Source organism: Pseudonocardia sediminis (assembly GCF_004217185.1).
Lineage (GTDB): Bacteria > Actinomycetota > Actinomycetes > Mycobacteriales > Pseudonocardiaceae > Pseudonocardia > Pseudonocardia sediminis.
The window spans coordinates 6,084,481-6,310,399 of the sequence record NZ_SHKL01000001.1 but is presented as its reverse complement, the minus strand read 5'-3'; the positions used below and the strand labels follow the sequence as shown (position 1 = coordinate 6,310,399).

220 protein-coding genes, 1 pseudogene and 1 riboswitch (2 of these 222 running past the window's edge) are annotated in these 225,919 nt (G+C 72.6%); of the genes and pseudogenes, 118 read left to right on the top strand and 103 right to left on the bottom strand.

Features of this window, described 5'->3' with window-relative positions:
* A protein-coding gene (gene mobF / locus EV383_RS29570) for a MobF family relaxase (RefSeq protein WP_242623363.1) crosses the window boundary here: on the top strand, positions 1-3,619 show its 3' portion. 800 nt of this gene lie to the left of the window's left edge; only the last 3,619 of its 4,419 coding nucleotides appear in the window; the start codon falls outside the window, past its left edge; its stop codon occupies positions 3,617-3,619.
* A gap of 647 nt (positions 3,620-4,266) precedes the next feature.
* Here mobF and EV383_RS29565 read toward each other — a convergent pair.
* From EV383_RS29565 to EV383_RS29550, 4 genes are all read right to left on the bottom strand, one after another.
* Positions 4,267-5,013 carry a cytidyltransferase gene (locus EV383_RS29565; RefSeq protein ID WP_242623362.1) on the bottom strand — a complete coding sequence of 249 codons (747 nt, stop codon included), beginning with the start codon at positions 5,011-5,013 and terminating at the stop codon, positions 4,267-4,269.
* 305 nt (positions 5,014-5,318) lie between these two features.
* On the bottom strand, positions 5,319-6,167 hold the full coding sequence (catA, locus tag EV383_RS29560; RefSeq protein ID WP_130293308.1) for a catechol 1,2-dioxygenase: 849 nt from the start codon (positions 6,165-6,167) through the stop codon (positions 5,319-5,321).
* 43 nt (positions 6,168-6,210) lie between these two features.
* Positions 6,211-7,815 (bottom strand): 4-hydroxyphenylacetate 3-hydroxylase family protein, encoded by a 1,605-nt coding sequence (locus EV383_RS29555; RefSeq protein WP_130293306.1) that lies wholly within the window; start codon positions 7,813-7,815, stop codon positions 6,211-6,213.
* Between the two features lie 106 nt (positions 7,816-7,921).
* Positions 7,922-8,467 carry a flavin reductase family protein gene (locus tag EV383_RS29550; RefSeq protein WP_130293304.1) on the bottom strand — a complete coding sequence of 182 codons (546 nt, stop codon included), beginning with the start codon at positions 8,465-8,467 and terminating at the stop codon, positions 7,922-7,924.
* 170 nt (positions 8,468-8,637) lie between these two features.
* On the opposite strand from EV383_RS29550, the gene EV383_RS29545 reads away from it, so the two are divergent.
* The 4 genes from EV383_RS29545 (at position 8,638) to EV383_RS29530 (ending at position 11,209) form a co-directional block, all read left to right on the top strand.
* A complete protein-coding gene (locus tag EV383_RS29545; RefSeq protein ID WP_130293302.1) occupies positions 8,638-9,456 on the top strand; it encodes an IclR family transcriptional regulator domain-containing protein in 819 nt (272 codons plus the stop codon).
* 138 nt (positions 9,457-9,594) lie between these two features.
* On the top strand, positions 9,595-10,020 hold the full coding sequence (locus EV383_RS31855) for a zinc-binding dehydrogenase (RefSeq protein ID WP_207223700.1): 426 nt from the start codon (positions 9,595-9,597) through the stop codon (positions 10,018-10,020).
* A 343-nt stretch (positions 10,021-10,363) separates the two neighbouring features.
* Positions 10,364-10,891: a hypothetical protein gene (locus EV383_RS29535; RefSeq protein WP_130293300.1), complete on the top strand. Its 528-nt coding sequence runs from the start codon at positions 10,364-10,366 to the stop codon at positions 10,889-10,891.
* Between the two features lie 66 nt (positions 10,892-10,957).
* Positions 10,958-11,209 carry a hypothetical protein gene (locus EV383_RS29530; RefSeq protein WP_130293298.1) on the top strand — a complete coding sequence of 84 codons (252 nt, stop codon included), beginning with the start codon at positions 10,958-10,960 and terminating at the stop codon, positions 11,207-11,209.
* Between the two features lie 273 nt (positions 11,210-11,482).
* Here the strand turns inward: EV383_RS29530 and EV383_RS29525 are convergent, their stop codons facing one another.
* The 7 genes from EV383_RS29525 to EV383_RS29500 all read right to left on the bottom strand — a co-directional run bounded on the left by EV383_RS29525 (position 11,483) and on the right by EV383_RS29500 (position 19,274).
* Positions 11,483-12,511 (bottom strand): sigma-70 family RNA polymerase sigma factor, encoded by a 1,029-nt coding sequence (locus EV383_RS29525; protein ID WP_207223699.1) that lies wholly within the window; start codon positions 12,509-12,511, stop codon positions 11,483-11,485.
* Positions 12,512-12,697 (bottom strand): hypothetical protein, encoded by a 186-nt coding sequence (locus tag EV383_RS31850; RefSeq protein WP_207223698.1) that lies wholly within the window; start codon positions 12,695-12,697, stop codon positions 12,512-12,514.
* A gap of 1,374 nt (positions 12,698-14,071) precedes the next feature.
* A complete protein-coding gene (locus tag EV383_RS29520; protein WP_130293296.1) occupies positions 14,072-15,145 on the bottom strand; it encodes a CdaR family protein in 1,074 nt (357 codons plus the stop codon).
* Positions 15,146-15,196: 51 nt separating this feature from the next.
* Positions 15,197-16,159: an alpha/beta hydrolase gene (locus EV383_RS29515; RefSeq protein WP_207223697.1), complete on the bottom strand. Its 963-nt coding sequence runs from the start codon at positions 16,157-16,159 to the stop codon at positions 15,197-15,199.
* An 83-nt stretch (positions 16,160-16,242) separates the two neighbouring features.
* Positions 16,243-17,418 carry a serine hydrolase domain-containing protein gene (locus EV383_RS29510; protein ID WP_130293294.1) on the bottom strand — a complete coding sequence of 392 codons (1,176 nt, stop codon included), beginning with the start codon at positions 17,416-17,418 and terminating at the stop codon, positions 16,243-16,245.
* Positions 17,419-17,796: 378 nt separating this feature from the next.
* On the bottom strand, positions 17,797-18,678 hold the full coding sequence (locus tag EV383_RS29505) for a mycofactocin-coupled SDR family oxidoreductase (protein ID WP_278044859.1): 882 nt from the start codon (positions 18,676-18,678) through the stop codon (positions 17,797-17,799).
* Positions 18,675-19,274: a hypothetical protein gene (locus tag EV383_RS29500; RefSeq protein ID WP_130293292.1), complete on the bottom strand. Its 600-nt coding sequence runs from the start codon at positions 19,272-19,274 to the stop codon at positions 18,675-18,677. Before EV383_RS29500 ends, EV383_RS29505 begins: the two co-directional genes overlap by 4 nt.
* A 65-nt stretch (positions 19,275-19,339) precedes the next feature.
* On the opposite strand from EV383_RS29500, the gene EV383_RS29495 reads away from it, so the two are divergent.
* The 8 genes from EV383_RS29495 to EV383_RS29460 all read left to right on the top strand — a co-directional run bounded on the left by EV383_RS29495 (position 19,340) and on the right by EV383_RS29460 (position 24,684).
* The gene (locus tag EV383_RS29495; RefSeq protein WP_242623361.1) at positions 19,340-20,359 is read left to right on the top strand and encodes a LysR family transcriptional regulator; all 1,020 of its coding nucleotides are present in this window, start codon (positions 19,340-19,342) and stop codon (positions 20,357-20,359) included.
* Between the two features lie 211 nt (positions 20,360-20,570).
* Entirely contained in the window at positions 20,571-21,515 is a 945-nt protein-coding gene (locus EV383_RS32795) for a cold-shock protein (protein WP_130293290.1), read from the top strand.
* 485 nt (positions 21,516-22,000) lie between these two features.
* On the top strand, positions 22,001-22,471 hold the full coding sequence (locus EV383_RS29485; protein WP_130293288.1) for an Asp23/Gls24 family envelope stress response protein: 471 nt from the start codon (positions 22,001-22,003) through the stop codon (positions 22,469-22,471).
* A complete protein-coding gene (locus tag EV383_RS29480) occupies positions 22,468-22,779 on the top strand; it encodes an Asp23/Gls24 family envelope stress response protein (RefSeq protein WP_130293286.1) in 312 nt (103 codons plus the stop codon). The genes EV383_RS29485 and EV383_RS29480 overlap by 4 nt, the downstream gene beginning before the upstream one ends.
* Positions 22,780-22,900: 121 nt before the next feature.
* Positions 22,901-23,116 (top strand): hypothetical protein, encoded by a 216-nt coding sequence (locus EV383_RS29475; RefSeq protein ID WP_423213673.1) that lies wholly within the window; start codon positions 22,901-22,903, stop codon positions 23,114-23,116.
* 4 nt (positions 23,117-23,120) lie between these two features.
* Positions 23,121-23,555 (top strand): Asp23/Gls24 family envelope stress response protein, encoded by a 435-nt coding sequence (locus EV383_RS29470; RefSeq protein ID WP_130293283.1) that lies wholly within the window; start codon positions 23,121-23,123, stop codon positions 23,553-23,555.
* The gene (locus EV383_RS29465) at positions 23,552-24,085 is read left to right on the top strand and encodes a DUF6286 domain-containing protein (protein ID WP_130293280.1); all 534 of its coding nucleotides are present in this window, start codon (positions 23,552-23,554) and stop codon (positions 24,083-24,085) included. Before EV383_RS29470 ends, EV383_RS29465 begins: the two co-directional genes overlap by 4 nt.
* The gene (locus tag EV383_RS29460; protein ID WP_130293277.1) at positions 24,085-24,684 is read left to right on the top strand and encodes an alkaline shock response membrane anchor protein AmaP; all 600 of its coding nucleotides are present in this window, start codon (positions 24,085-24,087) and stop codon (positions 24,682-24,684) included. Before EV383_RS29465 ends, EV383_RS29460 begins: the two co-directional genes overlap by 1 nt.
* A gap of 214 nt (positions 24,685-24,898) precedes the next feature.
* On the opposite strand, the gene EV383_RS29455 is transcribed toward EV383_RS29460, so the two are convergent.
* From EV383_RS29455 to EV383_RS29440, 4 genes are all read right to left on the bottom strand, one after another.
* The gene (locus tag EV383_RS29455; RefSeq protein WP_130293274.1) at positions 24,899-25,189 is read right to left on the bottom strand and encodes a YrhK family protein; all 291 of its coding nucleotides are present in this window, start codon (positions 25,187-25,189) and stop codon (positions 24,899-24,901) included.
* A gap of 71 nt (positions 25,190-25,260) precedes the next feature.
* Positions 25,261-26,901, bottom strand: coding sequence for a chloride channel protein (locus EV383_RS29450; RefSeq protein ID WP_423213672.1), 1,641 nt, complete (start codon positions 26,899-26,901; stop codon positions 25,261-25,263).
* Complete coding sequence (locus EV383_RS29445) at positions 26,898-27,422, bottom strand: MarR family winged helix-turn-helix transcriptional regulator (RefSeq protein WP_165438546.1); 525 nt, start codon at positions 27,420-27,422, stop codon at positions 26,898-26,900. The genes EV383_RS29450 and EV383_RS29445 overlap by 4 nt, the downstream gene beginning before the upstream one ends.
* 158 nt (positions 27,423-27,580) lie before the next feature.
* Positions 27,581-28,303 carry a GAF and ANTAR domain-containing protein gene (locus EV383_RS29440; RefSeq protein WP_130293272.1) on the bottom strand — a complete coding sequence of 241 codons (723 nt, stop codon included), beginning with the start codon at positions 28,301-28,303 and terminating at the stop codon, positions 27,581-27,583.
* A 241-nt stretch (positions 28,304-28,544) separates the two neighbouring features.
* On the opposite strand from EV383_RS29440, the gene EV383_RS29435 reads away from it, so the two are divergent.
* The 8 genes from EV383_RS29435 (at position 28,545) to EV383_RS29400 (ending at position 35,501) form a co-directional block, all read left to right on the top strand.
* Entirely contained in the window at positions 28,545-28,835 is a 291-nt protein-coding gene (locus EV383_RS29435; protein WP_130293269.1) for a hypothetical protein, read from the top strand.
* A 234-nt stretch (positions 28,836-29,069) separates the two neighbouring features.
* Positions 29,070-29,954: a SigB/SigF/SigG family RNA polymerase sigma factor gene (locus tag EV383_RS29430; protein WP_130293267.1), complete on the top strand. Its 885-nt coding sequence runs from the start codon at positions 29,070-29,072 to the stop codon at positions 29,952-29,954.
* Between the two features lie 25 nt (positions 29,955-29,979).
* The gene (locus EV383_RS29425; protein WP_130293264.1) at positions 29,980-30,834 is read left to right on the top strand and encodes an SDR family oxidoreductase; all 855 of its coding nucleotides are present in this window, start codon (positions 29,980-29,982) and stop codon (positions 30,832-30,834) included.
* Positions 30,835-30,913: 79 nt separating this feature from the next.
* A complete protein-coding gene (locus EV383_RS29420) occupies positions 30,914-32,137 on the top strand; it encodes an FAD-dependent monooxygenase (protein ID WP_207223696.1) in 1,224 nt (407 codons plus the stop codon).
* Between the two features lie 109 nt (positions 32,138-32,246).
* Entirely contained in the window at positions 32,247-33,131 is an 885-nt protein-coding gene (locus EV383_RS29415; RefSeq protein ID WP_130293252.1) for an aldo/keto reductase, read from the top strand.
* A 74-nt stretch (positions 33,132-33,205) separates the two neighbouring features.
* Positions 33,206-34,171: an aldo/keto reductase gene (locus EV383_RS29410; protein ID WP_130293249.1), complete on the top strand. Its 966-nt coding sequence runs from the start codon at positions 33,206-33,208 to the stop codon at positions 34,169-34,171.
* A 57-nt stretch (positions 34,172-34,228) separates the two neighbouring features.
* Positions 34,229-35,107: a helix-turn-helix transcriptional regulator gene (locus EV383_RS29405; protein WP_130293247.1), complete on the top strand. Its 879-nt coding sequence runs from the start codon at positions 34,229-34,231 to the stop codon at positions 35,105-35,107.
* 118 nt (positions 35,108-35,225) lie between these two features.
* Positions 35,226-35,501, top strand: coding sequence for an Asp23/Gls24 family envelope stress response protein (locus tag EV383_RS29400; RefSeq protein WP_130293245.1), 276 nt, complete (start codon positions 35,226-35,228; stop codon positions 35,499-35,501).
* A 49-nt stretch (positions 35,502-35,550) separates the two neighbouring features.
* On the opposite strand, the gene EV383_RS29395 is transcribed toward EV383_RS29400, so the two are convergent.
* The 5 genes from EV383_RS29395 to EV383_RS29375 form a co-directional block, all read right to left on the bottom strand.
* Positions 35,551-36,183 (bottom strand): Asp23/Gls24 family envelope stress response protein, encoded by a 633-nt coding sequence (locus EV383_RS29395; RefSeq protein ID WP_130293243.1) that lies wholly within the window; start codon positions 36,181-36,183, stop codon positions 35,551-35,553.
* Positions 36,180-36,752, bottom strand: a complete 573-nt coding sequence (locus EV383_RS29390) for an RNA polymerase sigma factor (protein WP_130293241.1) — start codon at positions 36,750-36,752, stop codon at positions 36,180-36,182. The genes EV383_RS29395 and EV383_RS29390 overlap by 4 nt, the downstream gene beginning before the upstream one ends.
* Before the next feature lie 189 nt (positions 36,753-36,941).
* The gene (locus EV383_RS29385; protein WP_130293239.1) at positions 36,942-37,238 is read right to left on the bottom strand and encodes a carboxymuconolactone decarboxylase family protein; all 297 of its coding nucleotides are present in this window, start codon (positions 37,236-37,238) and stop codon (positions 36,942-36,944) included.
* Between the two features lie 58 nt (positions 37,239-37,296).
* A complete protein-coding gene (locus EV383_RS29380) occupies positions 37,297-38,208 on the bottom strand; it encodes a CHASE3 domain-containing protein (protein WP_130293237.1) in 912 nt (303 codons plus the stop codon).
* Between the two features lie 142 nt (positions 38,209-38,350).
* The gene (locus EV383_RS29375) at positions 38,351-39,136 is read right to left on the bottom strand and encodes an SGNH/GDSL hydrolase family protein (RefSeq protein ID WP_130293235.1); all 786 of its coding nucleotides are present in this window, start codon (positions 39,134-39,136) and stop codon (positions 38,351-38,353) included.
* Positions 39,137-39,349: 213 nt separating this feature from the next.
* On the opposite strand from EV383_RS29375, the gene EV383_RS29370 reads away from it, so the two are divergent.
* Entirely contained in the window at positions 39,350-40,972 is a 1,623-nt protein-coding gene (locus tag EV383_RS29370) for a flavin-containing monooxygenase (protein WP_130293233.1), read from the top strand.
* Positions 40,973-40,994: 22 nt separating this feature from the next.
* Here the strand turns inward: EV383_RS29370 and EV383_RS29365 are convergent, their stop codons facing one another.
* The 9 genes from EV383_RS29365 to EV383_RS29330 form a co-directional block, all read right to left on the bottom strand.
* Positions 40,995-42,326 (bottom strand): MFS transporter, encoded by a 1,332-nt coding sequence (locus EV383_RS29365; protein WP_130293231.1) that lies wholly within the window; start codon positions 42,324-42,326, stop codon positions 40,995-40,997.
* 229 nt (positions 42,327-42,555) lie between these two features.
* A complete protein-coding gene (locus tag EV383_RS31505; RefSeq protein ID WP_165438545.1) occupies positions 42,556-42,696 on the bottom strand; it encodes a hypothetical protein in 141 nt (46 codons plus the stop codon).
* A gap of 41 nt (positions 42,697-42,737) precedes the next feature.
* On the bottom strand, positions 42,738-43,160 hold the full coding sequence (locus tag EV383_RS29360; protein ID WP_130293229.1) for an SRPBCC family protein: 423 nt from the start codon (positions 43,158-43,160) through the stop codon (positions 42,738-42,740).
* 26 nt (positions 43,161-43,186) lie between these two features.
* Positions 43,187-43,651 carry an SRPBCC family protein gene (locus EV383_RS29355; protein ID WP_130293227.1) on the bottom strand — a complete coding sequence of 155 codons (465 nt, stop codon included), beginning with the start codon at positions 43,649-43,651 and terminating at the stop codon, positions 43,187-43,189.
* A 162-nt stretch (positions 43,652-43,813) separates the two neighbouring features.
* On the bottom strand, positions 43,814-44,131 hold the full coding sequence (locus EV383_RS29350; RefSeq protein ID WP_130293225.1) for a hypothetical protein: 318 nt from the start codon (positions 44,129-44,131) through the stop codon (positions 43,814-43,816).
* Positions 44,132-44,174: 43 nt separating this feature from the next.
* The gene (gene helR, locus EV383_RS29345) at positions 44,175-46,397 is read right to left on the bottom strand and encodes an RNA polymerase recycling motor ATPase HelR (RefSeq protein WP_207223695.1); all 2,223 of its coding nucleotides are present in this window, start codon (positions 46,395-46,397) and stop codon (positions 44,175-44,177) included.
* 38 nt (positions 46,398-46,435) lie between these two features.
* Entirely contained in the window at positions 46,436-47,866 is a 1,431-nt protein-coding gene (rox, locus tag EV383_RS29340) for a rifampin monooxygenase (RefSeq protein ID WP_130293223.1), read from the bottom strand.
* Positions 47,867-48,046: 180 nt separating this feature from the next.
* The gene (locus EV383_RS29335) at positions 48,047-50,689 is read right to left on the bottom strand and encodes a cation-translocating P-type ATPase (protein ID WP_130293221.1); all 2,643 of its coding nucleotides are present in this window, start codon (positions 50,687-50,689) and stop codon (positions 48,047-48,049) included.
* A 40-nt stretch (positions 50,690-50,729) separates the two neighbouring features.
* Positions 50,730-51,320 carry a Chromate resistance protein ChrB gene (locus tag EV383_RS29330; RefSeq protein WP_130293219.1) on the bottom strand — a complete coding sequence of 197 codons (591 nt, stop codon included), beginning with the start codon at positions 51,318-51,320 and terminating at the stop codon, positions 50,730-50,732.
* Positions 51,321-51,444: 124 nt separating this feature from the next.
* Here EV383_RS29330 and EV383_RS29325 point away from each other — a divergent pair, with 124 nt between their 5' ends.
* The 3 genes from EV383_RS29325 to EV383_RS29315 all read left to right on the top strand — a co-directional run bounded on the left by EV383_RS29325 (position 51,445) and on the right by EV383_RS29315 (position 53,846).
* On the top strand, positions 51,445-52,410 hold the full coding sequence (locus EV383_RS29325; RefSeq protein ID WP_130293217.1) for an aldo/keto reductase: 966 nt from the start codon (positions 51,445-51,447) through the stop codon (positions 52,408-52,410).
* Positions 52,411-52,552: 142 nt separating this feature from the next.
* Positions 52,553-53,362 (top strand): hypothetical protein, encoded by an 810-nt coding sequence (locus EV383_RS29320; RefSeq protein ID WP_130293215.1) that lies wholly within the window; start codon positions 52,553-52,555, stop codon positions 53,360-53,362.
* 97 nt (positions 53,363-53,459) lie between these two features.
* Positions 53,460-53,846, top strand: a complete 387-nt coding sequence (locus EV383_RS29315; RefSeq protein ID WP_130293213.1) for a hypothetical protein — start codon at positions 53,460-53,462, stop codon at positions 53,844-53,846.
* 17 nt (positions 53,847-53,863) lie between these two features.
* Here the strand turns inward: EV383_RS29315 and EV383_RS29310 are convergent, their stop codons facing one another.
* The gene (locus EV383_RS29310) at positions 53,864-54,439 is read right to left on the bottom strand and encodes a hypothetical protein (RefSeq protein WP_130293211.1); all 576 of its coding nucleotides are present in this window, start codon (positions 54,437-54,439) and stop codon (positions 53,864-53,866) included.
* A 356-nt stretch (positions 54,440-54,795) separates the two neighbouring features.
* Between EV383_RS29310 and EV383_RS29305 the strand changes: the two genes are divergently transcribed.
* Entirely contained in the window at positions 54,796-55,371 is a 576-nt protein-coding gene (locus EV383_RS29305; RefSeq protein WP_130293209.1) for a DUF305 domain-containing protein, read from the top strand.
* Positions 55,372-55,377: 6 nt separating this feature from the next.
* Here EV383_RS29305 and EV383_RS29300 read toward each other — a convergent pair whose 3' ends face one another.
* The 4 genes from EV383_RS29300 to EV383_RS29285 all read right to left on the bottom strand — a co-directional run bounded on the left by EV383_RS29300 (position 55,378) and on the right by EV383_RS29285 (position 57,690).
* On the bottom strand, positions 55,378-55,851 hold the full coding sequence (locus tag EV383_RS29300; protein ID WP_130293207.1) for a hypothetical protein: 474 nt from the start codon (positions 55,849-55,851) through the stop codon (positions 55,378-55,380).
* A 64-nt stretch (positions 55,852-55,915) separates the two neighbouring features.
* Positions 55,916-56,866: a beta-ketoacyl-ACP synthase III gene (locus tag EV383_RS29295; protein WP_130293205.1), complete on the bottom strand. Its 951-nt coding sequence runs from the start codon at positions 56,864-56,866 to the stop codon at positions 55,916-55,918.
* A 72-nt stretch (positions 56,867-56,938) separates the two neighbouring features.
* Positions 56,939-57,430 carry an OsmC family protein gene (locus tag EV383_RS29290; RefSeq protein WP_130293203.1) on the bottom strand — a complete coding sequence of 164 codons (492 nt, stop codon included), beginning with the start codon at positions 57,428-57,430 and terminating at the stop codon, positions 56,939-56,941.
* Positions 57,427-57,690 carry a hypothetical protein gene (locus EV383_RS29285; protein ID WP_130293201.1) on the bottom strand — a complete coding sequence of 88 codons (264 nt, stop codon included), beginning with the start codon at positions 57,688-57,690 and terminating at the stop codon, positions 57,427-57,429. The genes EV383_RS29290 and EV383_RS29285 overlap by 4 nt, the downstream gene beginning before the upstream one ends.
* 178 nt (positions 57,691-57,868) lie before the next feature.
* Positions 57,869-57,954: riboswitch (SAM riboswitch) on the bottom strand.
* Positions 57,955-58,242: 288 nt separating this feature from the next.
* On the opposite strand from EV383_RS29285, the gene EV383_RS29280 reads away from it, so the two are divergent.
* Complete coding sequence (locus EV383_RS29280) at positions 58,243-60,552, top strand: diguanylate cyclase domain-containing protein (protein WP_130293199.1); 2,310 nt, start codon at positions 58,243-58,245, stop codon at positions 60,550-60,552.
* A gap of 7 nt (positions 60,553-60,559) precedes the next feature.
* On the opposite strand, the gene EV383_RS29275 is transcribed toward EV383_RS29280, so the two are convergent.
* Both EV383_RS29275 and EV383_RS29270 read right to left on the bottom strand, forming a co-directional pair.
* Positions 60,560-61,378, bottom strand: coding sequence for a class I SAM-dependent DNA methyltransferase (locus tag EV383_RS29275; RefSeq protein WP_130293197.1), 819 nt, complete (start codon positions 61,376-61,378; stop codon positions 60,560-60,562).
* A gap of 125 nt (positions 61,379-61,503) precedes the next feature.
* On the bottom strand, positions 61,504-62,061 hold the full coding sequence (locus tag EV383_RS29270; protein ID WP_130293195.1) for a L,D-transpeptidase: 558 nt from the start codon (positions 62,059-62,061) through the stop codon (positions 61,504-61,506).
* 302 nt (positions 62,062-62,363) lie between these two features.
* Here EV383_RS29270 and EV383_RS29265 point away from each other — a divergent pair, with 302 nt between their 5' ends.
* Positions 62,364-63,557, top strand: a complete 1,194-nt coding sequence (locus EV383_RS29265) for a L,D-transpeptidase (RefSeq protein ID WP_130293193.1) — start codon at positions 62,364-62,366, stop codon at positions 63,555-63,557.
* Between the two features lie 183 nt (positions 63,558-63,740).
* Here EV383_RS29265 and EV383_RS29260 read toward each other — a convergent pair whose 3' ends face one another.
* The 4 genes from EV383_RS29260 to EV383_RS29245 form a co-directional block, all read right to left on the bottom strand.
* Positions 63,741-64,286 (bottom strand): winged helix-turn-helix transcriptional regulator, encoded by a 546-nt coding sequence (locus EV383_RS29260; protein ID WP_130293191.1) that lies wholly within the window; start codon positions 64,284-64,286, stop codon positions 63,741-63,743.
* A 9-nt stretch (positions 64,287-64,295) separates the two neighbouring features.
* Positions 64,296-65,726 carry an MFS transporter gene (locus tag EV383_RS29255; protein WP_130293189.1) on the bottom strand — a complete coding sequence of 477 codons (1,431 nt, stop codon included), beginning with the start codon at positions 65,724-65,726 and terminating at the stop codon, positions 64,296-64,298.
* A 97-nt stretch (positions 65,727-65,823) separates the two neighbouring features.
* Entirely contained in the window at positions 65,824-66,150 is a 327-nt protein-coding gene (locus EV383_RS29250; RefSeq protein WP_130293187.1) for a putative quinol monooxygenase, read from the bottom strand.
* A 122-nt stretch (positions 66,151-66,272) separates the two neighbouring features.
* A complete protein-coding gene (locus EV383_RS29245) occupies positions 66,273-67,298 on the bottom strand; it encodes an NAD(P)-dependent alcohol dehydrogenase (RefSeq protein ID WP_278044857.1) in 1,026 nt (341 codons plus the stop codon).
* A 106-nt stretch (positions 67,299-67,404) separates the two neighbouring features.
* Between EV383_RS29245 and EV383_RS29240 the strand changes: the two genes are divergently transcribed.
* Complete coding sequence (locus EV383_RS29240) at positions 67,405-67,905, top strand: PadR family transcriptional regulator (RefSeq protein WP_130293182.1); 501 nt, start codon at positions 67,405-67,407, stop codon at positions 67,903-67,905.
* Positions 67,906-67,920: 15 nt separating this feature from the next.
* On the opposite strand, the gene EV383_RS29235 is transcribed toward EV383_RS29240, so the two are convergent.
* Positions 67,921-68,697: an SDR family NAD(P)-dependent oxidoreductase gene (locus tag EV383_RS29235; RefSeq protein WP_130293180.1), complete on the bottom strand. Its 777-nt coding sequence runs from the start codon at positions 68,695-68,697 to the stop codon at positions 67,921-67,923.
* 68 nt (positions 68,698-68,765) lie between these two features.
* Here EV383_RS29235 and EV383_RS29230 point away from each other — a divergent pair, with 68 nt between their 5' ends.
* Both EV383_RS29230 and EV383_RS29225 read left to right on the top strand, forming a co-directional pair.
* Positions 68,766-69,167 carry a hypothetical protein gene (locus EV383_RS29230; protein ID WP_130293178.1) on the top strand — a complete coding sequence of 134 codons (402 nt, stop codon included), beginning with the start codon at positions 68,766-68,768 and terminating at the stop codon, positions 69,165-69,167.
* Between the two features lie 75 nt (positions 69,168-69,242).
* Complete coding sequence (locus EV383_RS29225) at positions 69,243-69,698, top strand: DUF1707 SHOCT-like domain-containing protein (RefSeq protein WP_165438544.1); 456 nt, start codon at positions 69,243-69,245, stop codon at positions 69,696-69,698.
* Between the two features lie 4 nt (positions 69,699-69,702).
* Here the strand turns inward: EV383_RS29225 and EV383_RS29220 are convergent, their stop codons facing one another.
* Positions 69,703-70,278, bottom strand: a complete 576-nt coding sequence (locus tag EV383_RS29220) for a dTDP-4-dehydrorhamnose 3,5-epimerase family protein (RefSeq protein ID WP_130293174.1) — start codon at positions 70,276-70,278, stop codon at positions 69,703-69,705.
* 135 nt (positions 70,279-70,413) lie between these two features.
* Between EV383_RS29220 and EV383_RS29215 the strand changes: the two genes are divergently transcribed.
* A complete protein-coding gene (locus EV383_RS29215) occupies positions 70,414-71,046 on the top strand; it encodes a class I SAM-dependent DNA methyltransferase (protein WP_130293172.1) in 633 nt (210 codons plus the stop codon).
* Positions 71,047-71,233: 187 nt separating this feature from the next.
* Positions 71,234-71,737, top strand: coding sequence for a methylated-DNA--[protein]-cysteine S-methyltransferase (locus EV383_RS29210; RefSeq protein ID WP_130293170.1), 504 nt, complete (start codon positions 71,234-71,236; stop codon positions 71,735-71,737).
* Positions 71,738-71,788: 51 nt separating this feature from the next.
* Here EV383_RS29210 and EV383_RS29205 read toward each other — a convergent pair whose 3' ends face one another.
* Positions 71,789-72,322: a PadR family transcriptional regulator gene (locus EV383_RS29205; protein ID WP_130293168.1), complete on the bottom strand. Its 534-nt coding sequence runs from the start codon at positions 72,320-72,322 to the stop codon at positions 71,789-71,791.
* 100 nt (positions 72,323-72,422) lie between these two features.
* Between EV383_RS29205 and EV383_RS29200 the strand changes: the two genes are divergently transcribed.
* A complete protein-coding gene (locus tag EV383_RS29200) occupies positions 72,423-72,899 on the top strand; it encodes a hypothetical protein (protein ID WP_130293166.1) in 477 nt (158 codons plus the stop codon).
* Between the two features lie 49 nt (positions 72,900-72,948).
* The gene (locus EV383_RS29195) at positions 72,949-73,323 is read left to right on the top strand and encodes a hypothetical protein (protein WP_130293164.1); all 375 of its coding nucleotides are present in this window, start codon (positions 72,949-72,951) and stop codon (positions 73,321-73,323) included.
* On the opposite strand, the gene EV383_RS29190 is transcribed toward EV383_RS29195, so the two are convergent.
* Entirely contained in the window at positions 73,298-74,161 is an 864-nt protein-coding gene (locus tag EV383_RS29190; RefSeq protein ID WP_130293162.1) for an NmrA family NAD(P)-binding protein, read from the bottom strand. The two genes, EV383_RS29195 and EV383_RS29190, sit on opposite strands and share 26 nt — an antisense overlap.
* Positions 74,158-74,586 carry a nuclear transport factor 2 family protein gene (locus tag EV383_RS29185; protein ID WP_130293160.1) on the bottom strand — a complete coding sequence of 143 codons (429 nt, stop codon included), beginning with the start codon at positions 74,584-74,586 and terminating at the stop codon, positions 74,158-74,160. The genes EV383_RS29190 and EV383_RS29185 overlap by 4 nt, the downstream gene beginning before the upstream one ends.
* A 91-nt stretch (positions 74,587-74,677) precedes the next feature.
* Between EV383_RS29185 and EV383_RS29180 the strand changes: the two genes are divergently transcribed.
* Together EV383_RS29180 and EV383_RS32790 are read left to right on the top strand one after the other, a co-directional pair.
* Positions 74,678-75,280 (top strand): TetR/AcrR family transcriptional regulator, encoded by a 603-nt coding sequence (locus EV383_RS29180; RefSeq protein ID WP_242623360.1) that lies wholly within the window; start codon positions 74,678-74,680, stop codon positions 75,278-75,280.
* A 452-nt stretch (positions 75,281-75,732) separates the two neighbouring features.
* A complete protein-coding gene (locus tag EV383_RS32790; protein ID WP_130293156.1) occupies positions 75,733-76,086 on the top strand; it encodes a transglycosylase family protein in 354 nt (117 codons plus the stop codon).
* A 67-nt stretch (positions 76,087-76,153) separates the two neighbouring features.
* Here EV383_RS32790 and EV383_RS29170 read toward each other — a convergent pair whose 3' ends face one another.
* From EV383_RS29170 to EV383_RS29155, 4 genes are all read right to left on the bottom strand, one after another.
* Entirely contained in the window at positions 76,154-77,317 is a 1,164-nt protein-coding gene (locus EV383_RS29170) for an acyl-CoA dehydrogenase family protein (RefSeq protein WP_130293154.1), read from the bottom strand.
* Positions 77,318-77,426: 109 nt separating this feature from the next.
* Positions 77,427-78,431 carry a TIGR03617 family F420-dependent LLM class oxidoreductase gene (locus EV383_RS29165; RefSeq protein WP_130293152.1) on the bottom strand — a complete coding sequence of 335 codons (1,005 nt, stop codon included), beginning with the start codon at positions 78,429-78,431 and terminating at the stop codon, positions 77,427-77,429.
* Positions 78,432-78,438: 7 nt separating this feature from the next.
* The gene (locus EV383_RS29160) at positions 78,439-79,329 is read right to left on the bottom strand and encodes an alpha/beta fold hydrolase (protein ID WP_130293150.1); all 891 of its coding nucleotides are present in this window, start codon (positions 79,327-79,329) and stop codon (positions 78,439-78,441) included.
* A 94-nt stretch (positions 79,330-79,423) separates the two neighbouring features.
* On the bottom strand, positions 79,424-80,068 hold the full coding sequence (locus EV383_RS29155) for a class I SAM-dependent methyltransferase (RefSeq protein ID WP_130293148.1): 645 nt from the start codon (positions 80,066-80,068) through the stop codon (positions 79,424-79,426).
* A gap of 89 nt (positions 80,069-80,157) precedes the next feature.
* On the opposite strand from EV383_RS29155, the gene EV383_RS29150 reads away from it, so the two are divergent.
* Positions 80,158-80,871, top strand: a complete 714-nt coding sequence (locus EV383_RS29150) for an alpha/beta hydrolase (protein ID WP_130293146.1) — start codon at positions 80,158-80,160, stop codon at positions 80,869-80,871.
* Here EV383_RS29150 and EV383_RS32465 read toward each other — a convergent pair whose 3' ends face one another.
* The 3 genes and pseudogenes from EV383_RS32465 to EV383_RS29140 form a co-directional block, all read right to left on the bottom strand.
* Positions 80,872-81,636 (bottom strand): aminotransferase class IV, encoded by a 765-nt coding sequence (locus tag EV383_RS32465; protein WP_242623530.1) that lies wholly within the window; start codon positions 81,634-81,636, stop codon positions 80,872-80,874. It abuts the gene before it with no gap.
* A pseudogene (locus EV383_RS32460) lies at positions 81,619-82,863 on the bottom strand (chorismate-binding protein); the annotation flags it as partial. The pseudogene EV383_RS32460 and the gene EV383_RS32465, both read right to left, overlap by 18 nt.
* 238 nt (positions 82,864-83,101) lie before the next feature.
* Entirely contained in the window at positions 83,102-83,749 is a 648-nt protein-coding gene (locus EV383_RS29140; protein ID WP_130293141.1) for a nuclease-related domain-containing protein, read from the bottom strand.
* A gap of 94 nt (positions 83,750-83,843) precedes the next feature.
* Between EV383_RS29140 and EV383_RS29135 the strand changes: the two genes are divergently transcribed.
* The gene (locus EV383_RS29135; RefSeq protein ID WP_130293139.1) at positions 83,844-84,332 is read left to right on the top strand and encodes a DnaJ family domain-containing protein; all 489 of its coding nucleotides are present in this window, start codon (positions 83,844-83,846) and stop codon (positions 84,330-84,332) included.
* A gap of 6 nt (positions 84,333-84,338) precedes the next feature.
* Here the strand turns inward: EV383_RS29135 and EV383_RS32980 are convergent, their stop codons facing one another.
* From EV383_RS32980 to EV383_RS29115, 4 genes are read right to left on the bottom strand one after another with little or no spacing between them, the layout of a single operon-like run.
* Positions 84,339-84,827: an SRPBCC domain-containing protein gene (locus tag EV383_RS32980; protein WP_130293137.1), complete on the bottom strand. Its 489-nt coding sequence runs from the start codon at positions 84,825-84,827 to the stop codon at positions 84,339-84,341.
* The gene (locus tag EV383_RS32975) at positions 84,811-85,143 is read right to left on the bottom strand and encodes a metalloregulator ArsR/SmtB family transcription factor (RefSeq protein ID WP_165438543.1); all 333 of its coding nucleotides are present in this window, start codon (positions 85,141-85,143) and stop codon (positions 84,811-84,813) included. The genes EV383_RS32980 and EV383_RS32975 overlap by 17 nt, the downstream gene beginning before the upstream one ends.
* A gap of 7 nt (positions 85,144-85,150) precedes the next feature.
* Positions 85,151-85,366, bottom strand: a complete 216-nt coding sequence (locus EV383_RS29120; RefSeq protein ID WP_130293135.1) for a hypothetical protein — start codon at positions 85,364-85,366, stop codon at positions 85,151-85,153.
* A complete protein-coding gene (locus EV383_RS29115) occupies positions 85,363-85,827 on the bottom strand; it encodes a DUF1707 SHOCT-like domain-containing protein (RefSeq protein WP_242623359.1) in 465 nt (154 codons plus the stop codon). Before EV383_RS29115 ends, EV383_RS29120 begins: the two co-directional genes overlap by 4 nt.
* A gap of 167 nt (positions 85,828-85,994) precedes the next feature.
* Here EV383_RS29115 and EV383_RS29110 point away from each other — a divergent pair, with 167 nt between their 5' ends.
* From EV383_RS29110 to EV383_RS29095, 4 genes are all read left to right on the top strand, one after another.
* Positions 85,995-87,197, top strand: a complete 1,203-nt coding sequence (locus tag EV383_RS29110) for a sensor histidine kinase (RefSeq protein WP_130293133.1) — start codon at positions 85,995-85,997, stop codon at positions 87,195-87,197.
* Positions 87,194-87,862, top strand: coding sequence for a response regulator transcription factor (locus EV383_RS29105; RefSeq protein ID WP_130293131.1), 669 nt, complete (start codon positions 87,194-87,196; stop codon positions 87,860-87,862). Before EV383_RS29110 ends, EV383_RS29105 begins: the two co-directional genes overlap by 4 nt.
* Before the next feature lie 123 nt (positions 87,863-87,985).
* Positions 87,986-88,450, top strand: coding sequence for a type II 3-dehydroquinate dehydratase (gene aroQ, locus EV383_RS29100; protein WP_130293129.1), 465 nt, complete (start codon positions 87,986-87,988; stop codon positions 88,448-88,450).
* A 125-nt stretch (positions 88,451-88,575) separates the two neighbouring features.
* A complete protein-coding gene (locus EV383_RS29095) occupies positions 88,576-90,258 on the top strand; it encodes an AMP-binding protein (protein ID WP_242623358.1) in 1,683 nt (560 codons plus the stop codon).
* Here EV383_RS29095 and EV383_RS29090 read toward each other — a convergent pair.
* A complete protein-coding gene (locus tag EV383_RS29090) occupies positions 90,143-91,840 on the bottom strand; it encodes an AMP-binding protein (protein WP_130293125.1) in 1,698 nt (565 codons plus the stop codon). The two genes, EV383_RS29095 and EV383_RS29090, sit on opposite strands and share 116 nt — an antisense overlap.
* 3 nt (positions 91,841-91,843) lie before the next feature.
* Positions 91,844-92,752 carry an enoyl-CoA hydratase-related protein gene (locus EV383_RS29085; RefSeq protein ID WP_130293123.1) on the bottom strand — a complete coding sequence of 303 codons (909 nt, stop codon included), beginning with the start codon at positions 92,750-92,752 and terminating at the stop codon, positions 91,844-91,846.
* A gap of 109 nt (positions 92,753-92,861) precedes the next feature.
* On the opposite strand from EV383_RS29085, the gene EV383_RS29080 reads away from it, so the two are divergent.
* Both EV383_RS29080 and EV383_RS29075 read left to right on the top strand, forming a co-directional pair.
* Positions 92,862-94,493 carry a flavin-containing monooxygenase gene (locus tag EV383_RS29080; RefSeq protein WP_130293120.1) on the top strand — a complete coding sequence of 544 codons (1,632 nt, stop codon included), beginning with the start codon at positions 92,862-92,864 and terminating at the stop codon, positions 94,491-94,493.
* A 219-nt stretch (positions 94,494-94,712) separates the two neighbouring features.
* On the top strand, positions 94,713-95,624 hold the full coding sequence (locus EV383_RS29075) for a type IV toxin-antitoxin system AbiEi family antitoxin domain-containing protein (protein WP_207223693.1): 912 nt from the start codon (positions 94,713-94,715) through the stop codon (positions 95,622-95,624).
* A gap of 123 nt (positions 95,625-95,747) precedes the next feature.
* Here the strand turns inward: EV383_RS29075 and EV383_RS29070 are convergent, their stop codons facing one another.
* Positions 95,748-96,932: an LLM class flavin-dependent oxidoreductase gene (locus EV383_RS29070; RefSeq protein ID WP_130293118.1), complete on the bottom strand. Its 1,185-nt coding sequence runs from the start codon at positions 96,930-96,932 to the stop codon at positions 95,748-95,750.
* A gap of 138 nt (positions 96,933-97,070) precedes the next feature.
* On the opposite strand from EV383_RS29070, the gene EV383_RS29065 reads away from it, so the two are divergent.
* The 10 genes from EV383_RS29065 to EV383_RS29020 all read left to right on the top strand — a co-directional run bounded on the left by EV383_RS29065 (position 97,071) and on the right by EV383_RS29020 (position 106,862).
* The gene (locus EV383_RS29065; RefSeq protein WP_130293116.1) at positions 97,071-97,868 is read left to right on the top strand and encodes a nuclear transport factor 2 family protein; all 798 of its coding nucleotides are present in this window, start codon (positions 97,071-97,073) and stop codon (positions 97,866-97,868) included.
* A complete protein-coding gene (locus EV383_RS29060) occupies positions 97,865-98,719 on the top strand; it encodes a 3-hydroxyacyl-CoA dehydrogenase family protein (RefSeq protein ID WP_130293114.1) in 855 nt (284 codons plus the stop codon). Before EV383_RS29065 ends, EV383_RS29060 begins: the two co-directional genes overlap by 4 nt.
* A gap of 1 nt (position 98,720) precedes the next feature.
* Positions 98,721-99,896: an acyl-CoA dehydrogenase family protein gene (locus EV383_RS29055; protein ID WP_207223692.1), complete on the top strand. Its 1,176-nt coding sequence runs from the start codon at positions 98,721-98,723 to the stop codon at positions 99,894-99,896.
* Positions 99,897-99,909: 13 nt separating this feature from the next.
* A complete protein-coding gene (locus tag EV383_RS29050) occupies positions 99,910-101,427 on the top strand; it encodes a long-chain-fatty-acid--CoA ligase (protein WP_207223691.1) in 1,518 nt (505 codons plus the stop codon).
* A 25-nt stretch (positions 101,428-101,452) separates the two neighbouring features.
* Positions 101,453-102,097 (top strand): TetR/AcrR family transcriptional regulator, encoded by a 645-nt coding sequence (locus EV383_RS29045; RefSeq protein ID WP_165438542.1) that lies wholly within the window; start codon positions 101,453-101,455, stop codon positions 102,095-102,097.
* A 158-nt stretch (positions 102,098-102,255) separates the two neighbouring features.
* Positions 102,256-102,453: a ferredoxin gene (locus EV383_RS29040; RefSeq protein ID WP_130293110.1), complete on the top strand. Its 198-nt coding sequence runs from the start codon at positions 102,256-102,258 to the stop codon at positions 102,451-102,453.
* 48 nt (positions 102,454-102,501) lie between these two features.
* A complete protein-coding gene (locus EV383_RS29035) occupies positions 102,502-103,836 on the top strand; it encodes an MFS transporter (RefSeq protein WP_130293108.1) in 1,335 nt (444 codons plus the stop codon).
* 28 nt (positions 103,837-103,864) lie between these two features.
* Positions 103,865-104,407 carry a Rieske (2Fe-2S) protein gene (locus EV383_RS29030; RefSeq protein ID WP_130293106.1) on the top strand — a complete coding sequence of 181 codons (543 nt, stop codon included), beginning with the start codon at positions 103,865-103,867 and terminating at the stop codon, positions 104,405-104,407.
* Between the two features lie 42 nt (positions 104,408-104,449).
* Positions 104,450-105,538, top strand: a complete 1,089-nt coding sequence (locus EV383_RS29025) for an amidohydrolase family protein (protein WP_130293104.1) — start codon at positions 104,450-104,452, stop codon at positions 105,536-105,538.
* A gap of 1 nt (position 105,539) precedes the next feature.
* Complete coding sequence (locus EV383_RS29020; RefSeq protein ID WP_130293102.1) at positions 105,540-106,862, top strand: MFS transporter; 1,323 nt, start codon at positions 105,540-105,542, stop codon at positions 106,860-106,862.
* Between the two features lie 182 nt (positions 106,863-107,044).
* On the opposite strand, the gene EV383_RS29015 is transcribed toward EV383_RS29020, so the two are convergent.
* The 3 genes from EV383_RS29015 to EV383_RS29005 form a co-directional block, all read right to left on the bottom strand.
* Positions 107,045-107,917, bottom strand: a complete 873-nt coding sequence (locus tag EV383_RS29015; protein WP_165438541.1) for a type IV toxin-antitoxin system AbiEi family antitoxin domain-containing protein — start codon at positions 107,915-107,917, stop codon at positions 107,045-107,047.
* Between the two features lie 211 nt (positions 107,918-108,128).
* Positions 108,129-108,815 (bottom strand): GntR family transcriptional regulator, encoded by a 687-nt coding sequence (locus tag EV383_RS29010; RefSeq protein ID WP_165438540.1) that lies wholly within the window; start codon positions 108,813-108,815, stop codon positions 108,129-108,131.
* 120 nt (positions 108,816-108,935) lie between these two features.
* Entirely contained in the window at positions 108,936-110,111 is a 1,176-nt protein-coding gene (locus EV383_RS29005) for an amidohydrolase family protein (protein WP_165438539.1), read from the bottom strand.
* A 183-nt stretch (positions 110,112-110,294) separates the two neighbouring features.
* Between EV383_RS29005 and EV383_RS29000 the strand changes: the two genes are divergently transcribed.
* From EV383_RS29000 to EV383_RS28990, 3 genes are all read left to right on the top strand, one after another.
* Complete coding sequence (locus EV383_RS29000; RefSeq protein WP_165438538.1) at positions 110,295-111,044, top strand: RraA family protein; 750 nt, start codon at positions 110,295-110,297, stop codon at positions 111,042-111,044.
* Complete coding sequence (locus tag EV383_RS28995; protein WP_130293091.1) at positions 111,044-112,264, top strand: alpha-hydroxy acid oxidase; 1,221 nt, start codon at positions 111,044-111,046, stop codon at positions 112,262-112,264. Before EV383_RS29000 ends, EV383_RS28995 begins: the two co-directional genes overlap by 1 nt.
* A gap of 74 nt (positions 112,265-112,338) precedes the next feature.
* Positions 112,339-113,214 (top strand): SMP-30/gluconolactonase/LRE family protein, encoded by an 876-nt coding sequence (locus EV383_RS28990; RefSeq protein WP_130293089.1) that lies wholly within the window; start codon positions 112,339-112,341, stop codon positions 113,212-113,214.
* Between the two features lie 54 nt (positions 113,215-113,268).
* On the opposite strand, the gene EV383_RS28985 is transcribed toward EV383_RS28990, so the two are convergent.
* On the bottom strand, positions 113,269-113,661 hold the full coding sequence (locus EV383_RS28985; RefSeq protein WP_130295187.1) for a VOC family protein: 393 nt from the start codon (positions 113,659-113,661) through the stop codon (positions 113,269-113,271).
* A 140-nt stretch (positions 113,662-113,801) separates the two neighbouring features.
* On the opposite strand from EV383_RS28985, the gene EV383_RS28980 reads away from it, so the two are divergent.
* Both EV383_RS28980 and EV383_RS28975 read left to right on the top strand, forming a co-directional pair.
* A complete protein-coding gene (locus tag EV383_RS28980) occupies positions 113,802-114,794 on the top strand; it encodes a Gfo/Idh/MocA family protein (RefSeq protein ID WP_130293087.1) in 993 nt (330 codons plus the stop codon).
* A 66-nt stretch (positions 114,795-114,860) separates the two neighbouring features.
* On the top strand, positions 114,861-116,324 hold the full coding sequence (locus EV383_RS28975; protein WP_130293085.1) for a peptide MFS transporter: 1,464 nt from the start codon (positions 114,861-114,863) through the stop codon (positions 116,322-116,324).
* 106 nt (positions 116,325-116,430) lie between these two features.
* On the opposite strand, the gene EV383_RS28970 is transcribed toward EV383_RS28975, so the two are convergent.
* Together EV383_RS28970 and EV383_RS28965 are read right to left on the bottom strand one after the other, a co-directional pair.
* On the bottom strand, positions 116,431-116,709 hold the full coding sequence (locus EV383_RS28970) for a hypothetical protein (RefSeq protein WP_130293083.1): 279 nt from the start codon (positions 116,707-116,709) through the stop codon (positions 116,431-116,433).
* 310 nt (positions 116,710-117,019) lie between these two features.
* Positions 117,020-117,493: an anthrone oxygenase family protein gene (locus EV383_RS28965; protein ID WP_130293081.1), complete on the bottom strand. Its 474-nt coding sequence runs from the start codon at positions 117,491-117,493 to the stop codon at positions 117,020-117,022.
* 217 nt (positions 117,494-117,710) lie between these two features.
* On the opposite strand from EV383_RS28965, the gene EV383_RS28960 reads away from it, so the two are divergent.
* Entirely contained in the window at positions 117,711-118,691 is a 981-nt protein-coding gene (locus EV383_RS28960; protein ID WP_130293079.1) for an AraC family transcriptional regulator, read from the top strand.
* A gap of 248 nt (positions 118,692-118,939) precedes the next feature.
* Here the strand turns inward: EV383_RS28960 and EV383_RS28955 are convergent, their stop codons facing one another.
* Positions 118,940-119,722 (bottom strand): phosphotransferase, encoded by a 783-nt coding sequence (locus EV383_RS28955; protein WP_130293077.1) that lies wholly within the window; start codon positions 119,720-119,722, stop codon positions 118,940-118,942.
* Between the two features lie 47 nt (positions 119,723-119,769).
* Between EV383_RS28955 and EV383_RS28950 the strand changes: the two genes are divergently transcribed.
* Complete coding sequence (locus tag EV383_RS28950; protein WP_207223689.1) at positions 119,770-120,507, top strand: SDR family oxidoreductase; 738 nt, start codon at positions 119,770-119,772, stop codon at positions 120,505-120,507.
* Positions 120,508-120,593: 86 nt separating this feature from the next.
* Complete coding sequence (locus tag EV383_RS28945; RefSeq protein ID WP_130293075.1) at positions 120,594-121,145, top strand: bifunctional nuclease family protein; 552 nt, start codon at positions 120,594-120,596, stop codon at positions 121,143-121,145.
* 95 nt (positions 121,146-121,240) lie between these two features.
* Here EV383_RS28945 and EV383_RS28940 read toward each other — a convergent pair whose 3' ends face one another.
* The 4 genes from EV383_RS28940 to EV383_RS28925 all read right to left on the bottom strand — a co-directional run bounded on the left by EV383_RS28940 (position 121,241) and on the right by EV383_RS28925 (position 126,076).
* Positions 121,241-123,106 carry an ABC transporter ATP-binding protein gene (locus tag EV383_RS28940; protein ID WP_130295183.1) on the bottom strand — a complete coding sequence of 622 codons (1,866 nt, stop codon included), beginning with the start codon at positions 123,104-123,106 and terminating at the stop codon, positions 121,241-121,243.
* A gap of 103 nt (positions 123,107-123,209) precedes the next feature.
* The gene (locus tag EV383_RS28935; RefSeq protein ID WP_130293073.1) at positions 123,210-124,484 is read right to left on the bottom strand and encodes a multidrug effflux MFS transporter; all 1,275 of its coding nucleotides are present in this window, start codon (positions 124,482-124,484) and stop codon (positions 123,210-123,212) included.
* Between the two features lie 107 nt (positions 124,485-124,591).
* Positions 124,592-124,966 (bottom strand): hypothetical protein, encoded by a 375-nt coding sequence (locus EV383_RS28930; protein WP_130293071.1) that lies wholly within the window; start codon positions 124,964-124,966, stop codon positions 124,592-124,594.
* Positions 124,967-124,993: 27 nt separating this feature from the next.
* Positions 124,994-126,076 (bottom strand): hypothetical protein, encoded by a 1,083-nt coding sequence (locus EV383_RS28925; RefSeq protein ID WP_130293068.1) that lies wholly within the window; start codon positions 126,074-126,076, stop codon positions 124,994-124,996.
* Positions 126,077-126,231: 155 nt separating this feature from the next.
* Here EV383_RS28925 and EV383_RS28920 point away from each other — a divergent pair, with 155 nt between their 5' ends.
* A complete protein-coding gene (locus EV383_RS28920; protein ID WP_165438536.1) occupies positions 126,232-127,527 on the top strand; it encodes a D-arabinono-1,4-lactone oxidase in 1,296 nt (431 codons plus the stop codon).
* A gap of 3 nt (positions 127,528-127,530) precedes the next feature.
* Here EV383_RS28920 and EV383_RS28915 read toward each other — a convergent pair whose 3' ends face one another.
* The 4 genes from EV383_RS28915 to EV383_RS28900 all read right to left on the bottom strand — a co-directional run bounded on the left by EV383_RS28915 (position 127,531) and on the right by EV383_RS28900 (position 133,303).
* On the bottom strand, positions 127,531-129,843 hold the full coding sequence (locus EV383_RS28915) for an FdhF/YdeP family oxidoreductase (RefSeq protein ID WP_130293062.1): 2,313 nt from the start codon (positions 129,841-129,843) through the stop codon (positions 127,531-127,533).
* A gap of 160 nt (positions 129,844-130,003) precedes the next feature.
* The gene (locus tag EV383_RS28910; RefSeq protein ID WP_130293059.1) at positions 130,004-130,438 is read right to left on the bottom strand and encodes a DUF4333 domain-containing protein; all 435 of its coding nucleotides are present in this window, start codon (positions 130,436-130,438) and stop codon (positions 130,004-130,006) included.
* 187 nt (positions 130,439-130,625) lie between these two features.
* The gene (locus EV383_RS28905) at positions 130,626-132,620 is read right to left on the bottom strand and encodes an acyl-CoA dehydrogenase family protein (protein WP_130293057.1); all 1,995 of its coding nucleotides are present in this window, start codon (positions 132,618-132,620) and stop codon (positions 130,626-130,628) included.
* Positions 132,617-133,303 (bottom strand): TetR family transcriptional regulator, encoded by a 687-nt coding sequence (locus EV383_RS28900; protein ID WP_130293054.1) that lies wholly within the window; start codon positions 133,301-133,303, stop codon positions 132,617-132,619. Before EV383_RS28900 ends, EV383_RS28905 begins: the two co-directional genes overlap by 4 nt.
* Before the next feature lie 133 nt (positions 133,304-133,436).
* On the opposite strand from EV383_RS28900, the gene EV383_RS28895 reads away from it, so the two are divergent.
* From EV383_RS28895 to EV383_RS28860, 8 genes are all read left to right on the top strand, one after another.
* Positions 133,437-134,738: an acetyl-CoA C-acetyltransferase gene (locus EV383_RS28895; protein WP_130293052.1), complete on the top strand. Its 1,302-nt coding sequence runs from the start codon at positions 133,437-133,439 to the stop codon at positions 134,736-134,738.
* On the top strand, positions 134,735-136,117 hold the full coding sequence (locus tag EV383_RS28890; RefSeq protein WP_130293049.1) for a 3-oxoacyl-ACP reductase: 1,383 nt from the start codon (positions 134,735-134,737) through the stop codon (positions 136,115-136,117). Before EV383_RS28895 ends, EV383_RS28890 begins: the two co-directional genes overlap by 4 nt.
* Positions 136,117-137,004: a MaoC family dehydratase gene (locus EV383_RS28885; RefSeq protein WP_130293046.1), complete on the top strand. Its 888-nt coding sequence runs from the start codon at positions 136,117-136,119 to the stop codon at positions 137,002-137,004. Before EV383_RS28890 ends, EV383_RS28885 begins: the two co-directional genes overlap by 1 nt.
* A 176-nt stretch (positions 137,005-137,180) precedes the next feature.
* Complete coding sequence (locus tag EV383_RS28880; RefSeq protein WP_242623357.1) at positions 137,181-138,209, top strand: LLM class flavin-dependent oxidoreductase; 1,029 nt, start codon at positions 137,181-137,183, stop codon at positions 138,207-138,209.
* A gap of 32 nt (positions 138,210-138,241) precedes the next feature.
* Positions 138,242-139,051, top strand: coding sequence for an alpha/beta fold hydrolase (locus EV383_RS28875; RefSeq protein ID WP_130293043.1), 810 nt, complete (start codon positions 138,242-138,244; stop codon positions 139,049-139,051).
* 456 nt (positions 139,052-139,507) lie between these two features.
* Entirely contained in the window at positions 139,508-140,056 is a 549-nt protein-coding gene (locus EV383_RS28870) for a L,D-transpeptidase (RefSeq protein ID WP_207223688.1), read from the top strand.
* A 74-nt stretch (positions 140,057-140,130) separates the two neighbouring features.
* Complete coding sequence (locus EV383_RS28865; RefSeq protein ID WP_130293040.1) at positions 140,131-141,330, top strand: pyridoxal phosphate-dependent aminotransferase; 1,200 nt, start codon at positions 140,131-140,133, stop codon at positions 141,328-141,330.
* Between the two features lie 65 nt (positions 141,331-141,395).
* Complete coding sequence (locus EV383_RS28860) at positions 141,396-141,782, top strand: SRPBCC family protein (protein ID WP_207223687.1); 387 nt, start codon at positions 141,396-141,398, stop codon at positions 141,780-141,782.
* 44 nt (positions 141,783-141,826) lie between these two features.
* Here the strand turns inward: EV383_RS28860 and EV383_RS28855 are convergent, their stop codons facing one another.
* The gene (locus tag EV383_RS28855; protein WP_130293034.1) at positions 141,827-142,573 is read right to left on the bottom strand and encodes a VC0807 family protein; all 747 of its coding nucleotides are present in this window, start codon (positions 142,571-142,573) and stop codon (positions 141,827-141,829) included.
* Positions 142,574-142,700: 127 nt separating this feature from the next.
* On the bottom strand, positions 142,701-143,786 hold the full coding sequence (locus tag EV383_RS28850; protein WP_130293032.1) for an LLM class flavin-dependent oxidoreductase: 1,086 nt from the start codon (positions 143,784-143,786) through the stop codon (positions 142,701-142,703).
* Between the two features lie 147 nt (positions 143,787-143,933).
* On the opposite strand from EV383_RS28850, the gene EV383_RS28845 reads away from it, so the two are divergent.
* Positions 143,934-145,511 carry an adenylate/guanylate cyclase domain-containing protein gene (locus EV383_RS28845; RefSeq protein ID WP_130293030.1) on the top strand — a complete coding sequence of 526 codons (1,578 nt, stop codon included), beginning with the start codon at positions 143,934-143,936 and terminating at the stop codon, positions 145,509-145,511.
* Positions 145,512-145,903: 392 nt separating this feature from the next.
* Here EV383_RS28845 and EV383_RS28840 read toward each other — a convergent pair whose 3' ends face one another.
* Positions 145,904-147,265 (bottom strand): carotenoid oxygenase family protein, encoded by a 1,362-nt coding sequence (locus EV383_RS28840; RefSeq protein WP_130293028.1) that lies wholly within the window; start codon positions 147,263-147,265, stop codon positions 145,904-145,906.
* A gap of 96 nt (positions 147,266-147,361) precedes the next feature.
* Positions 147,362-147,937: a type I glutamate--ammonia ligase gene (locus tag EV383_RS28835; protein ID WP_130293026.1), complete on the bottom strand. Its 576-nt coding sequence runs from the start codon at positions 147,935-147,937 to the stop codon at positions 147,362-147,364.
* Between EV383_RS28835 and EV383_RS28830 the strand changes: the two genes are divergently transcribed.
* From EV383_RS28830 to EV383_RS28820, 3 genes are read left to right on the top strand one after another with little or no spacing between them, the layout of a single operon-like run.
* The gene (locus tag EV383_RS28830) at positions 147,925-148,434 is read left to right on the top strand and encodes a hypothetical protein (protein ID WP_130293024.1); all 510 of its coding nucleotides are present in this window, start codon (positions 147,925-147,927) and stop codon (positions 148,432-148,434) included. The genes EV383_RS28835 and EV383_RS28830 overlap by 13 nt on opposite strands.
* A gap of 38 nt (positions 148,435-148,472) precedes the next feature.
* Positions 148,473-150,089, top strand: a complete 1,617-nt coding sequence (locus tag EV383_RS28825; protein ID WP_207223686.1) for an acyl-CoA synthetase — start codon at positions 148,473-148,475, stop codon at positions 150,087-150,089.
* Positions 150,086-150,673 (top strand): DUF998 domain-containing protein, encoded by a 588-nt coding sequence (locus tag EV383_RS28820; RefSeq protein WP_130293022.1) that lies wholly within the window; start codon positions 150,086-150,088, stop codon positions 150,671-150,673. Before EV383_RS28825 ends, EV383_RS28820 begins: the two co-directional genes overlap by 4 nt.
* Here the strand turns inward: EV383_RS28820 and EV383_RS28815 are convergent.
* The 3 genes from EV383_RS28815 to EV383_RS28805 form a co-directional block, all read right to left on the bottom strand.
* Positions 150,663-151,424 carry a LamB/YcsF family protein gene (locus tag EV383_RS28815; RefSeq protein WP_130293020.1) on the bottom strand — a complete coding sequence of 254 codons (762 nt, stop codon included), beginning with the start codon at positions 151,422-151,424 and terminating at the stop codon, positions 150,663-150,665. The genes EV383_RS28820 and EV383_RS28815 overlap by 11 nt on opposite strands.
* Before the next feature lie 79 nt (positions 151,425-151,503).
* Entirely contained in the window at positions 151,504-152,313 is an 810-nt protein-coding gene (locus EV383_RS28810; protein WP_130293018.1) for an rRNA methyltransferase, read from the bottom strand.
* Positions 152,314-152,391: 78 nt separating this feature from the next.
* Positions 152,392-153,432, bottom strand: coding sequence for a Gfo/Idh/MocA family protein (locus EV383_RS28805; protein WP_130293016.1), 1,041 nt, complete (start codon positions 153,430-153,432; stop codon positions 152,392-152,394).
* Positions 153,433-153,561: 129 nt separating this feature from the next.
* Between EV383_RS28805 and EV383_RS28800 the strand changes: the two genes are divergently transcribed.
* The 3 genes from EV383_RS28800 (at position 153,562) to EV383_RS28790 (ending at position 156,486) form a co-directional block, all read left to right on the top strand.
* On the top strand, positions 153,562-154,518 hold the full coding sequence (locus EV383_RS28800; RefSeq protein ID WP_242623356.1) for an MBL fold metallo-hydrolase: 957 nt from the start codon (positions 153,562-153,564) through the stop codon (positions 154,516-154,518).
* Positions 154,518-155,447 (top strand): fumarylacetoacetate hydrolase family protein, encoded by a 930-nt coding sequence (locus EV383_RS28795; RefSeq protein WP_242623355.1) that lies wholly within the window; start codon positions 154,518-154,520, stop codon positions 155,445-155,447. The genes EV383_RS28800 and EV383_RS28795 overlap by 1 nt, the downstream gene beginning before the upstream one ends.
* A 142-nt stretch (positions 155,448-155,589) precedes the next feature.
* The gene (locus tag EV383_RS28790) at positions 155,590-156,486 is read left to right on the top strand and encodes an acyl-CoA desaturase (RefSeq protein ID WP_423213705.1); all 897 of its coding nucleotides are present in this window, start codon (positions 155,590-155,592) and stop codon (positions 156,484-156,486) included.
* 16 nt (positions 156,487-156,502) lie between these two features.
* On the opposite strand, the gene ppc is transcribed toward EV383_RS28790, so the two are convergent.
* From ppc to EV383_RS28755, 7 genes are all read right to left on the bottom strand, one after another.
* A complete protein-coding gene (gene ppc / locus EV383_RS28785; protein ID WP_242623354.1) occupies positions 156,503-159,340 on the bottom strand; it encodes a phosphoenolpyruvate carboxylase in 2,838 nt (945 codons plus the stop codon).
* 278 nt (positions 159,341-159,618) lie between these two features.
* Entirely contained in the window at positions 159,619-160,563 is a 945-nt protein-coding gene (gene bla, locus EV383_RS28780; RefSeq protein WP_242623353.1) for a class A beta-lactamase, read from the bottom strand.
* Positions 160,564-161,264: 701 nt separating this feature from the next.
* Entirely contained in the window at positions 161,265-161,546 is a 282-nt protein-coding gene (locus EV383_RS28775) for an HPr family phosphocarrier protein (protein ID WP_130293006.1), read from the bottom strand.
* 49 nt (positions 161,547-161,595) lie between these two features.
* A complete protein-coding gene (locus EV383_RS28770; protein WP_130293004.1) occupies positions 161,596-163,110 on the bottom strand; it encodes a PTS fructose transporter subunit IIC in 1,515 nt (504 codons plus the stop codon).
* The gene (locus EV383_RS28765; RefSeq protein ID WP_130293002.1) at positions 163,107-163,559 is read right to left on the bottom strand and encodes a PTS sugar transporter subunit IIA; all 453 of its coding nucleotides are present in this window, start codon (positions 163,557-163,559) and stop codon (positions 163,107-163,109) included. The genes EV383_RS28770 and EV383_RS28765 overlap by 4 nt, the downstream gene beginning before the upstream one ends.
* Positions 163,556-164,554: a 1-phosphofructokinase gene (gene pfkB / locus EV383_RS28760; protein ID WP_130293000.1), complete on the bottom strand. Its 999-nt coding sequence runs from the start codon at positions 164,552-164,554 to the stop codon at positions 163,556-163,558. Before pfkB ends, EV383_RS28765 begins: the two co-directional genes overlap by 4 nt.
* Positions 164,551-165,312 carry a DeoR/GlpR family DNA-binding transcription regulator gene (locus EV383_RS28755; protein WP_130292998.1) on the bottom strand — a complete coding sequence of 254 codons (762 nt, stop codon included), beginning with the start codon at positions 165,310-165,312 and terminating at the stop codon, positions 164,551-164,553. Before EV383_RS28755 ends, pfkB begins: the two co-directional genes overlap by 4 nt.
* Before the next feature lie 101 nt (positions 165,313-165,413).
* Here EV383_RS28755 and ptsP point away from each other — a divergent pair, with 101 nt between their 5' ends.
* A complete protein-coding gene (ptsP, locus tag EV383_RS28750) occupies positions 165,414-167,105 on the top strand; it encodes a phosphoenolpyruvate--protein phosphotransferase (protein ID WP_130292996.1) in 1,692 nt (563 codons plus the stop codon).
* 31 nt (positions 167,106-167,136) lie between these two features.
* Here ptsP and EV383_RS28745 read toward each other — a convergent pair whose 3' ends face one another.
* Both EV383_RS28745 and EV383_RS28740 read right to left on the bottom strand, forming a co-directional pair.
* On the bottom strand, positions 167,137-167,823 hold the full coding sequence (locus tag EV383_RS28745; protein ID WP_423213671.1) for a response regulator: 687 nt from the start codon (positions 167,821-167,823) through the stop codon (positions 167,137-167,139).
* Positions 167,820-169,004, bottom strand: coding sequence for a sensor histidine kinase (locus EV383_RS28740; protein WP_130292994.1), 1,185 nt, complete (start codon positions 169,002-169,004; stop codon positions 167,820-167,822). The genes EV383_RS28745 and EV383_RS28740 overlap by 4 nt, the downstream gene beginning before the upstream one ends.
* Before the next feature lie 144 nt (positions 169,005-169,148).
* On the opposite strand from EV383_RS28740, the gene EV383_RS28735 reads away from it, so the two are divergent.
* From EV383_RS28735 to EV383_RS28705, 7 genes are all read left to right on the top strand, one after another.
* Entirely contained in the window at positions 169,149-169,868 is a 720-nt protein-coding gene (locus tag EV383_RS28735; protein ID WP_130292992.1) for an ABC transporter ATP-binding protein, read from the top strand.
* On the top strand, positions 169,865-170,611 hold the full coding sequence (locus EV383_RS28730) for a hypothetical protein (RefSeq protein ID WP_130292990.1): 747 nt from the start codon (positions 169,865-169,867) through the stop codon (positions 170,609-170,611). Before EV383_RS28735 ends, EV383_RS28730 begins: the two co-directional genes overlap by 4 nt.
* Before the next feature lie 351 nt (positions 170,612-170,962).
* Entirely contained in the window at positions 170,963-172,927 is a 1,965-nt protein-coding gene (locus EV383_RS28725; protein WP_165438535.1) for a DICT sensory domain-containing protein, read from the top strand.
* Between the two features lie 98 nt (positions 172,928-173,025).
* Complete coding sequence (locus EV383_RS28720; RefSeq protein WP_130292986.1) at positions 173,026-173,874, top strand: SDR family NAD(P)-dependent oxidoreductase; 849 nt, start codon at positions 173,026-173,028, stop codon at positions 173,872-173,874.
* Positions 173,871-174,287, top strand: a complete 417-nt coding sequence (locus tag EV383_RS28715; RefSeq protein ID WP_130292984.1) for a hypothetical protein — start codon at positions 173,871-173,873, stop codon at positions 174,285-174,287. The genes EV383_RS28720 and EV383_RS28715 overlap by 4 nt, the downstream gene beginning before the upstream one ends.
* On the top strand, positions 174,284-174,604 hold the full coding sequence (locus EV383_RS28710) for a MaoC/PaaZ C-terminal domain-containing protein (protein ID WP_130292982.1): 321 nt from the start codon (positions 174,284-174,286) through the stop codon (positions 174,602-174,604). The genes EV383_RS28715 and EV383_RS28710 overlap by 4 nt, the downstream gene beginning before the upstream one ends.
* A 43-nt stretch (positions 174,605-174,647) precedes the next feature.
* Entirely contained in the window at positions 174,648-175,688 is a 1,041-nt protein-coding gene (locus EV383_RS28705; RefSeq protein WP_130292980.1) for an aldo/keto reductase, read from the top strand.
* A 64-nt stretch (positions 175,689-175,752) separates the two neighbouring features.
* Here EV383_RS28705 and EV383_RS28700 read toward each other — a convergent pair whose 3' ends face one another.
* Both EV383_RS28700 and EV383_RS28695 read right to left on the bottom strand, forming a co-directional pair.
* Positions 175,753-176,598 (bottom strand): alpha/beta fold hydrolase, encoded by an 846-nt coding sequence (locus tag EV383_RS28700; RefSeq protein WP_130292978.1) that lies wholly within the window; start codon positions 176,596-176,598, stop codon positions 175,753-175,755.
* A gap of 106 nt (positions 176,599-176,704) precedes the next feature.
* Positions 176,705-177,025, bottom strand: coding sequence for an ArsR/SmtB family transcription factor (locus EV383_RS28695; RefSeq protein ID WP_130292976.1), 321 nt, complete (start codon positions 177,023-177,025; stop codon positions 176,705-176,707).
* Positions 177,026-177,128: 103 nt separating this feature from the next.
* Between EV383_RS28695 and EV383_RS28690 the strand changes: the two genes are divergently transcribed.
* The gene (locus EV383_RS28690; RefSeq protein WP_165438534.1) at positions 177,129-179,114 is read left to right on the top strand and encodes a heavy metal translocating P-type ATPase; all 1,986 of its coding nucleotides are present in this window, start codon (positions 177,129-177,131) and stop codon (positions 179,112-179,114) included.
* Here the strand turns inward: EV383_RS28690 and EV383_RS28685 are convergent.
* Both EV383_RS28685 and EV383_RS28680 read right to left on the bottom strand, forming a co-directional pair.
* Positions 179,016-179,615, bottom strand: coding sequence for an SACE_7040 family transcriptional regulator (locus EV383_RS28685; protein ID WP_130292974.1), 600 nt, complete (start codon positions 179,613-179,615; stop codon positions 179,016-179,018). The genes EV383_RS28690 and EV383_RS28685 overlap by 99 nt on opposite strands.
* 9 nt (positions 179,616-179,624) lie before the next feature.
* Positions 179,625-180,593: an IS481 family transposase gene (locus EV383_RS28680; protein WP_130289518.1), complete on the bottom strand. Its 969-nt coding sequence runs from the start codon at positions 180,591-180,593 to the stop codon at positions 179,625-179,627.
* 191 nt (positions 180,594-180,784) lie between these two features.
* Here EV383_RS28680 and EV383_RS28675 point away from each other — a divergent pair, with 191 nt between their 5' ends.
* Positions 180,785-183,634 carry an ATP-binding protein gene (locus tag EV383_RS28675; RefSeq protein ID WP_130292972.1) on the top strand — a complete coding sequence of 950 codons (2,850 nt, stop codon included), beginning with the start codon at positions 180,785-180,787 and terminating at the stop codon, positions 183,632-183,634.
* Positions 183,635-183,640: 6 nt separating this feature from the next.
* On the opposite strand, the gene EV383_RS28670 is transcribed toward EV383_RS28675, so the two are convergent.
* Both EV383_RS28670 and EV383_RS28665 read right to left on the bottom strand, forming a co-directional pair.
* Positions 183,641-184,321, bottom strand: coding sequence for a response regulator transcription factor (locus EV383_RS28670; protein ID WP_130292970.1), 681 nt, complete (start codon positions 184,319-184,321; stop codon positions 183,641-183,643).
* Between the two features lie 50 nt (positions 184,322-184,371).
* Positions 184,372-184,857, bottom strand: a complete 486-nt coding sequence (locus tag EV383_RS28665) for a hypothetical protein (protein ID WP_130292968.1) — start codon at positions 184,855-184,857, stop codon at positions 184,372-184,374.
* 214 nt (positions 184,858-185,071) lie between these two features.
* Here EV383_RS28665 and EV383_RS28660 point away from each other — a divergent pair, with 214 nt between their 5' ends.
* The 5 genes from EV383_RS28660 (at position 185,072) to EV383_RS28640 (ending at position 191,460) form a co-directional block, all read left to right on the top strand.
* Positions 185,072-186,682 carry a carboxyl transferase domain-containing protein gene (locus EV383_RS28660; RefSeq protein ID WP_130292965.1) on the top strand — a complete coding sequence of 537 codons (1,611 nt, stop codon included), beginning with the start codon at positions 185,072-185,074 and terminating at the stop codon, positions 186,680-186,682.
* A gap of 11 nt (positions 186,683-186,693) precedes the next feature.
* Complete coding sequence (locus EV383_RS28655) at positions 186,694-188,718, top strand: acetyl-CoA carboxylase biotin carboxylase subunit (RefSeq protein WP_130292963.1); 2,025 nt, start codon at positions 186,694-186,696, stop codon at positions 188,716-188,718.
* Positions 188,715-189,878: an acyl-CoA dehydrogenase family protein gene (locus EV383_RS28650; protein WP_130292961.1), complete on the top strand. Its 1,164-nt coding sequence runs from the start codon at positions 188,715-188,717 to the stop codon at positions 189,876-189,878. Before EV383_RS28655 ends, EV383_RS28650 begins: the two co-directional genes overlap by 4 nt.
* Before the next feature lie 56 nt (positions 189,879-189,934).
* Positions 189,935-190,957: an NADP-dependent oxidoreductase gene (locus EV383_RS28645; RefSeq protein ID WP_207223685.1), complete on the top strand. Its 1,023-nt coding sequence runs from the start codon at positions 189,935-189,937 to the stop codon at positions 190,955-190,957.
* A gap of 74 nt (positions 190,958-191,031) precedes the next feature.
* Positions 191,032-191,460 carry a hypothetical protein gene (locus tag EV383_RS28640; protein ID WP_130292959.1) on the top strand — a complete coding sequence of 143 codons (429 nt, stop codon included), beginning with the start codon at positions 191,032-191,034 and terminating at the stop codon, positions 191,458-191,460.
* A gap of 129 nt (positions 191,461-191,589) precedes the next feature.
* Here the strand turns inward: EV383_RS28640 and EV383_RS28635 are convergent, their stop codons facing one another.
* The gene (locus tag EV383_RS28635) at positions 191,590-191,835 is read right to left on the bottom strand and encodes a hypothetical protein (RefSeq protein ID WP_130292957.1); all 246 of its coding nucleotides are present in this window, start codon (positions 191,833-191,835) and stop codon (positions 191,590-191,592) included.
* Between the two features lie 81 nt (positions 191,836-191,916).
* Complete coding sequence (gene surE / locus EV383_RS28630; protein ID WP_165438533.1) at positions 191,917-192,696, bottom strand: 5'/3'-nucleotidase SurE; 780 nt, start codon at positions 192,694-192,696, stop codon at positions 191,917-191,919.
* Positions 192,697-192,807: 111 nt separating this feature from the next.
* Here surE and EV383_RS28625 point away from each other — a divergent pair, with 111 nt between their 5' ends.
* On the top strand, positions 192,808-194,169 hold the full coding sequence (locus EV383_RS28625) for an ATP-dependent 6-phosphofructokinase (RefSeq protein WP_242623352.1): 1,362 nt from the start codon (positions 192,808-192,810) through the stop codon (positions 194,167-194,169).
* A 73-nt stretch (positions 194,170-194,242) separates the two neighbouring features.
* Entirely contained in the window at positions 194,243-196,126 is a 1,884-nt protein-coding gene (locus tag EV383_RS28620) for a S9 family peptidase (RefSeq protein ID WP_130292954.1), read from the top strand.
* Here the strand turns inward: EV383_RS28620 and EV383_RS28615 are convergent.
* The 3 genes from EV383_RS28615 to EV383_RS28605 form a co-directional block, all read right to left on the bottom strand.
* Positions 196,123-196,914: a transglutaminase family protein gene (locus tag EV383_RS28615; RefSeq protein ID WP_130292953.1), complete on the bottom strand. Its 792-nt coding sequence runs from the start codon at positions 196,912-196,914 to the stop codon at positions 196,123-196,125. The genes EV383_RS28620 and EV383_RS28615 overlap by 4 nt on opposite strands.
* A 45-nt stretch (positions 196,915-196,959) precedes the next feature.
* On the bottom strand, positions 196,960-198,366 hold the full coding sequence (locus EV383_RS28610; RefSeq protein WP_130292952.1) for a phenylacetate--CoA ligase family protein: 1,407 nt from the start codon (positions 198,364-198,366) through the stop codon (positions 196,960-196,962).
* A 130-nt stretch (positions 198,367-198,496) separates the two neighbouring features.
* Entirely contained in the window at positions 198,497-199,444 is a 948-nt protein-coding gene (locus tag EV383_RS28605; RefSeq protein ID WP_130292951.1) for an ATP-binding protein, read from the bottom strand.
* 233 nt (positions 199,445-199,677) lie between these two features.
* On the opposite strand from EV383_RS28605, the gene EV383_RS28600 reads away from it, so the two are divergent.
* Together EV383_RS28600 and EV383_RS28595 are read left to right on the top strand one after the other, a co-directional pair.
* Positions 199,678-200,130 carry a MaoC family dehydratase gene (locus tag EV383_RS28600; RefSeq protein ID WP_130292950.1) on the top strand — a complete coding sequence of 151 codons (453 nt, stop codon included), beginning with the start codon at positions 199,678-199,680 and terminating at the stop codon, positions 200,128-200,130.
* A gap of 18 nt (positions 200,131-200,148) precedes the next feature.
* The gene (locus EV383_RS28595; protein ID WP_130292949.1) at positions 200,149-201,369 is read left to right on the top strand and encodes an acetyl-CoA C-acetyltransferase; all 1,221 of its coding nucleotides are present in this window, start codon (positions 200,149-200,151) and stop codon (positions 201,367-201,369) included.
* Positions 201,370-201,444: 75 nt separating this feature from the next.
* On the opposite strand, the gene EV383_RS28590 is transcribed toward EV383_RS28595, so the two are convergent.
* Entirely contained in the window at positions 201,445-201,966 is a 522-nt protein-coding gene (locus tag EV383_RS28590) for an inorganic diphosphatase (RefSeq protein WP_130292948.1), read from the bottom strand.
* A gap of 214 nt (positions 201,967-202,180) precedes the next feature.
* Here EV383_RS28590 and dacB point away from each other — a divergent pair, with 214 nt between their 5' ends.
* The 4 genes from dacB (at position 202,181) to hpt (ending at position 206,696) form a co-directional block, all read left to right on the top strand.
* Positions 202,181-203,617, top strand: coding sequence for a D-alanyl-D-alanine carboxypeptidase/D-alanyl-D-alanine endopeptidase (gene dacB, locus EV383_RS28585; RefSeq protein ID WP_130292947.1), 1,437 nt, complete (start codon positions 202,181-202,183; stop codon positions 203,615-203,617).
* Between the two features lie 53 nt (positions 203,618-203,670).
* Positions 203,671-204,762 (top strand): zinc-dependent metalloprotease, encoded by a 1,092-nt coding sequence (locus EV383_RS28580; protein ID WP_130292945.1) that lies wholly within the window; start codon positions 203,671-203,673, stop codon positions 204,760-204,762.
* A gap of 139 nt (positions 204,763-204,901) precedes the next feature.
* Entirely contained in the window at positions 204,902-206,062 is a 1,161-nt protein-coding gene (gene tilS / locus EV383_RS32455; protein WP_130292943.1) for a tRNA lysidine(34) synthetase TilS, read from the top strand.
* A gap of 67 nt (positions 206,063-206,129) precedes the next feature.
* Entirely contained in the window at positions 206,130-206,696 is a 567-nt protein-coding gene (gene hpt / locus EV383_RS28570; protein WP_130292941.1) for a hypoxanthine phosphoribosyltransferase, read from the top strand.
* 33 nt (positions 206,697-206,729) lie between these two features.
* Here hpt and EV383_RS28565 read toward each other — a convergent pair whose 3' ends face one another.
* Complete coding sequence (locus tag EV383_RS28565; protein ID WP_207223684.1) at positions 206,730-207,770, bottom strand: serine protease; 1,041 nt, start codon at positions 207,768-207,770, stop codon at positions 206,730-206,732.
* Positions 207,771-208,096: 326 nt separating this feature from the next.
* Between EV383_RS28565 and ftsH the strand changes: the two genes are divergently transcribed.
* The 16 genes from ftsH to EV383_RS28485 form a co-directional block, all read left to right on the top strand.
* The gene (gene ftsH / locus EV383_RS28560; protein ID WP_130292939.1) at positions 208,097-210,532 is read left to right on the top strand and encodes an ATP-dependent zinc metalloprotease FtsH; all 2,436 of its coding nucleotides are present in this window, start codon (positions 208,097-208,099) and stop codon (positions 210,530-210,532) included.
* A gap of 26 nt (positions 210,533-210,558) precedes the next feature.
* Positions 210,559-211,173: a GTP cyclohydrolase I FolE gene (gene folE / locus EV383_RS28555; protein ID WP_130295164.1), complete on the top strand. Its 615-nt coding sequence runs from the start codon at positions 210,559-210,561 to the stop codon at positions 211,171-211,173.
* Between the two features lies 1 nt (position 211,174).
* Positions 211,175-212,074, top strand: coding sequence for a dihydropteroate synthase (folP, locus tag EV383_RS28550; protein WP_130292937.1), 900 nt, complete (start codon positions 211,175-211,177; stop codon positions 212,072-212,074).
* A complete protein-coding gene (folB, locus tag EV383_RS28545; RefSeq protein WP_130292935.1) occupies positions 212,071-212,454 on the top strand; it encodes a dihydroneopterin aldolase in 384 nt (127 codons plus the stop codon). The genes folP and folB overlap by 4 nt, the downstream gene beginning before the upstream one ends.
* Positions 212,451-212,960, top strand: a complete 510-nt coding sequence (folK, locus tag EV383_RS28540; RefSeq protein WP_130292933.1) for a 2-amino-4-hydroxy-6-hydroxymethyldihydropteridine diphosphokinase — start codon at positions 212,451-212,453, stop codon at positions 212,958-212,960. Before folB ends, folK begins: the two co-directional genes overlap by 4 nt.
* Positions 212,957-213,445, top strand: a complete 489-nt coding sequence (locus EV383_RS28535; RefSeq protein WP_242623351.1) for a DUF3180 domain-containing protein — start codon at positions 212,957-212,959, stop codon at positions 213,443-213,445. The genes folK and EV383_RS28535 overlap by 4 nt, the downstream gene beginning before the upstream one ends.
* Before the next feature lie 76 nt (positions 213,446-213,521).
* Positions 213,522-215,090, top strand: coding sequence for a PrsW family intramembrane metalloprotease (locus tag EV383_RS28530; RefSeq protein WP_130292930.1), 1,569 nt, complete (start codon positions 213,522-213,524; stop codon positions 215,088-215,090).
* A gap of 381 nt (positions 215,091-215,471) precedes the next feature.
* Positions 215,472-216,365, top strand: coding sequence for a Rossmann-like and DUF2520 domain-containing protein (locus tag EV383_RS28525; RefSeq protein WP_130292928.1), 894 nt, complete (start codon positions 215,472-215,474; stop codon positions 216,363-216,365).
* Between the two features lie 46 nt (positions 216,366-216,411).
* On the top strand, positions 216,412-217,281 hold the full coding sequence (panC, locus tag EV383_RS28520) for a pantoate--beta-alanine ligase (RefSeq protein ID WP_130295160.1): 870 nt from the start codon (positions 216,412-216,414) through the stop codon (positions 217,279-217,281).
* Between the two features lie 13 nt (positions 217,282-217,294).
* Entirely contained in the window at positions 217,295-217,714 is a 420-nt protein-coding gene (gene panD, locus EV383_RS28515; protein ID WP_130292926.1) for an aspartate 1-decarboxylase, read from the top strand.
* Positions 217,715-217,718: 4 nt separating this feature from the next.
* Complete coding sequence (locus EV383_RS28510) at positions 217,719-218,582, top strand: type III pantothenate kinase (protein WP_130292924.1); 864 nt, start codon at positions 217,719-217,721, stop codon at positions 218,580-218,582.
* 420 nt (positions 218,583-219,002) lie between these two features.
* The gene (lysS, locus tag EV383_RS28505; RefSeq protein WP_130295158.1) at positions 219,003-220,460 is read left to right on the top strand and encodes a lysine--tRNA ligase; all 1,458 of its coding nucleotides are present in this window, start codon (positions 219,003-219,005) and stop codon (positions 220,458-220,460) included.
* A 191-nt stretch (positions 220,461-220,651) separates the two neighbouring features.
* Positions 220,652-220,996: a histone-like nucleoid-structuring protein Lsr2 gene (locus EV383_RS28500; protein WP_130292922.1), complete on the top strand. Its 345-nt coding sequence runs from the start codon at positions 220,652-220,654 to the stop codon at positions 220,994-220,996.
* Positions 220,997-221,162: 166 nt separating this feature from the next.
* Positions 221,163-221,999 carry a siderophore-interacting protein gene (locus EV383_RS28495; RefSeq protein WP_130292920.1) on the top strand — a complete coding sequence of 279 codons (837 nt, stop codon included), beginning with the start codon at positions 221,163-221,165 and terminating at the stop codon, positions 221,997-221,999.
* Positions 222,000-222,259: 260 nt separating this feature from the next.
* Entirely contained in the window at positions 222,260-224,806 is a 2,547-nt protein-coding gene (locus EV383_RS28490) for an ATP-dependent Clp protease ATP-binding subunit (RefSeq protein ID WP_130292918.1), read from the top strand.
* A 137-nt stretch (positions 224,807-224,943) separates the two neighbouring features.
* Positions 224,944-225,919 carry the 5' portion of a YihY/virulence factor BrkB family protein gene (locus EV383_RS28485; protein ID WP_207223683.1) on the top strand. 68 nt of this gene lie beyond the right edge of the window, so only the first 976 of its 1,044 coding nucleotides appear in the window; its start codon is at positions 224,944-224,946; the stop codon falls past the right edge of the window.

The window sequence follows — 225,919 nt, the reverse complement described above, 5'->3', positions numbered from 1 at the left end:
GGAGCGCACGACGGAGGAGCGCCTGGCCGCGACCATCGGCACGCTGGTGGCGACGCGCCCGGACGGGAAGTCCCGTGAGGTCGTCGGGGTCTCGCCCGAGGCGATGAGCCTGGTCTCGACGCGGCGGCACGCGGTGACGGCGAAGGCCGCGGAGCTGATCGAGGCGTTCGAGGTCCGCTACGGGCAGGCCCCGAACGGGGCCCAGCGCGACCGCCTGGCCCAGCAGGCCACCCTCGCCACCCGGGCGGCGAAGTCGCACGACGGGGAGACCCGCGAGCAGCTCCTCGACCGCGTCAGCGGCCGACTTCGCGCGGACATCGACGGCGGGCTGGCCGGCATCGCCGACACCGCCCTGGCCGCCCGCCGCGACGGGGTCGAGCCGATGGCGTTCAACCCCCAGGCCGTGATCGAGGTGGCCCTGGAAGATGTCGCGTCCCGCAAGTCCGGCTGGACCCGCTCGGACCTGACCCGCGCGGTCAACGCCGCGCTCCCGGACTACCTGGGCGCCACGGACGGGGCGGACGTCGCCAAGCTGCTGGATCAGCTCACCGACCACGCGCTCGAGTACGCGGTCGCCCTGGAGTCCGAACGGCCCGCGGCCGGGCTGCTGCCCGACGAGCTGCGGTTGGCGAACGGCCAGTCGGCGTACCTGGCTCCGGGGGGTCGGGTCTACTGCACGCCCGAGCAGGTCCGCTCGGAGCGGATCCTGCTCGCCGCCACGACCGCCCGCGACGGCGTCGCGCTGACCGCTCAGAACGCCGACCGGTTCCTGCAGACCTTGCGTGGGGAGGGGATCGAGCTCGGCGTGGACCAGGCCGCCGCGGTGCGCGGGATTCTCACCTCCGGCGCCCGCGTCGAGACCTTGGTCGGGCCGGCCGGGACCGGGAAGTCCTTCGTTGTCGGCAACCTCGCCCGCGCCTGGGCCGACCCCGCACTCCGCCGCCACGGCAGCGACACCGAACCGGACCGGACCGCGGCCGGTCGGGTGTTCGGGTTGGCGACCAGCCAGCAGGCGACGGAGGTACTCACCGGCGAGGGGCTGACCGCGTCCAACATCACCCGCTGGCTCGGCGCCCAGGACCGGCTCGCCGCCGCACCGTCCGAGCGCCGCACGGTCGACGGGGACGAGGCGTGGCGGCTCCGGGAGGGGGACCTGGTTGTGATCGACGAGTCCGGGATGACCGACACCGCCGCGCTGGCCGCGATCCACGCCCACGCCGACGCCGCGGGAGCGAAGCTTCTGCTCGTCGGTGACCACCGCCAGCTCGCCGCGGTCGGCGCCGGCGGCGGCATGGACCTCCTCGCAGCCGCCGGGTCGCGCTACGAACTGGCCGAGGCCCGCCGATTCACCGCCGAGTGGGAACGCGACGCCACCCTGCGCCTACGTGCGGGGGACCAGAGCGTCCTGCGCGAGTACCACCAGCAGGGCCGCCTCCTCGACTCCGGCACCCGCGACCAGGCGGAGAACTCCGCCGCGCAGGCGTGGCTGGCCGACACCCTCGCCGGGCACCGCTCCCTGCTGCTGGTCGACTCCAACGAGGAGGCCGCCCGAATCTCCAGCGAGATCCGCACCGAGCTGGTCCGCCTCGGCCGGGTCGAGGAGGCGGGCGTGCTGTTGGGGTTGCAGGGCACGGTCGCCGGGGTCGGTGACCTGGTTGAGGCCCGCTCGAACGCCTGGAATCTGGCCGGGGTCGAGGGCAACCGGCGCGGCCCGCTGAACCGGGACCTCTACCGGGTCACCGCCGTCCGCGACGACGGTGCCCTGGAGGTCACCACCGACACCCACGGCGCCGGCGCCGGATCCCGCCTCGTCCTGCCGAGTTCGTACGTCGCGCAGCATCTGGCGCTGGGTTACGCAGGCACCACCTACGCCGGGCAGGGCGCCACCGTCGACACCACCCACACCGTCGTCACGCCCACCACCCGCGCCAGCTCCCTCTACGTCGGGATGTCTCGCGGCCGCGACGGCAACACCGCCCACGTCACCACCCGCACCGCCCCGGAGGACCTGGCCGACGGCACCGCAAAACGGCACGAGCTGCGCCGCGACCCCGTCGCTGTCGTCGCCGGGATCCTCGACACCGGCGAGTCCGCCCTGCAGAGATCCGCGATCGCCATCGCCACCGAGTCCGCCGATGAGTCCGCGAGCGCCCGAACCGCGGCCGAGCTGCTCGCCGACGCCGCCCAGCTCGCCGCGACCGAACGCACCGCCGCATCGCTGGACCGGCTCGTCGACGACGGCGCCCTCACCGGCGAGCAGCGGGCCAGCATCGCCGCCGAGGACGGCACCGCAGCCCTCACCCGCGTCCTGCGCCGCGCCGAACTCGCCGGCCACGACCCACACGCCGTGCTCACCGAGGCCGTCGAACGTGGCCCGCTGACCGGGGCGCGCAACGTAAGCAACGTCGTCTACTCCCGCATCCGCGACGTCCACCACCTCGACCCCACCGGCGAACGCTGGGCCGACTGGATCCCCCACACCGACAACCCCGAATGGAACAACTACCTGCATCGGCTTGCCGACGCCGCGGATGAACGAGCCCTCGACCTCGGCGCCGCCGCGGCCGAGGACCCGCCGCGCTGGGCGATCGAAGCGTTCGGCGAGGTCCCAGCGGACCTGCGAGGGCTGCAGCGCTGGCGAGACGAGGTCGGACGGGTCGCCGCCTACCGCGAGGTCCGCGGCCACGACGACCAGGCTGACGCCCTCGGACCGGCACCGAAGTCGGGCCAGGTCGAGGAGTTCGCCGCGCATCGCGCCGCCTGGCGTGCGCTCGGCCGACCGGAGATCGACCGCGAATACCTGGAGCTGTCCAACGGGCAGCTCCGCATGCGGGTCCGGGCCTACGAGCGCGAGCTCGCCGCCGCGCCCCGCTACGTCGGCAACGAACTCGCCGGCACTCGACAAGCAGCCGCTTCCCGACGTCAGGAAGCAGCATTTAACCGAGCGGGCATCGACACCGCGACCGACACGGCCGAACGCGAACGCCTTGACGAACTCGCTACCGGAGACGAAGCGCTGGCCGTGGCCCTCGACCAGCGTGCCGAACAACTTCAGGATATCGATGATGCTCGTGGGACGTGGCTCGCCCACACTGCCCAGACCCGCGTCCAGGCCGAGCTATCCAAGGCCGAACTATCTGCCCGCGACGCCGACGACGACCCGGAAGGCCGAGTCACTGCTGCAGAGTGGAAGGCCGCCCACGACGCGGCGATCGCCGAGGACGAGCGCCACCGGGAAGTGACGGAGGACGACGTCCGCGAGGACGTTCCGGTCGACGTAAAACGAGCCCGTCTGGCCGCAGGCCGTGATGATGTCGACCAGACCGGAGAGAGCCGGTGGACAGATCTGCGTGAGGTCGCTGACATACGGCCCGCGCCGGTCCTGGAGGACGCAGTTCGGGTCCCCGAGGCCGCGGAGACCACCGACCACCTTGAGCACGCCGGTCGCGTCCTCGATGAGATTCGCTACCGAGAGACGGCACAGGAGGACGACGCCGAGGCGGCACGTGCTGCCGAGACTTCACGCTGGCACGCCGAACAACAACACACCCCTGCCGACAACGACGCCTTGGTGTTCGATGACACGTCCGGTGAATCAGGTCGGGGCGACGACAGTTGAGCAGGAAGCTGGCTGGCGGCGGTTCACCCCGCTGCCGGCCGCGCTTCTAGCGCTATTGGGGGCGGGCCCTGGTGACGCCAGGCCCAGCGCAGCGTCGCCCGTACACCGTCGCCCCAACCCGGCTGCAATTCTGCACGTCGCGGCTGTGTCTCTTCGAACCGCTCCGCCGCGAGGTACTCCGCCTCGATTAGCTCCTCGAACGCTGAGGCTCGGGACTGCGTCGCCGGCGCCTCCGCGGGATGAGGCCGGCCCCACGGTGGTCGATAGACGTCGCAGGCCAACCACTCACAGGTCGCCACCACCGCGGTGGCGTACCAGTCCCAAACGCCGCGCTTGGACTGATCAGCTACATGCCGCTCGGCGGCTGCCCATACCGCTGCGAAGTCATCCCGCGATACCCGCAGATTCCCCGCCGGGATACGCGTGACCCGCTCGGCTGTGACCGCCATGAGTCCCAGAGTGGCAGGCGGTACCGACAATCAACTACCGGTGACGCCCGTTCGGACGCTTCGATAGGAGGCAGCGGTGGTCTTGCGTTCCGGCGTGCGAGATAGCGCGCGACGCGAGCTACCGCGTGCTCGACCGGCGCCGTCGAACTGACCTGGGCGATCCTTGACGCGCTTCATTTCTATGTGGACTGAGGTCGCTCAGATGATCGATGTTGGCGCGGGCAGGTCGAGCTGGCTGTGGAAGGCAACGCTCACAGCGCGGAACTGCTCATCTGCGCTGGTGGTGTCGTGAAGGTGCAGGGTTTGGTGTTCAGTGACCTCGATGACGGCCGGATGGGTGTCGACGGTCCCTGTGTAGGTGCCGGGTGGCGGGAGAGAGGTGTTGGGAGCGACGGTGAGAACCCCGCAGTGCAGGTATCCGTCGACGCGGTGGGGGCGGCCCAGGGTCCGGGTTGCCTCTGGCAGGTCACCCGTACGTACGCAGCGCCGGGTGTAGGTCGACGAGCAGGTGGTGGTGTCGACGGCCTCGAGCAGACCGACGCCGGCGGTTGTGAAGCCGTACCGCTCGCCGAGATCTCGGAGGGTGTCGAGGTTACCGGCACCACGCGCGCCGAAGGTGAAGTTGGCGCCGACGACGACTGCCTCGGCGTGCAGGGTCTGGCTGAGGATGCGTTCGGCAAAATTGTGCGCGCTCAGCGCTGCGAGCGCAGGGGTGAAGCGGAGTACGCATATCGCGTCGATGCCGAGTTCAGCCACGAGTTCGGCGCGTCGTTCGATGGTGCTCAGGGCGGCGGTGTCGCGGTCGATTCCCAGGACGCGAGCCGGGTGCGGGTCGAAGGTCATCAGGACGGTCGGCAGGTCGCGTTCGCGGCCGATCGAGACCGCGCGGTCGATGAGGTGGCGGTGACCGCGGTGGACGCCGTCGAAGACACCGATGGTGACCACGCAGGGTCCGTGCCCTGGTGGCACCTCGTCGAGGTCGCGCCAGAGCGGCGGGGTCCGTCGCCGCGGCAATGCAGCCGGCCAGGCTGTGGAGTCGTCGCGGGGGAGGTTCCCGATCATGGACGGGCTCCTTGTTTCCTCGAGGTGCGTCGCCGCCGATGTGTGACCTTGAGGCCTTCGGGGCGGTGGAGTTCGGCGGCAAGGGGCGGCCGGCGGTGTCGTTGGCCCCGGCGCTGTTCGTCGAGATCGGACCGGTCCGGACCCACGCAACACGGCGTGGGCCCGGACCGAAACCGGTCGGTGTGTCGTCAGGCGGGTTCGAGCACGAAGTCGTAATCGACTGCGGTGGTGCCGTCGCCTTGGTCGGCGGGGTTGAGCACCAGCTCGGGCTTGGTCGCGTCGGCGACGTCGCTGTCGAGCCACTGTCCACCCTTGAAGTAGAGCTGGGTGGTGATGGTGCGGTGACCGGGGGCCGACACCAGCAGGTGCAGGTGTGCCGGTCGCCAGGGGTGCCAGTCGGCTGCGGTGATCAGCTTCCCGGTGGGGCCGTCGGTCGGGACCTGGTAGGGCGCGGGCTGGATCGTGTGGATCTCGAACCGGCCCTCGGCGTCGGTGACGACGAGGCCGCGCAGGTTCCCGTCGGGCAGGTGCGGAGCGAACCCGGAGTAGTACCCCTGTTCGTCGGCCTGCCAGACGTCGAGCTCGGCGTGGGCTAGTGGACGGCCGTCGGTGTCACGGACGTGTCCGGTGAACACCAGCGGGACGCCCTTCTCGTCCGGGCGTTGCGGGAGCGTGGCCGGGGTCGCGAGCCTGGCCTGGCCTGGCAGGTAGTACGGCCCGAGGATCGTGCCCTTGGTGCCGTCCTGGGTGCGGGCGGCGACCTCCTCGACGGCATGCTCGACGAAGACGTCGAGGAACAGCGGCCATTCGCCGCCCTCGCCGACTTCGATCAGCCATTGCTTCGCGGCCTGGAACTCGGGGTAGGTCACCGACTCGTCGCGTACGACGTCGTGAATACCGGCGAGCAGCTTGGACACGATGGCGCTGACCCGGGCGGGGTCGGTGCCGGCTCCGCTGTGCAGGGTGCTGGCGCGGAACGCTTCGGTGGCCGAGCTGCCCGAGCCCGCGGCGGTGGGTGACTCCTGTGTGGTGGTCATCAGATGGCTCCCTTCTGAGTCCTCCGTGACGTGGTGGGTCGGGTTAGTGCGAGCCGTTCCCGTTGCGCTGGGCGTTGAGCAGGCCGACGACCTGGGTGTCGCCGGGGTTGATGAGGTCCGGGACGGTCCAGCCGTTGAGGTCGTACTCGGACATGCACGTCTCGGCGAAGCCCTTCATCGCCGCGGCGGTGCCGGACTGCTCGGCGGCGAAGAGCAGCTCCGCGCGCACGCCCTCGTGGTTGCCGGAGTAGTTGCGCTCGTAGAGCTCGTGGCGGCCGCCGAACTCGGAGCCGATCGAGTCCCAGATCAGCTTCATCAGCTTGACCCGGTCCACGGCGTCGTAGCCGTTGGAGCCACGCACGTACTTGTCCAGGTAGGGCCGCACCTCGGGGGAGAGGAAGTCCGCGGAGTGGCTGGGCAGGTAGATCAGGGACGCGCCGAGGTCCTGCATGATGATCTCGCGGACGCGCGGGTAGCCGATGGTCATAAACCAGCGGTAGGCCAGCCCGTAGTCGAGGTTGGGCAGCTTGGCGCCGTTGACCCACTCGTTCGGGCTGGCGCACATCGCGTCGGACAGGCCCCAGAACATGTTGCGCCAGGCGATGACCTCACCGACGCGGGTCTGCACGCCGCGGAAGTCCTTGCTGCCGGTGACCTCGAGGCCCTTCATCAGCAGCCCGGCGATGAAGTCGAGCTTGACCGCCAGGCGGGTGACCCCGTGGAAGGTGAAGCGGTGCAGGAACCCGGAGCCGGGGAAGAACGTCGAGGCCTTCTCGGCGTCGCCGTAGATGAACACGTTCTCCCACGGGATCAGGACCTTGTCGAGAACGAAGATGGTGTCGTTCTCGTCCATCCGCGAGGACAGCGGGTAGTCGAAGGGGCTGCCCATGGTGTTGGCCTGCTGGGCATACGAGGGCCGGCAGATCAGCTTCATGCCCGGTGCGCCCATGGGCACGGTGCAGACCAGCGAGTACTCGCGCTTTTTGATCGGCAGGCCGTAGTGGGCGAGGAAGTTGTAATGGGTGATCGCCGAGCCGGTGGCGACGACCTTCGCGCCGGAGACGACGACGCCGTTCTCGTTCTCCTCCTCGACGTGCATGAACACGTCGGAGACCTCGTCGGGGTCGCGGTGCCGGTCGACCGGCGGGTTGATGATCGCGTGGTTCCAGTAGAGGACCTTCTCCTGCGACTCCTGATACCAGCGTCGGGCATTGCCCGCGTAGGGGTCGTAGAACTCGGAGTTGGCGCCCAGGGTGCCGAGGAACGCGGCCTTGTAGTCGGGGCTGCGGCCCATGAAGCCGTAGGTCATCCGAGCCCACTCGGCGATCGCGTCCCGGTCCTTCTTGAGGTCCTCGACCGAGTGCGGGGTCCGGAAGAACGGGTGGGTAACGCCGGAGCTACCGGTGTCGGTGGGGGTGGTCAGCACGTCGGCCTTGGCCGGGTCGTGCAGCGAGTCGTAGAGGCGGGCGGTCATCCGCACCGCGTTGCGGAACGCGGGGTGGGTGGTGACGTCGCCGACCTTCTCCCCGTAGAGGAACACATCCCGCCCGTCGCGCAGGCTCTCGATGTACTCGTCGCCGGTCATCGGCCGCGTCGCACGGCCGTCCTCGGCGAGTGGGGTGGAGACGGAATCCTGCTGCAGGGTCATCGCTGACTCCTCATCGTGGGTTTTTCGGTCAGAGCCCGTAGAACACGGGCGCTGTTGACCGGTGGCCGCGACGACCACTGGTGTGGCGGCGCGGGGTTTGGGCCGGTCAGGACGTGCTGGCGGCGGAGAACCAGGACATGCCACCCGGCCCGTCGGCCGAGTCGTCCCAGAGCAGTGGGTCGTGATCGCCACCCAGGTGATGGAACTTCCCGGTGTGGAACAGCAGCGGTGCGCCGTCGTAGATCCGGAACTCCTGGACCTCACCCAGGTAGAGCACGTGGTCCCCGCCGTCGTAGTGCTGCCAGGGCGTGCACGAGATGTGGGCGAGCGCGCCACCCAGACGCGGGGCACCGCAGTCGCTGTCAGCGTCCCAGACCACGTCCTGGTTGGGTTTGCCCGCGAAATGCATGGCCAGGTCCTTCTGGGCGGCCTCGAGCACGTTGACCGTGAACGGGCGCGACTCGACCAGCGAGCACACCTTCGACCGCCGGTCCAACGACACCAGCACCAACGGCGGGTCCAGCGACACCGCCGTGAACGCATTGACCGTCGCACCGTGCGGCAGCCCGTCGTCACCCCGGCAGGTGATCACCGTGACCCCCGTCGCGAAGTGGCCCAGGCACTGCCTCAACTCGCGTGGATCGATCGCCATCGATCGTCACCTCCTGATGTACGCTATGCGTACGTCGTGACCGCTATCCGGTCATGCTTAGGAGCGTGTCGCAGAGCACATGGCGCGGTCAAGGTTCCGTCCCGCATGAAGGGAAACCTGCGAGACGCGTTACAGGCGGATTGTGGAGGTCTGGCGTCATAATGAACTCGATGATCATCAGCGAGGGCGACCGGCTGCAGAGCGTCGAGCGAGCGATCTCGGTTCTGCTCGCCTTTGACGCGGCGCGCCCGACCGCAACCATGGCCGAACTCGCCGAGGCCACGAATCTGGCTCGTCCGACGGTGCGGCGGATCCTGCTGACCCTGCACGGACTCGGATACGTCGAGAATTCTGGGAGTCGCTGGCGTCTCACGCCGCGGGTGCTCAGCATCGGCCAGCACTACTCGGCGTCGAACTCGATCATCGAGGTCGCCCAACCGCACCTGCTGCGGCTGGCCGAACAGACCGAGGAGTCCGCGTCCCTGGCCGCGCTCGACGGAGCCGACGCCGTCTACATCGCCCGGGTACCGGTCCGGCGAATCATGACGATCAACATCTCGATCGGGACCCGAGTGCCCGCGCACGCCACATCAATGGGCCGGGTCCTGCTCGCCTGGGCCCCGTCCGAGCTGATCGCGCAGGTGATCGAGGAAACCGGCCTACCGGCCTACACCCGCCACACGGTGACCGACCCGTCCATCTTCCGCGGCGCCTTGCGCACGGTGAAGGACCAAGGCTGGTCGGTGGTATCCGAAGAGCTCGAAGCAGGACTCATCTCCATCGCCGCACCGGTGCGAGATCAGAACGGCACCGTCATCGCCGCGCTGGCGTCTTCCACGTCAACCGGGCGGTCCAGTGCCGCCAAACTCGTCTCCGATGTCGCCCCCCTCCTCGTGGCCACGGCGGAAAAGATCAGCGAGGACCTCGGCCACCACGTCCCGGCAGCGGCTCGCAGCCTGCGGGCGAACGCCCACGAGGGCTTCTTCTAAGAGGGCTTCTTCTAAGAGAATCAGAGGGTCAGGACATCGGCGGTCCGAGGTTGAGCCTTGTAGTGCCCGCATTCTCGGCACCGGCCGCAACGCCGCCCTGCTCGACGACGTCAAGGCCATCGGCCCCGACCGCATCACGTGCTGCCCGCCGGGGGCACCCCGCTGCGTGACTGGGCGCGCGAGCACAACGAGGGTGAAGGCGTCGACATCGTCGTGGACTGCCGCGGCCCCGGTGCCCCGGCCGAGTCCATGCTCGACGCCATCTCGACGCTGCGACGCGGCGGTGTCGCGGTCGACATCGGCGGGATGATGGAACGCCCGGCCCTGGACCTGTTCTCGATGATGTGTTCGCAGAACAGCGTCATCGGCAGCCTGTGGTTCTCCACCGGCGAGGCCCAGGAGATGGCCGAGCTCGCCGGATCCGGTGTGCTCGACCTGTCGGTCCTGGAGCATCACACCTTCCCGCTCGAGCAGATCAACGAGGCCCTCGAAGACCTGCCCTCCCGCCGCGGCGGTTTCAGCAACTACATCTGCCGGCCGGCCACGGAACGCACCACCAGCTGACAGCACCCGATCCGGCCAGGTAATCGATCAGCTGCTTCCTCGACCGGGTCCCGGCTACCTAGTCAGGCTCACGTACTCAGACCCGCTCATGGCCGCGCGGCCAGAAACTGCTGGTGGAACGCCTTCGGCGTGGCCTGTCGGCCCGGTGGCTTACCACGGCCGGTCTCACGGGAAAGGGCGCTCCGCTGACGCTCCGCGTCGCCTCCGGCGACCGGACTGCGTCCGGCCCTTGCCCGCGAGCCTCTCCGGCCGTGGGGGAACGCCTCGCGGCGGCGGGGTGCAGCGTCCCGCCACCCCAAAGGGGTACCCGGGCCGACAGGCCCGACGTCATCGGGAGGCCAGCATGAGCACTAGCCAGAAGACCAACACCGGCCAGGCCCAGAACAACGAGCGCGACGAGCGCAATGACGGATTGTCGTCGGTAATGAGCGTCGGGGTCCGGGTCGCGGGCCGGGTGCCGACGCGGGTTGATCTGCGGTTCGCCGGGACGCCGGAGCAGCAGCTCGGTCTGAGCCTGGGCACGGTGTTGGTGTACCTGCGGACCTACCTGGCCACGCGGACGATCTCACTGGGCTGGGGCGAGGCCGCGGCGCAGGCGCGGTCGCTGTCTCCGGTGCTGCCGGAGCGTCGTCGCCCGGTGATGATGTCGGGGCCGTGGACGGTGTCGGCGGTGGTGCGGCTCGGTGGGATGCCTGCGGTGACCTCCACGTTGTTGCCTGCTCAGCCGGGGCAGGCGTTGCCGACGGTGTTGCGAGTACAGGTCGGACCGGTGACGTGGGAGCTCGCCGACGCGGCCGCGTACACGTCGCTGCTGAACGCGTGGCGCAACGCGGCGGACCTGCTGGCGGTGCACGCGGGCGAGGACGACTGATCCGGGTGTGGATAACTCGGCCCGGCCGCTGGCGCGGCCGGGCCTCCGCACGTCAGGCTCGACGGCGTGCAGTGGCGGGTAGGAGTTCTGCGGTCCGGGGTCGAGAACATCGCATGGACCGATCGCGGTGAGGAGCAGGACTGGCCCTCGGCGCGAGTGGCCGCGCTTGCGTCGCTACGGGCGTTAGTGCTGGAGGAGGGTCGTCAGGAGTACTGGCTGCAGGTCGGTGACGTCGACGCGATCGTGCACCCGGGCGTCGACATCGAGGGGCGTCTAAATCTGTCAAATGTGGAAGGGGCACTTCCGCTGGAGCGTTAGGCGAACGCGAAACCCGTGCAAAGGGCGATCCCGAGGACGATTGATAGGAGGACAACCCCGCGGACGTAGGTACGACGGGGCGCGTGGACAAGCTCGCGCAGAAACTCGACGAGAGTGGACACAGCTGGGTCCTTTCGATAGCAATGAACCGCGACACCGCCGCGCGATTGGGCAACGAAAAGGGTGACTTCCTCGGTCGCGCTGGGGTGCGGATTCGCGGGGGAGCGCTCCGTACCGGAGCCGACCGACCAGACTGAGGACCGATCAGTGCGGTTAATCCCGAGCGACGAAGAAGGCCTCGGCGGCCTGCCGGATCTTGTCGATTCTTCGTGAGACGGCGCTGTGGCTGGTGTAGTCGAGCATCCCGGCGATCTCCGTCCGGCTCGTGAAGCCGCTGTTGAGTAGCACGACGATCTGGCGCTGCTCGGCATCTAGAATGGTCAAGAAGTCGTTGATGACCAGATTGCCGAGGATTTCGCTTTCCGGGCCCTGAACGGGGATCGTGTCGGTGAGTTCTACGAATCGGACTTTGATCTTGATGCGCAGGTGGTGGAGCTTGCGCTCGAAGTCGGCGCGCGCGTGGGACAGATGGTCGGAGAAGTCCTCCTCAACCCTGTTCGCGCGGACCGCCTCGATGATCCCGCGCAGCTGCCCGCTGCGGTCTGCGGCCTCGACGGTCTCCTCGATCGCGTACCGGGCGTCCTGCTCGCCGAACCACACCTCGCCACCCATCCGCGGGCGAGCTGGAATGGCCCCGTCCAGGACGCTGCCGTCGACGAGGCGGACCGCGTCCGGAATCGAGTTGTCCTTCTTCACATCCGGGAAGTCGCGCAGCCGGTTCTGGATCATCGCGGTTACGGGCGGGACCCAGAACTCCAAGTTGTGTGCCAGCAAGGAGAGCGGGTAAGCGTCGGTGAACGCAGCCGGCGACGAGCCAGAGTCCAGATGGGGCCAGATCGCGCTCGCCCACGCGTTGCTTAGGCGGCGCTCGAAGTCCCCCGGCAGGAAGCTATCGATGCGTGGGTAGTCGACTTGATACGGCCATTGACCGGCGCGCAGCAACGGGAGCCCGTAGCGGCGCAGCGTCCGGTGCGGAAGCAGGTGCAGTAGCGGTGCGAACTCGTGGTACCGCGACCTGGTGCGCGGAACGAACACGACGTTCATGTCGCCCAGTTCGGCCACTGACCGCAGCGGCTCCGGCAGCTCGTCGTGGTCGAAGTAGCGGCGTCGAAACTGGCCCGCTTCCCAGAGCATGTTCCATTGCGCGACTGCGGTCGCGAGCTCGTCGAAGGGGCCGTCCAACTAGGGCAGCGCGACGTACTCGGGCGGTTCCGGGCGGAGGGGCAGGATGATTGCGGCGTAGAGGAAGCCGGCCGAGATGTTGAACAGCCTCGGGAACTGCTTCGGGTCGATCTCGCCGTCGGCCAGGACGACGTCATCGCGTCCAGTCCTCGGGTGCTCGGGCGCCGGGTTCCCGGTGTCGCTCACGACGGGATCATCGATGACGGGTGGGTGCGTGTTCGTCCGTATAACCCACTACGACACTCGCGGGCAGATCCGTGCACTCTAGCGATCAATTCACCCGTTCGGCGTAGAACAATGGGTACCGGCATCTTGGGAACCGGCCAGCTCGCTGCGTGATGGCGGCCGTCACCGTTGGATCTGCGGGCGCGGTCGCCCTACGGCTGTGGGGGTCGTAGCCGAGCCGGTTCTGCACGGGCCCATATTCATCGTCCGCACAGTGTGAAGCATGTGCGCGGCGCGGTGTGCCAGGCGGCGCCCTATGCGCCGTAACCACGGAGGCGTGAAGGTCACCCGTCGAGGGGCTCTCGTACTTCCCGGTGCTCCAAGCTGCTCCCGTCCCGGGGCATTCTGGCTGCGTGAACTCTGCGAGCAGGGGATCACCTCACCACTATGGTGCGGACATGGTCAGCGACCGATCGTACGAGAACATGCGCGCTGGTCAGCAGCGATACGCGGTTATCGAGTTCTGCGCGAACGCGGAGACCGCTTGGGGCAAGATCGAGTCCGGCAAGTATGACTGGCTCGGAATGAAGCGGTCTACGTTCATATTCGGGCGACCGCCAGCGGGTCGCGGGTTCAGCGGCAGCGGAGCGATGACGATCGGGGCGCCGGGTGACGACGGCACACCAGCGGGCACTGGTCATGTCGTCGAAGTTCGAGTCCCTCGGGGCTCTGCACCTATGCGGCATCTTCATGCCACGGCCGACGCTGCGCGAGCGGACTACCGCGAGACGGTGGCACGGCTGGCGGAACGCGACGGCACTTCCGGCCTGTTCCGCGTTCGGCTACTCACGGATGGCGCCTTTGAGTCAGAAGAGCTCGTGGTTCGGCTGCTCCCTAACGTCCTGTAGCCGTAGCGGGGACGACGCGGGAGGCACGCGCCTACGTTGAGGGCTCATGACTGCCGAACGGCGTGGCCTCCTCCGTGGCCTCCACAGCAGGATCACGACGTCCGGCGCTGTGCACCGTGTTCCGCGTGAAGTGCACGGATGGACTCCGCGGGCACGATGCTTGCGGTGACGGAATACTCGTAATGCGTAGGTCTGGGGTTCGACTCCCCAAGGCGGCTCATTTCCGCAGGTCGGAGAGCCCTAATGGATCCTACCTGTCCGGCTCCGGGACTCGTGGCCTCTCTCGGAGGCGTTTTTGCTGGTCAGTTATCTGCGGCGTGGCCTCCCCGCGTGTATGCGTCGGTCGGTTGCGCCTCCTTGCTCATGGTTCTCTGTCTACAGCGGGCGCGGGTATCCCACATCGATCGTTGCTTCCGATCGTCGGCGGTGATCACCAACATCGGCGACCCGCCGGAGATCGCTACCCACGCCTTCGCCGGTCGCCCCGTTATCGGAGTGGGGTGGGCGACGACGTACGGGTCGGGGCGGGTAGGTCCAGAACGCGGGAGTTGCGTAGTCGCCAGACCAGGGAGGCGAGTCCGAACCGGGTTCGCCCGATGCCGTTGTCGAGAGGGTCGTATCCCAATTCGGCGATGATCGTGTCGAGCCGGGTCTGCAGCGTGCTGTGGTGGACTCCGGCGGTCCGCGCCGCCTGGCGTACGGAGCTGGTTCGCACGAGCGCGTCGACGGTGGTCGAGCCCCACGTGTGGGACATGATCGCGTCCAGGGAGTCGACGTCGGGCAGGTCGCTGTCCAGGGGGAGGTCGGCGAGCAGGCCGACCAGGCCGCCGTAGTCGTCGGCGAGGACCGACGGCGCGACCTCCGGATCGCACAGGCGCAGGGCGACCACCGCCGTGCGGAACGACCGGTGCAGGTGGTCGACGTCGGTGGCCGGCCCGGTTCCGATCGGCCGTGCCGGGACGGGCGCGTGGTCGTGGGGCACGACCAGGGCGTGGATCGATCCGTAGGGCGTCGCGACGACGTCCTCGGCGCCGGACGGGTGTTCGTCCCACACCGCGAACAACGGTGCCGCGATGACGCGGTACCGCGCGGTGGGCACCAGGTTGAGGCGGGCCGCGGCGAGACGGCGGCTCTCGATCGGGACGGCCGGGTCCAGCAACAGGCCGAGATCGCGTCGGCCGTCGATCTCTCGTCGGCCTCCTCCGAGCCGGACGCGGACGGCCAGCGCCAACCGTTCGAGGACGATCGCGTCGTTCGAGTGCGGCTCGCCGTCGCGCTCGATCCACACGGTCAACCCCTCGGCGGTGATGGCCGAGCAGCTCCCGGGCGTTGGCGGCCCGTCGTCGGAGGCCACGACCTCGCCGCGCGGGCTGACCCGTAGTGACCGTGGAGGGAGGTCGTGCCGGTAGCCGGCGTTGCACCCCGAGAGGGAGGCGGCCGCACTCAGCAGCCCCCGGGTGTTGACGTTGCCGATGATCAGTTCGTCGAAGCAGGCGATGACACGCAGACCGAGGCTCGCCTGTGGGTCGAGCGCCGAGATCCGACCGAGGAGTTCTTGCACGGGCGCCTCCCGACGACTGGTGGTTGCAGTCTAGTGGCGTGGGTCACCGGATCAGTCCGCGAGGATCTTCTCGACCCAGGTGTCCCGCGTCCGGACCATGCCTCGGGCGACGACGGTGTGCGGGGCGAAGATGTCGAACGCGTGGAACCCGCCGGACCAGACGTGCAGCTCGGCGTCGCCACCGGCGGCCCAGAGGCCGTCGGCGTAGGCGATCGCCTCGTCGCGGAAGATCTCGGCGGCGCCGACGTCGATGAAGGCGGGCGGGAGCCCGGACAGGTTCGTCGCCCGGGCCGGCGCCGCATACGGGGAGACGTCCGGACCACCGCGCGCCTCGCCGAGCAGCGCGGACCAGCCGGTCTCGTTGCTGACGCGGTCCCAGACCCCGACACCGTCGAACTGTCCGGTGGAGGCGGTGACACCGCGATCGTCGAGCATCGGGTAGTCGAGGACCTGGCCGCACAGGGCTGGGCCTCCTCGGTCCCGCGCCGCGAGCGCCATCCCGGCCGCGAGCCCACCACCGGAGCTGGCCCCGGCCACCATGAGCCGGTCGTGGCGGATGCCCAACTGCTCGGCCGTCGTCGCCGCCCACTCCAGCGCGGCGTAGCAGTCCTCCCGGGGGAACGGGTCCGGGAACTCCGGCGCGAGCCGGTACTCCACGGCGACCAGGACCGCGCCGAGGTTGTCGACCCAGTCGAGCACGAGGTCGGCTCCACTGAAGCGGTCGCCGAACATCAGTCCACCGGAGTGGACGAAGACGATGCCCGGCCGGGGAGAGCCGGCTCCGGTGGGGCGCAGCACCGACACCTGGATCGGCTCGCCTCGGTGACCGGCGATCGTGTGTTCGCTGCGCGTGATCGCGCGTCCTCGCAGCGTGTTCTCGATCGGCGGGGAGGCGTAGGACCGCCGCATGAACGCGATCAGGTCCGGTGTGATGGTCGGCGGGAACACGCCCCCGACCACGGCGAGGCCGGCCTTGAGCTCCGGGTCGAACTCCGGCCGGGCTACGGACGACACGGGCTCCTCCGACAGGGGTGCGGCAGGGCGACGACGACCGCCGCGACGCTGCCGGCGAGTGCGGCGTCGCGGCGGGTCGGCGGTCACAGCGAAGCGTAGAGGGCGGCCTCGAAGTCTTCGTAGAGCTTCCACGCCTCGTGCTCGGTGATGAACGGCAGCGAGTTCGTGTAGATCGACGCACAGATGCCGGTGGTGCGGTCGATGAAGAAGTGGGTGTTGAACAGCCCGGCCCACGCGCCCGTGCCGGCCCGCCGGGCGCCGGGGACGTCCTGGGTGTTGATCAGCAGCCCGTAGCCCCACGTCCAGCCCTCACCGAGCTTCAGCGTGTCGGTGATCGGAGCGTCCGCCGTCCTGATCTCCGTCGGCATCACAGCGCCGTCGAGCTGGTCGGTGAACGCCGCGTCCACGGTCTCCCGGCTCAGGATCCGAACACCGTCCAGCTCGCCGCCGCGCAGCAGTGCCCGCTCGAAGCGGATGTAGTCACGCGGGGTCGAGTGCAGGCCGTGGCCACCCGCCCACCACTGCGGGTCGTCGGGCAGGACGTTGCCCGCCGAGATCCACTTGCCGTCCTCGCCCTTGACGTGCACGGGCGTCTTGTTCGCCTGACGTGCGTCGTCGAGGGCGAACATCGTGTCGTCCATGCCGAGCGGACCGGTGATGTTCTCCTTGATGACCACGTCGAGGGTCGTGCCGGCGACGGCTTCGACGACGCGGCCGAGCCAGTCGGTGTTGATGCCGTACTCGAACTTGGTGCCGGGGTCGGCGACCAGTGGGGCCTTGAACGCGGCCATGTCTCCGGGCACCACGTTGGGGATTCCGGTGACCTGCTCGTACTTGACCAGGTCCTCGTTCCAGAACCAGTACGTCAGTCCCGAGGTGTGGGTGATCAGCTGCTTGACGGTGGCTTTCGACTTCGGTGCGCGTAGTCGCGGGGTGTCGCCGTCGAAGCCGTCGAGGACCTGCAGTTCGGCGAAGTCGGGAACGTAGCGCTCGACCGGGGCCGAGAGATCGAGTTCGCCGCGCTCCACCTGCTGCAGCGCGGCCACGGTGGCGACCATCTTGGTCATCGACATGATCCGGAAATGGGTCGACGTCGACACGGGCTTCGCGCCGGCGTCGTCGAGCCGCACTCCGGCGGCCCCTTCATAGAACACGCCGTCGGCGTCCGCGGCGATCGCCGCCACGTGCGGTACGGCACCGGTGTCCACCGCCCCCTGCAGCACCTGGTCGATGCGGGATCCTTCAATGTTCCTCGACACGGAACCTCCGTTGGCTCAGATCTGCTCGTCGACGTCCGACATGCTTTCGAGACGCTTTCCGATACGACGATCCCGAGTGTGGCCGGGACCACACCAGCTGATAACCGACGGCGCGACGAGATTCTCGACCTATCGCCCGCCATGTGGCGGTCCGCCGCCGGCCGGGCAGGTCGACACGGCCGATCAGAGGGACGCGGGCTTCCGGTCCGGCGAGAACCCGATTCCGTGTGGCCTCCTTCGCAGCCTCCAACGCAGTCGCACGATGGTCCACGGTGCTTCCGGAAATACTCGGCGTGGCCTCTTTGAGCGTGTGGGTCGCTCAGATGCTCGAGGTCCTCACCGTTCAGGCCTGTAGAGCAGATCGTTCGCATCCCCCGGCTAGATGTGCGGGATCTTGAACGGCGCGGTGATGCCGCCGTCGACGGGCAGAGCGACGCCGGTCACGTAGCGGGCCTCGTCGGAGGCGAGCCAGGCGACGGCGTTGCTGATGTCGGCCGGGTCGACCCAGGAGATGGGAAGGGCGTGCATGTCCTTCATCGCCGCGGCGGCCATGGTCCGGTCGGCGTCGGGCGCTCCGCCGGTGAACAGGCTGTAGATCGCGGGGTTCTGGATCATGTCGGTGTCGACGTGGGTGGGGTGCACGGAGTTCACGCGGATCTGGTGCGGCGCGAGCTCCAGGGCGAGCACCTTCATGAGCCCGACCAGGCCGTGCTTGGCCGCGCAGTAGTGGGCCAGGGTCGGGAATCCGATCAGCCCGGCGACCGAGCTGGTCAGCACGATCGCACCGCCGCGACCGCCGTCGATGATGGCGGGTGCGGCGGCGCGGATGGTCTTCCACACCCCGGTGAGGTTGATGTCGATCATTTCCTGCCAGGTGGACTCCTCCATCTCCAGTGCGGGGGCGTAGCTGGCGATGCCGGCGTTGGCGACGACGATGTCGAGCCGGCCGAACTCGGCGACGGCGTCGGCGACCGTGGACTGCAGGGCGGTCAGGTCGCGGATGTCGGCCCGCACGGCGAGGGCGCGGCGGTCGAGGTCTTCGACGAGCTCGACCGTCTGCTCGAGGTCGGCGGGGGCCGCGGTCGGGTAGGGGGCCGACGCGACCGGAGCGCACAGGTCCACGAGGACGACGTCGGCGCCCTCCTCGGCGAACCGGACGGCGTGTGCGCGGCCCTGCCCGCGGGCCCCGCCGGTGATCAGTGCGACCTTCCCGGCGAGGCGCCCGTCGACCGACGTCGCGCCGGCGGAGGAGATGCTCACGGCAGGACCCGGTCGATCTCGGGGGCGAGCAGCTCGGCGGCGCGTTCGGCGGTGATGACGTCGGCCGGGTCGGGCTCGATGATCTCGCGAGAGGCGGCGTCCTCGTAGACGTGCTCGCCGATCAGGCGGCAGCGGTCGTCGTAGGGCCAGACGAAGGCCAGGGTCCGGCGCAGGAGATACATCTCGCTGGGATCCTCTTCGGCGCGGATGTCGACGAACGCGCTGTCGCCGAGCATCGGCGCCGGGACGAACGCGTTGAACACGACCTCGCCGGAGAAGCCGTGATCGGCCACCGCGATGTCCTGCTCGGCCACCCACATGACGATCGCGTTGGCGGCCATCAGCGACTCGTAGAACCCGACGACCTGCTCCATCCCGTCCAGCACGATCGTCTGGCCGCCCTCGTGGAGGCGGTAGTGCGGGTGCTCGACGGTCATGTCCGGGGCGAGAAGCTCCTTGTATCGCCCGGCGACCTCCAGCAGCCCGTGGCGCCGGTAGTTCTTCAGGATCTTCCGGTGGCGGGGGTTGTCGATGCCCTCGAGCTGTTTCTCCAGCCCGGCGAACATGTGAGTGAACTCGTGGTCGTAGCGGCCCATGGTGGTGGCTCCTGACGTCGGTGGCGGGACTGCAGGAAGACTCGCGTCGCGTCGGGGGCGCGTCCATGACACTTCTCGTCGACGATCTGAACCATTCGGTTATCACTGCAGGTGAATGGCCTGCGAAGCAGATGACGTGCGACACTGTCCTGCGAGAGGAGGTCGTCGTGGATCTCAATCTGCACCTCGTGCGCTACCTCGTAGCGGTCGTCGACGAGGGGCACTTCGGGCGGGCGGCGGCACGGCTCTACGTCAGCGGGCCGGCCTTGAGCAAGCAGATCCGCACGCTCGAGCGCAAGCTCGGCGCGGACCTGCTCGACCGCAGTGCACACCCACTCGTTCCCACCGAGGCGGGCCGTCGCTTCCTGACCGAAGCACGCGCCGCCCTGGCCGCCGCCGACCGGGCCGTGGCGGCCGTGGAGGCACACCGCCGTGCCGCCGCCGGGGTCCTGCGACTGGGATTCATGACCGCCGCGACCGGCACGCACACGCGGCGCATCATCGACCTGGTCCAGCGCGAGATCCCCGGCACGTCGGTGCAGCTCGTTCAACTGGCCTGGGGCGAGCAAGCCGAAACGGTCCGCGCCGGGGCGGTCGACGCCGCACTCGTCCGGCCCCCGATCGTCGACGCCGACGGGCTACGGCTCGACGTGGTCCGCCACGAACCGCGCGTCGTCGCGCTCTCGGCCACCCACCGGCTGGCCACCCGCGCGGCCGTCGAGCTGGCCGACCTCGACGGCGAACCGCACGTCACCGACGACGAGACCGACGAGCAGTGGGTGCGGTGGTGGGCCTGTGACCCGCGACCCAGCGGTGTACCGGTGAGCTACGGGCCCACGGTGCACACCATGGACGAGCTCCTCGAAGTCGTCGCCTCCGGTGAGGCCGTCGCCATCACCGGCAGCTCGGTGGTCGACAGTTGCCGCCATCCCGACGTCGTCTACCTCCCCGTCGCCGACATCGAGCCCTGCCCGGTTTCTCTCTGCACCCGGATCGATGATCGGACACCGCTCGTCGCGGCACTTCGCCGGGCTGTGCATGTGGTGCGGGACGACGTCTCCGTGAAGAACAGTGCCGGTGGGTAGCTCAGCGGTCGGAGCCAGGGTGATCTGAGCCGGCGACATGGCCTCCGATGCCGTCGTGACACCTGATCTCAGAACTCGGCGTGTCGCCGGGCGGACGAACGGCCCGTCCCCGGCTCCGCACCGTTCGCCTGTGGGCCCGGCCCGACGGACCGCGAGGTCTGTCAGAGAGACTGAGGGCCAGTGCCCGCCCTCTCTCGACCTGGAGCCTTCGATGCCGCAGGGGACCGTCCGTTGGTTCGACGCCGAACGGGGTTTCGGCTTCCTGGCGCCCGAGGACGACTCGCCGGACGTGTTCGTGCACGCCTCCGAGGTCGTCACGGACGGCGGCGCGAAAGAGCTCCGCGAGGGTCAGGCCGTCGAGTTCGAGGTCGGCGAGAACGACCGCGGGCCCCAGGCGCTGCGCGTCCGCGTCACCGCCGAAGCGGCCACCGGCAGCGCCGTGGGCCTGCTCGGCACCGTCAACTGGTACGAGCCGGGCAAGGGGTACGGCTTCGCGTCGCCGGACGGCGGCGGCGCCGACATCTTCGTGCACAGCTCCGCCATCGTGACCGGCGGCGTGGTCACCGAGGGGCAGCGGGTGGCCTTCGTGATCGTCGAAGGCGACCGCGGCCCGCAGGCCGGGCACGTGATCCCGCTGGGAGCGGGGGCCGGTACACCCGCTGCGGACGGCACCGCGGACGATGCCGACGGCACGGTGGCCTGGTACGACGAGGACAAGGGCTTCGGCTTCATCACCCCCGACTCCGGCGCCGAGGACGTCTTCGTTCACGCCCGGGCCCTGACCGAGGGACTGACGTGGCTCGTGGAGGGCGACCGCGTCGCCTACGAGGTGGCCACGGCGGAGAAGGGCCCGCAGGCCCGCGACGTGCACCTGGTCCGGGGCGCCGAACCCAAGGCGGCGCCGCCGCAGCGGTCGGCACCGGCCGCGGGTTCGGCGGGGCGCGACGTTCCCGCACGAGCCGGCGAGGGCGTCGTCGCGCGCTACGACGGCGACCGCGGATTCGGCTTCATCACCCCGGACGCAGGCGGCGACGATCTCTTCGCCCACGTGTCCGTGATCATGGGGTCGGAGCCGCTGCAGAAGGGTGACCGGGTCCGGTACGCGGTGCGTCAGAGCGACCGGGGCCCGCAGGCCGACCGCGTCGAACGCCTCTGACGAGGCGGCCGGCCGATCGGCGCGACGCGTGCAGGGCGGCGATCGGATCGTGCCGGCCTCGGTCGTCACGCCGCCGTCGTGTCGCCCTGGTCGCAGGGTCAGCTCCACACGGGCTAGCCGGTCCGATCGGCGGCTGTCCGTCCGACGTGATCCGTGACTCAGCAACTACTTGGGTCGAGGTGCGGTCCTTGATCTTGTGGTGACAGCCCGGGGTCGTATCCGGGCCGGTGGCCGATGTGATGGTCGCTCCCGGGCCGCGCGAGGGCCTCGATCGACGCAGTGCTTCGAGTGGTGCCGGCGTGACCGCGATCACCCGCTTCCGGCGTGAGGACGGCGCGGAGTCGGTGTCCTATGTGTGTCGGCCCATCGAGTGAACACGCTCGGTGTACGCCGTCATCACTGGTCAAGGCGCCGTAGTCGGGTCTTGTCCCGATTTCTGATCCCAGCGGTCACGCGGGGTCATGGTCTGAGAAGGAGTCCGTCCGATGAGCACCCCGAGCGCGTCGAGCCCCGCCCGTCCCACCCCCGGTCCGGCCACCGGCGACGCCGCGCTGGTCACCAGCAACGGCAACACCCGGATCGCGGAGGCGGTCGTGTCCAAGATCGCCGGCCTGGCCACCCGTGAGGTCCACGGGGTCCACGACCTCGGTGGCGGCGCGGCGCGCGCGTTCGGCGCCATCCGTGAGCGCATCCCCGGCGCGTCGACGAACGCCTCACAGGGCATCTCGGTCGAGGTCGGGGAGAAGCAGGCCGCCGTCGACATCAACCTCGTCGTCGAGTACGGCGTCGCGATCGCCGACCTGGCTAAGGCCGTGCGCCGCAACGTCATCTCCGCCCTCGAGCGCATGACCGGTCTGCAGGTCGTCGAGGTCAACATCTCCGTCGACGACGTTTACCTGCCCTCCGACGACGACGACCAGCCCGCCCGGCCCGAGTCGTCGGCCCGGGTGGCGTGACCACGGCGCCTTCGCCGGGCGAGCCGGACCCGGACCTGGTCGCCGCCATCGTCCTGAGCTGCCCCGCGGTGGCCGGGCTGCACCCGGGGCCGTTCGGGGAGGTCGCCACCTACCTGCCCGGTCGCCGCGTGAGCGGCGTCCGGGTCCGGCCCGGTGCGGTCGAGGTCCATGTGATCGGCCGCTACCCGATCCCCGTCCCGGAGATCGAGGGCCAGGTCCGTGCGGCCATCGCCGCCGCCGGGCCCAGTCCGGTCCAGGCACTCGTGGTCGTCGAGGACTACGCGGCCGCCGTCGACCACCTCGCATAGCCGCGGGGCACACCGCGCGGTCGGGGCCGGCCGCGTCACCGACGCGGCCGGCCCTGCAGTCCCTCAATTCTCACGGCACACCGCCTTCCCGAACATACGATCCATTGTGGAGTGATCTCTCATGATTTCCGCCCTGAGCAATACCCAGCTCGGTCTGCTCGCCGGTCTGCTCCTCGGCATCGCCGGTGTCGTGGGGGGATTCGGCGGCTTCATCGTCGCGCTGATCCTCGGTGCGATCGGCCTGCTGGTCGGCCGCTACCTCGACGGCGACCTCGACCTCTCGGAGCTCTCCGAGCGTTCGGGCCTGTCCGGTCGCGGCACCGACCGTCGTCGCTGACCCGATGAGCAGCCCGAACGTCCCGGCAGCCCGGCCGGGCACGAGCGGCCCCGGTCGTCACCGGGCCGACACGGCCCCCGATGACCGTGGATCACTCTCGATCGCCGACACCGCCGTGGAGAAGATCAGCGCCGCCGTGCTCGACGAGATCGACGAGATCGGCGGCGCCGCCCGCCGCGTGCTCGGCCTCCCGATGGGGTCCGACCATGCCGAGCAGCGCCCGCGGGTGACCGCGACCGTGTCCGGCGGGTCGGTGTCCCTCGACGCCCGGGTGAGCGTGAGCTATCCGGCCCCCGTCGCCGCGACGGCCGACCGTGCACGGCGTCACCTGGCCGTGCGTGTGGCCGCGTCGACCGGCATGCAGGTGACCCACGTCGACATCACCGTCACCGCCCTGACCACACCGGCACGACCCACCCACCGCAGGGAACTCGCATGATCCGCCGTCCCCGTCGCACCCTCGCCGCATCCCTGGTCGCCGTCGTACTGCTCGCAGTCTGCGTGCTCGTGGCCGTGTCGTGTGTGCAGAACCTGCTCGGCCGGACGCCACTCCTGCCCTTCTCGGCCATGGCACAGGCCGGTGCGCAGCTCACCGGCGACGGCGTCGCCGTCCTGGCCGCCGCTGCGGTGGTCGCACTCGTCGGCCTGCTCCTCCTCGTCGTCGCGATACGACCGGGCAACCCCACCGTCATCCCCCTCACCGACTCCGGCACCGGGATCGAGACCGGCATCTCCCGGCGCAGCCTCGACCGGGCACTGACCGACTCCGCCACCACCGTCGACGGAGTCACCCGCGCCGGCGTGCGCACCCGTGGCCGCACGACCGCCGTCACCGCACACGTCGCCTTCGGTGACCCCGCCGACAAGAAGACGCAGGTCCGCGCCGCACTGGACGAACAGCTCGCCCGGATCGGGCCCGCCCGGCCCCAGCGCCTGCGGGTCCGTGTCACGACCGACAAGGAGACATGATGGCCAGTCCGAACCGGCCGGCCCGGCTCAACAGGACCCTGTTGATCCTTCTCGGCCTCCTGCTCCTGCTCGCCGGAGGATTCGGCCTGGCGTTCGGCACCGGACTGCTGGGTGGAGTCCTCCCCGGACTCGACCCCTCGGCGCCGCTGCTGCCGGACCGGATCAGTCCGCCCACCTGGGCGGCCTACGCGACCATCGTCGTCGCCGTGATCGTCGGACTGCTGTGCCTGCGATGGTTGCTGGCCCAGACCCGGCGCCGCCCCAAGACCGGCACCTGGACGCTCGGCGACCGCGGCGACAGCTCGCCGACGGGGGTCACGACGCTCGACTCCGACCACGCCGCGGACGCGCTGGCCGCCGACATCGAGGGCTACGAGCACGTCAGCAAAGCCGCCGCAGCTCTCGTCGGAGACCACCGCCACCCCGTCGTGCACCTCGAGGTCACCGCCGAGACCACCGCCGATCTCGCCGTCCTGCGCGACCGGATCACCTCCCACGCCCTCGTCCGACTCCGCGCGGCGCTCGACAGCGACGGAGCGGACGTCGACATGATCCTGCGTCTGACCGGTCCCGACAGCGGACGTGCCCGCCTCTCCTGAGCAGGACGTCCGACCCGAGCTCTCCACGGCTGTGTGTGACTCGTGGCCTCCCCGCGACCGGTTCTCGCAGACCGGCTCACCAGGTGGGGTCGCGGGTAGGTGAACGGTTGGTGGCCCGGTAGGCGGCGAACCACTCGGCCACACCGTCGGGCTCACCGGCGAAGTGGCGGTGGCCGCCGGGCTGCCCTCGACGCCGTCTGACACGTCGGACCGGTCAGAAGTCGTGGCCGGTCTCGTGCGTGGTGCCGGAGCCCCCCGGCATCCGGCGCAGGTGGACCTGGCGGGTCAGCCGGATGACCGGCCGGATCAGGAGCTCGATGCTCCCCGCGAGGAAGAGCCACGTGCCGGCGTAGGTGGTCGCGTCGGAGAAGAACAGGATGCTGCCGATCGTGAACCAGATCGCGATCAGGATGTCGTTCACGATGCTCAGCGCCTCGTAGCGCCGGCGGATGATCAGCTCGTCGTGGCCGATGGTGATGGTGATCGGCGAGGCCGCGTCGGTCATGGTGTGGGTGGTCCGATCGTTCGGTGGTGGCGTCGGGGTCCCGGGGCGGGCCGTGTCACCGGAGCCCGGCGTCACGGGCCCGAGCTACGGCGGAGGTGCTCCAGGACGTCGTGCTCGCTCAGGTACCCGACGGCCGGACCGTCCGGCTGCCTGCGGACCGGCAGTGTCCGTCCCGGTCGTGCGGACAGCTCCGGGAGGACGTCGTGGACCGGACTCTCCGGACGCAGCTCCACGTCCACCGGCGCGCCGGGATCGGAGGAGGCCGGCTCCGCCGGTGGTCCGGGCGCGGCCGGCGTCATCAGATCTCCGACGGTCACCGTTCGCAGGACGCGGTCGGTACCGGAGTCGGCATCGATGTCCACACCCCGGCGCAGGAGCTTGAGCGTGTAGATGGTGTCGTGCGACACCAGGTGGCTGATTCCGGTGGCCAGCACGACGGCGGCCATCAGCGGCAGGATGACCGCGTAGTCGCCGGTCAGCTCGAACACGATCAGGACCGCGGTGATCGGCGCGTGGGCGGCGCCGGCGAACACGGCGGCCATGCCGACCAGGCCGAACGCGCCGGGAGACAGATGCAGGGCGGGGAACAGCGCGTCCGCGACGATCCCGAAGGCCGTTCCGGCCATCCCGCCGACGAACAGCGAGGGGGCGAACACGCCGCCGGATCCACCGATACCGATGGTCAGGCTCGTCGCGACCATCTTGCCGATAAGCAGGACCAGGAGGAATCCGAGCGCGTACCCGCCGGAGATCCCCTCCTGGAGCACCGGGTAGCCGACGCCGTACATCTGGGGCAGCGCGAGGAGCAACCCCCCGAGGAGAACCCCGCCCACGGCCGGGCGCAGCCATTCAGGACCGCGCCACACCGCGTCGCAGGCGTCCTCGACGAGGTACAGGAAGCGCGCGAACACCCAGCCGAGCAGCCCGGCGAGCAGGCCGAGCAGGGCGTAGAGGGGCAGCTCGGACACCGAGCCCAGGGCGAAGTGCGGCAGCGACAGGATGGTGTCGTCGCCGACGATCGTCCGGGCGATCACGTTCGCGGTCACCGAGGAGATCACCAAGATGCCGAACGCCTCCGCGGTGAAAGCGCGCAGGATGATCTCCAGGCCGAACAGCACCCCGGCGATCGGGGCGTTGAAGGTGGCCGAGATACCGCCGGCGGCGCCGCAGGCGACCATCAGCACCAGCCGGTTCGAGGGCACCCGCAGCCACTGCCCGATCGAGGACCCGAGCGCGGACCCGATCTGCACGATCGGCCCCTCCCGGCCGACCGAGCCGCCGGTACCGATGCACAGGGCCGAGGCGAGCGCCTTGACCGCGGCGACACGGGCCGGGATCCGGCCGCCGTTGCGGGCGACGGCGAACATCACCTCGGGGACACCGTGCCCGCGGGCCTCGGGTGCGAAGCGGTTGACCAGCGGGCCGTAGATCAGGCCGCCGACGACCGGCGCGAGGAGCAGGAACCAGATCCCCAGTTCGGGAAAGTGGGTGCTGGGCACCCGTCCGGCGTCGCTGTAGTCGGTCCGGCCGGTCACCAGCCCGGTGATGCCGAAGATCAGGAACCGGAACACGACCGCGCCCAGCCCGGCTCCGACCCCGATGATCAGGGCGAGTCCGACCAGCCCCGGCCGCGTCCCGACCAGCCAGCGACGCGCCGAGGTCAGAGGGCCGGGTCGGGTCGAGGTCGAGTCCGCGAGGTCGCCGGTGCTCACGGGCGGGCACCGCCGATCGCCCAGTCCGGCTCCGAGGGTTCGCCCGCGGCCTCGGAGAAGGACCGCAGGCCCTCCACGACGTCGGTGCGGCGCTCCTCGGGCATGGCGGCGAGCAACGTCCGGAGCTCGGCCCGGCGCCGGACGGTGACGTCCCGCACGAGGTCCTGTCCCGCCGTCGACAGCGAGACCGTCACCTCGCGCCGGTCGTCGTGCGAGCGATCGCGCACGACGAGATCCTTGCCCACCAACCGGTCGCACATCCTCGTCGCGGTGGACGGTGTCACCGTCAGAGCGGCGGCGAGGTCGGCCGGTCGCTGGGCGCCGCGCTGGGCCAGGACCACCAGTGCCCGGTACTGCGGGAGGGTCACGTCCTCGTCGACCGCGGCCAGCGACCGTGCGGCCACGGCCAGCAGTGCCCGGCTCGCCGTCATCACCACGTCGACGAGCTCGTCCTCGGTGTGCCGGACCTCGTCCGCGACAGAGTGGGGCGAGCCCGGGAACGGCTCCGCATCTCGTTGCATCAAGCTATCATTGCACTATGCAATCTTCTCGGCGCCCGGCCGCGGGTGTCGTCCTGCTCACGCCGGACCGTCGCAGATCCGGGACGCGCACGTCCACGACCATCACCAGGTGTCGTCGTCCCGTCAGGCCCTCGGGGTCATCGGTGAGCGGTGCTGCGTCACGCGCGAGGTCGGCCCTTCTCGCTCGTGGTGAGCCATCGGGCGACGTCGACGAGCTTGAGGTTGGTGTCCTGAGAAGAGCGCACCAGCATCTGGAAAGCGCGTTCGTCGTCGATGCCGAACCGCTCCATGAGGATGCCCTTGGCCTGGCCGATGACGTCGCGGGTGGCCAGCGCCTGGCTGAGCTGGGAGGAGTTGGTGGCGCCGTAGAGCAGCAGGGCCGCCTGGACGCCGAAGAGACCGGCGACGGTGCGGGCGGCGTCGTCGAAGGCGCCCGGGGTGCGGGAGTAGAGGTTCAGCGCCGCGCGCAGGGGGCCGTCGGTCGTGAGCTGGGTCGACATGAGGGCCCGGTAACCGGTGTCGGCGGCTCGGAGGGCGAAGCGGGGCCACCGGTCGGAGTCGGGCGGTTCGGCGAGGTCCCGGGCCAGGACCACGCCGTCGTCGGGCGGGTCCTCGACCGCGGTGATGCAGGGTCCCTCGTGGAGCTCGGACTGCAGCTGGTCGAGCTTGTTGACGCCCTCGTCGGTGGGGACCCGGGAGGTGACGTGACCGTTCTCGGTCATGGAGATCCCCCCGGCGTCGGCCCCGGGAACGGTGTCGACGGCGGAGGTGACGATCTCGGCGAGGGTCTGCTCGAGGTCGGAGATGCTGCGCCGGGCGACCAGGTCGCGTCCGGCGTTGCGCAGGGCGATGACGAGTTCGTCGCTCTTGTCGGGGCGCACGGGGATACACCTCGTATCGGGTGGCGTTCGCTGCTCGGCGTCGTCGACGAAGGTACGTCATCGCGCCGCCCGATCCGACCCCTCCGGCCGGTTCCCGCTGTGGCCGGACCGGGCGGCCCGCCCGGCTCGTGCCCTTGCCGGGCAGGTACTCCGGCCGACGATTCGACGCCGCCGGGCCGGGTAGGCGTCCACCCGGGACCGTCCACGACGGAGTCGTGGGCACGAGGAGAAGGGGACGACGATGGTCACCGCGCAGCGATCCGTTCACGGCGCCGGCCGGGCCGATGAGGCCGGTCCGGTCCGCCCACCGGCCGGGGCGGCCGACGCCGCAGCACGCGTGGGGGTGGAGTTCGGCACGTTCCTCCCGGCCGAGGTCATCGACGAGGTGATCCGGGAGTGCCACCGCGAGCTGGACGCCCCCTCGGCGGACGTCTCGAGGGAGGTGCTGGAGCGCCGGACCCGGCAGCGTCTGATCGAGCGGGTGCGCGCCGGCGGTGCCGGAACCCGGTCCTCGGGGGCGCCCGAGGGCTGAGCCCGGACGGGAAGGGCGCGCCGTCCTGTGACGGTCGGACTCCGGACGGTGGTTGCCCCGTTCCGTGGTCGGCGTTACCGTCGGGACAGATCGCCGCCGTCGTGCGGCGAAGGCGCGTTGAGTCCTCCAGCGCTCCGGTGTAGCAGGCCCCTCTGGCCCGCCGGACACACGCCGCGCAACCGTTACCGCTCGTCGGTACCCGTCGTGCGTGCCGCGCCCCGGCATGGAGTGTTGATGACGACGACAGAGTTCACGAATTCCACGACACCGGCCCGGAGCCGTGACGGCCGTGACGGTTACGACGACCTCGAGCCCGACCTGCGCCGGCACGCCGAGAGCACGGTGGGCGACCCCGGCCGGGAGGAGCGGCGCGACCGTCTGATCCGTGAGTTCCTCCCGCTCGTGCACAACCTGTCCCGGCGCTACGCCACAGGGGGACACTCGTCCGAGGACCTCGAGCAGGCCGGCGTCGTCGGACTGATCAAGGCCATCGACCGATACGACCCGGACGCCGCGACCCGGGGCGCGCTCGCCTACCTCGTCCCGAGCGTGCGGGGCGCGATGATGCGCTACCTGCGCGACCACACCTGGGCGATGCGGGTGCCGCGCGACCTCAAGGAGCTCAGCGTCCGGGTCCGGCGGGCCACCGACGTGCTGACGCACCGGCTGGGTCGTGCTCCGCGGCCGAGCGAGCTCGCGGAGGAGACCGGGGTGCGCGTGGAGGAGGTCGTCGACACCCTCGCCGCCATGGAGTCCTACCAGGCCTCCTCGCTGGATGCGCCGACCGCCGAGGGTGAGCCCGGCATCGGGGAGCGGCTCGGCAGCGAGGACACCGACCTGGAGGTCGTCGAGCAGCGCGGGACGCTGCGCCGGCTGATCAACGAACTGCCCGAGCGCGAACGGACCATCCTGCTGCTGCGCTTCTACAGCGAGCAGACGCAGACCCGGATCGCCGAGCAGGTCGGGGTGTCGCAGATGCATGTGTCCCGCCTGCTGAGCCGGACCCTGGAGCAGCTGCGGACGCAGATGGCGGCCGTCGAGCCGGACGACGGGGCCGGGAACCCGCCGTCGGCGACGTTTGTCCCGGCGAGCCCCGGGCAGGCGATCACGACCCGGTGAACGCCCCACGGAAGAAGGACACCCCATGACCGACCCGAACCCGCCCGCACAGCAGCAGGGCTCTCCCGGACGGACCGGCGACCTCGACCCTGCGCCGCGTGACGAGATGCGCGACTACATCGGCCGTGGCCTGCTCGACGGCACGGTCGCGCTGGTGACCGGCGGTGACTCCGGCATCGGCCGGGCGGTGTGCGTGGCCTTCGCCAAGGAGGGCGCGGACGTCGCGCTGTCCTACCTGTCCGAGGACGACGACGCCGACCACACCGCCGCGCTGGTGCGTGCGCAGGGGCGCCGCTGCGTGACGATCGCCGGCGACCTCGGCGACGCCGCGCACTGCGACGAGGTGGTCTCGCGCACGGTGGCCGAGCTGGGCCGGCTCGACACGGTCGTGAACAACATCGCGACCCAGGAGCCCTACGACCGGCCGGAGCAGATCACCGACGAGAAGTGGCTGCGGACGTTCGAGGTGAACGTGCACAGCTACTTCCGCGTGACGCGCGCGGCGCTGGCGCATCTCCCGGCGGGCGGCTCGATCATCAACACCGGCTCGGTGAACGGGCTGCGCGGCAACAAGAACCTGATCGACTACTCCGCGACGAAGGGCGCGGTGCAGTCGTTGACCTACGCCCTGGCGCAGTCGCTGATGGACCGGGAGATCCGGGTGAACTGCGTGGCTCCCGGACCGGTGTGGACGCCCCTGATCCCGGCGACGTTCCCGGCGGAGAAGGTGGAGTCCTTCGGCGCACAGACCCCGATGGGCCGTGCCGCGCACCCGGACGAGATCGCCCCGTCGTTCGTGTTCTTCGCCGCGCCGTCGATGTCGTCGTACTACACCGGCGAGGTCCTCGCGCCGGTCGGTGGCGAGACGATGCCCGGCTGACATCTCCCTCCACGGCTCCGGCGATGACTTTCCGGCCCCGCCGGCGTCCTACCTTCGACTACGCGACGAAGGAGGCACCGTGAGCGGTATCGAGGTCCTGGTGGCGGGGGCGAGCATCGCGGGACCCGCGCTGGCCCACTGGCTGCACCGGCGGGGTGCCGAGGTGACCGTCGTCGAGCGGGCACCCGGGCTGCGTCCCGGCGGGCAGGCGGTGGACGCGCGCGGGGTGGCCAGGGAGGTCATCCGGCGGATGGGGCTGGACGCGCAGGTGCGCGCGGCCCGCACCGACACCGTCGGCGCCTACACCGTGGACGCGGACGGGAACGTGCTGGAGACGTTCCGTGCCGACGACCACGGCGGCGACGGGTACGTCTCGGAGATCGAGATCCTGCGCGGGGACCTGTCCCGGGTGCTCCACGACGACACCCGCGACGGCGTCGAGTACGTCTTCGGGGACCGGATCGCCGAGCTCACCCAGGACTCCGACGGGGTCGACGTGGTCTTCGCGGGCGGCGACCGGCGGCGCTTCGACCTGGTGGTCGGGGCGGACGGGCTGCACTCGGCGTTGCGGGCGACGGTCTTCGGGCCGCACGAGCGTTTCGTCCGCCACCTCGGCATGGTGCTGGCCTTCTACACCGTGCCCAACGAGTTCGGGGTGGACCGCTGGATGGTCGACCACCAGGACTCCGGGCGCTCCGCCGGCCTGCGGCCGCTCCCGGACGGCGACCGGGCGATGGCCATGCTCTCGTTCGGCGCCGAGGACCTCGACGTCGACCACCGCGACGTCGAGGCCCAGAAGCGGCTGCTGTGCGAGCGCATGGCCGGCTTCGGCTGGATGACCCCGCGCATCCTCGAGCACGTCGACGACACCCCGGACTTCTACCTCGACCAGGTCGCCCAGGTGGTCATGGACCGCTGGTCGGACGGTCGCGTGGCGCTGCTCGGTGACGCGGCGTTCAGCTCGTCGCCGATGTCCGGCGGGGGCACCGGGCTTGCCCTGGTCGGTGCCTACCTGCTGGCCGGGGAGCTGGCCGCCGCCGGCTGGGACCCGGAGATCGGGTTCGCGCGCTACGAGGAGCGCATGCGCCCGTTCGTCGAGGCCAACCAGGAGATCGGCCGGATGCACGTGCAGAGCCGTGACGTCCCCGAGGAGGGCGGGGAGCCGCCACCGGAGCCCGACATGGATGCGCTCATGGCGCTGGTCGAGCGCGCGGTCAACGGCGTCGAGCTGCCCGACTACGCCGGCGTGCCGGACTCCGGTCCGTCGGTCGGTCGGCCGGTCACCTCCCCGGCGAGGCCGTAGCCCCCTCGGCCCCCGGGCGGTGTGGCGCCGGGGACCTGGGGGGGGTACTGCTGGTACCGGTCTCGTCGTGCACTGCCGGCACCCGGTGCACGGGCCTACCGTGAAGGTCATGGCAATCCCAGCTCTGACCTTGAACAACGGTGTGCAGATCCCGGCCCTGGGCTTCGGGGTCTTCCAGGCGGCTCCCGAGGAGACGGTCTCGGCCGTCGAGACGGCGCTCGCGTCGGGCTACCGCCACATCGACACCGCCGCGGCCTACGGCAACGAGCGTGAGGTCGGGGAGGCGATCCGTCGTTCCGGTCTCGGGCGGTCCGAGGTGTTCGTCGAGACCAAGATCTGGATCAGCGACTACGGCTACGACGAGACGCTGCACTCCTTCGACAAGAGCGCCGGCAAGCTCGGTGTGGACCAGATCGACCTGCTGATCCTTCACCAGGCCCTCCCGGGCGAGTTCGGCCGCACGATCGGCGCGTACCACGCCCTGGAGAAGCTCCTGGCCGACGGCAAGGTCCGGTCGATCGGTGTCAGCAACTTCATGCCCGACCATCTGGCCGCGCTGATGGAGGAGACCTCGGTCGTGCCGGCGATCAACCAGATCGAGGTGCACCCCTACTTCCGCCAGACCGAGCTGCTCGACGCCGACGCCGGGTACGGGATCGTCTCCCAGGCCTGGTCACCGATCGGCGGGATCACGTTCTACCGCGACGGCTCGCACGGCAGCACGCTGCAGGACCCCGTCATCGTCGGGATCGCGCAGGCGCACGGGAAGTCTCCGGCGCAGGTGATGCTGCGCTGGCACCTGCAGCAGGGCCGCCAGGTCATCCCCAAGTCGGTCACGCCGTCGCGGATCGCCGAGAACATCGACGTGTTCGGCTTCGAGCTCACCGCCGAGGAGCTGTCGGCGATCGACGGGCTCGACACCGGTGTGCGGGGCGGCCCGGCGCCGGAGGCCGTCACGCTCGAGTCGTTCGGCCGCGAGATCCCCGAGGCCTGACCCGCCGCCCGCGTTCCCCCACTCCACGGCGCCGCACCGAACCGCGCGACGCCGCCATGAAAGGTGCCCTTTCGATGAAGACAGCACAGCTCGGCGCGCTCGAGGTGTCCCGGCTCGGCCTGGGCGCGATGGGCATGTCCCACGGCTACACCGGCGCGGGCTCCGACGACGCCGAGTCCATCCGCACCATCCACCGCGCCCTGGACCTCGGGGTGACGTTCCTCGACACCGCCGAGGTCTACGGGCCCTACGTCAACGAGGAGCTCGTCGGGCGCGCCATCGCGGGCCGTCGTGACGAGGTCGTGCTGGCCACGAAGTTCGGGCTGGTCTCGCACACCGGGTCGCAGGCCCCCGACTCCAGCCCGGCCAACGTCCGCGCCGCGGTCGAGGGCAGCCTGCGCCGCCTCGGCGTCGACCACATCGACCTCTACTACCAGCACCGGGTCGACCCGGACGTCCCCATCGAGGAGACGATCGGCGCGGCCGCCGAGCTCGTGCAGCAGGGCAAGGTCCGCCACCTCGGCCTGTCCGAGGCCTGGACGGACACGATCCGCCGGGCCCACGCCACGCACCCGATCGCGGCCCTGCAGTCGGAGTACTCGCTGTGGACCCGCGACCAGGACGAGCTCCTGCCGCTGCTCCGCGAGCTGGGCATCGGGCTGGTGCCGTACTCGCCGCTGGGCAAGGGGTTCCTGACCGGGCAGGTCCGCCTGGAGGACCTCGCCGAGGACGACTTCCGGCGCACCACGCCGCGCTTCTCCGCGGAGAACTTCCGGGCCAACCAGGTCCTCGCCGACGAGGTCCGGGTCGTCGCCGACGAGGCCGAATCGACCCCGGCGCAGGTCGCGCTCGCGTGGCTGCTGGCCCAGGGCGACGACATCGCCCCGATCCCGGGCACCAAGCGCGTGTCCCGGCTCGAGGAGAACGCCGCCGCCGACGCCGTCACGCTGACGGACGGGCAGCTGCGACACCTCGACGACCTGGCCCCCGCGGCCGGCGGTCACCACAGCGACGCCCAGATGCGGCTGATCGAGCGCTGACCACCCCACGCTCCCGGACGGATCCGCACACGACCGAGGAGACCTACCGTGGTGGACATGGACCCACGCACCGAGATCCGCGAGTTCCTGGCCTCGCGGCGGGCACGGATCACGCCCGAGCAGGTCGGGCTGCCGCACTCCGGCAGCCGGCGGGTGCCGGGTCTGCGCCGCGAGGAGGTCGCGATGCTCGCCGGGGTGGGCGTCGACTACTACACCCGGATCGAGCGCGGGAACCTCGCCGGCGTGTCCGACAGCGTCCTGGAGGCACTGGCCCGGGCGCTGAAGCTCGACGACGCCGAGCGCCACCACCTCTACGACCTGGCCCGGGCCGGCACGACGCCGGCCCGGCCCCGTCGCCGCCGTTCCCAGTCCCAGGTCCGCCCGGGTGTGCAGCGGCTGCTCGACGCGCTCGTCGGCGCTCCGGCGTTCGTGCGCAACGGCCGGGCCGACATCGTCGCGGTCAACCCCCTCGGCCGGGCGCTCTACGCGCCGCTGTTCGACACCGACGCCCGCCCGGTCAACTCCGCCCGGTTCACGTTCCTCGACACCCGTTCCCGCGACTTCTTCCGCGACTGGGACCGCACCGCCTCCGACGCGGTGGCGATCCTGCACGCCGAGGCCGGCCGTCATCCCGACGACCGCGACCTCTCCGACCTGGTCGGGGAGCTGTCGACGCGCAGCGAGACGTTCCGGTCCCTGTGGGCCGCGCACGACGTCCGTTACCACGACACCGGCGTCAAGCGCCTGCGTCATCCCGTGGTCGGGGATCTCGACCTGTCCTACGAGGTCGCGGAGCTGCGCGGCGACCAGGACCTCACGATGTTCGCCTACAGCGCCGAGCCGCGGTCCCCGTCGGCCGACGCCCTCGAGATCCTGGCCAGCTGGGCCGCGACGAGCGACCGGACGAGCGACGTCCCGGGCTCCGGCGACGGCTGACCCCGCCGCCGCTCCCCGCACGCGCACCGGTCGTGATCGACACCACGATCGGGTGCCGTGAGGTTCGTCGGATCAGCGTGTCCCACGGGGGAGCGCCTCCGACGAAGGGAGAGCTGAGGTGACCGAGAACGTGCTGGCGGACATCGCCGCGGCCGTCCTGCGCTGCCCGTCCGTCGCGGGCCTGCACTCCGGTGACGGTGCCGGCATCCGGAGCGTCGTCGGGGACACGATCATCGACGGCGTCGTCCGGGGGCCGGACGGCCTGCTGCTCGGTGTCACGGGGCGCTACCCGTGCCCGGTCACCGAGATCGCGGCGGAGGTCCGTGCCGCGGTCCGCGGTGTGGTGCCCGACGCGACGGTCGTCGTCAGCGTCGAGGACATGGTCGTCGAGTGACGCGTGCCGGTCGCCCCGCGGATCGGCGCGGCGGATCGGCGGTGGCGACTCAGGGCAGGACGTCGTCGATGATGACGGTCACCTGGGCCGGCTCGAGGCTGGTGACGTCCCGGACGCTGGTGGTGACGGAGCTGCGGACGAGCTCGCCGAGCCGGACGAGGTCGGTGCCGTAGTCGGCGGCCAGGGTGATCTGGACGGCGGCACTGCTGCCGCTGACTCCGGCGGCGACGTCCTCGGCGACGTCGGTAGGGGGGTCCCCGTCGAGGGGCGCACCCGGCTCGCCGGTGACCCCGGCGAGGTGCTTCGACAGCGCGACCCGGACCCCCGGGACCTGTTGGGCGCCCTGGCGCGCGGCCACGACGACGACGCGCGCCGACACCCGGGTCAGGCCGTCCGGCGAGGTGATCACGCCGTAGTCGGGGTGCTCGATGGCCCGGCGGATCTGGGCGAGCGCGGTCTCCAGGATGCTGTCGGGTGCCTGGACGCGCTCGTCGCCGAGCTCGCGCACGGGTGCCCAGATGCGTTCGTACTCGCTCAGCGCGGCCTGGCAGTGCGGGCACTGCGCCTGGTGGGCGTCGCGCTCGGTGCCGCGCCCGTCGGCGACCTGGTCAAGGACGTCGTCGACGGACCGTCCGCACGGCAGCGCGTCGGGGGGCGGGCCGAGATCGCCGGTGTCGGTCATGCCCAGCTCCGCAGCGACTGGAGCAGGCGCCGGCGTCCCCGGTGCAGGCGACCCCGGACGGTGGGTTCGCTCACGTTCAAGATCGTCGCCACCTCCTGGTAGGTCAGCCCCTCGATCTGGTGCAGGACCAGCACGGCCCGGAGCTCGGGGGGCAGGTCGCCGATGGCCGCCACGGCGGCGGCCGCGCGCTGGCGGGCCACGACCTGCTCGTCGGTCCCGGCGGTCGGTGGCGGGTCCGTCTCGAGTATCGGACGGGTCGGGCGACGTTGTCGAATCACGTTGAGGCACCGGTTGACGACGATGCGGTAGAGCCAGGTGGTGAACGAGCTGTCGCCGGCGAACCCGGCCAGCGCGGTCCAGAGCTGGATGACCACGTCCTGGGCGACGTCCTCGGCGTCGTCGGGGTTCGAGAGCATCCGTAACGCGATGCGGTAGATCCGGTTGCGGTGCCGGCGGACCAGGACCTCGTAGGCGTCGATGTCGCCGGACGCGGCCTGCCCGACCAGCCAGTTGTCGGCGGCCTCGTCGAGCTCCTCCTCCTCACCCGCACGGTGGCCCCGGTCAGCCACGCGTCGACCGGTGATGTCGGCGGAGCGGGGCGGCTTCCATGCGGGCGTCCTCCGTGGCGGCGATCGGGTCGCTCGCACTGTCGGACGTGCCGGTCAGGGGCTCGAGCGCGCCTACGCTCTCACACGCGGCCGGCCGACGGTCGTGCCGGACGGCCGCGTGTCCCCATCGCATGCGCGGTGCCCCGGCGGCTACTCGCCGTCGATGCCCTCGAGCAGGGTCGCGGCGGTCATGGCGGTGGGCCAGCCGGCGTAGAACGCGAGGTGGGTGATCGCCTCGACGAGCTCGTCGCGGGTCAGGCCGTTGTCCAGCGCGCGCTGCAGGTGCCCGGGGAGCTGGTCGGTGCGGTAGAGCGAGACCAGCGAGGCCACGGTGATCAGGCTGCGGTCCCGCTTGGACAGACCGGGGCGCTCCCAGACGTCGCCGAACAGCACGTCGGAGGTGAGCTCGGCGAGCTTCGGGGCGATGTCGTCGACGGGGGTCTTCATGGTGGTCTCCTCGGTCCGGATGCGGGTTCGAGGAGGGAGTAGCCGGTCGGCCGGGTGATCAACCGGTCTGGGCCGGGCGTTCCCGGCTCGCCTCGCCGGCGGACACCCGGTCGTCGTCACGGGCGGAGGTGCTGGAGTCGAGGAGGTGGACCTCCCGTTCGAGCTCGCCCATCCTGTCCCGCTTCACCGGCGGCGGGGACGGCACGGGTCCGCCGTTGCGGATGATGCGGACGGTGTCGGCCAGCCGGTCCACCCGGCGCACGATGCCGTTCCGGAAGAGGTACCAGGCCAGGAAGCGCATCACCACGGCGGCGACCAGGGCGATCGCGACCGAGACGTAGTCACGGGTACGGATGTCGTTGATCTCGGCGATCCGGTCGTCGAGCAGCGCCTGCTCCTCGGTCCGCATCTCGTCCACCTCGGCCCGGATCCGGTCCATGAGGTCCTTGCCGAACACCAGGTCCTGACGGATCTCGGCGTTCGTGGCGGCGCCGCCCCCGGTCGCGGCGACCGTCCGCTGACGTTCGAGATCGGCCAGCTGTCGGCCGGTCAGGTCGCGCAGCTCCTGGATGCGCCCCAGCTTGGTCTCCCGCGGCGCCTCCCCGGGCTCAGCCGAGGCGAGCTCGGTGAGCTGGGTCATGACGGTGGGCAGCTCGGCGGAGGCCTGCGTGAACGGCTCCAGGAAGGCGGTCTGGCCCGTCAGCTGGTAGCCGCGCACCCCCGTCTCGGCGTTGACCATCAGCGTCGTCAGCTCGCCGAGGGCGACGCTCGTCTCGAACTTGCGCTGGATGTCGGTCTCGATGTCGACGCGCTGCAGGTTGCCCGAGAGCGCCAGGCACGCCGAGATGACGACGGCGACGAGCGGGAGGCCGACGGTGATCCGGCCCTGCACCCGCATCGGTACCCGGTGCCAGAGCCGCATGGCCGGCTGCGCCGAGGCGCTCAACGTGTCGCGAAGGCTCCTGGCCACGTCGGGATCCTACGGACGGAGGCTGGATCCTGCGCTGTTCCGTCCCCGTCCCCGTCCGGGCTGCAGCCGGCACGATCGACCGCCAGCTGTCGGTATCGGGCAGGACGGACATGGGGGCACCGGAGGATCACCCGGCCGCCGGCTACTTCGGCAGGACCCCGGTGCCGGTCACGGCGGAGTCGACGAGCTGGGCCAGACGCTGGTGGCCCTTGTCGTTGAGGATCTCCCCGTCCGGTGCGATGCCGTCCTGGTCGCTGCCGTTGAACCACCGGTTGACGAGCGGGTCGACGACCGGCAGCTGCGCCTTCGTGGCCGCGGCCTGGATGGCGTCGCGGACGGGCAGCATCCGCGCCGGTGCGTCGCCGCCGAGCCACATCGGGCCGATCACGACGATCTTCGCCTGCGGGAGCCGGGTCCTCAGATCCTGGTAGAGCTTCGTCGCGGCGGCGCCGACCGCAGCCGGGTCGCTGACGTCGTCGGCGCGGCCCGCGGTGACCACGACGACCTGCGGGCCGGCGGCGACGATCTTCTGCAGCCGCGTCTGCAACGCCTGGCCCGCGACGTAACCGGAGCCGTAGACGGACTCGTTCGTCACCCGCCAGCCGTCCTGCTTCCCCAGCAGCGCCGTGTAGTTCGCCGGGCCCTGCCCGCCCGCGGGCGAACCGGAGGTGTAGCCGTCACCGAGGAAGGCCACGGACAGCGGACCGGCCTGCTGGGCCGGTGCCGCCGGTGCACCGGACGCCGGGGCCCCTGCCGCCGGCGCGGCGGGCTGCGCGGGTGCGGCCGGAGCCGCCGGCTGCGCGGGTGCGGTCGCGGCGTCCGCGGAGGAGGAGGACGACGACGTCCCGGTCAGCACCGCCGTCGCGATCGTCGCGAGGAGCAGCACGCCGAGGACGGCGATGACGAGGACAACCGGAAGTCTGCGCACGTGTGAACCCCTCGTCGTCGACCGTGACGTGGATCATCCCAGCGGAGCGGAGATGGGGTGTCAACCACACCTCACCCCGGGGCGGGCGTCACCGGAGCACCGCATCGGCCCTTTCCCGGGTCGGGACCGCGGGTGACACTGTGACCCGGGTCTCGCCGCGTGGGACGGCCCGGCCCGCACGTTCCGGTCGACCTGGGAACAAGGGAGTTCACCATGACCGACCCGCAGAAGGCCGACCTGGACGCCGTCGTCATCGGCGCCGGTTTCGCCGGGATCTACATGCTGCACAAGCTCCGCGACGAGCTGGGGCTCACCGTGCGCGCCTTCGACAAGGCCGGGGGGATCGGCGGCACCTGGTACTGGAACCGGTACCCCGGCGCGATGTCGGACACCGAGAGCTTCGTCTACCGGTACTCCTTCGACGAGCAGATGCTGCAGGAGTGGGACTGGGACACCCGCTACCTGAACCAGCCCGACATCCTGGCCTACCTGCAGGCCGTCGTCGACCGGCACGACCTCGGCCGGGACATCCAGCTCGACACCGGGATCGACTCCGCGGTCTACGACGAGGCGAACGGCGTCTGGACCGTCACCACCGACGACGGCGCGACGGTCACCGCGCGCTACGTCGTCACCGCGCTCGGGCTGCTGTCGCGGACGAACTTCCCCGACATCACCGGCCGCGACAGCTTCGAGGGGACGCTGGTCCACACCGGGGCCTGGCCCGCGGACCTCACCACCGACGGCAAGCGGGTCGGCGTCATCGGCACCGGGTCGACCGGCTGCCAGGTCATCTGTGCCGTCGCGAAGACGGCCGAGCACCTGACGGTGTTCCAGCGCTCGGCGCAGTACAGCGTCCCGTCCGGCAACGGGCCGGTGAGCCGGGAGTACGTCGACGGCTGTCGGTCGGAGTACGACCGGATCTGGGGTCAGGTGAAGGACTCGGCCGTCGGGTTCGGCTTCACCGAGAGCGACGTCCCGGCGATGAGCGTGTCCCCCGAGGAGCGGCGACGGGTCTTCCAGGAGAACTGGGAGATCGGCAACGGCTTCCGGTTCATGTTCGGCACGTTCTCCGACATCGCCGTCGACGAGGACGCGAACGCCGCCGCGGCCGACTTCATCCGTTCGAAGATCGACGAGATCGTCGACGACCCGGAGACCGCCCGCAAGCTCAAGCCGACCGATCTCTACGCCAAGCGTCCGCTGTGCAACAAGGACTACTACGAGACCTACAACCGCGACAACGTCACGCTGGTCAGCATCAAGGAGAACCCGATCGCGGAGATCACGCCGAACGGCGTGCGCACCGCCGACGGTGTCACCCACGAGCTCGACGTCCTCGTCTTCGCCACCGGCTTCGACGCCGTCGACGGCCAGTACACGCGGATGGACCTGCGCGGGCGCGGCGGGACGACGATCCAGCAGCACTGGAAGGACGGGCCGACCAGCTACCTCGGTGTGGCGACGGCCGGCTTCCCGAACATGTTCATGATCCTCGGTCCGAACGGCCCGTTCTCCAACATCCCGCCGGCCATCGAGATCCAGGTCGAGATGGTCTTCGACCTGATCCGGGCGGCGGAGGGCCGCTCCGGCGTCGTCGAGGCCACCGGCGCGGCGGAGGACGCCTGGACGGAGACGTGCCGGGAGATCGCGGACATGACGTTGTTCCCCAAGGCCGACTCGTGGATCTTCGGCGCCAACATCCCGGGCAAGAAGAACGCGGTCATGTTCTACATGGCCGGGCTGGGGAACTACCGGCAGAAGCTCGTCGACGTGGCCGACGCCGGCTACGAGGGGTTCGACCTGGAGGGTGCCCCGGCCTCGGCGCAGGCCTGACCACACCAGGCCGGGCCGGGCGTCAGGTCCGGCCGGCCACCGGCTCGGCCACCGCCCGTTCCCGGACCTGCCTCGTCTGGTCCATCGCGACCCCGCCCACGACGAACACCCCGCACAGGACGAACAACAGCGACACGCCCCAGGTGGAGCTCGTGTCCGAGACCGTGACCAGCGTCAGCGCGAGCAACGGCACCAGCCCGCCGGCGAACGCACCGCCGAACTCGCGGCCCACGGCGAAGCCCAGCGACCGGACGTCGGGGGCGATCTGGCGGCTCCAGAACGACCCGCACGCGGCGAGCGTGAACGGCATGATCAGGCCGGTCGTCAGGATCAGCGCCAGCCAGATGTAGCCGTTGGCCCCGGTGTCGAGCAGCGTGAAGAACGGGAACGCCATCGCGACCATGCCGGCGCCGCCGCCCAGGATGATCCACTTGGCGTCGACGAGGTCGCAGAGCCGACCGGCGATCGGGACCGCGACGATCGCCGCGGCGCTGGCGAGGGTCACCCCGAACGCGCCGATGCTGGCCGGGACGTCGCGGAACTCCTGCAGGTAGGTCAGGGAGAACGTCTTGTAGGTGTAGGTCGCGCCGTTGTAGCCCAGGGTGACGACCAGCACCACGGCGACGCCGCGCCAGTCGCTGCGCAGCATGGCCCGCAGCGCCTCGACGGTGCTACGACGCTGCGTGACGTGCTCGACCTTCTCGAACTCCGGGGTCTCCGGGACGCGGCTGCGCACGTAGATGCCGAGACCGAGCAGGACGAAGCTCGCCAGGAACGGGATGCGCCATCCCCAGCTGTCCAGTGCCGCCTGGTCCATGCTGGTCAGCGCCGCGACGCACAGCGACGACGCGAGCAGCCCGATGTTCACACCGAGCGCGGACAGGCTCCCGGCGCGGCCCTTCCGGCCCGCCTTCGCGTGCTCGTAGGCCAGCACCGTCGCCGTCGTCCACTCCGCGCCCGCTCCGGCGCCCTGCAGGATCCGGAACACGACGAGCAGGATCGGCGCGGCGATGCCGATCGCGTCGTAGGAGGGCAGCAGCCCGATCAGGCCGGTGGAGACGCCCATGACCGAGAAGGTCAGCGACATCGTCGCCTTCCGGCCGATCCGGTCGCCCAGGTGCCCGAAGACCACACCGCCGATCGGGCGGGCCAGGAAGCCGACGGCGAACGTGGCGAAGGAGGCGAGGGTGCCGGCTGCGCCGTCGACGGAGGGGAAGAAGACCCGTCCGAACACCAGCGCCGCCATCGATGCATAGAGGTAGAAGTCGAACCACTCGAGCGCGGACCCGATGACGACGCCCGGGGCCACCGCCCGTGGGGTCGTCCGGTCGCGCGAGGTCGGCTGGTCGCCCATCACAGGTCCCCCCACTCGGCCCGCGACGTTGCGGGCACGGCCACGCGGCCGACCGTCGTCGTGGGCCCGGCCGACACCCTGACCAGCCGAATCTGCGGCGCTCCGGGCCCCGGTGTCAAGAATGTCCGTGTTCCCGGACCGCCGGGACGGCGTCACACCAGCAACGGCTCCATCTCCTCCGTGAACCGCTCCGGGTCCTCGCCGAAGCCGACGTGGTCGCCGACGAAGGTCACCGGCCGGACAGCGCCGACGCCAGGCCGGTGAAGGGCGCGGAGTCCATCGCCCCGCCCGGGATCAGCAGGAGCAGCGGGCCGGTGCCCGTCACGTCGTGGGAGAGGACGGCGCCGGGGACGGCGAGTGAGTCGGTCATGGTCGTTCCGACCGCGCCGTCGCCCTCTCCCGGCGGGTGGGTCAGCGCGCCGCGCCGACCCCGCGCACCAGGCCGGAGACCAGCACCGTGGCGAGTCCCTTCACCGCGAGCGACTCGCCGAACGGGAGCCGCTTGTCGGCGTCGACGGTGTAGGTGATCTCGGTGCCGGACCCGCTGGGGCGCAGCGTGACCTCGCCCCGGTAGTTCCGCAGCGGCACGCCGGCGAGCGCCCGGTAGCCCAGCCGCTGCCCCGGCTCGAACGTGACGATCTCCTCGACGATGGGCCCGGGGGAGCCGATCCCGACCCTCCGGACGGCGCCGACTCCGTTGGGCTCGGTGGTGCCGGGGCGGGTGAGCTCGACCTTGAGCCCGGGCGCCCAGGACGACATGCCCTCGTGGTCGGCGAGCACCGCCCAGACGCGGTCGATCGGGGCGTCGACGGTACGGACGGAGGTGGCGCGCATCGGGGCCTTTCGGAGGGAGGGGTCGGTCACCGGCGTTCGGCGGCGGCCTTGAGGCGTTCCAGTGTGGTCACCAGCATCTCGCGGGTGAACGCCACCCGGTCGGAGACGCCGGTGAGGTAGCGGCCGACGACGACGATCGGACGGGTGCGCATGTCGGTCCAGCTCTCGGTGACCTCGCAGCCGTCAGCGGTCGGGGTGATGTCGTAGACCCACTCGGCGGCCGTGATCGGGCCCAGCCGGGTCTCGAAGGCGAACCGGCGTCCGCGGGTCGCGTCGGTGACGACCGTCGTCGTGGCCCACCGGCGGGCCCTCCCCTTGTTGGTGCCGAGGAACTTCGCACCGACGGCCGGCCCGCGCAGCTTGCCGACCCAGCGTCCGCCGGTGTTCTCCGGGCTCCACTCGCCCATCCGGGGCAGGTCGCTGACCAGCTCGTACACGGCGTCGGCGCCGGCGGCGACGGTGGTGCTCGCGCTGGCGGTCGGGGTCGTCATCGGGCCTCCGGGTTCGGGGTGTGGCTCACGAAGCTAGGAGCGCGCCCGGTCAAGGTCAACTTCTGGCCCGCGGCAGCCGCGCCGGGGCCGGGGCCGGATACCCGACGGGCCCGGCCCACATGCCCGGGACGGCCGGCGGCGCACCGCCGGCCGGTCCCCGGGTCAGACGTTGCGGGTGTGCAGGACGTAGTACTCGCCGAGGCAGCCGTCGGCCGACGTCGCGGGGCAGCCGGCGACGCCGCCGGGCACGGTGTAGGTCTTCTCGCAGTAGAAGCTGACCCCGCTGGCCGGACCGCCGGCCTTGGTGACCTCGTTGATGCCGGCCTGCTGGCAGTCCCCGTAGTTGTTGAACACGGGGGCGGGCGCGGCGACGGCGGCCGGTGCGACGACGAAGGCGGTGGCGACGGCGGCGACGGCGCCGATCGAGAGCCTGCGGAACATCATGTGGTGGTCCTTCCGGATCGGCCCGGTCCCGGTCACGCTCGTCGGGACCTCGGCGTGTTCGTGCGTACGCCGCGGGACGCTAGGCCGGATGCTCGGGAGACCTCCCGGACCGTCCTTCCGGGCCGAGACCGGCCAGCGCCGCCGGCAGCGGTCCCCGGTGCAGGACACCGAGACGCTGGGTGGCGCGGGTGAGCGCGACGTAGAGGTCGGCCGCACCTCGCGGGCCGTCGGCGAGCGTGCGCTCCGGCTCCACGACCAGCACGGCGTCGAACTCCAGGCCCTTCGTCTCCGACGGCGGCACCGCGCCCGGCGTCCCCGGCGGCCCGATCACGACGCTGGTGCCCTCGCGCCCGGCCTCGTCGCGCACGAACGCCTCGACGGCGCCGGGCAGCTCCTCGCCGGTGACGTGCCGCGACCACGGCTCCACCCCGCACGCCCGGACCGACTCCGGCGGTGCGACGTCCGGCGCGAACTCGGCGAGCAGCGCCGCCGCGACGGCCATGATCTCGGCCGGGGTGCGGTAGTTGACCGTCAGCGACCGGTACTCCCAGCGGCCGGGCACGTAGGTCTCCAGCATCGTGGCCCACGACGTCGCCCCCGCCGCCGACCGGCGCTGGGCGAGGTCGCCGACGACGGTGAACGACCGCCCGGGACAGCGCCGCATCAGAACCCGCCAGTCCATCTCGGACAGCTCCTGGACCTCGTCGACGACGACGTGCCGGTAGGTCCAGTCCCGGTCCGCGGCGGCGCGTTCGACCAGCTCACGGTTGTCGCGGACGACGAAGCGGTCGGCCAGGTCGTCGCCGTGGGTCAGGTCCCCGACGGCCACCCCGAGGTCCTCGTCGAGCTCCTCGCGGTCCATCGTCAGGATCTCCATGACGCCGGCGGCGTACTCGGTCTCGGCCCGCACCTCCCGCTCGACGGCCCGTCGCGCCGCCTCCTCGGCCGCCGGGTCGTGGCCCAGCAGGTCGACGAGCTCGTCGAGCAACGGCACGTCCGACACGGTCCAGGCCTCGCCGTCGGTCCGTGCCAGCGACGGGTCCGCCCCGGCGGCCCGCAGCCGCTCGGGCGAGGAGTACAGCGACCCGAGCAGGGACTCCGGCGTCAGGACCGGCCAGAGCTCGTCGAGGGCGGCGGTGAACGCCTCGTGCTGTGCGAGCTCCTTGGTCAGGTCCGCACGCAGGTCGGCCCACGCGTCGCGGTCCGACCGCGTCAGCCAGCCCCGGCCGATCCGGGCCGTCGCCCGCTCGGTCAGCACGTAGGTGACGATCTCGGTGAACACCGGCCGGGCCTCGTTGTGCGGCAGCCCGCTCGCCCGCGCCTCGTCCCGGGCCCACTCCGCGGTCGCGGCGTCGATGCGCACCGTCGTATCGGCCAGCTCGATCGGTATCGGCTCCTCCGGCAGCCGCTGCCGGTCCGCGACCGCGGCCGCGAGCACGTCGAGGATCGCCGGGGAGCCCTTCGCCCGCGCGGCGTCGGGGGCGTCCTCGGCGGTGACGTGCAGGCCGGGCACCAGGTCACCCGGGGTCATGAACACGACGTCGGACTCGCCCAGCGACGGCAGGACCTGTCCGATGTGGTCCAGGAACGCCGGGTTGGGCCCGACCACGAGCACGCCGTGACGTTCCATCCGTTCGCGCTGGGTGTAGAGCAGGTAGGCGACGCGGTGCAGCGCCACCACCGTCTTCCCGGTGCCCGGGCCGCCCTCGATCACCAGCACGCCCGGGTGGTCCAGGCGGATGATCTCGTCCTGCTCGGCCTGGATCGTCGCGACGATGTCGCGCATCCCCTCGCCGCGCGGCGCGTTCACGGCCGAGAGCAACGCCGCGTCGCCACCCGCGGCGGCCCCGTCGTCCCCTCCCACCCGACCGAGGACCTCGTCGGTGAAGTCGGTCAGCCGCCGCCCACGCGTGTGGAACTGGCGCCGCCGGCGCATGCCCTCCGGGTTCGCGCCGGTCGCCACGTAGAACGGCCGCGACGCCGGCGCCCGCCAGTCCAGCAGCAACGGCGTGTAGTCGTCCTCGGTGTCGAAGATCCCGATCCGGCCGATGTAGGAGTGCTCGCCGGACAGCGCGTCCATCCGGCCGAAGCACAGACCGTCGTCGGCGACCTTGAGCCGCTTCATCGCCGTCGCCGACGCCCGCACCCGGACGTCACGTTCCATCGGTGTCCCGCCGGTCCCGCCCAGCGCGGACTCGTACTCGCGCTGCGCGCGTGCGCGTTCGGCGTCGAGACGGGTGTAGAGATCGGCCAGACGATCGCGCTCGGAGCGCAGTTCCTCATCGTGTCCCTGAGCTGACACGTTCCCCCTCTTCGGTCGAGCCCGAGATTCCGTCGTGGTCAGTGCCGGGCGGTGCCGAACCACCGCGGCAGGTGGGCGAGGAGGTCCGACCGGTCGTCCCCGGCCCACGCGACGTGCCCGTCCGGGCGCACCAGCACGGCGGGTACGTCGAGCTCCTCGCTCGTGTCGACGACGTGGTCGACCCGGTCCTCCCAGCCCGGCACCGTCAGCTCGCCGGTCCGGTCGAGCAGCAGCCCGCGGCCGCGGTGCAGCAGCTCGTAGAGGCGACCGTTCTTCAGCGGCACGTCCCGCAGACGGCGTCCGAGCAGCTCGTGGCCCTCGCCGAGGTCGTAGTGCACCCCGATCGCCGTGATCTTCTCCGTCAGGTACCGGTTCACCTCGTCGAAGTCCATCAGCTCGGTCAGCAGACGGCGGACCGCCTGCGGACCCGGCTCGGGCGACATCAGGTGCGCCTGCGCGCGGGTGTCGTCCAGCACGGCGGCGGCCACCGGGTGCCGCTCGGCCTCGTAGCTGTCCAGCAGCCCGTCGGGTGCCCAGCCGTTCACCTGCGCGGCGAGCTTCCAGCCCAGGTTGAACGCGTCCTGCAGACCGAGGTTGAGCCCCTGCCCGCCGACCGGCGGGTGGATGTGCGCGGCGTCCCCGGCCAGCAGCACACGGCCGGACCGGTAGCGCTCGGCCTGCCGGGTGGCGTCGCCGAAGCGGGACAGCCACCGCGGTGAGTGCACGCCGAAGTCGGTGCCGGCGACCGCACGCAGCCGCTCCCGCACCTGGTCCAGGGTGGGCGCGACGGTGCGGTCGGGGGCCGGCCTCTCCGCGGGCACGACGACGCGGAACACGCCCTCGTCCCCCAGAGGCCCGACGCCGAACCACCGCCGGGTCCTGCGCACCTCGGCCACGACGGCGGCCACCTCGTCGGCCGGGACGCCCACCTCCATCTCGCCCAGCAGCGTCTCGACCCGAGTGGGTTCACCCGGGAACCCGATGCCGAGGAGCTTGCGCACCGTGCTGCGGCCGCCGTCGCAGCCGACGAGGTACTGCGCGGTCACCCGGGTGCCGCCGGCCAGGTCGACGGTCACGCCGTCCTCGTCCTGGCTCAGCCCGATCAGCTCGCACCCGCGCCGGATCCCGACCCCGGCCTCGACGGCGTGCTCGGCGAGGAGCCGGTCGGTGGTCGTCTGCGGGATGCCCAGGACGTAGCCGTGTGCGGTGTCCAACCGCTCCGGCGCCGGCGTGGTGATGCCGGCGAAGAAGCCGCCGACCGGATACCGCGTGCCGTGCTCCAGGAAGCGCTCCAGCAGATCGCGCTGGTCCATCACCTCGATGCTGCGCGCGTGCAGGCCGAGCGACCGGACGACCGTCGTCGGCTCCGCATCCCTCTCCAGCACGAGCACCCGCACGTCGTGCAGCCGCAGTTCGGCGGCGAGCATCAACCCGGTCGGTCCGCCGCCGGCGACGATGACGTCGATCATGAATCCCCCTTGGACGAGCCGGTCCCGGCGGAAGTGGTTTCCGCTGGTCACGGCGTCGGCCGGCGAATTCTGCGGCACGACCCGGGTCTTGTGGCAAGCCCCCCGGTGCGCTATACGTTGAGAGTGGGGAAAGGCGTTCGCGCCCTCCCCTTTCTCATGCGGGGCCGCGGAACCGGGTGATCAGACCCCCGAGTACTGCACGGTCCCCGCCGTCGCGGAATCCCGCGGGCGCACCCACTTGGCGATCTCGATCCAGCTGACCGCGACGATCGGCAGCAGGACCACCACGGCCCACTGCGTCCCGCTCAGCGGCACGAGCCGTAGGACCTCGCGCAGGAACGGCACGAACATGATCAGGGCGATGGACACCGCCGTCACCACCGTCCACGCCGGCAGGAAGCGGTTGGAGAGCAGCCCGATCCCGGCCAACGGGGTGCGCTCGGACCGCATCACCCACGCCAGAGCCAGGTAGCCGACCATCCAGGCCAGGAACGCCAGCGTCTGCGCCGTCTCCGTCGACTCCCCCGACCAGGACGCCACCAGGTAGATCCCGCCGACGGCGGCGAACAGCGACACCCCGCCCGCGATCAGCCCCCGCACCAGCGCCCGGTCCAGGAAGCGGTCCCGCGGGTCGCGGGGCGGCCGGTTCATGGCGTCGCGCTCGGCCGGTTCGGCGGCGAACGTGGCGCTGCCGGCGATGTCCATGAACATCTCCATCACCACGATCTGAATCGGGGCGAACGGGATGGGCAGCCCGACCAGGACGCCGACGGCCGTCGTCACGACGAGGCCGGCCTTGCAGGCCAGGTAGTACTTCACGCCCTTGCGCAGGTTGTCGTAGAGCGTGCGGCCCTCGCGCAGGGCACGCGTGATGGTGGCGAAGTTGTCGTCGGCGAGGACCAGGTCGGCGGAGTCGCGGGCGACGTCGGTGCCGGACGCGCCCATCGCGATGCCGACGTCGGCGCGGGCCAGGGCGGGGGCGTCGTTGATCCCGTCGCCGGTCACCGCGACGATCTCGCCGCGTCCCTGCAGGGCCTCGACCAGGCGGATCTTGTGCTCCGGCGTCACGCGCGCGAACAGGGACGTGCGGGACACGGCCTCGGTCAGCGCGGCGTCGTCCAGGCGGTCGAGCTCGTGACCGGTGAGCAGCGGACCGGCGCCGTCGAGGCCGATCTGCGCGGCGATGGCACGCGCGCAGGCGGGGTGGTCGCCGGTGACCATCAGGACGCGGATCCCGGCCCGGCGCGCCGCCGCCATCGCCTCGGGAACCTCGGCGCGGGGCGGGTCCTCGAGCCCGACCAGCCCGGCGAACGTCAGGTGCTCCTCGGCGTCCTGCACGGACGCGGGGACGACGGCCAGGACCCGGGTGGCGACGGCGATGACCCGCAGTCCGTCGGCGGCCATCCGTTCGGCCCGCGCGGCGAGCTCGGCCCGGTCGTCCGCGCCCAGTGCCCGGTGGCCGCCGCGGGCGGTGCACCGCTCCAGCAGCGCCTCCGGCGCACCCTTGGTGATCAGTAGGAACCGGCCGTCGTCACGGGTGTGGACGACCGTCATGGACTCCCGGTGCGCGTCGAACGCGAAGCGCGCCACGACGTCACCGAACACGCCGCCGGGGCTGCCCGGGAGCAGGTCGCGGTCGCGGGCGGCCTCGAGGAAGGCGACGTCGGTCGGGTCACCGGCGAACTCCGTGCCTTCGGTCGTCGCGTCGTGGCAGGCCGCGCCGAGCGCGAGCAGGTGGTCGTCGGGGATCGCGTCGGCGGCGAGCGAGGTCACCGCCATGCGGTTCTCGGTCAGCGTGCCGGTCTTGTCGGTCGCGATCGTGGTGACGGTGCCGAGGGCTTCGGCCGCGCGCAGGCGCCGCACCAGGCCGTTGCGGCGGGAGAGCCGGTAGGCGCCCAGTCCGAGGACGAGGCTGATGATGATCGGCAGCTCCTCCGGGACGGTCGCGAACGCCATGGTCAGCCCGGTCAGGACCATCTCGCGCCACGGCTGCCCGCCGATGATCCCGATCAGCGGCACCAGCACGCTGAACCCGATCGCCACCATCGCCAGCACCCGCGACAGGTCGCGCATCGCCTGCTGCATCGCCGTCCGCGGCGGCTTGGCCTCCAGCACCAGACCGGTGATCCGGCCCAGCTCGGTGGCCATGCCGGTCGCCACGACGACACCGCGGGCGCGCCCGGCGGCGACCGTCGTCCCGGCGAAGGCGAGGTTCGTCCGCTCGGCGAGTGCCGTGTCGTCGGGCAGCACGTCGTCGGCGTCCTTGCCGACGGCCACCGACTCGCCGGTCAGCGCGGACTCGTCGACCCGCAGGCCCCACGTCCCGACGAGCCGGACGTCGGCGGGCACCCGCGCCCCGGCGCGGAGCGGGATCACGTCACCGGGCACCAGGTCCTCGGTCGGGACCTGCTCGGTGCGGCCGTCGCGCAGTACCGGTGCGGTCGGTGCGGTCAGCTTCCCCAGGGCGGCGATCACCGTCTTCGCGCGGTACTCGGCGAACACCTCCACCAGCACGACCGCCGAGATGATGACGACGATCGCGATCGTGTCCTCGAGCCGTCCCCACACGCTGTAGAGCACGGCGACGGCCACCAGGAGCAGCATCATCGGCTCGGTGATCTCGTCGGCGAGGACGTGCCGGAACGTGACGCGGCGCGGCGTCCGGAAGCGGTTCGCGCCCGTGGCCGTCAGCCTCGACGCCGCGTCGGCGTCGGTCAGGCCGCGGGTGGAGTCGGTCCCCAGCGCGGAGACGGCGGCGTCGGCGGTCGAGGCGTGCGCCCGGTCGAGGCCGGGGTCGTGGGCGAGCAGCTCGGCGTCGCTCACCGACGTCGCCCGTTGCGGGGCGGGGTGCTCGCGGCCGGGGTCATCGTTCGCCCGTCTCGGTGGTGGGCGGGAGCTCGGGGGCGACGCCCTCGGCGCGGTACACCGAGGCGGTGAAGCCCTCGACCGCGCGACGGCAGCGGTCCAGCAGCTCGGCGGCGTCCTTGGTGCGCTCGTCCGGGAAGAAGTCGCGCGCGACGATCTTGTCGAGCCAGCCCGCGAGCCGCTCCAGGACCTGCTCGTTCTCCTCCAGCTCGGCGAAGCTGAAGTTTCCCTTCGACGCCTCCCGGTCCAGCTCGGAGAGCAGCGCCACGCCGCGTTCGTTCAGCTCCGCGAACTCCTTGGACCGCTCGCTCCGGAACCGGGCGACGATCTCGTCGTCGCCGGTGTCCTCGACGGTGCGGACGCTCAGCGCGTGTGCGGCGCCGTTGTGGTCGCGGACGAAGGCCGCGAGGGTGCGGAAGAACTCGACGTTGTCGTCCGATCCGGGCAGCACCCAGGCGCCGTTCTGCAGACCGACCGCACCCACCGCCTTGGCGCGGCGCCACAACGTGACCCGTGGGCTGGAGGGGGAAGCAGGGAGCTGGGCAAGGAGCAGGACCCAGCCTGGGGCGTCATCGCCGTGATCGGACACGGGGACTGACGTTACGCCAGTGGGGGTGCCGGAACGCAACAAGTGTTTCAAGAGAATGAAGCAAGTGTCTCAAGAGAATCCGGCCGTCGACGGTGTCCCGGCTGCGGCACGGCACGCTGGGGGCATGGCCCGTTCCGACCTCTCCCGCCTCGGCCTCGGCCTGGCCGCGGTGGCCCGTCCCGCGTACATCACCTCCGGCCGCGCCGCCGACCTCGGCGACGCCCGCGGGGTCGAGCAGCTCCGCGACCGGACCCGCGAGCTCCTCGACGCCGCGTACGCCCACGGCCTCCGCTACCTCGACGTCGCCCGCTCCTACGGCCGGGCCGAGGAGTTCCTGGCCGGCTGGCTGGCCGACCACCCCGAGGTCTCCGACGTCGAGATCGGCTCGAAGTGGGGCTACCGCTACGTCGGCGACTGGCGGGTCGACGCCGACGTCCACGAGATCAAGGACCACTCGCTGCCGGCGTTCACCGAGCAGTCCGCACAGAGCCTGGACCTGCTGGGGGACCGGCTCGGGATCTACCACGTGCACTCGGCGACGCTCGAGACCGGCGTGCTCGACGACACCGGCGTGCACCGGGCGATGGCCGGGCTGCGCGAGCGCGGCATCCGGCTCGGGATCTCCACCTCCGGCCCGCGCCAGCCCGAGGCGATCCGGCGGGCCCTCGACGTCCGGGTGGACGGGGAGCCGCTGTTCACCTCGTTCCAGTCGACGTGGAACGCGCTCGAACCCTCGGCCGGTCCGGCTCTGGCCGAGGCTGCGGACTCCGGTGCGCGGGTGATCGTCAAGGAGGCGTTCGCGAACGGCCGGCTCGCCCCGGGCGGCGACGACGGCACGGCGGCGGCACGCGCGGCGGCCGACCTCGCGGACCGGCTGGACGTGCCGCTCGACCGGCTCGCCGTGGCCGCGGTGCTGACCCGTCCGTGGGCCGGGCACGTGCTGCTCGGGCCGGTCGGGACCGCCCAGCTGGCGAGCAACGTCGCCGCCGTCGACGTCGTGCTCCCGGACGGGATCGACGACGAGCTGGACGCTCTGGCCGAGCCCGCGCAGCAGTACTGGGCCACCCGTTCGGGACGTCCCTGGTCGTGAGCGGTCCGGTGTGGCGTGACCGGTTACCGGGCAGCTCGTTTACCCTCACGTCACCCCACGGACGGTCGCCCGACGCCCACCATCCCCGTTGACGTTCATCGGAGGAGGTCGAACGGCCGGACTTGCGCGAAGGAGCCCGGACATGACCGTTGGACGTCACACGGCCTGGACGGCCGACGACGACCCGGCGACCCAGAAGATCGCCCGCGTCGAGGCCGCTCCCGCCCACGCTCCTGCCCCCGTTCCGGCGGGTGCCGTCCCGGATGCCGCGCCGCACCTGTCGCTCGTCCGCGGCAACTCGATCCTGCGGGTCGCGCTCGGGATCGCCGCCGTCCTGGTGATCGCCCACTTCACCGCCATGGCGATCGGCTACGGCACCCCCGGGTTCGAGATCCCGCAGGCGATCCGGCTCGGCGGCGAGCTGAACATCGCGACCTGGTTCAGCTCCGCGCTGCACCTGGTCAACGCCGGCCTGCTCGCGCTGATCGCGGCGAACTCGGTGCGCACGGAGCGTCTGCGCTGGACCGTGCTGGCCCTGGCGGTGCTCGTCGTGTCGATGGACGAGGTGTCGGCCAACCACGAGCAGGTCGGCTACATCCTGCACAACGTGCTCGGGACCAGCGGGTTCCTCACCTACGCCTGGATCATCCCGGCGATGGTGCTGGTCGCGGCCGTCGCACTGTGGTGCGGACCGATGGTGCTGCGCCGCCCGGGCGGGCGCCTGATCGCACTCGCCGCGCTGGTCTTCGTCGGCGGCGCGGTCGGGATGGAGGCCGTCGAGGGCTGGTGGTTCGACGCCACCGGGCAGACCGACGACCTCGTCTACCTCGTCCTCGGCGGGCTCGAGGAGGCGATGGAGATGCTCGGCATCATCATCGCCACGGCCGGTCTGCTCCGGATGGCCGGAGGCAGCGGACTGCGCCTGGCCGGGACGTTCACCGACCACTCCTGACCGATCCCCACTTTCTGGGATGGGCATGCCGGTGCCCGTCCGGCACCGTTCCCCTCGGGCCGATCAGGCCATCCGACCAGCGGAGACGAGGAGAAGCATGAACAACCACATCGGTCCGGCCTGGATCCTGAACGGGATCATGAACACGCCGGGTGCACTGGCCCTGGTCGACGGCCGGCTGTCGTTCACCGGCGACGAGGGTGTCGTCTTCGACGAGCCGGTCGACGCCGTCAGCGGGGTGACGTTTCCCTGGTACTACTTCTCCGGCGGGTTCAAGGCGACGGTCGGCGGCACCCGGTACCGGATCTCGCTGACCCGCCCGAACGGTGCGCCCGCGTCGTTGAGCCGGTCGGTGGCCGAGCTGGTCGGTCCCGAGCTGATCTCGGCCGCCGGGTCGATCGGCGACGTGACGTCCGGGCGTCGCGAGGGCAAGATCTGGAAGTCGCTCCTCCTCGACGGAGCGGGTGCGTCGCACCGGTCCTGAGACGGCGCCGTCCGTGCTCAGGGAGCCGTCGTCACGGCCGTCGCGGCGATCCCGGCGACCTTCGCGGCGGCGGCGGTCCGGCCGACCGGTTCAGCCTGCGCGTTCACCATGGTGGTTCCGTCCCTCATGGACACGTAGTGCTGACCGGTCCACCGGACGCCGCGGAGCGCCCGACGAGAGCTGGTCAACTCCGAGATGTTCCCGGTCCCGTAGGTGTCGACGAGGGTCTTGAGCCTCCGTCCTCGGGATTCGTCGGCCATGTCGACCGACGCGACGGCGACGACGGCGACTGCCTGCCGACGGTCGGTCACCTGGAGGAGGACGCGGTACATCGCAGCGCATCGATTCGCGGCGAAGTAGCTCCTCACCTGCCCGTAGGACAGTCGTGCGCAGTCGTCGTCCGACGACGTCGAGAGGACCTCGACGCGGAGGTTCTGATCGGTCAAACGCCGGACGAGAGCCGTGGTGTCGCGGTCGCGTGCCTTCGACTGGGTCTTACCGGTCCCGGATCTTCCGGCGGCACCGCTGCTTCCGGCAGACGACCCGATCGCGCCGCCGTTGATCCCGATTCCGACGACCACGGCGAGGATCACGGCGAGGACACCGGAACTCTTGATCCACCGACCGTCCGGTCCGCGCGGTTGATTCCGCCCACTCACCAAGATCCTCCGCGGTCGACGTCGCCGCGGCTCGATCGTGTGGAGAGGTTTCTCCATGCCGCACGGGTGATGCGTCGTCGATTCGGTACGGAGCGTTACCCCGACGGTGTGGATCGGTGCCGTCGCCACCGGCGCAGCGGGATGATCGATCTGTGAGGTGCGATCGGTGCCACGGGTGGCACCGATCGTCACCCACAGATCGATCATGACGGCGCCGGCGAGGACATCGGGAGCTGCCGGTCCACGCGAGGAGCCGGGCGGGGACGGGCCCGTCGGAGCACACTCGCTCCATGGCGACGGTCCGCACGGCCTCCCGCGCGGTGCTCGTCGTCGCGGCGTTCCTGGCCGTGGCCGCGGCGTGCAGCCGGCTGTCCGCCACGGAGGCTCCCGAGCCGGCGCCGGCGGGCGGGCCCACCGCGGTCGACGCGGCGTTCGTCCAGCACATGCTGCCGCACCACCGGCGGGCGATCGAGGTCGGTGAGCTGGCCGCGGCCCGGGGCACCGACCCTCGCGTGCGGGCCTTCGGGCGGCGGATCGTCGCCGAGCAGACACCCGAGGAGCAGCGGCTCACCAGCTGGGTCACCGAGCTCGGCCTCACCCCGCAGTCCGGGGACGCGACGGCGGCCGCCGGCTGGATCGACGATGCGACGCTCGCCCGTCTGACGGCGGCACCGGCGGCGGAGTTCGACCGCGACGTGCTGCTGGCGTCGGCCGACAGCGAGACGGGGGCCGCGGAGATGTCGCGCCTCGAGCTCGACGGTGGGACGTTCGGCCCGGCCCGCGAGCTGGCGACGTCGATCTCCACCGCGCCCACCGGCGAACTCCCGGAGCTGCGCCGCCTGGCCGCCGACCTGCCGGGATCGTGAGCGCGCTCAGGCCGGCGGGAGCCCGATCGTCCAGCCGGTGACGTCACGCAGGGCGATCTGCCAGCAGGCGGGTTCCTGGTAGGCGGGCACCGCGTTGTGCACGGGCGCGATCAGGGCGTCGGTGAAGTAGATCCAGTGGATGTCCTTCATCGGGATGTCCCGGCCGGGGGTGTCGTCGTTGCGCTCCTCGGCCATCTGGTCGAACATCGAGGCCATCGCCTGGGCGGACTCGTTGTGCGGGTCGTCCCGGGTCAGGTCGCGCAGCTGCTCGCCGAGACGGTGAAGCCAGGCCGTCGGGTGCACGGCGTTGCCGAACACGAGCCCGGCCGATGTGGCCACCGTCAGCGGGACGCTGTTGCCCTCGTCGCGGTAGGCGATGGAGAGCACCGACTGGAGGTAGCTCGGTGCGCTCAGCTCCGGGATCGTGACGACGCGTTGGGCGTCGGTCATTCCTGCCGGGCTGTCCGCATTCACCGTCATGCACTCACGGTAGGCAGCCGTTGCGCCGGGAGATACCGCCACCTGTCGGTGCGACGAGAATCGATCAGAGCAGGGACGGCCAGGTGAGCGCCGCCCCGCCCCAGGTCGCGCCCCCGCCGAACGCGGAGAGCACGACCCTGTCGCCCCCACGGAGCGTGGCCGCGGCCTGCGACAACGCCAGCGGGATCGACGCGGCGGCGGTGTTGCCGACGTGTTCGAGGTTGCTCACCGCCCGCTCGCGCGGCAGCCCGAGCCGGTCGCAGACGGCGTCCAGGATCCGCTGGTTGGCCTGGTGCCCGACGAACCGGTCGACGTCGCCGACGCCCCAGCCCACCCGGTCCATGACGGTCCGCGCGGACTCGGTCATCCGCGCCACCGCCTGCCGGTAGACAGCCTGGCCCTGCATCGCGAACGGGGTCGCCGCGTCCGGGACGATGATCAGGTCTTCGCCGTCACCGTCGCTGCCCATCTCCAGGGCCAGCACCTCGCCCGCCTCGCCCGGGGTCCCGGCGCGGAGGACGACCGCCCCGGCTCCGTCGCCGAACAGGAACGCCGTGGCCCGGTCCTCGGGGTCGACGAGCGTGGAGAACGTGTCCGCCGCGATCAGCAGCACCGAGCCGGCCTGCCCGGCGGTGATCATCGCGCTCGCGGTGGCCAGGCCGTAGAGGAAGCCGGAGCACACGGCGTTGAGGTCGAAGGCGGGCACGGTGCCGAGCCCGATCCGGGTCGCCACCGCCGGTGCCGTGGCCGGGACCGGGTGGTCCGGGGTGCTCGTGGCCACGACGACCATGTCCACCGCCGAGACCCCGGCCGACTTCAGGGCGAGCGTCCCGGCCTCGACGGCCAGGTCGGAGGTGCTCGTCCCGCCCCGGACGATGTGACGTGACCCGATACCGCTGCGTGTCCGGATCCACTCGTCGGTGGTGTCCAGACGTGCAGCGAGGTCGTGGTTCGTCACGACGTCCGGTGGCAGGCTGTGACCGATGCCGGTCAGTACGGCCGCGCGAGATGGCATGTACGGGACCCGCGTCCTGTCGTAGGTGTGAACCCACTGTAGTTCGCGGTGCGGTTACCGCCCGGTTCGATTTCAGGACGTGACGAGTCTCGTGCTCACCGTGGGCGGCGCCCGGAACAGGTCCAGCACCGGGCATCGCGCGTCGACCTCGGCGAGGAGCCGGACGTAGTCCTCCGCCGGCGCCGGTCCCTGCGGGTGGACCGCGATCCGGACGTCGTCGAGGCCGGGCCGGACGGTGCCCTCCAGTCCGAAGAACCCACGGACGTCGAGCTCGCCCTCGACGTCCACGCGGACGTCGTCGAGCGGGATCCCGAGAGCCGAGGCCTGGTACCGGTACGTCGCGATCTGCGACGAGACCAGCGCGGCCAGCGCCAGCTCGACCGGGTTCAGCGATCCGCCCAGGTCGACGGGCTCGTCGGGCGCGCCGGACTCGCGCCGGATCCGGACGCCGTCGGCACCGGAGCCGGTGGCGAGGAACGAGATCCGGGCGTTGGCCGCGTCCTGGTCGATCTCGGCGACGGCGGCGTCGAGCAGGGTCGCCGGGTCGACGACGGGGGCGCTCATCGATCGTCCTCCGGCTGCTCGACCACGGTCAGGTGCGGGGTGCGGGCGAGCGCCCGGCGGGCCATCGCGAGCTCCTGCGCGACCTCGGCGGTGATCAGCTCGGCGTGCAGGCCCCGATCCTCCGGGGAGTGCGGGGCGAGCGCACGGTGACGGGCGACGAGCGCCTCGAGGCTGTCGAGCAGGCGGTCGCCGACGGCCGAGCGGCGCTGGGACCGGGACGGTGCGGGCGTGCGGAGTGGGGCGGTGGCAGGTGTGGACATGCGGATGCTCCGGAAGGTGCGAGGGATCGGGACGCGTCGGCGGCCACGGGGCCGCGAGGCATCACCGACAGAGCGCCGCTCCGGTCCGGCAGAGGTCGACGTGGCGACGCCTGCACCAGATCGACTTCGACCACACCGACACCGCGAGGGCGTCGTTCGCCGGGGTCTTCACGTCGGTCTCCCATCGGTCCCGGCGGTAGCACCCACGTGTGCGGGTTGCTGCGGCGTCGTCGATCCGGGTCTCTCGGCCGCTCAGGATGGCAAGTCCCCAGCAAACCCGGTGCGGAGGCGGAGTGTCAAGGAGACGGTGGCCGGGCCACGTCACTCCCCTGACGACGAACGGACCGCCAGGGGCCTGGCGCATCACTCGTCTGCCGAGTTGGTGACGGTGGGCGATGAAGAGCCGAGGTCGTACTCCTCCGATCGTGGTGATCATGACCACCGCCGGGATAGTCTGCTGCCGTTCCGGCCGAACCGATCTTCCCCACGGCCCGCGACGTCCCGGCCCGGTGTCCCCCGCACCGAGCGGCCGGCCCCCACCCCGGGAGTCCCATGACCCTGCCGCAGGGCACCCGGCCCGGTCGGCGACCGCCCGGGCCGCCCGTCGTGGCGGGGCTGCTGGCCGGGACCGCGGTCGCGGTGGTCGGGCTCGGTCTGCTCTCGATCCAGGTCGCCGAGTCGCGGACGGGGCTGCGGGCCTGGTGGCCGGGGGTCGCCCCGGCGACGGTGGCGGTCGCGGTGGCCGCGGGCGGGTGCGGGCGGTGGCGCGCGCCGTCCGGTGCCCGCCGGGCCGCCCTGATGGCGGCGGTCCTGCTCACGGTGGGGGTCGCCGGGGCGGTGCTGCGGCTGCTGGTCGGTCGCCCGCCGGAGGTGGTCGTCGGGTGGGCGCTCGGGGACGTCGTGCAGGCGGCCACCGCCGGGCTCCTGCTCGCGGGACGGTTGCGTCTGCGCTCGCTCCCCGACCTGGGGCGGCTGCTGCTCGCGGCGGCGGCCGGCGCGCTCGTCGCGGCGGCCGTCATGACCCCGACCGCGCCGCCGCCGCTGTCCGACGAGCCCGTGCAGCTGTTCTGGTCGCTCGTCGCGTCGCGGTCGGCGGCGGTCCTGCTGCTGGTGCCGCTGGTGATGGCGTTTCCGCCGCGCCGCCGGCGGCGCCACCCGGCCGAGGCCGCCGGCCTGTGGGTGCTCGCGGTCGGGACGACCGTCGCGGCGTTCGCCCCGGGCCAGACCTGGCCGCTGGCGTTCCTGCCGCTGGCCGTCCTGGTCGGGACCGGGCTGCGGCTCGGCCCCCGGACCGTCGGCTGGCAGGTGCTGGTGGTCGGGCTGCTGGTGGCGCTACTGACGGTGCACGGCGGCGGCCCGTTCGCGGCCGCGGCCGTCTCGTCCCCGTACGCACCGCTCGCCCTGGTCCAGACGTTCCTCGTGGTGTGCGTGTTCGCCGTGCTCGTGGTGACGCTGACGGTGGCCCAGCGCGACGCCGCCCTGCGCGCACTCGCCGACCGGCTGGAGTTCGACCGGGCCGTCCTGGAGACCGTCGACGCCGGGGTCCTGGCCTGCGACGCCGACGGCCGGATCGTGCTGCGCAACCCGGCGCACCGCAGGATCACCGGCGTCGCCGACGACGAGCCGGTCGACCCGGACGTCCTGGCGCAGCGCCTGTCGGTGTCCGAACCGGACGGTCCCGTCCCGCCGTCGCGGACGCCGTTGCGTCGCGCCCTGGCCGGGGAGGTCCTGACCGGACTGCAGCTGCGGATCGAGCCGCCGGGCGAGCCGCACCACCAGGTCGTCGCGCACGCCCGCCCGATCACCGCGGGCGACGGACGCCTGCTGGGGGCCGTCGCCACGTTCACCGACGTCACCGGGGAACGCGTCGTGCAGGCCCGGCTGCAGGCCGCCGTCACGTTCCAGGACGCGGTCCTCGCGGCCAGCCCGGACATCATCTTCATCGCCGACGCCGGCACCCACGCCGTCCTCTGGGCCTCGCGCTCGGTGGAGACGATGCTCGGGTTCACCCCGGAGCAGGTGCTCGACCTCGACCGCCGCGACGGGCCCAGCCTGGTGCACCCGGAGGACCGCCCCGCGCTGCACGCCGCGAACGAGGCCGCGACCCGCCTGCTCGACGGCGACGTCCAGCCGCTGCGGGTGCGGGTGCGCGACGGGTCCGGGAGCCACCGTTGGCTCTCCCGCCGGGTCACCCCCTTCACCCGGGACCCGCAGGGACGGGTCACCGAGCTGCTCGGCGTCTCCCGCGACATCACCGACGTCGTCGAGTCCGAGCAGCGGATGGCCCACGCCGCCACCCACGATCCGCTGACCGGGCTGGTCAACCGGCGCGCGCTCGGCGACCGGCTGACCGAGGTGATCGACCGGGCCCGCGACGGAGCGCAGACACCGGTGCTGTTCTGCGACCTCGACGGGTTCAAGACCGTCAACGACACGCACGGGCACGCCGCGGGCGACGCGCTCCTGGTCGTGACGGCGCAGCGGATCGCCGGGGTGCTGCGCGGCGGCGACACGCTGGCCCGCACCGGCGGGGACGAGTTCGTGGTCGTGCTGGAAGCGCCGCCCCGCGAGCGCGACGGTGCCCGCAGCGCCGCGGACTCGGCGGCGGAGGCGTTGCGCCGCGCCCGCAGCGTGGCCCGGCGGATCGCCGAGTCGCTGGCGCAGCCGATGGACGTCCACGGCACGCTGCACGTCGTCACGGTCTCGATCGGGATCGCGCTGGCCCGCCGCGGGCTCGACGCCGAGGCGGTCCTGCGCGACGCGGACACCGCGATGTACCGGGCGAAGTCCGCCGGACGCAACCGCCACCACGTCTACGAGGTCGCCCCGCCGGAACGGGGTCTCCCGCGCGGGCGCGAGTGAGCCCGTCTCACCAGCCGGCGTCGACCCTCCGGGGGAGGTCGACCGTCCCGACGCGCTGCCCGGGAACGGCGACGGTGGGCACCGCGGCAGGGACGGTGACGACGTCGAACAGGGCACCCACACCACCGGGACCGACGCCGTCGCAGTCCTCGCTCACGGTGCCCCGGGTGCCGGTGTGCCCGCGCAACAGCGCGTGCACGGCGTCGGCGCTGCCGATCTGACCGAAGTCGCCGCGGTAGTGGTAGGCCAGCAGCACCCCGCCGGGGCGCAGCCGCTCCAGCAGGCGGGCCACCCCGACCCGCAGCGTCACCGGCTCCCAGTAGTAGAGGACGTCGGTGCAGACGATCAGGTCGAACGTGCCCTCGGGCATCGCGCCGGGCAGCGTGCGGGTCTCGAACGTCGCCGACGGCACCCGGGTGCGGGCGCGCGCCACGGCCGCGTCGCTGATGTCGACGCCGACGAGCTCGTCGGTCACCCCGGCCAGGCGCTCGCTGAGGTCGCCCTCGCCGCAGCCGACCTCGAGCACCCGCCCGAAGCGCCGTCCGGCCAGCGCGTCGAGGACCCGGTCGTACTTCTGCTGCTCGTAGGCGTTCCCGTCGATCCCGTAGGGGTTCGCGCTGCGGTAGAGGCGGTCGTGGCAGCCCTTGCCCCAGCCCGGCTGCCAGATCCAGGCCGTGCCCGCCCATCGCGGGTCGGCGTCGTCGCGCCCGGCCCGGGCCAGCGCCCGCACCGGGGTGGCGGCGGCCCGCACGGACCCGCTGAGCGTCCGGCGGACGGCCCGCCGGGCGAGGTCGACGGGAGAGGTACGGGGCGGGGAGCCGGCCATCGAGGTCTCCTGGAGGGATGTCGGGGGACGGTCACCGGCCGTCCTGCGTCATCCCCTCATCGAGTCGATCTCGTCGTCCCGTTACGGGTTCCGAGCGCCGATCGTCCGAATCGGTGAACCGTGGTCTACTTGATCCCGCGTGCCGCCTTCTCCTCGCCGAGGCGCAGGACCTGGACCTGGTCGCCGATCTGCAGGTAGTCGAAGTAGCCCTTGGCCTGGGCGTCCGGCACGTGGATGCAGCCCGCCGAGGAGCGGTTCGGGTCACCGCTGTGGAAGGCGATCCCGCCGTCGTTGAAGAACACCGACCACGGCATGGGCGCGGGGTCGCCGTTGGGCAGCCGCGACTCCTGGCTCTTGTGGTCGGCCTCCTTGCGGTAGACCCGCAGCGAGTGGCCGATCGGGGTCTCCTGGCCGTTGCCGCCCGAGGAGATCTTGATCGGGCCGCTCATGATCTTGCCGTCCTTGAACAGCCAGGACTGCTGGGAGTCGAGGTCGACGCAGGCCTTCGCCGTCGCGGTGCAGGGGGTCCCGGCGACCAGCGGCTCGGCGCGGTTCTTCTCCGCCGCCGGTGAGTCCGCGGCGGCCGAGCCGGCCAGCGCCACGCCGGCCGCGGCGACCAGACTGAGCACGCCCGCGACCACCCGGCGGTTGAGTCGGGTGCCTGCCTGCCGATTGCTGCTCATTGCTAGCGCTCCTCGCCGTTCGCGCGACGCCCACCGGGGAGGAGTGGGCGGTCTGCGGGTCTCGTCCGTAGGACGTCCGGACCCCGCGCGGGGTTGCGTCGTGAAAGTGATCAATATTCGGCTGCGTGACCGCTCCGTCGCGGTCCGTCACAGTTGAAGTCCGCCCTACAGTCTGCACCGGCCCGCGGCTGGACCGTACGGCGGGGGAGGCTGCGTCCGAATGCTCACGATCGTGCATCCGTCACCCGGAAGCGGGATCATCCCCACCACTGCGTGTGGCTCTCGCAAAGGTCGGGTGGGGAATGAGTGGGATCCGGGGCGTGCTCGGCGCCGTGGGGTTGCTGGTGGCGACCGTCGTGGTCGCCGGAACGGTCGGCGCGGGAGGCGGTGCGGCACCCGTCACGGCTTCGGCCGTCGCCGCCCCTCCCGCCCCACCGCAGCCCGTCCGGGCGGTGCCGGTCCCCGCCGTCGGGGCGTCGGGGGTGGACCCGTCCGGCCCGGCCTCGGTGACGGTCTACGACGGTCGGATCACCGCGCTGACCCTCACCGGCGACGACCGCCGTCGCGTCCCCGGCTCGCTCTCGCCGGACGGGCGGTCCTGGACCACGACGGCCCCGCTCGGCTATGCCCGGACCTACACCTGGTCGGGCTCGGCGACCGGCGACGACGGGCGCCCGCTGGCGCTGCGCGGCACGTTCCGCACCAGCGTCCCGGAGCAGCTGCGCGCGGCCCGGTTCAGCATCGCCGACGGCACCACGGTGGGGGTCGCGGCGCCGGTCGTGCTGCAGTTCGACGGGCCGGTGCGCGACCGCGCCGCGGTGCAGCGGGCGCTGACGATCCGGATGTCACAGCCCAACGAGGGCGCGTGGGCCTGGCTGCCCGACACCGCCGACGGGTCCCGGATCCACTTCCGGCCGAAGACGTACTGGCGCAGCGGGACCGTCGTCGACGTCCGGGCGGACCTGTTCGGCGTGGACATGGGCGGCGGGACGTTCGGCGCCGCGGACCTGACCAACCACCTCGTCGTCGGCCGCAACCAGGTCACGAAGGCCGACGCCAAGGCGCGCAGGATCGTCGTCTACCGGGACGGGAAGCCGATCATGACCGCACCGGCCAGCTTCGGGATGGGCGACGACCTGAACCTGGTCACCCGGGCCGGCACGCACGTGGTGACGAACAAGGACCCGGAGAAGTACCTGTCCAACCCGGCCTACGGCTACGCGAACATCTACGTGCGGTGGGCGGTGCGGATCAACAACAACGGTGAGTTCGTGCACTTCAACCCGCTCACCCTGGACGCGATCGGCCAGCAGAACCTCACCCACGGCTGCATCAACATCAACGAGAGGAACGCGAAGGCCTTCTACGACGCGACGCTGATCGGCGACCCGGTCGAGGTCACCGGCAGCCCGGTGACGCTGTCCGCGGCCGACGGCGACCTCTACGACTGGACGATCCCCTGGGCGAGGTGGACCGCGATGTCGGCCGCGCGGTAGGCCCGCACAGGCGGGTCACATGATCACCACACGGGGAGGCCAGGGCCGCCCGGCAACCTCACCGGTGGGCCGACGGGACCGGGAGGCCCCGGTGGCGGACCCCGGCGGCACGCCGCCCGGCGCGTCCGCCACGCAGGACGGCCCAGAGCGGCACCACGACGTCCGGGACCTGATCCCGGGTACTCAGCTCGCGTCGGCGCGGCGGCGGGCACCCGGCCCGATGGTGCTGCGGACCCGGTCGTCCGGCCCGATCCGGTGCCCGTGCTCGCACACCGTCTCCAGGTGCACCGCCCCGCCGCAGCCGTCGTGCTCGGCGACGATCGGCGGGGCGTCGGAGCGGTGCCGGTCGCCGTAGGCGAGCAGGGCCAGCAGCACCGGCCGCAGGTCCTGCCCGGCGGGGGTGAGCCGGTACTCCTTGCGGGTGCGACGCCCGGGCTCGCGGTAGTCGACCGCGTGCACCATGCCGGCCTCGACCAGCCCGGTGAGCCGTCGGGTGAGCACGTTGCGGGCGATGCCCAGGTGCGCCACCAGGTCGTCGAAGCGGCGGACGCCGTGCAGCAGGTCGCGCACGACCAGCACCGTCCACGGGTCGCCGAGCACGTCCATCGTCCGGGCGATCGAGCACGCGCTGCTGTCGAGCTCGCGCCACGGCGTCCCGGCCGGGACGCCGGAGTCCGGGGCCTCGGACCATGGCACCTCGGAACCCGGTTCGCGGACAGGCTCGGTCATGGTTACAGGCTACGCATCCGACGCCGCCGGGACCGGGTCCGCGCTGCCCGCGGCCCGTCCCACCGCGCGCCCGGTGACGGCCAGCGCCCCGGCCAGCACGGCGGTCAGCACCCCGGCGGCGACCAGCATCACCCAGCCGTCGCGCATCGCGGGCAGGTCGGTCCCGGTCCCGCCCGCGGTGCCCAGGACGAGGACGAGCAACGCGATCCCGAGCACGGCACCGACCTGCCGGGCGGTGTTGATCAGCGACGACCCCGACCCCCACTGCCGCGCGGGCAGCACGGCCCCGACCGCGCCGGACAGCGACGGCAGGATCAGCCCCACCCCGAGCCCGGTCAGGAGCTGGCCGGGCAGCATCCCGAGCAGATAGTCCGGCGACGGGCCCAGTCGCAGCGCCCACCACAGCGGCCCGAGTGCGAACGCGAGCCCGCCCGCCGCGGCGACGGCGCCGATCCCGAACCGCCCGACCAGCCACCCGCTGCCCCGCGCGACCACGACGACGACCAGCGGCCCCGCCGCCAGTGCCAGCCCGGCCCGTTGCTCGGAGTAGGACCAGGTCCCGGTCAGGAACAGCACGTTGACGAACAGCATCGCGGCGAACCCGGCGGTGAACACGAGCATCGCGAGCCCGGACAGCGCGATCGCCGGCACCCGCAGCACGTCGAGGTCCAGGGCCGGGACGGGGTGGCGTCGCGAGCGCCGCACGACCCAGGCCAGCGCGGCGACCGCGAGAACGAGCGCGCCGAGGGTCAGCGGGTCGGTCCAGCCCGCGTCCGGGGCCCGGACGAGCGCCCAGGCCAGCGCGCCGACGCCGGCGACCAGCCCGACCGCACCGGCGACGTCGGGTACCCCGATCCGGGCCCGGTCGGACTCGCGCAGCAGGAGCGCACCGGCGACCAGTGCGGCGGCCGCGACCGGCAGGTTCACCAGGAACACCCACCGCCAGGACGCGGCCACGAGCAGCCCGCCGATGGGCGGCCCGAGCGCGGCGGCGACCGCGCCGATCGAGGCCCACATGCCGACGGCCCGTCCGCGGTGCTCGGCCGGGTAGGCCGCGAGCAGCAGCGACAGCGACGTCGGGACGACCATCGCCGCGCCGATCGCCTGCACCGCGCGGGCGGCGACGAGCGTGCCCACCGACGGTGCCGCGGCGCACGCGGCCGAGGCCAGGGTGAACACGGCCAGCCCGATCAGGAACACCCGCCGGTGTCCGAACCGGTCGGCCATCCGCCCGGCCAGGGCCAGGAACGCGGCGAACACGACCGTGTAGCCGTTGAGCACCCAGGACAGCGTGCCGAGGTCGGAGCCGGGGAAGTCGGCCCGGATGTCCGGGAACGCGATGTTGACGATGAACAGGTCCAGGCTGGACAGGAACGCCGCCGAGGACACGATCACCAGCACCGCCGTCGGGTGCGGTGTCCGCCGCTCTGAGTTGCTCACAGAAACTCAAGCTACGGAAGGGTGGGGCCCGGCACAAGACCCGGACACGACGAGGGGCGGCAGCCGTGTGGCCGCCGCCCCGTCGTGGGTCCGGTCCCTAGCGGGGAGTGACCTCGCCCATCTCGACCCAGGCGTCCTTGCCGTCCTCGCTCTGGAAGTTGATCAGCGGCTTCTCCGGGACGACGGTCCCCATGAAGTCGAAGAACTTCTGTGCGTGGTCGGTCTTGACGTGCTCCCCGCCGGCCGCGTCGTCCTTGAAGACCTCCACGATGACGAACTCGTTCTGCTTCTCGAAGTTCTCGTGGTAGTCGAAGGAGATGTTGCCCGGCTCGGAGTTCACGTTCTTCTTGTACTCCGAGATCCCGGAGAGCCACTCCTCGCGCTTGTCCGGACGGATCTGGGCCTTGAGCACGATGAGGATCACGGGTACCTCCGCAATGAGTCGGTTCCTCCGGTCACGACGGACCGCAGAGAGAAGGATGTCGCCGCGCAGTCTTCCACGCGGCGACAGCCGGCGGGCGTCTCAATCTCCGACGCCCACGGGGATCAGCCGAAGGTCGCGGTGTCGATCACGAAGCGGTACCGGACGTCGGAGTCGACGACGCGGTCGTAGGCCTCGTTGACCTGGTCGACGGAGATCGTCTCGATCTCGGCGCCGATCTCGTGCTTCGCGCAGAAGTCGAGCATCTCCTGGGTCTCGCGGATGCCGCCGATCTTGGAGCCGGCCAGCGTCTTGCGTCCCATGATCAGCGAGAACGCCATGTACTCGCTCGGGGTGGCCGGGGCGCCGACGTTGACCATCGCGCCGTTGACGCGCAGCAGGCCGAGGTAGGAGTCGACCGGCAGCGACGCGGAGACGGTGTTGACGATCAGGTCGAAGGTGCCGGCCAGCTCGTCGAAGGTCGTGGAGTCCGAGGTGGCGTAGTAGTGGTCGGCGCCGAACTTCTCGCCGTCCTCCTGCTTGGACAGGGTCTGGCTGAGCACGGTGACCTCGGCGCCCATCGCGTGCGCGATCTTGACGCCCATGTGCCCGAGGCCGCCCATGCCGACGATCGCGACCTTCTTGCCGGGGCCGGCGTTCCAGTGGTTCAGCGGCGAGTAGGTGGTGATGCCGGCGCACAGCAGCGGGGCGGCGGCGTCGAGACCGATGCCCTCGGGGATGCCGAGCACGTAGTTCTCGTCGACGACGACCGAGCTGGAGTACCCGCCGTAGGTCACGTCGCCCTGGTAGTCCTTCATGCCGTAGGTCTGGATCTCACCCTTGAGGCAGAACTGCTCCTCGCCGGCCCTGCAGTTCTCGCACTCGCGGCACGAGTCGACGAAGCATCCGACGCCGACCCGGTCGCCGACCTTGTAGCGGGTCACGTCGTCGCCGACCTGTGACACGACTCCGGCGATCTCGTGGCCGGGAACCATCGGGAAGATGCCGCCTCCCCACTCGTCGCGGGCCATGTGGATGTCGGAGTGGCAGATGCCCGCGAACCTGATGTCGATGACGACGTCGTTCGGACGGGGGTCGCGGCGCTCGATCGTGCTGCGCTCGAACGGCTTCTCGGCGCCTTCAGTGATCATGACGTTCGTCGTTGGCATAGCTCATGGCTACCCGGCGATGTGTCGGGCCACTCGCGGGAGCGGCACAGCTCACGGTGGGGAATACGGCTGCACCTACGCTGGAGGAATGCGTCCCGGACTGCCCGAGTGGACCGTGCTGGCGGTGACCACCGAGCGTCCGGTGCACGGTTTCGCCGTCGCGGCACTGACCGCGGCCGAGGGCGAGATCGGGCGGGTCTGGCAGATCCCGCGGCCGATCGTCTACCGGGCGATCGGTCGTCTCGAGGAGTCCGCGCTGATCACCGCGGAGGCCGTCGAGGCCGCCGGCGGGCCGCCCCGCACGCTCTACACGGCCACGGCGCAGGGCCGCGAGTCCGTCCGCGGGTGGCTGGAGGAGCCCGTCCCGCACGTCCGTGACATGCGCTCGGAGCTCCTGCTCAAGCTCGCCATCCACCACCGGCAGGGCAGCGACCCCGGGCCGCTGGTCGAGCGCCAGCGCGCGGCGCTCGGCCCGATCGTCACCGCGCTGGAGGCCGAGCTGGTCGGAGCGTCGGCGTTCGACCGGGTCCTCGTCGCGTGGCGGCACGCCTCGGCGCGGGCCGCCGTCGACTTCCTCGACGAGCTGTAGGCCGGCGGACCCGGGTCAGCCCTCCAGCAGCGGCGCGAGGTCCGGGTAGTTCGTGATCTCCCACCCGCCGTCGACGACGAGGCTGGTGCCGTTGACGTAGCTCGCGTCGTCACTGGCCAGGTAGAGGCACGGGCCCGCGATCTCGGACGGGTCCGCGGCCCGGCGCGCCGGGATCCGGGCGAGGTAGTCGGCGTTGACGCTCTCGACGCCGAGCAGCGGCGCCGTCAACGGGGTGGCGACGAGCCCGGGCAGGACGGCGTTCACCCGGATCCCGTGCGGGGCCAGCTCGAGTGCGGCGCTCTTGGCGAAGTTCTCGCTCGCCGCCTTGGCCGCGGCGTAGGAGCTGCCGCCGTAGAGCGGGACGTGGGCGTTGAGCGAGGACACGATCACCACGGCCCCGCCGTGGCCGGCCGCGCGCATCGCCCGCGCGGCGTGGCGGACGGTGAGGAACGTGCCGCGCAGCACGAGGTCGACGGTGAACGTCCAGTCGTCCTCGGCGATGTCGGTGATCGTGCCGAACCGCGCCGCGCCGGCCACCGCGAACGCCGAGTCGATCCGGCCGAACCGGCGCACGGTCTCGGCGACCGCGGCCTCGACGGCGGCGCTGTCGGTGACGTCGCAGGCCACCGTCGCGACGTCCGGGTCGGCGGCGGCCGCGCGGGCCAGGCCGTCGGCGTCGATGTCGGCGAGGACCACGTGGGCACCCTCGCCGCGCAGGCGGCTGCCGATCGCCGCACCGATGCCCGATGCGCCGCCCGTCACCAGGGCGACATGTCCGTCGAAGCGCGTCATCGCGTTCCTTCCGTCGTCGATGATCGGACAGTAGGGGTACGACGGGGCCGATGGGGGTACCTGGATCCATGACCTGGTTCCCCCGACTGCTCGGCGCCGCCACGGCCGCCTACAGCGTCGCGATCATCGCCAAGCCCGAACTCTTCGCCCGCCCGACCGGGCTGATCGGCGACCACGAGACCGCCGACGACTCGCAGAAGGTGCTCACCCGTGCGATCGGCGGACGCGACCTCGCGTCCGGGATCGCGATGGCGTTCGCCCCGGCCGGGTGGCCGCTCAAGACCGCCATCGGGGTGCGGGTCGGTGCGGACATCGCCGACCTCGTGGTCCTCGGCACCGGTCTGCCGGACCAGAACAGCCGGGAGAAGGCGACGATGGTCGCCGCCGGCTGGGGCGCGCTGTGCGCGCTGTCGGTGCTGGCGGCGGACGCGCCCGGAAAGGGACGCAAACGCCGCAAGATCCGGACATGACATGTAAGAGTTGACATGTTGCCGCCGTCACTCCAGACTCGACCCGGTCGGGACGGATCGAGCGGGGTGGCGGCGATGACCGAGCAGCAGAGGACGGCGGAACAGAGGATCGGCGACGCCGAGCGGGAGCGGACGGCCGCTCTGCTCGGCGAGCACGTCGGGGCCGGCCGGCTGGAGCTGGCCGAGTTCGAGGAGCGCGTGCGGTCGGCCTACGCGGCCCGCACCCGCGGTGATCTCGACGCCGTCGTCGCCGACCTGCCGGGCGTGCGCAGCCGGACGGCCCCGGGCCGCCCGCGTCGCTCGCCGGACCCGCATCGCGGGCTTCGGGTCGCGATGGCCGTGATGTGGGCGAACTGGCTGGCGACCACCGTGGTCTGCCTGCTGATCTGGGGCATGATCGCGCTGGCCCAGGGCACGCCGGGCTACTTCTGGCCGGTCTGGGTGTTCGGCCCGTGGGGCGCGATGCTGCTGATCGGCACCGTCACCGGCGCCGGGGTGTGCGGGTCCCGCACCGCCGTACGCGGGACCTGAGAGCTCAGCTCGCGATCGGTTCGGCCGGGGTGTCGACGCCGAGCCGGGTGCATAGCTCGGCCCACGTCCCGGCGGCCCGGTCCTTGGCGCTCGTCGTCCCGACCGGCAGCGGCCAGCGGATGCCGAGCGCCCGGTCGTCGAACCGGACCGAGACGTCCTCGCTCGGGTCGTGCGGGGTGTCGATCCGGTAGCACGTGTCGACCGTCGGGCTGAGCGCCTGGAAGCCGTGCAGGCAGCCCGCCGGGATGTAGAGGTGACGGCGCTCGACGTCGTCGAGCAGGAACGTCGCCACCCGGCCGAACGTCGGCGAGCCGGGCCGCGCGTCGACGACGACGTCGTGCATCGCTCCGTGGGCACAGCGGACCAGCTTGGACTCGCCCTTCCCGGTCCGGCCGTGCATGCCGCGGATGACGCCCTGCATCGAGCGGGACTGGGAGTCCTGGATGAACCGGCCCGGGTCCACGCCGGCCGCGGCCGCCACCGCCGAGTCGAACGTGACGGTGCGGAACCCGTGCCCGTCGACGTGCGGGACCGGGACGAACTGCAGCACGCCGTCGATGACGCTGCGATGGACCTCCACCGGGACCTCCTGTTCGTGCTCCGACCGTTGGCCGATGCAACCATGCCGTCGCTGAGGACTCGCTGAGGGAGATCAACTCGTTTCGCCCTCCCGGACGCGGTACCCCTCCTGTCGCCGATCAGTCATGCTCGGGGGATGGCGACGAGCACCGGCGGCAACCCGTACCTGGACCGCGCGTACGCGTTGAGCAGCACCGACGACGCGCGCGCCCTCTACGACGAGTGGGCCGCCACGTTCGACGCGGACATCACCGACGAAACGCAGGGCTACGTCGCCCCGGGCAACGCCGCGGACGCCGTCGTCCGCGTCGCCGGCACCGGCGCGGTGATCCTCGACGCCGGGTGCGGCACCGGGCTGGCCGGCGTCGAGCTGGCCCGCCGCGGCGCCACGACGGTCGACGGGCTCGACCTCTCGCCCGGCATGCTGGAGCGCGCCCGGGCGACCGGCGCCTACCGCGACCTGGACACCGCCGACCTGACCGTGCCGCTCGCGGCCGCCGACGACTCCTACGACGTCGTGGTGTGTGTGGGCACGCTGACCCACGGGCACGTCGGCCCGTCCGTGCTGGCCGAGTTCGTCCGGGTCGTGCGCTCCGGCGGGCACGTCGTGGCGACCGTGCTCGACGACATCTGGGAGGCCGACGGCTTCCGTGCCGAGGTCGACCGGCTGGCCGCGGGGGAGCTCGTGGAGATGGTCTCGGCCGACGTGCAGCCCTACCGGGCCGGTCAGTCCGTGGACTGCCGGATGCTGATCCTGCAGGTGCGCTGAGCCGCCCCGCTCATCCCGCGTCCGCCCGGCCGGGGGCGCGGCCCGTCTCCGCGGCGCCGAGGGTCCGGTAGCCGGCGTGCACGCCGCGTCGGGGGCTGATCTGGTTCGTGGTGGTCAGCATCGTGCCGCCGCTGCCGCCCGGTGACCGCCGTGCAACCGTCCCGGCACGTCAGGGGTTCGGACCGGCATGAGTACCGCACAGATCCTGCACGACACCCCGTTCGGCACGCTGGCGCTGACGGCGTCGGCCGGCGGCCTCACGCGGGTGCGCTTCGGAGCCGCCGACGTCGAGTCCACATCGGAGCCGCGGGCCCGCGCCGTGCTCGACCTGGCCCGCCGGGAGCTCGACGCCTATGCGGACGGGACGCTGCGACGGTTCACGGTGCCGGTGGACCTGGGCCGGGTCGGCGGCGAGCACCGCACGATCCTGGAGACACTGACCGACGAGATCGGGCACGGGGCCACGACGACCTACGGCGCGCTCGCGGTGCGGCTGGGCCTGACGTCCGACGGCCCGCGCCGGGTCGGGGCGGCGATGGCCCGCAACCCCGTGCTGGTGGTGGTGCCCTGCCACCGCGTCGTCGGCGCGGACGGGCGGCTGGTCGGCTACGCCGGTGGGACGGAGGCCAAGCGCGCCCTGCTCGACCTCGAGTCCCGCGACCGCGCCGGACAGCTGACGCTGGGGGTCTGAGCGACGGCGGGAGCCCGGCGTCGTCAGCCCGGCGTCGTCAGCCCGGCGTCGTCAGCCCGGGGAGGTCTGCGTGGCCTTCTCAAGCTGGTCGATCGCCCACGATGCCCACTCCTGCTGCATCCGGAAGTAGCGCAGCCCGAACTCGGCGGCGAGCTGGCCGAACTCCAGCACCGCCTCCGGCGAGTCGTCGCTGCGGATCTCGGCGAGGACCTTCTCCACGTGGGCGCCCTCGGAGCGGAAGCGTTCCAGCATCGCCTTCGCGTCGTCCGGGGGCAGTGCGGTCAGCAGGAACATCCGCAGCACCGACTCGTTGCGCACACTCGGCGCGCCCGGCGGGGAGAGCAGCCAGCGGTGCAGCTCGGCGCGGCCGTCGTCGGTCAGCCCGTAGGTGCGCCGGTTGCGGGCACCGCTGCCGACGACGGTGACCAGGCCCTCGTCGGCGAGCTTGTTCAGCTCCGGGTAGATCTGGCTGTGCCGGGCGTGCCAGGCGAACCGCTGCAGGCTGGCCTCGAAGACCTGGGTCAGCTCGTAGCCGCTGGCCGGTTTCTCGGCGAGCAGGCCGAGCAGCGCGTGTCGCAGAGACATCGGACGGACCTCCCGTGACCGACCGTACTCGACCTGTCCGGAACGACATGTGCGGGTTCGTGGTGGTGGAGCCGGCCGCATCGATGCTGTGATGTGATCCATGCTGCGAGCGGTCAAGGACGGCGCGTTCTCGAAGACCTACCGGATCACCATCGACGGGCGGGACGTCACGACGTTCGAGTCCCGGTGGTGGACGTCCGGGGGTTCGTTCTCCCTCGACGGCCACACCTACCGGATCCGCGCCAACATGTGGGGCGGCAAGTACGGGATGGCCGACGAGAACGAGGCCAAGGTGGCCTCCGCGGAGAAGGTCGGGCGCAGGAACTGGACGGTCGACTCCCCCGAGGGGCTCTTCCGGTTCCGGCGGGCGTCGATGTGGAAGGCGGACCAGGTGCTGGTGGTCGACGACCGCGAGGTCGGGTCGATCCGGCGGGCGAGCATGTGGAAGGGCGGCGCCGTCGCCGAGCTCCCCGGCCTGAGCCCGGCGCTGCAGGTGTTCGTGGTGGCCGTCGTGCTGACGATGTGGGAGCAGCAGACGGCGGCCGCGGCCGCGTCGAGCTCGTCCGCCTCGGGCTGAGGATCGCCCGTCCCGCCGGGGAGCATCCGCACCGGGCAGACTCGACGGCGTGAACCGCCCCCAGCCCACCACCGGACGCCGGATCGTCACCGCGCTGCTCGTCGCGTCGGCGGTCGTGCACGCCGTCCTCACCGTGCGGCTGTGGGCCTACTCGCCCGGCCTGGCCGCGATCGACGCGCTGATCGCCGTCGCGGCCCTGGTCGTGGCCGGCGCCGTGCTGCTTCGCGACGAGCCCGCCGTGCTGCTCGCCGCGGCCGTCGTCGGCGGGGTCGGGGTGGCGACCTTCCTGATCCCCGGCCTGGTCGCGGTCGCGGACGGGCAGAGCTTCGACGGCTGGCTGGACCCGTGGGCGTTCGGGGCGCTGCTGCTCGACGCCCTCGCCGTCCGGGTCGCGGTGTTCACGCTCCGGCGCGCCCCGGTCTGATCTCTCCTCCCGCGGGGGACAGCGCCTCCGTGGCCACCTCCCGCAGCGTGCGCGGCGCCCGTCCGGTGACCCGCGCGACGGTGTCGGTGACCCGGTCCTCGGACCCGCCCGCGATCGCGACGTCCAGCGCGGCCAGCAGCGCGGCGAAGTCGTCCGGGATGCCGCTCGCGGCGAACCGCGCCGTCCGTTCCTCCGCCGTCACGGCCCGGTGCCGCACCGGCGACCCGGTGACGTCGGTGAGGACGGCCGCCGCGTCGGCGTAGCTCAGCGCCTCCGGACCGGTGATCAGGTGCTCGGACGGGTGCGGCTCGGCGTCGAGCAGGGCGTGCCCGGCCACCGCGGCGATGTCACCGGCGTCGACGAACCCGACCCGGCCGTCACCGGTCGCGGTGACGATCTCGCCGTGCTCGCGGATCCCGGCGGCCAGCACGTGGTCACCGACGAGGTTCTGCATGAACCAGGACGGCCGCAGCACCGTCGACTCTCCGACCGCCCCGCGGACCAGCGCCGGGAGCGCGCCCACCCCGTCGTCGGCGTCCGGGACCGCGGACGAGCTCAGCAGGACGACCCGGCGGACCCCGGCCGTGCGCGCGGCGTCGAGGAACGGTGCGACCAGCGGCGCCGGCTCGGCCTCCCCGATCGGCGCGACCAGGTAGACCGCCGTGGCACCGTCGAGGGCGGGGGCGTGCGTGGCCGGGTCGGTCCAGTCGAAACGCACCTGCCCCGGCCCCGACGGGCTCCGGGTCGCGACCCGCGCCGTCGCGCCGCGGGCCCGCAGGAACGCGGTCACCCGGCTTCCGGTCGTGCCGGTGCCGCCGAGGACCAGGACCGTGCTCATGCCTCCACCCGCGTCGGGAGGCCGGTGGCGCCGGTGGCCTCGGCGACGGCGAGCGGGCTCCAGTAGTCGCGGTAGCGCACGATCTCGCCGCCGCGCACGGTGATCACCGCGATGTAGCGCATCCGGTAGGGCCGCCCGGTGGCGAGCGCGACGCCGTCCACCTCGAACTCCGCGATCACGACCTCGGGGTCGGTGCTCTCGTGCAGCGTCTTCTCGACGACCTCCCGGATGTCGACGACGTCGGTGTAGTCGCGCAGGTAGTCGGCGACCGCGGCGCGGCCGTCGAGGCGCTGCGGCGAGCCGGCGGCGGCGAACGGGAACTCCATCACGCCGTCGACGGCCCACAGGCCGGCGAACCCGGCCATGTCGTGGGCGAGCAGAAGCTCCAGGGCGTGCTCGACGAGCTCGGTCGGTGTCCGTGTCACGGTGGCTCCTCGATCGTCAGGACGAGACGGTCCCGTCTCGACGCAGGGACGACGATACGGTTCCGTCCCATCGTCGGTTACCGTGGATCCCGTGACGGAGCCGACCCGACGTGCGCCCGCCGGTGCGGCCGTGCTGCAGGCCGGCGTCACCGACGCGATCACCGAGGCCGTCCTCGACGAGCTGGCCGAGGGCGGGATCGGGCGGCTGTCGATGGAGGCGGTCGCCCGCCGGGCCGGGGTCGGCAAGAGCGCCCTCTACCGGCGCTGGTCCTCGCGCGACGCGATGGTGGTTGCCGTCGTCTCCGGGTTCAGCGTCCCGTGCGCGGCCACGGCCGACACCGGGTCGCTGCGCGGTGACGTCCGGGCGATGCTCGCCGGGCTGCAAGAGTGGCTCACCCACCCTCGTTTCGCGGCGATCCTGCCCGACCTGGTCGCCGAGCAGGGGCGCCGTCCGGAGCTCGCGGCCGCCGTCGCCGAGGCCGTCGGCGAGCCCCGCCGGGAGCACGGGGCGGCGGTGTTGCGACGCGGGATCGAGCGCGGCGAGCTCGCGCCGGACGTCGACCGTGAGCTCGCGCTGGACCTGCTCGCCGCCCCGATCTACTGGCGTCACAGCGTCCGCCGGGCCGCGACCGGTCCGGACTACCTGGACGCCGTGACCGATCTCGTTCTCCGTGCACTCGGGGCGAATACGTGACCACATCGGGTCAGTGATTCCGGATCGGAAACAGTTCCTGAGCGTCGATAACGATCCGATGACCCCGCAGCAATAGGTCCGAATCGGAAGTTCCGCGAGGTTGAGGACCGCACCCGTGATGCACGAAAAGCGGCTCTGAGCTGCGACGAAGACAGAAGTCGTTATCTCCGTGTGATACGTCACGAGGCAGTGTCTTGACCCCTGCACGGGGTCGCCGCCTACCTTCGTCCTCGGTCCGCTCCGCCTGGTTGCGGGCCACACCGAAGTGCCGGAACCGTCACGCCAAGGACATTCCCCGTCCCGCGGTTCCCGGCGAGTCGATCCGCACAAGGCGGGACGGGGTCGGGCACGGGCATCGGAATCCGATGCGACCACCCCCGGACGTCGCTCCCCATGGCGTCGTGCGGTGTGTGTGCCCGGTTGGACGTGGGTCTGACCAAAGGTTGAGGGTAATGAGCAGCAGCAGTCGTGTGTCCGTGACCGCCCGTCGCGTCGTCGGTATCGCCGCCGCAGGGCTGGTCGCCGTCGGTGCGCCCCTGGCGCTTGCCGGCACCGCGAACGCCGCACCGTCCAGCACGTGGGACCGGCTCGCCGAGTGCGAGAGCGGCGGTGACTGGAGCATCAACACCGGGAACGGCTTCTCCGGCGGCCTGCAGTTCACGCCGTCGACCTGGAAGGCCTTCGGTGGCGAGGGCAGCCCGACCAACGCGAGCCGCTCCGAGCAGATCGCGGTCGCCGAGCGCGTCCTCGACGAGCAGGGCTGGAAGGCCTGGCCCGCCTGCTCGAAGAAGCTCGGCCTGCGCTGAGTCTCTCTCAGAGCTTTCCGGAACGGCCGGTGACCCTGCGCGGTCACCGGCCGTTCCGGCGTCTGCGCTAGTACGACCGCGGGAGCCCGAGCACGTGCTCGGCGACGTAGTTCAGCACCATCTCCTGCGGCAGCGGCGCGAGCTTCATCAGCCGCGACTCGGTGAAGTACCGGCTGACGTCGTACTCGGTCGCGTAGCCGAACCCGCCCAGGGTCTGCATGGCCCGGTCCGCGGCGAAGTGCCCGGCGTCGGCGGCGAGGAACTTGGCCGTGTTGGCCTGCTCGCCGCAGGGCAGCCCGGCGTCGTAGCGCTCGGCGGCCTCACGGACGACCAGGCTCGCGGCGTGCAGCCGCATGTGGGCCTCGGCCAGAGGGAACGCGATGCCCTGGTTCTTGCCGATCGAACGGCCGAACACGACCCGCTCGTTGGCGTACTTCACCGCGGCGTCCAGCGCGGCCCGCCCGACGCCCAGCGCCTCGGCGGCGATCAGGATCCGCTCCGGGTTCAGGCCGTCGAGGATGTACTTGAAGCCCTTGCCCTCCTCGCCCACGCGGTCGACGACGTCGACGGGCAGGTCGTCGTAGACCACCTCGCAGGACACGACGGCGTTGCGGCCCAGCTTGTCGATCGGGGTGATCGTGACCTCCGGCCGCTGCAGGTCGGCCAGCAGCAGCGTGAGCCCGTCGGTGCGCTTGGCGCACTCCTCGACCGGCGTGGTCCGGACCAGCAGCAGGACCTTCTCGCAGAACTGCGCCTTCGACGTCCACACCTTGCGGCCGCGCACCAGGTAGCGGTCCCCGTCGCGCCGCGCCGTCGTGGAGATCGACGTGGTGTCCAGGCCGGCGTCCGGTTCGGTCACCCCGAACGCGACGTGCAGGCTGCCGTCGGCGACGCGGGGCAGATACTTCTGCCGCATCTCGTCGCTGCCGTACTTGGCGACCGGGTTCATCCCGAACACCGACAGGTGGATCGAGCTGGCGCCGTTCATCGCCGCGCCGGACGCGGCGACCTCCTCCATCAGGACGGCCGCCTCGCTGATCCCGGTGCCCCCGCCGCCGTACTCCTCGTCGATCGCGATGCCGATCCAGCCGCCGTCGGCCATCGCGCGGTAGAAGTCCCACGGGAACTCGTGCTCGCGGTCGTGCTTCTGCCAGTACTCCGATCCGAACTGGCGGCAGACGTCGCGCACGCCCTCCCGGATGTCCTTGTAGGGGTCGTCGTGCACGTCCATGTGCCCACTCCTGCCTCGATGCTCGCGGTGCCGGCCTCGATCGTCGCTCAGCCGGGCCGACCTCGCCGCATTGCTTCGTACTGCCGATGTGTGTTCCGCGGACCCCTGCCTACGCCGCGCGCAGGCGGGTCGTGGTGTCGAGGACGAGCTGCGGGTCGGCGTCGTAGGGGGTGTAGAGCGAGATCCGGTCGACGACGTCGCCGTAGCGGGCCAGCATCCCGTCCGCGACCTCGTCCGGGGTCCCGGCGACGGCGAACGCGTCCAGCACGTCGTCGGTGATCAGGCCGGCCATCTCGTCCCAGGCCTGCTGACGCGAGAGCTTGTTGAGCGTGTCGGCGAGCTCGCCCCAGCCGTGGTGCTCGAGCACGGGGCGGTACGGCGGCGTGGAGGAGTAGAACGCGATCTGACGCCGGACGCCCTGCTCGGCGGCGGCACGCGCCGACCCGTCCGCGCCGAGGACGGCGAACACCGGAAGGCAGACCTGGAACCCGTCCAACGAGTCGCGGCCGCGCTTCAGCGCCGGGATCGTCACCTCGTTCATGTACGACGGCGTCGTCAGCGAGTGCGCGAGCAGCCCGTCGCTGACCCGGCCGGCGACCTCGGTCATCCGCTCGCCCACGGCGGCCAGCATGATCGGAGGGTTGCCGTGCGGGTTCGGCCCCGGCGAGAAGAACTCGGTCATCAGCGAGTGCGAGTAGAACTCGCCCTCGTAGCGCAGACGCTCACCGGTCTCCCAGGCCGACCAGATCGCGCGCACCGCGCGGACGAAGTCCTCCATCCGCGCCGCCGGGCGGCTCCACGGCATGTCGAACCGGCGCTCGATGTGCGGCTTGACCTGCGACCCGATGCCCAGGTCGAAGCGGCCCTCGGCGAGCTGGGCGACGTCGTTGGCCTGGTAGGCCAGCGTCATCGGGTTGCGGGCGAACGCGACCGCGATCCCCGACTGCAGCCGGATCCTGCTGGTCGCGCGGGCGGCCAGGCCGAGCGCGATGAAGGCGTCGTGGGCGGTCTCGGGCACCGACACCCCGTCGTAGCCCTGTTTCTCCGCCTCGACGGCGACCTGCTCGGTCTCCAGCGGTGTCGCGGTGAAGCTCCCGGTGGTGTCGACGTGCACGCCTGTCCTACTTCCCGTCGGGGACGACCCGGTCGAGCCAGGCCGTCAGGTCCGCGACGATCTCGTCGCGGTTGGTCTCGTTGAACACCTCGTGCCGCGCGCCCGGCCAGACGGCGAGCGTGACGTCGGTGAGCCCGGCGGCGCGGTAGCGCTCGATCATCGGGTGCACCAGGGCGAGCCCGGCGTTGACCGGGTCCGCGTCGCCGACGGTGACGTAGAGCGGCAGGTCGTCGCGGATCCGCGCGAGGGTGTCCGGCTCGGCCAGCGGGCGGGCGCCGGTGAACATCGCGACGGTGCCCGGCTGGTCCAGGCCGAACCCGCAGTCGGGATCGGCGACGTAGAGGTCGACCTGGGCCTCGTCGCGGGAGAGCCACTCGTAGCCGGTGCGGTTCTCGAACGGCGCGTTGAAGCCGGACAGGTCGATCGCCGCGGACAGGTCCAGCGCCGGCTCGAGCAGGTCCAGCAGCCCGGTCCCGGACAGCACACACGCGTCGATCCGGTCCGAGTGCGCGGGCAGGTACTGCTGCACCGCGAACGAGCCCATGCTGTGCCCGAGCAGGACCAGCGGGACGTCGGGTTGCTCGCCGCGGGCGTGGCTGCGGAGCACCTCGATGTCGTCGACCAGCCCGGCCCAGCCGGTCTCGCCGAGCACGCCGTGGTTCTCGGCGGACCCGGCCGTGGCCCCGTGCCCGCGGTGGTCCTGGCCGTACACGGCGAACCCCCGCCCGGTCAGGACGGCGGCGAGCGGGGCGTAGCGCAGCAGGTGCTCACCCATGCCGTGGGTGAGCTGCACGATCCCGCGCACCGGGCCGTCGGGGAGCCACCGGTAGGCGGTGACGACGGTGCCGTCCCGCCCGGTCAGGGTGAAGGTCGAGTGGGTCTGCTCCGACGTCGTCATCGGGGTTCACCGCCGTGGTGTGGTGTCGTGCGCGGCCGGACGGATCGTCATCGGCCTCGGGGACCTCCGATCCTGCGTCACAGCGGATCGACGGTCAATCCTGGCTGTTCCGTGCCGTGGTCGACGGGGTCCGCGCCCAGACGGCGAAGAGCGGGTTCGCGCCCGGCGGCGTCCCGCACTGCCCGGCCTGCGGGTCCTCGAACCCGCCGCTGCGACGGAAGTACTCGCCGACGATCCTGATGTGGGTCTCGTCGTCGGTCTGCAGCCAGCCGCGGATCGCCTTGGTCGGGAAGCAGCGGTTGGAGAACGTGCACGCGAACGTCCCGCCCGGCCGCAGTACGCGCGCGACCTCGGCGAACACCTCGATCGGACGGGTCAGGTAGTCCACCGACACGGTGCAGATGCAGGTGTCGAACGCGTCGTCAGGCAGGGGGAGCACCGGGTCGGCGTTGAGGTCGTGCCGGACGCGCTCGTGCGCCATCGGGTTCTGCGTCAGCTCCTCGTCGTTCATGCCGAGGACGGTCAGGTGCTCCGGGCGGGCGGTCAGGTGTGAGACCCACGACGACATCAGGTCCAGTACGCGCCCGGTCGCGCCGATCTCGGCGTAGAACGCCCCGGCGGCGGCGATCGCGCCGTCGTCGATGTGGTGGACGATCCGGGGCGGGAGGTAGAACTCCGCGTCGTCGGCCTCGTCGGCGCGGGAGAAGAAGCCCTCGGGGAAGCCGTCGTCGGTGCTCACCCGATCCAGTGTGGGCGACCCGGGCGCCGTCGGCCCGCCGGATGCGGTTCAGCTGAACCGCGACCCGCCCGGTGCGGCACGATCACCCCATGGCGACCTACGTCCTCGTCCACGGCGCCTGGGGCGGCGCACACGGCTTCCACCTCCTGCGACCGCGGCTGCGCGCGGCCGGGCACGAGGTGTTCACCCCGAGCCTGACCGGCATCGGCGAGCGCTCGCACCTCACCGGCCCGCACGTCGGGCTCGGCCTGCACGTGCGCGACGTCGTGAACACGATCCTCTACGAGGACCTACGCGACATCGTCCTGCTCGGCTTCTCCTACGGCGGGATGGTCGTCACCGGCGCGCTGGACGAGATCGGCGACCGGGTGCGCGAGATCGTCTACCTCGACGCGTTCCTCCCGGCCGACGGGCAGAGCGCCGCCGACCTGGCCCCGGCGATGGCCGCCGCGGTGCCGCCGGCGGGGGAGGCCGGGCTCGGCGCGCCGTGGCTGGTCCCGGGCCGCGACCGGCACTACGACGACCCGGCCGAGGGCAAGTGGTCGGCCCCGCGCCGCTCCGCGCAGCCGGTCGCGACGTTCACCGAGCCGGTCCGCACCGCCGTTCCGGTCGACGAGCGCCGGCTGGGCCGGACCTACGTCCGGGCCACCGTCGAGGACGTCACCGGCGGCGCGTTCACCGCGGCCGCCGCCCACGCGAAGGACTCCCCGGCCTGGCGCTACCACGAGATCGAGACCACTCACATGGTTCCGCAGAACCGCCCCGACGAGCTGGCGGAGATCCTCCTGAACCTGGCCGGGTGATCACCGGGCCAGGTCGGCCGCGATCCGGAGGGTGAGCGGGTCGGGGGCCGTCCAGCGGGCGAGGACGGTGCCGTCGTCGCGGATCTCGCGCACCCACTGCACGCCACGCAGGGCGTTGGTCAGGAACATGCCGTCCAGGTCGGCGACGTCACCGATCCGGACCGGAGCGGTGGTCGCGGGGTCCGGGTCGACCAGGTCGAGGACGGCGCGCCGGGCCGTCCCGGGCAGGATCCGCCCGTCCAGCGGCGGTGTCCGCAGCGCCCCGCCGAGCACGGCGAACACCGACGAGCGGGTCGACTCCAGGACCGTTCCGTCCCGGTCGACGAGCAGTGGGGTCTCCTCCTCGTCGACGGCGGCTTCGTGCGCGTCCAGCCACCGCCGGTCGGCGAACTTGTGCGACTCACCCTCCGCCGTGCGGCACACACGCAGCACCAGACCCGGCTGCTCGGCGAGCGGGACCGGGCCCGGCCACGGCACCGCGTGGACCCGCACCTCGTCGGTGGCTCCGGGGGAGGCCTCCACCCGGACCCGGTGCTGACCGCGCAGCCCCGCCGTCGCCTCCGCGACCGCGGTCTCGACGTGCGCGGTCAGGGGCTCACCGGTGCAGGACAGGTAGGAGCGCCGCAGCCGGGCCGCGTGCTCTCCGAGGCGCGCAACCCGCCCGTCGACGGCGGCGAGCGTCTCGAACAGCCCGTCGGCGCGCCGGGCCGGGCGGACCGTGGCCGGTGCCGGAGGAGCCGAACCGCCGTCGAGTGCGGCGAGCACCGGCGCGGCCTTGGTCAGGCACTCCGCCCACTCCTCGGCCGGGTCGGAGTCGACGGTGATGCCCCCGCCGACGCCCAGCCGCGCCGACGCCGTGCCGTCGGGCCCGGGCGGGTCCACCTCCAGGGTGCGGATCGCGACGCTCAGCTCCAGCCCGGCCAGCGGGCTCGCGTAGCCGAGCGCACCGGTGAACAACCCGCGCCGCTGCGCCTCCAGCCCCTCGATCACCTGCACCGCCCGGACCTTCGGCGCGCCGGTCACCGATCCCGGCGGGAACGTCGCACGCAGCAGCGCGCCGTCGTCGACCCCGTCCGGGAGCCGTCCGTGCACCCGTGAGACCAGGTGCCACACGCCGGGGTGCGGCTGCACCGACAGCAACCCGGCGACGCGGACGCTGCCGGTGGCGCACACCCGCGCCAGGTCGTTGCGCATCAGGTCGACGATCATGACGTTCTCGGCCGAGTCCTTCGTCGATCCGGCGAGTCGTCGCCCCTGCTCGGCGTCGGCCCGGTCGTCCGCGGCCCTGGCGTCGATCCCGGGCGCGTCGATCCCGGCCGCGTTGTTCCCGGCCGGCCCGCCGACGGTCCCGTGGGCGGACCCGCCGCCCGGCCCGTCGCCGGTGACACCGATCCGCGGCCGGGTGCCCTTGATCGGGTCGGTGCGGACGTCGCGCCCGTCACGGCGCAGGAACAGCTCCGGGCTCGCGCTGACCGCCGCCAGCTCACTGTCCGCGACCAGCGCCGCCCGCGCCGGCGTCCCGGATCCGGACCGGGCCCCGACGATCCGCGCCCACGCCTCGTGCACCCCGCCGTCGAGCCGCAGGCCCAGCTCGGTGGCGATGTTCGCCTGGTAGATCTCCCCACGACGGATCTCGGAGATGCAGGCCTCGACGGCGGCCAGGTGCGCGTCCCGGTCCGGCCACCGCTCGACGACGACCCCGGCCTCCGCGGACGGCGCCGGTCCGGCGAGGTCGGCGCACAGGGTCGCGCACCGCGACCGGGCGCTCGCCTCGTCGCCGTCCGGGCCGAGCAGCGCCTCGTACCACCAGCGCTGGCCGTCGTGGCGGAGCACGTCGCGGTACCAGGCCAGGCTCGCCCGCGGCCGTCGTCCGGGTGCCGCGAAGCCGAGGTACCCGAACCAGCCGCCGCCGACGGCGTCCGGGAACCGCGGGTCCGGCCCGACGTCGGGCACCGCGCCGAGCACGTCGAACGGGTCGGAGTCCGCCGGCATCTCCCGCACGGGGTCGCACGTGACCAGCGCACCGCGTGACCAGCTCCCGGCCCAGGCCGTGACCCGCTCGCGGTGGGCGAGCCGGCGCACGACCCCGGTCACGCCGAGCTCGACCGTCAGCGGTGCCGCGAACAGCACATACGCCGGTTCGCCGGCGTCGGGAGGGGGAGTCACCGCCCGATCATGGTGACCGCCGCCGGGCACCGGAAGGCCCCGGTGGCGAAGTGCACCCGGCCCGTCAGACCCTCCAGCTCTCCGGACGGCGCGCGACGTCGTGGACCCGCTCCACCCGGCGCGCGTCCAGGACCGGTGCCAGGCCGCGCATCGCCGCGATCAGCGCGCCCTCCGTCGCCACGATGACGTCGTCCGGCCAGCGGGCCACCTGCATGGCCGCGCCGACGATCGCGATCACCGGACGGACCGGCACCGGACCGAGCTCGGCCTCGAGCCGGGGCAGCAGCAGCGCGCGGGCGAGGGCGCCCTCGGCACGGGCCCGGGCCACCGCGTCGGTGCGGAACCCGTTCACGACGAGCGCGTCGCCGTCGAGCAGCACCCGGCCGCCCCGGTGGTGCCGGGTGTTGACCACGCACACGCCGGGCGGTCCGATCAGGACGTGGTCGATGTCGGCCGTGCCGTCGTCGAGCGGTACCGAGTGCAGCACCCGCCAGCTCGGTGGCCGGTGCAGGAACCGGTCCCGCCGGGTGCGCCCGGTCAGCGACTCCAGCAGGTGTGCGGTGCGTTCCTCGCCGTCGGCGCCGAGGCGCCAGGTGCGGTCGGCGCCGGGGCCCTGCTCGGCCCGGCGCCGGGCGGCCTCGTGACCGACACGGCGGCCGGGGTAGTGCGTCGCGAGGTCGGTGGTGCCGGGGTACGTCGTGGTGTTCTCCATGCCCGGGAGTGTGGCCCCGACCACCGACAGTTTCGGGCGTCCGCACGAGCGGAAACGATCGTCCGGCGTTGCTATCCTGCTGGTGGGAGGCCTGATGTACGCACCGGATCCGAGATTCGAGAGCGCGGTCGACCGGCAGATCCGGGAGGCCCAGGAGCGCGGCGAGTTCGACGACCTGCCGGGCAAGGGCAAGCCCCTGCCCGGCCTGGACGGCAAGTTCGACGAGAACTGGTGGGTCCGCGGGTTCCTCCGCCGTGAGGGCCTGTCCTCCGACGCCCTGCTGCCGCCCTCGGTGCAGCTGCGCAAGGAGATCGACCGGCTGCCCGAGACCGTCCGGGCGCTCCGCGACGAACGCCGGGTCCGGGACGCCGTCGAGGAGCTGAACGTGCGGATCGTCGAGCACATGCGCTTCCCGTCCGGACCGCGGATCCCGATCCGGCGCCAGGACCCCGACGAGGTCGTCACCCGGTGGCGCGACGAGCGTCGCGGCCCGGAGCGCCCGGCCCCGGCACCGCCCCCGGCTCCGGTCGCCCCTGCTTCGGAACGACGGTCCTGGTGGGCGCGCCTGCTCGGGCGGTCCTGAGCGGACTCAGGCGCGGACCGGCGTCCGCGGGGCGAAGTGCCCGGGCGAGGGCAGCGGCGACCCGGTCTCCAGCAGCGTCTTGAGCGCCGCGAAGATCGCCGGCCAGCCGTGGCCGATGTCGCGGACGTCCTGCTCGCCCCGCTCGTCCGCGGTGAACCCGCTGTGCACGACGGTCAGCTTCACGACCTCGTCGCCGAACGCGGAGATGTCGAACTCGACGACCGTGGCCGGCCGTCCCTCCTCCCGCTCCGCCTTCCCGGTGAACGTGTACGACAGCTTGTTCGGCGGCTCGACCGCCAGTACCTCACCGATGAAGTCGTCGTGGTCGGGGTGGTAGGCCTCGACCGAGCTGCCGACCGTCCACTCCGAGCGGATCTCCGCGCCGCCCCAGTACTGCATCGTGAACTCGGGTGTGGTCAGGGCGTCGAACACCTTCTGTGGCGTCGTCGCGATGTAGGTCGTGTAGACGTAGGTGCGTTCACTGATCTCGGTCATGGGGATCCTCCAGCGCGGTGCGCAGCGCGGTGATCGCCTGCACCCGGGCCTGCTCGAACTTGCCGATCCACCGGTCGTGGATCTCCTGGATGGGCACCGGGTCGAGATGGTGGAGCTTCTCCCGGCCGCGGCGGACGGTGGACACGAGCCCGGCGGCCTCCAGCAGCGCGAGGTGCTTGGAGACGGCCTGGCGGCTCATCTCCAGTCCGGCGCACAGGTCGGCGAGCGTCTGCCCGTTGTGCTCGTACAACCGGTCGAGGATCAGCCGTCGTGTCGGGTCGGCCAGCGCCCGGAACACGGCGTCCACGTCGGTCACCACCCAATTATGCAACCTTCCGGTTGCCTGTCAACGACCGGACGCGCCTTCCGGGTTTCCGCACCGAGAGCAGGGTGGCCGTCACGAGCATCACCAGCGCCATGCCGGTCCTGGCCACGCCGAGGACGACGTGCCCGCCGCGCAGGGCGGAACGGGCCGGGCGGGACAGCGACCACCTCCGTCCGGTCGCGCGGCCGCTCCCGGTCCGGAGCGCGGCGGTCACCGCAGCTCCTCCGGAAGCTGCTCGCGTGGCTCGCGCTCGGCCCGGCGGGAGTGCACGAACAGGCTCAGGAGCATCCAGAACGTCGGCCACGCCGGCCAGAAGAACGGCGCCGAGCTCACCGCCCACGCCACCACCAGCACGGTGAACAGCACCGCGACGATCGCGACGTGGACGTGGAACCGCCGCCGCGCCCGGTCGGTCATCGGGGGCCTCGGCGGGCGTCCGGAGGGTCTCGCCGGTGCGGGCAGGTCCGAGACCAGCGGGATCAGCTCGGCCCGGGTACGGGCGGCGTAGACCGCGGCCTGGCGCTCGTCGGCCTCGGAGAGGGTGAGCCGCCCGTCGGTGGCGGCGGCGCGCAGCCGGTCGGCGACGCGCTCGCGTTCGGTGTCGGAGGCCAGCAGGTCCGATCCGCCCGGGGCGACGGTGCGTGGCGCGGTGAAGGGCATCTGGGTGTCGGTCATGGAGACGAGACTCGCCTCGCACGGGGTCCGAGCGCGTCCGTCCCGGGGTGTCGGCTCCGCTGCCGCCCGCGGCGCACCGGCCCGGCCCGTCCTACTCCCGCGGGAGCAGCCGGACGGCCTCCGGCGGGAGGACGCCGTCACGGCTCCGGCTGCCCTACCGTGACGGGATGTCCGCCACCACCCGTCCGAGCTGGTGGGGCGGGGTGCTCTCGACGATCGTCGCGCCCGCCGCCGTCGCGGCGGTGACCCTGGGCGGGACGCGGTTCGCCGCCTACGTCCAGCCGGCCGCCCGCCCGCTGGACGCGCTCGCGGTGGTGCTGCTGCTGGTCGGCCCGGCCGCGCTCGTGGTGCGCCGGGTCCGGCCGCCGGCGGCGCTGGCCGTCTGCGTGCTCGCGCTCGGCGCCTACGTCGTCGCGGGCTACGCGTTCGGGCCGGTCCCGCTCGCGACGCTGGTCGCGGTGTTCACCGCGGTCGCGGCCGGGTGGCACCGCCGGGCGGCGGCGGTCGTCGTGACGGCGATGGTGCTGCTCGTCGTGACGTTGCTGCTGCTCGGACGGCCCGTCCCGTGGTCGGGGATGGTGCTGTGGCTCGCCTGGCTGACCGCGTTCGCCGCGGCCGGGGCGCTGTGGCGGGCCCGGCGGGAGCGGATCGCGCAGGCCGGGGTCGTGCTCGCCGAGGAGCAGCGCCGCCGCGCGGGGGAGGAACGACTGCGGATCGCCCAGGAGCTGCACGACGTGCTCGGCCACCACGTCTCGCTGATCAACGTGCAGGCCGGCGTCGCGCTGTTCCTGATGGACGACGACCCCGAGCAGGCCCGCACCGCGCTGACCGAGATCAAGCGCTCCAGCCGGGACCTGCTGCGCGAGATGCGCTCCACCCTGGGGGTGCTGCGCGGGGTCGACGAGCAGGCCCCGCACCACCCGACGCCCGGCCTGGACCGGCTCGACGCCCTGTTCGACGACGTCCGCACGGCCGGCCTCCCGGTCACCCTGCGCACCGAGGGTCCGCCGCGGCCACTGCCCACCCGCACCGATTTGGCCGCCTACCGGATCGTCCAGGAGTCGCTGACCAACACACGCCGTCACGCCGGGGCGGCCGGCGCGGCAGTGCTGCTCCGGTACTCCGGCGACGCGCTGGAGATCCGGGTCGACGACGACGGCACCGGTCCGTCCGAGGAGATGCGCGACGGGAACGGACTGGTCGGGATGCGCGAACGCGCCCAGGCCCTCGGCGGGACGCTGGAGACGGGCCGGGGCCCGGACGGCGGGTTCCGGGTGTCGGCACGGCTGCCGCTCTCCCCGGCGGAGCGCGACCCCGATCCTGTCGACGACCCCGCACCCGGCGGCGCCCCCGATACGGTGCGCCGATGATCCGGGTCCTGATCGCCGACGACCAGGCCCTGGTCCGCTCCGGCTTCCGCGCGCTGCTCTCCTCGCAGGCCGACCTGGACGTCGTCGCCGAGGCCGCCGACGGTGCCGAGGCGCTCGCCCGGGTGCGTGAGCTGCGCCCGGACGTCGTGCTGATGGACATCCGGATGCCGGGCCACGACGGGCTCGCCGCCACCCGCGACATCACCGCCGACCCCGGCCTGGCCGACGTCCGGGTGATCGTGCTGACCACGTTCACCGAGGACTCCTACGTCTTCGACGCGATCCGCTTCGGCGCCAGCGGCTTTCTGGTCAAGGACAGCGAACCGGCCGACCTGATCAAGGCGATCCGGGTGGTGCACGGCGGCGAGGCGCTGCTCGCCCCGGCCGTCACCCGCACCCTGATCGCGGAGTTCGCGGCGCGCTCGCGTCCCGGCTCCGGCGGCGGCACCGCACGGCTCGACGCACTGACCGACCGCGAGCGCGAGGTCGTCGCCCAGGTCGCGGCGGGACGGTCCAACGACGAGATCGCCGCCCGCCTGTTCATGAGCCCGACCACGGCGAAGACGCACGTCAGCCGCGCGATGACCAAGCTCGGCGCCCGCGACCGGGCACAGCTGGTGGTCCTGGCCTACGAGAGCGGCCTGGTGCGTCCCGGCTGGATGTGACCCGTGCGCGGATATCACTGCCAGGGCAGCGATATCCGCTCACGAGGGTGGGGCCGGTGGGCACCGCCCGGGTGGGGAAGGATCGCGACCGACCGCCGCCCGATCCCGTGAGGAGCGTCTGAGATGTCGACCGTGTTCGTGTTCAACGGCCCGAACCTGAACCTGCTCGGCACCCGTCGGCCGGACGTCTACGGCACCACGGTCCTCGCCGACGTCGAGACGCTGTGCCGCGAGGAGACCACCCGGCAGGGCCTCGACCTCGACTTCCGCCAGACCAACCACGAGGGCGTACTCGTCGACTGGATCCACGAGGCCGGCGCCGCGGTGAAGCAGGGGACTGCCCTGGGCGCGGTGCTCAACGCCGCCGCCTACACCCACACCTCCGTCGCGTTGCACGACGCGATCGAGGGCGCCGAGCTCCCGACGATCGAGGTGCACATCTCGAACGTGCACGGACGCGAGGAGTTCCGGCACCACTCGTTCGTCTCGCCGGTCGCGGCGGGGATCGTCGTCGGGTTCGGCGTGACCGGCTACGCCCTGGCCATCGACGGTCTGGTCCGCCTGCGCCGGCCCACCCGCTCCGTCTGACCGGGCGGCGACCGGTCCCCTCGTCGGAACAGTTCCGACGAGAGTGCCGCTCGCTGGATCGGGTGAGCCCCCGGGGAGTCAACTCGGGCGTTGACGGATCGATGTCCGGGCGATGGAATCTCCGGGTGACCCGCTCCGAGGCAGGCCGGTTCCCCACCGTCGACGACGCGCGGCGGCGCCGCTACCGCGACACCGGGCTGTGGAGCACCGACCTGCTCGACGCCCACGTGGAGACCGTCGCCGCGCGGGATCCGGACCGCGTCGCCGTCGTCGACGGCGACCGCCGGATGACCTACGCGGAGCTGCAGGAGCAGGTGGTCCGGATCGCCGCCGGGTTGCGACGGCTCGGAGTGGGCCGGGGCGAGGTCGTGTCGTCACAGCTCCCGAACCGGTGGGAGGCCCTCGCGCTGCACCTCGCCGTGATCCGGATCGGCGCCGTGTCGAACCCGCTGATGCCGATCTTGCGCGAGCGGGAGATGCGCTTCGCGCTCGGCAGCTCCGGCGCGCGGGTGCTGGTCGTGGCCGCGGAGTTCCGCGGGTTCGACCACGGTGCGCTCGCCGTCCGGCTGCGCGACGAGCTCCCGGACCTGGCCCACGTCGTCACCGTGCGCGGGGAGCGCGACGGCGCCACGACGTTCGACGACCTCACCGCGGACCCGGACGGCGGCCACGCCGAGCCCGGGCGCACCGCCGACGACCCGGTCGTCCTGCTCTACACCTCCGGCACCGAGTCCGACCCGAAGGGCGCGGTGCACTCGCACGCCACGCTCGACCACGAGGTCCGCAGCGTCGTCACGCACTTCGGGCTCACGGGCGACGACGTCATGTTCATGCCGTCCCCGATCGCGCACATCACCGGCGTCCTCTACGGGTTCCACCTGTCCGCGCTGCTCGGGACCACCGTCGTCTACCAGGACGTCTGGGAGCCCGGACGCGGGTTGGACCTGATCGAACGGCACCGCATCTCGTTCGTCGTCGCGGCCACCCCGTTCCTGCACGGCATCACCTACCACCCCGACCGCGAGAAACACGACGTCAGCTCGCTGCGGGTGTTCGCCTGCGGCGGCGCCGACGTCCCGCCGGACCTGATCCGCGACGCCGAGCGCCTGCTCGGCTGCCCGGGTGTGCGGGTCTACGGCTCCACCGAGATCCCCACCCTGACCATGGGCCACGCCGACGACACCGCCGACCTGCGCGCCACCACCGACGGGCGGGTGGTCGGAGTCGCGGAGCTGAAGGTCCTCGACGACGACGGAGCCCCGGTCGGGCCGGGCACCGTCGGGAACCTGCACGCCCGGGGTGCGGAGGCCTTCCTCGGCTACCTCGGCCGCCCGCGCCCCACCGAGAGCAGCGCAGGCGGAACGAGCATCGTCACCGACGACGAGGGCTGGATCGACACCGGTGACCGCGGCTCCGTCGACGCCGGCGACTACCTGACCGTCACCGGACGGAGCAAGGACATCATCCTGCGTGGCGGCGAGAACATCAGCGCCAAGGAGGTCGAGGACCTGCTCTACGCGCACCCGGACGTCGCCGACGTGGCGGTCGTCGCGGTGCCCGACCCGCGCCTGACCGAGAAGGCCTGCGCCGTCGTCGTCCCGCGTCCGGGCACGTCGCCCCGGCCACGACGGCCGTCGCCAAGTGTGTGGCGTCGGCGGCGCGCAGACCGTAGGCGGCCGCCCGTGTCGACCCTCAGCCGAGGAGCCGCTGTGCGGCGAGCTCGGCGAGGAGGAACTTGCGCGGACGCCCGGACGGCGTCGTCGGGATGTCGGCGACCTCGATCGTCAGCACGTGGCGCGGCACCTTGAACCGGGCCAGACGTTCGCGGCAGTAGGCCACGAGCTCCGCGGCGTCCGGCGTCGCGCCCGGGCGGGCCACGACCCAGGCCACCCCCACCTCGCCCATCCGCTCGTCGCGCAGCGGCACGACGTGCGCCTGCCCGACCGACGGATGCCCGGTCAGGACGTCCTCGATCTCCTTGGGCATGACCTGCTCGCCTCCGCAGCGGTAGCTCTCCTTCACCCGCCCGACGAGCGTCAGGTAGTCGTCGGCGTCGAGCCGGCCGAGGTCACCGGTGCGCAGCCACCCGTCGCCGTCAGCGAACACGGCGTCGGTCTCGTCGGGCTTGCGGTAGTAGCCCGAGGTGACGCCCGGGCCACGCGCCAGCAGCTCGCCGACGCCGCCGAGCGGGACGTCGGCGCGGGTCTGCGCGTCGACCACCCTGTACTCGACGAGCCGCCCGCCGAGTGCCGGGTCCCCGGCCACGCCGACGTCGCGCAGCCGGCCGTTGGTGGTGAGGCGTCGTTCCGGCGGGTCGTCCGGGCGGGTCACCGTGGACGACGCCGTCACCTCGCTCATCCCGTAGCCGGTGGTGAGCTCGACGCCGGCGAAGTGCTCGTCGATGCGGTCCCAGATGCCGGTCGGTGCCACACCGCCGGAGGAGATCATCGAGGTGAGCGAGGGCAGCGACCGCGGCCGGGCGTCCAGCTCGTCGAGCACCGCGGCGGTCATCGTCGGGATGAACAGCACGTCGTCGCAGCGGTGCCGGGAGATCGCGTCCAGCGTCGCGGCCGGGGAGAACGCGAGCTGCGGGACGATCGCCCCACCGACGAACAGCACGGCGAGCAGGCCCTCGACGTAGCCGTACACGTGGTACATCGGCAGCGAGAACGTGATCCGCCGGCCGTCCTGGAAGCCCCGCCCGAACGCGCTGCCGTACGCGGTGCGCAGCAGCATGTCGTGGGTGAGCAGGACGCCCTTCGGGGTCCCGGTCGTGCCGGAGGTGTAGAGGATGTCGGCGGTGTCGTCGGGCCCGGTCGCGGTGACCGGCTCGAAGCCCTCGGCGGTCGCGGCAAGCTCGGCGAACGTCGTCGCGCCCTCGCGCGGAGGCCCGGAGGTGGGCAGCAGGACGACCTTCCGCAGGGTCGGGAAGCGCGAACCTCCACCGCCGGACTCCCAGCCGGGCATCAGCGCGTCCAGGGCGGCCAGGTAGTCCAGGTCCCGGAACCGGTCCATGGTCACCAGCAGCACCGCGTCGGACTGGTCGAGCACGTAGCCCAGCTCGTCGCGCCGATTCAGGAAGTTCACCGGGATGCAGACCGCCCCGGCCCGGGCGATCCCGAACTTCAGCGCGACGAACTCGGGCAGGTTCGCCGCCACGATCGCGACGTGCTCCCCCGGGCGCACCCCCGCCGCGACCAGCCCGTTCGCGACCCGGACCGACCAGTCGGCGATCTCGGCGTAGGAGAACGTCCGCTCGTCGGTGACGACCAGGTCCCGGTCGCCGAACTCCGCGGCCGCGGCGTCGAGTGCCTGGTCCAGCCGTCGTCGCTCCCAGGTCGGGAAGCGCTTCTCCAACGCTGCCTGACGCTGCGCCACCGGGGCGAGCACGCGTCAGTCCTTCTGCTGCTTCGAGGCCTGGTAGGCCTCCCAGTAGGTGCGGTGGTGCGAGAACGGCTCGTCGCGGTCCTCGACGGCCGCGCGCACGCCCTTCGCACGCTGCACCCGCTGGAAGTCCTGCATGGCAGGCCCGGCGATCGCCATCGCGTCGGCGTCGTTGGCCGCGGCGATCGCGGCGGTGATGCCCATGGCGTCCCACCAGCGGTTGGTGGACTCCTTGTGCGCGTAGAGCATCTCCAGCGGGACGTGCGAGATCCGCTCGGCGTAGGCCATGGCGACGGCCTCGACCTCGTCGGCCGGGACGGCGCGGTTGGCCAGGCCCAGCTCGGCGGCCTCGACGCCGGTCATCGAGTCGCCGGTGAACAGCCACTCCTTGGTCTTGCGCATGCCCAGGTGCACCGGCCACATGCCGAACATGTGGATCTCGCCCATGGTGCGGGCCTCGGGCTGGCCGAACGTGGCGTCCTCGGCGGTGAACACGATGTCCAGCACACCGGCCAAGTCCAGCCCACCGGCGACGCACGCGCCGCGGACGACGCCGACCGTGGCCTGGCGGATGCGCCAGAGCCGCATCCAGCGCTCGCGGGACTCGTGGAACTCGCGGCGGGAGAAGATCGGGGCGCGACGGTGCGGGCGGGCGTCCTCGGGGCGCGACGGCGTCTCGGCCGAGTCCCAGAGGTAGGCCCACTCGGTGAGGTCGTAGCCGGTGCAGAAGTTCTTGCCGTTGCTCTTCACGACCAGGACGCGGGTGTCGTCGTCGGAGTCGAGGTCGTCGAGGACCAGGTCCAGCTCGTCACGCAGCTGCCGGCACAACGCGTTGCCCCGGTCCGGGCGGTTGAGCGTCAGGACCGCGATCCGGTCCTTCTTCTCGTAGATGAGCATCTCGAGACTGTCGAGGTCCACGTCGTCCTCCTGTACTGCGCACGTCACGTCATCGGCCAACCTAGTCACGTCGGACGCGCTGTCAACACATGCGTTGACCGTGGCCCGTTGCCGGGGTTAACGTCGGCTCGTGACCAAGGACGTGGACGTCGTCGTGATCGGGGCCGGCTTCGCCGGGCTGCGCGCGCTGCACACCCTGCGCGAGCAGGGGAAGAGCGTGGCCGTGCTCGAGGCCGGCGGCGGCGTCGGCGGTGTCTGGTACTGGAACCGCTACCCCGGCGCGCGCTGCGATGTGGAGAGCTACGACTACTCCTACGCGTTCAGCGAGGAGCTGGAGCAGGAGTGGCGCTGGACCGAGCGCTACGCCGCCCAGCCCGAGATCCTGCGCTACGCCGAGCACGTGGCCGACCGCTTCGACCTGCTGCGCGACGTCCACCTGCACCGCTGGATGTCCGACGCGACGTGGGATGACGCGGCCGGCCGCTGGACCGTGGAGGTCACCGTCGGGGAGGACGGGGGCTCCGAGACCTGGACCGGCGCGCACCTGATCATGGCCGTCGGCAACCTGTCGACGACGAAGGCGCCGCAGTGGCCCGGTCAGGACTCGTTCACCGGCCGGATCCTGCACTCCGCGCGCTGGCCGCACTCCGGAGTGGACCTCTCGGGGCAGCGCGTCGGGATCATCGGCACCGGCTCGTCCGGCATGCAGATGGTGCCGGTCGTGGCGAAGGAGGCCGACCACCTGTCGGTGTTCCAGCGGACCCCGAACTTCAGCATCGCCGCGGCCAACGAGCCGTTGACCGACGAGCGCGACGCCGAGGTCAAGGCGCACTACCGGGAGCGCCGCGAGGCCGCCCTGAACTCGCCGTCCGGCCTGGGGTTCAAGCCCAGCAAGCAGTCCGCGCTGGAAGCCACCCCGGACGAGCGCCGGGAGACCTACGAGAAGGCCTGGACCCGTCTCGGCTTCGGGTTCGTGCTCGCCTACTACGACCTCATCCTGGACGAGAAGGCGAACGAGACCGCGTCCGAGTTCATCCGCGACAAGATCGCGGAGAAGGTCGACGACCCGGCGACCCGGGAGAAGCTGACCCCGCGCGGGTTCCCGTTCGGTGCCAAGCGGCCGTCGGTGGACAGTGGGTACTTCGAGGCCTTCAACCGCGACGACGTGACGCTCGTCGACGTGAAGTCCGACCCGATCGAGGCGCTGACCCCGAACGGCGTCCGCCTCGCGAGCGGCACCGAGCACGAGCTCGACACGCTGGTGTTCGCGACGGGCTTCGACGCCATGACCGGCTCGCTGCTGCGCCCGGAGATCACCGGCCGCGACGGCCTCACCCTGCGCCGGGCCTGGAGCGAGGGCCCGAAGACCTTCCTCGGCCCGTTCGTGCACGGCTTCCCGAACTTCTACATCGTCGCCGGCCCGGGCAGCCCGTCGCTGCTGTCCAACGTCCTGCTCTCGATCGAGCAGCACGTCGACTGGCTGGCCGCGCTCCTCGCCCACGCCGAGTCCCGGGGCGCGACCCGGATCGAGGCCACCGCCGAGGCGCAGGCCCAGTGGGTCGAACACGTGAACGAGCGCGCCCGGGCGACGCTCTACCCGCGGGCCACGTCGTACTACAACGGCGACGAGGTCGAGGGGAAGCCGCGGGTGTTCATGCCCTACGTCGGCGGCGTGCGCGGCTACCGGCGGATCCTCGAGAAGGTCCGCGACGACGGCTACGAGGGCCTGACCCTCGACAAGGCGCCGGTCGGCGTCTCCTGATACCCCGGTCCGGCCCACCGTCGTGCCGGACCGGCCCACCTGGTCGTGCTCGCCGGGCGGCTCCGACCACGCTCGCCGTCCGGCGCCACGCACGGTGTCGACGGCGCGCGTGACGCCGGGGCGCGCGCGTGACCTCAGAGAAGCCGCGCGAGTTCGCAATGGTGACCGGATGTGTCGGTCGGGCCACCGGGCCCGGGGCGCCGGTGCAGGCTCGCGGGTGTGGAGATCGTGCCGGACCTGCGGACCCGGTCGGAGCTGCTCGCCTCGGGTGTCACCGACGCCGAGGTGCGCCGGCTGCGCCGACGCGGTGAGGTGACGACGTTGCGGCGCGGCGCGTACTGCCCCGCGACCGACGAGCGCCTCCGCGATCCCGACGCCCGCCACGTCCTCCGGGTCCGTGCGACGCTCCCGGCGCTGGCCGAGGGTTCGGTGGTCAGCCACATCTCGGCGGCCGCTCTGCACGGCCTCCCGACCTGGAACGTGGACCGGGACCGCGTGCACGTCACCCGGGACGCCGCCGGAGGCGGGCGGCGCTCGCCGACACTGCACGCGCACATCGCCCCGCTGGCGCCGGACGATGTCGTCACCGTGGACGGGATGGCGGTCACCTCGGTGGCGCGCACCGTCGTCGACATCGCTCGTGACCTCCCCTTCGAGGAGGCTGTCGTCGTCGCCGACGCCGCACTCGCGGCCGGCCTGGAGACGGCCCTTCCGGCCGCTGCTCTCGAACGTGCCGGTCGGTGGCGGGGAACTCCGGCGGCTCGGCGCGTGCTCGCCTTCGCCGACGGAGGTGGTCAGAGCGTCGGTGAGTCGCGCAGCCGGGTCGCGATCGCACGGGCGGGTCTGCCCGCCCCGGTGCTGCAGTGGACGGTCGTCGGGCCCGACGGCCGGTTCGTGGCGCGGACCGACTTCGCCTGGCCCGATCGGGGCGTGGTCGGCGAGTTTGACGGCCGGGTGAAGTACGGACGGCTGTTGCGCCCCGGCCAGGAAGCGGCCGACGTCGTCCACGACGAGAAGCTCCGCGAGGACGCGATCCGCGCGCAGGACCTGGCGAAGGTCCGCTGGTACTGGGCGGACCTGGCGGGGTTCGCCCGGACGGCCGCCCGCCTACGAGCCCGCCTCAACCTCTGACCGACCCCATGACGCGCGCCGTCCGGCACGACGCACCCCGTCGACGCCGCGCATGACGCCGAACGGCGCGCGCCGTCGGGGACGGCGCGCGCCATGGGTGGGGCGGGGGACGGGTGGGGTGGGTCAGGTCATGGAGCCCTTCGCCTTCTGCTCCTCCGCGTGGGCGGCGGTGAAGGCGTTGATCGCGTCCCACTGACGGGCCGCGAGGGGCTCGCGGACGCTGCGGGTCCAGGCCTCGTTGGCCAGGAGCCGGCGGTCGGTCCGCTTGAACTTCGGGATCACGTGGTTGGCGAACAGGTGGTAGTGGTGCTGGGTCTCCTCCCACGGCGCCCAGTTGTGGGCGAACATGAGGTAGGCGCCGAACCCGCCGTTGGACTGCTCCTCGAGACGCTCGATCTGCTGGATCGCGTCGTCGACGGTGCCGATGATGCCCATCCCGGACTCGATCACGAAGTCGATGCGCTCCTTCGTGGTCTCGCCCATCACGCCGAGCTGCGGCGCGGCCGCGGTGTGCTGCAGGTAGTCGAACCAGGCGTCGATGCCGTACGCGACATCGGAGATCGCCTGGTCCTTGGTGTCGGCGATGTGCATCGGACCGACCAGGCGCCAGCCGGAACGGTCGACGTTCTGGCCGAACTCCCTGGCCCGCTCCTCGACGACGTTCCAGTGCATGCCCAGGGCGTCGAAGCCGTCCTGGCTCATGGTGGCGCCGATCGAGATCATGCCCATGCCGTGCTTGCCGACCAGGCGCGGGCCCGAGGGCGACACGATGGCGGCGGTGGCGATCTCCGGGTGCGGCCACGAGTAGGCGTCCATCTGCAGGCGCGCCTCGTCGAGCTTGTAGCGGCCGGTGTCGATGGTGATCGGCTCGTCGCTGCGCAGGAGGTGCATCAGGACGTCGACGTCGGTCTCGAGCGCCTTGCGGGCGTCGGCGGGATCCAGGCCGATGCTCAGGGCGTCGGTGGCCAGCGCGCCCGGGCCGACGCCCAGCATCACGCGGCCGCGCGTCAGGTGGTCGAGCAGGATCAGGCGGTCCGCCACCATGTACGGGTTGTGGTACGGCAGCGACAGCACGCCGGAGCCGAGCTTGATGTTGCGGGTGACCTGGGCGACGTGGGCGATGAACAGCAGCGGGTCGCCGACGAGCTCGACGCCGCAGGAGTGGTGCTCACCGATCCAGGCCTCGTCGAAGCCCATCTTGTCGAGCATCTGTATGAGCTGGACGTCGCGCTCGAGTGACCAGGTCGGGTTCTGCCCGACCGGGACGTGGTGCGGGGGCAGGAAGATGCCGAAGCGCATCCGGGACATGGGGCTCCTTCGCCGACGGTCGGGAAATGTGATGGTCCGCACGTCGGGCCGAATTGTCAACGCTGGAGTTGACGAGCCACCGTTGACCGGTCCGCCCGCCGGGGCTAGCGTCAACACAACCGTTGAAAGGGGTGCGGAGTGGCGCCGCAGATCCACCCGCTTGTCGAGCTGATCCGCCGGTTCTCCGTGGACTGGCTGGGACGTGCCGACCCCGCGGTCTGCGCCGAGATCATGGATCCGGGCTACGAGATCCTCATCGGCGGGCACACGCTCGCCGGCCGCGACGACGAGTACGTCCCCGGCACCATGGCCCAGCTGAACCGCTTCCCCGGCCTGCTGCTGACCGCGCACACCGTGGTCACCGACGGCGAGCGCATCGCGGTCCGCTTCTCCGAGCACGGCCCCTCGGCCGCCGACGACATGGCCCCCGCGGCCTGGACCGGCATCGGCATCTTCGCGTGGGACGGCGAGAAGCTGACCCGCAACGCGACCGAGGAGGACTACCACTCCCGTCGCCGTCAGCTCGCCACGCGCACGCCGGACCCGGTCGACCACCCGGCCGTCGCCCCCTGGGCCGCGACCCCGCAGGAGGCCGACCCGGACGCCGAGAAGCTCGTCCGCGAGTGGCTCGACTCGGGCGACCTGGGCCGCTCCGGCACCGTGCGGCTCGACGACGGCTGGTGCGGCCAGGACACGCCCGCGCTGCTCGGCGACCCGCGGACCGAGGTCCGTGAGCTGTTCTCGGCCGGGCGTTCGGTCGCGTTCGCGCTCGACCAGTCCGGCCGCTACCTCGGTGGCCTGCCGGACACCGACGGGCGCGAGGGGACGACCGCCGCGCACAGCGCGATCGGGCTGGTGCACGTCGGCGACGGCGGCTCGATCACCGGGCACGTCGTGCGCGACCGGGTCGGCCTGCGACGGGCGGTGCGGGCATGAGCGACCGGACGCTGCGCGCCGGCGTCATCGGCGGCGGGACCATGGGGTTCGGCATCGCCTACGTGCTGGCCTCGTCCGGGCACGCGACGACCGTCGTCGAGACCGACGCCGAACGCCGGGCCGGGTTGCTCGCCCGACTGGAGAGCCGGGCCCAGGCCGGGGTGGACCGCGGACGGCTGGACCCGGACGCCGCCGACGCCCTGTCCGGCCTGGTCTCGATCGTCGGCACCGTCGAGGAGCTCCGGTCCGGCCTGGACGTGGTGATCGAGACCGTCCCGGAGCGCATGGATCTCAAGCGGCCGGTGCTCGCCGCGGCCGCCGAGCGGAAGCCGGCGCTGCTGGCGTCGAACACCAGCTCGGTGTCGATCGACGACCTGGCCGCGGAGCTGCCCGACCCGGAGCGCTTCTGCGGCATGCACTTCTTCAACCCGGTCTGGTCGATCGCGCTGGTCGAGATCGTGCGTGGGAAGGCCACCGGCGACGACACGATCGCCGCCGCGCGGGCCGTCGCGACCGCGATCGACAAGGAGTCGATCGTCGTGGCGAACGTGCCGGGCTTCGCGACCAGCCGGCTGGACTGCATCTCCGCGTTCGAGTCGATGCGGATGCTGGAGGAGGGCGTGGCCGACGCGGAGGACATCGACCGCGCGGCCGTGCTCGCCTACGGGCACCCGATCGGCCCGCTGCGCCTGTCCGACGTGGTCGGGCTCGACGTGCGGCTCGACATCGCCCGTCACCTGCAGAGCGTCTACGGCGAGCGCTACGCCCCGCCCGCCATCCTGGAACAGAAGGTCGCGGCGGGGGAGCTCGGACGCAAGTCGGGGCAGGGATTCTTCGAGTGGAAGGACTGACATGGGACAGGTCCGCGAGACCATGCTCGTCGAGAACGACGAGCGACGGGCGCTGCGCGAGGCCGTCGGCAAGCTGGTCGGCAGCTACGGGCGGTCCTACTTCCAGGACGTGACCCGCCGCGAGGTCCCGCCGGACGAGCTCTGGCGTGAGATGGGGCAGTCCGGATTCCTGGGCGTGCACCTGCCCGAGGAGTACGGCGGCGGCGGGGGCGGGCTCGTCGACCTCGCGCTGGTCATCGAGGAGACGGCCTCCCAGGGCTGCCCGATGTTCATGCTGGTCATCTCCCCGGCGATCGCCGGTTCGCTGCTCGCCGCGCACGCCACCGAGGAGATGAAGCGGGAGTGGCTGCCCGGGATCTGCGAGGGCACGAAGAAGGTCGCCTTCGCGATCACCGAGCCGGACGCCGGCACGAACACCCACAACATCACCACCACCGCGCACCGTTCCGAGGACGGCTGGAGGCTGCGCGGGCAGAAGTACTGGACGTCGGGCATCGACGAGGCCGACGCCGTGCTCGTCGTCGCCCGGGGGCCCGAGGCCGACGAGCGGGGCCGGCACAGGCTGTCGCTGTTCCTGGTCCCGACCGACTCGCCCGGCCTGTCGTTCCAGAAGATCGACGCCGCACTGCAGATCCCGGAGAACCAGTTCACCACGTTCTTCGACGACGTCCCGGTCTCGCGCGACATGCTGATCGGCGCCGAGGGCGACGGCCTCAAGCAGGTCTTCGCCGGCCTCAACCCGGAGCGGGTGACGGCGGCGGCGCAGGCCAACGGCATCGCCCGCTACGCCCTTGAGCGTGCGGCCACCTACGCGACCGAGCGCAGCGTGTGGAACGGGGCGCCGATCGGCTCGCACCAGGGCATCGCGCACCCGATGGCCAAGGCCTACATCGAGGTCCAGCTGGCCCGCCTGATGACCTACCACGCCGCCGAGCTCACCGACGCCGGCGCGGACGCGGGCGAGGCGTCGACGGTGGCCAAGTACGCCGCGGGCGAGGCCGTCGTCGCCGCGCTGGACCACGCCATCCAGACCCACGGCGGGAACGGGCTGTCCAACGAGTACGGCCTGTCCGATCTGTGGTTCACCGCGCGGATGTTCCGCACCGCACCGGTGAGCAAGGAGATGGTGCTCAACCACGTCGCCCAGCACAGCCTGGGCCTGCCCAAGAGCTACTAGGAGGGTCTCTCTCGTGTCCACGCTCGGCGGGATGCTCACCGACCTGGTCGCACTCGGCCCGGAGCGCCCGGCTCTGACCTGCGACGACGTGACCCTGTCGTTCGGCGAGCTGGACGCGCGGGCCAACCGTGTCGCGCACGCGCTGCGCCGGCACGGCCTGGTCCCCGGGGACCGGGTCGGGGTGCTCTCGCGCAACCGGCCCGAGTACGTCGAGCTGCTGTTCGGAGCGGCCCGCGCCGGTGTGGTGCTGGTCGGGCTGAACTGGCGGCTGGCGCCCCCGGAGATCGCGGCGGTCCTGGACAACGCCGGGCCCCGGCTGGTGCTGGCGGGTACGGCCGAGCAGGGGCTCGTCCCGGACGGCGTCGAGGTCGTCGACCTGGACACCGGGTACGAGAAGTGGATCGCCGACGAGCCGGCCACCTCACCCGACGTCCTGGTCGCGCCCGGTGACGTGGTGCTGCAGCTCTACAGCTCCGGCACCACCGGCGTCCCCAAGGGCGCCCGGCTCACCCACGCCAACCTGGCGTTCACCCCGCGGATGGGCCGCGAGTTCTACGCGATGGGCCCCGACTCGGTGAACCTCGTGCCGTCGCCGCAGTTCCACATCGGCGGCATCGGCTACGGGCTCACCACGCTGGGGCAGGGCGGGCACACGATCCTCGTCGCCGCCGTCGACCCGGCCGACATGCTGCGCCTGATCGAGCGCTACCGGGTGACGCACTCGTTCCTGGTCCCGTCCGTGGTGCAGATGCTGCTCTCCGCGCCCGAGATCGACCGGACCGACCTGTCCAGCCTCGAGCTGATCGCCTACGGCGGGGCACCGATGACCGAGGCCCTGCTGCGGCGGGCGATGGACCGCCTCGGCTGCGGGTTCCTCGGCGTCTACGGGATGACCGAGACAGCGGGCACCGTCGTCAGCCTCGCCCCCGGCGACCACGACCCGGGCGGGCCGCGCGCCGGTCTGCTGCGCTCGGTCGGCAAGGCCCTGCCCTGGCACGACGTCGCCGTGTTCGACCCGCTGACCGACGAGCCGAGCCCGCCCGGGCAGGTCGGCGAGATCCGCGTCCGGTCCGGGCAGAACATGGCCGGCTACTGGCGCCGCGACGACGAGACCGCGGCCACCCTGAGCGGCGACGGCTGGCTGCGCACCGGCGACGCCGCCTACACCGACGACGAGGGCTACCTGTTCCTGCACGACCGGATCAAGGACATGGTGATCTCCGGCGGGGAGAACGTGTACCCGGCCGAGGTGGAGAACGCGCTGGCCTCGCACCCGGGCGTCGCGGAGGTCGCGGTGATCGGCGTCCCGTCGCCGCGCTGGGGCGAGACGGTCAAGGCGCTCGTGGTCCGGAACCCCGGCGAGGACCCCTCCCCGGAGGAGCTCGTCGCGCACGCCCGCGAGCGTCTGGCCCGCTACAAGTGCCCCACCTCGGTGGACTTCGTCGACGAGCTGCCGCGCAACGCGTCGGGCAAGGTGCTCAAGAAGGTCCTGCGCGAGCCGTACTGGCCGGATGCCGCCCCCGTCCGATGATCCGGCGTCGGGGAGACTGACGGTCATGACCAGCGGGATCGGCAAGCGGCGCAAGTCCGCCCAGGACGAGGGCACGGCCGCCTACCAGGAGAAGCGGACCGAGATCGTCGCCGCGGCCGGGCAGCTGTTCAAGGACCACGGCTACGCGGGGACCTCGCTGGCCGACGTCGCCGAGGCCCTGTCGATGGACCGCGCGTCGCTGTACTACTACGTCGGCGGCAAGCAGGAGCTGTTCCAGGACGTCGTCGGCGGGGCGGTGGAGCGCAACGCGCTGTCGGCCGAGGAGATCGTGGCCGGGCCCGGCACGGCGCCGGAGAAGCTGCGGCGCCTGGTCGTCGAGCTGATGGTCTCCTACGCCGAGAGCTACCCGTTCCTCTACGTCTACATCCAGGAGCACCTGGGCGCGGTCTCGCCGGACCGCTCGGCCTGGGCGCAGCGGATGCGCGGGTACAACAAGCGCTACGAGAACGCCGTCGTCGCCGTCGTGCAGGCGGGGGTGGACGAGGGGACGTTCGCGGTCGGGACGCAGCCGTGGGTGATCGCCTACGGGATCATCGGCATGGTCGCCTGGAGTAACCGCTGGTACCGCCCGGAGGACACGGCCATCCCGGCGCGCGAGATCGGCGAGGCCTACGCGGACACGCTCCTGAACGGTCTGCAGGTGCGCTGAACGCGCTGTCCCGCAGCCGGGCCGACAGGTGCTCTGAGCACTGATGATCTCGCTCGGAGGGCTGCGTTCGACGGAAAGAACATGTTATGTTCTCGGCGCCCGAACGACGGCCCCGGACGCTGCTGTCCGGCGTCGGTGACGCCTGGAGGTGCGCTCACATGAGGATCACGGTCGATCCCGATCTGTGCGACGGTTTCGGACTCTGCGACGGCCACGCGCCCGACCTGTTCGACCTCGACGAGGACGGCTACGCCACCGAGAAGGGTGACGGCACCGTTCCCGAGGGCCAGGAGGCCGCCGCTCGGCGGGCCATCGCGGGATGCCCCGCACACGCCATCGTCGAGGCCGCGGGCTGAGGCCCGCCGCTCCCGTCCTTCCCCCACCACGGCTTCCAGGAGTGCAGCGTGGCACTTTCGGCAGACACCCACGACGGGTCGTCTCGGACCGGCAGTAAGCGGCGCAACTCCAAGCGCCGCATCCTGACCTCGACCTACATCGGCACGGTCATCGAGTGGTTCGACTTCTACATCTACGGGACCGCGGCGGCGATCGTCTTCAACGTCCTGTTCTTCCCCGAGGTCGACTCGCTGATCGGGACCCTGGCCGCGTTCGGCACGCTGGCCAGCGGCTTCCTGGCCCGCCCGATCGGCGGCATCATCGCCGGGCACTTCGGTGACCGGATCGGCCGCAAGAAGATGCTGGTCCTCTCGATCATCCTGATGGGATTCGGGACCGTCATCGTCGGTCTGCTGCCGACGTACGAGCAGATCGGCATCTGGGCCCCGATCCTGCTGGTCACCGCGCGCGTCATCCAGGGGCTGGCCGCCGGCGGCGAGTGGGGCGGTGGCGTCCTGATGGCCATCGAGCACTTCGACGACAGGCGGCGCGGCCTGTGGGGCAGCGTCGGCATGATGGGCGTGCCCACCGGCGTCACGCTGTCGACGGCGGTGTTCGCGCTGCTCTCGCTGCTGCCGCAGGAGGACCTGCTGAGCTGGGGCTGGCGCCTGCCGTTCCTGGCCTCGATCGTGCTGGTCGGGGTCGGTCTCTGGGTGCGCCTGGGGGTCGACGAGAGTCCGGTCTTCGAACGCGCTCGTCAGGAGCAGAAGACGAAACCGGCCAAGGCGCCGTTCATCGAGATCATGACCAAGGACTGGCGCAACGTCGTCGTCGGCGTGCTGCTGGTGATCGGGCCGTTCGCGGCCAGCGCCGTGTTCATCACGTTCGGCGCGTCCTACGGCACGCAGGTCGGGTTCTCCCGGGCCGAGGTGCTGACGGCGCAGAGCATCGCCAATGTCGTCGAGCTGATCGCGATGCCGCTGTTCGGCCTGCTCTCCGACCACATCGGACGGCGGAAGATCTACTACTGGGGCGGTGCCCTGCTCGGGATCAGCGCGTTCACGTTGTTCGCCGCGTTCGACAGCGGGTCGTGGGCGGTGCTGCTCGTCGCGTTCCTGTTCACCTACGTCGCGCACGGCATGATGTACGGCCCGATGGGCGCGTTCCTGGCCGAGCTGTTCACCACCGGCACCCGCTACACCGGCGCGTCGCTGGGCTACCAGGTCGCCGGCGCGATCGGTGGTGGCTTCGGCCCGCTGATCGCGACGTCGCTGCTGGTCGCGGCCGGTGGCGCCCCGAACTACACCTACGTCGCCGTGTTCATGCTCGTCGTCTGCCTGCTCAGCGCGGGCGCGGCGTGGTTCGCGCCGGAGATGAAGCAGCGCGCCCTGCGCGAGGCGTGACCGCGATGACCACGATGGAAGGACGGACATGACCGCACCCACCGAACGTCCGCGCGGGGGCAAGCACGTCGTCGCCCGCACCGACGAGATCCCGCCCGGGTCGCGCCGGATCGTGGAGCTGGACGGGCGGCAGATCGGGATCTTCAACATCGACGGCGAGTACGTCGCGTTCCTGCACCGCTGCCCGCACATGTCCGGGCCGCTGTGCGAGGGCGCGGTGATCGGGCTGGTGGAGTCGTCGGGTCCCGGTGACGTCCGGCTCGACGAGAGCCGCAAGTTCCTGACCTGCCCGCTGCACGGCTGGGAGTTCGACGTCCACACCGGTCAGTCCTACTTCGACCCGAAGCGGGTGAAGGCCAAGCGTTTCCCGGTCGAGGTCCGCAGTGGTGCCGACGTCGCCGCCGACGCCCCGGCCGCCGCCCCCGGCGCACCGGGCACCCCCGAGGCCGACACCGGCGCCGCCCCCGAGGCCGACGGGCGCGTCCCCGGCCCGTACACCGCGGAGACGTTCGAGGTCGTGGTGGAGCAGGACTACGTCGTGGTCAGCACCGGCCGTCCCCGCCGTAAGTGACCTGCTGCCGCTGACCTGCCGCAAGTGAGAGGAACCGAGTCGATGACCACCGCACTGCTCGAGAACACGACCCGCACGGCCCTGTGGTCCGGGTCCGTGATCGATGCCGACGTGCACGCGAACGTCCCCTCGCTGGAGACGCTGCAGAAGTACCAGGAGCGGGTCTGGGTGCAGTGGGCCCAGGAGCGCGGCTGGGCCGGCCCGTCCGGGCTCAAGATCGCCTACCCGCCGAACGCGCCCACCACGTCCCGTGACGAGTGGCGCCTCGACGACGGCCCGCCGGCGTCGGACCTGGGCGCGCTGCAGCGCCACATCCTGGACCCGTGGCAGGTCGAGAAGGCCGTCCTGAACTGCTACTACGCGATCGACTCGCTGCGCCACCCGGACTGGGCCGCCGCCCTGGCCCGCTCGGTGAACGACTGGCTGGTCGCGGAGTGGCTCGACCGCGACCCGCGCCTGGTCGGCTCGCTGGTCGTGCCCGCGCGCGACCCGCAGGCCGCCGCCGACGAGATCGACCGGATCGGCGGTCATCCCGGGTTCAAGCAGGTCATGCTGCCGGTCCGCTCGGAGACCCTCTACGGCCAGCGGATCTGGTGGCCGTTCTTCGACGCCGCGGTGCGCAACGACCTGGTCGTCGGCATGCACTGGGGCGGCACCCCGGACGGCTCGCCGTCGACCAGCGGGTTCCCGTCCTGGTACGTCGAGGAGTACGCCGCCGAGACCCAGGTCTACGCGGCGCAGGTCATCTCGATGATCGCCGAGGGCGTGCTGCGGAAGTTCCCGGAGCTGCGGATCTCGATGCTCGACTGCGGCTTCACCTGGATCCCCACCTGGGGATGGCGGATGAACAAGGAGTGGAAGGGTCTGCGCCGGGAGATCCCGTGGGTGGACCGCCCGCCGATGGACCTGGTGCGCGAGCACTTCCGGTTCTCCGTCGCCCCGATCGACTCGGGTCCGCCGGAGCACATGGCCAAGATCGTCGAGTGGCTCGGCACCGACGACCTGCTGATGTTCGGCACCGACTACCCGCACCGCCACGACGACGACATCGCCGAGTTCCTGCAGGTCCTGCCCGAGACCATGCGGGCCAACGTGATGTCCGAGACCGCGCGGCGCTGGTACCGGCTCTGACATGACCGCGACCCTCCCCGTCGTCGACCGCACGGCACGCCGGGCCGCCGTCGCGGGAGGGGTCGGCAGCGTCGTCGAGTGGTATGACTACGGCCTCTACGGGATCGCCGCGGCGCTCTACATCCGGCCACTGTTCTTCTCCGGCGCCTCCGAGCTCACCGGCACGCTGCTCAGCCTGGCCACGTTCGCGGTCGGGTTCGTGGCGCGCCCGGTCGGCGGAATCGTGCTCGGCTGGGCCGGCGACCGCTGGGGACGGCGGCCGGTGCTGCTGTTCACCGTCCTCCTGATGGGGATCGCGACGACGCTGATGGGCGTCCTGCCCACCGCCGCGACGGCCGGGGTGCTCGCCCCCGTCCTGCTGGTGGCCCTGCGCCTGGTGCAGGGCTTCGGCGCGGGGGCGGAGCTGGCCGGGGCGTTCGTCTACGTCACCGAGAGCGCGCCGCCGCGGCGTCAGGCGTTCCTGGCGTCGTTCTCCAGCGCGGCGACGTCGGTGGGCCTGCTGCTGTCGACGGCGGTGTTCGCGGTGCTCGAAGTCGTCCTGCCCGAGGGCGACATGCTCGCCTACGGCTGGCGGATCCCGTTCCTGCTCAGCGCCGTCGTGGTGATCGCGGCGCTCGTCGCGCGATCACGGATCGAGGAGTCGGCGGCGTTCCGGGCCTCGTCCGGTGTCGCGGCCCAGGACCTCGCGGCCTCGGATGTCACGGTCTCGGACCTCCCGGGGGAGGTCGATCGCGGTGGCGCACGGTCCTGGGCCGCAGGTCTCCTGGCACCGACGGCGGTGGGCGTCGGCGGGTACGTGACGTCGGTCTACGCGATCAGCTACGTGACGTCGGCGCAGGACGTGTCCGCGGGCGTCGCGCTGCTCGGGGTGCTGCTGCTGGCCGCGGTCTCGGCCGTGACCTGCGTGGGGTTCGGTGCGCTGTCGGACCGGATCGGCAGCGCCCGGGTGTTCCTGGGCGGCACGGTGTTCCTGGCCGTGTTCGCGTTCCCGTTCTTCGCGCTCCTGCAGACCGGCGACCCGGTGCTGGTCGTGGTCGCGCTGGTCGTCAACTACGCGATCGGCTGGGCGGCGTGCGCGGGGGCGCAGGGCAAGTTCCTGGCCGGGCTGTTCGGCACCCGTCGCCGTTTCGCCGGGGTGGCCACGACCCGCGAGCTCAACAGCGCGTTCCTGGCCGGCCCGGCCCCGTTCGTCGCCGCCGCCCTCACCGGTGCCGTCGGCGGGAGCCCCTGGCCGGTCGCGGTGATGGTGATCGCCGCCGCCGTCCTCACCGCGATCGGCGCGGCCCTGGGCCGCCACGACGGCGTCCCCCGCCCACCGTCCTGACCGCCGTCGCCGGACCGACCCGTGCGCGGAAATCGTCGCCCTGGCGATGATTTCCACTCACGAGGCGGGCTGGCGACGCCTCGACACCCGGGCAGCCCTACGGCCCGTTCCAACCTGTCCATGATCGTCAGATGTAGACAGTTCCGGGCCACTAGTGGCCCGAAGGTTCCCACCGAAATCGATCATGCGGCGCGGAGCAGGGCCGATCGGACCCGTGCCACCACCCGGTCCGAGTGCTCGGTCAGCTCCTTCCATGTGATGCGCAGCAGGTTCCATCCGGCATCGGTCAGGGCGTTGCCCTTCTCCCGGTCCGCCTCGAACCGGTCGTGGTCGGTGTGCCAGGCCCAGCTGTCCAGCTCGATCGCCAATCGGGCGTCGGGAAACGCGATGTCGATCTTCATACGGCCGAGCGGATGGCCGACGACGAAGCCGGTGATCCCGGCGCGGCGCAGCACTCTGACCAGACGGCGTTCGGCCCGCGAGTCCGCCCGGTCGGCGCACTCCCGCAGCAACACCCCGGCCCGCGCCATCCCGTGGGCACCGACCGCTCCGCAGTAGGCCTCGTGCAGGTGCTCGAACCGGACGTGATGTTGCTGCAGGACACGGTCGAGAAAGGCGACCCCGTCGGGCAGTACCGCGGCGGCTTCCAGCGCGGTGAGACCCGGCTCGGTCACCGCGAGGCCGTTGACCATCACGCGGTCCGCCGGTCTCAGGTCGCGCCGCCGGACCCGGACCCCCGGCCTCGGGCGTCGGCGGGTCGTCGAATGGACGGTCAGGTCGACCGAGCCGTCGAATCGCTCGGTCATCCTCAGCCAGAACGCGGCCGCAGGTCCGCTCACCACTGCTTCCGGACCTCCCCACAGTGACGCCGCCCGGACCCGGGCAGCGTCGGTGAGCCGGTGCCCGCCGACCAGGAACACGCCGGGATACAGCGTGCGCCAAGCACCGGCAGCGACCCGGCGGGACACGGTCCGGTCCGACAACCCGCAGCGCACGGCCTGCTCCCGGGTGATCACCCCGTTCTGGCGCAGCAGCAGGTCCTCGAGCTTCGACATCGGCCCACCGTCCGCGCCCCGCATCGGATCCCGTGGCCGGATCGCGCAGGACGTTCACGGACGACAACGTGATCGACGGCTGTGGTCATCTCCTGGCCTTGAGCGGCTTGAACATGACCACAGGAGTCGATCACCTGTCCACCGAACCCTCGGGGACCGGCCGGCGGGCGACGCCGGTCGTGTTCCCGGCGCCGGAGAGGGGCCGAAGGGCTCAGACGGCGACGCCGTCATCCTCCCGGGCGGCGAGGTCGTCGATGACGTCGTAGATGTGGCGCTGGTGGAGTTCGACGGCCGTGCAGTAGCGGGCGGTGTCGCCCGCGGCCAGGGCGTCGACGATCTCGGTGTGCTCGCCGTGCATGCGCGAGACGACGGCCTCGCCGTAGTCCATGAACGAGCGGTAGGGCTGGATCAGCGCCCACATCCGGGCCGTCTCACCGGCGACGATCCGCATCGGGGAGAGCACCCAGAACCGTTCGTGGAAGAGGCGGTCGGCCTGCACGATCTCGTAGGCGGTACCACCGGTGAGGGCGTACATGGCGTCGTTGCTGGCACGCAGGCCGGCGAGCTCGTCCTCACCGGGACGGCGGGCGGTCGCGGCCAGGCGGTTCTCGCACGCGTCGCGCAGCCAGCAGATCTCGGCCAGCTCGGCGGCGGTCAGCTTCGCGACGTAGTGGCCGTGGTTGCGGCGATGGTGCAGCACGCCTTCGGCGGCGAGGGTCTTGAACGCCTCGCGGACCGGGACCCGGGTGCTGCCCAGGCGGGTGGCGAGCTCGTCCTGGCGCAGGTGCTCGCCGGGTTCGAGCTGACCGTTGGCGATCATCTCGCGCAACGCGGCCGTCACCCGGTCACCGGCGCGGCCGTAGCCGACGTCGAGTGGAGGGCTCTGGTCAGCGCCCACTCTCGTTCCGACTGCGCTGCTCTCGGTGGTCATCGTGGGCGCCACGTTACCGGCCGTTGCCGGAGCCGGACGCGCACCGGTGGGGGACAGCGCCGTTGCGGCCACCCACCGGTGCGGTGCTCATGCGGCGATACCGGACGCGCGGACGCCGGTCCCGGCCAGCAGCGGGATGCCGTAGAGGGTGCTCGCGTTCTCGCCGAGGATCTTGCGGCGGACGTCGGAGGAGAGGTTGCTCGGTACCGACTCGTAGGGGGAGTCGGAGTCCCAGTGCGGGTAGTCCGAGGAGAACATCATGTGCCCGGTGCCGAACAGGGCGTGGAACATGTCCAGCAGCGGGCCGAACTCCTCGCCGTTCTCCGGCTCCTCCATCGGCTGGGTGGCGAACCAGAAGTGCTCGGCCAGGTACTCCGACGGCTTGCGCTGCAGGTGCGGGACCTCGGCCCTGAGCATGTTCCAGCTCTTGTCCAGGCGCCACGAGAACGGCATCGCCCAGGACCACGCCTGCTCGATCAGCGCGATCTTCAGGCCCGGGAACTCGTCGAACGCGCCCTCGAAGATCAGGCTGGAGGCGAGCGTGTAGTTCCGCAGCGGGAAGCCGGTGTGCCACTCGAAGTAGTAGTTGACCGTGCCGTTGGCGGTCATCTTGCGGCCGGGCGAGGTGTGGAAGCCCAGCGGCAGGCCGTAGTGCTGGCAGGCCTCGAGGATCGGCCAGTACTTCGGGTGCCCGATCGCGTGCTCGGTCCGCGGCTCGAGCAGGACCTGCACGAACTTGTCCCCGCGCGGGCCCTCCTTGCAGCGGGTGATCTCGCGGACGGCCTCCGCCGGGTCCTCGACCAGCACGTTGATCGAGGAGTAGAAGCGCGGGTCGTCGGCCAGCCAGAGGTCGCGGTGCACGTCGTTGAACGCGCGGATCAGGTCGACCCCGAACTGGTGCGGGAAGTTCGAGTTGCCCTTGGACAGGTTCAGCGCGGTCGCGTCGCCGAGCACCACGCCGCTCATGTCGAACGTGTCGATGAGCTGCTTGCGGGTGAAGTCGGGGATGACACCGGGGCGCCCGCTCGGGTCGATCGCGTCGAGACGGTGCGTGAACTGGCGCTGCGGAACGATCCGCGACTCGGTCGAGGTGTCGCGGAGCCCGATCAGGTCGAGGTGGTCGAGCCACCTCTGGCTCAGACGCTCCCGGATCGACTCGTCGGAGACGATGACCGTCGGGTGGACGTCGACGTCGACGACGGGGATCCGGGCCTCCTCGGTGGCGGCGGCCGGTGCCGTGGGCGGTGTCGCGAGCGTCGTCATGGAGCCCTCCTGGCGCTGTGCGTCGCGGCGTCGTCGCCGCGTGCTTCGTTGCGAGGCGTCGTACAGAAATAACATGTTATGTTGTCGACGACGTCCACGCCATGCCTCGACGCCGAGGATCCGGGTCGATTTTCGCCCCCGCGCGCCCTCGCCGCCGTCGCACACGACACACAGGGGGCACCGATGGCCGACACCCGCGATCCATCCCCGCCCGGACCGTCCGCCCCGCCCGGTTCGGCCGCCCCGCTCGGGCACCGGGCGCTCGTCCCGCCCCGGATCGGACCGGACCCGGAGCCGCTGGCCGAGGAGATCCTGGCGATCTACCGGGCCACCCCGGCCGCCGCGGTGGCCGACAAGGTCGGCCGCCTCTGGACGATGGACCCGGTGATCGGGCCGCTGCGTCCGTCGATGCCGCACCTGGCCGGCGTCGCGATCACGGTGAAGGCCCCGCCCGGGGACAACTGGGCCGTGTTCGGCGGTCTCAACCGCGCGTTCGACGGGTCCGTGCTGGTCGTGGACTGGCGCGGGCACACCGGCAGCTGCGGCGGCGGGGAGAAGGCCCTGCTGCCGGCCCGGTCCCGTGGCCTGGCCGGACTGGTGATCGACGGCGCCTGGCGCGACGTCGACGACGTCGCGGCGAGCGGGTTCCCGCTGTTCGGCCGCGGCTCCACCCCGTTCTCCCCGGCCAAGCGCGACCCGGGCGAGGTGAACGTGCCGGTGAGCTGCGGCGGGGTCGTCGTCGAGCCCGGTGACGTCGTGGTCGGCGACTCCGACGGCGTCGTGATCGTCCCGCGGCGGCACGCCGAACAGGTCGCGCGGGCGCTGGCCGAGCAGGCCGGCGGCGCGGACGCGCACGACGAGGACATGGTCCGCCGGATCGGTCAGGGCTTCGAGGCGGAAGTGGCAGTCCGGCAGGAGAGGGAGCAGCGCTGATGCACGCCTACGGATTCGACCTGCACTGGCGGGCCCCCGAGCGTCTGATCACGGTCGAGGACTACCGCCGCGCCGCGCGGCGCCGTCTGCCGAAGATGGTCTGGAGCTACGTCGACGGCGGCGCCGACGACATGCACTCGCTCGCGGGCAACCGCAGTGCGTTCGACCACTGGTGGCTGCAGCCGTCGGTGCTCACCGGGCACGACACGCACCGCCTGGAGACGACGGCCGCCGGGCTCGAGCTGTCGATGCCGGTGATGCTCGCGCCGACCGGATTCACCGGGCTCACCCGCTGGAGCGGTGATCTCGAGGCGACCCGTGCCGCGCAGCACGCCGGGACCCGCTACGCCCTGTCGACGACGTCGTCGTGGTCGCTGGAGGAGGTGACCGCGGCCGCCGACCGGGAGCACGTGTTCCAGCTCTACCCGGGTTCCGGCGGGATGGCCGGGGACCTGATGCGACGGGCGTGGGCGGCCGGGTACCGGACGCTGTTCGTGACCGTCGACGTGCCGGTCAAGGGCAACCGCGAGGGCGAGCGCAAGCAGGGCATGGGCATCCCACCGGCCCTGACGCCGTTGCGCGCGCTGGACTTCGCCCGGCACCCCCGCTGGACCTACGAGGTGCTGCGCCACCAGCGCGTCGGCGGGGCGAACACGCTCGACCTGAGCAGCGGTGGTGCGGGCAGCGTCGTGACGAACGCGGTGTCGTCGATCGAGAGCGCCGAGCGCGAGCTGATGCAGTCCCGTCTGAACTGGGACGACCTGGCCTGGATGCGGGAGCAGTGGAAGGGCCGGCTCTACATCAAGGGCGTTCTCGGCGCCGAGGACGCGGCGCGTGCCGTGGACCTGGGCTGCGACGGCGTCGTCGTGTCCAACCACGGCGGGCGCCAGCTCGACCACGTGACGCCGACGCTGGAGGCCCTGCCCGGGATCGTCGACGAGATCGGGCACCGCGCCGAGGTGATCCTCGACGGCGGCATCCGGCGCGGCACCGACGTCGTCACCGCCCTCGCCCTGGGCGCGAAGGCCGTGCTGGTCGGGCGGCCCTACCTCTACGGCCTGGCCGTGAACGGCGAGGACGGCGTCGTCGCGGTGCTGGACATCCTGCGCGACGAGATCACCCGCGCCCTGACCCTGCTCGGCGTACGCGGCGTCGCGGACCTGAACCGCAGCCACGTCCGTCGCGCCGGCACCGCACCCGCCGCCGTCCCCACCCCCTGACCCCCCGTGCGCGGTTATCGCTGCCCTGGCAGCGATAACCACTCACGACCGACAACGACACCGAGGAGACGCGCATGACCTCCGGAAGCACCCGCACCCGTCCCGCACCGCGGGTGGTGGCCACCGACGTCGGGTTCTCCGAGGGCCCGCTCTACACGCCGTCCGGTGACACCTACTTCACCTCGATCACCCACGGCCGGCTCTACAAGCTGACCGAGGACGGCGCGGAGGTCGCGGCCGATCTCGGCGGCGGCGCCAACGGCGCCACCCTGGCCGCGGACGGCTCGATCTACGTCGCGCAGAACGGCGCCCGCTGGTCGACCACCGGGCCGAAGTGGGGCAAGGACTCGCTCGGCGGGGTGCAGATCGTCCGGCCGGACGGCACGTTCGACTGGGTGCACCGGGACCCGATCGCGCCGAACGACCTGTGCTTCGGCCCGGACGGGCTGCTCTACGTCACCGACCCGACGCGCGCCCCGTTCGGCGCCGACGGCCGGCTGTGGCGGATCGACACCGCCACCGAGGAGGCCGAGCTGCTGACCTCCACGTCCTACTTCCCGAACGGCATCGGTTTCGGTCTCGACGACCGCCTCTACGTCGCCTCGACCTACGACTCGCGGATCATCGCCTACCGGGTCGAGGACGGGAAGCTCGTCGACGAGCAGACCGCCGTGCAGATGGACGTCGGGCACCCGGACGGCTTCACGTTCGACGCCGACGGCAACCTGATCGTCTGCGCGATCGACCTCGGCGACCAGCCGGGCCGGATCCAGACCTGGTCGGTGACCGGGGAGAAGCTCGACGAGTACGTCCCCGGCGACAACCCGAAGTACACCAACATCGTGCTCGACGGCGCCGGGAAGATGACGATCTGCGACTCCGAGGGCGGCGCCGTGCTCGTCGTCGACGACTGGGGCTCGGCCGGCCTGGAGCTGCACCCCTACCGCTGACAGGTGTCGTGCGCGGACATCACTGCTGGAGCGACGGTGTCCGCGCACGGGCCGTCAGCCGATCGCGGACGGGTCCATCCAGACGAGCTCCCAGCGGTGGCCGTCGAGGTCGTCGAAGCTGCGGCCGTACATGAAGCCGTGGTCCTGGGTGTCGTTGCCGACGGTCGCGCCGGCGGCCAGGGCGGCGTCGGCGAGGCGGTCGACCTCGTCGCGGCTCTCCACACCCAGGGCGTTGATGACCTCGGTGGAGGAGTGGGCGTCGACGATCTGCTTCTTCGTGAAGTCGGCGAAGCGGGTCTTGTTCATGATCATGGCGACGATGGCGTCGCTGATGACCACGGACGCGGTGTTCTCGTCGGAGAACTGCTCGTTGATCGTGAAACCGAGTGCGGAGTAGAAGTCGCGCGAGGCGGCGACGTCGGCGACCGGCAGGTTGACGAAGATCATGTTCGGCACGGCGGGCTCCTTGTTCGGGGTGGGCGGCGAGTGCTCGTCGCGCTCATGGATGTAGACGGACGACCGGCGCCGGACTCATCGTTCTGATCGCGGATTTCTTCCCCGGCGTTGCGGTGGGGCAGGATCGCGCCATGACCGTGCGTTGGGGAGTCATCGGACCGGGCCGGATCGCCGACAAGGTGGTGGCCGATTTCGGGCACGTCCCGGGGGCGGAGCTGGTCGCGGTGGCGTCCCGCTCGGCCGAGCGCGGGGCGGCGTTCGCGCAGAAGCACGGGATCCCGCGGGTGCACGACTCCTACCGCGCGATCATCGACGACCCGGACGTCGACGTCGTCTACGTCGCGACCCCGCACCCGCAGCACCGCGGCATCGCCCTGGCCGCGCTGAACGCCGGCACCGCGGTGCTGGTGGAGAAGGCGTTCACGGTCAGCTCGGTCGCCACCCGGGAGGTCGCCGCGGCCTCCCGCTCGACCGGGGTGTTCGCCATGGAGGCGATGTGGACCCGGTTCTTCCCGGCCGTCGTCCGGATGAACGAGCTGATCGCCGACGGCGCGATCGGCGAGGTCCGGGCCGTGCAGGCCGACCTCGGCGTGCGCAACGAGACCGGCCCCGACGACCGGTTCTACTCGGCCGAGCTCGGCGGCGGTGCCCTGTTCGACCTGGGCGTCTACGTGATCTCGTTCGCCCAGATGCTGCTCGGTGCGCCGACCGCGATCAGCGCGCACGGGACGCTCGCGCAGACCGGCGTCGACGTCGAGGAGTCGATCGTCCTGGGCTACGACGACGGCCGCAGCGCCGCGCTGTACTGCTCGCTGCAGTGCGCCACCCCGGGCTCCGCGCGGGTGGTCGGCACGAACGGCTGGATCGAGGTGCTGCCGCGGTTCCACCACCCGGACTCGATCGTGCTGCACCGCCACGGCGCCGAGCCGGAGCGGATCGACGCCCCGTCCCTGGGCGGCGGCTACGCGCACGAGCTGATCGAGGTGACCGAGCGGATCGCGGCGGGGGAGTCGGAGAGTGCCGTCATGCCGCTGGCCGACACGATCGAGGTCCAGGACGTCATGGCGGCGGTGGCCGACCAGCTCGGGATGGTGCCCGTCGAGGGGCCCGCGACGCTGGAGTGACCGTGTGACCTACTCGGCGGTAGGAAGTTCTTTACGAATGCTTACGACCGGGTGTAGACCGGGCCGGTGACCGACCTCACCTCACCCTCCCAGCGCCGGGAACGGACCTTCCTCGGCCACCCACGCCAGCTCGCGACGCTCTTCGGCGTCGAGATGTGGGAACGCTTCTCGTTCTACGGCATGCAGGGCATCCTGCTGATCTACATGTACTACTCGGTCGCCGAGGGCGGCCTCGCGATCGACCAGGGCGTCGCGGCCGGGATCGTCGGTGCCTACGGCGGCACCGTCTACCTCTCGACGATCCTCGCGGCCTGGTCCGCGGACCGGCTGTTCGGGCCCGAGCGGATGCTGTTCGGCAGCGCGGTCTCGGTCATGGCCGGGCACATCGCACTCGCGCTGCTCCCGGGCGGCGCCGGACTGGCGGTCGGCCTCGTGCTGGTCGCGCTCGGCAGCGGCGGGATCAAGGCGAGCGCCAGCACGATCCTGGCGACGCTCTACGGCGAGGGCGACGACCGTCGCGACGCCGGCTTCTCGATCTTCTACCTGGGCGTCAACATCGGAGCGTTCAGCGGCCCGCTGCTGACCGGGCTGCTGCAGTCGACCTGGGGCTTCCACGTCGGGTTCGGGCTGGCCGCGGTCGGTATGGCCGCCGGGCTGGCCCAGTACTCGGTGAACCGGCACAAGCTCCCCGAGTCCGGCCGTGAGGTCCCGAACCCGCTTCCCGCCGCGGCGCGGACGAAGCTCGGCGGGACCGCCGTCGCCGTCCTGCTCGTGGTGGCCGCGCTCGTCGCGACCGGCGTGATCACCGCGGACCGCCTGAAGTGGATCGTGTTCGGCATCGTCGTGATCGCCACGATCACCTACTTCACGCTGATGCTGCGCAGCCCGAAGGTGACCGCGGTCGAGCGTCGACGCGTGATCGCGTTCATGCCGATGTGGGTGGCCAGCGCCGTGTTCTGGGCGATCTTCCAGCAGATCTTCACCGTGCTGACGATCTACGCCGACGAGCGCCTGAACCGGACGGTCCTCGGCTGGGAGATGCCGGTCAGCTGGACCCAGTCGATCGAGCCGGTGTTCGTCATCCTGCTGGCCGGGGTGTTCGCCGCGGTCTGGACGAAGATGGGCCCGCGCCAGCCGTCGAGCCCGATGAAGATGGCCGCCGGCACGGTGATCGTCGGCGTCGCGTTCGTGCTGTTCACCCTGTTCGCCGGGACGGGAGCGAACGGCACGCCGCTGCTCGCGCTCGTCGGGATCCTGCTGATCTTCTGCCTGGCCGAGCTGTTCACGTCCCCGGTCGGGCAGTCGCTGTCGACCAAGCTGGCGCCGATGGCGTTCCGGACCCAGATGGTGGCGCTGTTCTTCCTGTCCGTCTCGATGGGCACCGTGCTCTCGGGTCTGCTCGCGGAGTTCTACAGCGAGGAGAACGAGGTCGCGTACTTCGGCATCACCGGGCTCGTCGCGATCGTGGTCGGGCTCGCCGTCGCCGCGACCGTGCCGAAGCTGAAGGTCCTCATGGAGGGGGTGCGCTGAGCTGATAGCTGCGCTGACCTGCGGCGGAGAGTGAGACGCCGAACACGCGTTCGAGCTGTCCCCATCTCCATCCACAGGTGTGGACAACTTCGCCGGACCCGGTGGATCACCTCCGCCGGGTTCGGCGCACGGCCGGGCGGTCCATCGGATCCCCGATCAGCTCGCGGCAGACCCGGACCACATGCGTCCGCACCGGCGGGTCGAGATCGGCCATCCGGGTCGCGAGCAGTTCGAGCACCGACGCCAGGGCGTAGGCGTGCTCGGGGGCCTGCAGGCCCGCGTACTGCTGCTGGACGGCCTCGTGCCGGAGCCAGACCGCGGCGGCCAGGACGGCCTCGCGGTCGGCGCGCAGGGCGTCGCGACGACGTCGTTCGTGGCTGTGCATGTTCCCCCGGGGCCGGACGGACGTTCTCCGGACCGGGGGAAGCGGGCCAGGCGTCCAGGGTGCACGCCCGCCCGCCCCGAAATCCATCCCCAGCCGGGGAGACCTCCGGCACCCGGCACCACCTCACCCGGCACCGGCCGCCCTGCCCGGTACCGGCCGGCCCAGCCGCGCGCCGATCGTCCCGATGCGCGCCGGGCGTCGCGACGCGCGTGCGGCCGCGATCGCGGGACGACGCCGAGCGCCCGGCGGGCCGATCGCCGAGCGCGCACGGCCGGCCGATCCCGCGTCACGCCGAGCAGGAGGCTACGTGTCACGCGGAACCGGACGCCGGGACCGCGAGCAGGAGCAGGACCGCGGCGAGGACCGAAAGGGCCGCCCGGAGGTGGTTGGACGGCGTCCAATGCTGCGCGAACCCGGCCCAGGCCACGACGCCGTCGCGGTCCAGACCGGTGTTCAGCGGGATGTTCACGGCGAACGTCGGGACGAACGCGGCCAGCCCGGCCACCCCGCCGGCGACCCGCCAGCCGCTCCCGGCGCCGCCGGCGACCAGCGGTGACGCGGCCGTGGCCAGGCAGGCCAGCGCCGTCCCGGTGAACAGCGTCCCGAACACCGGGTTCAGGATCACGCGGTTCACCTCCTGCATCACCGCCGTCGCCTCGGCCGGTGGGCGCCGGGCCAGGGCGGGCATCACCGCCGTCGAGAACGCCAGGTAGACCCCGCCGAGCAGGCCCGATCCGACGGCCGCGGCCCCGGTCAGGACGCGGACGACCTGCAGGGTGTTCATCGGGCCGCCTCCGCCCCGGCGCGCAGCCGCTCGACGACCCGTCCGCCGGTGTTCCCGGTCGCTCCCAGAACAGTGATCATGTCCAACTCCTCGGTCGGTGGTGTGCGTCCACTGTCTCGGCTGGAACGGGGACGGAGAATGACTGGGAGTCCGTTCTTCCTGCTCGATCGTCCAGTAGTGGTGGACGACGGGTCGCCGGAGGTGGACGCTGGCCGACGTGGACGAGCAACCCCCGTGGGCGGTGACCGACCCGGTCGGCGAGGCGCTGCACGTGCTGCGGATGAGCGGCACGTTCTACTGCCGTTCCGAGCTCACCGCGCCCTGGGGCATGACGCTGCCGGCGACGCCCGGGTGCCTGTGGTTCCACGTCGTCACCTCGGGTGCCTGTGAGCTGGAGGTGACCGGCGGCGAGACGGTGACGATGCGGCCCGGGGAGCTCGTGCTCGTCCCGCGCGGCGACGAGCACCGGCTGCGCGGCGCGCCCGGCGTCGCGACCCCGGACATCCGCTCCATCCCGCACCCGATGCTCGACGACCGCTACGCGCTGCTGCGCCACGGCGGCGACGGCGAGGCGACCCGGATGGTGTGCGGCGCCGTCCGTTTCGAGCACCCGGCCGCGCGCGGGCTCCTCGACCTGCTGCCGGGGCTGATCCGGGTCGAGGCGACGGCGGGCGCCGACCGCTGCCACGACACGTTGCGCCTGATCGCGGCCGAGGTGGAGGACCTGCGGCCCGGCGGCGAGGCGGTGATCACCCGGCTGGCCGACGTGCTCGTCATCCAGGCCCTGCGGCAGTGGCTGGCGAACGACCCGGCCGCGCGGACGGGCTGGCTCGGCGCCCTGGCCGACGACCGCGTCGGGCGCGTCCTGGCCCAGGTGCACCGCGACCCGTCCCGGGACTGGACGGTCACCTCGCTGGCCGCGACGGCGTCGATGTCCCGGTCGGCGTTCGCGGCGCGGTTCACCGACCTGGTGGGTGAGCCGGCGATGGCGTACGTGACGCGGTGGCGAATGCACGTCGCCGCCGACGCCCTGACCTCCGGTGATGCGACGGTGGCGGAGCTGGCCGGGCGCCTGGGCTACCGGTCGGAGGCGGCGTTCAGCCGGGCGTTCAGCCGGACCGTCGGGGAGTCGCCGGGAGCCCTGCGCCGCCGAGATCGGGCGGTATCGACGTCTCTAGCGGCGAACCTAGAAGGCTGAAGACAGCCCGATCGTCCGGCGATCGCGCCCCATACGACCCTCTACGCGCATCACTAGACAGTGCGATAGAACGCTACCGACCCGATCCGCACCCCTGCCGGCGATGCGCACCTGCTGCAGGGCGCGCGGCTCGTGGGCAGGGGTGCGGATGTGATGATCTAAGTATTTCTCGGGCGCTCGCTAGAGATCGGTAGAGGAGGTGATCGAGCGCGGTCGATCGCGCCGTCTACGTGTGTATGGCATTGCTGCTAGAGCTCGGCAGACTCGGTGAGAGAGCCGGTCAGGTCGCGCAGCGAGTCCGTGACCAGGGTGTCGTCGGCCGTGTCCAGCCCGTGGGTGACGGCGTAGAACGGCCCGATCCGGAGCCAGTCCCGCGCCCGCAGCACCTCGTCGGCGGTCGGGCCGTAGGCCGCGGCGACGGCGTCGGCGAACGCGCGCGGAGCGGTGTGCAGCGCCCAGGCGAGGTCCTTGGCCGGGTCGCCGACGCGGGTGTCGCTCCAGTCGATGATCCCGCTGATCCGCCCGTCGTCGACGAGGACGTGGTCCGGGCCGAGGTCGCCGTGCAGGACGCCCGCGATCGGTGCCACGGCCATCCGGTCGCACAGTGCCGTCGCCCCGGGGCGCACGTCCGGGTCCAGCATCGGCACGACGACGGTCCGGAACCGGTGGATCGACGCCGCGCGCATCGGCCGGGTCCGCTCCGGTCCGGGGACGCCCAGCGCGACCGCCCCGTCGGCCGGCGTGGCGTGCAGTGCGCGCAGGAACCCGCCCAGCGCGGTTCCGAGCCCGGGCTCCGGGTCGGCGGAGATCGGCTCGCCGGGCAGCATCCGGTGCCGCACGACCAGCGGGTTCTCACCGACCACCTCCGGTCGCGGCACCGGTAGCGGCAGCCGCGGGCCCAGCCAGGGCAGCAGCCGCGTCTCGGTGCGCAGCCACGGTTCGACGTCGGGTCGCCGCGCCGTCCGCTCCAGCCACACGCCGTCCACGACCGCCGCCGCGCTGTCCCATCCACCGTCGAGCTCCACCCGCATGGTGAACACCTTCCCGCCTGCGGGAGGAGGGTGCGAGGGTGATCGGCATGGCTGACGTGGCGGTGGTGACGGGAGCGGGATCCGGGATCGGGCAGGTGGTGGCGCAGGCGCTGCTCGGGGCGGGGTACCGGGTGGCGCTGGCCGGGCGGCGGGCCGAGGCGCTCGAGGCGACGGCCGACGGGCACGCGGACGCGCTCGTCGTCCCGACCGACGTCGGCGACGAGAGCTCGGTCGCCGCGCTGTTCGCGGCCGTGAAGCAGCGGTGGGGACGGGTGGACCTGCTGGTCAACAACGCCGGCACGTTCGGCCCGTCCGGGACGCCGGACGAGGTCGACGTCGCGCAGTGGCGGGCGGCGGTGGACACCAATCTGACCGGGTCGTTCCTCTGTGCCCGGGAGGCGTTCGCGGCGATGCGCGCGCAGGACCCGCAGGGCGGCCGGATCGTCAACAACGGCTCGATCTCCGCACACGTCCCGCGGCCGGGCAGCGCGGCCTACACCGCGACCAAGCACGCGATCACCGGCCTGACCCGCTCGTTGTCGCTGGACGGGCGCCCGTTCGGGATCGCGTGCGGGCAGATCGACATCGGCAACGCGGCCACCGACATGACGGCCGGGATCGCGACCGGGGCGAAGCAGGCCGACGGCACCGTCCGCGGCGAGCCGACGTTCGACGCCCGGCACGTCGCAGACGCGGTGCTCTATATGGCCGGGCTGCCGCTGGAGGCCAACGTCCAGTTCCTGACCATCACCGCGACGACGATGCCGTTCATCGGCCGGGGCTGAAGTCGACGAGGCGTCTCGCGATGAGACGCCCATCACTGTCCGATGCGGAGAGAATTCGTGTTTCTTCCACGTCCCGGAGGCGCCGCGTGAGCAAGGCGATGCATGTCCTGAGGCTGATCGTGCACGCCCGGTCGCGGCAGCCGGTCCTGCTGCTCGGGGAGATCGAGGGCACCCGGTGCGTGCCGATCTTCCTGCGCCCGGCCCAGGCCGAGGTGATCGCCATCGGCCCCCGGGACGGGGAGACGACCTCGCTCACCCAGGACGTGCTGGTCCCGGTCCTGGAGAAGCTCGGGCACACCCTGGAACGCGTCGAGATCAGCGACCTGACCGACGGCGTCTACACCGCGGAGCTGGTGTTCGACGCCGGCGAGCGGGTCGAGGTCAAGCCGAGCGACGCGCTGTCGATCGCCGTCCGGGACAAGCTGCCGATCGGGATCGCCGAGCACGTGCTCGACGAGGTCGGCCAGCAGGTCGACGAGCTGCTCCCGCCGGACGCCGAGGACGCGGCCGGGATCGGCGCCCAGACCCGGGCGGCCACCGGCACCGAGTCCACCGCGGCGCCGGAGGAACAGCTGCGCGAGTTCAAGGAGTTCATCGCCGACGTCTCCCCGGAGGACTTCCGCACCCCTGGTGACTGAGCGCGAAACCTGCGGAGCCGCGCATCGACACTGATGTCCCCGGGGTGCGGAGCACGTCGCGCAGCCGGCACGGCTCACGCCCCGACCGTCACCGCTCACGCCGCGACCGGCTCGGCGAACTGGGTGCGGTGCAGCTCGGCGTAGCGGCCCTCGCGGGCGATCAACGACGCGTGCGTCCCGCGCTCGGTGACCCGTCCGGCCTCCAGGACCAGGATCTCGTCGGCCTGACGGATCGTGGACAACCGGTGCGCGATCACGATCGCCGTCCGGTCGGCCAGCGCCTCGGTCAGCGCGGCCTGCACCGCCGCCTCCGACGTCGAGTCCAGGCTCGCCGTCGCCTCGTCAAGGACGACGACGCGGGGCTTCGCCAACAGCAGCCGCGCGATCGTGATGCGCTGCCGTTCCCCGCCGGAGAGCCGGTAGCCGCGCTCGCCGACGACGGTCCCCAGCCCGTCCGGTAGCGAGCGGGCCAGGTCGCCGAGGCGTGCCCGTTCCAGAGCGTCCCACAGCTGCGCATCCGTCGCGTCCGGTGCACCGATCCGCAGGTTGGCCGCGATCGTGTCGTGCAGCAGGTGCCCGTCCTGGGTCACGAACCCGACGGCCCGGTGGATCGACTCCCCGGTCAGCTCGCGCACGTCGTGCCCGGCCAGGCGCACCGCTCCGGAGTCGACGTCGTAGAGGCGCGCCAGCAGCTGTGCCACCGTCGACTTCCCGGCCCCGGACGAGCCGACGAGCGCCACCATCGCGCCCGGACGCACCGTGAACGAGACGTCGTGCAGGATCTCCTCACCGCCGCGGGTGTCCAGGGTCGCGACCTCCTCCAGCGAGGCCAGCGAGACCTTCTCCGCCGTCGGGTAGCCGAACCGGACGTGGTCGAACTGCACCGACACCCCGCCGTCGGGGACGGGGCGGGCGTCCGGCGCGTCGGCGATCATCGGCTCCAGGTCGAGCACCTCGAACACCCGCTCGAAGCTGACCAGGGCGCTCATGATCTCGATCCGGGCCCCGGCCAGCGCGGTCAGCGGGGCGTAGAGGCGGGTCAGCAGCAGCGCCAGCGCGACGACGTCACCGGCCTGCAGCGCGCCACCGAGGGCGAAGTACCCGCCCAGGCCGTAGACCAGGGCGATCGCCAGCGACGACGCCAGTGTCAGCGCCGTCACGAAGATCCACTGGACCATCGCCGAGCGCACCCCGATCGCGCGCACCCGCTCGGCCCGGTCGGCGAACTCGACCGACTCCTGCTCCGGGCGCCCGAACAGCTTGATCAGGGTCGCGCCGGGCGCGGAGAACCGCTCGGTCATCCGGCTGCTCATGGCCGCGTTGTGCTCGGCGGCCTCGCGCTGCAGGGCCGCCAGGCGACGTCCCATCCGGCGGGCCGGGAGGACGAACAGCGGCAGCAGCACGAGCGTCAGCAGCGTGACCGGCCACGAGATCGTCAGCATCACCACGAGCGTCAGGGCGAGCGTGACCAGGTTGCCGACGACGCCGGACAACGTGTCGCTGAACGCGCGCTGCGCGCCCATCACGTCGTTGTTGAGGCGGCTGACCAGCGCGCCGGTCCGGGTGCGGGTGAAGAACGCGACCGGCATCCGCTGCACGTGGTCGAACACCGCCGTGCGCAGCTGCCAGATCAGGCCCTCGCCCAGGTTCGCCGAGAGCCACCGCTCGAACAGGCCCGCCACCGCCTCGGCGACGGCGATCACCGCGATCAGCCCGGCGATGCCGGCGACGACCGACGCGGCCGCTCCGGAGGTGATGGCGTCGGTGGCCCGGCCGGCCAGCAGCGGAGTCGCGACGGTCAGCACCGCCCCGACGACGCTGGTCAGCAGGAACCAGGAGATCCGCCGTCGGTGCGGCCGGGCGAACTCCATGATCCGCCGGGCCACGACACGGGCGGGCTGCCGGTTGCGTCCGGGGTCCTGGCTCACGTTCTCCAGGGCCATCCATGTGCTCGCGTCCATGCTCATGGCGGGGACGCTACGAGCTGGAGTTCACTTCAGGTCAAGAACGAGGTCGTGCGCGGACATCGTCGCCGGAGCGGCGATGTCCGCGCACGGGGTCGGCTCAGGCGGCGGCGGGGGCCGTCTCGTCGGTGCGATCCTCGGTCATCTCGTCGTCGTTGATGTCGGGCAGCTGCCACGGCCGGACGACCGTGACCAGCGCGATCAGCCCCAGCACCATCGCGCCGGCCATCGACAGCGCCATCGCCCGGGCGTCGTTGCCGAGCAGGCCGACGACCGGGGAGGTCACGGCGCCGATCCCGAACTGCAGCGACCCGAGCAGGGCCGACGCGGTCCCGGCGGCCTCGCCGTGACGGGCCAGCGCCAGCGCGGGGGCGTTCGGGAGCACGAAGCCGCAGCACAGCAGCAGCGCCCAGACGGGGCCGACGACGCCGGCCAGCCCGCCGACGCCGAACGTGGCGAGCAGGACCCCCACGACGCCGACGCCCACCCCGGCGATCATCGCGACCGTCATGATCTGGCGCGGCTCGAACCAGCGCAGCAGCACCGGGTTGAGCTGGGTGGCGACGACCAGCCAGATCGCGCCCGCGCCGAAGAACAGCCCGAACACCTGCTGGCTCATCCCGAACTGCTGCTGGTAGACGAACGCCGCGCCGGAGACGTAGCTGAACAGCGCGGCCATCGCCAGGCCGGCGACCAGCACCAGCCCGACGAACGGGCGGTCCTTGAGCAGCGAGCCGTAGGTGCGCATGGTCGGGCCGAACCGGGCGCTGCGACGGCGGTGCGCCGGCAACGTCTCGGGCAGCCCCATCGTGACGACGACGAGCATGACCAGCCCGTAGACGGCCAGGAACAGGAACACCCCGCGCCAGCTGACCCAGTTCAGCAGGACCCCACCCAGGGTCGGTGCGATCACCGGGAACGCGCCCATCACCAGGATCAGGCGGGAGAGCATCGTCGCCGCGGCCCGTCCGACGAACAGGTCGCGCACGATCGCGAGGCCGACGACGGCCCCGGCCGACGCGCCGACGCCCTGCAGCACCCGCAGCACGCCCAGCACCTCGATGCTCGGCGCGATGAACACGGCGGCCGAGGCCAGCACGTGCAGCGCGGCGCCGGCGATCAGCGGGCGGCGCCGTCCCCACGCGTCCGACAGCGGGCCGATCAGGATCTGGCCGAGCGCGAGCCCGATCAGGGTGCCGGTCAGCGTGAGCTGCACCGTCGTCTCGGACGCGCCCAGGTCGGCGCCCACGGCGGGCAGCGCGGGCAGGTAGGTGTCGATCGTCAGCGGCCCGAGCGCGATCAGCGCGCCCAGGATCAGGGCGATCCGGAGCCGGCTCGGTACGGCGCTGCGGCCGGCAGCGGTCGTCGTGGTCACGTGTTCCCCCTCGCGGGTCACGCACGTGCGAACCCGTAACGCTCAACGTGGTGTCCGGCCGGGGGCATTCCCGATCGGGTGATCGTGACCGGGGCCACAGCGACGGGTCAGGAGGCCGTCGGCACGGTCGGTGTGGAGGGCACGGTCGTCGTCGACGGGGCGCTGGTGCTGACGAACGGGATCGGGACGTCGAGACGGCGCAGGTCGTCGGCCACCGCGGGGCTCGACCGGGCGACGACGACGGTGCCGGCCAGCCCGAGGGCCAGGACGGCGGTCCCGACCAGCGCGACGGTCCGGGCCCGGCGCGACCGCCGCCGGGCCGGGAGCGGTACGGCGGGCGCGGCGGCCCGCAGCGATCCGACCGGAGGGCGTTCGGGGCAGGGGCGCGGGCGGGGGACCGCGGGACGGACCGTCGTCGGGGACGGTCGGTCCGCGGGCAGGGCGTGGCGCGGTCCCGGCCGGGGCGGCAGCGAGGTCGTCATCGGTCTCGTCCTCGTCGTCTCCTCGCCTCAGCCCAGCGCGCTGCAGGTGACCGCGGCCGAGCCGGCGGCGCCGCCGGTGGGTGTCGCGGTGCGGGTGTCCAGCACCCGGCCGTCGCTGCCGACGATCGTGCAGGTCAGGTCGCCGCCGGAGCCGGGGTTCGTGTAGGCGGTCAACGAGGTGGTGCCGTAGCCGTCCTGCTCGCCGCTGACCGCGCGCTCCCACGGGAGCCGGGTGGCCTGGTCGCCGCCGGACGAGCCGTCGACGCTCCACATCACCGTCGCGCCGGGGGCGCTGCCGGAGAGCTTGAACGAGTACGCCGGCCCACCGGTCGAGGTCTCGGCGGCGGCCGGGGCGACGGACGGGACCTGCACCCCGAGGTCCTCCAGGTCGCCGACGAGCGCCCCGGTGGCCCGGACGAGGATCACCAGCCCGGCGACGCCGAGGCCGAGGGTGAGCAGGCCGAGGGCGGTCCCGACCACCGACATCGTCCGGTTCGTCGCCACCTGCCGCCGGGCCCGCGACCAGCCCAGCAGGCCGAACACGACGGCGAGCGCGCCCAGCAGCGCCCCGAGGACGCCGGTCAGCGGGATCAGTGCGAACGGCAGCCCGACCAGGGCCAGGCACAGGGCGGTGATGCCGAAGCCGTTGCGCGGCGCGATCGGGGCGAGCTGGTGGGCCCACTGCGGCTGCGCGCCGGGGACCGCGCGGTGGTGCTGGGGACGGGCCGCCGCGGGCGGGGTGACGGCGCCGCGGGTGCCGAAGGGCGGGGTGCCGAACGGCGGGACCGACGCCAGCAGCGCGTCCGCCGCGGCGTCCGAGCGGGCCTGGGCCGGTGAGGTCGACACCTGCGGCACCGCGCCCGGACGCGGCACCGGCGCCGGGGCCGCGGGAGCCGGGGCCGCCGAAGCCGGGGACGCGGGCGCCGGGCGCTGCTGCGGGATCAGGGCGTGGCGCGGCAGCGGGCCGAGGGCCGGGATCCGGTCGGTGACCGTCGCGTCGAGGATGCGGCGGGCGACGCCGCCCTCACGCTCGCGCCGTGTCGGCCACGGGCTCTGGGTGGTGGTGCCCGTCGCCCGTCGTGGGCCGGTCTTGGTGGACGTCCTGGCCATCGTGGTCCTCCGGTGGGAAAGGCCGGTCCCCGACGACCGACATACCGGACTAGCGCTGCTGGGCCGAATGCCGTTAACGGCAGGTCGGGCGACGTCATCAGTAGTGACGACGGGATACACCCGGACGGGTGCGCGTGGCCGTAGGATCACCGTCCGTGGTGCGGTGGCGGAACTGGGCCGGAGACCAGACGTGCCGTCCGTTCCACCGGGCCGCCCCGCCGGACACCGCCGCGGTGGCCGAGGCGCTCCGGTGGGCCGGCGAACGGGGACTGACGGTCCGCGTGGCGGGCAGCGGGCACTCGTTCGGCGACCTGGTCCCCACCGACGGCCTACTGATCTCGCTGGAGAACCTGTCCGGGATCCGGTCGGTGCGGCACGGCCCGTCCGGGGCAGACGTCGTCGTCGGGGCGGGAACGGTGCTGGCCGAGCTCAACCGCCTGCTCGACGGGCACGGGCTGGCCCTGCCCAACCTCGGTGACATCGACGCCCAGACGATCGGCGGCGCGATCGCCACCGCCACCCACGGCACGGGACTCGCGTTCGGCAACCTCGCCACCCGCGTCACGAGCCTGGAGCTGGTCACCGCCGACGGCACGGTGCACACCCTGAGCGGCGACGACCCGGAGACCCTCGCCGCGGCCCGGGTGTCACTCGGCGCGCTGGGCGTCGTGACCGCCGTCGGGCTCGACGTCGTGCCCGCGTTCCGGCTGCACGCCCGGGACCGGCCGATGCCGCTGGCCGAGGCGTTGTTCGGCCTCGACGACCTCGTCCGCGCCCACGACCACGTCGAGTTCCACCTGTTCCCGCACACCGCGACGGCGCTGATGCGGATCAACGACCGGACCGGCGACCCGCCCGCGCCGCAGGGACGGCTCTCGCGCTGGGTCGACGAGACGCTGCTGCAGAACGGGGCCCTGGACGTGGCGAGCCGGGCCGGACGCGCCGCGCCGGCGGCGATCCCGCTGCTCAACCGCGCCGCCGTCGCCGCGCTGCGCCCGGCCGAGCGCACCGACGTCAGCCACCGCGTGTTCGGCACCCGGCGCTCGGTGCGCTTCACCGAGACCGAGTGGGCGATGCCGCGGGCGGCCGCGCACGACGCCGTCCGCGCGATCCACCTCGCCGGCAGCCGGCACGACGTCAACTTCCCGATCGAGGTCCGGTTCGCCGCCGCCGACACCGACGCGTTCCTCAGCCCGGCCTGGGACCGCGAGAGCGTCTACGTCGCCGCGCACGTGTACCGCGGGATGGCGTGGGAGCCCTACTTCCGGGCCGTCGGCGACATCGCGCGGTCGTTCGGCGGGCGACCGCACTGGGGCAAGCGGCACCTGCTCGACGCCTCCGAGCTCGCCCCGCTGTACCCGGCCTGGGACCGCTTCGCCGCGGTCCGGGACCGCCTGGACCCGGACCGCCGCTTCACCAATTCGCACGTCGCGCGCGTGCTGGGCCCGTAGGCGTCAGACGGTGGCGGGCTCCAGGCGGACGACGACCCACTTCGACGTCGGCGTGCGGCTCTGGTCGGAGAACGAGTCCAGCGGGATCAGCGGGTTCGTCTCCGGGTAGTAGGCGGCCACGCAGCCCTTCGGCGTCGAGTAGGTGACCAGCCGGAAGTCGTCGGCGCGGCGCTCCACGCCGTCGGTCCACTCACCGACCAGGTTCACCCGGTCCCCGTCGGCGTAGCCCAGCTCACGCAGGTCCTCGGCCGAGATGAACACGACCCGGCGTCCGTTGTGGATGCCGCGGTAGCGGTCGTCGAGGCCGTAGATCGTGGTGTTGAACTGGTCGTGGCTGCGCATCGTCTGCAGCACCAGCCGGCCCTCGGGCACCGAGGCGACCACGGTCGGGCTGACGGTGAACTCGGCGAAGCCGGACTCGGTCGGGAACGTCCGCGAGTCGCGCGGCGGGTGGGCGAGGGTGAAGCCGCCGCGGCGGGCGACCTTCTCGGTGTAGGCCTCGCAGCCCGGCACGACGCGCCCGATCCGGTCCCGGATCCGGTCGTAGTCCGCGGCGAACGACGCCCACGGGATGCCGTGCTTCTCGCCGAGGGTGGCGCGGGCGATCCCGCACAGGATGTCGACCTCGGAGCGCAGCAGCTCGCCGATCGGGGTGGACCGCCCGCGGGAGGCGTGCACCGCCGACATCGAGTCCTCGACGGTGACCCGCTGCTCGCGGCCGCCCGTCAGGTCCTTCTCGGTGCGGCCCAGCGCGGGCAGGATGAGCGCGTCGGTCCCGGCCGTGAGGTGGCTCCGGTTGAGCTTGGTCGAGATCTGCACGGTGAGCCGGCAGGACGCCAGCGCCTTCTCGGTGACCTCGGTGTCGGACATGGCCTGGGCGAAGTTGCCGCCGAGGCCGACGAACACCGACGCCCGGCCGTCGCGCAGGGCCTGCACCGACGCGATCGCGTCGTAGCCGTGCTCGCGCGGGGGCTCGAAGCCGAACTCGTCGCGGATCGCGTCCAGGAACTCGTCGGCGACCTGCTCCCAGATGCCCATCGTGCGGTCGCCCTGCACGTTGGAGTGCCCGCGGACCGGGCACAGGCCCGCGCCCGGCTTGCCGATCATGCCCTGGAGCAGGGCGACGTTGACGAACTCCTTGATCGTCGCGACGGCGTTGCGGTGCTGGGTGATGCCCATCGCCCAGCAGTTGATGATCCGCTTGGAGCTCGCGAGCATGTCCGCGGCGCGCTCGATCTGCGACCACTCGAGGCCGGTCGCGGTGCAGACGAGCTCGCGGTCGAGGTCGGCGACGTGCTTGGCGTAGGCGTCGAAGCCGTTCGTGTGCCGCTCGACGAAGTCACGGTCGACGACGCTGCCCGGCTCGAGCTCCTCCTTGGCCAGCAGCAGGTGCCCGAACGCCTGCCAGAGCGCGAGGTCGCCGTCCGAGCGGATCTGCAGGAACTCGTCGGCGAGATCGGTGCCCCGGACGACGCCGGTCGGCGACTGCGGGTTCTTGAACTCGATCAGCCCGGCCTCACGCAGCGGGTTGATCGCCAGGATCCGCGCGCCGTTCTTCTTGGCGATCTCCAGCGCGGAGAGCATCCGCGGGTGGTTCGTGCCCGGGTTCTGGCCGGAGATGACGATCAGGTCCGCCTCGTGCATGTCCTGCAGGCTGACCGAGCCCTTGCCGACGCCGATCGCCTGCGCCAGGCCGACCGAGGTCGACTCGTGACACATGTTCGAGCAGTCGGGCAGGTTGTTCGTGCCGTAGGCGCGGGAGAAGAGCTGGTAGACGAACGCGGCCTCGTTCGACGCGCGGCCGGAGGTGTAGAACACCGCCTCGTCCGGGCTGTCCAGGGCGTTCAGGTGCTCCCCGACCAGGTCGAACGCGTCCTCCCACGAGATCGGCTCGTAGTGGCTCCCACCGCCCCGGCGCACCATCGGGTGCGTCAGCCGGCCCTGGCTCTCCAGCCAGAACCCGGTGCGGGTGGCGAGGTCGTCGATCGAGTGCCGGGCGAAGAACTCCGGCCCGACCTCGGCGCGCTGGCCCTCCCACGCGACGGCCTTCGCGCCGTTCTCGCAGAACTCCGCGGTGTGCCGCTCGCCCGGTGCCGGGTCCGGCCACGCGCAGCTCATGCAGTCGAAACCGTCGACCTGGTTGAGCGTGAGCAGGTTCTTGGCCGTCTTCTTCGGACCCTGCTGGCGCAGCGACCGGATCATGCTGACCGCGACGGCGGGGATGCCCGCGGCGTAGGTCTTCCGCTCGGAGACCGAGAGGCCCTCGTCCTCGGCGACCGCGTGGTCGAGTGACGGGTCGATGGGGGGTGTGGACACGAAACCTCGCCAGACTGTGGGACGACGGGAAGCGGGTGGTTCCCGACCTTGTGCCCCAGTCTAAGGAGCGTCGAACGGGCTCGCCCGGTGTCGCCCGGCACGCGCCGCTCACACCGGTCCCGGACGGACGTCCATCCCGGATCGGCCCGCGGACCCGGGGTCAGGAGACCTGGTCGTCGACCTTGATGTCGAACGCGACGTCGGTCCCCTCGACCGAGGTCACGGTCACGCCGTAGCGGTCGGCGCCGTCGACAAGCTCACAGCGGATCGCCGTTCCGACCTTCGCGAGCAGGTTCGGGCACGTCACCGAGTCGGGCGACCGGCCGACGACCTTGGTGAGCTGGTCCGAGACGCTCCGGGCGACGTCGGGCCCGTCGACCGAGCCCTCACCCGGATCCAGCGGTGCCTCCACCGCCGTCGCGTCCGTCCCGGCGGGGTCCTCCGCGGGTGTGGTCGCCGGCGGCGCGGTGGTGGCCGCCGGGGCTGCGGACACCGGCGCCGCCGACGTCGGGGCCACGGCCGGGTCGGCGGCCGGGCCACCGCACCCGAGGGTCGTGGACAGGGTGGCGAGGGCGAGCGGCGACCGCAGCGCCACGGTGCGCGGCTGTTCTCGAGATCATGATCGAACGCTCGTCGCCGTCCCGGTGATCGTTAGCAGTGATCCGGAACCCCGACGGCCCGATCCGCACCACGTCCGACGATCCGCACCCCCTGCACGGCGTGCGGATCGACGGCAGGGGTGCGGATCGTGACCCGCCCTTCGGCCGGCCGGCTGGACCGGGTCAGCCGGCGGCCACCACGTCGGCGACGCCGGCCTCGACCGGGAGCGGGGCGGGGCCGTCCAGCATCGGGGCGGAGAGCCACCCCTCCGGGATGCCGAACGCGTCGGTCAGCAGCCGGGCGTGCGGGCGCAGCTCGACGCACAGCTCGTTGACCAGCGGGCGGATCGTCTGCGACTCGGCCGCGGTCAGGCGTCCGGTCTCCAGGTACCAGGCGCGCTCGCGGTCGATCACCGAGAGCACGTGCAGGTCGTAGACCCGCTCGAGCAGGCCCTTCACCGACGCGTCGGTGCCCATGCTCGTTCCGCGTTCGCTGCTCTCGGTCGTACGGACGATGGCGTTGCGGAACGACTCCTCCACCAGCGCGTCGACGTGCGCGCGGGCCGCGGTGAGCAGCAGGTCCTGCGAGGCGTTGAACACCGCGAACTCGTCGTTGCCCTTGCGCATCGCGGGGGCGAGGTGGCGGATCGCGGTGGCCAGGGTGTCCTCGCGGCGCGTCCGCAGCAGCGCGGTGCGCCTCTTACGGTCGCCCAGGTCGAGCGCGACGCCCGGGATCCGGCGTAGCAGCGACGCGAGCCCGGTCCTCTCCGCTCCGACGCTGGCGAGCTGGCGGCCGAGCAGCGGGGCGATCCCGAGCGGGTTGCCCTTCTTGATCGTCCGGCCGTAGTCCGAGAGCAGCTCCTTGGCCAGCAGCTGCAGCAGGACGGTGTTGTCGCCCTCGAACGTGGTGAACACGTCGGTGTCGGCCTTGAGCGCCGGCAGCAGGTTCTCCTCCAGGTAGCCCGCGCCGCCGCAGGCCTCCCGGCAGGTCTGGATCGTCGCGGTGGCGTGCCAGGTCGCGATCGCCTTGATCCCGGCCGCGGACTGCTCGAGCTGGCGCTGCTCCCGCGCGCCGGCCTTCGGCTTGCCCGGCGCCTGGATCTCGTGCATCCGCGCCACCAGGTCGTCCTGGGTGAACTGCAGCGCGTAGCTGGTGGCCAGCGCGGGCAGCAGCTTGCGCTGGTGCACCAGGTAGTCCAGGACGGCGGTCTCCTCGCCGGTGGACGGGTTCGTGAACTGGCGGCGCTGCTCGCCGTAGCGGATCGCCAGCGTCAGGGCCTTCTGGGCGGCCGCACCGGCACCGCCGGCGACGCTGATCCGGCCCCGCACCAGCGTGCCGAGCATGGTGAAGAAGCGGGCGGTCTCGTTCTCGATCGAGCTGGAGTACGTGCCGTCCGCGGCGACGTCGGCGAAGTGGTTGAGCAGGTTCTCGCGCGGGATGCGGACGCCGGAGAACGCCAGGCGCCCGTTGTCGACGCCGTTGAGGCCGGCCTTGCGGCCGTCGTCGGTGACCTCGACGCCGGGCAGGACGGTGCCGTTCTCGTCGCGCAGGGGGACGAGGAACGCGTGCACGCCGGGCTTCTGGTCGCCGATGACCAGCTGCGCGAACACGACCGCCATCCGGCCGTCGCGGGCGGCGTTGCCGATGTAGTCCTTGCGTGCCCCCGGGTGCGGGGTGTCGATCACGAACTCCTCGGTGGCGCGGTCGTAGGTCGCCGTGGTGTGCAGGTGCTGCACGTCCGAGCCGTGACCGGTCTCGGTCATCGCGAAGCAGCCGAGCAGCTCGCCGTCGATGATGCTGCGCAGGTACCGGTCGTGGTGACGCGCGGTGCCGAGCACCTGCACGGCGCCGCCGAACAGGCCCCACTGGACGCCGGCCTTGACCAGCAGCGACAGGTCGCCGTAGGCGAGCATCGCGAACGAGGTGACGACGCCGCCGACGTCGCCCTTCCCGCCGACGGACGGGTCGAAGCCGGTGTGCGGGCGGCCGGAGGCGACGAGCACCTTGAGCGCTTCGAGCACCCAGGCGCGGTACTGCTCGGAGGTGAAGTCCGGGTCCGCGGACAGGCCGTGGCGGCCCATCTCCTCGCGGGTCTCGTCGCGGACGTTCGCCCACCGCCCGTCGACGACGTGGCGCAGGGCGTCGACGGAGGGAGCGGGGACGGGGGTGCGGGTCATGCGTGGTCCTCCTGCACATGCGGTGCCAGGCCGGAGAGTCCGGACCAGGCCAGGTCGGTGAGGTGTGTGGCGAGCCGTTCACGGGTCATCCCGTTCGGCCGGATCAGCCAGTCGTCCGCCGCGCCGCGGACCAGGCCGACGATCGCGTGGCCCCAGGGGCGGGCGGCGTCGCCCGGTTCGTTCCCGGTGCTGCGCAGGCGGTCGCCGATGACCGTCGCGATCTCGTCGCCGATGACGGTGACCAGGTCGTTCACCGGATCGGCTGACTGCGGTGGCGACGCCGTCCGCGACCCGGTGGGCTGGGTGAGCAACGGCCGGTGGACGACGAAGCGGTACAGCTCGGGGTCGGACTCGATCAGCCTGAGGTAGGCGTCGATCCCGGCGGAGACCGCGGCGCGCGGCCCACCGTCCGGGGCGCCCATCGCCTCGATGGTGGCGCTGCGGATCTCTCCCAGCAGTACGGCCGCGACGGACTCGCACACCGCGGTGTAGAGGCCGCTCCGGTCGCCGAAGTGCCGGTAGACGACGGTCTTGGACGTCTCGGCGGCCGCGGCGACGTCGTCCATCCCGACGCCGGCGCCGTGGCGGCGGATGGCACCGATCGCCGCGCCGACGAGCTGGGCGCGCCGCTGCTCGCGGTGGGCGTCCCATCGGCTGTCGCGTCGATCCCGTGCCGTCTTCACGACACCGACAGTACCGTGTACCTTGAGTATCGGCTACCCGGCGGTACGCAGCAGCACCATCGGGCCCCCAAGCCCATCGGACTCCGCACGAACAGGGCCGACACCCGGTCCGTATCCCAGGAAGGACGTCCCCATGCCTGCCAGCACCCGGCGCGCCGCCGTCATCGGCGGCAACCGGATCCCGTTCGCCCGCGCGAACGGCGCCTACTCCCGCGCGTCCAACCTCGACATGCTCACCGCCACGCTCGACGGTCTGGTCGCCCGGTTCGGGCTGGCCGGCGAGCGTCTCGGTGAGGTCGTCGCCGGTGCGGTCCTCAAGCACTCGCGCGACTTCAACCTCACCCGCGAGGCCGTCCTGGGCAGCCGTCTGAACCCGGGGACCGCGGCCTACGACATCCAGCAGGCCTGCGGCACCGGCCTGGAGGCCACGATCGCGGTGGCCAACAAGATCGCCCTCGGGCAGATCGAGAGCGGCGTCGCCGGTGGTGTGGACACCGCCTCCGACGCCCCGATCGCGCTCAACGACGACCTGCGCCGCGTCCTGGTCCGGCTCAACGCCGCGAAGACCCCGGTCGACCGGCTCAAGCTCGTCGGGCAGCTGCGCCCGGGGCAGATCGTCCCGGAGATCCCGCAGAACTCCGAGCCGCGCACCGGCCTGTCGATGGGCGAGCACGCCGCCCGCACCGCGCTGGAGTGGGGGATCGGCCGCGCCGAGCAGGACGAGCTCACCGCCGCCAGCCACCAGCACCTCGCCGCCGCCTACGACCGCGGCTTCTTCGACGACCTCGTCACCCCGTACCTGAAGCTGACGCGCGACAACAACCTGCGCCCCGACTCGTCGGTGGAGAAGCTGGGCAAGCTCAAGCCGGTGTTCGGCAAGGGCCCGGACGCGACGATGACGGCGGGCAACTCGACCCCGCTCACCGACGGCTCCGCGCTGGTGCTGCTGGGCTCCGACGAGTGGGCCGCGGAGCACCGCCTGCCCGTGCTGGCGCACGTCGTGGACTCCGAGACGGCGGGAGTCGACTACGTGCACGGCCCGGACGGGCTGCTCACCGCACCGGTCTACGCGGTGCCGCGGCTGCTCGCCCGCAACGGCCTCACGCTGCAGGACTTCGACCTCTACGAGATCCACGAGGCGTTCGCGTCCCAGGTGCTGGCCACCCAGAAGGCGTGGGAGGACCCGCGCTTCGCCAAGGAGCGCCTGGGCCTCGACGCCCCGCTGGGCTCGATCGACCTCACGAAGCTGAACGTGGCCGGCTCCTCGCTGGCCGCCGGGCACCCGTTCGCCGCGACCGGCGGGCGGATCGTCGCCACCCTGGCCAAGCTCCTGCGGGAGCGGGCCGTGGAGGAGAAGAAGGACCAGCGGGGCCTGATCTCGATCTGCGCCGCCGGTGGTCAGGGCGTCGTCGCGATCCTGGAGGCGAAGGCATGAGCGATCTTCTGAGCAACCTCTCGAACACCCCCATCGCCAAGCAGCTCGGCGTCCCGACGGTCCCGCGCCTGCGCCGCTTCGAGCCGGGGCAGCCGCTGCTGTCCGGCCCGGTGCTGGTCACGAGCGTCGGCGACGGCCGGTTCGCCAAGCCGATCTCGGCGCTCGTCGAGGACAACGGGCAGCGCTCCGTCACCGCCGAGAGGAGCGACAACGGGACGAGCATCGACACTGCCGGCGAGGAGAAGCTCAACGGCGTCGTGCTGGACCTGACCGGCGCCACGACGCTGGCCGACCTGGCCACCGCGCAGCAGATCCTCACCCCGGCGGTGAAGAAGCTCGGCCCGTCCGGGCGGGTGCTGCTGCTCGGCGCCGAGCCCGGCGAGGCGTCCGGGGCGGAGGCCGCCGCGGTGGCCCAGTCCCTCGACGGGTTCGTCCGCTCGATCGGCAAGGAACTGCGTTTCGGCGCCACCGCGAACCTGGTGATCGTCGCGGGCGACGCGGCGCCGTCCGCCGTCGACTCGACGGTCCGGTTCTTCCTGTCGTCGCGCTCGGCCTACGTCGACGGGCAGAACGTGCACGTCACGGTGCCGGTCGGGCCGACGCTGGACCCGGCCGGGATGGACGACCCGCACGACCCCGACCTGCCGCTGCGCGGGCGCGTCGCCGTCGTCACCGGGGCGGCACGCGGGATCGGCGCCTCCATCGCCGAGACCCTCGCCCGCGACGGCGCCACGATCGTCGCCGTCGACATCCCCGCCGCCGGCGAGGGCCTCGCAAAGACGGCCAACCGCACCGGCGGCACCGCGCTTCAGCTCGACATCACCGCCGACGACGCAGCGGAGCGCCTGATCGAGCACCTGCGCCAGCGCCACGGCGGGGTCGACCTGGTGGTCCACAACGCCGGCATCACCCGCGACAAGCTGCTGGCCAACATGACCGACGACCGCTGGAACTCCGTCCTCGCGGTCAACCTCGGCGCGCAGCTGACGATCAACGCCGCGCTGCTGGACAGCGATGTTCTCAACGAGTCGGCGCGGATCGTCTGCGTCTCCTCGCAGAGCGGCATCGCCGGCAACCGCGGGCAGACGAACTACGCCGCGTCCAAGGCCGGTGTGATCGGCATGGTCCGTGCGCTGGCCCCGAAGGCCGCCGAGCGCGGCGTGACGATCAACGCGGTCGCGCCCGGGTTCATCGAGACCGAGATGACCGGCAAGATGCCGATCGGCACCCGCGAGGCCGGACGGCGGGTGAACAGCCTCAAGCAGGGCGGTCTCCCGGTCGACGTCGCGGAGACGATCGGCTGGCTCGGCCAGGCCGAGAGCGGCGGCGTCAACGGGCAGGTCGTGCGCGTGTGCGGCCAGTCGATGCTGGGGGCCTGATGACCGCCTCAGTGGATCGGAAGGTCACCGAGCTGGACGGGCCGCCGTCGCTCGGGCCGCTCTACACCCGCGCGGCCGCCGGTGCCGCGCTGCCCGGCGGCGGGGGTCGCGAGCTCCCGGCGCGCGAGATCGTGCGCCGCGGGGTGACCGTCGAGCAGGACCACCTCGCCGACTACGCCCTGGCCTGCGGGTTCGGCATCGGTGGCGCGCTGCCGCTGACCTACCCGCACGTTCTGGCGTTTCCTCTGCAGGTCGTGCTGATGGCCGACCGGTCGTTCCCGCTGCCGCTGCCCGGGCTGGTGCACCTGGCCAACCGGATCACCGCACACCGGGCGGTCACCCCGGCCGACACGCTGGACCTGCGGGTGCACGCGGACCGGTTCGTCACCCATGCCAAGGGGGCGCAGGTCGATCTCGTCGCCGAGGCCCGCGTCGGCGACGAGGTGGTGTGGGAGGGCCGCAGCACCTACCTGTCCCGGGGTGCGAAGGCCTCGGCGGAGAAGGAGCCGGGCACCGACATCGCCGAAGCGCCGACCCCCACCGGGACCGGCACCGCGACGTGGAAGGTCGCCGGGGACACCGGGCGTCGCTACGCCGCGGCCAGCGGTGACGTCAACCCGATCCACCTGCACCCGCTCACCGCCAAAGCGATGGGCTTCCCGCGCGCGATCGCGCACGGTATGTGGACCGCGGCCCGCGCCGTCGCGGCCCTGCAGGGACGGATCCCGGACGCCGCGACCTACGACGTGGTGTTCCGCAAGCCGCTGCTCCTGCCGTCCACGGTAGAACTGGTCACCGAGCAGGACGGTGACGACTGGTCGCTGGCCGTCCGAGCGGCGAAGAAGCCGGAGAAGGTGCACCTGGCCGGGAGGGTCACCCCCGCCTGAACCCACCCGTCCTCAGCGAGCAGCACTCTCGTCGGAACCTTTGCGACGAGAGTGCCGATCGCTGGACGAGGTGGGCGGGTCTTCACCGCCAGGGAGCAGTGACACCGGACGGGCGGTTGGTAGACAATCCTGGCGTGGCGTGGGCAGCGTGGCCCACGTCACCTCAAGGAGGCCCCGTGTCCGGATCGGCCGTGATCGAGGAGCCCACCTTCGGGCTCTGGTACGACTTCCGCAATCCCGACCCGCAGCGTCCGTTCTCGCGCTTCTACGCCGAGGTCCTGGACCAGATCGCCTGGGCGGAGAGCCTCGGGCTGGGATCGGTGTGGCTCACCGAGCACCACTTCTGCGAGGACGGCTACAGCCCGTCGCCGTTCGTGCTGGCCGCCGCGATCGGCCAGCGCACCACGTCGATGCGGATCGGGACGAACCTGATCGTCTCGCCGCTGCACGACCCGATCCGGCTCGCCGAGGACGCCGCCACGCTGTCGCTGCTGACCGGCGGCCGGTTCGACCTGGGCGTCGGGCAGGGCTACTGGGAACGCGAGTTCGCGGCGTTCGGGCAGAAGGTCGTCAACCGGCCGAGCCTGCTGGAGGAGGGCGTCGCGGTGATCCGCCGCGCGTGGTCCGGGTCGCGCGAGCCGATCGAGGGCCGGCGCTACTCGCTGCCCGCGCTGCCGGTCACGCCGGTCCCCGAGCAGCCTCCGCAGCTGCTCGTCGGCGCGATGGCCGACGTCGCGATCGAGCGCGCGGCCCGGATCGCGGACGGCTTCCTCAGCACCCAGAACGCGCACCAGGCGTCCTACCTGGCGGCCTGCGAGAGGGTCGGCCGTCCGCTCGACGAGGCCCGGATCTACGCCGGGCAGTGGGCGGTGATCGCCGAGGACCCGGAACGGACCTGGGCCCGGATCGGCGAGCACGCTCTCTACCAGCTCAACGAGTACATCTCCTGGGGCGCGTTCGGGCCGCCGGACGAGGTCCCGCGCTTCCCGGACGCGCAGTCGATCGTGGATGCCGGTGCGTTCCAGCTGTGGGACGCCGCCACCGCCGTCACCGAGCTGACGGCCCTGCTGCGCGGCTGCCCGCAGATCCGCGACGTGCACTTCTGGGCGCAGCTGCCCGGGGAGAGCGTCGAGTCCGGCTCCGAGCGCGTCGAGTACCTGGCCACGCAGGTGATGCCGCAGGTGCGGGCGGCGCTGACCGGATAGCGTCGCGGCTCCCGACACCCAGGAGACCCGCGATGGCCCAGCTCGAGGTCGACTCCGGCAAGCACGTCTACTACGAGCACTACTCGGGATCCGGACGCGCCGTCGTGCTGGTGCACGGCTGGGCCGTCACCGGGCACTGTTGGGACTCCACGGTGTCGGAGCTGCTCACGGCCGGGCACGAGGTGGTCGTGCTCGACCTCCGGGCGTGCGGGCGCTCGGACAAGGACTTCGCCGACGTGTCGATCGAGGCGCTCGCCGGCGACGTGGTCGCCCTGGTGCGCGAGCTGGAGCTGCGGAGCCCGGTCCTGTCCGGGTGGTCGCTGGGCGGGGCGGTGGTCGTCGCGGCCGCCGCCGAGCTCGGTGCGGAGGTCGCCGGGCTCGTGCTCACCGCCGGCGCCACCCCGCGCTACACCGCCTCCGACGACTGGCCCCACGGCAGCACCGTCGACGACGTCGAGGGCGTCCTGGCCGGGCTGCTCGCCGACCGGGCGGGGGCGTTCCGCGCCGTGGCCGAGGCCGTCTGCGCGGCACCGCAGAGCGAGCCGACGCTCGCCTGGCTGTGGGGTCAGTTCCTGGAGTCCGGCCCGCGGGTGTCGGACACGATGCGCGCGCTCGCGGACGTCGACCAGCGGGGGCTGCTGCCCGGCATCACCTGCCCGGTCCTGCTGCTGGCCGGCGCCGACGACGGGTTCATGTCCTACTCCGGCGTCGCGGCCTCGGCCGACCTCTTCCCGGACGCCCGCCTGGTGCGTTTCGACGGCGTGGGGCACGCCCCGTTCCTGGAGGACCAGGAGGCCTATCTCACGAATCTGCTGTCGTTCCTGAACGGAGTGGACACCTGAACCGGTTCAGGAACCGGAACAGATCCGAAACGCCGTGACTTCCGTTCCCGATATGTTCAGCATTCAGTTCTTGACGAGGACCTGACGGTTCCGGGATCGCATCCCGGGCCGCCCGAGGGTCATGCTGGACGAGGGAAAACGGGACCGGCGCCGGCCGGGCCCGAGGCGAACGCAGGAGGTTCATCGTGCAGACCACCGACACCCGTGCCGAGGCGACCCAGGCCGACCGCGGCGAGGCCTTCGACGTCGACGAGACGCACATCGTGCGCGGCCTCGACTAGGACGTCCGGTCTCCTCGGCCTCCTCGGTCGCGCCCGATTCACCCGGTACGCCCGGACACTCCCGGGCCGACACGCCGGGCTCGCAGATCGCGGGCAACCCGGCCACACCCGAGGCGTCGACTCTTCGGGGGACGGGCCACCGCTCGCGCCCCGAGCGAGGAGTTCGAGGAGTTCCATGAGCGACAACCGCCGCATCCGAGGCCGCCGCCGGGCCACCATCGCCGGTCTGGTCGCGACGGCCGGCGTGGTGCTCGCCGGGACCGCGCTGGCGGGTTCCCCCGCCGCGGAGGCCGCGTACAAGGAGGCGCTCGTCCCGGGCACCCCGTGCACGGTCACCGCGAAGGCGTGCGTGGACCTGGACTCGCAGCGGGCGTGGCTGTTCAGGAACGGCAAGATCCTGCGCGGCCCGGTCCCGGTCGCGACCGGCGGGAACGGTGAGGCGACCCCGATCGGGCACTCGCTGCGCGTCTATCGCAAGGACGCGAACCACAAGAGCCAGGAATCGCGCCTGCCCAACGGTGCGCCCGCCCCGATGCCGCAGTCGGTGTTCTTCGAGGACGGCGGGATCGCCTTCCACAGCGGCAGCCCGAACCGCTCGTCGGGCGGCTGCGTGCACCTGAACCCGGCGGACGCCAAGGCCTGGTTCGACTACCTGCAGATCGGCGACAAGGTCCAGGTCGTCTCGGCCAAGCAGGAGAAGGCCGAGCGGGCGAAGCGGCACTGAGGACGGCACCGGCGGCGGCACTGACGGCGGCACTGACCGGCGGAGGGCGGCCGGGCGCGGCTAGGGTCGGGCGCATGCTGGTCGAGCGCATGCGCCCGTTCACCTCGACGATCTTCACGGAGATCTCGCGCCTGGCCGTCGAGACCGGGGCGATCAACCTCGGGCAGGGCTTCCCGGACACCGACGGCCCGGCGTCGCTGCTGGCCGACGCCGCGCGCAACATCACCGACGCCGGACGCAACCAGTACCCGCCCGGCCCCGGCATGATCGAGCTGCGCGAGGCCGTCGCCGCGCACCGGAAGCGGTTCTACGACCTCGACGTCGACCCGGCGGACGTGCTGGTCACCGTCGGCGCCACCGAGGCGATCGCGTCGACGCTGCTCGGGCTGTGCACGGCCGGGGACGAGGTCGTCACGTTCGAGCCCTACTACGACTCCTACGCCGCCTCGGTCGCGCTGTCCGGCGCGACCCTACGCACGGTGCGGCTCCACCCGGGTTCGTTCCGCATGCGCTCCTCTCACGACGCCCCGGACTTCGCCTTCGACCCCGACGAGCTGCGCGCGGCGTTCTCGTCGCGGACGAAGGTCGTGCTCGTCAACACACCGCACAACCCGACCGGGGCGGTGTTCTCGCGGGAGCAGCTCACGCTGATCGGGGAGCTCGCCGCCGAGTTCGACGCCGTCGTGGTGACCGACGAGGTCTACGAGCACATGACGTTCGACGGCACCCCGCACGTCCCGATGGCCACGCTGCCCGGGATGGCCGAGCGCACGCTGACGATCTCCTCGGCCGGCAAGACGTTCTCGGTGACGGGCTGGAAGGTCGGCTGGGTGCACGGCCCGCCGGAGCTGGTCGGCGCGGCGCGGACGGTCAAGCAGTTCCTGACGTTCCACGGCGGCGCCCCGCTGCAGCCGGCCGTCGCCAACGCGCTGGCCCTCGACGACGCGTTCTACGCCGGCGTCATCAGCGACCTGAGCCGCAAGCGCGACCTGCTCTCCGACGGCCTGCGTGCCGCCGGGTTCGACGTGTTCGCCACCCACGGCACGTACTTCGTGGTGGTCGACGCCCGCCCGCTCGGCTTCGATGACGGCTTCGACCTGGCCTACAGGCTGCCCGAGCTGTGCGGGGTGGCGGCGGTGCCGGTGTCGGTGTTCGCCGGCACGCCGGAGGGCGCGGAGGCGATGCGCCCGCTGGTGCGGTTCGCGTTCTGCAAGCGCGACGAGGTGCTCACCGAGGCCGTCGAGCGCCTGTCGGGGCTGCGCGGCAAGGCCTGAGCGCGGAGGCCGGACTGTCCGATCCGTTCACGACGGACCGTGCCGCGGCGACCAGGATGGACCGCATGAGCCGCCACATCAGCACCGTGATCGGCACCGATCCGGCCGCCGTCTACGCGTTCGCCTCCGACCCGGAGAACCTGCCCCGCTGGGCCGCGGGCCTGAGCGGGAGCGTCGAGTACGTCGACGGGCGGTGGCGGGCCGAGTCGCCGATGGGCACGGTCACCGTCACGTTCGCCCCGGCCAACGAGTGGGGCGTGCTCGACCACGACGTCGAGCTGCCCTCGGGCGAGGTGACGCACAACCCGCTGCGCGTGACGGCCCACCCGGACGGCGCCGAGATCGTGTTCAGCCTGCGCCGGGCCGACGGCGTCGCCGACACCGAGTTCGAACGCGACGCCGCGACGGTCACGGCCGACCTGGCACGGCTCAAACAGCTGCTCGAGGCCTGAGCCCGGGTGCCGAACGGCACCACACCGTCGTCGCCACATGATCATCAAGCACTGACGTGCCGCTCGGCGTCCGGGGCGCCGCTGCGGGCGGCCCGGATCATCGTGCGGCGCAGCAGCAGGATCAGCCCGGCCCAGACGACGAACGACTGGACCTGCAGCAGCGGCATCGCCACGGCCACGGGCAGCGTCGCCGCCGCGAGCAGCCGCACGCCGACCTCGATCGCCATCACCGCGGCACCGACGGCCGTCGCCCGGCGCAACGCCGTCCGGTACGCCGGGTTGACCGACCACTGGTGGTCCATCAGCGCGCGCAGGCCCGGACGGTAGGTCTCGCCCGTCGCGCGGATCAGGTGGAACAGCAGCGGGCGCCCGCCGACGAGCAACGACCCGGCCAGGACCAGGGCGAACACCGCACCGGGCAGCGCGTCGCGGGCGACGGCGAAGCGCGGGTCACCGCTGAGCAGCGACGTGCCGATACCGACCGCGATCGAGCCGAGGACGACCATGCCGACCCCGTTCAGCCGCCGCGCCCGCACCGCCGTCACGACGACGCTCAGCACCGCGGGCAGGGCCGACCACGCCAGCGCCGCCACGTCGGACATCCCGGCCCGGCTCAGCAGCAGGTAGACGAGGTACGGCAGCGCGACGTCGACCAGCAACGTCGGTGCCATCGCGCGCACCACCGCCATCGGCGACGGACGCGCCGGCCCGGACGGGGGCGCGTCGGCCCCGGTGACCCGGGTCCCGGCGGACGCAAGATCGGTGGTGTGGATCTCGGTGGACGTGCTCATCGCGACGGCTCCTCGTGCGTTCGATGACGACGAGATCGAGCCTGCTCTCCGGCGACGCCGGAAGGATCAACCCGCGGGCCGATCCCGGGTGGAGACCGGGCCGTCCGGTCTCCACCCGGCCCGGGGTCTACGCGGGGACCGCCACCCCCATCTTGTGCAGCTCCGGCACCACTTTCTCGCCGAAGAGCTTCAGGCTCGCCTCGACCTTGTCGAACGGCAGCCCGGCGAACGACGGCGCGATGTTCGGCTGGTGGTCGCCGAGCACCTCGATGCGGTGGCGGTACTTCTCCACGATCTGCTCCGGGGTGCCCCAGATCTGGGTGTCGGCGTAGCCGGCCCCGGCCGCCTCCATCCCCGCCTCGCGGATCATGTCGGCCCCGGCCTGGTAGGCCTCGTAACCCGGGGTCTCGCGCCAGTGCTTCCCGGCGAAGTCGTAGTGCTTGATCACCGAGAGGAAGTAGCGGCCCAGGTACTCCCGCGCCACCCGCTCGGCCTCCCCGGCGTCCTCGTGGCAGTAGACGAAGTCCTGGGTCAGCACGGGGCCGGGTTCGCGGGAGTGCGTCTCCCGGTAGATGTCGCGGTAGCGGTTGATCGCCTCCGCGTGCTGCTCGGCGGGGTACTGCATGAACGTCATCATCCGGGCGCCGACCTTCGCCACGGCCGGGACCGAGTCCGGCGACATCGCGACGCCGTAGACCCGGTCCGCCCAGCCGAACTCGCGGTCCGGCCCGGGCCGGATGTCGACCCGGGACTGCCGGTAGATCGGCCCGTCGCCCTGGACGTAGCCGTTGCGCAGACCCTCCATGATCAGCGGAGCGGCCTCGTCGAAGCGCTGGCGCGAGGTCCCCATGTCGACGCCGAAGCCCTCGTACTCCATCTTCGCCAGGCCCCGGCCCATCCCGAACAGGACGCGGCCCTGCGAGAGGTGGTCGAGCATCGTGACCTTCTCCACGACCCGCACCGGGTCGTTCCACGGCAGGATCACCGCGCCGGTCCCCAGCTTGATCGTGCTGGTCCGCCCGGCCAGGTACGACATCAGCTGCAGGTTGTCGGGGCACATCGAGTAGTCGTCGAAGTGGTGCTCGGCGGCCCAGACCGAGTCGAAGCCGTACCGCTCGGCGAGCACCCCCAGCTCGGTCTCGCGGGTGAACATCTCCCCGTCGGTCATGTTCTCGTGCCAGTTCTGGAACACCAGCAGTACGCCGACCTGCATGAACGTGCCTCCTCGTCGAGGACTCGCGGACTGTCGAACGACCGTTAGACAGGTGACGTTAGTGACGCCGATCACGGTGGGTCAATCGCCACATGCGGTGCCGTGTGCCCGAGAGGACCTCACTCATTCGGCCTAGGATCTCCGGACATGTCGGTAGAAGACGGCCAGCTCCCCGGCCGTTCGGTCCTCGGGTGGCGGGTGCGGCTGCTCCTCGGCCTCGTCGTCGTGCTGGCGAACGTGGGCGGCGCGATCGTGGTGCTGGTCCTGGCCGCGTTCGTACTGCCCCGCGAGGGCGTCCCGGACCAGGTCTCCGCGCGGATCTTCAACCTCGGCGTCCTGGGGATCTTCCTGCTGGTCGCCGTCCCGCTGGGCCTCTACTGGGGACGACGGCGGTTCACGGTCGGGCGGCGGTCGAAGGACCCGGACCGCAGCGCCCGGATGATCGTGCTGCACGGCCCGGCCCGGATCGTGCAGATGCTGGCCCTGCTGTGGCTGGCCGCGGTGCTGCTGTTCGGCGGGCTCAACCTGCAGTACTCCGGGCGCCTCGCGTTCTCGGTGACGGCGACGACCGCGATCGGCGGCATCACCACCTGCGCGCTGTGCTACCTGCTCGTCGAGCGGATCCTGCGCCGGTCCGCGGCCCGCGTGCTGTCCGGGTCCCCGCCGAAGCGGCGCCGCTTCGTCACCGGGGTGATGCTGCGCTCGGTCGGGTTCTGGGCGCTCGGCACGGCCGTCCCGATGATCGGCCTCATGCTGTCCGGCCTGGTCGCGCTGATCTACGGCGACTCCTCGCCCACCCAGCTCGCCGTCACGATCCTGGCCATCGGCGGCACCGCCCTCCTGGTCGGGCTGCTGACGACGATCGGGGCCGCGCGCGCGATGTCGGACCCGATCGTCGCGGTGCGGCGGGCGCTGGCCCGGGTGCAGGACGGTGATCTCGACGTCCGGGTACCGGTCTACGACAACACCGAGCTCGGCCAGCTGCAGGCCGGTTTCAACACGATGGTCGACGGCCTGCGCGAGCGCGAGCGGATCCGCGACCTGTTCGGACGCCACGTCGGCCGGGAGGTGGCCGAGGCCGCCGCGGCGCGGTCGGACGAGATCCGGCTCGGCGGCGAGGTGCGCGAGGTCGCGGTGCTGTTCGTCGACCTCACCGGGTCCACCACGATGGCCGCCCGCCGCCCGCCGGAGGAGGTCGTCGGCGTCCTGAACCGGTTCTTCGGAGTCGTCGTCGAGTGCGTGGAGCACGCCGGCGGGTGGATCAACAAGTTCGAGGGCGACGCCGCGCTGGCCGTCTTCGGTGCCCCGATGGACCTGCCCGACGCGCCGGCCGCGGCGCTGTCCGCGGCCCGCCGGATGGCCGAGCGTCTGGCCGCGGAGATGCCGGAGATCTCGGCCGGGATCGGCGTCTCGGCCGGGGACGCCGTCGCCGGCAACGTCGGTGACCTGCGGCGGTTCGAGTACACCGTGATCGGTGACCCGGTGAACGAGGCCGCCCGGCTGACCGACCTGGCCAAGTCCGTCCCGAGCGGGGTGGTCGCCTCGCAGCGGGCCGTCGACGCGGCCGGGAGCGCCGAGGCCCGGCACTGGGAGCCCGGGGAGTCGGTCACCCTGCGCGGCCGCGACGACCCGACCGGCACCGCGTCCCCGGTGCTCGCGTCCTCCGCCGCAGCGCGCCCCGACCGGGACGACGCGGCCGAACAGGCGGTCGCGGATCGCGGCTGACCGGGTCCCGGTCGACCGGCCCCGCTCCCGGCGGGACGTGCCCACCGACCGACGGGCCGTGAGCGTCACGTTCTGGCGACGTGTTCCGCAACAACGTGACGCTCACTTGCGCGCTTCGACACCGGACCGCTGGGCGTCACGTTGTGGCGACGTGTTCCGCAACAACGTGACGCTCACTTGCGCGCTTCGACACCGGACCGCTGGGCGTCACGTTGTGGCGATCGCATCCGCCATCTCGTGACGCTCACCGTGAGCCCCTGCGGCGGACCCGGCGTATGCCACCACGCTGCGGGCCCCCGAACGGTCGTGAGCGGACATCGTCGTTCCGGCGACGATTTCCGCTCACGGGTCGGTTCGGTCGGTCCCCCACGGGAGCGGCGGCGGTGGGGTGGTTACCCCAGCCCGAGCTCGGCGTCGGTGACGAACGACCCGTGGAACCCCGACGGCACGCCGCGGGGCAGGTCGACGGCGGCGACGGGAGCGCCGCCGACGTCGGTGGCGTCGAGCACGAGCAGCTGCGACGCGCTGCCGTCGCGACGGGTGGTGATCGTGAGCAGCCAGCCGTCGTCCTCGGCGCGGTCCGGTGCCGCGGACGGCACGAACACCGCCTCCCCGCCGACGGTGTCGGTGCCCAGCTCGTGGGCGGTGTAGCGGCCGGCGTCCTCGTCGAACTTCACGATCCCGGCCGAGCCGCCGTCCTCGGCGACGGCGTAGCGGTAGCGGGCGCGGCGGCCGACCAGCTCGTCGTCCAGGGTCGGGAACTCCACGGCGCGGTCGTCGAGCGCGGTCTCGGCCGTCGTGCCAGTGGCCGGGTCCAGGACCCAGCGGTGCAGCCGGGCCTTCCCGGTGCCGGCGGCCTGCGAGGCCGGGTCGGCGCCCAGGTCGTCCCACATCGCGACGGTGGCCTCGCGGGAGTAGCGGGCGCCGTCGAGGACCACCCGACCGTGCTCGTCGGTCCACGCGTTGCCCACGTGGAAGACGTAACCCGGCTCGACGTCGAACCACTGCACGGTGCCCGGGGTGTCCAGCGGCATGACGCCGATCCGGGCGCCGTAGGTGTCGTCCCAGCCGTAGGGGATGCCGCGGTCGAGGCGGGAGAGCTGGAACGTCATCGGCAGGTCGAGGAACACCGCTTGCCGGTCAGTGATCGCGAAGTCGTGCATCATCGACGGCCCCGCGACGGGCACCTCGGCGCTGATCACGAGCTCGCCGGAGGCCGAGAGCCGGTGGTAGGTCAGGAACGGCGGCATCGGCGAGTAGCCGAAGAAGTGCAGCTCCCCGGTGACCGGGTCGGTCTTGGGGTGTGCGGTCATCGCGGTGGTGAGACGGCCGTCGAAGTCGTCGCTGCCGACCGTGTCCAGGTCGGGCGTGACCACGTAGGGGAAGCTGCTCTCGACCAGCGTCATGATCTTCCCGGCGTGCGCGAGGACGTGGGTGTTGGCGACGCCGACGCGACGGTCGAACGTCCCGGTCTCGCTGATCATCTGCTCGCCGTCCAGGGCCCGGGTGCGCACCCAGCGGTTGCGGTACCACTCGGCCCGGCCGTCGTGGAGCCGGATGCCGTGCACCATCCCGTGCCCGGTGAACCAGTGCGACGTCGGCTCGCCGGGGCGCGGGTTCGGTCCGTTGCGCAGGTAGCGGCCGGTCAGCTCGGGCGGGAGCGTGCCGTGCACCGTCAGGTCGCGGGCCTCGATCTCGTCCGGGACGGGTGCCAGGTGGCCGGTGAGGGTGACGGCGTGGTCCGTGGTGGTCATCGAGCGCTCCCGGGGGTCGTGGGTGGGCTCGACCAGAGTCCCCCGGGGACCACCACGTGTCAATATTTACATGTCGAAGTGATCAGCTCGGTCCACTCAGTACCGGTCGCGCAGTCCGGCCAGGACGTCGTCGAGCTCCCGGCCCTGCGCCGCCGCCGCGTCCGCGCGGCGCACCGCCCGGAAGGCGCCGAGCAGCTCCTCGCCGAGAACCTCGCCGATCCGCGGGGTCGCGGCCAGCGCGGCCTCCTGCTCCTCCGGGGTACTCGGCAGGGCGACGACGCCACGGGCCGCACGCTCCCCGTCGTCCCAGGTCCCGGGGTCGGATGCGAACGCCGGCGGCGGGGTCAGGCCCTCGGTGACGCCGGCCGCGCCGCAGGCCAGCACGACCGCCAGCGCCAGGTACGGGTTCGCCGACGCGTCGGACGCCTTGAGCTCGAGGTTCGCACGGTCCTCGCCCAGGAACGTGGTGCCGGGCACGTAGCGCAGCGGCGCCTCCCGGTTCTCCACACCCCAGAACGCGTACGCGCCGGCGAAGAACCCGGGCCGCAGGCGGGCCAGCGACCCGAGGCTCGGTGCGGTGATCGCCGCGACGGCCGGCCGGCGGGCGCGATGATCACCCCGGCGGTCCGGGGCCGGAGGGGCTGGGGCACCCTGGCGGGGTGGGACTGCCATGGGTGTGGGGTGCGCGACCGGACGAGGTCGACGCGCACTTCCCGTGCGGTGACCACGTCCCGGGCCCGGCCCGTCGGATGGTGCGCGCGGTGAACGTCTCGGCCCCGCCGGAGACGGTGTTCCGCTGGCTGTGCCAGCTGCGCGTCGCCCCGTACAGCTACGACCTGGTGGACAATCTCGGACGTCGCAGCCCGCGCACGCTCACCCCGGGCTTGGACCGTCTCGCGACCGGGCAGCGGTTCCTGCACATGTTCCGGATCAGCGGGTACGTGCCGGACCGGGAGATCACCGCGGCCGCCGACAACCCGATCTTCGGGCCGAGCGCCATGACCTACCGGGTCCTGGACGCCGGGCCGGGTCGCAGCCGTCTGGTCGCGCGCCTCGACGTGGCCGCGGACAACCGCGCCCGCCGGATCGCCGCCGTCGCCATCGCGTGGGGTGACCTGGTGATGATCCGGCGCCAGCTGCGGACCCTCGCCTCGCTCGCCGAACGCTGAGGCTCGAAACCGGACACCGAGTCGGGCATGATCCCGCCATGCCCGACGATGTGTTCTCGCCCTTCACCCCGGAGACGGACGCCGCGATCGCCCGCGCCCGCCAGCACTCGCTCGGCGACCTGCTGCACCGCACGGCTCGCCGCTACCCGGACAAGCTCGCCATCGTCGCCGGCGACCGGCGCGTCACGTTCGCCGAGTTCGACGCCGCCGTGAACCGGTGCGCGCACTCCCTGTCCGGACAGGGCGTGGCCCAGGGTGAGCGGCTGGCGCTGCTGTCGCACAACAGCTGGCAGTTCGCCGTCCTGATGTTCGCGACGGCGCGCCTGGGCGTGGTGCTGGTACCGGTGAACTTCATGCTCGGCGCGGAGGAGATCGCGTTCATCCTGGAGCACTCCGGGTCGACGGCGATGGTCACCGAGGACGCGCTCGCCGGCACCGCGCAGAAGGCGCTGGAGATCGCCGGGGTCGAGGCCCCGGTCCGCGGCTGGATCTCGCTGGCCGGGACGCCGGTGGCGGACGGCTGGACCGACGTCGACACGTGGATCGACGGGGACGGGGATCCCGGGGCCCCTGACGTCGTCGTCGGCGACGACGACCCGCTGCGACTGATGTACACCTCGGGCACCGAGTCCCGGCCCAAGGGCGTGATGCTGCCGTCGCGCTCGCTGATCGCGCAGTACGTGTCGTGCATCGTCGACGGCGGCATGGAGCGCGACGACGTCGAGATCCACTCGCTGCCGATGTACCACTGCGCGCAGATGGACTGCTTCTTCTCCGTCGACGTCTACCTGGGTGCGACCAGCATCATCCTGCCCGGACCGGACCCGGCGACGCTGCTGGCGACGATCGAGCGGGAGAAGGCCACGAAGCTGTTCTGCCCGCCGACGGTGTGGATCTCGCTGCTGCGCCACCCCGACTTCGACTCGACCGACCTGTCCAGCCTGCGCAAGGGCTACTACGGCGCGGCCGCGATGCCGGTCGAGATCCTGCAGGAGCTCTCCCGCCGCCTGCCCGACGTGGCGTTCTGGAACTTCTACGGCCAGACCGAGCTGTCCCCGCTGGCCACGATCCTGCGTCCGCACGAGCAGCTCGACTACGCCGGGTCGGCCGGGCGGGCGTCGCTGAACTGCGAGACCCGCGTCGTCGACGACGAGGGCGTGCCGGTCCCCGCCGGGGAGGTCGGCGAGATCGTGCACCGCAGCCCGCACGCCACAATGGGCTACTTCGGCGACGAGGAGAAGACCGCGGCCGCGTTCGCCGGCGGCTGGTTCCACTCCGGCGACCTGGGGGTCATGACGGAGGAGGGCTACCTCTCGGTCGTCGACCGCAAGAAGGACATGATCAAGACCGGCGGCGAGAACGTGGCCAGCCGGGAGGTCGAGGAGTCGCTCTACCTGCTCGAGGGCGTCGCCGAGGTCGCCGTGTTCGGGATCAGCCACCCGCACTGGATCGAGGCCGTGACGGCGGTGGTCGTGCCGCGCGAGGGCGCCACGCTGACCGTCGACGCGGTGAACGCGCACGCCAAGGAACGCCTGGCCGGCTACAAGCGGCCGAAGTACGTGGTGTTCGCCGACTCCCTGCCGAAGAACCCCAGCGGCAAGATCCTCAAGCGCGAGCTGCGGACCGAGCACGCCGACCTCGCCACCCGGGAGTGACCCGGCCGCTCCTTCCGACGGCGGCGGTCGCGCTGTTCTGGGTCCTCACCCTGACCGCGGGCGCACTCGTGCCGGGCTACTCGATCCGGCAGGACTACGTGTCCAGCCTGGCCGGGCGCGGGTCGTCGGTGGCCCTGCTCGGGATCGCCGCGATCACGGTGCTCGGGCTCGCGCACCTGTCCGCGGCGTGGGTCCTGCGGGGCGGGCTCGCCGCCCCGCTGGTCCTGGCCGGGCTCGCGGGGCTGACGATCGCGGCGTTCCGGGTCGGGTGCCCGCTCGGTGCGGCCGGGTGCTCGTTCACGCCGGGGAACCGGATCGGGGACGCGTCCTCGGCGGTCCACGGGTACGCGGTGGCGGCCTACGAGGTGGCGCTCGTCGTCGCGATGCTGGTGACGGCGGTTTCACGTCGGTCTGCTGATAAAGTGTTCGCGCGGGTCAGCGTCGTGGCGGCGCCGGTCTCGGTGGTGTTCCTGCTGAGCACCGGTGGCGACGCGAACGGGCTCTGGCAGCGCGCGTGGCTGGTGGTGAACACGGCCTGGCTGGTCGCGCTCGTGTGGCGGACGCGGTCCCGGATCAGGTCGTGAAGGCGGCCAGCTCCACCCCGGCGCGGGCCAGGCCGTCGCGGACCGCGGTCGCCATGGCCACCGCGCCGGGGGAGTCGCCGTGCACGCAGGCCGACTCGGCCCGCACCGCGACGTCCGTCCCGTCGACGGCCCGGACGACGCCGTCGGTGACCATCCGGACCAGGCGCTCGGTCGCCTCGGCGGCGTCGTCGAGCAGGGCACCGGGCTCGCGGCGCGGGACCAGCGCGCCCTCGGGGGTGTACCCGCGGTCGACGAAGAACTCCGGCACCGCACGCAGCCCGGCCGACTCCGCCGCCCGCAGCAGCTCCGATCCGGGCAGGCCCAGGACCGGCAGCGACGGGTCGTAGGAACGCACCGCCTCGACGACGGCCCGGGCCTGCCCGGTGTGCGTGCGCGTGGCGTTGTAGAGCGCGCCGTGCGGCTTGACGTAACGGACCCGGGTCCCGGCGACCCGGCACATCGCCTCCAGCGCGCCCAGCTGGTAGAGCACGTCGTCGGTCAGGGCCGACGGCTCGACGTCGACGAACCGGCGCCCGAACCCGCGCAGGTCCGGGTACGACACCTGCGCCCCGACGGCGACGCCCCCGCGTGCGGCGTGCGCGGTCGCCCACCGCAGGGTCGAGGGGTCGCCGGCGTGGAACCCGCACGCCACGTTCGCCGACGTGACGAGCCCGAGCATCGCCTCGTCGTCGCCGAGGACCCACTGCCCGAAGGACTCGCCGAGATCGGCGTTCAGATCGAGGACGGCCATGGGGACACCTTCCCAGCCCGGGGCGCCGGTGCCACGCGGGTCGCCGAGTCGGACCGCGGTCCGACGGGGAGCATCCGGGTCAGATCGCGACGTCGCCGGCCCGGACGATCGCCGCAGCGCGGTGGCCGACACGCAGGCGCTCCAGGGCGGTCGTCCCCGGCGGCAACGTGACCTTCCGGGTCTGCGCCACCACGGCGATGACCGCGGCGGGGTCCAGCACCCGGGCCAGCGCCGACACGAAGGAGACCTCCGGGCTCGGCTCGCCGGCCTCGCTCGCGGCGCCGTCGTCGGGCGCGGCGCCGTCGTGCGGTCCCGGATCGCCGGCCGGGGCATCGGGCTGCGGGGCGGCGGCACGGCCGGCCCAGTTCGTCTGCCGTCCGTAGGGCAGATCGGCCAGCACGACCATCGGACGATGCCGCGCGACGATCCCGCCGGTCGCCGCCGGGTCGAAGGCGTCGGCCACCGTGACCTCGGACGGCGGTCCCTCCCGCGCCGGGTCCAGCCTCCGGGCGGCCGCGGCGGCGTCGGAGTAGCCGGGTTTGCCGTGCTGCCACGCCAGGGCGTCCAGCTCGGCGGCCCGGGCCTCGGCACCCCCGGGCGTGAGCAGCGCCAGGTTGCGGGCCGCGAGGGCGAGCGGCTCGGGGTCGGCGTCGCTGCCGACGAGCGCGGCCACCTCGTCGCGTCGCAGCAGCCCGAGCGTGGTGAGGAGCTGCCCGGTCCCGCAGCAGGGGTCCCAGACCACCACCGGACCGGGATCACCGAGCTGCTCGTGGCACCGGCCGAACAGCTCCAGCGTCAGGCGCACCGGCAGCGACGGGCGTCCGGGTGCGGAGGCGAGGACGGCGTCGAGATCGGCGAAGTTCGCGCCCGGGGCGTGGCGGTACTGCACGCGCACAGTCTCGCGCAGCACCGGGGCGTCACGAGCAGGGTCGTGACGCCCGCCCCGGTCAGGGCACGTCCACCCTGGTCAGGGCACGTCCACCCACGCGGCGGAGTCGGAGGAGCGGATCACCGCATCGGTCAGCACGGCGGCGCGCAGGCCGTCGTCGAACGTCGGCAGGCCGTCCGGTGTCTCGCCCCGGATCGCGGCGTAGGAGTCGGCGACGAAGGCGTTGAAGCAGTCCTGGTAGCCCTGCGGGTGCCCGGGCGGGAGCAGCGAGTAGTGCGCGGCCGCGTCGGAGTAGCCGGGCGCGCCGCGGTGCACGGCCAGATCGCCGTCGGGGCCGCCGACCAGCAGCGTCTCCGGGTCCTCCTGGTCGAAGCGGTACGCGGCCCGCTCGCCGTCGAGGGAGATCCGCAACGCGTTGCGACGCCCGTGCGCGGCCTGGCTGACGACGACCGACCCGGAGGCGCCGCCGTCGGTCGCGAACTGCACGGTGGTGGCCCGGCCCCCGGCCGCGGTGGTGGCCAGCAGCCGGGTGATCCGGTGCCCGCTGGTGAACTCGACCAGGTCGCACCAGTGCACGCCGACGTCGGCGAACGCCCGGTGCGCGCCGCCCTCGGCGGCGTCCCCGCGCCAGCCGGCCGGGCCGTCACCGGCCTGCCAGTTTTGCAGGTACGCGCCGTGCAGCAGGATCAGCGGGCCGGCCCCACCGGCGGCGACACGGGCCCGCGCCTCCCGGACGGCGGGGTAGAAGCGGTAGACGAACGGCACCGTCGCGACATGCCCGGCGGCCTCACCCGCCAGCTGCCGGGCGTCGGGCAGGTTCGTGGCCAGCGGCTTCTCGCAGACGACCGGCTTGCCGGCGGCCAGGGCGCGGCGGGCCAGCGGGACGTGCGTCGAGTTCGGGGTGCAGATGTGCACCACGTCGACGTCGTCGGCGTCGACCAGCTCCTCACCGGACCCGGAGGCCGCGCGGGCGCCGAGACGGGACGCGGCTTGCGCGCCGCGGTCCGGCGTGGACGCGGCCACGCGCGTGACCTGCCCGCCGGCGGCCCGGACGGCGTGCGCGTGCACCGTGCCGATGAAGCCCGCCCCGATGATCCCGGCGCGCACGGCGTCCGCCATGGGTGTCCCTCCGACTCGTCGCGGGCGCCGGTCGTCCGGCGCGTCCGCCCCCGACTCTTCTCCACCACGCCCCGATGGGCCAGAGTGCGTGTCAACGCATGTGTGGACCGACGGCGAGGGATGAGATCGATGGACTACACCGAGGGTCTGCACGACCTGGGCCGGGGCTGTCACGCGTGGCTGCAGCCGGACGGGAGCTGGGGCTGGTCGAACTCCGGGCTGGTCACCGGATCGGGGCAGTCGCTGATGGTGGACACGCTGTTCGACCTGGCCGGGGCCCGGAGGATGCTCGACGCGATCTCGCCGGTCACCGACACCCACCCCGTCGCCACCGTCGTCAACACGCACTCCGACGGCGACCACTACTTCGGAAACGAGCTCGTCGCCGGCGAGGGCGTGGAGATCATCGCCTCGGAGGCCGCCGCCGAGCTGATGAACCAGGAGGCCGTCGACGCGCTGGCCGGGGTCAAGCGGCTCGACTCGCCGACCGGGGAGTTCGCCCGTGAGATCTTCGGACCGTTCGAGTTCGAGGGCATCACCTCGACCGGGCCGACCCGGACCTTCAGCGGTGAGACCAGCGTCGACGTCGGTGGGCGCGAGGTGGCGCTGATCCAGGTCGGGCCCGCGCACACCCCCGGCGACACGCTCGTGCACGTCCCGGACGCGGGGATCCTCTACTCCGGCGACATCCTGTTCATCGGCGGCACCCCGATCGCCTGGGCCGGACCGATCTCGCGCTGGATCGGCGCCTGCGACCGGATCCTCGACATGGACGTCACCACGATCGTCCCCGGGCACGGGCCGGTCACCGACAAGACCGGCGTGCACCGCGTCCGCGAGTACCTGACCTGGGTGGAGGCGGAGGCCAGGAAGCGTTTCGCCGACGGTCTCGACGTCGACGACGCCATCGCCTCGATCGACCTCGGCGACTACGCCGCGCTCCCCGAGTACGGTCGTCTCGCCCAGAACGTCATCAACGTCTACCAGGAGCTCGACCCGGCCATGGCCCGCCCGGACCGGCTCACCGTGCTCGGCCGGATCGCCGCCCTGGAGGGCTTCGGCGAGAAGCAGGGGGAGCAGGACTGATGCGCTTCGTCACCTACGCCTCGCCCGCCGGGGACGACCGGGTCGGGCTCGTCTCCGGCGACGTCGTGCTGGGCGCGGATCCGGGCGTCACGATGGTCGACCTGCTCGACACCGGGGACCTGGCCGCCGCCGCGGCGACGATCGGGACGGCGCCGTCCGAGACCGTCGCGCTGGAGGGTCTGACGCTGCGGGCCCCGCTGCAGCCGCGGTCACTGCGTGACTTCGTCGGGTTCCTGCAGCACCTGCGCAACTGTTCCGGCCCGGCCAACATGACCGTCGACGAGCGCCACGAGCGCTATCCCCCGTTCTACTTCTCCAACGTCGCCGCCGTGATCGGCCCGCACGACGACGTCCCGGTCCCGCCCGGGTGCGAGCGCTTCGACTACGAGCTCGAGGTCGCCGCCGTGATCGGGAAGGCCGGGGCGGACATCGCCCCGGCCGACGCCTGGGACCACATCGCGGGCTACACGCTGCTCTGCGACTGGAGCGGGCGTGACCTGCAGATCGACGAGATGGCGCTCGGCCTGGGCCCGGCCAAGGGCAAGGACTCGGCGAACACGCTCGGCCCGATGCTCGTCACCGCCGACGAGCTGGAGCCGCACCGCCACGGGCGAGGGTTCACCGCGGCGATGACCGGGACCGTCAACGGCGAGGCGGTCAGCGCCGGGAGCTGGGACGACGTCGACTGGGGCTTCGACGACATGATCGCCTACGCCTCGCGCGGCACCCGCCTGCGACCGGGCGACGTGATCGGGTCCGGCACCGTGCCGTCCGGCTGCCTGTTCGAGCACTTCGCCCTGGACCCGGAGAACTTCCGCGGCTGGCTGGTCCCGGGCGACGAGGTCCGCCTGAGCGTCGAGCACCTCGGCGGGATCCGGCACCGGATTGTCGAGGGAAGGCCGGTTCCGCCGCTCTCCTCGGGGTACTGACTCTCTCTGGACCGGCCCCGGTGGCAGGTCTCACGCCCGCCGGGGTGTCCCCTCATGGCCCCGGATCCAGCAGGATCGTCCCCCGACACCCGAAATCTCCGAAAGGTCCCACTCCGTGCCGGAAGCCGCCCCACCCCGTGCCCTGTCCGACCATCAGCGCCACATCGCCCCGCACGTGTTCGTCTACGTGTTCGCCGCCGTGCCCGCGCTGGCGCTGGTCGCGGCCGTGCCGCTGGCCTGGGGATGGGGGTTGAGCCTGCTCGACGCGGGGATGGCGGTCGGTCTCTACGTCGTCTCCATGCTCGGGGTGACGGTCGGGTTCCACCGTCTGTTCACCCACCGGGCGTTCACCGCGAACCGCGGGCTGCGGATCGGCCTCGCGGTGGCCGGCAGCCTGGCCGTGCAGGGCCCCGTCCGGCACTGGGTCGCCGACCACCGTCGCCACCACGCCTACGCCGACAAGGAGGGCGACCCGCACTCGCCGTGGCGCTACGGGACGTCGCCCCGTGCGCTGGTCCGCGGGTTCTGGCACGCCCACATGGGCTGGCTGTTCGACCGGGACATGACCGACCAGCGCCGGTTCACCCCCGACCTGCTCGCCGACCGGGACATGTCCGCGGTGCACCGCGCGTTCACCGCGCTCACCGTGCTGAGCCTGTTCGGGCCGGCCGTGGTCGGCGGTCTGGTCACGATGAGCTGGTGGGGGGCGTTCACCGCGTTCTTCTGGGCCGGGCTGGTGCGGGTCGCGCTGACCCACCACGTCGCGTGGTCGACGAACTCGATCTGCCACCTCGTCGGCGAGCGGCCGTGGACCAGCCGCGACCGCTCGACCAACGTCTGGCTGCTGGCCATCCCGAGCATGGGCGAGTCCTGGCACAACCTGCACCACGCCGACCCCACCTCGGCCCGGCACGGCGTCGGCCGGGGCGAGATCGACATCTCCGCCGGGGTGATCCGGCTGTTCGAGAAGCTCGGCTGGGCCCGCGACGTCCGCTGGCCGACGCCGGCCCGTCTGGAGAAGCTCGCGGTGAAGGCCTGACGCCGGAGCGACCCCCTCAGCCGGTGTTCTTCATGCCGGCGGCGATGCCGTTGATCGTCAGCAGCAGGGCGCGCTCCAGGTCGGGGTCGGGCTCCTCGGTCGCCCGCCGCTGAGCGAGGAGCTCGACCTGCAGGTGGTGCAGCGGCTCGAGGTAGCCGTTGCGGACCTCGAGGGTGTTGCGCAGCACCGGGTGCCGGGCCAGCAGCGCCTTGTCCCCGGTCAGGGCGAGCAGCTCACGCAGGGTCAGCTCGTGCTCGGCGCGGATCAGGTCGAACAGCTTCTGCTGCGCGGGCTCGACGAGGGCGGCGACGTAGGTCGAGGCGATCCGCAGGTCGGTCTTGGCCAGCGTCATCTCGACGTTGCCGATCAGGTTGGAGAAGAACGCCCACTCGCGCATCTCCTGCAGCGCCTCGGTGTGCCCGGCCTCGCGGGCGGCGCGCAGGCCCGAGCCCAGGCCGTACCAGCCCGGCACGACCATCCGGGTCTGCGTCCACCCGAACACCCACGGGATCGCGCGCAGGTCGTCCAGCGTCGGAGGGCCGGCTCCCGGGCGCTTCGACGGCCGGGAGCCGACGTTGAGCCGTCCCAGCTCCTCCACCGGGGTGGCGGCGGTGAAGAACTCCGGCAGGTCGGGGTCGCCGACGAGTGTCCGGTAGGACTCGGTGGAGGCCGCGGAGACGCAGGTCATCACCTCGTCCCAGCGCTCCAGGGTCTTCTCCGGCCAGCGGGAGGCCTGGTGCAGCAGCGACGCGTCGAGCATCGAGGCCAGCAGGATCTCCAGGTTGTCGTGCGCGAGCGTGGGCAACGAGTACTTGTCCGAGATGACCTCGCCCTGCTCGGTGAGCTTCATCGTCGCGTCCACCGACCCGAACGGCGCCGACGCGATGGCCTCCCCGGCCGGCCCGCCACCGCGCCCGACCGAGCCGCCGCGGCCGTGGAACAGGCGCAGCCTGATCCCGTGCTCGGCGGCGACGTCGCGCAGCTGGCGCTGGGCCCGGTGGATCTCCCACTGCGAGCTGGTGATCCCGGCGCCCTTGTTCGAGTCCGAGTAGCCCAGCATGATCTCCTGCAGGTCACCGCGGTTGCGGACCTGCTGGCGGTAGCCGGGGTCGGCCAGAAGCCCCTCGAGCAGCTCGCCCGCCTTCGACAGCTCCTCGACCGTCTCGAACAGCGGGACCAGGTCCACCGACGAGCGCGGGTTCTCGTTCAGCTCGACCATGTACGACTCGCGGGCCAGCACCGCCACGGCGAGCAGGTCGTCGACGTCCTGGGCCATCGACACGATGTAGGTGCGCGCGACGTCCGGCCCGAACTCGTGCTGCACGGCGTGCAGCGTGTCGAACGTGTCGATCACCTTCGCGGCATCGTCGGGCACGCCGTAGTGCCGCCGGATCAGCGGCCGTCGCCCGCGCAGCTCGGTCGAGAGCAGCTCGCGGCGCTCCTCGCGGGTCAGCTCCGCATAGGGCTTGTCCAGCTCACCGATCGCGTCGAAGATCGCGCCCAGGGCGTCGTGGTGCTTCTGGCTGTGCTCGCGGACGTCGAGCTCGACCAGGTGCAGTCCGAGCGCGCGGGCCGAGCGGATCGCCCGGGCCAGCGTGCCCTCGGCGATGCGGGTGCCCAGGTGCCCGCGCAGCGACCGGTCCAGGACGGCCAGGTCCTCCAGGTACCCCTGCGCGCCCAGGTAGTCCAGGCCCTCGACGTGCGGGGCCTGCTCGGCGATCCGGGTGCGGGTGCGCAGCAGCCGGGCCTGGACGTAGGAGAGCTTGAGCCGGTAGGGCTCGTGCGCGTTGAGCCGGACGAACCTCTCGTAGACCTCCGGCAGCGCCCGGCGGTCGCGGGCCAGCGACCCGCGCAGCTCCTCCGACACCCCCATCACCCGCGTCGACACCGACAGCTCGGTGGTCAGCTGCTCGACCAGCCGTCCGTGGATCTTCAACGCCCGGTCGGCGTAGAGCTCGAGGACCTCACGGGTCACGCCCGCGGTGACGTTCGGATTGCCGTCCCGGTCACCGCCGACCCAGCAGCCCAGCGCCAGCGGCCGGGTGTCCTCGGGGACGGTGAGCCCGGCGGCCTCGGCCTCGGAGGCGAACTCGTCGAGCAGGTCGGGCACCGTGAGCTCGCCCAGGCGCTCGGCGAACCAGGCGATGTTGCGCGCCTCGTCGGTGACCGTGGGCTTGCCGGGACGGATCTCGTCGGTCTGCCAGAGCAGGTCCACCAGCGAGCCGAGCGACCGGTCGGAGACCCCGTCGTTCAGGCCGTCGACGACCCGGCGCAGGATCGCCAGGACCGACTGCCGCGACGACTCCGTGGGGTGCGCGGTGAACACCGGCCGAAGCTGGGCGCGGGCCAGGACGTCGGCGACCTCGTCGGGGTCGGCCTCGGCGGCCAGGCGCCGCATGACCGTGCGCAACGGGCGCGCGTCGGCCGGGCGCAGCGCGCGCAGCTCCCGGGAGCGGTGTAACTGCTCGGCCACGTTGGCCAGCTGGAAGTACTGGGAGAAGGCCCGCGCCAGGACGACCGCGGTCCCGGCGTCGACGCCGTCGAGCAGGGCGGCGACGGCGTCCGGCTCGGCCTCGCCGGAGGTCACCTCGCGGGCCCGGCGGCGGACCTGCTCGACGAGCTCCAGCAGCTCCGGGCCGGCCTGCTCGGACAGCGTCTGGCCGAGCATCGTGGAGAGCCGGCGGATGTCGGCGCGCAGGGCCTGGTGCTCGGACTCGGACACGACACCGGAGTGCGCGGACAACGAGTCGGGAGCGAGCATCTCGGCGTTGCCGTTCCGTTCGCCGGTGTTCTGTGTGTCGCTGTTCCGGGCGCCGCTGTTCTCAGCCGGGGTCCGGGGTCCGGTGGTGTCCACGGATGACCTGCACTTTCCTGGTCCGGGACGGATCAGGGCCCGGGTCGTCCGGCCCCGGGACGTCCGGCGGGTCCGCTCGCGGCGTCGTCGCCGAGCGTGTCGTCACCGATCATCGTCGCGTCCCGGTGGGGCAAAACCCAGCCCGCAACGCACCCGTTACCCCCACGACACACGCCCACCGGCACCGGGGTGAGCCTCGCCGGTGCGCGGAACGGACGCGGCGCCCGTCGCGTCCGGCGCTACGGATGTCACCTCCGTGGCGTCCTGACCAGCCCGGATCAGCCGGGGACGAGACCGGCGGCGAGGATGCGGCCCGCCTCCGCGACGACGGCGGCGACGGAGTCCGAGGGCGCGTCCGGGTTCGCGGGCGCGGCGAAGACCGACATGATCAGCGGAGCACGCCCCGGTGGGCGGACGACGGCGACGTCGTTCACCTCGCCCTGGTCGCCGGAACCGGTCTTGTCACCGACGCCCCACCCGGCCGGGAGCCCGGCCTTGATCCGGGTACCCCCGGTGGTGTTCGCGTTGAGCCAGCCGTAGAGGACGTCGCGGCCCTGCGGGTCGAGGGCGTCGCCGAGGGCGAGCGCGCGGATGTTCGACGCCATCCGCGCGGGGGTGGACGTGTCGCGCTCGTCGCCGGGGGAGGTCGTGTTCAGACCCGGTTCGGTGCGGTCCTGGCGGGTCACGGTGTCGCCGATGGTGCGGACGTAGGCGGTCAGCGCGGGCGGGCCGCCCAGGACGCCGAGCAGCAGGTTCATCGCGGTGTTGTCGCTGACGGTGATCGCGGCCCGGCACAGCTCGGAGACCGGCAGGCCGTCGGCGACGTGCTGCGACGTGATGGGGGAGTTGCGCACGATCTGCGACGCGTCGTAGCGGATCCGGCGGTCGAGCAGGCCGGGCTGTGTGGTGCGCATCTGCAGGATCGCGGCGGCGGCGAGGAACTTCGACGTCGAGCACATCAGGAACCGCTCGTCGGCGCGGTGGCCGATCACCGTGCCGTTCCCGGTGTCGGTCGCACTGACCCCGAGCCGTCCGCCGAAGCGCTGCTCCAGGGAGGCGAGCTGCTCCTGCGCGGACGCAGCCGGTGTCCCGGACGCCGGCGTCGAGCCCGACCCTCCGGAGGGCGCCTGCCCGGCCGGCGCGGGCGAGGTGTCCGACGAGCAGCCGGCCACCACCGCCCCCAACCCGGCCAGACCGCCGAGCAGCACCGCCCGCCGTCCCACGCCCGTGCGCCCCGCTCCCGACCGGCTTCCCGAACCTCCGACGATCATGCCCCGAACCTAAGCGGCCCCCGCACCGGGCGGACCACCGCCTCTCCGCGCCTCGACGGTCCGCGCTCGGCGACCCGGACCCGGCGACCCGGACCCGGCGACCCGGACCCGGCGACCCGGACCGGGCCTGACGACCAGCGAGCGGCACACCAGTGCTTGGTGATCTTGACCCGACGACAATGACGTGCCGCTCGGCGTTCCGATCGGGCCCCTGCGTTCGGCACACACGGAGGCGTCGAGGCGCAGGACCTTTCCGCCATCGCCCGCGCCGATCCAGCGAGCGGCACGTTCGTCGCAACCTTGTCGACGAGAGTCCCGCTCGTCGGACGAGTGCCCCGCCCACCCCGTCGACGCCGGTCCGGCGACCGGCACTCCCGTTCAACCGGTTCGGACGAGAGGACCGCTCAATCGGCCGGGCTCGTGTGCACGACCTGGCGGGCCTCCTGAGCGGGCGAGGTGATGGACCCGTCAGGACTCCGGTGATCGGCGGACCGGTCCCGGTGGTGGCCACCTGAAGCCACGAACGGGACCCGATCGCTGATCATGGGCCCCGGATACGGGCTCCGGGACGCCGAACGGCGCGCTCACGTCGTGAGCGCGCCGTCGGTCGTGCGGTGCCGGTCCGGCGGTGCGCCGGCCGGGAGACGTGCGGATCAGGCGGGGGCGGCGTCCAGGTCCTGGGCCAGGAGGTCGGCCAGAGCGTCCAGGGCGGCCTCGCCGTCGGCGTCGTCGGTCGAGGCGAGCACGACCTCCTCGCCGGACTGCACGCCCAGCCCGAGCACGCTCAGGATGCTGCGGGCGTCGACCGGCCCGCGGTCGCCGGACGCGGCGATGGTGACCTTGGCCGGCTGCTTGCCGGCGGCGGTGCAGAACAGGTTGGCGGGGCGGGCGTGCAGCCCCACGGACGATCCGATGGTGACGCGGCGCTCGGCCATGACGTGACTCCTTCGACGGTGCGGTGGCGCAGGGAGAGGGGCGGGTGGGTCAGGCGACGGCGGCGGTGGCCGGTGCGGTCGCGGTGGCCGGCACGTCGGCCTCGGCGGTCGTGCGGCGGCCGACCGACTTCAGGGCGATCACCAGGGCGGCCGAGACGAGCGTTCCGGCGACGATCGCGAACAGGTAGGCGAACGGGTTGCCGATCAGCGGGACCACGAAGATGCCACCGTGCGGGGCGCGCAGGGTGGAGCCGAAGGCCATCGACAGCGAGCCGGTGACGGCGGAGCCGACCATCAGCGACGGGATCACCCGCAGCGGGTCCGCGGCCGCGAACGGGATCGCGCCCTCGGTGATGAAGGAGGCGCCGAGCAGCCACGCGGCCCGGCCGTTCTCCTGCTCGACCTCGGTGAACAGGCGCTTGCGCACGGTCGTGGCCAGGGCCATCGCCAGCGGCGGGGTCATGCCGGCCGCCATCACCGCGGCCATGATCAGCAGTGCGGTGTCGGACTCGGTGGACAGGCCGGCGACGGCGAAGGCATAGGCGGCCTTGTTCACCGGGCCACCCATGTCGAAGGCCATCATCAGGCCGAGCAGGGCGCCGAGCAGGACGGCGTTGGTGCCGGAGAGGCCGTTGAGCCAGCTGGTCAGACCCGTCGTCGCGGCGGCGAGAGGCTGCCCGACCACCACGAACATGACCGCGCCGACGACGGCGGTACCGATCAGCGGCAGCACCAGGACCGGCATGATCCCGGCGAGCGCCCGGGGCACCCGGAACGTCTTGAGCCAGTAGATCAGCGCACCGGCGAGCAGACCGGCGACGAGACCGCCGAGGAACCCGGCCTGGGTCTGCACCGCGATCAGGCCGCCGACGAAACCGGGTACCAGGGCCGGGCGGTCGGCGATGGCGTAGGCGATGAAGCCGGCCAGCACCGGGACGAGCAGGCTGAACGCCAGCGACCCGATCTGGAACGACAGGGCCGCCCAGGACATCAGCGACGCGGCGTTGAACGCCGAGGAGACGACGCCGTCGTCACCGACGCTCACGATGTCCGGTGCCTCGGTGATCTGGTAGCCGCCGAGCGCGAAACCGAGCGCGATCAGCAGGCCGCCCGCGGCCACGAACGGGATGACGTAGCTGACGCCGGTCATCAGCCAGCCGCGCAGCTTCGAGCCGAAGCCGGGGCCGGAGGACTTGACGGACATGTCGCGCGACTCGCTGCGCTGGGCCGGGACGGTCCCGGCCGCGGCCTTGGGACGAGCGGTGGCCTCGGCGACGGCGGCCTCGATGAGACCGTCGGCGCCGCCGATGGCCTTCTTCACGCCGACCGCGATGGTGGGCAGGTGCGCGAAGCGCTCCTTGTCCCGGACCTCGACGTCGGCGGCGAGGATGATCGCCTCGGCCTCGGCGAGCTGCTCCGGGGTGAACGGGGTGGAGCCGGCCGAGCCCTGGGTCTCGACCACGATCTCGTGGCCCGCCTCCTCGGCGGCGACCTCGAGGGCCTCGGCGGCCATGTAGGTGTGCGCGATGCCGGTCGGGCACGCGGTCACGGCGAGGAGCTTCATGCTCCTACCTCCTGCTGGATGAAGGTGGCGACGGCCGCGGCGTCGGTGGCGCCGAGCAGCTCGTTCTTGAAGGACTTGCGGACCAGGCGACGGGCCAGCGCGGCCAGCACCGTCATGTGGTCGGTGTTCCCGCCCTCCGGGGCGGCGATCATGAAGATCAGGTTCGCGGGGCCGTCCTCGGCGCCGAAGTCGACGCCGGAGGTGCTGCGCCCGAACGCGAGGCTGGGCTCGGTGACGGCGGCCGAGCGGCAGTGCGGGATGCCGATGCCCCCTTCGAGACCGGTCGGCATCTGGGCCTCGCGGGCCTCGATGTCGGCGAGGAACTGGTCCAGGTCGGTGACCCGGCCCGCGGCCTGAAGCCGCCGGGCCAGGGCGTCGACCGTGGCCTTGCGGTCGGCCGAGGGCACGTCGAGGTCGACCAGATCGGCGGTGATCAGCGGTGCGGTCATGCGGCATCTCCGGTGAGGGCGAAGGTGACGTCCGGGGTCGGTTCCAGGACGACGTCGTCGAGGTGGATGTCGTGCGGACCCGGGCCGGCGGTGCCCGGTAGGCGGCAGGCCGCGGCGCCGTAGGCCACGGCCAGCCGCAGGGCGTCGGGTCCCTCGCCACCGGCGGCCAGGAACCCGGCCAGGGTGGAGTCTCCGGCGCCCACCGTGCTGCGCACGGTGATCGGTGGGGTCCGGGCGTGGTGCTCGCCGGACCGGTCGACCAGCAGGGCGCCACCGGCGCCCAGGCTGACCAGGACGGAGCCGATCCCGCGGGCGCGCAGCTCGCGGGCGGCCAGCAGCACGTCGCCGAGGCTGCCCAGCGGGCGCCCGACGAGCTCGGCCAGCTCCTCGTGGTTGGGCTTGATCAGGTCGGGGTGCGCGGCCACCGCGGCGTGCAGCGGCGCGTCGGAGGTGTCGACGGCGATCTTCAACCCGGGACGGCGGGCGCGGCGGACGAGCTCGGCGTGGAAGTCGTCGCCCACCCCGGCCGGCAGCGACCCGCAGCTGACCAGCCAGGACGCGCCCGCGCCGAGCGTGACGGCCCGGTGCATGAGCGCCTCGGCCTCGGCCGCGCTCAGCGACGGGCCCCGCTCGTTGATCTTCGTCGTGACGCCGTCCGGCTCCACCAGGGTGATGTTGGTGCGGGTGGCGTCGGCGATCGGCACCGTCACCGTGGTGACCGCGGTGGTCTCCAGCAGCTCGGCGAGCCGGTTGCCCGGGGTCAGACCCGAAGGCAGCAGCGCGATCGTCCGGTGCCCGGCCGCGGCCAGCGCGCGGGCGACGTTGACGCCCTTGCCGCCCGGGTCGATCCGCACCGAGGTGGCGCGGTGCACCCCTCCGCGGACGAGCTCGGGGAGCTCGATCGTGCGGTCCAGGCTGGGGTTCGGGGTGACGGTGACGATCGGCGCCCCGTTCGCCGACGAGCTCGCCGACGAGCTCACGGAGGAAGGAGTCATGCGCGCACCACTCTCGGTCCGGCGGCCTCGAGCTCGGAGGAGTCCGTCGCGTCGAGGCCGGTGTCGGTGATCAGGACGTCGATCTCGTCGAGCGTCCCGAAGCGGACGAACTGGTCGGCCTTGTACTTGGTGGCGTCGGCCAGGACGACGGAGCGGCGCGCGGAGCGGATCATCGCCCGCTTGGCCGCGCCCTCGTCCGGGTCCGGGGTGGACAGGCCGCGCTCGGCGGAGAAGCCGTTCGCGCCGAGGAACGCGACGTCGACGGTGAGCCGGCCCAGCGTCTCGACGGTCCAGTCGTCGACGGTGGCCATCGTCGTCCCGCGGACGCGGCCGCCGATCAGCCGCAGCACCACGTTCGGGCGCCCGGCCAGCTGCGTCGCGATCGGCAGCGAGTTCGTGACGACGGTGAGGTCGCGGTCGCGGGGCAGCATCGCGGCCAGGCGGGAGGTGGTGGTGCCGGCGTCGAGCAGCACCGTCGTCGCCCGCTCCAGCTCGGACAGGGCGGCCTTGGCGATCCGCTCCTTCTCCGCCCCGGCGACCGCGTCGCGCTGGCCGACGCCCGGCTCGAAGCCCAGCAGGTCAGAGGGGATGGCGCCGCCGTGCACGCGCCGGACGAGGCCCTGACGCTCCAGGGAGCCGAGGTCGCGCCGGATGGTCTCCGGGGTGACGTCGAGCTCCTCGGCGGTCGCGGCGACGTCGACCCGACCCTCGTCCCGGGTCCGGTCGAGCAACCACTGCTGACGCTCCGCTGCGTACATCTTTGTTTGCTCCCGCTTCGATGCTTGCTTGTGTCTGAGTATGTGGGTTTTACTGTGTTTGTCAACGGGTCACGTCGACGTCACCCCAGGGAGATCTCGAGATGTCGCTTCGCACGATGAACGGAATCCCGGCCAGCCCGGGCCGGGCCGGTGGCCGCGTGGTGCGCGTCGCCGAACCCCCGGGTGAGCCGCTCGCGGGGCCCGCCCCGGCGGACGCCGCCGCGGAGGCGGACCGGATCGCGCCGGCCGTCGAGATCGTGTCCGAGCGACTCCGCGCCCGGGCCGCGACCGTGGACGGCGACGCCCGGGACGTCCTGGAGGCGACCGTGACGATGGTCGGCGACCCGGCGCTGCTCGACAACGCGCGCGAGCTCGTCACCGGCCAGGGCCGCCCCGCCGCCCGCGCGGTGTGGGAGGCGGCCAACCAGTTCGCCGACATGCTCGCCGGGATGGGCGGCTACATGGCCGAACGCGCCCGCGACATCCACGACGTCCGGGACCGGATCGTCGCCGAGATCCTCGGCCTGCCCGCGCCCGGCGTCTCCGACCTCGACGCCCCGGCCGTGCTGGTCGCCACCGACCTGGCCCCGGCCGACACCGCGGGCCTGCGCCCGGGTGTCGCGCTCGCGCTGGTCACCGAGCAGGGCGGCCCGACCAGCCACACCGCGATCCTGGCCCGCTCGCTGGGCATCCCGGCCGTCGTCGGCTGTGCCGGCGCGCTCGGGCTGACCGAGGGCGCGGCCGTCGTCGTCGACGGCGCGACCGGTGAGGTCGTCGAGGTGGCGACGCTGGAGGAGGCGACGGTGGCGACCGCCGCGGCCGTTGCCGAGAGGAGCGCACGCGGAACGAGAATGGGCGCCGCCGACTGGGACGGGGCCGGGCGGACCGCGGACGGGCACGTCGTCCCGCTGCTGGCCAACGTCGGCGACGGGCCGGGCGCGCAGAAGGGCGCGGGCGACCGGGCCGAGGGCGTGGGCCTGTTCCGCACCGAGCTGGCGTTCCTCTCCGCCGCCGAGGAGCCGACCGAGGCCCGCCAGCGCGAGGTCTACGCCGCGGTGCTCTCGGCGTTCGCGGGCAAGCCGGTCACCGCCCGGACCCTCGACGCGGGCGCGGACAAGCCGCTGCCGTTCCTGTCCCTGGACGGCGAGCCGAACCCGGCCCTGGGCGTGCGCGGCCTGCGGATCGCGCGCGTTCCCGGCAACGGCGACGGCGTGCTGGACCGCCAGCTCGGCGCGCTCGCCGCGGCGGCGAAGGAGACCGGCGTCGAGCTCAAGGTGATGGCCCCGATGGTCGCCACCGCCGACGAGGCCGCCTGGTTCGTGCAGCGCTGCCGTGCGCACGGCATCACCCAGGCCGGCGTCATGATCGAGATCCCGGCGGCGGTGCTGACCGCGGACGAGATCCTGCGCGAGGTGGACTTCGTCTCGGTCGGCACGAACGACCTGGCCCAGTACCTGTTCGCCGCCGACCGCCAGTCCGGGCCGGTGGCCGCGCTCAACGACCCGTGGCAGCCGGCGTTGCTGCGCCTGATCGGGATGCTCGGCGAGGCCTCGGCCCGCACCGGCACCCCCGTCGGCGTGTGCGGTGAGGCGGCGGCGGACCCGGCGCTGGCGCCGGTGCTCGTCGGGCTGGGGGTGGCGAGCCTGTCCATGGGCTCCGGCGCGCTGGCCGCGGTCGGCGCCGGGCTGGCCGGGCTGACCCTGGAGCAGTGCCGGGAGCGGGCCCGCGCGGCGTGCGCGGCGCCGGACCCGTTCGAGGCCCGGGCCGCGGTGCGGGCCCTCGACCCGGCCTGAGCCGGCCGGTCCGGGGAGACACGGCGCGGGGCTACTCCAGCAGTCCCGCGTCGTGGGCGAGCATCGCGACCTGCACCCGGTTGTCGGCGTCGAGCTTGCTCAGAAGGCGGGACACGTGTGTCTTCACCGTCGCCTCGGACAGGTGCAGTGCACGGCCGATCTCGGCGTTGCTCCCACCGCGGGCGACGCCGAGCAGGACCTCGCTCTCCCGGCCGGTGAGTCCGGCCAGGCGTTCCTGCGCGGCGGCGCGGCGGCCGCCGTCGCCGTAGGCCGCGGTGAAGTGGCGCAGCAGGCGGGTGGTGACGGTCGGGGAGAGCATCGCCTCACCGGTGGCCACGACCTGCACCGCCTCCACCAGCCGTCGCGGCGGGGTGTCCTTGAGCAGGAACCCGCTGGCCCCGGCCTGCAGCGCGCGGAACACGTAGTCGTCGAGGTCGAACGTCGTGAGCACGACGACGCGCGGCGGGTCGGGCATCGCGGTCAGCGTGCGGGTGGCGGACAGGCCGTCGACGCGGGGCATCCGGATGTCCATCAGCACCACGTCCGGGCGGTGCGCGCGGACCGCATCCGGGGCCTCGTCGCCGTCCGAGGCCTCGCCGACGATCCGCAGGTCCTCGGCGCTGCCGAGGATCGCGGCCAGGCCGGACCGCACCAGCGGGTCGTCGTCGACGAGCAGCACTCGCGTGGGTGCGCCGGCCACATTCCCGGGCGCGGTCACGACGGCCACGGCAGGGCGGCGCGGGTGACGAAGCCGCCCCGCTCGTCGACGGTGGCGGAGAACGTGCCGCCGAGCAGCTGGACCCGCTCGCGCAGCCCCACCAGGCCGGTCCCGCTGCCCGGCGGAGGCGTCGCCGGTGCCCGCCCGACCGCGCGCGGTGTGCGCACCTCCACCTCCAGCGCCGTCCCCGGCCCGCCGCCGAGGCGCACCGACGCCGTCGCGCCGGGGGCGTGCTTGCGGGCGTTGGTCAGGCCCTCCTGCACGATCCGGTAGGCGGTGCGGCCGAGCAGCTCCGGCGGGTCGCCGTCCAGCTCGGTGCTCAGCTCCACCTCGGTGCCGGCCGCGCGGCTGGACTCGGCGAGGCGGTCGATCCCGGACGTCGTGGGCTGCGGGGCCAGGTCGGTGCCGGGGTCGGCGCCGTCGTCACCGCGCAGCACGCCGAGGATCTCCCGCAGGTCGGTCAGGGCGCCGCGGGCCTGCTCGCCGATCAGGGCGGCGTCGCGCTCGACCTTCTCCGGCCCGGCGCCCGGGTTCAGCTCCAGCCCGCCGGCGTGCAGCGCGACCAGGGAGATCCGGTGGGCGAGGACGTCGTGCATCTCGCGGGCGATGCGGGCCCGCTCGGCGCGTGCGGCGTGTTCGAGGTGGGCCTGCTGCTCGGCGTCGGCGCGCTCGGCCCGCTCCTCCAGCGAGGCGAGGAAGTCCCGGCGCGCGCCGAGGTAGGCGCCGAACGCCACCGGCAGCGCCAGGAAGACGACCTCCATCAGCGCGACGAGGGTGACCGCGGCCCCGGGCGTCTTGCCCTCCAGCGCCATCGACGGCACCAGCGCGACCGCGGCGAGCAGCGTCAGGATCACCAGTACCCGGTCCCGGCGCACGGTGGCCAGCGTGACCATCGCGGCCGCGATCAGGAACGAGTTGCCCGAGGGCAGCGTGAGGACCATGGCGAGCAGGGCGACCGGCACCGGGAACCGCCGCCGCCAGAGCATCGACACGGCGGCGACGACGGTGCTCGCCACGCCCAGCCACGTCGCGGCGTCGAAGGCGACCGGTGCTCCGGTGGTCAGGAGCGGGAGTGCGGGGAAGGCCGCGGTGAGCAGCAGCACCACCGTCAGCACGAGGTCGACCCACCGGTCGACCTGCTCGTGACGTCCCCGCCACGGCGCGGGTTCGGCGTCGGTCATGGTGGCGAGCCTAGGAGGGAGGGGCCCCGCCGCGCGTCCGACGATCGTCGCGATCGGCGGCCACCCGGAGCGCGACGATCGTCGCGGCCGGACGCGACGTCGTCCCGATGTGGCGGACCACCCCGCAGCCGCAGGCTTCTCGCCATGATCGATGTCAACGACCTGACCAAGCGCTACCGGGACACGGTGGCCGTCGACGGGGTGAGCTTCACCTGCGCACCCGGCACCGTGACCGGGCTGCTCGGACCGAACGGCGCGGGGAAGTCCACCACCCTGCGGATGCTGCTCGGCCTCGTCCATCCGACGTCCGGGACGGCCACCGTGGGCGGCGTGCCCTACGACCGGATCGGCAGCCCGGCGCGGGTGGTGGGCGCGATGCTCGACGCGTCCGCGCTGCACCCGGGCCGCACCTGCCGGGAGACGCTGCGGGTGACCGCGGGCCTGCTGGACCTGCCCTCCGGCGTCGCCGACACCGCCCTGGAGCGGGTCGGCCTCTCCGGTGCGGCGCGCCGGCGGGTCGGGCGTCTGTCGCTGGGCATGCGCCAGCGGCTGGGCATCGCCCACGCCCTGCTCGGCGACCCCTCGGTGCTGGTACTCGACGAGCCGGTGAACGGCCTGGACCCGGACGGCATGCGGTGGATGCGCGGTCTGCTGCGCGAGTTCGCCTCCGGCGGCGGCACGGTGCTGCTGTCGAGCCACCTGCTCGGCGAGGTGGGCGCGGTCGCCGACCGCGTCGTCGCGATGCGGGAGGGCCGGGTGGTCGGCTGTGGACCGGTCGCGGAGCTGGCGTCCGGCGCCGGCGGGCTGGAGGACTGGTTCCTCGCCCGCACCGGTGGACACGTCGTCGGTGGGGGTGCGGCATGAGCACGCAGCTGCACACCACCCCGCTCGACCGCGGGACCGCGCGGCCGCCGCTGACCCGCCTCGTCGGGTTCGAGCTGCGCAAGGCCGTGGACACGGCGCCCGTCCCCCTGCTGCTGCTCGCCGTCCTCGGGCTCGGCGTCACGGCCGTGGTCTACAAGGCGGTCGCACCCGGCCCGGAGGTGACGCTGTACCGCGAGGCCGGGGTCGCGATGATCGCCTCGCCGCTGCTGGCCGTGCTCGGGGTGTTCGCCTCGGCGTCCGAGTGGGGCGAGCGGACGGTGGCGGTGTCGTTCCTGCTGGAGCCGCGGCGGGGGCGGGTGCTGGCCTCGCGCGCGGTCGTCGCGGTGCTGCTCGGTCTCGGCGTCACCGCCGTGCTGCTCGGGGCCGCCCTGGTGACGACCGCGCTGGCCGGGGAAGGTCCGGCCGCGTGGGCGGACCCGGGCACCGCGATCGCCCGCGGGCTCGGCTACGCGCTGGTGCCGGTGCTGTCAGGGATCGCGCTCGGGACGCTGTTCCCCCGGGTCGTCGTCGCGGTCCTCGTCTACCTGCTCGCCCCGTCGGCGCTCTCGACGGCGGTCGGCCTGATCGCCGGCGACGGCGCCGCGCGGTGGGTCGACGTGTCCTCGGCGGCCGAGTTCGCCCGGCCCGGGACGGCCGGACCGGCGACGGTGGCGGTCCTGATCTGGATCGTCGCGCCGCTCGCGCTCGGGACGTACCGCTGGTTCCGCAGAGACGTCGCCTGACCCCGAGACGACGCCGCGTCGTGCCCCGGATCGCCTGCGGGACAGGCATCCGGGGCACGGACGCGTACGCGGGGTAGTCGATATCGGCGTTCGGGTGGACGCTCCGAGCGTGGCGATCGCCCGATCGGGGAGCCGGGCCGCCGGGAACCCGTTCGTCGTCCCGGACGATGCGCTCGCCGCGTACGCCGATACGCCGGGCCCGTGGGTACCCGCTGGTCGCAGGGGACGGTGACGTCGACGTCCGACCCCTCTCCGGAGTTGCTCCTGAGGACGGGGAGTAATTGGCTCGTCGCGATCAGTCCAGAAGAACCGACGCCGGCCGCACCCATGGCCGCGAGGCAGGGAGTAGCGATGACGACCTCCACGCACCGGGACGCGGGCGAGTCCGTCGCCACCCCGGAGGGACCTCTGGCCCGCGCGGCCCGGACCGCCTCCGAGGAGGCCTACCTCGCGAGCCTGACCGACGTCCAGCGCGAGGCGTGGGAGAAGGCGTCCGGCGCCCGTCCCGAACGGACGTCGAAGCGTCTGCTGGTCGCGCTGTCGCACACCATCGAGAAGGCCGTGATGTCCGGCCCGATCGAGCAGCCGACCGTCGTGCTGGCGATGTTCCAGAAGATGAAGTTCTTCGACCGCGAGCGCGAGGTCTACGAGCGGATGGCCGCCGCCGGGATCGAGGTCGTCGTCGGATTCGCCGAGGACGAGCCGCACGAGGCCCCCGAGGGCGTGCACGTGGTGGTCCTGGGCCACGACGAGCCGCTGGCCGACGAGTGGACGGTCGTCGCCGTCGGACCGGACGCCGGCGCGTTCCTGGTGGCGACCGACCAGCACCACCACGACCCGGGCGAGCGCGACGTCGAGGCGAGCCGCGAGTTCACCGGCCGCTGGGGCTACTCGCGCACGCAGGCCGGCACGGAGCTGGCCCGCCTCCGGTTCGCGCTCGGCGACCGTCTCGACGCGTCGGTGCGCCGCACGATCGACGGCATGCTCGCCGCGGCCATGCCGACCGGCGGCGACCGGGCCGCCTCCGCCGGCACCCCCGGCGAGACGTGGGCGACCACCTCGCTGCACCACATGATCAGCCGGATGCAGTCCGCCCGCGCCGGCACCCGGGAGCTGCGCGAACAGCTCGCCGACGCCCAGCGCGCCGCGGCCGCCCGGTCCGCCGCGACGGTCGACCCGCAGAGCGGTGTGAGCACCCCGGACTTCCTGCGCCGCTGGGCCAACCCCTCCGACGGGGCCACCGCGCTGCCGATCGGACTGGCCCTGTTCGACGTCCCCGAGCTTGACGGCGAGACCGTCCGCGCCGACGACCGTGCGTCCTACCACGCCGCGCACCAGGTCGCGGCCGCGCTGAGCCAGCCGCTCGGTGCCATCGACGCCGTGGTGCGGCTGTCCGTGCGGGAGTTCCTGGTCGTCGTCCCCGGCGCCTCGACGCAGCACCTGGCCGGGCTCTGCGACACGATCGGCGAGAACCTCGAGCTCGCCTCGCACGGCTACCCGGACATCTCGCTGCGGGCCCGGGCGGCCACGATCGTCACCCGCTCCCGGCCGTTCCCCCTCGGGGACCTCAGCGAGGCCCTGAACCGGCTGGGCGAGAACCCGGGCCCGGTCGACGCGGGCGAGATCCCGGCGGGCGACCGGATCGTCGTGTCCTCCACGGCGCTGCACGACCACCGTGCTCCCACCGCGCGGTCCGCTCCCCGCCCGGCCGCCGCCGGGACGGCGCCGATCCACGCGCCGGCCCCCGAGCTCGCTCCGGCGGCGGCCGACGGCCCGTCCCGGAGTGACTCGGGCCGGAGCGACTCGGACCGCGGCTCGGACCGGGGCGACTCGGACCGGGCCGCCCCGGGCATGCACTCCTCGGGGCTGAACATCCCGTCCCGGCACAGCCCCTCCCCGTCGCCGTCCGTTCCGGGGCAGGCGTCCGGGGACCGGGAGATGGACCGGCGCCCGGGTGGGCCGGGCCCGTCGGAGGCGGGCGTGGGTGGGCAGCACCGGTCCCCGGCCCCGAGGCTCCCGGTCCCGCCGGCTCCCGAGAACCTGCCGCCCGCCCGTCGGGAGCCCGGGCCGGAGAACCCGCCGCACACCCCGCACGCGGAGAACTCGCTGCCCGACGACATGCTGCCACCGCTGCCGCACCGGACCGCCCAGGAGGCGCTGCGCCGCCTGGTGCACGGCGACGAGACCGAGACCGGTGGCGACCCCCGCGCCCGCGACAGCGTCTTCACCGACCTGTCCGGCCCCGCGAACGGGCACGGGTCGAACGGCCACGGGTCGAACGGGCACGGGTCGAACGGGCGTTTCGGCGCCGGCTGACCCGGCCGGGCCTGCCGCGCCGGTGGACTCACTCGGCGTGCGGCGCCTACGTTCGGGTCCGACCCGGTGATCGCGTCGCCGGGCGGGGGAGGTTCGGCGTGGACGAGCAGGAAAGGCCTCGGGCGGCCCTGGTCACCGGCGGTGCGAGCGGGATCGGGCGGTCCACCGTCGCCCTGCTGCGCCAGCGCGGCTGGCAGGTCGTGCTCGCCGACCTGAACGCCGCCACCGGCGCGGCGGCCGCCGACGAGCTCGGCGCCACGTTCGTGCAGGTCGACGTGGCCGACGAGGGCGCCGTCGCGCGTGCCGTCGGCGTCTGCACCCAGACGTTCGGGCGGGTCGACGCGGTCGTCAACAACGCCGGCGTCGGCGGCGCGTTCGGCGCGATCACCGAGATCGAGGTCGCCGACTGGGACGAGACGTTCGCGGTGCTGGTGCGCAGCGTGTTCCTGGGGATCAAACACGGCGCCCGGGCCATGAAGGAGGCCGGGCGCGGCGGGGCGATCGTGAACACGGCGTCGGTCGCGGCGCTGAGCGGCGGCGCCGGGCCCCAGGCCTACTCGGCGGCGAAGGCCGCGGTGGTGAACCTGACCCGGTCCGCGGCCGAGGAGCTGGCCGCCGACCGGATCCGGGTCAACGCCGTCAATCCCGGCCTGATCGTCACCCCGCTGGCCGTCGACGACGAGGAGCGCACCGCCGCCGTCCTGTCCGGCATCCAGCCCTGGCCGGACCTGGGCCGCCCGGACGACGTCGCCGAGGTGATCGCGTTCCTGGTCTCCGACGCCGCCCGCTTCGTCACCGGCGAGGACGTCACCGTCGACGGCGGGCTGCGCGCGGCCGGGCCGCGGATGCAGGAGGCCTACGGCGGACGTCCCGGTGACCGCGGTCTGACCGGGGTGAACCGCGGCAGCACCGGCGTCGCGGCGACCGTCCGCAAGCTCGGGCGATGACCCCGCGGATCCCGCAGGAGTTCGACGACATCCCCTTCGCCGCGCTCGTGCCCGGCTCCGTGCACACCGGCCGGTACCCGGTCACCACCGAGCTGGTCGCGGCGTACGACCGCCTGACGGGGTCCGGTCCGGCACGCGCGGACGGCGTCGCGCCGTCGTCGGTGTTCTCCACGTTCGACCCGGTCTACCGGGCGATGGGCGGGCGGATGGAGCAGGGCAGCGTGCACGTCGGGCAGCGGATCCTCCCGTTCGCCGACGCCCGGGTCGGCGACGTCCTGGACGTGACGGTCACGGTGGCCGAGGCCGCGTACGTCCGGGACCGGCCGACCGTCGTGCTGGAGGTCGACTACCGGCGCGGCGACGAGCTCGTCGCCCGGACCCGGTCGACGATCCTCTGGGGTTTCTCATCATGAAGAAGAGAATCCTCATCCAGGACGACGTCGACGCGTTCGGCCTGGTCAGCGGCGCCACCGGTCTGATCCACACCGAGCCCGCGTACGCCGCGACGACCCGGTTCGGCGCGACGCTCGTGCCCGGGATCCTCCTGGCCGCGATCGTGGCGCAGGAGCTGCCGTCCGGCTGGACCGCGCTGAACCTGCGGTTCGTGGCCCCGGTCCGGGTCGGCACCCCGTTCGAGATCCTGGTGGGCCCGGACAAGGGGGACCTGGCGATCGAGGTCCGCACCCCGGACGGCGCGGCCGTGCTCGGGACGGCGACGCGGCCCTGGTGATCGACTTCGGTTGATGCCCCACGATCCGGGGAACGTCCGGACCATGGAGTACAGACAGCTCGGACGGTCGGGCCTGCGCGTCTCGACGATGACCCTGGGAACGATGACCTTCGGCGGGGAGGGCGGCTTCGCCAACGTCGGCAACACCGACGTCGACGGCGCACGGCGGCTCGTCGATCTGTGCATCGACCGCGGGGTCAACCTGATCGACACCGCCGACGTCTACTCGCAGGGCGCCTCGGAGAAGATCGTCGGCGAGGCGGTCAAGGGCCGTCGCGACGACGTGCTGCTGGCCACGAAGGTCCGGATGCCGATGGGTGAGGGCCCCAACGACGCCGGCCTGTCCCGCGAGCACATCGTGCGCGGCTGCGAGGACAGCCTGCGCCGCCTCGGCGTCGACCACGTCGACCTCTACCAGGTGCACGCCTGGGACGGTCAGACGCCGCTCGAGGAGAGCCTGGAGGCGCTCGACACGCTCGTGCGCAAGGGCAAGATCCGCTACATCGGCTGCTCGAACTACTCGGCCTGGCACCTGATGAAGGCCCTCGGCGTCTCCGAGCGTGAGCACCTGCAGCGCTTCGTCTCCCAGCAGATCCACTACACGCTGCAGGAACGTGCCGTCGAGCAGGAGCTCGTCCCGGCGACCCTCGACCAGGACCTCGGCATCCTGGTCTGGAGCCCGCTCGCCGGTGGCCTGCTCTCGGGCAAGTTCCGCCGCGGGAAGGACTCGCCGGAGACCTCGCGCCACCTCACCGAGTGGAGCGAGCCGCCGGTGCACGACCAGGAGCGTCTCTACGACATCGTCGAGGTGGCCGTCGAGATCGGCGAGGCGCACGGCGTGTCCGCGGCCCAGGTGTCGCTGGCCTGGCTGCTGCGCAAGCCCGGCGTCTCGTCGCTGGTCGTCGGCGCGCGGAACGAGGAGCAGCTGAGCGACAACCTGGCCGCCGCGGAGCTCACGCTGACCGACGACGAGGTCGCCCGCCTCGACGAGGTCAGCGCGACACCGCTGCGCTACCCGTACTGGCACCAGAAGCAGACCGCGTCCGACCGGCTCTCCGCCGCGGACCGCACCCTGCTCGGATAGTCGCTGCAGACGGGAACGGGCCGGCCGCGAGATCGCGGCCGGCCCGTCGTCGTCACAGGCGGGTTCAGCTCCCGAGGAAGTCGAGCAGGGCCTTGTTGAACTCGGCCGCGTGCGTGACGTTGAGGCCGTGCGGGCCGCCCTCGATCAGGGCCAGCTGTGCACCCTTGATCGACTCGTGCGAGCGCTTGCCGCTGACCTCGAACGGCACGATGCCGTCGGAGTCGCCGTGGATGACCAGCGTCGGGACGCCGGCCTCGGAGACCTTGGCGACGTCGTCGCGGAAGTCGGTGCGGCCGAACGCGGTGATGCAGTCCAGCGTGCCCTTCGGCGAGGCGAACTCGGCGATGGAACGGTTGTAGAGCCGGTTCGGCTCGCTGACCAGGTCGGTCCGGTCGCCGGCGGCGAAGAAGTTCTTCGTGAAGTCCTCGAGGAACGCGATCCGGTCGCCGGTCACGCCGCCCTGGAACTGCTCGATCGTCGTGTCGTCGAGACCGCCGTCGGGGTTGTCGTCGCTCTTGTAGAGGTACGGCGGGACGGCCGCGGCCAGAACGGCCTTCGCGACCCGGTCGGTGCCGTGCTTGGCGATGTAGCGGACGACCTCGCCGCCGCCCATCGAGAAGCCGACCAGCGTCGCGTCGCGGACGTCGAGGTGCACGAGCAGAGCGTGCAGGTCGTCGGCGAACGTGTCGTAGTCGTAGCCCTCCCACGGCTGCGACGAGTCACCGAAGCCGCGGCGGTCGTAGGTGATGACGCGGTGCCCGGCCTCGATCAGCGCCGGGACCTGGTTCTCCCAGGACCGGCCGGACAGCGGCCAGCCGTGGATCAGCACGACCGGCGAACCGGAACCCTTGTCCTCGTAGTACAGCTCCACCAGGGCGTCGTTCTCGGTACCTACGCTGAAACGGGCCATGATCTCCTCCGGGTCGTGGAGCCGGCGCGCGGCCGGCGTGTCACGACACGGGTAACCCGGTCATGGAGTTCTCAACCATGGCCGTCGCCGCATCCGCGGCGGCCGCTCAGCCGGTGACGGCGCGGTCGCGCCCGAGGGCCTGCGCGAGCAGCGCGCGGACGTTCGGGTCCTCGACGGTGTAGTAGACGAACGTGCCCTCGCGGCGGTTCTCCACGATCCCGGCCAGGCGCAGCTTGGCCAGGTGCTGGCTCACCGCGGTGGGGGCGGCGCCGACGAGCTCGGCCAGGCAGGCGACCGACGACTCGCCCTGCAGCAACGCCCAGAGGATCTTGATCCGGGTCGGGTCGGCGAGCATGCGCAGGGAGTCCGCGGCGCGGCGCACCGCATCCTCGTCCGGCATCTCGAAGCCGGGGATCGACTCGTGCACGGGACTCACCCTACCTCACCTGCACACCTGCGTGACTGCACCGATGAGCGGATAAAATCTTCTGATTGCGTATCTTCGTGAGTACGCAGGTAGTGTTCCACGGGTGCGCAACGCTCTGAAGCTCGACGAGGTCAGGTGGGCCGCCGCGTCCCTGGCCGCGTTCCTCGTGGCCGTCACGGCCGACCTGCTCGGTGCCCCGATCTGGCTGGTCGGGGCCGCCTATCTGGCCTGTTACGTCGCTGGCGGCTGGGAACCGCTGCTGGAGGGGCTGCGCGCGCTGCGCGAGCGGACCCTCGACGTCGACCTGCTGATGGTGGTGGCCGCGGTCGCGGCCGCGGCGATCGGACAGTGGTTCGACGGCGGCCTGCTGATCGTCATCTTCGCGAGCTCCGGCGCGCTGGAGGCGGTGATGACGGCGCGGACCCGATCCAGCATCGACGCGCTGCTCGACCTGGCGCCGGAGACCGCGAGCCTGATCGGCCCGGACGGGGAGCGGGAGGTCCCGGCGGCCGACCTCGTCGCCGGTGACGAGGTGCGGGTCCGGCCCGGCGAGCGGATCCCCGGTGACGGCCGGGTCCTCGACGGCGTCAGCGAGGTCGACACCGCGAACCTCACCGGCGAGCCGGTGCCGGTGCGCCGCGGGCCGGGCGACGACGTGCTGGCCGGCACCGTCAACGGCACCGGCGTGCTCCGTGTGCTCCTCACCCGGGACAGCGCCGACTCGGTCGTGGCCGGCATCGCCGTGCAGGTGGCGCGGGCCAGCGAGACGAAGTCGCACCGCCAGCTGTTCATCGAGCGGGTCGAGCAGCGCTACTCGGTGGTCGTGGTGGTCGCGGCGCTGGCGCTGCTGACGGTCCCGCTGCTGCTCGGCGCGGACTTCCGGGAGACGCTGCTGCGCGCCATGACGTTCATGATCGTCGCCTCGCCGTGCGCGATCGTCCTGGCCACGATGCCGCCGCTGCTGGCCGCGATCGCCGTCGCGGGGCGTCGCGGGACCCTGGTCAAGGACGCGACCGTGCTGGAGGCTCTCGCCGAGGTCGACGCCGTCGTGCTGGACAAGACGGGCACCCTCACCGTCGGACGTCCGCAGGTCGCCGACGTCGTGACCTGCGGTGACCGTGACGCCGACGAGGTGCTGGCGCTCGCCGCCGCGGCCGAGTCGGGCTCCGAGCACGTCCTCGGACGGGCCGTCCGGGCGCACGCGGAGGCCCGCGGTCTGTCGATCCCCGGTGCGGATGAGTTCACCGCGCTGCCCGGGGAAGGAGTCCGTGCCCGGGTGTCGGCGCGGGCCGGTGCGCCGGTGTCGGTGACGGTCGGGCGCCCCGACGGCGATCCGTCACCGTTGGTGGCCGAGCAGCACCGGCAGGGCCGGACCGCCGTGCTGGTGCAGGTCGACGGCGTACCGGTCGGCGTGATCGGGCTGGCCGACGAGCCGCGCGACGGCGCCGTGGACGCCCTCGCCGCGATGCGCCGGGTCGTCGGCGGCGAGCCGGAGGTCCTGACCGGGGACGCGGCCGAGCCCGCCCGGGTGATCGGCGACCGGCTGGGCCTGGAGCGGGTGCACTCCGGGCTGCTGCCCGCGGACAAGGTCGCCCACGTGCAGGCCCGGCAAGGCGAGGGCCGCCGGGTGCTCGCGGCCGGGGACGGCATCAACGACGCCCCGCTGCTCGCCGGGGCCGACGTCGGCCTGGTCGTCGGCGACGGCGCGGGCGCCCTGAGCATCGAGGCCGCGGACGGGGTGCTGATGCGCGACCCGCTCGGGTCGATCGCGCCGCTGGTCGAGCTGGCACGGCGGGCCCGGCGGGTGGCGCGGGCGAACCTCGCCTTCGCCGCCGCGGTGATCGTCGTCCTGGTCGGGTGGGACCTGTTCGGGACGCTGCCGCTGGCCGTCGGCGTGGCCGGGCACGAGCTGTCGACGGTGCTGGTCTGCCTGAACGGTCTGCGGCTGCTGATCGGCTCGCGCCGTGGCGCCCGGTCCGGAGGGACGGGCTCAGCCGGCGTCGAGCGCGGCGAGGGCCATCCGGCGGAGGACGTCGACCTCGACGCGGGGGACGCGCGGGTCGGGGCCGGGGTCACCGGCGGACGCTGAGTACGGCGTCGAGTTCAGCAGGCCGAACACCCCGTGCGCGGCGACCCGCGCCGCGTACGGGGACAGCTCCGGACGCACCCGGCGCAGGGTGTCCACCCAGATCTCGACGTAGGTCCGCTGCAGGTGACGGACCCGGCGGCGCGCCTCGTCGGGCAGGTTGGCCAGGTCGCGGTCCTGCACCACGATCAGCTCCGGCTCCCGGGTCGCGAAGTCGACGTGGAAGTCGACCAGGTCGGCGAGCTCGGATCGGGGGTCGCCGCCGTTGCTGCGGGCCCGGCCGCCGGCGAGTAGGCGCTCGCTGATCCCGACCAGCATCTCCGCGAGCAGGGCCTCCTTGCCGGGGAAGTGCCGGTAGAGCGCGGGCCCGCTGACGCCGACGGCGGCGCCCAGGTCGGCGATGCTCACCCCGTGGAAGCCGTGCCGCGCGAACAGCCGGGCGGCCACGGCCAGGATCTGCTCCCGCCGGGACGGCGCCGGCGGGCCGTCCGGGGCGGCACTCATCGGGGGAGACTAGCTGTAACTCCCAGCAGCGTTGTTGACGCGGGTGATGGGTGGGTTGCCGCCGATGGCGGTGTGGCAGCGGTGGTGGTTGTAGGTGTGTAGCCAGGTCGGTAGTGCCGCGGCGCGGTCGTCGTTGCTGGTGAAGGGTCGTTGGTAGGCCCATTCCTCGGCCAGGGTCCGGTTGAACCGCTCGGCTTTGCCGTTGGTCTGGGGTCGGTAGCGGCGGGTGAACCGGGCCTGTGCACCGATCTCGGCGAGTGCTTCGCGCCAGGCCCTCGAGCGGCGGTAGGCCAGGGCGTTGTCGGTCATGACCCGTTCGATGTGGGTGATGCCGTGGTCGTGGAAGAAGGTGGTGGCGCGGCGCAGGAACGCGGCGCAGGTGGTGGCTTGTTCGTCGGGATGGATCTCGGCGTAGGCCAGGCGGGTGTGGTCGTCGATCGCGGCGTGGATGTAGTCGTAGCCGACCCGGGTTCCGTAGCGGGCTCGGCGGTGTTCGATGCTGTCGCGCCCGTGGGCTCGCCAGCCGCCTCCGTCGCGGAGCCGGCCGAGTTTCTTGACGTCGACGTGGACGAGTTCGCCGGGGCGGTCGCGTTCGTAGCGGCGGATGAGTTGCCCGGTGGGGCGGTCCATCCAGGCCAGGCGCGATAGCCCGTGCCGGACCAGGACGGCGTGCACGGTCGAGGCCGGTAGCCCGGTCAGGGGCGCGATCCGGTGCGGGCCCAGTTTGCGTTCGCGACGCAGGGCCAGGACTCGGGCTTCGGCCTCGGGGGTGGTCCGCGACGGGATGTGGTGGGCGTGGCTGGGCCGGTCGATCAGTCCGGTCGGGCCTTCGGCGCGGTAGCGGGCCCACCACTTGTAGCCGGTGGCGCGGGAGATCCCGAGCTCGGCGGCGACGTGGGCGACCGGGCGCCCGGACAGGACACGCTCGATCAGAACGGTGCGTCCGTGCACGGTCAGACGGGCATTACGGTGGGCCACGGAGACCTCCGGGTGGCTGGGTATGAGCGTCGACAACTCACACCTCGCCCGGAGGTCTCCCTGGTTTCAAGCCGCCACGCCGTCAACAACGGTCATGGGCACTACAACTAGCGCGCGGGGGTTAACGTTCGCTAACCACGGCGGAGTGCTCCTCAGCCGGTGCTCAGCGGACGGCGGATACCCTCGACGGCGTGAACCGTGCCCTGCACTGGCTGCGCGCCCGGATGGGCGTGCGGGTGGTGTCCGCGCTCGCCGCCGCGGTGGCGGTGGCGGTGGTCCTGGTCGTCGCCGGCATCTCGCTCGTGCTGCTGCTCGACCACCAGCTGCGCCAGTCGACCGAGTCCGCGGCCGTGAGCCAGGCCGAGGTGCTCGGCCAGCGCATCGCGGGCAACTTCACCGGCAGCGGTGACGCCAAGGAGAACTCGATCGACGCGACGGGCAAGCGCGGCGACATCGTGCAGGTCCTCACCGACTACGGCGACGACTCCGACGACCCGGACAGCCGCGTCGGCTCGAACGGCCCGCAGTCCGACGTCCAGGTGATCGGTTCCTCGGACACCCTGGACAGCCAGCCGCGGATGGTGCCGTGGCTGCTCGCACCGCGGGAGACCCGGGTCGTCCCGAGCACCGAGATCCGGCTCGCCGACGGCAGCACCGAGGAGGTGACGATCGTCGGGAAGGGAGTCCGGGCGACCGGGCGCCCGATCACGGTGCTGGCCGCGCAGCCGCTCAAGCCGGTGCACCAGGCCGTCGACACGGTGTCGGTGATGGTCTCGGTCGGGATCCCGATCCTCGTGCTGATCACCGGGTTCTTCACCTACCTGTTCGCGGGGCGTGCGCTGCGTCCGGTCGAGGCGATGCGCCGGCGCGTGGCCGGGCTGACCGACCGCGACCTCGACCGTCGCGTGCCCGAGCCGCACACCCAGGACGAGGTCGGCCGGCTCGCCCGCACGATGAACCAGATGCTCTCCCGCCTGCAGGACTCCCAGGCCACCCAGCGGCGCTTCGTCGCCGACGCCAGCCACGAGCTCCGCAGCCCGCTGGCCACCGTCTCGACCGGTCTGGAGCTGCTCGGCAACGGCATGGGCAAGGACTCCGCGGACCTCGCGACGGTGCAGACCCTGCGGGGGGAGACCGGCCGGCTGACCAAGCTCGTCGAGGGCCTGCTGTTCCTGGCCCGCGCCGACGAGCGCGGCCTCGCGCCGCGCCGCGAGGAGGTCGACCTCGACGAGCTCGTCGAGGGGGAGCGGGTCCGCCCGAGCGCCGACGACTCGGTCTCGGTGACCGTGTCGACGGAACCGGTGCGCGTGGTCGGGGACCGCAGCCAGCTGGTCCGCGTGCTGCGCAACCTGGTCGACAACGCACGCCGGCACGCCGGGTCGACGGTGGCGGTCTCGGTGCGCGCCGACGGCGACCTGGCCGTGATCGACGTCGACGACGACGGTTGCGGCGTCCCCGAGGCCGACCGGACGCGGGTGTTCGAGCGCTTCGTGCGGCTCGACGAGGCGCGGGCGCGCGGCGACGGCGGGTCCGGTCTCGGCCTCGCGATCGTCGCCGAGCTGGTCGCGGCGCACGGCGGGACGGTGTCGGCGGGCGAGTCCGAGAGGCTCGGCGGCGCGCGGTTCCGGGTCACGGTCCCGCTGTCCGGCTCGCCCGGGTCCCTCGAGGTCGCCGAGCCGACGCCCGCCGCGGGAGCCGGAACGGACGAGCCGTGGACGGCGCCCGACACGGACCGCGCGGCCGACGTGCCCGAGCACGCCTGGGCCCCCGCCGCTCTGTCGGCCGCCGGAGCCGCGACGCCGGCCGTGGCGACCGCCGAGGACCGGAACGGGTCCGACCTGTTCAGCCCGATGGTCTCCGCCGGAACCGGCGACAGCACGACGGCCGCCCCTGCGTCTGCCGGCCCTGCGTCGGTCACCTCTGCGTCGGCCGCCTCTGCGTCGGCCGCCTCTGGGCAGGTCACCTCGTCGACGTCCGCCTGGTCGGCGTTCCGTGAACCGGAGGCCGGTTCGCCGTCGACACCCTCGGACACGACCGCCGGAGCCGGTACGGGTTCCGGCACGGACGTCCCGGCGCCCACCGCCGCGGACGCCGGACCCGTGCTGTTCGACGACCGTCCCTCCGGCCCGCTGCCGCGGGTGCCGATGGGCGGGCGTCGCCGTCGCCCGGTGGAGGCGACCTCGCCGACGGCCGGGAAGCCGACGGCCGGGAAGCCGACGGCCGGGAAGCCGACGGCCGAGGACGGGACGGCGGGGACCTCCACGCGGTCCGACGAGGTCGTCGCGCGGCCCGACGAGGCATCCGGTGCCACACCCGTCGAGGCCGGGGCCGACACGCCCGCCGTCCCGCCGGCGAACGGGACGCCGCGCGCCCCCCGGACGACGCCCCCTCCGCCCTCCACGTCGCCGACGCCGTCGACGCAGCAGCCCTCCACCCAGCAGCCCCCGGTGCCCGGCCCCCCGGAGCCGCGGAGCCCGATCAGCGACCCGCCGACCGGCCCCCTGCCCATCCGTCCGAACACCGTCGGCAGCCCCGCCGACGAGAACGCCACCCGCCCGTTGCCCGTCGTCCGGTCCGCCGGAGGGGGACGCGCCGGTACCGCCGTCGCCCCGGCCCGCCGCGATGCCGGGACCGACGGCGCCACCCGCAACGGCGTGACCGACGGCGCCACCCGCAACGGCGGGACCAACGGCGCCACCCGGAGCGGTACGGCGCCGAACGGCGTCACGCGGAACGGCACCCCACCCCGCGGCCTCCCGTCACGGAACGGCGGTGCGTACGGCGCGACCGCGCCGTACGGCCGCAACGGAGCCGGCTCGAACGGCCACGGCTCGAACGGCCACGGCCTCCCGAACGGCAACGGGTTCCGGCGCCCGAACGGACGCCCTCAAGACCCGCAGGACGGTCCCGGTCGCAACGGGCACCAGACGAACGGGCACCCGACGAACGGCCGCGCCCGGAGCGATCGGCCCCAGAACGGTCACCCCCGCAAGGGGACCGACGGTGCGGACCCGCGGCGCGACGACACGCCGGAGTCCTGAGCCCGCTCAGGAGGCGTCGGACTCGGCCATCCGGTAGCCGACCCCGCGCAGGGTCTCGATGCTGTTCGTCCCGAACGGGGCGTCGATCTTGCGTCGCAGGTAGCCGACGTAGACCTCGACGACGTTGACCTCGCCGTCGTAGTGGGCGTCCCACACCGAGCGCAGGATGTCGGTCTTCGTCACGACCTGCCCGGTGCGCGCCATGAGGTGCTCGAGCACCCCGAACTCGCGCGGCGTCAGCGAGATCTCCACCTCGCCGCGGTGCACCCGGTGCTTGGACGGGTCCAGTGAGAGGTCACCGACCCGCAGCACGGTCGGCGCCGCCTCCCCGGCCCGGCGCAGCAGCGCGCGGAGCCGGGCCTGCAGGACCACGAACGAGAACGGCTTGGTCAGGTAGTCATCGGCGCCGAGGTCGAACGCGTCCGCCTCGTCGTACTCGCCGTCCTTGGCCGTCAGCATCAGCACCGGCGTCCACACGCCCTCGTGCCGCAGGCGCTGCAGCACCCGGTAGCCGGACAGCCCCGGGAGCATGATGTCCAGGACGATCACGTCGTGCCGGCCGGACAGCGCCGCCTCGAGCCCGCTCGGCCCGTCGTGGGCGACCTCCACCTCGTGGCCCTCGCCGGCCAGCCCCCGCCGCACGAGCTCGGCGAGCGGTTTCTCGTCCTCGACCAGTAGTAGCCGCACGGTTCAACCGTAGAGGCCGGAGGAGACCGGCCCGAACGCGGTCGGAGTCGTCACCCGCGGTCCGCGCCGCGGCGGAGACGGCCGGCGACCCGGCGGCCGAACCGCCCCAGCTGTGGGCCGGCCCGCAGGCTCGCGAGCAGCAGCAACAGCGCGGACTGGCCCAGCAGGCCGGGGGCCAGCGGGGCGGTGCCGCCCCCGTACCAGGAGTGCGTGAAGGAGCCGACCGGCACGCCGGGGCCCGCGGCCAGGTGCTCGGCGACGGCGGTCGCGGCGGACACCAGCACGATCAGGCTCAGCGCCCGGGCGGCGTGGCGCCCCGGTCGTCCGACGCGGGGCAGGGTCAGCAGGGCCGCGGCCGTGGCGAGCAGGATCGTCGCACCCCAGGGCAGCAGGTGCGCCGAACCGGGCGCGGCCAGCTGGACGGCACTGCCCAGGATGCCCAGCACGCCGAGCCCGATCAGGGCGGCGCCGAGGCCGTCGGGGGCGGTCCGGTCCGGATGTTCGGCCCGGGCGCTCGGATGTCCGATCACGCTCATCTGCAGACCTCCGTCCGTTCCCCGGGGAGCACCGGCCGCGGTCCCACGGCAGGCTGTCATCAGTCCGGGCGCGGTCGCGCGACCCGCCCGGACCAGGGCAAGTGTCGGGCACGGTCGCTGTGAGAACGCTGAGTCGATGTCGCATCCCCCTGGACCGCGACGTTAACGAACGCTAACCTGTTAACGGTCATTAACCGTTCGCCGGAGGGTGGAGATGACAGTCGTAGACGGAACGGGCACCGCCCCGCAGCTGGGCACCGGGGTGGATCCCGGCGGTGAGGCCTTCGCCGCCAACGCCGAGTCGCACCGCGCGCTCGTCGCGGACCTCGCCGCGAAGCTGGCCACCGCGCGTCTGGGCGGGCCGGAGAAGTCGCGGACCCGGCACGTCGAGCGGGGCAAGCTCCTGCCGCGGGACCGGGTGGACTCGCTCGTCGACCCGTCGTCGCCGTTCCTGGAGCTCTCGCCGATGGCGGCGAACGGGATGTACGACGACGAGGCCCCCGGGGCCGGGGTGATCACCGGCGTCGGGCGGGTGTCGGGCCGCGAGTGCGTGATCGTGGCCAACGACGCCACCGTCAAGGGCGGCACCTACTACCCGATGACGGTGAAGAAGCACCTGCGCGCGCAGGAGGTGGCCCTGCACAACCGGCTGCCCTGCATCTACCTCGTGGACTCCGGCGGGGCGTACCTGCCCGAGCAGGACGACGTGTTCCCCGACCGCGAGCACTTCGGCCGGATCTTCTACAACCAGGCCCAGATGTCGGGCCAGGGCATCCCGCAGATCGCGGCCGTGCTCGGCTCCTGCACCGCGGGCGGCGCCTACGTGCCGGCGATGTCGGACGAGGCGGTCATCGTCCGCAACCAGGGCACGATCTTCCTGGGCGGCCCGCCGCTGGTGAAGGCCGCGACCGGCGAGGTCGTCACCGCCGAGGACCTGGGCGGCGGCGACCTGCACTCGAAGACGTCCGGCGTCACCGACCACCTCGCGAACGACGACGCGCACGCGTTGCAGATCGTCCGCTCGATCGTCGGGACGCTGGGTCCGCGCGCGCAGCGGAGCTGGGACGTCGCACCGACCGAGGCGCCGGCCGTCGACCCGGGCGAGCTCTACGGCGCGGTCCCGACCGACTCCCGCACCCCCTACGACGTGCGCGAGGTCATCGCCCGCGTCGTCGACGGCTCCCGGTTCCACGAGTTCAAGTCCGAGTACGGGACGACGCTGGTCACCGGCTTCGCCCGGATCCACGGGCATCCGGTGGGGATAGTGGCGAACAACGGCATCCTGTTCTCCGAGTCCGCGGTCAAGGGCGCGCACTTCGTGGAGCTGTGCGACCAGCGCGGCATCCCGCTGGTGTTCCTGCAGAACATCTCCGGGTTCATGGTCGGGCGCGAGTACGAGGCCGGCGGCATCGCGAAGAACGGCGCGAAGATGGTCACCGCCGTCGCCTCGACGCGGGTGCCGAAGCTGACCGTGGTGATCGGCGGCTCGTTCGGCGCCGGGAACTACTCGATGTGCGGGCGGGCCTACTCTCCCCGGTTCCTGTTCATGTGGCCCAACGCCCGGATCTCGGTGATGGGCGGTGAGCAGGCCGCGATGGTGCTCGACGCGGTGCGCTCGCCGAAGGATCCGACGCCGTCGGAGGAGTTCAAGGACCGCATCCGGGCCCAGTACGAGACGCAGGGCCACCCCTACTACTCCACGGCCCGGATCTGGGACGACGGCGTGATCGACCCCGCCGACACCCGCACCGTCCTGGGCCTGGCCCTGTCCACCGCCGCCAACGCGCCCCTGGCCGACCCGGCCTTCGGCGTCTTCCGGATGTGAGGAACGTGTCCATGTTCTCGACGGTGCTGGTCGCCAACCGCGGCGAGATCGCGGTCCGGGTGATCCGGACGTTGCGGGCGCTGGGGATCCGGTCGGTGGCCGTGTACTCCGACGCCGATGCCGACGCCCCGCACGTCCGCGCGGCCGACGACGCCGTCCGCCTCGGGCCCGCCGCGGCCTCGGAGAGCTACTTGTCGGTCGAGAAGGTGATCGAGGCGGCCCGGGCGACCGGGGCGCAGGCGATCCACCCCGGCTACGGGTTCCTGTCCGAGAACACCGCGTTCGCGGCCGCCTGCGAGCAGGCCGGGATCGTGTTCGTCGGGCCGCCCTCTCAGGCGATCGACGCGATGGGCGACAAGATCCGCGCCAAGCAGACCGTCGCGAAGGCCGGCGTCCCGGTGGTGCCCGGCTCCGACGGCTCCGGTCTGTCCGACGACGAGCTGACACTGGCCGTCGAACAGGTCGGCTATCCCGTCCTGCTCAAGCCGAGTGCCGGTGGCGGGGGCAAGGGCATGCGCGAGGTGCACGCCCCGGCCGACCTCGCCGACGCGATCGCGGGCGCCCGCCGGGAGGCCCGCGGCTCGTTCGGCGACGACACATTGCTCGTCGAGCGCCTGGTCACCACGCCGCGCCACATCGAGATCCAGGTGATGGCCGACGCGCACGGCACCGTCGTGCACCTCGGCGAGCGCGAGTGCTCGCTGCAGCGCCGGCACCAGAAGATCATCGAGGAGGCGCCGTCGGCCCTGCTCACCCCGGAGCAGCGCGAGCGGATGGGCACCGCGGCCTGCGAGGCGGCCCGGGCGTGCGGCTACACCGGCGCCGGGACCGTCGAGTTCATCGTGTCCTCCGACGCCCCGGACGAGTTCTTCTTCATGGAGATGAACACCCGGCTGCAGGTCGAGCACCCGGTCACCGAGATGGTCACCGGCCTCGACCTCGTCGAGCTGCAGCTGCGCGTCGCCGCCGGGGAGGCGCTGCCGATCACCCAGTGCGACGTCGCCCTGCACGGGCACGCCGTCGAGGCGCGGGTGTACGCGGAGACCGCGGCCGTCACCGGGGAGACCGTGTCGTTCCTGCCCACCGGCGGGCAGGTGGTCGCGCTGCGGGAGCCGTCCGGTCCGGGCGTGCGGGTGGACTCCGGGATCGTCGCCGGCGGCACGGTCGGGTCGGACTACGACCCGATGCTGTCCAAGGTCATCGCGCACGGCGCCGACCGGGCCGAGGCCCTGCGCCGCCTCGACGCGGCGCTCGCGAACACCACGCTGCTCGGCCTCGACACCAACATCGGTTTCCTGCGCGGACTGCTCGCCGACGACGACGTCCGGGCCGCGCGCCTGGACACCGGCCTGGTCGCCCGGCGGGCCCGCGAGCTCGCCACCCCCGACCTGCCCGGCGACGTCCTGGGCGCCGCCGCCGGGTACGCGCTGCTGCGGCTGGAGCCGGCCGGGGCCGTCGTCGACCCGTTCGACGTGCCCGGTGGCTGGCGGGTCGGCGAGCCGGCGTGGACGACGCGCCGTCTCGTCGTGTCCGGGCACGACCCGGTCGCGGTGCGCATCCGCGGCCGCGCCGCCGACGCGGAGGTCGTCATCGGCGAGGCCGACCCGGTGCGGATCGCGACCGTCGCGACCGGCGACGGGACGCTCGCGCACACCCAAGACGGGCGGACGCGGCGCTACGCCGTCGCCACCGCACCCGACGGGGTCGTGTGGATCTCCCGCGACGGCTCCGCCTGGGGCATCCGGGAGCAGGAGCCGCTGGAAGCGGCACGGACCGGCGCCGACACCGCGGGCGGGCCGGTCGTCTCGCCGATGCCCGGCACCGTGACCGTCGTCGAGGTCACCGAGGGCCAGGAGGTGACGGCGGGACAGAAGCTCGTCGTCGTCGAGGCCATGAAGATGGAGCACGTGCTCACCGCGCCGGTCGACGGCGTGGTCCGCGAGCTGAAGGCCCGCGTGGGCGGCACCGTCGCCCGCGACGCGGCACTGCTCGTGGTCGAGCCCGGGAACGCAGACGCCGAAGGGGCGAAGTCATGACCGCAGTCGAATCCACCGCAACGTCGTCGGAGGAGTACGAGGCCCTGCGCGCGACCGTCGAGGACTTCGCGCGCAAGGAGGTCGCGCCCGTCATCGCGGACTTCTACATCCGCGAGGAGTTCCCCTACGACCTCGTGCGCAGCATGGGCGAGATGGGCCTGTTCGGCCTGCCGATCTCGGAGGAGTACGGCGGGATGGGCGGCGACTACTACGCCCTGTGCCTGGCCCTGGAGGAGCTCGGCAAGGTCGACTCCTCGGTCGCGATCACGCTGGAGGCCGGTGTCTCGCTGGGCGCGATGCCGATCTACCGGTTCGGCACCGACGAGCAGAAGGCCCGCTGGCTGCCCGACATCGCGGCCGGCCGCACGCTCGGTGCGTTCGGCCTCACCGAGCCCGGGGGCGGCTCGGACGCCGGCGCCACCCGCACCACCGCGAAGCTCGACGGCGACGAGTGGGTGATCAACGGGTCGAAGTGCTTCATCACCAACTCCGGCACCGACATCACCTCCGTCGTCACCGTGACCGCGGTGACCGGCGAGAAGCCCGGCGGCGGCAAGGAGATCTCGGCGATCCTCGTGCCGTCGGGCACGCCCGGTTTCTCGGTCAGCGAGAAGTACTCCAAGGTCGGCTGGAACGCCTCCGACACCCGCGAGCTGTTCTTCGACGACGTCCGGGTGCCGAAGGAGAACCTGCTCGGCGAGCAGGGCCGCGGCTACGCGCAGTTCCTGTCCATCCTCGACGAGGGCCGGATCGCGATCGCGGCGCTGTCGGTCGGGCTCGCGCAGGGCTGCGTCGACGAGTCGCTGCGCTACGCCCACGAGCGGGAGGCGTTCGGCCACCCGATCGGCGACTACCAGGCGATCCAGTTCAAGATCGCCGACATGGAGGTCCGGGCGCACACCGCGCGCCTGGCCTGGCACGACGCCGCGGAGAAGATGCTGCGCGGGGAGCCGTTCAAGAAGGAGGCCGCGATCGCCAAGCTCGTGGCCTCGAACGCGGCGATGGACAACTCCCGGGACGCCACCCAGGTCTTCGGCGGGTACGGCTTCATGAACGAGTACCCGGTCGGGCGGTTCTACCGCGACGCCAAGATCCTGGAGATCGGCGAGGGCACGTCCGAGGTGCAGCGGATGCTGATCGCGCGCCACCTGGGTCTCTAGTCTGTCTCGTCACCCGCCCCGGGTCGGAACGGTCCGGGGCGGGTAGACCTGGACACATGAGCGACATCGAGGGACTGACCAACCACCAGGTGCGCCTGGCCGCCCGGCCGAACGGGCTGCCCGGCCCCGACGTGTGGGACCACACGAGCGAGCCGGTCGCCGAGCCCGCCGAAGGCCACATCGTCGTGCAGGTGACCCACGTGTCGCTGGACCCGGCGATGCGTGGCTGGATGAACGATGGCAAGAGCTACGTCCCGCCGGTGGGCATCGGCGAGGTCATGCGCGCGCTGGCGGCCGGCCGCGTGGTGGCGTCGAAGAACTCCGGGTTCGCCGTCGGTGACGTCGTGACCGGCACGTTCGGGGTGCAGGAGTACGCGGAGTCCGACGGCGCCGGCGTGCAGACGGTGCACCCGACCGACGAGGTCGACGTCCCCACCTACCTGGCGCTGCTCGGCATGACCGGCATGACCGCCTACTTCGGACTGTTCGACGTCGGCGCGCTGAAGGACGGCGAGACGGTCGTCGTGTCCGGTGCCGCGGGAGCCGTGGGCAGCGTCGTCGGGCAGCTGGCCAAGATCAAGGGTTGCCGCGTCGTCGGCATCGCGGGCGGGCCGGAGAAGTGCGCCTGGATCGTCGACGAACTCGGCTTCGACGCCGCGATCGACTACCGCGCCGAGAACGTCAAGAAGGCCCTGCGCGCAGCCGCGCCGGACGGGATCGACGTCTACTTCGACAACGTCGGCGGCGAGATCCTCGACGCGGCCCTGACCCAGCTGCGCTTCGGTGCGCGCGTCCCGATCTGCGGCGCGATCAGCACCTACAACGCCACCGAGGTCCCGCCCGGCCCGGCCAACTACATGAGCCTGCTGGTCAACCGCGCCCGGATGGAGGGCTTCCTGGTCTTCGACTTCGTCGACCGCTTCGGCGCGGCGGCGAAGGAGATGGCCGGCTGGCTGGCCGAGGGGAAGCTGCGCAGCCGCGAGGACGTCGTCTCCGGGCAGGTCTCCGACTTCGGCGAGGTGCTCCTGCGCCTGTTCCGCGGCGAGAACACCGGGAAGCTCGTCCTGCAGATCGCCTGACGGGTGCTCCCCGCCACACCGGCCGGAGCCGGGGAACGGTAGCGTCGCCGACGTCGAACGAGGAGGGGGCCGACGTGGCGACCTGGGACGATCTGCAGTCCTACGTGCGGGTGCGGTACGAGATCATGCGGCAGGTGGGCGACGAGCTCTGGTTCAACCTGCCCACCACCGGTGACCGCACGCAGCTCGTGGTCGTCCGGCGGGTCCACGAGAAGCACGGCGAGACCACCGACGCCGCGGCCGCCGTCGCGCAGGACGACTCGGACTGGGCCCAGATCAGCTCGCCGATCGCCCGCACCGGCGAGGTCGACCTGACCAAGCTCCTCGAACTGGCCGGGGCGTCCCCGGTCGGCGGGGTCGTGGCGCAGGACGGCGTCGTCGTCTTCCGCCACTCGATCTCGCTGCGCGACGCCGGCCTCGACGGCTTCGAGTTCCCGTTCCGCCAGGTCGTGCACCTGGCCGACGAGCTCGAGCACGAGCTCACCGGCCGCGACGACCACTAGCCACCCGTACCGTCACCGAGCCCGTCCGTCACCGGACCCGGTGGACGAGAGCTGCTCCCGTCCACCGTGGCCGGACGAACGGGGCTTTCGCGCGACCCGGAACGGTCTCGCGGGGCGTGGGATCGGGGCTCAGCCGGGCAGGGGGGTGAGGTCGATCGCCTGGTCGATCACGATGCGGAGGCGGTTGAGGAGCTCGTCGGCCTCACCCCACGTCAGAGCGCCGGTGGCGACGCCGTGCCGCAGTTCCTCGGCGAGCGTTCGGGCGAAGCCGGTGGACCAACTGTGACGAGGATCAACACTCCGCATACTCCGAATGATGCACTGACCGTTCGTCGTTGGTTCATCCGGGGTATCCATGAGCCGGTTGTGGTTCATGTGGCGTCCATCTGCGCGCCGGATGCGCCGGACGGTCCTCTCCGGACGGACGCCCGAACGGGGTACACCGCTCGGCGCCGATCACCCGAAGATCGCTCCGGGGCGTGACCCCAGCTGGCTGATCTCGGTCACGACCGGGTGTCCCGCCCCGAGCAGCGCCACGTCGGAGCCGGGCTCACCGTGCTCCCAGGTCTCGGTGACGAGCGTGTGCAGCCCGCCCGGCCGGACGCCGTCGGCGGTGCGGTGCGTCATCCGCACCTGTACGGCCCCGGAGCCGGCCAGCGTCGCCTCGCGCAGCTCCGGGAGGTCGGTGAACGCGACGTCCGGCACGTTGAGGTTCCAGGCGGTGCCGGACGGGCGGGCGCGCAGCCGGTCGAGCAGGTCGGGCAGCAGACCCAGCACGGCGTCCCAGTGCGGGGCCTCGGGCCTGGACAGGCCGCAGTTCAGCGAGATCGCCAGGCCCGACCAGCCGTGGTGCGCACCGGCGAGCACCGCGCCGACCGTGCCGGAGTGCAAAATCTGACGGCCGGTGTTCGAGCCGTAGTTGATCCCGGACAGCACCACGTCGGCCTCGCGGTCGAGCCAGCCCCGCCCGGCCGCGTTGACGATGTAGGCCGGGTGCCCGGCGACGGCGTAGGCGGGCACCCCGTCGAGGCCGGGCAGGTCGTGCTCGGCGACCGGTACATGGCCGTCCTCGGTCACCGAGCGGACCGACCCGCCGGTCCCGCTGGCGTCGATCGAGGGGGCGGCGACGACGACGTCGTAGCCGGCGTCGGCGGCACCGCGGGCGAGCGCGTGCAGGCCGGCGGAGTCGATCCCGTCGTCGTTGGTGATCAGGGCGAGCGGGTGGGAGGACGGCACGGGCGTCAGCCTAGGTCGGACGTGTCGATGCGGTGACGAGGTCGTCGCCCCCGCCACATCGCCGCAGCGGACGAGGGACACTGGTCGTCGCCGCCGACCAGGAGGACGCACGTGACTTCGGAGCCGACCCCGGCGACACCGCAGAACGGCCACATCACGGCCGAGGACCTGCGGATCGCCACGCTCGGTGCGGCGCGGATCACCTCGCCGCTCGCGCCACTGCTCGACGCCCGCCGCACCACCGAGCACTACGTCGACACCCACGACCGGGTGCTCCTCGACGACACCGCCGCCGGGCTCGAGGCGCGCGGCCTGCCGATCGGGGATCTGCCCGGCCTGGAGCCGTGCGGGCCGCGCCGTGAGATCTACTTCGACCCGTCGAAGACCCGTGCCGGGATCGTCACCTGCGGCGGGCTGTGCCCCGGTCTCAACGACGTGATCTCCGGCCTCGTCCGCACGCTGACCTACCACTACGGCGTCCGGCGGGTGGTCGGGTTCCGTAACGGCTACCAGGGCTTCATCTCCTCCTACGGGTACGACGTCGTCGAGCTGACCCCGGAGTCGGTGCGCGACATCCCGGTCGACGGCGGCACCGCGCTGGGCACCTCGCGCGGCCCGCAGGACCCCGAGGAGATCGTCGACGCCCTGGAGCAGACGCACCTCAACATCCTCTTCGTGATCGGCGGCGACGGGACGCTGCGCGGCGCGATGGAGATCGAGCGGGTGATCCGGGAGCGCAACCTGCGGATCGCCGTCGTCGGCATCCCGAAGACGATCGACAACGACATCCCCTACATCGACCAGAGCTTCGGCTTCCAGACGGCGTTCTCCCGGGCGTCGGAGTCGATCCGCGCGGTGACGGTGGAGGCCAAGTCGACGGCCAACGGCGTCGGGCTGGTCAAGCTGATGGGACGGCACTCCGGCTTCATCGCCTGCTACGCCTCGCTGGTCCGCAGCGACGCCGACGCCGTCCTGATCCCGGAGGTCCCGTTCTCCCTCGACGGCGACACGGGCCTGCTCGCCCACCTGCACCGCCGCGTCGAACAACGGGGGCACGCCGTCGTCGTGGTGGCCGAGGGTGCCGGGCAGGAGCTGTTCGACTCCGACGGCGCCACCGACGCGTCCGGCAACGCGAGGCTCAGCGACGTCGGCCCGTACCTGCGGGAACGGATCGCCGAGTCGTTCGCCGAGGCCGGCACCGAGACGTCGCTGCGCTACATCGACCCGAGCTACGCGATCCGCAGCGTCCCGGCCAACCCCTACGACAGCGTCTACACCGTCCGGCTGTCCCAGGCCGCCGTACACGCGGCGATGTCCGGGCGCACGGCGATGGTCGTCGGGCGGGTGCGGCGCCGGTTCGTGCACATCCCGATGGCGCTCGCGGTCAGCCGTCGCAACCAGGTCGACCCGCACGGGGACCTGTGGATGGCGGTACTGGAGTCGACCGGTCAGCCCTGGCGTTTCGGGGGCTGAGCCACCGTTCCTTGACTGTGCCGCGACGGCACGGTGTCACCTGGGGTCCGGCTCACCACGAGAGGAAACTTCCATGGCACTCCCGGACATCATCACCGTCGAGGAGCTGTTCTCCCCGCCCGAGCGCGCGGGGGCGCGGATCTCCCCGGACGGGACCCGGATCGCCTACGTGGCACCGTGGAAGGACCGGCTCAACGTGTGGGTGCGCAGCGCCGACCCGGAAGCGTCCGGCCCGGCGTCCGACGCGCGGTGCGTGACCGCCGACGAGTCCCGCAGCGTGATCAGCTTCCACTGGACCGACGACCCGCGCTGGCTGCTCTACGTCCAGGACGCCGGTGGTGACGAGAACTGGCACCTGTACCGGATCGACCTCGACGACCCCGACGCACCCGCGGTCGACCTCACCCCGATCCCCGGGGTGCGGATGTGGGGGCTCGAGCAGCCCGCGCGCCGTCCGGGCAAGGCGGTCGTGCAGCTCAACACCCGGGAGCCCGGGGTCATCGACCTGCACGAGCTCGACATCGCCACCGGTGAGCTGACGATGCTGGCCCGCAACCCCGGGACCGTGAACACCTGGCTGACCGGCCCCGACGCCGAGCCGTTCGCCTACGGCCTGACCGATAGCGGCGACATCGAGCTGTCGCGCCTGGACACCGAGACCGGGACGCTCGAGACCGTCGTGACCTACGACGGGTCCGACCACCCGCTCGGCATCTCGCCGATGCAGGTGACCCCGGACGGGACCGGGATCTGGCTGGGCTCCAACCGGGGCACCGACCGGACCCGCCTGGTCCGCCTCGACCTGGCCACCGGCGAGGAGGTCGAGGTCGACAGCCACCCGACTTTCGACCTCGTGCCGGGACCGGCGACGCCACTGATCGAGCACCCGCGCACGGGTGAGCTGCTCGGCGTGCGCTACGTCGGGGAGCGCCAGGTGGTCCACGCCGTGGACCCACACTTCGCGGACGTGCTGGAGAAGCTGCGGACGCTCTCGGACGGCGACCTGGGCCCGGTGTCCTGCGACGACGCCGGGCAGCGCTGGGTCGTCTCGTTCGTCCATGACCGCGAGCCCTTCGCCACCTGGCTCTACGACCACGCCACCGGTGACGCGCGCCTACTGTTCCTGCCGTTCCCGCACCTGGACCCCGGGGCGCTCGCCCCCATGGAGCCGGTGACGATCACCGCCCGGGACGGGCTGAGCCTGCCCGCCTACCTGACGCTGCCGGTGGGGATCGAGCCCACCGGCCTGCCGCTGGTCCTCAACGTCCACGGCGGCCCGTGGATGCGCGAGAGCTGGGGGTTCGACCCGTTCACCCAGCTCATGGCCAACCGCGGGCACGCCGTGCTGACGGTGAACTTCCGCGGCTCGACCGGCTACGGCAAGGCCCACACGAAGGCCGCGATCGGCGAGTTCGCCGGCGCGATGCACGACGACCTGATCGACGCCGTCGACTGGGCCGTGGAGCAGGGCTACGCCGACCGGGACCGGGTCGGGATCTACGGCGGTTCCTACGGCGGCTACGCCGCGCTGGTCGGCGTCACGTTCACCCCGGACGTGTTCGCCGCCGCGATCGACTACTGCGGCATCTCCGACCTGGCGAACTTCATGCGGACCATGCCGCCCGCGGTGCGGGCGATGATGGCCAACAACTGGTACCGCTACGTCGGCGACCCGGCCGATCCGGCTCAGGAGGCCGACATGGCGGCCCGCTCACCGATCAGCCGGGTGGAGCAGATCCGCACACCGCTGATGGTGGCCCAGGGCGCCAACGACGTCCGGGTCGTGCAGGCGGAGTCGGACAACATCGTCGCCGCGCTGCGCAGCCGGGGCGTCGAGGTCGAGTACCTGGTCAAGGACGACGAGGGGCACGGGTTCCTGAACCCGGAGAACCAGATCGACCTCTACCGGGTGGCCGAGCGCTTCCTCGTCCGGCACCTGGGCGGGCGGGGCGCCTAGTTGAGGTGCGCGCGGAGCTGCTTGGCCTCGACCTTGACCTCCTCGAGCACCTCGACGCCGGCGCGGGCGCCGCGCCCGGGCCCGTCCGCCCAGGACTCCAGCAGGCGGGCGGCCTCGTCCCAGCGGGCCTGCGCCCCGAGGACCTTGCCCAGCTCGCGGACGAGCTCCGCGCCCTCGTGGCGCAGCCCGAGGCGCATCCGCAGGACCCACTCCAGGTTCGTGTGGTCGTTCTTGGCGCGGTAGACCCCGCGCAGGTTCTCCAGCATCCGGGCGAGGATCTGCCGCGTCGACACCCGCGGCAGCAGGCTCGGGCCGAACGGCGCGTCGGAGGCGCCGGTGGACTCGCGGAACAGGATCTCGCACCCGGCCTGGTCGAGGCGCCGGCCGCCGTCGAACACGTCGATGTAGCGCTGGGTGTCCGGGACCCGGACCAGGAAGTGCCCGGGCATGCCGACACCCTCCAGGTCGATGCCGGCGCGGCGGCCCACCTCGATCGTCACCACGGCGAGGGTGATCGGGATGCCGGTACGGCGCTCCAGGACGTCGAAGAGCAGGGAGTTGCGCGGGTCGTAGTAGTCACCGGAGTTGCCGGTGTAGCCCTCGGCGACGAACAGGCGCGCGACCAGGCCGTCCAGGTCGGTGACGCCGTCGGCGAGGCGGTCCAGCTCGGCCAGGCCGGCCTGCGGGTCGCGGTCCGGGTCCGCGCCGGCGGCGATGGCCAGGGCCGCCCGGTCCAGCGCGGGCTCCGGGCCGGTCACCAGGTTCAGAAACCGTGCGACGGGGTCCATGACCCCATCCTCGCCGGTCGCCGGGGCCCGGGTCGAGCCGGACGTTCAGCCGGGCCGGTGCGACGGCCGCCGGTCCAGCACCCGGCGGGCCTTGAACGTCTGGGGTTCGTGGGTACCCGGGGGCACGAGACGGACCGGCACCCGGACCGTCACCGCGGCCCTGATCCGCTCCTCCAGCTCGACGCCGAGCGCGGCGTGCCGCTCGGCCGGGAGGTCGGACGCCGGCTCGACCTCGACGGTCAGCTCGTCCAGCGCCGCCGGTCGCTCGACCAGCAGCCGGAACTCGGTGCCCGCACCCGGTGTCGCGCGGATCGCCGACTCCACCGCGGACGGGTACACGTTCGCGCCGCGGATCACCAGCATGTCGTCGAGGCGGCCGTAGACGCCGTGCGGCAGTTTCGGGTACGTCCGCCCGCAGCGGCACCCGGAGTCGTCGAGCACGCCTTCGTCGCCCATCCAGAACCGGATCATCGGCTGGGAGTCCCGCCAGAGATGTGTGGCCACGGTCGCACCGGACGTGCCCGGCGGGACGGGCGTGTTCGGGTCGTCGCGGTGCACGATCTCGGTGTAGTTCTCGTCGGTGAACAGGTGCACCCCGCCGCCGGGGTCGTCGAGGCAGCCGATGTTGGTCAGGAACGGGTACATCTCCGACGTCGACCCGGCCGCACCGTCCACCACGTCCGCTCCGCCCCACGCCGCGTCCAGGGTGGACCGCACCGACGGGATGGACCCGCCCGGCTCCCCTCCGACCAGTGCCAGCGACACGCTCGACGCCGCCGGGTCGATCCCGAGCTCCGGTGCCCGCCCGGCCAGGTGCAGCAGGTAGGACGGCGTCGCGACCAGCCCGTCGCAGCCCAGCCGGGTCAGCAGCTCGAGCTGGCGGTCGGTGGGCACCATCGCCCCGGTCGGGAACACGCACGCACCGATCAGCTCGAACGCCTGCACGTTGCCCCAGCCCCCGAAGAACAGCGAGAACGGGAACGTCACCTGCACGACGTCGTCCGGTCGGAACCCGGCGCACCACAAACCGGCCGCCGAGGCCTGCCCGGCGCGCGCCCAGTCCGCGCCCGAGACACCGTAGGTGGTGGGGGTGCCGGTGGTGCCCGACGAGCCGTGGATCCGGCCCAGCTCGGCCCGGGACACCCCGAGGTAGCTGCCGAACGGCGGGTGCTCCGCCTGGTCGGCGACCAGCATCGACTTGGTGACGACCGGGACCTTCTCGGTGAAGTCGGCGAGGCTGCGGACCTGGTCGGGGTGGAAGCCGTGGGCGTCGTAGTGCCGTCGGTAGAACGGCAGCCGGTGGTAGGCGTAGGAGAGCTGGTGCCGGACCCGGTCGAGGATCACCGCCTCCCGCTCCGCCGCGGGGAGCGTCTCCCGCTCCTCGTCCCAGAAGCGCCGGTACCCGGCGAGGCGGTCCGCACGGCTGCGACGGGTGGATCCGACGGCGGTCACCGGGCCTCCTCGCGTCCCGGTACGACGGCGACCGGTGACGGCGATCACTCAATCAGACACCGGTGCCGTCACTCAACGGTGCCGTCACCCGAGGCTGCAGGGACGCGACGGGATCGGAGCGGGGGACGGCTCAGGGCGGTGTCATGAGGACCCGCACGACGGTCCCGGCCGGGCAGTCCGGGTCGTCGTCGGCCGTCCAGACCTGCAGGACGTCGGTCAGCTCGGAGGCCAGCCACAGCCCGCGGCCGCGGACCCCGGCCGGCGGCGGGGCGAGCATCCCGGGGAACGGCAGCCGGGTGCGACCGGAGTCGGCGACCTCGCCGGTCAGCCCCTCCGGCCCGCGCCACAGGCGCAGCCGGGGCAGACCCGAGCCGTGCTCGACGCCGTTGGTGGCGATCTCGTTCAGGGCCAGGACCAGGTCCGACGTCCGGGACGGGCCCAGGCCGCTCAGCGTCGCCTCGGTGTGCACGGTCCGGCGCAGCGTGCCCAGTGCCGCCAGGTCGACGTCCATCTCGAACAGCGGCTCGCCGAGGTCGGCGGGAGGTGCCTGGGGGTGCTCGGCGAGCAGGTCGCGGGGGTCGCGGCGCGACGTGCTGGGTACCTCACCGCCGTCGACGAGCAGTGCGTCGTGCAGTGTCGCGGCCACGTCACGGGCACCGGGCCGGTCCGGGAAGCAGCACAGCATCGTGACGGGCAGCCCGTCGAGGACCCGGTCCAGCGCGACGTCGAGACGCGTCCAGTACCCCGGGTCGGTGACGGGCAGCGTGTCGATGTGCTGTCCGACCGTGGTCATCCGCGTCCCGTCGCGACCGGTGGCCTCGCGCGCGATCCGCGCCCAGCGGGTGGCCACGGTGAACGCCGGGGCGCTGTGCATGTCCTCGGGGGTGCGGAACTCGACGCCGGCGTCGGCGCCGAGCGTGCGGTCCAGCTCCGCGCGGCAGCCCGGGTCGACGACGGCGAGCGCGCGGTCACCCCGCTCCAGTGCCTCGCGCAGCGGCGCCGACAGCACCTCGGCCTGGTGGCCGGTGTCGGCGAACGGGACAGCGCGGTGCACGGTGCCCGCGGGAACGGCGGTCACGCCGCGCCCGCCGGTGGCACCGGGGACTGAGACATCGTCTCGATCAGACCTTCCCCACGACTCCGTTCGCGGACCGGCCGGGTCGGGCCGATCCGGTGATGACCTTAGTCCGGCCGTCGCCCCGCCGCCGATCCTGTCCCGCGCCCCGGCGTGCGGCTCGTGGCCCGCTCGGTGACGTCGTGTGTGGCAGGGTGATCGGCGCAGGCGGACACGGATGAACGAGGAGAGCTGGGATGCGCGTCTTCAACGGGGTCGACGAGCTGCGTGCGGCGAAGGGTTCCGAGGTCGGGACCTCGGAGTGGCACGCCGTCGAGCAGGACAGGGTGAACCAGTTCGCCGACGCCACCGACGACCACCAGTGGATCCACGTCGACCCCGAGAAGGCCAAGGACGGCCCGTTCGGGACGACGATCGCGCACGGCTTCCTGAGCCTGTCGCTGCTCCCGCTGCTGGTGCACGAGGTGTACAAGGTGGAGGGCGTCAAGATGGGCGTCAACTACGGGCTGAACAAGGTCCGCTTCACCTCGCCGCTGCCGGTCGGCAGCCGGGTGCGCGCCTCCGTCGAGCTCACCGACGTGTCCGACATCGAGGGCGGGGTGCAGATCACCCAGAAGGTCGTCGTGGAGATCGAGGGCTCGGAGCGGCCCGCGCTGGTCGCCGAGTGGCTGACCCGCCAGTACGTCTAGACCGAGAGGACATCTGCGTTGAGCAGCACACGAGAAGCCGTCATCTGCGAGCCGCTGCGGACGCCGGTCGGTGGTTTCGGCGGTTCCCTGCGTGACGTGCCGGCCCACACCCTGGCCTCCACGGTGATCACCGCGCTGCTCGAGCGCACCGGGCTGCCCGGCGACGCGGTCGACGACGTGCTGCTCGGGCACTGCTACCCCTCGATGGACGCCCCCGCGATCGGCCGCGTCGCCGCACTCGACGCCGGGTTGCCGGTGACCGCGTCCGGGCTGCAGATCGACCGCCGCTGCGGGTCCGGGCTCCAGGCCGTGCTGTACGCGGCGATGCAGGTCCAGACCGGGGCGTCGGAGGTCGTGCTGGCCGGGGGCGCGGAGTCGATGTCGAACGCCTCGTTCTACTCCACCGCGATGCGCTGGGGCGTCAAGGGCGGCCCCGGGGTCATGCTCAACGACTCCCTGGCCCGCGGCCGGGTCACCGCGGGCGGGGTGAACCACCCGGTGCCGGGCGGGATGCTCGAGACCGCCGAGAACGTGCGCCGCGACTACGCGATCGGGCGCGCCGAGCAGGACGAGTACGCCGTGCGGTCGCACCTGCGGGCCGCCGCCGCGCAGGAGGCCGGCCGGTTCGCCGACGAGCTCGTGCCGGTCACGGTGAAGGGCCGCAAGTCCGACACCGTCGTCGACGCCGACGAGCACATCCGCCCGGACTCGAACGTGGAGAAGCTCTCGACCCTGCGCCCGATCCTGGGCAAGGACGACCCGGACGCCACCGTCACCGCCGGCAACGCCTCCGGCCAGAACGACGGCGCCGCGGTGTGCATCGTGACCAGCCCGGACAAGGCCGCCGAGCTGGGCCTGCGGCCGCTGGCGCGCCTGGTGTCCTGGGGCATCGGCGGGGTCCCGCCGAAGACGATGGGCATCGGCCCGGTCCCGGCCACCGCGAAGGCCCTCGCCGCCGCGGGGCTGGAGCTGGCCGACATCGACCTGATCGAGCTCAACGAGGCCTTCGCCTCCCAGGTCCTCGGGGTGACGCGGGAGTGGAAGTTCACCGACGCCGACTTCGAGCGCACCAACGTCAACGGCTCCGGGATCTCCCTCGGACACCCCGTCGGGGCGACCGGCGGGCGGATCCTGGCGACCCTGACCCGGGAGATGGTCCGCCGGGACGCCCGCTACGGGCTGGAGACGATGTGCATCGGCGGCGGTCAGGGCCTCGCCGCGATCTTCGAGAAGGTCTGAGAAGGACCTGCGAAACGGGCGGGCCCGCCGCTGCAGATCACAGCGGCGGGCCTGTCCGGAAGGTCGGGGTGGGACTCAGTGCCCGTGGCCCACGAGCGGGCCCTCACCCTTCTCGGCGGCGTCCTTGGCGCGCTGCCAGGACACCTTGATCTCCTTCTCGGCGTCGGCACGGCCGACCCAGGTGGCGCCCTCGACGCTCTTGCCGGGCTCGAGCGTCTTGTAGATCTCGAAGAAGTGCTGGATCTCCGCGCGGTCGAACTCCGCCATGTGGTGGATGTCGCGCAGGTGCTCCTGGCGGGGGTCGTCGGTCGGGACGCAGAGGACCTTGTCGTCGCCGCCCTTCTCGTCCTTCATCCGGAACATGCCGATCGCCCGCGCGCGGATCAGGCAGCCCGGGAACGTGGGCTCCTGCACCAGGACCAGGCAGTCCAGCGGGTCGCCGTCCTCACCGAGGGTCTCCTCGATGAAGCCGTAGTCGGCGGGGTACTGGGTGGCCGTGAACAGGGTGCGATCCAGCTTGATGCGGCCGGTCACATGATCGAGTTCGTACTTGTTGCGGCCACCCTTGGGAATCTCGATGGTGACGTCGAAGTCCACGATTCGTTGCTCCTGTCGGGAGGTCGGTTCGCGCCTCACCCGACCGGTGACGGTCGGGAGGGCGGCGGCGGTGCTTCCCCTAGTGTGATGGACCGTGGACGCGCCGGTGCAGACCGGTCGCACAGAGCCCGCATTTCGGGCAGCTGCGTCGTACCGGCACCGCCAGGTGCCCGGGCGGGAGCCGCGGGTCCACGACGACGAGGAGGCGGGCAGGGTGGGACGCAGGCATCGCCGTCCGAGCGGGCCGATCGGTGGCTGGCGCGAACGGGGAACCCGCCGGGTCGCCGTGATCGCCGTCGTCGTGGCGGTGCTCGCCGGGCTTTTCGGCGCCGTCGCGCTGGCCAGCCCGACCACGCGGGCACAGCTGGGCCTCGGGGCGCCGGCGGCGTCGGCCTACCCGCCGGTGCCGATCCCGGAGCTGGGCCCGCTCGCCCCGACCGCGCCGGTCCCGACCCGGTCGGGCCTGGACAAGGTGCTCGCCGGACCGGCCTCGGCCCCCGAGCTGGGCAACCTCTCGGGCGTGGTGCTGGACTCCTCGGCCCCGCGCGGGTCCGCCCCGCTGTGGCAGCGGGGGCAGAACGAGGGCATGGTCCCCGGCTCGGTCACCAAGCTGCTGACGGCCGCGGCGACGCTGCTGAGCCTCAACCCGACCGACCGTCTCGCGACGACGGTCGTTCCCGGGCCGACGCCGGACTCGGTCGTCCTCGTCGGCGGCGGTGACCCGTCGCTGACCGCGCTGCCGGTCGGCAAGAACTCGGTCTACCCGGAGCCGGCCCGGATCGACGACCTCGCCGAGCAGGTCAAGAAGGCCGTCGGCCGTCCGATCACCACGGTCTACACGGACACGAGCCTGTGGACGGGCCCGGAGCTGGCGCGCAGCTGGGACCCGGCGGACGTCGGCACCGGTGACGTCGCCCCGATGACCGCCCTGATGCTCGACGGCGGCCGCACCGACCCGACCATCCAGGACGGGCCCCGCTCGGACGACCCGGCCGCCGCGGCCGGGAAGGCGTTCGCCGACGCGGTCGGGGCGCAGAACGTCGAGCCCGGCCGTGCGGCGGCGAACTCCCCGACCCTGGGTAGCGTCTCCTCCCCGCCGATCGCCAGCCTGATCGAGTACATGCTCACCGCCTCGGACAACGTCACCGCGGAGGCGATGGCCCGTCAGGTGGCGATCTCGCGGCAGGGCGACCCGTCCTTCGACGGGGCGGCCAAGGAGGTCTCCGCCGCGCTGTCGCAGGCCGGTTACGCCACCTCGGGCCTGGTGCTCAACGACGGCAGCGGCCTGTCCCCGGACAACCGGATCACCACCTCGTTGCTCGGGTCCGTCCTGGCCTCGGCGTCGGCGGTCTCGCAGAACCCGAACGACGTGCAGTACCTGCGCCCGATCCTCACCGGGCTGCCGGTCGCCGGTGGCGGCGGGACGCTGGCCGACCGGTTCACCGACGGCCGCTCGATCGCCGGCCGCGGCGTCGTCCGGGCCAAGACGGGCACCCTGAGCGGCGCGTCCAGCCTGGCCGGCGTCGTCAGCGACGTCGACGGACGGCTCCTGGTGTTCGCCTTCATCTCCAACGGCACCTCCCCGGCCGACGCCCGCCCGAAGCTGGACGCGATCGCGGCGGCGTTGAGCCGCTGCGGATGTCGTAGCTGAACCGCTCGTCCGGGCCCGTCGCCGGTCTCCCCGGCGCGGGTAGCGTGAGGCGGATGGACAACGCGACGAGCCCGGCCGCGGCGACCCGATCCGGTGTCGTCCCGGCCGGCGGGGCCGATCTCGACCACGGCCTCCCGGTGAACTGGTCGCTGGCCAAGGGCACGGCCGCCCGCCTGATGGCCGCAGGCCCGCAGACCTCCCCGTCGGTCGCCGCCGAGCTCGTCGCCCGGCTGCGGACGGACTCGGCCACCGCCGAGGGCCACGTCCGGGAGACCACCGGGCTCGGCGCCGGACTCCCGCTGCTGCCCGCCGACGTGCTGGACCGCCCGGCCTGGGCGCACGCCGCCCTGGACGGCATGAAGGCCCTCACCGCGGGCGCCACGCTGCCGCACACCCCGAAGCTGGCCCGCGCCGTCACCGGGACGACGGCGGGTGCGCAGGTCGGCGCGCTGCTGGCCTACCTCGGCGCGCGGGTGCTCGGGCAGTACGACCCGTTCGGCGGCCCGGACGGCGCCGGCCGGCTGATCCTGGTCGCGCCCAACATCTACGCCGCCCAGCAGTCGCTCGGCGTCGACAGCGAGGACTTCGCGCTCTGGGTGTGCCTGCACGAGGCCACCCACCGCCTGCAGTTCACCGCCGTGCCGTGGTTGCGCGACTACTTCTCCGACCAGGTAGGGCAGCTGCTCTCGATCCGGGAGCCGGATGCGGCGAAGCTGGCCCGGCTGCCGGAGGCGATCCGCTCGATGCGCGGCACCGGAGGCGACCCGCTGGCGCTGGTCGAGCTCCTGCAGGGCCCGGAGCAGAAGGCCGTCCTGGACCGCCTGCTCGCCCTGACCACGCTGCTGGAGGGCCACGCCGACCACGTGATGGACGCCGTCGGGCCGCGGGTGGTGCCCAGCGTCGACGTCATCCGCGAGCGCTTCACCGCCCGTCGTCGCGGGGGCGGGATCATCGACCGCCTGCTGCGCACCCTGCTCGGGGTCGAGGCGAAGATGCGCCAGTACGCCGTCGGCGCGGCGTTCGTCCGGCACGTCGAGGGCGAGATCGGGATGGCCGGGTTCAACCGGGTCTGGGAGTCCCCGGAGACCCTGCCCCTCCGCGCCGAGCTGGACGCGCCGCAGGACTGGCTGCGCCGGGTCGCCTGAGCCTCGCCGTCGTCGTGAGCCCGCCGTCCGCCGCCGTGCCGTCCGCGGGCCCGTGGTCGGCGACGCCCGCCCCTCATGATCGATCCGTGTGTGACGATCGGTGCCATGGGTGGCACCGATGTGCCCACACTCATCGATCATGAGCGCGGCTCTCGGCCCGGCGTCCCGCCAGGTGCGGGTCGCCGTGCGTGAGGCACTCGACCGGCTGCCGCCCGAGGCCCGGGTCGCACCGCCGGTCATCGCCTGCTCCGGGGGCGCCGACTCCACGGCGCTGCTCGACGCCGTCGCGGCGCTGGCCCCGGCCGGCGTGCACGCGGTGATCGTCGACCACGGGCTGCAGGACGGGTCGGCGGAGCGCTCGGCGGCGCTGGCCGCGACGTTCGGGGCCTGCGGGGTGCGAGCGCGCGTCTGCACCGTGCGGGTCGAGGGCGCCGGCGGACCGGAGGCCGCGGCGCGCCGGGCCCGTTATGAGGCCCTGCGCGCCGCCCGCCCGCACCCGGACTCGCCGGTCCTGCTCGGGCACACCCTCGACGACCAGGCCGAGACGGTGCTGCTCGGCCTGGGCCGCGGCTCCGGCGCCCGCTCGCTGGCCGGTATGCGGGAGTGGAGCGACCCGTGGCTGCGACCGCTGCTCGGGACACGACGGGCCGTCACCGAGGCCGCGTGCGCCGAGGCCGGCCGCCAGCCCTGGCAGGACCCGCACAACGCCGAGGACCGCTTCACCCGCGTCCGGATCCGCCGCGAGGCGCTCCCGCTGCTCGACGACGTCCTCGCCGGCGGCGTCGCCCCGGCGCTGGCCCGGACCGCGGCCCAGCTCCGTGAGGACGACGACGCGCTGAGCGTCTGGGCGGAGCTGGTCCGCGCCGAGGCGGAGGACCGGGTCCGGACCGAGGCGGAGGACCGGCTCGGCACCGGGGCAGCGGACGGTGATCACGTGGGGGCACCCGCGTCACCACCGCTCGGCGCCGCGGCCGATCCGTCCGGTGATTCCGGTGACACCGCCGGTCGCGGACGGACGACGCAGGGGGCGGCCGACGACGGCACCGGCCCGGACGGCCCGGCGCTGCGGGTGGGCCCGCTGGTGGGCGTCCCGGCCGCCGTACGACGCCGGGTCCTGCGGGAATGGTTGCGCGAGAACGGGGTACGGGCCCTGACCGATGATCATCTACGCGCCGCCGACGACCTCGTCGGGCGGTGGCGGGGACAGGGCGGACCGGCCCTGGGCGGCGGCTTGGACCTCGTCCGCGCACGTGGCAGGCTCGTGCTGCGACGCCACGTCCGGGGCGGAGCGGGGCACTGACGTCGATCGGGGTGGGTCACCCCGGACGGCGGCCACCGTGGACCGGGCGCCGACGAGGGGACGACGCTTGTACGACGAGGACATCTCCTCGGTCCTGGTCACCGAGGAGCAGGTCCGGACGAAGATCGCCGAGATCGCCGAGCAGGTGGCCGCGGACTACAGCGAGCAGTGCGGCGAGCGATCGGGTCGCGAGACCGACCTGGTCCTGATCGGGGTGCTGAAGGGCGCGGTCATGTTCATGACCGACTTCGCCCGTGCCCTCCCGGTGCCGGTGCAGCTCGAGTTCATGGCGGTCAGCTCGTACGGCTCGTCCACGTCGTCGTCCGGCGTGGTGCGGATCCTCAAGGACCTCGACCGCGACATCGCGGGCCGGCACGTCCTGATCGTCGAGGACATCATCGACTCCGGGCTCACGCTGAACTGGCTGATGAACAACCTGCAGGCCCGCTCGCCCGCCTCGCTGGAGGTGGTGACGCTGCTGCGCAAGCCGGACGCGATCAAGGTCGACGTCCCGGTCAAGTACGTCGGCTTCGACATCCCGAACGAGTTCGTCGTCGGCTACGGGCTCGACTACGCCGAGCGCTACCGCGACCTGCCCTACATCGGGACGCTGTCCCCGACGGTCTACGCCTGAGCGACCGTCTGACGGTCCGTCTCGTCCGCGGGATCAGTTCCCGGCCGCGACCGGTGGTCCGGCCGGGGGCGCCAGGTCGGTGGGGGCGACACCGGCCGGCGCCGGTGTGAACGGCTCCGTCCCGGCGGCCAGCGCGAGGTCGGGCAGCCCGCCGTTGCGGCGGGCGTAGTCCAGGGCCCTCGCGAGGTCGGTGTACTCGATGCTCTCCCGCTCCCCGCCGACGTTCAGGCTCGACAGCAGCCCGACCGCGCGTCCGGCCTCGTCGAGCAGCGGGGCCCCGGACTCGCCGGGCACGCCCCGCGCCACCGTGTAGACGGTGTGTCCCCACCCGCCGCCGACGTCCTCGCCGCCGGTGCCGGCGCGCGGGCGCAACGTCCGCGTCCCGGCGCCCATGCTCGTTCCGCCTGCGCTCCTCTCGGGCGGCCCCTCCGGGTTGGCCAGCCCGAACACCGCGGCCCCCGGCTCCAGACCGCCGTCGTGCACCCCGCCCGGGCCGCCGAAGAACGGCACCGACGGGTTGGTCCGCGCCGCCGCGTCGGGCGGCAGCTCGACGAGCGCGAAGTCGTTGTAGGCGCAGGTGTCCGGGTCGGTCTCGCCGCGCTGCTGCATCGTCGTCCACGAGCTGTAGACCATCGTCCCGGTGACGGTCTCGCCGTTGCCCCGCACGGTGACCGGGGTGCCGGTCGGGACGGTGGAGGAGGTGCAGCCGTCGGTCTCGGTGTCGGCGCCGGTGCCCCCGCAGTGCGCGGCCTGCCCGAGGAGGACCTTCTCGCCGCTGGTGAACACGAAGCTCGACGTGCACAGCCCGGCGCCGGCCGTCTCGGTCACCGCACCCGGGCGGACGGCGGCCGACCCGGCCGGGGTCGCGGCCGGCGTGGTCAGGCCCAGCGGGTCGAACGGCGAGCGACGTCCGGTGAGTGTGGTCACACGGCCGTCGGCGGAGGCGGTCGTCGCGGCCGTGACGCCGCCGGACAGTGCCGGGACCTCGTAGAGCGCGGCCGACGTCCCGACCACGAACAGCCCCGCGGCCAGCAGCAACGCCGTCCGCAGGCGCCTCGACGAGGCCAGTGCCATGCCGCCCCCGTCCCGCCGTCGGTCGCCGACCGTGGTCCTGCGATCACCCGTGCGGAGAAGTTCCCACACCCGTGCTCCGGGGTGTGCGGCGGGACACCCTCTGCAGGGCAACGCCGGGCGTGATCCGCGGAACCCCGTGGCCGGGCCGGGCGTTGTGTGGTGGAACCGGTCGAACGGGCCGGGAACCGGCCAGGAGCACACCCGGCGCGCTCGACGTCGCAGGGAGCTATCCTGGCGGGTCAGAGCCGGTCGGTGTGTCGTGCGCCGGAAGTGATCGGCCGGTGAACCACTCTCGGGAAGGTGAAGGCCGCCCAGGCCGACGTTGCATGGACCGCAAGCGCCTCCTCCGCAATCCTCTGATCTGGATCCTCCTTGCGCTCCTGATCTATTTCGGGTTCAGCACGCTGTTCGACGACACCCGCGGCTTCACGCAGGTCCCGACGTCGACCGCGCTGGCCCAGATCTCCAGCGGCAACGTCACCGACGCCGTCGTGGAGGACAAGGAGCAGCGGCTGCGGCTGACGCTCCGGACCCCCGTCGACGGCGAGACCCAGATCATCACCCAGTACCCGGCGCAGTCCGCGGGTCAGATCTTCAGCTCGCTGCAGCAGGCCCAGGGCGGCCCGGAGTACAACACCGTCGTCCGGCAGGACTCGTTCCTGTCCACCCTGCTGATCACGATGATCCCGCTCGCCCTCCTGCTCCTGGTGCTGTTCTGGTTCATGAACAACTCCCAGGGCGGCGGCAACCGGGTGATGAGCTTCGGCAAGTCCAAGGCCAAGCAGCTGAACAAGGACATGCCCAAGACCACCTTCGGCGACGTCGCCGGCGCCCAGGAGGCGGTCGAGGAGCTCTACGAGATCAAGGACTTCCTGCAGAACCCGGGCCGCTACCAGGCCCTCGGCGCGAAGATCCCGAAGGGCGTGCTGCTCTACGGCCCGCCCGGAACCGGTAAGACGTTGCTCGCGCGGGCCGTGGCCGGCGAGGCGGGCGTGCCGTTCTACACGATCTCGGGCTCGGACTTCGTCGAGATGTTCGTCGGTGTCGGCGCGTCGCGTGTGCGTGACCTGTTCGAGCAGGCCAAGCAGAACAGCCCCTGCATCATCTTCGTCGACGAGATCGACGCGGTCGGCCGCCAGCGCGGCGCCGGCCTCGGCGGTGGCCATGACGAGCGCGAGCAGACGCTGAACCAGCTGCTCGTCGAGATGGACGGCTTCGACGCCCGCGGCGGGATCATCCTGATCGCCGCGACGAACCGTCCGGACATCCTGGACCCGGCGCTGCTGCGCCCGGGCCGCTTCGACCGCCAGATCCCGGTGGCCGCGCCCGACATGGCCGGCCGCAAGGCGATCCTCGGCGTGCACTCCAAGGGCAAGCCGTTCGACAACGACGTGGACTTCGACGGGCTGGCCAAGCGCACCGTCGGGATGTCCGGCGCCGACCTGGCCAACGTCATCAACGAGGCCGCGCTGCTCACCGCCCGCGAGAACGGCACGCTGATCAACGGGGCCGCGCTCGAGGAGTCGGTGGACCGCGTCGTCGGCGGGCCGCGCCGCAAGGGCAAGATCATCTCCGAGCAGGAGAAGAAGATCACCGCCTACCACGAGGGCGGGCACGCGCTGGCCGCGTGGGCGATGCCGGACCTGGAGCCGGTCTACAAGCTCACGATCCTGCCGCGCGGGCGTACCGGCGGGCACGCGCTCGTCGTCCCGGAGGACGACAAGGGCCTGATGACGCGCGCCGAGATGATCGCGCGCCTGGTGTTCGCGATGGGCGGGCGCTCGGCCGAGGAGCTGGTGTTCCACGAGCCGACGACCGGCGCGTCCTCGGACATCGACCAGGCGACGAAGATCGCCCGCGCGATGGTGACGGAGTACGGCATGAGCGCCAAGCTCGGCGCCGTGAAGTACGGCCGCGAGCAGGGCGACCCGTTCCTCGGACGCTCGATGGGCAACCAGGCGGACTACTCGCTGGAGGTCGCCCACGAGATCGACGAGGAGGTGCGCAAGCTGATCGAGGCCGCGCACACCGAGGCGTGGGAGATCCTCAACACCTACCGCGACGTGCTCGACGAGCTGGTGCTCGAGCTGCTGGAGAAGGAGACGCTCACCCGCAAGGACCTGACGCGGATCTTCGACTCGGTGGAGAAGCGCCCCCGGATCACCGCGTTCAACGACTTCGGTCAGCGCACCCCGTCGGACAAGCCGCCGATCCTGACCCCGGCCGAGCGCGCGCACGAGAACGGCGAGCCCTGGCCGCCGCAGACCGAGCCGGAGCGCGAGCCGACCCCGGTCGGCTCCTACCCCGGTGGCAGCAACGGCGCCGGCGGTCCCGGACCGGACGGCAGCTCGCCGGTCCCGACGCCCGGCACGGGACACCCGGGCCAGCAGGCCTACCCGTCCAACGGTGGCTCCGTGCCGCAGAACGGCGGTTACACGGCCGCGCCGCAGAACGGTGGCTACCCGGCGGCGCCGCCGAACGCGGTCGCGCCGAACTACGGGGCCCCGCCGAACTGGCGTCCGGCCACCACCCCGGCCGGCCAGACCTGGCCGCCGCCGAACTGGACCGAGCAGACCCCGCAGGGCCGGAACGGTCCCGCCCAGAACGGCCCGGCTCAGAACGGCCCGGCCCAGAACGGTCCCTGGTCCACTCCCGGGCAGCAGCCCGGAGGGAACGGCAACGGGAACGGGCAGGGACACGGCCCGTCCACCGAGCAGCAGCGTCCCGAGGACGGCGGCCCGAACCCGGAGGCAGGACGCTGAGTACGTCGTCCACCGACACGTCCCCCCTGCGCTCGGCGGCCGTCTCCGCCGGGGTCACCGAGGCCGTCCCGGCCGGGGTCGACCTCGAGCGGGCGGCGGCCGCGGTGCGGGAGCTGCTGATCGCCTGTGGCGAGGACCCGGACCGGGAGGGGCTCAAGGAGACCCCGGACCGGGTCGCGCGCGCCTACGGCGAGATCTTCGCCGGGTTGTACGTCGACCCGGACACGGTGCTGGAGAAGACGTTCGACGAGGGTCACGGCGAGCTCGTCCTCGTCCGTGACATCCCGATGTTCTCCACCTGCGAGCACCACCTGGTGCCCTTCCACGGGGTCGCGCACGTCGGCTACATCCCGGCCGTCGACGGGCAGGTCACCGGCCTGTCCAAGATCGCCCGGGTCGTCGACCTCTACGCCAAGCGCCCCCAGGTGCAGGAGCGGCTGACCGGGCAGATCGCGGACGCGCTGGTCCGCAAGCTCGACCCACGCGCCGTCATCGTCGTGCTCGACGCCGAGCACCTGTGCATGTCCATGCGCGGCATCCGCAAGCCGGGGTCGCGCACCACCACGTCGGCCGTGCGCGGGCTGTTCAAGAGCTCCGCGTCCTCGCGTGCGGAGGCGCTCTCGTTCATCCGGGGCGCCTGACATGGCGGTCCTGGGGAGTTCCGACGGCGGGGCCCGGCTCACCGAGCTGGGCCGCTGCGCGGTGATGGGCATCCTGAACGTCACGCCCGACTCGTTCTCCGACGGCGGGCGCTACCTCGACCTCTCGCACGCCGTCGCGCACGGGATCGCGATGCGCGACTCCGGCGCCGACCTCGTCGACGTCGGTGGCGAGTCGACCCGGCCCGGGGCCCTGCGGGTCTCGGCCGAGGTCGAGGCGCAGCGGGTGCTGCCGGTGATCCGCGACCTGGTCGCCGAGGGCGTCCGGGTCAGCGTGGACACCACCCGGGCCTCGGTCGCCGATGCCGCCGTCGAGGCCGGGGCGGCCGTGGTCAACGACGTGTCCGGCGGGCTGGCCGACCCGGACATGGCCGCGGTCGTGGCGAACGCCCGGGTGCCGTGGATCCTCATGCACTGGCGCGGGCACAGCGAGCGGATGAACGAGCTGGCCGGCTACGAGGACGTGATCGGCGAGGTCCGCCAGGAGCTCGTGATGCGCGCCGACGCCGCCGTGATGGCCGGGGTGGACCCGGACCGGATCCTGCTCGACCCGGGCCTGGGCTTCGCCAAGACCGCCGCCCACAACTGGGCCCTGCTGCGGCGTCTCGACGTCCTGGTCGCGCTCGGGTTCCCGGTGCTGGTCGGGGCCTCGCGCAAGCGGTTCCTCGGCGACCTGCTGGCCGACGCCTCCGGCAGCCCGCGCCCGCACTCCGGGCGCGACGGGGCGACGGCGGCGACCAGCGTCCTGGCCGCGATGGCCGGGGCCTGGGGCGTCCGGGTGCACGACGTGGACTCGACGATGGACGCCGTCGCGGTGAGCACGGCCGTCCGGCTGGGGGCCTCCCGTGCCGTCACCGGTCCGTGGCTGGGGGACGCCCAGTGAGCGCGCCCGCCGCCGGGGCCCGGGACCGGATCGAGCTGCGCGGTCTGCGGGTGCGCGGCAACCACGGCGTGTTCGACCACGAGCGCCGCGACGGGCAGGACTTCGTCGTCGACCTCGTCGTCTCCGTGGACCTCGCACCGGCCGCGGCGTCGGACGACCTGGCCGACACCCTCGACTACGGTGCCCTGGCCCAGGGCGCGGCCGCGATCATCGGCGGTCCGGCGCGGGACCTGATCGAGTCGGTCGCCGGGGAGATCGCCGACGACGTGCTCACCGACCCGCGGGTGGCCGAGGTCGAGGTGACGCTGCACAAGCCGTCCGCGCCGATCCCGCTGCAGTTCGCCGACGTCGCGGTCGTGGTGCGGCGGGCGCGGCCGTGAGTACCGCGGTGCTCTCGCTCGGGTCCAACCTGGGGGAGCGGATCACGTACCTGCGGTTGGTCGTCGCCGACCTCGGGCCGGCGCTGGTGGCGTCGTCGCCGGTGTACGAGACGGCGCCCTGGGGCGTCACCGACCAGCCGGACTTCCTGAACGCCGTCGTGATCGCCGACGACCCCGCCCTCGACGCGTGGGGCTGGCTGCGGCGCGGTCAGCGCCTGGAGGCCGAGGCCGAGCGCGTCCGCGAGCAGCGCTGGGGGCCGCGGACCCTCGACGTGGACGTCGTCGCCGTACGCGGGGACGACGGCTGGGTCTGCAGCGACGATCCGGAGCTGGTGCTGCCGCACCCCGGCACGCCGTCGCGGGCCACCGTGCTCGGACCGTGGCTCGACGCCGACCCGAGCGCCGTGCTCGACGGGCACGGACCGGTCGCCGAGCTGCTCGCCGCCCTGCCCGAGGCCGAACGCGCCGCGATGCGCCGCCGCGACGACCTGGTGCTGCGGCCGTGACCCCGCAGCCGTCGATCTCCCGCACCCGCCCGCGCGACCTGCTCGCCGTCGGGCTGGCGGCGGTGCTCGTCGGCAACCTGGTGATCCGGCTGTTCTACTCCTCGATCCCGTCGCTGCCGCTGGCCGCCGGGGTCGTCCTGGGTGTGCTGGGCATCGCGGAGCTGGTCGGCGGGTACGTGCTGCGCGGCCGGATCGAGCGGCGCCGCGGCGCCCCTCCGGTGGACCCGTTGCTGGCCGCACGGGCGGTGATCGTGGCCAAGGCCTCGGCCGTGGCCGGCTCGTTCGTCACCGGGCTGTGGGCGGGGGTGCTGACCTACACGTTGCCGCTGGCCGGCGACGTCACTGCGGCCGCCGGCGACAGCGTGACGGCCGGGATCGGGCTGGTGTGCGCCCTGCTGCTGGTGGGGGCGGGCCTCTGGCTCGAGTACTGCTGCCGGACGCCGGACGACCCGGACACCGACGACCGCCCGGAGCGCCTGCGCTGATCCCCGCCGATCGGGGCACCCCGTCGGCCGGTTCGCGGGAGGTGGTTGTCGGTCCGCGCCCGTAGGGTCTGGCGACATGGTGAGTCCCGCGCTGCCCGCACCGGGCACCCCGGCGCCGTTCGCGAAACGGCGGGGGGTACTGCTCCCGGTCGCGGGGCTGGTCGTCCTCGCGCTCTGTGTGCTGATCACGATCGGGCTGGTCGAGCGCTCGATCGGACCGGCCGGCGTGCTGATCGGGACGCTGTGCGCGATGCTGCCGGTCCTCCCGGTGGTGGCCACGTTCCTGTGGGTGGACCGCTGGGAGCCCGAGCCCCCGCGGCTGCTGCTGGGGGCGTTCTTCTGGGGCGCCGGGTTCTCCGCGCTGGCCGCGTTATTGATCAACTCCAGCGCCTCGGCGGTGCTGGACGCGGCGGCCGGTCGCGGGGCGGGTGACGTCCTGGCGCCGGTGCTGGTCGCGCCGATCGTCGAGGAGGGCGTGAAGGGCCTGTTCCTGGTCGGCCTGCTGGTCTTCCGCCGCCGCGAGTTCGACGGCGTGGTGGACGGGATCGTCTACGCCGGCATCGTCGCGGCCGGGTTCGCCTTCACCGAGAACATCCTCTACCTGGGCCGCGCGGTCACCGACCCGGAGACGGCCGGCGTGCTCGCCACGCTGTTCGTGCGCGGCATCGCCTCGCCGTTCGCGCACCCCTTGTTCACCTGCATGATCGGGATCGGTGCGGGCGTCGCGGTGGCCAGCCGGCACGTCGGGTTCCGGGTGCTGGCCGTGCTGGTCGGTTATGCGGTCGCGGTCGTGCTGCACGGGCTGTGGAACGCCGCGTCGGTGTTCTCCTCCTCGCCGGCGACGTTCTTCGAGATCTACGCGTTCGTGATGCTCCCGCTGTTCGTCGGGCTGATCGTGCTCGTGGTGTTCGCCCGCAAGCGCGAGGCCCGGATCGTCACCGCCGAGCTGCCCGGGTTCGCCGCCGCCGGCTGGATCGCGCCGAGCGAGGTGCCCCTGCTGGCCGACCTCTCGCGCCGCCGCGGCTGGCGGGCGCTGGTCCAGCGACGCTCCGGACGGTCCGCGGCCAAGGCCGTCGCCGACTACCAGGCCGCCGTCACCGAGCTCGCGTTCATGCGCAACCGGATCGCCCGCGGCGCCGTCCGGGAGAGTGCGCAGGCCGAGCACGACGAGAAGCTGCGCGCCCTCCTCCGTGCCCGTGCCCGGGCGATCGGCATGCCGGACGCCCTCACCTCGGCCTGGCGCCTCCCACCACCTCCCGGCTGGGAGCCGCCGCCCCCGCCGAACCCGGACGGCGGCTACACCCAGCCCCTCCGCGCCCCCGGCCCGGAGGACCTGTTCTCCGACGCCGGCCAGACGGACGGCCGGAGCCGGCACCCCGGTCACGGTCCTCACCCCGGCCCGGCCCCGCAGCCCGGATACGGCCCACCTCCGGGCTACGGCCCGCCCGGCCAGGTGCCCCCACCGGGAAGCCCGCCTCCGGCCCACCCGCCTCCGGGCTACCCGGCACCGCCGCGGCAGTCCGGCCCGCCGCCGGGACAGACCGGCCCGCCTCCGGGCCACACCGGTCCTCCGCCCGGCTACGGACGGCCCCCCGCCCCGGCCGACCCCGACTCGTCCGAAGCTCCCGGCCGACACCGCCGCTGAGAGCCCCGACAGACGTCCGAGACGCGTGCTGTACCTGGTGCCGCGCGCCGAACCCGGTGCCGCGCGCTCCGTGAAGCGCGCGTCCGCGGGTTCGGTGCGCGTCGATGGTCGAAGCTTCTTCCGGCCCCGGCCGACGTCGTCACGCCCGCCACCCGCCCGGCGGGTTCCCGCGCGTTCTCCGTCTCACCGCGCGCTCCCTGTCGCGAAGCGCGTGCGGCCGCGGTCGCTCCGGTGAGTTCTGCGCGCGTTCCGCGGGTGAAGCCTGTCACCGGCCCGCTGCGGCGGAGGCGGATCCGTCTACCCTGGCCGGGCACGCGACAGGGATTGTCGCCGACGCCTCGACCGGTACCCCTGGTGGACCGGAGCGAGTAGGAGAGATCGATGAACGCTGGCCGCCCCGCGCGGCTCGCCGTCGGAGTCGTGTCCGCCGGACGGGTCGGGGTCGTGCTCGGAGCCGCACTCGCGGCGGCCGACCACCACGTCGTCGCGACCAGCGGTGTCTCCCGGGCGTCGGTCCAGCGCGCCGAGGCCCTGCTGCCCGGTGTCCCGTTGCTGCCCCCGGACGAGGTCGTGACCCGCTCCGACCTGGTCGTCCTCGCCGTCCCGGACGACGTGCTGCCCGGCCTGGTCCGCGGCCTCGCCGCCGCCGGGTGCTTCCGACCCGGGCAGATCGTCACCCACACCGCGGGTGCCTCCGGCGTGCGCGTGCTGGAGCCGGCCGTCGAACACGGGGTGCTGGCGGTGGCCCTGCATCCGGCCATGACGTTCACCGGCCGCCCGGAGGACGTCCAGCGGCTGGCGTCGTGCTGCGTCGCGGTGACCGCCGCCGACGGTGACGAGGCTGCGGCGAGCGTCGGCGAGGCCCTGGTCGTGGAGATGAACGCGGAGCCGGTCCGGGTGCCGGAGTCGGTCCGCCCGCTCTACCACGCAGCTCTCGCGCACGGCGCCAACCACCTGATGACGCTGGTCGGGGACTGCGTGGACCTGCTGGAGAACGCCGGCGTGCACCCGGCCGGACGGCTCGTCGCGCCCCTGCTCTCGGCCGCCCTGGACAACGCGCTGCGCCACGGCGACCGCGCGCTCACCGGACCGGTCGCCCGCGGCGACACCGGCACCCTGCGCACCCACCTCGACGAGATCACCGCCGCCGACCCGGACCTGGCCGAGGCCTACCGGGCCCTGGCCTCCCGCACCGCGGGACGGGCCGCCGCGGCCGGTCTCCTCGACCACTCCGCACTCGACGACGTCCGCGCCGTCCTGAAGGAACACCGGTGAACGCCGGACCCACCCGCACGACCCTGGAGGAACACCGGTGACCGCGATGAGCACCCGCAACGGCTACGTGGCCGGGCAGGTGACCGTGCACTCCGAGCCCACCAAGCTCGCGGCGGTGACCCGCGCCCTGCGCGGCGCCGGCCGCAAGATCGCGCTCGTGCCCACGATGGGCGCGTTGCACGAGGGGCACCGCGAGCTGATCCGGCACGCCAAACGCGTGCCGGGCGCCGTCGTCCCGGTCGTGTCGATCTTCGTGAACCCGCTGCAGTTCGGGGCGGGCGAGGACCTGGAGAGCTACCCGCGCCCGCTGGAGGACGACCTCGAGGCGTGCCGCGAGGAGGGCGTCGAGCTGGTCCTGACCCCGCAGGTCGGGCACATGTACCCGCCCGGCGCGGACACCCGGATCAGCCCCGGCCCCCTCGGCGAGGAGCTGGAGGGCGCCACCCGCGCGGGGCACTTCGCCGGGATGCTGACCGTGGTCTCGAAGCTGTTCCACATCGTCGCGCCGGACGTGGCGATGTTCGGGGAGAAGGACTACCAGCAGCTCGTCCTGGTCAAGAAGATGGTCCGCGACCTGGACTTCCCGCTGTCCGTGGTCGGGGTGCCCACGGTGCGCGAGTCCGACGGCCTGGCCCGCTCGTCGCGCAACGTCTACCTCTCCGAGTCCGACCGGGCACGGGCCGCGGTGCTGTCCCGGGCGCTCGTCGAGGGCGCCTCGATCTCCGCGGCCGGCCCGCAGGCCGTGCTGGACCGGGCGCACGAGGTCCTCGCGACCGAACCGTCCGTGGACGTGGACTACCTGGAGCTGCGCGGCGCCGACCTCGGCCCGGTCCCGGAGTCCGGGGACGCCCGCCTGCTCGTCGCGGCCCGGCTGGGCACCACCCGTCTGATCGACAACGTCGCCGTCATGCTGTGAGAGAGGCAGACCGATGAACCGCACGATGATGAAGTCCAAGATCCACCGCGCCACCGTGACCCAGGCCGACCTGCACTACGTCGGCTCGGTGACGATCGACGCGGACCTGATGGCCGCCGCCGACCTGCTGGAGGGCGAGCAGGTCACCATCGTCGACATCACCAACGGCGCGCGCCTGGAGACCTACGCGATCACCGGCGAGCCGGGTAGCGGCGTGATCGGGATCAACGGCGCCGCCGCGCACCTGGTGCACCCCGGCGACCTCGTCATCCTGATCTCCTACGGCCAGTACGACGAGTCCGAGCTGGTCACCTACCGGCCGCGGGTCGTCTTCGTCGACGCCGACAACAAGATCGCCGACCTGGGGACCGACCCGGGCCACGCTCCGGACGGGTCCGGCCTGCTCTCCGGCGCCGTCGGCCGGGCCGGGTAGAGGCGTGCACCTCTGCATCGACGTCGGCAACACCCAGATCGCGCTGGGTCTCTACCCGGAGCAGGACCCGTCGGCGCCGGAGCAGATGGGGCCGGAGACCGCGCACAGCTGGCGGATGCGCACCGAGCCCCGGATGACCGCGGACGAGCTCGAGGTCGCCATCTACGCGATGCTCGGTGACCTCGCGCCGGCCGTGTCCGGGATCAGCGCGCTGTCCACGGTGCCGGCGCTCTCGCGCGAGCTGCGGGTGATGCTGGAACGCCGCGCCGACCGGATGCCGACGCTGGTCGTCGGGCCGGGGGTACGGACCGGGGTGCCGCTGCTGGTCGACCACCCCCGCGAGGTGGGTGCCGACCGGGTGGTGAACACCCTGGCCGCGCACCAGATGTTCGGCACCGCGTGCGTGATCGTCGACTTCGGCACGTCGACCAACATCGACGTCGTCTCGGCACGGGGTGAGTTCCTCGGCGGCGCGCTGGCCCCGGGCATCGAGATCTCGATGGAGGCGCTGGCCACCCGCGCCTCCGCGCTGCGCACCGTCGAGCTCCTGGCGCCGCGCTCGGTGATCGGCAAGAACACCGTGGAGTGCCTGCAGGCCGGGGTGATCTTCGGCTTCGCGGGTCAGGTCGACGGGCTGGTGCGCCGGATCGTCGCCGAGCTCGGCCCGTCCGCGGGGCCGATCACGGTGCTGGCCACCGGTGGCCTGTCGCAGCTGATGCGGGGCGAGTCGGAGACGATCGAGCACTACGTGCCGGAGCTGACCCTGTTCGGCCTGCGGCTGACCTACCTGCGCAACGTCCGCCAGACCAACGTCACCAACGGCACGTCGAACACCCCGGACGCCGTCTCCGGGCGCCCCGCCAGGTAGGCCCGCGCCCGGGCGAAGGCCGCGTCCCGCTCGGCGGGCTCGCCGGTCAGCGCCCAGGAGTGGGTGGCGATCTCGGCGACGTATCCGTCGGTGGTCCGGCGCCGGGTCCACCGGACGTCGGTCCGCCCGGCGGCGGTGAAGAACGGGTCGCCGATCCCAGGGCGAGGTCGAGGGCCTCGTCCGGGCAGGGCGGGCGGTGCGTGGCGTAGTCGGCGGCCACCGCGCCGAACGAACGCGCCCGCCTGCGGTGCAGGTCCTGCGCATCCGATCCGGTCGCCACGTCCCCGACGCCACGACTCCCCGGCCGGGCCCGGCGACCCGTTTCGTACCGCCCGGGGCCGAAACGGCTGGAAGAGGTCACTAGCCTTTCCCGGCGTGACGACTTCCGTGCCGCCCAGTGACGAGGACCTTCCCGAGCAGATGCGGGTGCGCCGGGCCAAGCGCGAGGAGCTGATCGCCGCCGGGACCGAGCCCTACCCGGTCCAGGTCCCGCGCTCACACACCCTGCGCCAGGTCCGTGACGCCCACCCCGACCTCCCCGCCGACACCGCGACCGGGGAGAAGGTCGCCGTCGTCGGGCGGATCTTCTTCCTGCGCAACACCGGAAAGCTGTGCTTCGCCACCCTGCGCGAGGGCGACGGCACCGAGCTGCAGGCCATGCTGAGCCTGGACCGGGTCGGCGCCGACGAGCTGGCCCGCTGGAAGGCCGTCGTCGACCTGGGCGACCACGTGCTCGTCCGCGGCGAGGTGATCACCTCCCGGCGCGGCGAGCTGTCGGTCCAGGCCGACGCCTGGGAGATGGTGTCCAAGGCGGTGCGGCCGCTCCCGGTCGCGCACCGCGAGCTGTCCGAGGAGAACCGCGTCCGGCAGCGCTATGTCGACCTGATGGTCCGCCCCGCGGCCCGGGAGACGGTCCGCGCGCGGTCCACCGTCCTGCGCACGGTGCGGGAGTCGTTGCACGGCCGCGACTTCGTCGAGGTCGAGACGCCGATGCTGCAGCTGCTGCACGGCGGGGCGACCGCGCGCCCGTTCATGACGCACGCGAACGCACTGGACACCGATCTGTACCTGCGGATCGCGCCCGAGCTGTTCCTGAAGCGGTGCGTCGTCGGTGGCGTCGAGCGGGTCTTCGAACTCAACCGCGTTTTCCGGAACGAGGGAATCGACTCCACGCACTCGCCCGAGTTCGCGATGCTGGAGGCCTACCAGGCCTACGCGACCTACGACGAGATGGCCGACCTGACCCGCGAGCTGATTCAGGAATCGGCCCGCGCGCTGTACGGGTCGACGGTCGTCCGGCACGCCGACGGGTCGGAACACGATCTCGGCGGACAGTGGCGTTCGATCACGCTGTACGGATCGGTGGCGAGTGCGGTCGGTCAGGATGTGACGCCGGACACCGAAATATCCGAGCTGCGAAAGATCGCGGAGACGCACGAGGTCGAGCTCGGCGATTCCCTCTCCGCCGGAGAGATCGTTCTGGAGCTGTTCGAGAAGCTCGTCGAGCACACCTTGATCGAGCCCACGTTCGTCCGGGACTTCCCGGTCGAGGTGCGCCCGCTCACGCGCGCGCACCGCGATGATCCGCGTCTGTCGGAATCGTGGGATCTGATCGTGTTCGGGGTCGAGTTGGCGACCGCCTATTCCGAACTCGTCGACCCTGTGGAACAGCGTGATCGGTTGTACGCGCAGTCGGTGAGGGCCGCCGCGGGCGACCCGGAGGCCATGCAGCTCGATGAAGACTTCCTGCGCGCCATGGAGTACGGCATGCCCCCCACCGGCGGCATGGGGATGGGTGTCGACCGCCTCCTCATGACCCTGACCGGGCTCGGTATCCGCGAGACGATCCTCTTCCCTCTGGTCCGCGGCGAATCCTGAAGAAGCGCCGGATCGCAGATCGGTCCATTACCTGATCGAGTCCACTGTCCAACCCCAACTCGACATTCCTGTTCGAATGCGGTTACTCTGATTTAAGGACGTGGTCTGGTCAAGGCCCGTCGTTGCGGTCACATCGGCGATCGGGTGACTTCGGACAGGGCAACACAAAGTCAGAAGGGGAGGCTGCGACGGTGGCGCAGATCCGGGAGATCAGGCTAGTCGACGATCTGGACGGCGATGTCGCCGACGAGACGATCGAGTTCGGCCTGGACGGCAAGAACTACGAGATCGACCTCACGACGGCGAATGCGAAGAAGCTGCGGGACGTGCTCGCCGACTACGTGGCCTCGGCCCGTCGTGCGACTTCCGGCCGCCGTCGCGGTAACTCGTCCTCGAACTCCGCGGCCCGTCGCCCGGCGATCGACCGCGAGCAGAACCAGGCGATTCGGGACTGGGCACGCAAGCGCGGCATGAAGGTCTCCGACCGCGGCCGCATTCCGGCCGACGTCCTGGAGGCGTACCACCAGGAGAACTGACATCGGCCGGCTTCGGGAATCGTTCTTCCCGGTGGCCGATCGGTCACGGAACGGGTTCGCCGACGATGTCGGCGAACCCGTTCGGCGTTTCGGGGTTAGGGTGGCCTACGACAAGGCCCGGGCCGATCGCCCCGGCGTATCCGCCGTCTTCCCCGCGGAGGTCTCCATGGCCCGTCCCCTCACTGAACTCGAGGTCCTGCGCACCGAGCGCCTGTCCGCGCACATGATCCGGATCGTCGCCGGTGGCGCGGGGCTGGCCCGGTTCCCGGACACCGAGTTCACCGACCGCTACGTCAAGATCCTCTTCCCGCAGCCGGGCGTCGAGTACCCCGAGCCGCTGGACATGGACGTCGTGCACTCCGACTTCCCGCGTGAGCAGTGGCCCGCGCAGCGCACCTACACCGTCCGGGCCCTCGACCACGCCGCCGGCGAGCTGACCATCGACTTCGTGCACCACGGCGACTCCGGTCTGGCCGGCCCGTGGGCCGCGTCGGCGAAGCCGGGGGACCGTCTGCGGCTCCTCGGGCCGGGCGGGGCCTACGCGCCCGCTCCGGAGGCCGACTGGCACCTGCTCGTCGGCGACGAGGCCGCGCTGCCGGCGATCGCGGCGGCGCTGGAGAAGGTTCCGGCCGGGGTTCCGGCGGTGGCCGTCGTCCAGGTCGGCGCCTCGGGCGAGGAGCAGCACCTGGAGTCGGCCGCACAGCTCGACGTGCGCTGGCTCTACCGCGACGCCGCGGGCGGCGACCCGGACGGGACCCAGCTCGTCGACGAGGTCCGTTCCCTGGAGTTCCTGCCCGGCCGGGTGCACGCGTTCGTGCACGGCGAGGCGGCCGCCGTCCGCGAGCTGCGGCGGCACCTGCTGCACGACCGCGAGGTCGGCCGGGACGATCTCTCGGTGTCCGGTTACTGGCGCCGTGGCCACGCCGACGAGGAGTTCCGCAGGCTCAAGGCGGCCGAGCGGGAGCGCGAGCAGGCCGAGGAACGGGCCGCCGCCCGGGCCTGACCGCCGAGCGTCCGGGGAGCACCGGGATCACACTGGGAACACACCGGGCGAACCCGGTGTTACGCACCGCAGGACCGTTCGTGCACTCCAGGTGGAGGCGCCGAACCCCCTCCGACCGATACAGTGGTATGAGCGCGTCAGGACGACAGGACGTCCGGGCGCGGTGTCACGCGAGGGCGCAGTGTCGGTCCCGGGTGTTCCGGGACGGACGGAGATGCTGGTCGCGCTGTACGTGAGGCGCAGCAGTCAAGGAGTGCGAATTGTTCGAGAGGTTCACCGACAGAGCTCGACGTGTTGTCGTCCTGGCCCAGGAAGAGGCCCGGATGCTCAACCACAACTACATCGGGACCGAGCACATCCTCCTTGGCCTGATCCACGAGGGCGAGGGAGTGGCCGCCAAGGCCCTCGAGTCGCTCGGGATCGCCCTGGAGGGCGTGCGGCAGCAGGTCGAGGAGATCATCGGCCAGGGCCAGCAGGCACCGTCGGGGCACATCCCCTTCACGCCGCGGGCCAAGAAGGTGCTGGAGCTGTCGCTCCGCGAGGCGCTGCAGCTCGGTCACAACTACATCGGCACCGAGCACATCCTGCTCGGGCTGATCCGCGAGGGCGAGGGCGTCGCGGCACAGGTGCTGGTCAAGCTGGGGGCGGATCTCAACCGCGTCCGCCAGCAGGTCCTGCAGCTGCTGTCCGGCTACCAGGGCAAGGAGCCCGCCGAGGCCTCGGCCGGGCGCGGCGAGGGCACACCGTCGTCGTCCCTGGTGCTCGACCAGTTCGGTCGCAACCTCACCCAGCAGGCCCGTGAGGGCAAGCTGGACCCGGTCGTCGGCCGGGAGAAGGAGATCGAGCGGATCATGCAGGTCCTCTCCCGGAGGACCAAGAACAACCCGGTCCTGATCGGTGAGGCCGGCGTCGGCAAGACCGCCGCCGTCGAGGGCCTGGCGCAGGGCATCGTCAAGGGCGAGGTCCCGGAGACGCTCAAGGACAAGCAGCTCTACACGCTGGACCTGGGCTCGCTGGTCGCCGGATCCCGCTACCGCGGTGACTTCGAGGAGCGCCTCAAGAAGGTGCTCAAGGAGATCCGCACGCGCGGCGACATCATCCTGTTCATCGACGAGATCCACACCCTGGTGGGTGCGGGTGCCGCCGAGGGCGCGATCGACGCCGCCTCGATCCTCAAGCCGATGCTCGCCCGTGGTGAGCTGCAGACCATCGGTGCGACCACGCTCGACGAGTACCGCAAGTACGTCGAGAAGGACCCGGCCCTGGAGCGTCGTTTCCAGCCGATCCAGGTCGCCGAGCCGAGCGTCACGCACACCATCGAGATCCTCAAGGGTCTGCGCGACCGCTACGAGGCGCACCACCGCGTCACGATCACCGACGGCGCGCTCGTGGCCGCGGCGACGCTGGCCGACCGCTACATCAACGACCGGTTCCTCCCGGACAAGGCGATCGACCTGATCGACGAGGCCGGCGCCCGGATGCGCATCCGCCGGATGACCGCTCCGCCGGACCTGCGCGAGTTCGACGAGAAGATCGCGAACGTGCGCCGGGACAAGGAGTCGGCGATCGACGCGCAGGACTTCGAGCGGGCCGCGCACCTGCGCGACTCGGAGAAGACCCTGCTCGGCGAGAAGGCCGAGCGCGAGAAGCAGTGGAAGTCCGGTGACCTGGACGTCGTGGCCGAGGTCGACGACGAGCAGATCGCCGAGGTCCTGGGCAACTGGACCGGCATCCCGGTCTTCAAGCTCACCGAGGAGGAGACGACCCGTCTGCTCCGCATGGAGGACGAGGTCCACAAGCGGATCATCGGCCAGGAGGACGCCGTCAAGGCCGTCTCCCAGGCGATCCGCCGGACCCGTGCCGGCCTGAAGGACCCGAAGCGCCCGTCCGGTTCGTTCATCTTCGCCGGCCCGTCCGGTGTCGGTAAGACCGAGCTGTCCAAGGCGCTGGCGAACTTCCTGTTCGGCGACGACGACGCGCTCATCCAGATCGACATGGGCGAGTTCCACGACCGCTACACCGCCTCGCGGCTCTTCGGTGCCCCTCCCGGGTACGTGGGCTACGAGGAGGGCGGTCAGCTCACCGAGAAGGTGCGGCGCAAGCCGTTCTCGGTCGTGCTGTTCGATGAGATCGAGAAGGCGCACCAGGAGATCTACAACACGCTCCTGCAGGTGCTCGAGGACGGCCGTCTCACCGACGGTCAGGGCCGGACCGTGGACTTCAAGAACACGGTGCTGATCTTCACCTCGAACCTGGGTACCCAGGACATCTCGAAGGCGGTCGGGCTGGGCTTCTCGTCGGGCAACGACGAGGCGTCGAACTACGAGCGGATGAAGACGAAGGTCAACGACGAGCTGAAGAAGCACTTCCGCCCGGAGTTCCTCAACCGCATCGACGACATCATCGTCTTCCACCAGCTCACGCAGCCGCAGATCATCGAGATGGTGGACCTGATGATCACCCGCGTCGAGGGCGCGCTGGCCAACAAGGACATGGCCATCGAGCTCACCGACGCGGCCAAGGGCCTGCTGGCCCGCCGCGGGTTCGACCCCGTGCTGGGCGCCCGGCCGCTGCGCCGGACCATCCAGCGCGAGATCGAGGACCAGCTGTCGGAGAAGATCCTGTTCGGCGAGATCGAGGCCGGCCAGATCGTGCTGGTCGACGTCGAGGGCATCGACTCCGACGCCCCCGAGGGCTCGAAGGCGCAGGACGACAAGGCGGTGTTCACCTTCCGGGGTGAGCCGAAGCCGTCCGGCCCCGTGCCCGACTCGCCGCCCACCGAGCTCGCCGCCTCCGGCGAGGAGTGAGCTAGGTAGGTAGCACGACCCTCGACGGCCCGTCCGGACCCCGCGTCCGGGCGGGCCGTCGTCGTGTACGCCCTCGGTTTCCTGGCTAGCCTCACCGACGTGAGCAGCGCTGACGTACGTCGTCCCGCGGAGGCGCCGTGAGCAGCGTGCGGGCGGTTCCGGAGACCGAGCTCATGTCCGGCGAGCAGCTCTCCGCCGACGACGCCCGGCACACCGTCCGTCGTTACGGCCTGCGGCGCCTTCTGAGCACCGGGTTCGTCCGCTTCCGCTACGGCGACGGGTTCAGCCACGCCCGGGCGTTCGGGCTGCAGCTGGCGCTGGCGTCGGTGCCACTGGTGATCGCGGGGGCGGGCCTGGCCACCGCCGTCGGCGTCGAGTCGTTCTCCGAGGTCGTGGCGCGCACGGTGGTGGCGATCTCCCCGGGCAGCAGCGACGCGCTCGTCGAGCAGGCCGTGTCCGGGGCGGACACACCGCAGCCGCCCGGGGACGACGGGGAGGAGACCGGCGGTGACGAGGGCAGCGACCGCAGCGAGGTCGTCGTCGTGCTGGCCCTGCTCACCGCGTTCGCGGCGGCCACCTCGGCGTTCGCGCAGCTCGAGCGGGGAGCGAACCGGGTCTACGGCACCGAGCGGGACCGCCCGGTGCTGCGCAAGTACGCCCGCGCCGCCGCCCTGACCGCGACCGCCGGGGTGGCGATGGCGATCGGCCTGCTGCTGATCGTCGCCGGGGAGCCGTTCGGTGAGGCGATGGAGCAGGTCTACCGCTGGGGCGACGCCGCCGAGGAGGTCTGGGACGTCCTGCGCTGGCCGGTGGGTCTCGCCGCGCTCGTCGTGGCGGTGACGGCGCTGCTGCGCTTCGCCCCGCGCCGTCGTCAGCCGGGGTTGAGCTGGCTCGCCGTCGGCGCGACCGTCACGGTGCTGGCCTGGCTGGCCGGTTCCGGGCTGCTCGCGCTGTACGTGGCGGTGGCCGGCACGTTCGGCGACACCTACGGCCCGTTGACGGCGGTGATGGCGCTGTTGCTCTGGGCGAACGTCACGGGGGTGGCGCTGCTGGCCGGGTTCGCCCTCGCCGCGCAGCTCGAAGCCGTCCGCGCCGGGCAGGACGACCCGCGCC

What these genes read in the sequence shown, in the direction of transcription:
- EV383_RS29290 (WP_130293203.1), bottom strand. Translation starts at nt 57,430, where the DNA reads ATGAGCGCCCCCGTCGTCGACCCGGCGACCCTGCTCGACGCCGCCGTC.
- EV383_RS29045 (WP_165438542.1), top strand. Translation starts at nt 101,453, where the DNA reads ATGACCAGCGGGATCGGCAAGCGGCGCAAGTCCGCCCAGGACGAGGGC.
- EV383_RS28825 (WP_207223686.1), top strand. Translation starts at nt 148,473, where the DNA reads ATGCCCGACGATGTGTTCTCGCCCTTCACCCCGGAGACGGACGCCGCG.
- EV383_RS29305 (WP_130293209.1), top strand. Translation starts at nt 54,796, where the DNA reads ATGGCGACGGTCCGCACGGCCTCCCGCGCGGTGCTCGTCGTCGCGGCG.
- EV383_RS28715 (WP_130292984.1), top strand. Translation starts at nt 173,871, where the DNA reads ATGACCCCGCGGATCCCGCAGGAGTTCGACGACATCCCCTTCGCCGCG.
- EV383_RS29115 (WP_242623359.1), bottom strand. Translation starts at nt 85,827, where the DNA reads ATGACCGACACCCAGATGCCCTTCACCGCGCCACGCACCGTCGCCCCG.
- ptsP (WP_130292996.1), top strand. Translation starts at nt 165,414, where the DNA reads ATGTCGCTTCGCACGATGAACGGAATCCCGGCCAGCCCGGGCCGGGCC.
- EV383_RS29225 (WP_165438544.1), top strand. Translation starts at nt 69,243, where the DNA reads ATGACCGAGCAGCAGAGGACGGCGGAACAGAGGATCGGCGACGCCGAG.
- EV383_RS29315 (WP_130293213.1), top strand. Translation starts at nt 53,460, where the DNA reads ATGAACAACCACATCGGTCCGGCCTGGATCCTGAACGGGATCATGAAC.
- EV383_RS29320 (WP_130293215.1), top strand. Translation starts at nt 52,553, where the DNA reads ATGACCGTTGGACGTCACACGGCCTGGACGGCCGACGACGACCCGGCG.
- EV383_RS29455 (WP_130293274.1), bottom strand. Translation starts at nt 25,189, where the DNA reads ATGACCGACGCGGCCTCGCCGATCACCATCACCATCGGCCACGACGAG.
- EV383_RS29435 (WP_130293269.1), top strand. Translation starts at nt 28,545, where the DNA reads ATGGTCACCGCGCAGCGATCCGTTCACGGCGCCGGCCGGGCCGATGAG.
- tilS (WP_130292943.1), top strand. Translation starts at nt 204,902, where the DNA reads ATGAGCGCGGCTCTCGGCCCGGCGTCCCGCCAGGTGCGGGTCGCCGTG.
- EV383_RS29465 (WP_130293280.1), top strand. Translation starts at nt 23,552, where the DNA reads ATGATCCGCCGTCCCCGTCGCACCCTCGCCGCATCCCTGGTCGCCGTC.
- EV383_RS32790 (WP_130293156.1), top strand. Translation starts at nt 75,733, where the DNA reads ATGAGCAGCAGCAGTCGTGTGTCCGTGACCGCCCGTCGCGTCGTCGGT.
- EV383_RS28850 (WP_130293032.1), bottom strand. Translation starts at nt 143,786, where the DNA reads ATGCAGGTCGGCGTACTGCTGGTGTTCCAGAACTGGCACGAGAACATG.
- ftsH (WP_130292939.1), top strand. Translation starts at nt 208,097, where the DNA reads ATGGACCGCAAGCGCCTCCTCCGCAATCCTCTGATCTGGATCCTCCTT.
- EV383_RS28765 (WP_130293002.1), bottom strand. Translation starts at nt 163,559, where the DNA reads ATGACCGCACCGCTGATCACCGCCGATCTGGTCGACCTCGACGTGCCC.
- EV383_RS28600 (WP_130292950.1), top strand. Translation starts at nt 199,678, where the DNA reads ATGCGCGTCTTCAACGGGGTCGACGAGCTGCGTGCGGCGAAGGGTTCC.
- EV383_RS28815 (WP_130293020.1), bottom strand. Translation starts at nt 151,424, where the DNA reads ATGGCCGTCCTCGATCTGAACGCCGATCTCGGCGAGTCCTTCGGGCAG.
- EV383_RS29260 (WP_130293191.1), bottom strand. Translation starts at nt 64,286, where the DNA reads ATGACCGAGCCTGTCCGCGAACCGGGTTCCGAGGTGCCATGGTCCGAG.
- EV383_RS28660 (WP_130292965.1), top strand. Translation starts at nt 185,072, where the DNA reads ATGACAGTCGTAGACGGAACGGGCACCGCCCCGCAGCTGGGCACCGGG.
- EV383_RS28740 (WP_130292994.1), bottom strand. Translation starts at nt 169,004, where the DNA reads ATGACCGACGCCGAACCCGCGCCGTGGCGGGGACGTCACGAGCAGGTC.
- EV383_RS29210 (WP_130293170.1), top strand. Translation starts at nt 71,234, where the DNA reads ATGAGTACCGCACAGATCCTGCACGACACCCCGTTCGGCACGCTGGCG.
- EV383_RS29545 (WP_130293302.1), top strand. Translation starts at nt 8,638, where the DNA reads ATGATCATCAGCGAGGGCGACCGGCTGCAGAGCGTCGAGCGAGCGATC.
- EV383_RS29140 (WP_130293141.1), bottom strand. Translation starts at nt 83,749, where the DNA reads ATGGAGAACACCACGACGTACCCCGGCACCACCGACCTCGCGACGCAC.
- EV383_RS29000 (WP_165438538.1), top strand. Translation starts at nt 110,295, where the DNA reads ATGGCCGACACCCGCGATCCATCCCCGCCCGGACCGTCCGCCCCGCCC.
- EV383_RS29030 (WP_130293106.1), top strand. Translation starts at nt 103,865, where the DNA reads ATGACCGCACCCACCGAACGTCCGCGCGGGGGCAAGCACGTCGTCGCC.
- EV383_RS29110 (WP_130293133.1), top strand. Translation starts at nt 85,995, where the DNA reads ATGTCCGCCACCACCCGTCCGAGCTGGTGGGGCGGGGTGCTCTCGACG.
- EV383_RS29555 (WP_130293306.1), bottom strand. Translation starts at nt 7,815, where the DNA reads ATGACCCTGCAGCAGGATTCCGTCTCCACCCCACTCGCCGAGGACGGC.
- EV383_RS29025 (WP_130293104.1), top strand. Translation starts at nt 104,450, where the DNA reads ATGACCACCGCACTGCTCGAGAACACGACCCGCACGGCCCTGTGGTCC.
- EV383_RS28530 (WP_130292930.1), top strand. Translation starts at nt 213,522, where the DNA reads ATGGTGAGTCCCGCGCTGCCCGCACCGGGCACCCCGGCGCCGTTCGCG.
- EV383_RS29405 (WP_130293247.1), top strand. Translation starts at nt 34,229, where the DNA reads ATGGACCCACGCACCGAGATCCGCGAGTTCCTGGCCTCGCGGCGGGCA.
- EV383_RS29150 (WP_130293146.1), top strand. Translation starts at nt 80,158, where the DNA reads ATGGCGACCTACGTCCTCGTCCACGGCGCCTGGGGCGGCGCACACGGC.
- EV383_RS28835 (WP_130293026.1), bottom strand. Translation starts at nt 147,937, where the DNA reads ATGGCAGTCCCACCCCGCCAGGGTGCCCCAGCCCCTCCGGCCCCGGAC.
- EV383_RS29415 (WP_130293252.1), top strand. Translation starts at nt 32,247, where the DNA reads ATGGCAATCCCAGCTCTGACCTTGAACAACGGTGTGCAGATCCCGGCC.
- EV383_RS28970 (WP_130293083.1), bottom strand. Translation starts at nt 116,709, where the DNA reads ATGCACAGCCACGAACGACGTCGTCGCGACGCCCTGCGCGCCGACCGC.
- EV383_RS28700 (WP_130292978.1), bottom strand. Translation starts at nt 176,598, where the DNA reads ATGGCCCGTTTCAGCGTAGGTACCGAGAACGACGCCCTGGTGGAGCTG.
- EV383_RS29495 (WP_242623361.1), top strand. Translation starts at nt 19,340, where the DNA reads ATGACACTTCTCGTCGACGATCTGAACCATTCGGTTATCACTGCAGGT.
- EV383_RS28755 (WP_130292998.1), bottom strand. Translation starts at nt 165,312, where the DNA reads ATGTACGCAGCGGAGCGTCAGCAGTGGTTGCTCGACCGGACCCGGGAC.
- EV383_RS28845 (WP_130293030.1), top strand. Translation starts at nt 143,934, where the DNA reads ATGTCGGTAGAAGACGGCCAGCTCCCCGGCCGTTCGGTCCTCGGGTGG.
- EV383_RS29070 (WP_130293118.1), bottom strand. Translation starts at nt 96,932, where the DNA reads ATGTCCCGGATGCGCTTCGGCATCTTCCTGCCCCCGCACCACGTCCCG.
- EV383_RS28865 (WP_130293040.1), top strand. Translation starts at nt 140,131, where the DNA reads ATGCTGGTCGAGCGCATGCGCCCGTTCACCTCGACGATCTTCACGGAG.
- EV383_RS29325 (WP_130293217.1), top strand. Translation starts at nt 51,445, where the DNA reads ATGGCCCGTTCCGACCTCTCCCGCCTCGGCCTCGGCCTGGCCGCGGTG.
- EV383_RS28775 (WP_130293006.1), bottom strand. Translation starts at nt 161,546, where the DNA reads ATGGCCGAGCGCCGCGTCACCATCGGATCGTCCGTGGGGCTGCACGCC.
- EV383_RS29285 (WP_130293201.1), bottom strand. Translation starts at nt 57,690, where the DNA reads ATGTCCACACCTGCCACCGCCCCACTCCGCACGCCCGCACCGTCCCGG.
- EV383_RS28965 (WP_130293081.1), bottom strand. Translation starts at nt 117,493, where the DNA reads ATGAACACCCTGCAGGTCGTCCGCGTCCTGACCGGGGCCGCGGCCGTC.
- EV383_RS32980 (WP_130293137.1), bottom strand. Translation starts at nt 84,827, where the DNA reads ATGACCGAGATCAGTGAACGCACCTACGTCTACACGACCTACATCGCG.
- EV383_RS28905 (WP_130293057.1), bottom strand. Translation starts at nt 132,620, where the DNA reads ATGACCCGCACCCCCGTCCCCGCTCCCTCCGTCGACGCCCTGCGCCAC.
- EV383_RS29275 (WP_130293197.1), bottom strand. Translation starts at nt 61,378, where the DNA reads ATGGCCGGCTCCCCGCCCCGTACCTCTCCCGTCGACCTCGCCCGGCGG.
- EV383_RS29365 (WP_130293231.1), bottom strand. Translation starts at nt 42,326, where the DNA reads ATGGGCGACCAGCCGACCTCGCGCGACCGGACGACCCCACGGGCGGTG.
- EV383_RS29300 (WP_130293207.1), bottom strand. Translation starts at nt 55,851, where the DNA reads ATGACGGTGAATGCGGACAGCCCGGCAGGAATGACCGACGCCCAACGC.
- EV383_RS29550 (WP_130293304.1), bottom strand. Translation starts at nt 8,467, where the DNA reads ATGGCGATCGATCCACGCGAGTTGAGGCAGTGCCTGGGCCACTTCGCG.
- EV383_RS29015 (WP_165438541.1), bottom strand. Translation starts at nt 107,917, where the DNA reads ATGTCGAAGCTCGAGGACCTGCTGCTGCGCCAGAACGGGGTGATCACC.
- EV383_RS29370 (WP_130293233.1), top strand. Translation starts at nt 39,350, where the DNA reads ATGACCGACCCGCAGAAGGCCGACCTGGACGCCGTCGTCATCGGCGCC.
- EV383_RS28620 (WP_130292954.1), top strand. Translation starts at nt 194,243, where the DNA reads ATGGCACTCCCGGACATCATCACCGTCGAGGAGCTGTTCTCCCCGCCC.
- EV383_RS29245 (WP_278044857.1), bottom strand. Translation starts at nt 67,298, where the DNA reads ATGATCACTGAAGGCGCCGAGAAGCCGTTCGAGCGCAGCACGATCGAG.
- EV383_RS29105 (WP_130293131.1), top strand. Translation starts at nt 87,194, where the DNA reads ATGATCCGGGTCCTGATCGCCGACGACCAGGCCCTGGTCCGCTCCGGC.
- EV383_RS28855 (WP_130293034.1), bottom strand. Translation starts at nt 142,573, where the DNA reads ATGAGCACGTCCACCGAGATCCACACCACCGATCTTGCGTCCGCCGGG.
- EV383_RS28955 (WP_130293077.1), bottom strand. Translation starts at nt 119,722, where the DNA reads ATGCGGGTGGAGCTCGACGGTGGATGGGACAGCGCGGCGGCGGTCGTG.
- EV383_RS31505 (WP_165438545.1), bottom strand. Translation starts at nt 42,696, where the DNA reads ATGACCGACTCACTCGCCGTCCCCGGCGCCGTCCTCTCCCACGACGTG.
- EV383_RS32795 (WP_130293290.1), top strand. Translation starts at nt 20,571, where the DNA reads ATGCCGCAGGGGACCGTCCGTTGGTTCGACGCCGAACGGGGTTTCGGC.
- EV383_RS29500 (WP_130293292.1), bottom strand. Translation starts at nt 19,274, where the DNA reads ATGGGCCGCTACGACCACGAGTTCACTCACATGTTCGCCGGGCTGGAG.
- EV383_RS29470 (WP_130293283.1), top strand. Translation starts at nt 23,121, where the DNA reads ATGAGCAGCCCGAACGTCCCGGCAGCCCGGCCGGGCACGAGCGGCCCC.
- EV383_RS29160 (WP_130293150.1), bottom strand. Translation starts at nt 79,329, where the DNA reads ATGACGACGTCGGAGCAGACCCACTCGACCTTCACCCTGACCGGGCGG.
- EV383_RS29230 (WP_130293178.1), top strand. Translation starts at nt 68,766, where the DNA reads ATGACCTGGTTCCCCCGACTGCTCGGCGCCGCCACGGCCGCCTACAGC.
- EV383_RS29485 (WP_130293288.1), top strand. Translation starts at nt 22,001, where the DNA reads ATGAGCACCCCGAGCGCGTCGAGCCCCGCCCGTCCCACCCCCGGTCCG.
- panD (WP_130292926.1), top strand. Translation starts at nt 217,295, where the DNA reads ATGAACCGCACGATGATGAAGTCCAAGATCCACCGCGCCACCGTGACC.
- EV383_RS29005 (WP_165438539.1), bottom strand. Translation starts at nt 110,111, where the DNA reads ATGACGACGCTCGCGACACCGCCCACGGCACCGGCCGCCGCCACCGAG.
- EV383_RS29135 (WP_130293139.1), top strand. Translation starts at nt 83,844, where the DNA reads ATGTACGCACCGGATCCGAGATTCGAGAGCGCGGTCGACCGGCAGATC.
- EV383_RS29295 (WP_130293205.1), bottom strand. Translation starts at nt 56,866, where the DNA reads ATGCCATCTCGCGCGGCCGTACTGACCGGCATCGGTCACAGCCTGCCA.
- EV383_RS28685 (WP_130292974.1), bottom strand. Translation starts at nt 179,615, where the DNA reads ATGAGTGCCGCCCCGGACGGCCCGCCGGCGCCGTCCCGGCGGGAGCAG.
- EV383_RS28495 (WP_130292920.1), top strand. Translation starts at nt 221,163, where the DNA reads ATGGCCCGTCCCCTCACTGAACTCGAGGTCCTGCGCACCGAGCGCCTG.
- EV383_RS28615 (WP_130292953.1), bottom strand. Translation starts at nt 196,914, where the DNA reads ATGGACCCCGTCGCACGGTTTCTGAACCTGGTGACCGGCCCGGAGCCC.
- EV383_RS28840 (WP_130293028.1), bottom strand. Translation starts at nt 147,265, where the DNA reads ATGACCACCACGGACCACGCCGTCACCCTCACCGGCCACCTGGCACCC.
- EV383_RS29460 (WP_130293277.1), top strand. Translation starts at nt 24,085, where the DNA reads ATGGCCAGTCCGAACCGGCCGGCCCGGCTCAACAGGACCCTGTTGATC.
- EV383_RS29355 (WP_130293227.1), bottom strand. Translation starts at nt 43,651, where the DNA reads ATGACGACCCCGACCGCCAGCGCGAGCACCACCGTCGCCGCCGGCGCC.
- EV383_RS28725 (WP_165438535.1), top strand. Translation starts at nt 170,963, where the DNA reads ATGACGACCTCCACGCACCGGGACGCGGGCGAGTCCGTCGCCACCCCG.
- EV383_RS28875 (WP_130293043.1), top strand. Translation starts at nt 138,242, where the DNA reads ATGGCCCAGCTCGAGGTCGACTCCGGCAAGCACGTCTACTACGAGCAC.
- EV383_RS28860 (WP_207223687.1), top strand. Translation starts at nt 141,396, where the DNA reads ATGAGCCGCCACATCAGCACCGTGATCGGCACCGATCCGGCCGCCGTC.
- EV383_RS29200 (WP_130293166.1), top strand. Translation starts at nt 72,423, where the DNA reads ATGCTGCGAGCGGTCAAGGACGGCGCGTTCTCGAAGACCTACCGGATC.
- EV383_RS29535 (WP_130293300.1), top strand. Translation starts at nt 10,364, where the DNA reads ATGAGCACTAGCCAGAAGACCAACACCGGCCAGGCCCAGAACAACGAG.
- EV383_RS28895 (WP_130293052.1), top strand. Translation starts at nt 133,437, where the DNA reads ATGCCTGCCAGCACCCGGCGCGCCGCCGTCATCGGCGGCAACCGGATC.
- EV383_RS29360 (WP_130293229.1), bottom strand. Translation starts at nt 43,160, where the DNA reads ATGCGCGCCACCTCCGTCCGTACCGTCGACGCCCCGATCGACCGCGTC.
- EV383_RS28635 (WP_130292957.1), bottom strand. Translation starts at nt 191,835, where the DNA reads ATGAACCACAACCGGCTCATGGATACCCCGGATGAACCAACGACGAAC.
- EV383_RS28770 (WP_130293004.1), bottom strand. Translation starts at nt 163,110, where the DNA reads ATGAAGCTCCTCGCCGTGACCGCGTGCCCGACCGGCATCGCGCACACC.
- EV383_RS28795 (WP_242623355.1), top strand. Translation starts at nt 154,518, where the DNA reads ATGCGCTTCGTCACCTACGCCTCGCCCGCCGGGGACGACCGGGTCGGG.
- EV383_RS28710 (WP_130292982.1), top strand. Translation starts at nt 174,284, where the DNA reads ATGAAGAAGAGAATCCTCATCCAGGACGACGTCGACGCGTTCGGCCTG.
- EV383_RS28705 (WP_130292980.1), top strand. Translation starts at nt 174,648, where the DNA reads ATGGAGTACAGACAGCTCGGACGGTCGGGCCTGCGCGTCTCGACGATG.
- EV383_RS28655 (WP_130292963.1), top strand. Translation starts at nt 186,694, where the DNA reads ATGTTCTCGACGGTGCTGGTCGCCAACCGCGGCGAGATCGCGGTCCGG.
- EV383_RS29170 (WP_130293154.1), bottom strand. Translation starts at nt 77,317, where the DNA reads ATGGACGTGCACGACGACCCCTACAAGGACATCCGGGAGGGCGTGCGC.
- EV383_RS28950 (WP_207223689.1), top strand. Translation starts at nt 119,770, where the DNA reads ATGGCTGACGTGGCGGTGGTGACGGGAGCGGGATCCGGGATCGGGCAG.
- EV383_RS28565 (WP_207223684.1), bottom strand. Translation starts at nt 207,770, where the DNA reads ATGGCACTGGCCTCGTCGAGGCGCCTGCGGACGGCGTTGCTGCTGGCC.
- EV383_RS29190 (WP_130293162.1), bottom strand. Translation starts at nt 74,161, where the DNA reads ATGAGCACGGTCCTGGTCCTCGGCGGCACCGGCACGACCGGAAGCCGG.
- EV383_RS28885 (WP_130293046.1), top strand. Translation starts at nt 136,117, where the DNA reads ATGACCGCCTCAGTGGATCGGAAGGTCACCGAGCTGGACGGGCCGCCG.
- EV383_RS29445 (WP_165438546.1), bottom strand. Translation starts at nt 27,422, where the DNA reads ATGCAACGAGATGCGGAGCCGTTCCCGGGCTCGCCCCACTCTGTCGCG.
- EV383_RS28665 (WP_130292968.1), bottom strand. Translation starts at nt 184,857, where the DNA reads ATGAGCGTGATCGGACATCCGAGCGCCCGGGCCGAACATCCGGACCGG.
- EV383_RS29265 (WP_130293193.1), top strand. Translation starts at nt 62,364, where the DNA reads ATGAGTGGGATCCGGGGCGTGCTCGGCGCCGTGGGGTTGCTGGTGGCG.
- EV383_RS29385 (WP_130293239.1), bottom strand. Translation starts at nt 37,238, where the DNA reads ATGAAGACCCCCGTCGACGACATCGCCCCGAAGCTCGCCGAGCTCACC.
- EV383_RS29205 (WP_130293168.1), bottom strand. Translation starts at nt 72,322, where the DNA reads ATGTCTCTGCGACACGCGCTGCTCGGCCTGCTCGCCGAGAAACCGGCC.
- EV383_RS29235 (WP_130293180.1), bottom strand. Translation starts at nt 68,697, where the DNA reads ATGACGCGCTTCGACGGACATGTCGCCCTGGTGACGGGCGGCGCATCG.
- EV383_RS29430 (WP_130293267.1), top strand. Translation starts at nt 29,070, where the DNA reads ATGACGACGACAGAGTTCACGAATTCCACGACACCGGCCCGGAGCCGT.
- EV383_RS29040 (WP_130293110.1), top strand. Translation starts at nt 102,256, where the DNA reads ATGAGGATCACGGTCGATCCCGATCTGTGCGACGGTTTCGGACTCTGC.
- EV383_RS29475 (WP_423213673.1), top strand. Translation starts at nt 22,901, where the DNA reads ATGATTTCCGCCCTGAGCAATACCCAGCTCGGTCTGCTCGCCGGTCTG.
- EV383_RS28995 (WP_130293091.1), top strand. Translation starts at nt 111,044, where the DNA reads ATGCACGCCTACGGATTCGACCTGCACTGGCGGGCCCCCGAGCGTCTG.
- rox (WP_130293223.1), bottom strand. Translation starts at nt 47,866, where the DNA reads ATGATCGACGTCATCGTCGCCGGCGGCGGACCGACCGGGTTGATGCTC.
- EV383_RS29060 (WP_130293114.1), top strand. Translation starts at nt 97,865, where the DNA reads ATGAGCGACCGGACGCTGCGCGCCGGCGTCATCGGCGGCGGGACCATG.
- EV383_RS28730 (WP_130292990.1), top strand. Translation starts at nt 169,865, where the DNA reads ATGAGCACGCAGCTGCACACCACCCCGCTCGACCGCGGGACCGCGCGG.
- EV383_RS29280 (WP_130293199.1), top strand. Translation starts at nt 58,243, where the DNA reads ATGACCCTGCCGCAGGGCACCCGGCCCGGTCGGCGACCGCCCGGGCCG.
- EV383_RS28870 (WP_207223688.1), top strand. Translation starts at nt 139,508, where the DNA reads ATGAGCGACAACCGCCGCATCCGAGGCCGCCGCCGGGCCACCATCGCC.
- EV383_RS28940 (WP_130295183.1), bottom strand. Translation starts at nt 123,106, where the DNA reads ATGGACGCGAGCACATGGATGGCCCTGGAGAACGTGAGCCAGGACCCC.
- panC (WP_130295160.1), top strand. Translation starts at nt 216,412, where the DNA reads ATGAGCACCCGCAACGGCTACGTGGCCGGGCAGGTGACCGTGCACTCC.
- aroQ (WP_130293129.1), top strand. Translation starts at nt 87,986, where the DNA reads ATGTCGACCGTGTTCGTGTTCAACGGCCCGAACCTGAACCTGCTCGGC.
- catA (WP_130293308.1), bottom strand. Translation starts at nt 6,167, where the DNA reads ATGACCACCACACAGGAGTCACCCACCGCCGCGGGCTCGGGCAGCTCG.
- lysS (WP_130295158.1), top strand. Translation starts at nt 219,003, where the DNA reads ATGCGGGTGCGCCGGGCCAAGCGCGAGGAGCTGATCGCCGCCGGGACC.
- EV383_RS28650 (WP_130292961.1), top strand. Translation starts at nt 188,715, where the DNA reads ATGACCGCAGTCGAATCCACCGCAACGTCGTCGGAGGAGTACGAGGCC.
- pfkB (WP_130293000.1), bottom strand. Translation starts at nt 164,554, where the DNA reads ATGACTCCTTCCTCCGTGAGCTCGTCGGCGAGCTCGTCGGCGAACGGG.
- EV383_RS28990 (WP_130293089.1), top strand. Translation starts at nt 112,339, where the DNA reads ATGACCTCCGGAAGCACCCGCACCCGTCCCGCACCGCGGGTGGTGGCC.
- EV383_RS29270 (WP_130293195.1), bottom strand. Translation starts at nt 62,061, where the DNA reads ATGAGCAGCAATCGGCAGGCAGGCACCCGACTCAACCGCCGGGTGGTC.
- EV383_RS28580 (WP_130292945.1), top strand. Translation starts at nt 203,671, where the DNA reads ATGGACAACGCGACGAGCCCGGCCGCGGCGACCCGATCCGGTGTCGTC.
- EV383_RS28925 (WP_130293068.1), bottom strand. Translation starts at nt 126,076, where the DNA reads ATGGCCAGGACGTCCACCAAGACCGGCCCACGACGGGCGACGGGCACC.
- EV383_RS28525 (WP_130292928.1), top strand. Translation starts at nt 215,472, where the DNA reads ATGAACGCTGGCCGCCCCGCGCGGCTCGCCGTCGGAGTCGTGTCCGCC.
- EV383_RS29020 (WP_130293102.1), top strand. Translation starts at nt 105,540, where the DNA reads ATGACCGCGACCCTCCCCGTCGTCGACCGCACGGCACGCCGGGCCGCC.
- EV383_RS29425 (WP_130293264.1), top strand. Translation starts at nt 29,980, where the DNA reads ATGACCGACCCGAACCCGCCCGCACAGCAGCAGGGCTCTCCCGGACGG.
- EV383_RS29055 (WP_207223692.1), top strand. Translation starts at nt 98,721, where the DNA reads ATGGGACAGGTCCGCGAGACCATGCTCGTCGAGAACGACGAGCGACGG.
- EV383_RS28645 (WP_207223685.1), top strand. Translation starts at nt 189,935, where the DNA reads ATGAGCGACATCGAGGGACTGACCAACCACCAGGTGCGCCTGGCCGCC.
- EV383_RS29410 (WP_130293249.1), top strand. Translation starts at nt 33,206, where the DNA reads ATGAAGACAGCACAGCTCGGCGCGCTCGAGGTGTCCCGGCTCGGCCTG.
- EV383_RS28800 (WP_242623356.1), top strand. Translation starts at nt 153,562, where the DNA reads ATGGACTACACCGAGGGTCTGCACGACCTGGGCCGGGGCTGTCACGCG.
- folP (WP_130292937.1), top strand. Translation starts at nt 211,175, where the DNA reads ATGGCGGTCCTGGGGAGTTCCGACGGCGGGGCCCGGCTCACCGAGCTG.
- EV383_RS28890 (WP_130293049.1), top strand. Translation starts at nt 134,735, where the DNA reads ATGAGCGATCTTCTGAGCAACCTCTCGAACACCCCCATCGCCAAGCAG.
- EV383_RS29395 (WP_130293243.1), bottom strand. Translation starts at nt 36,183, where the DNA reads ATGACCGACACCGGCGATCTCGGCCCGCCCCCCGACGCGCTGCCGTGC.
- EV383_RS29240 (WP_130293182.1), top strand. Translation starts at nt 67,405, where the DNA reads ATGCGTCCCGGACTGCCCGAGTGGACCGTGCTGGCGGTGACCACCGAG.
- EV383_RS28985 (WP_130295187.1), bottom strand. Translation starts at nt 113,661, where the DNA reads ATGATCTTCGTCAACCTGCCGGTCGCCGACGTCGCCGCCTCGCGCGAC.
- EV383_RS29215 (WP_130293172.1), top strand. Translation starts at nt 70,414, where the DNA reads ATGGCGACGAGCACCGGCGGCAACCCGTACCTGGACCGCGCGTACGCG.
- EV383_RS28930 (WP_130293071.1), bottom strand. Translation starts at nt 124,966, where the DNA reads ATGACGACCTCGCTGCCGCCCCGGCCGGGACCGCGCCACGCCCTGCCC.
- EV383_RS28805 (WP_130293016.1), bottom strand. Translation starts at nt 153,432, where the DNA reads ATGGCGGACGCCGTGCGCGCCGGGATCATCGGGGCGGGCTTCATCGGC.
- EV383_RS28735 (WP_130292992.1), top strand. Translation starts at nt 169,149, where the DNA reads ATGATCGATGTCAACGACCTGACCAAGCGCTACCGGGACACGGTGGCC.
- EV383_RS28980 (WP_130293087.1), top strand. Translation starts at nt 113,802, where the DNA reads ATGACCGTGCGTTGGGGAGTCATCGGACCGGGCCGGATCGCCGACAAG.